Raw genomic sequence first — 182122 nt, forward strand, 5'->3', positions numbered from 1 at the left:
TGTTAGTTCAACATAACGGCATGTTAGTCCAACATAACGGCATGTTAGTTCAACATAACGGCAAGCCTGTTTTTAACAACGGCTCTGCCAAGCTAAAAATCCCGTTATCCTGACCCACCCCGTCATCCTGAACTTGTTTCAGGATCTCATTACTTTAAGCCACTAATACAGATACTGAAATAAATTCAGCATGACGACGTGTTAGTTCAGCATGACGGCGTGTTACTTCAACATGACGGCGTTTTACTTCAGCATTATGGCATATCAATTCAGCATGACGGCATGCTACTTCAGGATGATAGCGTGTTAGCTAAAGAGTGCTTAACCTTAAAAGTTATAATCAAACGTTACACCAATTTGTCTTGGTGCGCCAAAGCGTTGATATTTTTTGGCTACCCAATCTAAATCAGGTTCGTTGCCGAAGAAGAAGCCGCGTGTTGCGATTTTTTCATCGGTAATATTTCTAGCCCAAAGTGAAATAGACCAATCAGCGAGTTCATAAGCAACTTTCGCATTCAATAAGTTTGAACTTGACGCTTTTTCGTCATGGCTATCAGAGAATAAAAATTCATCTTTTCCTGACCAGTTCACATTGAAAACAACGCCATTATCGCTTCGATACGTAGAGCCAAGGCTAAAGGTATAGCTTGGTGCGTGTGCTAAATCGCGTCCTGAAATGTCAATGTTTGTACCGTACTTGTCAGAATAGCCATAAACATCATATGTTGCGTTTAGGTAGCCCACTGTCGAGTCGATCGTTAAATTATTATTAACTTGGTATGTTAACTCAAGTTCCAAACCGTAACTGCTTGAACTGGTGGCATTTGCCGTGTAAATGGTAAATTGCTGTGGCTTATCAGGGTTCTGTTGAGAAGCATTAACTTGTTGATCTTGTCTGTCCATATAGAATAAGGCTAGTCGACTGACTAAGGTATTATTTAGCATATTCGATTGCAGACCTAATTCATAATTGACTAAGACTTCGGTATCAAATTCTTTAAATTGGATTAATTGCTCGGGTAAGTCCATATTAAAACCACCCGCTTTGTAGCCACGCGCGACACGAACATAAGCAGAATGCTCATTGTTAATGATCTTACTTAAGGCGATGTGTCCGCCCCACATGGTTTCAGACGGGTCAAACTCATCGCCAGCACTATCGCTATAATCGCTTGAACGTTTTTCAACGCGCAAACCTACTGATAACTCATGGCCATAGCTAAGAACACTGTCTAACTGGGTAAAAATTGCATAATTATTAGCTGAGTATGTAGAGTCGAGTATTTCGTCTTCCCAACCATTATAAAAAGAGTCAAGGTCGTTATCTTCATTCATTTTGCTAATGTAAGTACCCACTAGCCAAGCAGTTGTATTGTCAAAAATTCTTGAGGCGTCATTTGATGATAATCGAAACTCTTGTGACCATACATCTCTATCGGCGCGTTTGTCCCACAGGTAACTGTATTCACATGGCGCACCATCACAACTTTTACTTGCCCAATAATCTGCGTTTGCCCAATCACCATCATAAGCGTGCTGATGCTCTGTCGTGGTATAGCTGCTTATCGCTTCGAATTTTGCGAATGACAAACCTTCAAAACTAAATTTTAGTGCCCCGCCATGCGATTTTTGATTATCAACACCTGGGTTGTCCGTGATCGTATTAAAGCCGTTGTTATCTAATGTCCAAGGATCGAAACTATTATCGTTATCCGCAAATATATAAGTAAAATCAACACTTAAATCTTCTGTTGCCGTATATTGCAATTTGAACTTTCCAGAAAACTCGTCAATGCCATTAGTATCATCTCTATTTAGATAAAGATTGTCGCGATAACCGTTTTGTTGATGTTGCTCTAATGATATGCGGTAATTTAAGTCTTCAGTGACAGCACCAGAGCTATAACCGGCAACATTAATTAAGTCGTCATTGCCTAACGTTACTTTAAAACCATGCTCGGGTAATTCTGTTGCGTCTTTTGATTTTATGTAAATTAAACCCGCGAGTGCATTGGCACCAAAACGTGTACCTTGTGGACCTCTTAAGACTTCAACTTGTTGAATATCGTACATAGAAGCTGCCATGCCCAAGCCTGACAAATCGATATCGTCGACAATGAAACCCACTGATGAGTTTGGCGCACCGCGGTATTCAGAGCGTTCACCGACGCCTCTAATTTGTAAATATTTCGGACGAGATGTTCCACCAGAGAAATTTAAGTTGGCGACACCATTAATAACTTCTTCAAAATGTTGAATGCCCTGCTCAGCTATTTTTTGTTGGTCGATGATTGCAATACTAGTAGGGGCTTGCGCTAAAGATTGCTTATTAAAACTGGAAGTGACGGTTATACGCTCAATATCAGTTGATTCATTTGCCTGCGTGACGCTAGCAAAAGTCAATAAAGTCGTAGTTACCGCAATTGAAATAGGAGATTTTATAAAATTCATACTGGGCTCTTTTTATGGCATGCAAGCAAAAAAGAGCAATAAGGAAAATACACCGTAAGTAAGCACTTACACAAAGTGTTTACGATAAGTATTCAACATATTAACCATTCCTACGCCGGCATTATCCGTTTCAGGTATTAAGGGTAAAAATTCTCAGCAATACAAAAGCCTATTAACAACAGCTTTTTATTGCACCCCTTGGTTTGTTCGGCATACTAACAATTTTATCATCAAAGTACAGAAAAATTATGGTTATTTAATGTCATGTATTTGCTTAATCTGATGATTTTCAGTAAATTAGCACTATAGTTTTTTTTATTAAATTGCCATGACAAATCATCTAAGCCAAAATCATTTATGTTCAGTAACCTTATTAGGAAATTTAGTTGCTAAGCCTGATATTCGTTATCAAGCAAACCCGGTCCTTGCTGTAGCTGAGTTGGTATTAGCAACCCATAGCCGATGGTTTGACAAAACGAGCCAACAGTTTAAAGAATGGACGAGTTATCATACGGTTAAAGTTATTGGTGATATTGTTGATCGTTCACTTATTCACTCGCAAAAGGGTGATGTTATTTTAGTGCAAGGCTATTTACTTAATAGTAAAAAAGCTAACCGTGAAATATTACACGCCACTTATGCACAAACATTTGCAAAGGGTTACGCCCAGTCAATAAACCAAGTGCATATGAGTGGTGAAATAAGCAGCGATATTAATTTAGTACTAACCGAGAATAATAAAGAATTAGTCGCGCTTAACTTAACCGTTAATAATTTAGTGTATTCGCCTATAACACAGCAAACCCAAAATATTTCTATCGAACGTTCGGTACATATCTGGGGCAAACAAGCACATTATATTAAAGATAAGGCCGAGCTAGGCGACCAATTAGTTGTCGACGGAAGATTAAGCTATCTCAATGATAGTAAAAAATCGCAATTTATTGATTCACACCAAGTCATTTTATTGAAACATTAAAACGGATTACCTATAATTTTATAAAATTAGGATTGTTGGCAAAATATGGACGTTTTTCATTATATAAAAAAAATAACTACGCGAGCACTTCCAATGTTGCTGGCTTTTTACTGCCTATTAACGCCCTTAACAGCGATTGCTGAAGAAGTTCGACTCGACGTTTTAGCGCAGCTGCCTAGCCTAAGTTCAACCAATAAAACAACCGTTATTGCATTACCTGTTAATAGTGAGAATAAGCAGCAATACTTAATTGCAGACGCTGCTGGCGAATTGTCTTTACTTAATAATGCCAAGCTCACTTTTTTAGCAAGCTTACCTTTAAATAATCATACTACCGATAAACAAGTTGAATTAACCGCGCTAACGTTTCACCCCAGTTTTTCGTTAGCAGATAAAACTGGCTTCCAAAGCTTTTTTACTGCACATATTGAGCCCGCTAAAATAAACAATAATGTTGCGCGATTAACGCTGTTAGAAGATCCCGTTGCATTGCCATTTGACGCTGTGATAACACAATGGCAATACGACAACACAGCGGCAATTAAAATTGATGTGCAGCAACGCAGAGAAGTGCTGAGAATTGCGGTGCCAACTGCCACACATCAAATACAAAAAATAGCCTTTAATCCATATAATAAAGTATGGCACGATGATTATGGCTTAATGCTTATTGCTTTGTCTGACAGTAACACTAGCTTAGCCAACGCTAGCGAAGGCGCTTTATATTCTGGCGTTGTATTACGCATTAATCCTGAGAAATTTGGCTTAAGAAATTATAGGGTGCCAAGTAGTAACCCTTTTATGAAAACAAACGACGTTAACAATGAGATCTTTATTTTAGGCGCTCAAAGCATTAGTTCTTTTTCGTGGTCAAAAAAACATTATGGCGCATTACTCGTAGAACATGACTACGATGGCGGTCACCAAGTTGTTGTTGCTGATAAAGGTGCTGACTGGCGAGACTCTTACCAAAACAACCTTGTTTTTCCGCTGAAATCTACTCAAGGAACTGATGGAAATATTTTCCCTTATTATGGGCGAAACCTAGAAGCGTCTGTGGGAAGTGTCTTATATCTTATTAACGATGCAAAAAATTGGCAACTTGCCCAATTGAATACCACGATGGTAAATAGTGAGGCTCAAAGTCGCGCCGCTGCATTACCTATTTTGTCGTTTAGTCGTGATGAGCTTTCTCCAAAAAATAAAGTGTCATTACTCTTTGATCACAACGGCGAACCCTTACTGTTAGATTTAACCAATAAACAATTATTATCGGTAAAGGCTATCCCGTTAAAAAGTGACAATAGTAAGAGTATTCAGTTAGAGAATAAAAGTGATGAACAATCGTCGCCACTCAACAATAGCGCTTATGGCAAACTACTGCTTACCCTGTTTATATTAGTGGTTGCGGTGGTGCTTTATCGAGTACGGCTAAAAACGGTCAATCAAAAAGCAAAATTAAGACGTATGTTTGCACGCTTTGAACTCGATACTAGCCAAACAACCGTATCGTTTTACAAGCGCCATCAGTCAGAAATAGACAGTCAATTGGCTACTGCCGATATAGTTAAAAGTGAAATTTGGGTAAACGATAACAACGTCAGTATTATTAATGAAGATATTGACCATGGTTACAATGAGCAATGCGAGAACAAACTGCGCTTGTCATTTAATCAAGCGCATCGCCATAAGCTTATTGATGATGAAACTCGACAAGTCCTGCTTTATTTAACCGATAAAAACGCTAAAACATACCTTGTATGCTTATATTTTAGAAAAGGTAACCAGCGTCTAACCAAAGCTAAATATTTTGATATTTTAGAGTCATTAATTGATTGGAGTTGGTTTATTGCCAGCCATCTGAATCCAGAAGCAACAACACCACGACCACTGAAAGTAGCCATCGCTAAGAGCACGATAAAAAAAGTTTTTAAGAAAAAAAAGGCCGAGCCTGAAAGCATTGATGCTTCAGTAATAGAAGAACCCCTACCTAGTAAGCAAACCGCAGCGGTATTGCACGACATCGTTGTTCATGACTCGGAATTAATAAGTGCGCTAGACAAGCTTGTTGATTTAAAACAACAGGGTTTTTTAACCGATGAAGAGTTTAGTTTAGCTAAAGCGAAAATTTTATCAGATATGATTGTTTAATATGGATATAGATGCTGAGCAAACAAACTAAAACACTTTTTTTAATGACCACATTAATTAGTATTACCATTCTTTTTAGCGTGTTATTTTCTTTAGATGTATTGAAAAACAACAACCTACAGCCACTACTTGACCAGTTTATTCCTCAAGGATATCTGGGGGTGTTAATGGTTTTAAGCCTATTGGCATTACTGACCAGTATAGGTTTACCCAGGCAAGTCGCTGCCTTTTCTTGTGGTTACATCTTTGGCATTGTTTATGGGACGCTGCTGGCCACTTTAGCGGCAACACTCGGTTGCATGCTAACGTTATTTATCGCAAAAACCTTTTTTAGACAAAGGGTGCTTGACGCTTACCCCGACAAAGTAATGGTGCTGTCTGCTTTTTTCTCAACGGACACCTTCAGCAAAGCCCTAGTCATTCGTTTGTTACCTGCGGGCTCAAACTTTTTAACCAACATATTGGCAGGCATGGCTAAGGTAAAGTTTATACCATATGTTACAGGCACTTGTGTTGGCTTTATTCCACAGATGTTGATATTTTCATTACTGGGCGCAGGTATTAAAGTTGGTGAGGAACAGCAAATATTACTGAGTTTATCTTTACTGGTTGTTGCGTTAATTTTTGGCTATTTATTGTATAAAAAAGAAAAAAAACGCAATAAAAAAGGAGCTGTTTAGCTCCTTTTTTATTGTCTTGCTAACGGTCATTTAGTTGAGTGTTAACAAGTACTTCACTAAGTTATTGTAGTCAGCTTCAAAGTTGTTTTTGTCTAAACCTGCATTTTCAATTTTGTAGCGGCCATTAACAATAACGGCTGGCACACCAGTTAAACCACCACTTTTTGCGTAGTAGGTTTGCTTTTTCTTCATTTGTTTTACTTGGCTATTTACACCAAAGCTTTTCATTAATTTGTCAAACTTTTCGCCATCAGCGCCATTCAAAACAAAAACATTACGAATATCTTTTTCAGAAGTAAAGACTGCGCGCTGCACATGAATATAATTAAAAAGTGCGCCCATTAGCTTACTTTCCATGTCCATTTGCTCGGCAACAACTACCGCTTTACTTAACGTTTCCTGCATCACTTGAGAAGCGCCGCGTAAAAAATCAACGTGATTGAATTCAAATTTAACCCCTGCTGGTAACTGCTTTTTAACGCTAGTCATGAAAGGTGAAAACTTGAAACAATGTGGACAGTAAAATGAAAAGAATTCACGTACTTCAGGCTTTTTGCTGGCCTGTTCGCTCACGATTGTGTAATGCGTACCTTCTTGATAATTTGCTGCTGATGCCATTAATGGCAATAATAACATCACAAATAAACTCAATAATTTTTTCATTTAACGTTTTTCCTCAAACAATAGCCCTGCGCTATTAATAATTATGCAGGTAATAAACTTAATGGTGGCTGTTGAAGGGCAGACACTTGCTCTTTCAACATTAAAATTTGCTGTTCCCAATACTTATCGGTATTAAACCATGGGAAGTTATGCGGGAACGCTGGGTCTTGCCAGCGCTTACATAACCAAGCCATATAATTAACAACACGCATGGTACGTAATGATTCTATCAAAATAAGTTGCTTGGGTTCAAATGAATAAAATTCTTCGTATCCCGAAAGCATAGTATCAAGTTGTAATAACCGTTGTTGGCGATCACCTGAAAGCATCATCCATAGGTCTTGAATAGCAGGCCCCATGCGACAATCATCTAAATCGACGAAATGTGGACCTTTGTCTGTCCATAAAATATTACCAGCATGGCAATCGCCGTGTAAACGTATTTCATGGCTGGGTTGATATTGTTGCGCAGCAATATCAACCACTTGTTCTAAAATAGTAAAGAAAGCTTTGCTTAGGTAGTTTGGCACAAAACCAGAGTCTTTTATAATATCAGTGGCCTGAAAAAGCATCTCTTGCTTGTTATAGGTCGGGCGATGTTTAAAAGGTTTTGTCGCCGCAACGGCATGAATACGCCCTAAAAATCGTCCCATCCATTCAAGCTGATCTAAATTGTCTACTTCGAAAATACGTCCGCCCCGACAAGGGTAGATAGCAAAATGAAAACCTTGATGAGAAAAAAGCGATTCACCTCCAATTTTTAACGGCGCAACTAAGGGTAATTCATGTTTTGCTAACTCAAAAGAAAAGCTATGCTCTTCTCTAAGTTCAGCTTCGGTCCAGCGTTGCGGTCGATAAAACTTGGTGACGTATTTTTTCTTATCTTCGTCATGAAATTGATAAACACGGTTTTCATAACTATTTAAAGCCAGTAAGCCGCTGTCAACAAAGAGGCCAGTACTTTCTAGGCCATCTAAGATCAAGTCGGGTGATAGGGTAGTAAAATCAAATACAGACATTAGCGTTTATTAAAAAACCTGCTTTCATGTTCAAGAGAAACATCATCTTCCTCTGAAACCAACTCAATAACAAATGAAATATCGGTCATGTAACCTTTTAATTCATAGGGGTCTACAGACAGACTCATCGGTAACGTATACACAGCAGCGGCTTTTACCATGACTTCTTGCTCGCCATGCCACTTAGTGTTTTCAATACCCTTAACAGACAAGCGATAAACGTTATCAGTTTGCGATTTATTTAAGATTTTTAAGGTGTACACATTTTCTATATCACCGTTAAATTTTTCTTTGGCCAGTTCATTTCTGTCGCGAATAATGTCCATAGTGACCGGAGCGCGATTGACAATCTCTAAAATTAACAAGCTACACATTACCAACAGAACGATGGCATAACCTACTAATTTTGAACGAATAAAATGAACTTTCTTACCTTGTAATTCATGCTCGGTGGTGTAACGTATTAGCCCTTTCGGGTAATTCATTTTGTCCATAACCCCGTCACATGCGTCAACACATGCACCACAGTTTATGCATTCATATTGTAAGCCGTTACGAATATCTATACCGGTTGGACAGACCTGCACACAAAGGTTGCAGTCAATACAGTCGCCTAATTCTAATGATTCATGTGCTATTTTACGCGAGCGTGCACCACGGCTTTCACCGCGATTAAAATCATATGAAACCGTTAAGGTATCTTTATCAAACATCGCTGATTGGAAACGTGCATAAGGACACATATGTAGACACATAATTTCACGCATCCAGCCAGCATTACCATAAGTACAAAAAGCAAAGAACCAAACAGTCGCCGCTAAAGCAAACGAGGCCTGAAAAGTAAAAAAGTCAATAAACACTTCATCAACAGGTGCAAAATAACCGACAAACGTTAGTGCCGTTAGTATTGAGAAAAATAACCAACAAGTATGTTTTAAGGCTTTACGCCAGAATTTGTCAAAATCAAGTTCGCGGCTGTCCAGTTTTTTACGCTGATTAGCGGTACCTTCAATTTTTTCTTCAAACCAGATAAAAATAAAGGTCCAGACAGTTTGTGGGCATAAATATCCACACCAAACACGCCCTAAAAAGGTGGTAACAAAAAACAGTAAAAAAGCACTAAGAATACAGAGCCAAGCGAGTAAGGTTAAATCTTGTGGCCACAAGGTTAGTCCAAAGAGCGTGAAGCGTTGTTCGGCAATATCAAATAAAATGGCTTGATGATCGTTGTATCGCAACCAAGGCAGTACCGCAAAAAGTGCTAAGAAAAAAAAGTTCATCCGCTGCCTAAGTAATTGGAAAATACCACTTACTTTGCGCACATAAATTTGATCACGAGGCTGGTAGGTTTCTACCTGATTGGGTTGATGTATTTTAATATTTTTAACGGGAATTTGTATCTGCGCTTTTTTGATCTTGTCTTCTGATTTCACGATAAATCCTTGATATACGAGAGCCTCAAGATTATAACGATATTTATCTAAGAATACGTTATAAAACAATTAATATTAGTGAATAAGCCCAAAATTGATTATTCTTATATAATCATTCAATTATATAAAGAATTATGAAAAATTTATTGATCTTAATCGTCGCTGCGGCATTATTTTTACACTTTTATCCTCAACCAGAAGTAGACGAGTGGTTTTCAGAACAGAAAAACGTCATTTCTAATGCCTTTTCAGAAGCTACAGATACCAAAGTAAGGTTGAAGGCCGATAAAATTTATACTGACTTAAAGAGTCAGCTTGTTAATTTTAGTCTTGAAGAACAACAATTTTTAAAAGAAATAACCCGTGATAGAAAGTCGGTAAAAGCTTTTTTTACTGATTTTTGTAATGCCAAACAACAATCCCCACATTTGCACCGAGACAACCAAGCGAAAGTTTGTAAAACAATTGCTCAGTATAGTTCTTTGTTATAGATAAATTAAAAAATTAATAACCTATAAAAGATATAAAGCTGTTATCGAGCAGTTCTAAAACTTAGATGCGCGATAACAGTTTAATGCTAAGCAGAAAGACTGGCCAATAGCTTAGAGAATGCTTGTTCAGACTCTTGCTCTAGGTGATGAACACCGCCGTTAATCACCCAGTGGCCATTGACCATAACGTCGTTAATCATATTATGCTGACTTGCAAAAATCATACTGTCTAATAAGTGTTGGTCGTGGTGGGCAAACAAAGCCACTTTTTTGGCATTAAGTACCAGTAAATCGGCTTGTTTACCTATCGCTAACTCACCGGTATTGCTATTTGTACTTTGAGCGCCGCCTAAGGCTGCTTGTTGCCACAAATTACGACCCACTGAAGGTTGATTTTCTGTTGCTAAAATAGCACGTTGTTGCTTAATTAAGCGTTGTGCGTATTCTAACCAGCGTAACTCTTCGATAGGATTCACTGAAATATGACTGTCAGAGCCAATCGCTAAGGTGCCATTCTCTGCTAAAAATTCACTGGTGGGGAAAATACCGTCACCTAGATTTGCTTCAGTGGTTGGGCAAATTCCTGCGATCGCTTTACTGGCAATAATTCCTTGGCGTTCTTGTTCATTGATATGTGTTGCATGAATTAAACACCATTGCGGGTCTAATGCGACATTGTTTAATAACCATTCCACCGGACGTTGACCATAATGCGCTAAACAATCATTGACTTCTTTTTGCTGCTCAGCGATATGAATATGCACTGGCGCTTTATTATCTAAACTACGAACATGTTTTACCGCTTGCTCTAACGACGTTTTGTCAACAGCTCTTAATGAGTGAGGCGCAATGCCAACATTAGTATTTTGATAATGAGCACTTAGGGTAAAGCAGTCACTGACCAGTTGATTGAATTGTTCTATTGAATTAATAAAACGCTTTTGGCCGTCATTTGCCGGTAAAGGACCAAAGCCGCTGAAACGATAAAGTACCGGTAATAATGTTAAACCAATTCCCGATTGCTGACTGGCCTTAAAAATGGCTTTTGCCATGGCAGCAAGTTCATCATGGTTTTCACCATTAATTTCATGATGTAAATAATGAAATTCTGCAACACGGGTATAACCCATTTTAAGCATTTCAATATAAAGCTGTCGGGCAATTATTTCGGCATCGTTTACCGTCAGTTGATCGATAAATTTGTACATGATGCTTCGCCATGTCCAAAAACTGTCTTGCCCTTCACTACCTTGTTCACTGAAACCCGCAAAGGCACGTTGAAAAGCATGGGAGTGGCAATTAACCATACCAGGAATAACAACCCCTACTTGCTCAGCGCCGTCAATATGCCCTGATGCTATTGCGGTGATCACACCATTTTCTATGGTTAATGTTTGCTGCGTGTGCCAACCGCTGCTTAATAAAATACGTTCTGCAAATAACTTCATCGAAAATACCTTTGCTAATTTTTGTTGTAAAACCCAATCTACATTTACTGCGTTTACCTATTCACCACTGACTAATGACTACGGCTTAATAAAAGCGTTATCGCGACTCATTCATACGAGCACACCTACACTAGGTTTTTTGTTGTGAAAACTTAATCAAGGTTTCTACTAACTGTTTAAGCTTAGGAATAACCTCACTTGCCAACGCTTCATTGTATTCTGGACTGGGCTCACTCATGTAAGTACGTTGTGAAAGCTCTAACTGTACCGCATGAATATTTTTTTGCGGTTGACCATACTCTCGGGTAATAAAGCCGCCTTTAAACCGCCCGTTAGTGATCATGCTATAAGGTGAGTAATCAAGTTTTTGTAGTGCGGTGATTAATTCAGGCGCGCAGCTTTTACCATCAGCTGTACCAAAATTAAAATCGGGTAATTGGCCTTCAAAAAATCTCGGCACGGTCGACAAAATAGAATGAGCCTCAAGTAAAACGGCTTTACCAAATTCATTCTGCATGTCAGCTAGAGTGCTTTTTAATGCTTGATGATAAGGCTGCCAATACGTGGTTACTCGATGTAATATTTCATCTTTTTCTGGTGCTTGTCCTTCAAGATAAAGTGGCGCAAGGTCAAATGAAGTCGTCGGACACAATTCAGTACTGTTGGCACCAGGGTATAAATCAACACCTGCTGGATCTCGATTTAGGTCAATGACATAGCGGCTATATTTGGGCATGATAATATACGCACCAAGCGCTTGAGCAAACGCGTAAAGCTTGTCTTTATGCCAATCAGTATCAGCCACTTTCCTGCCTTGTTCAGTCATTTTATTGGCAATGTATTCAGGTAAAGCCTCACCGTTATGCGGCATGCTGATAAGCAATGGAATTCGACCTTTTATTAACGTGTAAGTGTTAGACATCTTCAACCTTTTAATTGTATATACAACTTTAGGGGTAATTTATCATGCTGTTACTGTAGCAAGCAAATTTATTGCGTTGTGATGCTGATCTTTTTAGTTGCTTTACTTGTTGGCCGCTAAGGTTTATTTAATAAGCACCCGGGTAGCAGTAAGTCGTATTACCTAAAAAACATCTGATTTTCATTATATTAAATCAATCACTTATTTATTAAAATTTGCTGGTTTGCTACTTATAGCATAAAGTGTATTTATTAATACTTCACTTCTGCCTTCATAGATAAACTTAAATAAAAACTTAAGTTTTAAACCATGGATGATGACATTATAAGCGATATAAAGAATATGTTATGGTCCATGTCTACTTGGCTTAAGCGCACATTATTGTGCAGTATTTTGTTAGTCACTTTTAGTGTCTATGCAGAGCAACTATCCCACAATAAAGCGCCCCTTCGAATAGCTTTACCTGATAGACCATCAATCAATGCAGCTTCTGGAGAGAAGTTTCAACTGCTGGTTAACTTTCTTAAAGAGTATTGGCAAATTTGGGCAATAGATAATCAACGTGAAGTATCGTTTAGCTACATGCCAACAGAAAAGGCTTATCAATCGCTTGCTAATAAGAGTATTGATGTAGTCGCCGTTACTCGTTACCAGCAAGATCAAACAGACTTAGTTTTTAGTATTCCCTATGCTAAATTCAAACAGAAAGTGTTTCGTCGCATTCAAAGTAATAAAAGTAATGGTCTGCAAATAGGTATCTACTCTGACGATCAGTCAACTTTAAATTTTCTTAGTCGCCATATTGAACGTTATTATTATCAAGATATTGATAAGCTGCTTGGCGATTATCAAAAGTATGATGCCTTATATGCAACAAAACCCTGGTTACTTAATGAAAAGTTAAAAGAATATAAGCTCAGTGGTGATTTTCATATTACTGAAGATGAAGCACCAGAAGTTTACTTTCGCTTTGCCGTGAATAAAAACAATAGAAGCTTGATGCATAAAATTAACGATGGCATTCGCTCAGTGAGTCGACAACAAGCCGAGTTATGGAATAACAAATACATTGCCTTAAATGAAGGAAATATCTCGTTAACTTTTGGCGCCTATTTTACAAATTTATCTGTTGCTGAAAAAGATTTTATTATTGACCATAATCAACTTTCCTTTCCGGTGGTGTCTGGAGGTTTTCCGCCCTACATTATTACTAAAAACTTTAATCACATTACCGAGCGCGGCTTCACCATTGATTTATTTACGCTTTCAACTGAGCGAACCGGTATTATCTATAAACCTGTTTATGTAAAAAATATTGAGCAAATTTTTTCGTCTTTAGCACAGCAAAAAATTAATGTACTGCCGTTGGTTGAGCGCAATAAAGACCGAGAGAAAAAGCTTATTTTTTCTGAGCCTTATTTGCAAGCCAGTTATAGTATGGTTTATCGCCATAATGACACGATAATAGATGGTTTAAGTGGCATAGGTGACAAAAAAGTTGCTGTGGTTAATAATTTTAATGCCACCCAATTATTAATAGAAAAACTTCCTTTTGCACACCTTAATTACTTTGACTCGATGAATGCGGCCATTACTTCAGTATCTTTGGGTGAATCTGATGTCTTTATTGGTGGCTCTCTGATTTCTTCTTATTTGGTTAAAGAAAATCAACTCTCAAATCTCACTAGCCAACCATTAATAAACTTTAATGATAATGCTCAGTTTTTTTTCGCGAGTAACCCCGGTAACGATATTATTATTAGCTTACTTAATCGCACCATTAAAAGTCTTTCTGCCACAGATTACGAAAGACTTTATGCAAAATGGAGTCAAACGGCTTTCCATGAAAATAATGCTGATAAACAAATTGCTAATGCTTATCGAAATGTCAGTTATTTGTTTGTCGCTATTATGCTTTTTGGGCTGATTATTTTTTGGATTTATTATCGACAGCTTAGGGTCAGAAAACTTGCCCAACTAAAAATTGAACATGCATTATCAATTGCTGAGTCTGCAAAAATAGAAGCTGAAAAATCAGCTCAAGCGAAAATAACTTTTCTTGCGCGGATGAGTCATGAAATTAGAACACCGATGAACGGTGTATTAGGTATGGCAGAAGCCCTTGCTTTCACACCTTTAAATAAAGAGCAGAATGATTTACTTGAAACATTACAAGGCTCGGCAACCAACTTACTCGCTTTGCTCAATGATGTGCTCGACTTTTCAAAGATGGACGCCGGCAAACTGACTTTAGAGTCGGTGCCAGTAAATTTTAATTTACTTTGTAAAAATATTATTAGTGGCTTCAATCACATTGAACACCACAAACCATTAGAAATTAACTTACACATAGACAATAAAATAAGCCACTGCTATTTAACCGACCCGACACGCTTCACTCAAGTGCTTAATAATTTGCTTAGTAACGCGATTAAGTTCACCGATAAAGGGCAAATCGATTTAATTGTTACGGTTGCTAGCAGTGAGGTTATCAATAAAAATACCTACGACACACTTTATTTTGAAGTAAAAGACACCGGCATGGGCATAGCGGCGGAAAAACAAACGTTCTTATTTACTCCCTTCATTCAAGCCGATGACGACATTACGCGAAAATATGGTGGTACGGGTTTAGGATTAAGTATTTGCCAAGAAATAATATCAGCGATGGGCAGCGAAATTAAGATTGATTCAACGCTAAACCAAGGGAGTTCTTTCCATTTTAGCTTAAAGCTAAAACAGTCAACTTTAGAAAGTTCCACCGATAACCGTCGCAGTAATACGCGTTTAATTAATGCCGCTGACGATAACCGTTTTCAAGATCTACGTATTCTTATTGCCGAAGATAACCTAGTAAACGTTAAAGTGCTCTGTGCGCAACTTGCGCGTCTAAATATTAAAGCCGATATTGCTTACGACGGCCAAGAAGCTTTAGATTTACATGAAAAACAGGCTTATGACATTATTATATCTGATTGTCATATGCCAAATGTTGATGGTTTTGAACTCGCTCAAACGTTAACAGCAAGCGAGCAAAGCCGACCGCTTTGGTTAATTGCTGTAACCGCAGATGCTTTGAGTGGCGCGGCAGAAAGGTGTATTGCTGCAGGTTTCAATGACTATATGGCTAAACCTTGCCCACAGGAAGAAATAACCAACAAGCTCAACAATGCTTATCGACAGTTATTAAAGAAACAACAGAAAAACGACTTAACTAAACAAAATTTCAGCCTTTTTGATTTAGACATGCTGCTGAAAAATAATGAGCACGACATCGAACTGAGTAAAAATGTTGGTCGACTTTTTATCGCTTCATGGCAAAAAGAAAAAAAGCAGTGGCTAAGCGCCACCGAGAATTTTGATCATAAATATATACAAGCACTTGCTCACAAGCTAAAAGGCAGTACACGGTATTTTTCCCATCCTGAAATAGCTAAAACGCTCAATGAGGTTAGCCAGCAAGCCAGGGCTGAAAATAGTAAAGATATAAAAGCATCTGCTAGCCACCTTTATTTACAACTAGATATAATGACCGAAGAAATTAAACGTTGGCTATTGTCATAAGTCATGTGATTCTTTCATCATCAATCTAGATTAATTTTTTATTATCAATCGCTTTAATCAATCATTGTGAATTGTTTTTATCACTTTATTAAATCAAGTTATTCACCCATACTAGTGCCACTTAATCGATTCAAATCAATCAAAGCGAGTGACTATGTTTACCAATAAAGAAACACAGCAAGTTCCAAACACTACTTTCCCTATTATTACTGCCGATGGTTGGGCAAGTCGAAACAGTGATGAAATTTTTGCTAATAAAACCGTCATTGTATTTTCATTACCAGGCGCATTTACACCGACTTGTTCATCTTCACATTTACCAAGATACAATGAACTAGCGAAAAAATTTAACGCTAATGGTGTTGATGAAATTGTTTGTATTTCTGTTAACGATACCTTTGTAATGAATGCTTGGGCACAAGACAAAGACGCAGCCAACATTAGTTTCATTCCTGATGGCAATGGTGACTTTACTCAAGCGATGGGTTTATTAGTTGATAAAAAAGAAATTGGTTTTGGTAAGCGTAGCTGGCGCTATTCAATGCTAGTAAAAAATGGCGTTATAGAAAAAATGTTCATTGAACCTGATTTACCTGGCGACCCATTTGAAGTATCTGACGCCGATACCATGCTCAATTACATTAATCCTGAAGCTGTACAATCTCAAGAAATTACAATTTTTAGTAAGCCGGATTGTCCATTTTGTAAAAAGGCTAAAGCATTATTAACAAGCCAAGGTTTAAAGTTTGAAGAATTGATCGTTGGTAGCGACGTAAATACTTCAATGTTCCGTGCTATTACTAACTCAGATACCGTACCACAAGTATTTATTGATGGTAAAAACATTGGTGGTAGTGAAGATTTAGCCGCTTACTTTGGTTAAACTTTATTATTAGCCAGCACTCAACACTTATTGTTGGCGATACAATAAAAAAAAGCTAGATAACTCACGTTATCTAGCTTTTTTTTACACTTGCTCGTTAAACTTTAAACTTACCCACTATATCATTTAAGCCGGTGAATTCTTGTTGTAAACTGTCACAAGCTTGCTGCGTTTGCTGTAAATTTTGTACGCCTTGCTGATTTAAATCCATCAAATTTAATATATCTTCATCAATTGATCTGATCACATTAACTTGTTGTTGAGTCGCTTCAGTTACTGCATGATTTTCATTATCAACCTGTTGTAACATATGAATAATTAATTGCATTTTTTCATCGGCTACTTTGGCTTTTTGCACACTACTGGTACTATTTTTTTGACTTTCGTCCATAGAAATAACCACCGCGTCGGTGCCTGTTTCTAAGTTATCAATCATGGTTTCGATTTCAAGTGCCGCTTCTTGAGTGCGTTGTGCTAACTGTCTAACTTCATCAGCTACCACAGCAAAACCTCGACCCTGCTCCCCTGCTCGTGCCGCTTCAATAGCGGCATTTAACGCGAGTAAATTAGTTTGTGAACTAACCCCTTTAATAACATCTAAAATGCTGACTATATTTTTAGTTTCACTGCTTAATTTTTCGATTTCGCCGCTTGACTGCGTCATTATTTTCGACAAATGTTCAATTGACTGAATATTTTCATTGAGTGCCACCAGCCCTTCATTTGACTGCGCTTGCATGCCTGATGTTAAGTTAGAAGCCGTTAGTGCGTTAGTCGAAATTTCTTGTGAAGAGTTATTTAACTCGGTTACCGCTGTCGATACACTTTCACCACGATTAAGCTGTTGATCGGCCATATCAATACCGACTTGTGAGCTTTGTCGAACTTGGCCAATCTGCTGTTGTAAATTTGCCGCTGACTCTTTAACTCGTCGCATCGAATGATGCATAGTTTCTATAAAATCATTAAAGTTTTCTGATAGTTCACCAAACTCATCGTGGCTCTCAACCGATAAACGTTGGGTTAAATCACCGTCGCCACGAGAAATACCTTTTATGGCAAGGTTTAAGGTATGAATAGGTTTCATCAAATAGCTAAACAATAAATGCATAAGAATAATCGTTGCAAGTAAGCTAGCTATAACCACAATAATGGCAATGTTTCTCGAATTCACCATGGGTTGGTAAGCTTTTTCGCTGTCAAGTACCACACCTACATACCAGTTAACCGAGTCAATGCCTTTAATGGGGATAAATGAAACTATGGTGTTATTATTAATCTCATTTAAGTCACTCGAAAATGGCGGTGTTTGACCTAATAATTCACTCACATCTTTATCGACATATTTCACATCAGGATGACTGAGAATCTTCCCTTTTGAAGTCATTAAATAGGCATAGCCTAAATCAAGAAAATCAATTTCATTTAGAATCGATGAAATCTCATCTAGAAAAATATCACCTCCTGCTGCACCAACAAATTGTCCATTTTTCAAAATAGGCGCTACAGCAGTCAATACTTTTTGATCCGTCGTGGCATCTATATAAGTTTCAGTAAAAGAAGACTTACGTCCTTCTTTTGCAAGCAAATACCAAGGGCGCTGACGAATATCAAAACCTTCTGGGAGTTGTATCGTTAAATCATCAAGAATAAATTCGCCGGTACTGGCTAGTCCAACAAAGGTATTTTTCATCTTGCCGGCTTTTACTGCTTGCTGAACCGCATGAAAAATTTCTTCATGACTATTAATGTCAGTAATATTAAGCGCCACTGCATCGATTATTTGTAGACGATTCGTTAACCAGTTAGCAATATTTCCAGAAACTGAACGGCCTATTTCATCGATGGCATTGTTAAGATTTTTTTGGGTGTGATCTTTTAAGAATATATAATTAATTGATGTAGATACCGACAAGGCTATTAGTAATAATACCGTAGTCACCATAATAATTTTATGGGAAAATTTTAATTTAATCACTGATGATCTCTCTTACTTTATTAGCTAACTTCATGGCATTACCATAGCACTGGAAATATCTAGATCCAACTTCCCCTTGCATTTAATCTTTTGAAAGCAACTTCAAAATTAATCTGATAAAATAACGCTATATTTTTATTGATAGTATCGCTAATTACTCTTATGGACAATCAACCTTTCAACCCATTACACGGCATTACCTTAAAAGCACTTGTTACCGAACTTGTTGAATATTTTGGTTACCCTGCGCTTAGTCAACAAATAAAAATTAAATGCTTCACTGAAGATCCTAGTATCAATTCAACCTTAAAGTTTTTACGTAAAACACCTTGGGCACGTGAAAAAGTTGAAGCACTTTTTATCAAGAATTATCATAAAGTGCATCAAGCAAATGATGAAAAAAATAGCGGTCAATAATCTCACAAGCTACTCATATTGATAAAAATTTTAGCTTATAGCGCAATAAACTAATTGCTTGATTAAAAACCTGTCACACTGACTCCATATTCATTATTTTTTGGAGTCAGGTATGAAACCCATTAATCACTATATTTTAACTTGGCAATGCCCTGATACTTCAGGAGTATTAGCAAAAGTTTCTCAGAGCCTTTATCAACACGGCGCTTTTATTACTGAAACCTCACAGTACAGCGACCCGTATACCTCTATTTTTTTCTCGCGTATCGCATTTGATGACAGAAACTTAACCGTTTCAATTGCACAATTCCGTCAAGCCATAGCCGAATTAGCCCAACCGCTTGCGATGAACTTTCAATTAAGAGAACGTGATGATTTTCCAAATGTCGTTATCGCGGTATCTAAAGATGACCATTGCTTGGTGTCGTTATTAACTAAAGTTAAAGCCGGTGTTTTACCTATTAATGTTGCTGCTGTGGTTTCAAACCATCTGGACTGCCAAGCTTTAGTTGATTGGCATAAAATTCCTTTTCATCACTTACCTATTTCTTCTTCGACAAAAGCGCAACAAGAAAGTGAACTACAAGCCTTATTAATAAATTACAAAACAGACTTATTAGTGCTTGCGCGTTATATGCAAATTTTGTCTGATGATTTTTGTCAACAATGGCAAGGTCGAGCGATTAATATTCATCATTCTTTTTTACCCAGCTTTAAAGGCGCAAAACCTTACCATCAAGCCCACCAACGTGGTGTGAAAGTGATTGGCGCAACCGCCCACTATATTACGAGTGACTTAGATGAAGGACCTATTATTGTGCAAGAAGTAAAAGCCATTAACCATAGCCTGACGATAGAGCAGATGGTTCATAGTGGTCACGACATTGAAGCAACAGCATTGTCTCATGCGGTTAGAATGCATGCCGAGCAACGTGTCTGTTTGAATCAGGGCAAAACAGTTATTTTACTTTAGCGGTTAATTTATAAGGTAAACATAACGAGTAAAGCCCCCAATACGCTGGGTGCTTTACTGTTTTCATTCACTATTTCTGCTACATTAAGCCATAACCTTTTGTCTTAATTAGTTGTCTTTTCCGATGATCCACTACCAAATAACGCCTAAAAATCTAAACAGCCATTTATTTTTGGTTACGCTTTCTTTTGCCACACAAGTGGATGAAACTTACCATTTATCGCTACCCGCTTGGTTACCGGGTAGCTATATGATCCGTGACTTCGCAAAAAATATTACGGAAATTAGCGCTTATAATAGTGACCCAACAGCAGCTCAAAATACTGAGACAATTGCGCTGAATAAAACCGACAAACAAACTTGGAAATTTACCGCAACAAGTGTCAATACCTCAATATGTTATCAAGTATTCGCTTTTGATTTATCGGTACGCACCGCTTACTTAGACAGTGAACGTGGCTTTTTTAATGGCAGTTCAACTTTTTTACAAGTGCAAGAATTGCCAGATGAACGCTGTCAGTTGACGATTGCATTACCACAAGAATTAACGACTAAATCATCGCCACAGTTAAATAGTTGGCGAGTTGCCACGGGCTTAACACGCGCTACAGGCACTGATAAATATCAATTAGGTGATTATATTGCTAGAGACTATCAAGAACTTATCGATTGTCCTGTTGCCATTGGTCACTTTGATGCTTTTGAATTTGTTGTCGAAGGTGTTACCCATCACTTAGTCTTTACTAGCCAACATTTTGGTGATCGGGAGCGCCTAAAACGAGATGTAGCTAAGCTTTGCCAGCATCATATTAACTTATTTGGTGAGGTTCCTTTTAAAGAATACTGGTTTATTACCCATTTGTTAGGCAGCGGTTTTGGTGGGCTTGAACATAAAAACTCGACAATTTTACAAGCCAGTCGCTTTGATTTACCCAACCCTAATAGACCTGATGAAACGTCTGAAAATTATCAAACTTTTCTCAGCTTATGTTCACATGAATACTTTCACGCTTGGAATGTATGCCGCATTAAACCGAAAGAATTTATTCCTTACAACTTACAGCACGAAGTTCACACGAGACAATTGTGGGCCTATGAAGGCATCACGTCTTATTATGATGATTTTTCATTGTTTCGCAGTGGATTGATCAGTTTTGAAGACTATTTACTGCAATTATCTAAGACAGCTACCCGAGTATACCGGGGTAAAGGGGAACTAAAACAAAGTGTCAGCGACTCCAGCTTTGATACTTGGACCAAGTTTTATCAACAAGGACCAGATGGCGTAAATAATATTGTTAGTTATTATACTAAGGGCGCTTTAATTGCACTCTGGCTAGATTTAACCATTAGAGAAAAGTCAGCAGGTGTCTACAGCTTAGACACATTAATGCGCGAATTATGGATACATTTTGGTAGAACAAATATTGGTACCTGTGAGGAAGACTTTATAAACATTGCCAATATTCTCTGTAATGACGATATTACAGTAGCTTTTCAAGCCTTACTTAACAATACTCAACGTATTGAATTAGCCCCGTTACTTAAGCAAGTAGGTATTGCTTTTACCGCTCAAAAGTTCAAAAAATTTAATAGCTTAGAGACTACTGACAATAACGCCTATTCTCCTTATATCGGTGCACAATATAGCGCGTTACCTTTAGGCGTGAAAATTACTCAGGTTATTGAAAACTCTCCTGCAGCTGAAGCCGGCTTGGCAGTTAACGATATCTTACTTGCCGTAAATAATATCAAAGTGACTGAAAAATCGTTGCAGCAACTGGCTGATCATTTCCCAGAAAATACTGAGCTAACCTGCCACTATTTTCGTGACGATCAATTAATGACCGGTCACATTGTTTTTATTGATTCACCACTGGCGGCCATCGCTATTACAGAAGTAGACAGCACGCTTAGCAAAAAATGGCGCTGTAAAAATTAACTGTAAATTTTTTGCCACAAAAAAGTAAAACGCTAGTGTAATTAAAAACCCACAAACTAGTAACAAAAGTTACTTTGTGCAAAAATAACCTTGTTGCTTTCAAAACTAGAATATTAAGGGTTTAAAATGATCAAAATGAAACGAATTCACCACGTCGCTTATCGTTGTACTGATGCAAAAGTTACTGTTGATTGGTACAAAGAACATTTGAACATGGAGCTAACGGTAGCCATTGCTGAAAATGAGGTACCGTCGACTAAGGCACCAGACCCTTATATGCACATATTTTTAGACGCGGGCATGGGTAATGTTTTAGCCTTTTTTGAAATTCCTAATTCTCCAACCATGGGCCGAGATGAAAACACACCAACATGGGTACAGCACATCGCATTAGAAGTTGAAGATGTTGATGCACTTGTCGCCGCAAAAGAAGAGTTACAAAGTAAAGGTGTTGATGTATTAGGCCCAGTTCATCATGGTGTATTTAAATCAATTTATTTCTTTGACCCGAGTGGTCACCGCTTAGAATTAGCAGCGAATACCGGTACAGTTGAACAAATGAAAGAATTAAAAAGGGTTGCTCCTTTAATGATTGAAGAGTGGGCTGTTACTAAAGTTGCACCAAAACACGCGGCCTGGTTACACGAATAAAACTATTTTGCCCCTCGTTAATGGTCAAACAATATCCAATAAATAAAACTAAGCTATTATTTCTATTTAGCTTAGTTTATTGCGCACATGGTATAACCTAAAAATCACAACAAATTTCTCTCATTAACTGAACGAAATAGGACATTAGTACATAAAACGAAGGGTTTCGTATATAAAGCGAGCGTAACAATGTACTCTATTTGTGATTATTTATGTAAGACATTAACCATAGAGAAAACATGTTTTTACCATTCATTAACTTTTAAATAAATCAATAGACTTTAAAAACAATAAGTTAACCTTTCACACTCAATGAATTGTAAATAAATGTATATTTATAACTTGCGACATTTATAAACTAAGGTAAAGTATTGTCCAGCTACTTTGTAGCCAAATAACAAAATGGATTGAATTGCACGGAAAGCCTTAACCTTCTCTTATGAGAGGTTACTTTTAAAGAATACGGATGATTAAGTTAATATCAGGATGATTGTTAATATTTAGGTCAATAGACCGATAAGGACAACCCAATAAAGTGTCAGGATGACCGATAAAAAATGAACCGAGTATTTAACGCAACATAAAAAATAATAATACGTTAAAGCTTATAAACGGAATTGCTAATAGGTTAGGATAACCACTTAAAGTTTGATGAAAACGATGACTTGTTCATCGTTTTTTTATGTCTGAAAATTAATCATGAAAAACACTATCGCTGTTTCCTACAATATAACGTAAAATAGAACCATTGAATTTAAAAACGAAATTATTTTATGTCTCGTACCAAAAAATCTAGAAAACAAGGCAATGGTCCTATCGGCGCAGTAAAAGATGATAAGAAAAAAGCCCTAGTTCCTGTTGATAGAAAACCAAAGAAGAAAACAGGAAAGCAAGCCGGCAACCGACAAAAAGAAGCTTTTGATGCAGGTAAAGAATCTCACTTACCTACAGAAAAGAAAGATCCGCGCATTGGTAGTAAAAAACCAATAGATCTTGGCGGACCGGTAACAGCGGCGGTGCAACCTTTTAAAGCCAAAAACAAAGTAAAAGCAGATAACTCTCCAATTGCTGCTATTCGTGTTGTTGAAGCTGATACCTCATTGCAACAAGAACTCTTCGCTATTGAAGAAGATAGCCGCTTGCAAAGTATCCTTGCCCAGCAAGATGAAGATATTTCGCTAAGTAACGAAGATGTTGATTATTTCAATGAAAAAATGGAACGTCATCAACAGCTACGTGAGATACTCGGCATAGAAGATGAAGATGACGACGACGAATCACCTGAAACGACAAGCAAAGCAAAATCTGGTGATGATCTTTGGGATAAATTTGACAACAGTGACCTGTCAAAATTCGAATAAGGCTTTATCATGTTTTCAACTCCTTGGATTTATATAGTAGTTGGCGGAGTAATTATTATTGCTGCGCTTGCTTTTTATGCGGTGAAATTATTAAGCCAGCTAAAAGCGCAAACAGCTAAAATAAAACAGGCAGAGCAAGATAAAAAAATTGCCTTAGCAAAGCACGATAGTAAGATCCTTAGTAGTGTCGTGATTATTGCCCACGCAATGAAAGAAGAGCAATGTGATATCGCTGAGGGTTGTTGGCGATTGAGTGTATTGCTCGATTCTTTAAAGTTGAGCAGTGGTTTGTCAGCAGAGTTTCCTGCAGTCTTTGAACTTTATGATAAAATTAAACATATGCCTATTCTTGATGCAAGAAAGAAACTTGCCAAAAATGAGCGTATGAAACTTGATTTTGAACGTATGAAAGCAGAGAGCGATTTATCCGCACAGATAAATATTGACGTTATCTCTTTGCATCAATATGCCCAAGAACGTATGAGTGCGCTAGCAAGTTAATTTTTTACCAAGTTAACTTTTTACTAAGTTAATAACGCTTTGTTGCGCTCGATCAATATTGTTAATGTTTGCATTGTTAAACTGTTGCTTAGCATATACCCGTTACCATTCAATCTATATTTTGATTGATAACGCGTATATAAGTAATGGCTAACTCGGTAACCAACCATGCAAGCAAATCAATTTTTTGACCCTAAATTACTGTCTAAATATAATACCAGTGGACCTAGATATACCTCTTATCCAACGGCATTAGAATTTCATGATGAATTTTCTGAACAAGATTTCATCCAAGCAGTGAAAGATTCACCCAACCGTGAATTGTCCTTGTATGTACATATTCCCTTTTGCCATAGCCTTTGCTACTACTGTGGCTGTAATAAAGTAATTACCCGCCACCGTGACAAGGCCGATACCTACTTAGAGTTTTTAGCGGAAGAAATTAGTTCACGAGCTGAATTTTTTACTGACTACACCGTTAAACAACTCCATTGGGGTGGCGGCACACCCAGCTTTTTAACCCATATCCAAATCACAAAATTAGTCTCTTTATTAAAAGAAAAATTCACTTTTGCTGAACATGTAGAAATGAGTATAGAAATTGATCCGCGTGAAATTGAAATGAACCTTGCCGAACACCTCTTTGATTTAGGTTTTAATCGTCTAAGTATTGGCGTACAAGACATTGATAAAAAAGTACAAGAAACAATTAATCGTGTGCAATCAACCGAATTTATTAGCGACTTTATTGCCCATGCAAAGGCAGTGGGCTTCAAATCAATTAATATCGACTTGATCTATGGTTTGCCTCACCAAACTATAGAAACCTTTACAAAAACGCTTAACAAAGCTCATGAGATGGATGTCGACCGTATTTCATTGTTTAGCTATGCACATATTCCAAACCGATTTGCTGCCCAACGTAAATTACGTGACGAATGGTTACCCAGCGTGCAAGAAAAATTTGCCTTAATGAAACTTGCCATCGAAAAGCTTTGTGGATTTGGCTACGATTTCATTGGTATGGATCACTTTGCTAAACCTAATGACGAACTTTCTATTGCACAAAAAGAGGGTTCCCTGCACCGTAATTTCCAAGGATATACTACAAAGGGTGGTTGTGACTTGTTAGGATTAGGTGTTTCTTCTATTAGTAATATCGGTACTTCTTTCAGTCAAAATATTAAAGAATTGCAAGCCTATTATAAAGCGATAGATACTAGAAAAAATGCACAAGTGAAAGGGGTTAGTTTATCAACAGATGACGTGATCCGTGGCGAAGTTATTCGTGAATTAATGTGTAATTTATATATTGATAAAAAACAGATTAGTAAAAAGTACGACATTGATTTTGAAGAATATTTTGCTGAAGATTTACCACTACTGAAAACATTTATCAGTGATGGTTTGGTTGAAAATACTGCTGATTTTATTAAAGTAGATCAGAAGGCACGCTTGTTGATTCGTAATATTTGTATGAGTTTTGATGCTTACATGAAACAGCACGTTAACCAACAGCGCTTCTCGCGGGTAATTTAAGCGGAACTCTCACCTTTATAAATAATAAATAACTATAAAGGTGAGAAATTTAATCAATTTTTCCTAAACTAAACTTGTGGTCAGCACTTGAAAAAATTAATTCAACGCCTTTTTCTGTAACCTCTTCTTGTGCTAAATCGGCCCATTGGTAATAAACATTACGGTGAACTTTTGCCAATAAATTACGACGCACTAATACATATAATTCGCCGTTAGCATTCATCGTTAACGGATGAGTTTCATCAAGCACGAACTCGTCATCTACATTGGTACTAACCGTCATTATTGATTTGTTATCATCTTGCCAAGCCCATTGCGTTAATACAAAAGGGGCGTCTTCAACGATAATCTTAACTTTTTCAGCGGGTGTCACTAAAAAGTACTCGTCGCGATCACCAGCGACTTCTCTTAATAAAACCGAAGCAAAAAGTTTAACTAACGATAACCGTTTAAATATTGTGCCGCCATAAAACCAGTCACCATTACCTTTGACCTGTAGATCAATTTCGCCACAATACGGTGGGTTCCATGATTCTATCGGCGGTAATTTTTTAGTGTTACCTGGTGTTAGTTTATTTAATTGTTCAGAAATTTTGTCTAGTGACATTTATACCGCCAAATTATCCGCTGGATAGTAATTTTAATACCTAAGGTAAAAATACAGTATGAGGAGACATTAGTAAAACAGCATCTAAAATTAAGTTAATAATCAGCAAAAAGTACAGTTAAGCAGAATGTTGCCTATAAAACGCTTAAAAGCAAAAATTTTTCTTGTCAATCTGCTTAAAAATACAATATACTCTCCGCGCCTTATCACTGGGCGCTTCAAGTAATATCAGTGGTGGCTATAGCTCAGTTGGTAGAGCCCCGGATTGTGATTCCGGTTGTCGAGGGTTCAAGTCCCTTTAGCCACCCCATTCTTCCCCTTTAGATTCAAAGCCTCTGGGCAATTACCTACTATAATCAGCACTTTCTGATGAATGCTCCTGTGCATATTCTGTGAGTATTTGAAGCTAATTAGGTCTAATTACTTACACGTATATCCAACTTCCAGCTCATATCTTCAACATCGACCGGAACTAATTAACTTTACCTGTTTAGGGAATTTACTGTCTATTTCCTGTGCTTTTTACTGAAAATTTAAATTGATGTTGAATTTAAACACAAAAAAAGGCAAGTTATTAATAATATGGATTTAAATGTTAAATGATAAAGGGGATGTATGAGTTTAACTGATATTATTTTGATAGAGATTGTGGCGTTGGCCATGTTAGTTTATTGGTATTACTCAATTCGTTCAGAAAAAGAGCAAGTCGTTTCCGATTTGAGCATTTTAAATTTAAAAATACAGCAATCTCCCCCTAAAAAAACTATCGCTAAATACAATGAACAAGAGCGAGATGTCAGAGAAAAAATAAAAAAAGGGCGAGAAGTACAAGGTAATTTAAAAGCTCTTAGCGGCAAACTTAAAAAGGATGTGGCATTTGTTGACAGAGGTATAAATCCCGTTGTCTTTGGTATGACTGATACAGAATACCTCAAGGAACAGGTTAACCTTATTCATGAGGAACAAAAGCAATTAGTACTTGGTGATGATGCGATTGCAACATATACCAATTGGTCTATAAGTGAAAGCCAGCAAGACGGGCGAAGAATGATTGAGGCTTATAAGGTTAATATTCTAAACGCTTTTAATAATGAGTTTGATGTTATCCGCCATGCCATGAGACATAACACGCTTGATAAAGCTCGAGAGAAGCTACTTAAACTGGTTGAGCAACTAACGCTTTTAGGGGAAACCCAAGGGGTTGAAATTTCATCACGATACATCAAATCAAAATTACAAGAACAACGTATTTGGCACAAAGAACTAGAACGCAAACAGAAAGAGAAAGTAGCTTTTAAAATGCGCAAAGAGCTAATGAAAAAAAATACGTCTAAAGAATCATCACAAATAGATGAATTTGACCGCAAACTTGATAAAAACGAATTGAAACTAGAAGCACTAAAAGCAAAAATAAAACATGCTATGGCGAATGATGCAGCTTTAATCAATGATCAAATTAATAATATCGAGAATGAAATATCACTATTAACGACTGAAAGAGCTCGTAAAATGTCGCAAGCTCAACTTACTAGAGTTGGCTATATTTATGTGATTTCCAATATAGGTAGCTTTGGTGAAGGAATCGTTAAAATTGGAATGACCAGAAGACTAGAACCAATGGATAGGGTTGTTGAACTTGGAGATGCCTCAGTGCCTTTTAAGTTTGATGTTCATACATTGACTTACGTAGAGGATGCACCAAGTGTTGAACGAGCTCTCCACAAAATATTTTCTGAAAATAGAGTGAATAAAGTAAATAAGAAAAAAGAATTTTTTAAAGTGGCTCCGCAAAAAGTACAGCAAGCTATGGAAAATATGAATGTCGAAAGCAACTGGTATTTTGATTGTGATGCTCGTGAGTTTTTTGAGTCTGAGTTAAAGCGAAATGCACAACAGGCGAGAAAAGATGCACAGACTAGTCAAAAAATATCATTACCTGAATCAATATAAGGATATATATTTTGGATATATTTATTATGGTTGCCGTGATAATAGGCCTTGTTAGTGGCTTTGTGTTTATTCTTATTTTGAAAGAAAGACCTGGCTTAGTTTCAGCAAAAGAAGAATTGGATATACGAAAATTAGTATTCGCTCCTGTAAATAAAGCTTTAAAAGCACTTAATATAGTTATATCTGATTATTCTAAACTACAGGGTGATTATAAAAGAGAGTTAGAGAGTGCAAAATCAATCCAAAGTAAAATCGCAGCGTTTGATATTAGCTCAGGAACACTTGATAGTTTTGCGTATCAGCCTTTGATGGAAGGGCAATCCGCAGCGGCTATAGAAATAGAGCTTAATAAAGTAAAGCTTGAACTGAAGCAATTATTAAAAGATAAAAAAGCTTGTATATCAACCCAAGATTGGTGGATTAACAATCGTAAATCAGAAGGTAAAAAGCTAACTAATCGTGAAATAAAATTGAGACTACGTTGCTTTGATAATGTATGCAAGTCGGCCTTATCATTAGTTACTTGGAGTAATATTTCACGATTACTTGAACGTTTAGATTTCCGATATCATGACATTAATGGCAGCGGTAATATTTTGGGAGTGCATTTGCAGCCTAAGTATGCGGAAATCCGAAAAAAAGAGTTAAAGCTGAGTTTTGAGTTTAAAGAAGCTAAAGCTATTGAAAAACAAGCTGAGTTGGATGACAGACGTATAGAGCGCGCAGCCGAAAAAGAATCACAGATTTGTAAAGAAGCCTTTGAAAATGCCAAGTTTGAAAGGGAGATAAAAGAAAAAATGGTTGCTGAAGAAATGGCTAAGTTAGCAAAATTACACGGACATGATTTAGAAGCATTGAAACTTAAACTTGTACAGCATCAGCAACAATTAATTGAACTTAAGCAGCAGGAACAAAGAGCACTATCAATGGCACAACAAACCCGAGCCGGTTTTGTTTATGTTATTTCTAACACACAATCATTTGGTAAAGGTGTTTGCAAAATAGGTATGACACGCCGATTAGAACCTAAAGATAGAGTAAAAGAACTCGGTGATGCCTCTGTTCCTTTTTTATTTGATACACACGCATTTATTTATTCTGAAGATGCACCTACTTTAGAGAAAAAACTGCATAAAATCTTTGCGGGAAAACGCGTTAACCTAGCAAATTATCGGAAAGAATTCTTCTTTGTTGAACCCGGCCTGGTTTTAGAGGAAATTAAAAGTATCGCTATGCCAACTACTATTGAAACCTTTGAAGTAGATAATACTGTACAGAGCACTCCGCCAGTTTTGGTATCTAACCTGAATGAAAAATCGTCGATATCAATAGAACAAGAACCAACTGACCTAAATACTGTTGAAAGTAATGTTAGTGAAACTGATTTGACTTGTACCAAGGAAAATATTACAGGCATTAAAGATAGCTCGTTAATTTCATCACAACAGGAAATATTACTTGATGAGACAAGTAGTGATAACCACCCTTCAGTTGAAAACGAAAAAAAACATATTATAGATACACAAGATAAAAACGGAGCGCTGAGTGATAAAGAAGAATCTATTGAGAGCGACATGACTTATTCACTAGGAAATTTATATTGCTTGGGATGTGAAAGAAACTTAAAAATTGATGGTGAAATAGATGATAATTCTGAAGACATTGATGAAGTAGAGTGCCCTTATTGCGGAGAGGTAAATAATATAAGTGATTGTGCATCTGAAGCTTTTACAGATAAATATTTATCTTCGATAATAGGATTAGGTGTTACTGAATATTTACTTGGTATAAGCGTCGAGAGTGACGGTCACTTAATGTTAGAGCTAAATAATGTACCTGAAGGCTTTTCATTAGTAAATATTAATAGTGTTGATAATAAAGAAAGTCAGCCTGAACTCGAGCTTGATATAGCTGGGACTTCAGATAAAATAACAGAACATAAAACTACAACGGAACCACAGTTAATTGAAGATGAAGATGTTCGTCGTATTGCTAAAACCAAATACCCAGTAGATAAAGAAATGCAGGAACATACTTACGAACAGCAATTTGAAGCTAAAGCGTTTATGCAAAAGGTAACTGATGTAGAGCTTAAAGCAATTGCTATTGCAGAATACCCTGATGATTATGACATGCAACGCCATACTTATAAGGAGCAATCGTAAAGTTGCAGAAGCCTAAATTAAATCATTTGTAACAAGAGTTAGGAATATTTGATAAATGGAATTTTACTCCAATAATGCACACCAACTATTTGAACAATACGAATCGGTATCTTTTGAAACTGTTCATCAAGAATGGTTAAGCATGATACCAGATAGTGGAGATATCTTAGATGTAGGTTCCGGGTCAGGCCGTGATGCAGCATGGTTTGCTAAAAAAAACCTCCATGTTACAGCTGTAGAGCCTGCAGGCGAATTACTTAATTTAGCTAAGCGAAATCATACTTATCAAAATATCATTTGGCTAAAAGATAGTTTACCTTCTTTAAGTAAAGTTGTTTATTCAAACACACAGTTTGATTTAATCTTAATAAGTGCTGTTTGGATGCACCTTACCAACGCAGAACGAAAGCAAACAATAGCTATATTGAAAAAATTGCTAGTTAAAGGTGGAAAATTAGTAATAACCCTCAGACATGGTGATTTTAATGATGGTAGAGTTACTTATCCCCTGTCAATAAAAGAGTTACGAGAATTAGCAAAGAATTCATCAATGAATATTTTACTAGAGACACAAATAAGTGATGATGAATTAGGCAGAGGAAATGTAAAGTGGCAAACTGTTGTTCTAGGTAACTAAATATGGAAGCACTATTTAAGCATCAAATCGATTTCATCTCATATTTACAACGATTACTACAAGAAGGTGATTTTAGTTCGACATATAAATTCGCTTTTTTACATGCTATCGCTGACATTTGCATTGAAAAAAACATTCAAAATAGTGAGAGATTAACGATTCCATTTGATGAAATTGTAGATAAATTAATTTTATTATATTGGCAACATGCAAAACCTTTCTCAACCGACACAATAGCAAAAGTTGATGGTGGCATCTTACTCCAAAACGCTGGTAAACAAGCCAGAATAATTTCTGACATTACCTCTTTACAACTTGATGGTATTAAAAATTTATCACAAGCGAAGAACTCGCCATTATGGAAATCCATATACAAAAACACTCTTAAGACTTTAAAGGAAGGGCCCTTATGGCGATTACAAGTTCTCTCTCAGCAAGAAGACTGTTTCTTTTTTCCGCATAAAAAAGGTAAAAACTTCATTGAATTAAATGAAGGTGTAGCTGGATGTTTTAGGCAGTTTCATGATTTAGTTGTGCAATTTACTCGGCAAGGTTGGATTGAAAAAATATCTAAAATTCAAGATAACCAAACTGTAGTAGGTAGAGCTGGCGAATTAAATGACTTTTTGTTCGGCACAAATAGAAGCTCAATAGTTCAAGCTGTTGCTGTATTACAAGAGATACAACAAGGGGAATGCTTTTACTGTAACAAGCCAATAAAAGGTACCCCAGAGGTAGATCATTTTATACCATTTGCTAAATACGGAAATGATCTAGGGCACAATTTTGTTTTGGCTCATAAATCATGTAATAACAGTAAAAGAGATTATTTAGCTGCATTACCTCATAGAGATAATTGGATTAACCAAAACTTAGTTAATCATGAAGCAACAATAAAGAATGAGCTATCTTCATATTTTTCATGTGATTCAGAGCGTACTAGTTACGTTGCTGATTGGGCTTATCAAATAGCTAAAAAAAGTGGAAGCAGGCTCTGGTTATCCAAAGATAGTTTTATATGAATAAAACATAGCGCCAAGCATACTCATTTTAAAAATAGCTAGCAGTATCCTTTAACTCGACAACTCGACGAAGCACTTTATCTATCGTCGGTTCGACAAGTCGCCGGGTGTTAACTTTTAATTATCAAAGGTAACAGTCGATGTTTGAATTGTTTGGCTGCGGGAGTATCAATATAAGTAAACGAGGCTTTTAGGCCTTTGCAATTGATAAACGATCCATTATCATCAAATTGATTTCTGTTTTTAAATCCTATGGTTGGGTTCAACAGTTACTATAAATGCATAAGGAATAAGCATGTCTAATAAGTTAATAATCACCGCTACACTACTAACTACACTTTCACTAACAGTGTCTGCATCATCAATTGATAACGCAAAGATGTTAAATGAACACGGACTCCAAAATGAAGCTAAAAAAGAATTGATTGATATCATCTTTACAGCAAAGTCTAAAGAAAATCAAAAAGCCCAAGCCTATTATTTGCTCGGAAATATTGCTTTTAGTGAAAACAAAATCACCACAGCCCTCGATACATGGGTAGAGCTAAAAAATAAATATCCTAAATCCAATGAAGCCAAGCTTGTCGTCGATAAAATCAGTCAATTATCAGAAATTGTGGGGGAATCAGCTAAAGAGTCAGTTAATAACGCAGTAGCGTCGTCATATCTCAAGCACGCAGACTTTTGGTCGAAAGGAAAAGACAGTCGATTTACCATAGACTCTAGTTGGATGGGCGGATTTGATGCTGCCTTAAAATGGTATGATAAAACAATCACTGAATTCCCAAATACAACGGCATCCCGTGTCGCATACCAAGATAAAATAAGAACACTCATTGGGTGGAAAGATTCCGGCCAGTACGGAAGCAGTTACGGCACAAGAGCAGACTTTGATAAATACATAACTCCTTTAACGGAATCATTTATAGCTTTTGAAAAAGAACACCCCTCAGCAGCAACACTTCAAGCTTTTCGCTATCAAATTGCACAGGTATACTGGAGTGCAAAGGATTGGCCTAATACTAAGTTATGGTTAAATAATATAGTTAAAATAGCTGGAGACAACGATACCTTTTATAAAGATGCTGCTAAAAGACGATTAGCTAAAGTGGAGTATTAATCCCAAAAGGGCTACTAAAGAGAAATTTATCAGTAGCCCTACCTTAAAATATTATTTATTAAAATTTTTATAAAACATAATGCCAAAATGTCCATTTGAAATAATTGAATAACCAATTAAGTTAGCCTGCATTTCATATTTAATTAATCATCCAAGATAAAACCAACAATGCCACCGATGGCGGCACCAATTACTATGCCCTGCGGACCAAATCGTGCGCCTATCAATGCACCAGTCGTTGCCCCTTTCATAGCGCTATCTGAAAAGTTGTTGCTCATTAATTATTTTCCTTAGTTTGTGTAGTTCATACTGACAGCCGAATATTTAATTCGTCTGTCAGTGAAGAGTGTTTTAGGTAAGTAAGTCATTACACTTTAAATTTAATGGCGTAATGACCACTCAGTTTTAATGGACTATTTGCTTTAGCTAGTCCCTGTCCATAAAAGGGAGTTTGGCTAGAAAGTCGGTTAATCAAACCCGATTCTTACCGTGAATACGCCCATTTCGACATAGTTAATAAAGTTACCAAGAAAGTGCTCAATAAACTCATCAGACTCTCGTTTGTTCATGCCAACGCCATAAAAGGTGCTAACCTCTTTTGAGTGAAAACAAATATCAATTTCTTTCACTAATTCAGGGTAAGGAAAACCCTGAAAGCTAAAGTCTGTGATGTACTCGAAATGCCATTGGTTGTTGTGTTTATTCAACCTGATTTCTACGGGGTGAAAGCCACCTTTATCCGCGCTGTAATCGGGGTCACGAAAATTAAAAGTAATACCTAAACTATCTGATTGTGGCTCAGTTAGCTTGGCGAGTTCAGTATTGAGTATGCTGAGAAGTTTTTCAGGCACACTAAAGTACTGGCTTTGGTCAAAAGTCAGTTTCATTATGATTTCCAAATTTTTGTTAGTTGAAAGGAGTTAGTTGTAGGTAACGGTATGAACGTTACTAATTCGCTAGGCTTTGCTAGAAGTTCGTAGTGGCTTAAGCTTTGATAAGCGGTCACGTTGATTGATTAATAACGGATTAACTACATGCAGAAACTGGCTTTTCTCTGACTTTAAAATCAAAGCAACTTCTTCACTGCGAAGTACGGCAGATAAGAAGCTGACGTTATTAGCTGAACCACCTTTCATTATGGATTTAAACACCGATGACTTAAACGGTTTGTCAGCTTCCATAGCTTCTAGGAGCTCATATAAATCGTCGAGCTCCACCCACTCCTTGCTAAATAAACCGCCGGAATCATTGCTAGTTAAGCGAAGATAGCGAGATTTATCATCCGTATTTAACGCCACCTCATAACCAATTAATCCCTGTGATTTACTTGATAGTTTTGGAGCATGACCAACAAGTAAGGTTTTAAAGTGACTATCAATATCTTCAACAATCTCCTTTGCTTCATCAACTGCAACAAAGGCTTCAACATTATAGGCATTTTCATCGGTGATATTTTTAGTAATGTCTGATTCGTTTTCAGTGATAACTTCACCATTTTTAACTTCTTTTTTAGCATTATTTTTTACTTTGTCATTCATGATATTACTCTCTTAAATTATTAATGGGCTAATTGGTTTAATAACAACTGCGCATCGGATCGCATTGTGTAAGGTAAATCTGCATTGCAGATAATGTTGATTAATTGAAATGTACTCATGTTATATGAGCACCATGTTAATTGGCTTAATGAGATAAAGACCATTACCACTATCACTTGTAATGGTTAGCGACAGTTGGTAGTTATCTGGCAAGTATTCGATAAACTCTGGATTGATTTCTGCTGTTTCAACAAATAGACGCGTGGCATCACTTAATTGTTTTAAGCACTGTTCAACATTGTCATTTCGGTTAAGCACAACAATGATTGATGGGTATTCCTGCCAGAACTCTTTTGCTTTCTCGCGAGTACCGAATGGCACAACCAGTAAATCCACCATTGCCTGCGCAGCTAGATTATCTAGAATCAGTTGATTTTCAGATGGTAAGTAATGAAGTATTTGCATAAGTTATTCTCCTAAACGCAAAAAGCCCATTACTGCTAAGTAATGGGCTTTAAATGTGGTTATTGTTAAGTGAATTTAAGTGAGCATGTTAGAAAGGGTTTCGCTTGTCTGCCTCATGGACTCAGTGGTTAATTTTGCATAGCGTTGAGTTGAAATGATGCTCTTATGGGCTAATTGTTCTTGAACCAACCTAAGCGACACGCCAGCACTTACTAAGTTTGAGGCTACCGAATGCCTGAGTGTATGTAAGCAAACATCATCGCCATTAACCTGTGCTCGCTTGAGCAATTTAATATAGGTCTTTCTTACGCTACCAAGTGGTTTACCTTTAACCTTACCGGCAAATAAATAAGGGTTATCAACTTTCAGTGGTACTCTCCCAATAAAAGCCAACATTGGATCTGTTAAATAAACGCTGCGTGATTTTCCGTTTTTAGTGATTGGTATATGAATAACCCGTTTAGCTATATCAACATCTTTGACTTTGATATTAGCTATTTCACTACAACGTAATCCTGTCAACGCCAGCAAAGCTATATAAGATGAAATCGTCCTATTAGAATATTCTCGACAGGCTTTAAGTAGTCGCTTTACTTCATGAATATTTAGAAAACGAGTTCGAGCATTGTTTAATCTAAACAGCTTTACTGGTAAGCAAACATCGTCATCGATAACGCCGAGATTTAGTGCGGATTTGCTCATTGATTTAATAATCATAAGCGCCTGATTGCAGGTTGCGGGAGCATATAAATTACCGTATTTATTTACCTGTTCAGTGAGTGATAGGTGTAGCTTTTGCACATCAATAGTTCGCAATTCTCTAAAGAGAATATTACCTAACTTTGGCGCGATCATAATATCGTAGCGATACTTATCATCTTGCCATGTCTTTTTACGTTTCTTGATACTGGGTAGGTAATGCTCATTAAAAAAAGCATTAACCGTTAATCGAGTCGGACAATCACGTTCAGCTTTTGGATTAACACCCTCCCCTAATGTCACCCGATGCTTTTGCGCTATCTGACGAGCACTTGTAACGTTAATATCACCAAAGCGACCTAAGCTAATGCTTTGTTTTTTTGCATTGAGCGTATAACGAAATAGAAAGCGTTTATTACCGGTTTTCCCCACTAAACATTTAAGCCCTTGCACTAATGTATCTGATACTTCTAACTCAGTAGATTTTGATTCTCTATCGTTAGCGGGTAGTGCTTTGATAGCTTTATCGGTGAATTTTAGTTTCGTCATATTAAGTCCTTAATAGAAATTATCTATCAACTTAATATCTGTTTATTTGCTTGGTTATTACGGATAGCCAATCTGACTATCCTTTATTTTTTTATTCTTTAGGTTAATGGCTATTTGTTGATCCAAAGAATAATCAGCAGCTATCGTCAGCAAAGATACGAAAGCGGACGTTAACATCAATGGGTTTCGAGCTATTTTTAATGTTAATTAGTCGTTGAGTTACCTTCATCTTGATAGCCAACAAAGCCACCAAAGCGGTTGTTCGAGTCATAAGCATCGATATAAGTATTTACGATAAAAGCGGACCTTCGCTTTCCGGTTTTTCACTCCAATTTTTTGATCACTTTGAGGAGTTTTGCTGCAACTGGTGTTTCGTATATGGAAGTTAACATTAGCCACAGTGAAGTTATTAAATAAAGTGCGATTAGTATTTGTAAAGCATCTGCATGTAACAACAAATCAGACGTAGTGGAGCAAAACCAGCAATAATAAAACTAATGCCTAACTTATGACAGTCAATTAAATACAACTTCATGTAATCGATTATCTGAATAATTCAATTATCCCAGTAACGGGATAGTAAAACTCAATTTCACCATATAGTTAATCAATTAACTCCTTGCTACTATTTTCCTGTCGCTAAGCAAACATGAAATTGGAGAAGATAATGGATGAGAACAAAATTATAGTAGTTACAGGTGCCACCGGAAATCAAGGTGGCGCAGTCGTCAAACATTTACTGAGTAAAGATTTTACCATTAAGGCTGTGTCTCGTAACCTGCAAGGTAAAGGTGCAGACAAGTTACGTGAAATGGGGGTGGAGGTGGTCTTTGGTGATCTGGATAAACCGGAAACCTTAACTCCGATACTTAAAGGAGCCTACGGGGTGTATTCGGTACAGAATAATTGGACTAGCAGTATAGATGCTGAAATAGCCCAAGGGAAATCTTTAGCTGATGCCGCGAAATCTGCGGGGGTTGAACACTTTGTTTATTCTTCAGTAGGCGGTGCAGAACGCCATACAGGCATTCCGCACTTCGACAGTAAAGGAGAGATCGAACGCCACATTGCTAAAATAGGATTACCCTACACTTTTGTCAGACCAGCCTATTTTGTTGAAAATTTCCTCGCAGAAGGTAGTTTTGCCTTTATCAATTGGAGCTTATTGTCTTGGGCGCTGAAAAATAATCGCAAGATTCAGTTTGCTGCCGTTGATGATATTGGTGCTTATGTCGCCTTGGTATTCTCTCAACCGGACAGTTTCATGGAGCAGGCGGTAGAATTAGCGGGAGATGAAAAAACGTTTGCAGAAATTAAAGAAATTTACATGCAAGTGATGGGCAAAAAACCAAGTTACCTGACTATGCCCGGTTGGTTGTTTTCCCCTATGAGCAAAGAGATGTCTACTATGTTTACTTGGTTCAAGAATGATGAATTTCAGGCTAATATTCCGGCATTGAGAGATCAATTACCTCAACTAAAGAGTCTAAAACAGGCACTAACAGAACTTAAAGGCTCCTAGTTAGAAAAAGTTAACCTTAGCTCAGATGAAAAGTTCACTGAGCAGAGGGAGCCTTTTTACGTTTTTGATAAACTTTACCTAAGATGATATCAATAGGAATGAATACAATGATCTTCAAAAAAGCACATCTACCGATTTTAATTTCATTTTTCATGTCAGCGTTTATGGCGCTGATCATGTCAGGGGTGCTGGTTGCTTGGAATTCAGGCTTAGACGCAACTTTTTTGATACGCTGGATGTCGGCATTTTCGCTCGCATTTACTGTTGCGTTTCCAACGGTGTTGATAATAGCCCCCTTGGTAACTAAGTTCGCTTTATTGCTCGTTAAACCAGACTAACAGGGTAGTCGGTAGCGGAAATAAACTTAGTCCTTAACATAAATACCGTGGATGTTATTTATCATGTAATCAACCGCACTCGCAAAATCAGTGAATTGCTTAACGGGCAAGCCTGATTCTCTGGCTGCACGTACGCAAGATAATATCCCAAGCGAATTACCACCGACCACCCCCAAAAACACACAGCCTAATGCAATATCTTCCTTGAGATGGGACTGTAAATGTTGATAGGCATCTGGTGTGGCCAGACTGTCAACATCTTTGAATTCAATAATACGACCCCAATGAGTAAAGTTTTTATCTGTGATCTGTTTATTGACCAATTGGGCAAAGTACTCAGCCCCTTCAATATTTACGGAGCCTGAAGGTTTGACAACCAAAATATTGCCTAACCACTTAATTTTTATATCGCCATGAGCTGCAAACTCCATTGTTTCCTCCTTAGTATTAGATGAGAAAACTTAAGTGTAGTAGCAGTTTCTTGAGTTCCCCCTTATTGATAACTCTGGATAGAAAACACGATAAATTCCCGCTAAAGTTTAGCATCCCACGGAGCATGTGGCTGAGTTAACGCAACCACATGATCAATAAAAACTCGCACGTTTCGGGCAAGATGCTTATGGGAAGGGTAAATGATATATATGCTTTGTATCGGTGGCGAGTAGTCGGTCAATAAACGAATGAGTTCACCTTTTTCTAAAGACTGGATAACTAAAGGGTAAGGGACTTGGGCAATGCCCATGCCGTTGTGGGCAGCTTTAACGACTAATTGCATACTATCAACCGCATATCGTCCCGTTACGGGAACCGATATTTCATCTTTTTCAGTAATAAATCGCCAAGTCTGATTTTTCAAACTCGTCCCCATGATAATACAGTCGTGTTGGGTCAAATCCGGAGGTGTCTTCGGTTTTCCCGCCCGTGCAATATAATCAGGGCTAGCGCAAAATACACTCTGTTTTGGACCAATGCGTCGTGCAATAAGGCTGGAGTCTTTCAACTCACCAGAGCGAAACGCGATATCAATGCGCTCTTCGATAATATCGACATAGCGATCGGTTACTTCCAGCTCTATTTGCACATCAGGGTATAACGCCAAAAAGTCATTCACCCAAGATTGTAAGTAATTGATGGCGAAATCTGTGGGGGAAGTAATACGCAACACGCCCGTCGGCATTGCTCTAGATTGGCTGACTAAGGCGTTAGCTTCCTCAATGGCAACTAAACTTTGCTGGCAATTTTCAAAATAGTGTCGCCCAATATCTGTAAGATGAAGCTTGCGCGTCGATCTTTGCAGTAGCCGAACCCCAAGCGTATCTTCAAGTTTTTGGATTTTTCGGCTTACCGTGGTCGAGGGCATCGCTAATTGCTTACTTGCGCCAACAAAACTGCCTGCCTCTACCACTTTTACAAACACGTAAACTTCATTTAAATCAATCATTCATCACCCTTTGTTACTGGTGGGATAGTTAAACCCAATTATACCATCTAATCAAGAGGTCAAAAATAAAATAATATAATTTCATCGTTTAACTGCACAAGGGCAAAACATGAGTCGCTCCATTATAGAAACTAGAACAGGTCATCAACATGGTCCAGTGACTAGCTTTATCAACCAAAGCAATATTAAGCAACTGAACCCATTTGTATTGTGGGATCACTTTGAGACCAAAGGGCTAAAAGGTACGGCGGGCTTTGGATTTCACGGCCATTCCGGAATTGCCACTATTACTTACCCAACAATCGGCGACATCGTTCACCAAGATACTGATGGTAATAAAGGCAAACTTAAAGCCGGAGGTGTCCAACTAATGGCATCAGGTGCGGGTGTTTTACACAAAGAGACCGTGTATCCAGAACGCGGCACAACCGACGCCTTTCAACTTTGGACGCTTTTACCCGAAGATGATGTTGAAATGGGCGCTGTGACCTACTCATTAGCCCAGAAAAATGACGCTCTGATAGTCGTTACTTCTGACAGTCAAACCAAGATATTAATCGGCCAGCATGAAGGTGTCGTCAGCCCTGCTAAACACAGTGTCGCCATAACTTATATGGAAGTAACCATAAAACCAAACGGAAAATGGCAGCATGCTGTCGAAAAAGATCAAACTACAGGTTTTGTTTATGTTCGTTCAGGTGAAATTGACCTTAATGGCTCATTACTAAGAGCGAAGCGTCAAGGTGTGCTGAACAAATCAGATGCAAATATTAAATTAACGGCCGGCGAATTCGGTGCAACCATTATGGTGGCATTAGGGCAACCATTGCAGCAAGCCATTATCAGCTCAGGACCGTCGGTACATTCGAGTATTGACCGTTTGAACGAAGGTACACGCAATATCAAGCGATTGACACAAGCGCTTATTAATCAATAAAACAAAAACTAATCTACACGTAGGCTAAGCCAATTCAGGTTTAGCCTTCAACCAACCAACGAGGTTTATGATGAAATCACCACTATTTACACCAGAAAATACCGCTATGCTACTTATTGATCATCAAGTCGGCACTATGGGCTGGGTCGGCTCTGCGAGCCTGGAAGAAATTAAAATGAATACCATTGCATTGGCACGAGCGGCTGATGCTGTTGGTATGCCGTTAATTCTTACCTCTAGCATGGAAGATCAGGCACAGGGGCCTTTGTTTGAAGAGTTACAACAGGCGGTACCAGAGGCTTACGCTAATCGAGTTATACGAGGTGGCATGGTTGATTCTATGAAAGATGAGGGCTTTGCCAATGCTGTAAAAAATACTGGACGAAAAAATCTTATCATTGCGGGTATTACGACTGACGTTTGTGTGGTTTACCCCGCTATAACCTCAGTGCAAGCAGGTTATAATGTTCAGGTTGTTGTTGACGGCTCAGGATCTCCCACCCAAACGGCTGACGATACCGCTTTACGACGCATGGAAAACAATGGCGTAACATTGACAACGACCAACCAGTTAGTTGCCGAACTTGCTCAAGACTGGAGCACCGAAAACGGTCAGAAACTCATGCAGGTATTGTATGAAGAAATATTATCAAAGTAACACTAGTCATCCAAATTAGTGTCGAAAATTAAAGCTAGCCAAACACCTTTGTAGTGAAATATTACTACAAAGGTGTCTGAGCGTTTTCGCTGAACAGTGCTTATTAACACTTGTGAACTTAAAACGAAGCTAAAAATCAACTAAAGCGATTGTCTGCTATCAGGAAATAGTTAAACTCCAGAAATGAAACACCACTGACAGGAATGAGCTTAAACCCGTCTGACAGCCGAGTAAAAAAATTGGCTTACATTCTTCTAAATATGCCCATAGTTTTGCAAAGACTTAATGTCTTCTTTTGGCTAATCAGTGACCTAAAGAACAAACCATATTTAATGTCATCAATGCGCACTTACTTGTCGTTAGGATATCTTTTGAAATAGCAATTTTTTAAAGCAAAACTAAAAATTTATACAACGGACTACTCTAAAGTCAGTAGCTGCCACACTGGAGACATTAGCATTTGAGAATTTATACTGAAATTTTTTTTATGTTTTGATCTACAGCGGGCATGGCTTAAAACCATGTTGAATTAGCCGTTTCCTGATAGTTGACGTTCAAAATGGATGAAGTTACTCGCGTCATGATGATTATTTTTTGCCAATAAACAGTTAAACCTGAATGCGATCAAACCTAAACATTGCGTTCATAGGTACTTAATTGAACGTTAATTATATCGCACTACCCCTAAAGATAATAAACTAAGAACCAAAATTTAATTGTTTGTACAAATAATTGACTTTATCTGCATTCTATTAGAATGTTACCACTTTATACCAATTGCAGTTATAGGGACGTAATGTGGCATTTCTCTCAAGGTTAATAAATACCAGTCGATTATCAAGAGTATTATTGATTCGAATATTATTATTTAGCGGGTTATTTACCGTAATAATTACCGCTGTCCAATTGTCACTGAATTATCAAAAAGAGACAGAAGAATTACAAACAATATCTCAACAATTAGCTGAAACAAATGCACCTTCTTTGGCTAGGGCTCTTTGGGAACTCAATGCTACAAAAGCTAATGATATAGGTATATATTTGATGCGGATTGGCCTTTTTAAATCTATAACTATCAAGGATGAAAATGGGGATACAATGGTCTTTTTAGGTGAAAAAGACATAGAGGCTCATCAAACGTCGATCAAACTACAATTTGAATATTCGGGTCGAACTGGAACTGTAGGAACTTTTGAATATCAAATTGTTACAGACATAGTAAAACGAAAAATCAAGGATGATTTCATCATCATTCTTATCTCTCAGTTTATTAAGACCTTTTTTGTTTCCATTTTTATCCTCTTTATCATCCATAAATTGGTAATCCGTCATTTAAATGAAATATCTAACTGGTTAAATAATTTCAAGCCAGAATCATCATTCAGTCCGCTTGCATTGGAGGCTGACAAAGGCAGCAGTAACGAGATGGTTAAGCTTAAATCGGCTATTAGTGAGATGGGACAACAGGTGCATAAGCACTCTACAGGGTTAGAAAAAGTTGTAGCTGAGCGTACTGCTGAATTAGAAAAACTTGCATATACTGACAGCCTAACGGGCGTTACTAATAGAGGCGCTTTTCTCCAAGCAGCAAACGAAGAATTAAACCGCTCACGACGGTTATCCTATGATGTTGGTGTGATGATGTTAGATTTAGACCACTTTAAAGCAATCAATGATACCTATGGTCATGATGCTGGAGATAAAGTGCTTAAACAAGTATCCCAAGCAATGGCTAACTGCTTACGAAAAGAAGACACATTAGGCCGAATAGGTGGTGAAGAGTTTGCCGTTATTACGCCCGGTGCTGATAAGAGGGGGATGCATAAACTAGCTTCACGATTACAACAAGCTATCGCGATACTTAATTTCTCATTTCTACCAGATAACAAAAATATCACCGTAAGTATTGGTTATACCAAAGTCAGTAATGATGAAGACTTTAAAGCAGCTCTAAAAAGAGCTGATGAGCATTTATATACTGCAAAAGCTTCTGGTAGGAATACTTTTATAACAGATAAGGGGTTTTTACCTCGTATTGTGAGTTAAGCTTTGAGGATAAAATGCCTTTCAAACTATCTAAAGATCGTTCCAAGCTGAAGTTTAGAATGAAGTCGACTGGCAGGTATGAGCTTGAAGCTCACAATAGACCATACTTAGTTCTCCATTAATAACGGAGAACTATCATGTTTTCTTTAACCGTTTATAAACCAACTGAGCCATGGAATAAAAACAAAATTGTTGGGCAAAAATTACCACTTAAGTTACAACAAATTTGGGCAATCCGAATCAGGCTAGAATTAGTGAATAATATAAGAGACCTTGCACTTTTTAACCTTGCTATAGATAGTAAATTAAGAGGATGCGATTTAGTTACTCTAAAAATAAGGGATATTGCTCACGGAAAAACTATTCAGTCGAGAGCTATTATTGTTCAAAAAAAGACAGGATTACCCGTTCAATTTGAACTTACCGAAAATACACGTCATTCAGTTCAAGCTTTAATTACAAATTCTCATCTAAGCTAAAACGATTATTTGTTTAAATCACGAATACACTCGTCAGAACACCTATCAACACGTCAGTATGGAAGAATTGTTGATGCTTGGGTTTCCATGATTGGTTTAGATGAAACCCAATATGGAACTCATACGATGAGAAGAACGAAGCCATCATTGATATACAAAAAAACTAAAAATCTATGAGCGTGCCAATTGTTGCTAGGTCATCGAAAGCTTGAAATAATAAAAAAAATATCTTTCTTTTTAACTATAGCTTTCACAACAACTCGCTCTGTTTTATCTAAAGTGGATAGTGAAACCGCATTTCAACAAGGATAGGGATAACAATATGAAGATATTAGGGAAGATAAAAACATTGAATGCTTACTTGATCCTAATTGATGCTTGTGTATTCTTCCTGTGAAAATAATTGTACAGACATAAACTTGACCAATGCGATGGCAATACCCGCCACATTATTGATCTAAAGAGTGTTATTAATTAACCGCTGACATTGTTAAACATTATAAAAATAAGTACTATCTCTATCGATAGGGATAATCAAATGGATAGCCTTAAGAAATAATATATGGAAATAAAAATGATAAAAAAACTAAAATTAATATGTCTAACCTCATTCATTATTCTAACTTTGGTGGGCTGTGCCTCATCTCCTTCAGAAGATGAAAAAGTTGCATTAATTACAAACCAAAAGATTATGGAAGTAGATAAGTTAGAGCAACTCCAATTAACATATCGCTTTCAAAACTCGATGACAAGATCAGAGGCTCAGGATTTTTTTAATTATATTAAGTCAGATAAAATTATCGATGAAATAGGTCCGATTATACAAAATGCCACACATCATTCAACCAATATAGCAAAAGCCAGCTTATTATATTCTAACTTTTGGGAGAAAGCTTATGCATCAGGAAACCTCAGAAGTTCACTAGGTGTAGTTGCTGTTACTGGGTTAGCCATTTCTGCACTGATCCCAGATAGCCCACCAATGCATACCAGCTCTTATTATGTTAAATCATCAGAAACTGAATATTTAACAGCTGATGAAGTTACTAAGATAGCGAGACAGAAAACATTAGATGCTACTAAAGATTTTTTTCAATCTGAAGGCTACGAAGTAATATGTGAATTGGGCTGTACTGAAGATATAAAAGTTGAAGACAATGCCAATATACGCTTATGGCTAGGCTTAAGACAACCTGAAATAAAAACAACTTATCACAAACATAAAGCGATTCAAGTTAATCTAAAGTTGAATCAATTAGTTAAAAATGAAGACGACTACTCTATATTTTCGAACGATCAAATAGGGTATAAAACAGCAGGTATATCCGATTGGAATATTGATTTGGTAGGGCCTAATAGCTACAGTTCTGAGGTAGAAAAGTATGGTTATAAATATGATGCATTAAATATGAGAATACAAGGCACGATGATATATCGAAAATTCTTTCAATATATTACCGCAAAAATGCCGGGTTACTCAGCTATGCATAGAGGAAAGTATAATATTCATTATCATGTAAAAGAGGCCTACAGTAATGGTAAAGCATACTTACTACATGATGAATTCATGGAATATTCATTAATAAAAGGTGTCCATGTTGAATAACACTTTTTTTTGTGACTCTGATGTAAGTCTATTCAGTAAAAGGTATAGAGAAAGTGTAGATAGCTCTAGGCTGTTTTAAATTATTAAAGTTAGAACAAAGATAAATAACACTTTCTTTTGATTGAGCGACCAATAATCATCTCCTATAACACCTAGGGTAACTTTAATGAGCACTATTATATCATTATGAAATTAAGACTATGGCAATCTGAATGCATCGATTTAGCGTTAAAGCTATCTCCCATTAAGCCACCCATAATAACTTGTTTTTTTTTCCAACAATAAACCACACAAGTTACAGATAATCTTGGCTAATATTGCCCTAAATATTCTCCTGAATTTGCAAAGGCTTAATGTCCGCTATTGGCTATAAGTGATCATTAAAAATACTGACTGAATATCAAGTATTATAGTAAAAAAATCAATAAACCCTCATATTATGCGAGGTTAGAAAGTGGTACCAAAAAAGCGATATTGAGGTACCTATTTTTCCTAACAAGTTATTAGTTCAAATTCGGACTGTAATTTTAAGGAGAATGACTATGAGAATTCTAGTCACGTCAATTAAAGGGGGTGTTGGTAAGTCTTCAATTGCATCTTGTCTCGCTGTTTATCTTGGTTCACTTTATGTCACCAATGATTTAATTAGCGGCAACAATGATGATGAAAATTTAATAGAGCCAAACCGTAAAAGAATCCCGTTAGCATTTTCTCGTATCCGAGACATTGTTTATGATTTTGGTGCAATGTATTCACAACTTGATAGTAAAATAGCGCATGCCGCTGACCTATGTGATGTGTTTGTTATACCAACTTTAACCGATGTTCGTAGTTTAAAAGGTGCTATTCAAACCTACGAGTTACTGAAAGTTAAAGAAACGCCAATCGTTATCATCATTAATAATTTTACTAGCGAAAAAAAGTTTAATGCGGCGCAGGAATACTTACTTAAGCAGCTAGGTCAGGTACCAATATTAGCCATTCGTAAAACGACACTGTTTGAGCGATTTGCTGAGCATGGTAAAACGTGGCTCGCTAACATCCACAATAAGCACGGGGAGTGGATGTTATCAAATTCTAAAAAGGCTCATGATAAGGTTTACGATGCGATTGTGCGTATAGGGAATTCATAAAATGCAGACACTACAAGAGCTAGAAGCAGCTATTGGCGGTAGACCAACATTACCTAATAAAAAATGTCGAATGAGTTTTTACCTTAATGCTAATGATTCAATCAAGCTAAAAGCATACGCTATCGAAAAAGAAACAACGGTGAGCACTATAGTTCGAGAACTTCTAAAGCCTTTAGTAATAATGCTATAACGAATAGTCGAGATAACCTAAAGGGTTATCTCGACTTTAGTAATGTGTGCTAACGACCTAATTCAGTCCTTTAAGATAACTATTAAGCCCTGAACAAAACCAATCACCTCTATATATTTCTTCATTACCATACGCTTCGTAAAAGTAACGCATGGTGACTCCGAAAATAAAGGGTATTTCGCTAGCGTGTAATGCATTAAATTCACAGTATTTTTCTACTGCTTTAACCAAACAATCTGCAATTCCACCATTACTTAAAGACTTCGTCGGTGTCCTATAAGTAAATTTTGTTACCTTACCTTCTAATAATGCTTCAAAAGATACCGCAACGTAATCCGATGAAGTACATTCTTCAAGCCTACGCTTACCACAAAAATCGATGCTGTAATTTGATTCAAATGTAAGCTCAAAAAAATCATTACCATAATTAACACAACAAGGATAAACAGGCTCTAATGGGAATATTATACTTGCCATATCAATATCATATAAATTACTTATATCTAGTGCAGAGAATCCTTCAGGCGCTTTATTGTGCTCATGGTAATACTGATAACATTGTAATGCCACGAGCATAGAAGGTGATGGTTTATAGTTGTTATGCAACACATCCTCAACTATTTGTTGCTCAAAACTGATTTTATCCCCTTCTAGATCCCGCTTGTCTTTTGCTAAATCTGTTGGGTACAGCATATCCATATTAAGCCAACTAAGCGCAAAAGGGGTTGGTGAAAGAAGCTTTTCATTAGGAAATTTAGCTTGTCTAGATGTGATAAATAAGACGTGTTGTAACATATCTACTTGCTCTGGAAATACTAGAGAAATATATTGATAAGCTTGATCATAAGCCTTATTAGAACTGATTAGAGAACTGAATTCTGCTGTACCGTGTATGTTGCCATATATTGTAAAAATTGAAACTTGTACAGTAAACACCCCACCTTTAATGACGCAGTTAATATTAGCAGGGATATAAACGCCTGAAGTACCAGGCTCATAAATTATACCCATTTCATTTTGAAAAAAAGACTTTACACCATTGTAATGAAAAACGTTCTTACGTATTGAACGAAGGCCCTCTCCTTGGTTCAAACTTGATAAATAAGTTTCCTTATAAGACGGCGTCGATTGGTAAACTGAAAAAATAGCTTCCGAATGGGTAACTTCACAACGGTGATCGTCTTCAGGTACGTAATGCTGTACTACATAGTCACTTAACAATGACTCTTGTAATAATTGCCTATCTTCAGGGTAAGCGGCAGCGACAAAATCGCATGCATTGATAAGTGCGGATGGTAGCTCTGCTTTTCTATATGCCATGCAAGAAGTGAACTTACTAATAACAGAATCACTAGGGTTTTCTGTAATTGACGCTACTAAGCAAAAGTAATTACCATTATTAATAAAGCTGGTTACATTAAATGGGGCTAGTATTTCTTTTGGCTGAAAACCATCGTAAAAACCTTTTTTGGATTGCTCAAAAAATCCTTTTGATGGTAAAACATAGCCAGTGCCAACTATTTCTTTTTTGGGATGAACACACTCATTGTGCTCATGAAATAAATTATACGACATTTTCTTTTCCTTATTAGGAGTTGATTAAAGTGTCGCTAATGTACTTGGGATTTGAGTCGAAATATTGAAAGTTAAGCTTTTCCAGAAAGCTACTCTAGGCTGGTTTAATTGTAGAAAGGAAACCATGCTATCAATGCATTAATTGCATCAAATGCTTTGGTATTAGTGACCTATAACTATAAGCGAGATAACCTATTGCGCTATCTCATTTTGTTACGCTAACTATTTTAAATCAATTATGTCTAAATACCCCCTCAATTACATATGGAAGATCAGTCAGTATTAAATGATCTCAATAGGCTATTTTACGGAGGCTAATTGAAGGTTTCGTCAAGCATTAGCGGTTCATGGAAATCAACATAATTCGATATACATGAATGAAACCATTTGTAGCATTTATCTAATGCCTGTTTATCAGAAGTATTTCCTAATGATTCGAATACAGACGAGAAGCTATAATCAGTCTGTAAAACACCTGCAACACTGTTCATGTAACAAAAGGGAATATCATTAAATTCACAATACTTTTCAAATGCTTTGATATAGCAGTCAGGCAAGAAACCTTTTTTAACAAGAGGTTTAGGCGTTTTATAGCAGAACTGAGTAACCTCACCATCGATTAAAGCTTCAAAATAAACGTAATGAAAGCAGGCCTCATCATCAGAAGAGTCATTATCAAAGAAAGTGAATACATTAGGGCAATTATCAAGGGCTGTTGAATATTCCTCGCCTATATTTACATACCTTTCATCAATGGACTGAGGTGACTTGAGGCTAAAATAATAGTATTGAAAGCAATCCAAACTATTATATGTACTGATTGAGGGGCTATAATTTTGAAAAGTGACTTCTTCAACAATATTTCTTTTTCTTTTAAAACCACCCAATTCAATCATGTGTTCATCAGCAATCTTACTTATTGGTTTTAGGAAGGCTGATAGCTCAATACCAGAATAGTTAATCTGCTTGATTATGATGGACAGAACTTCAATCAAAATAGGTGCATATTTTTGATACCGCTCAGATAAGAACTTTTTAGCTTGCTCCTCAGCCGTTACGCCATTTAATGAACAAGACTCAAGCACCATTGCCCATTTACATTTTTCTTCTATTGTAATGAGCAGCGAACCGTCTTGAAGCTGTGCGTTAATAGCAACTGGAATATAAAAGCCGTCATCTCCGGGATCAACGAATATCCCGAATTCTGTTTGAACAAAGCCCAACTCATTATTGTGGCTGTAAGTAGAGCCAGTGAGTGATAATTCATTATGCATAAGTACCTCTTTTTATTTGCATTGCTTTTCCTTAATAGGAAGTGATTAAATTGTCGCTAATGTACTTGGGATTTGAGCTAAAAGAATAAGAGTTAGGGATTTCCAGAATAAGTAACTAAGGTTGATTTGTTGTTGACAGCAAAACCACGAAAGAAATGCATGGAGCAGATTGTTTTATAAGGTTTTTCTAGAGAAAACCACGATAACCACGATAACCACGGTATTTTCAAGGAGTGAGTTTGTCATTTCACAAAACCTCATTAATTTTTATTATTTACTGATGAGATCAAATAAAGAATATCTTTTTTAGGGAAGGATTAAATAAGTGTACTATCTCAATCAATCTTCCGTGGTAAGCGGGGTTTTAGGTAAAAGTCATATTCTACAAAGGCTGGAGAGTAACAGTTAGACACAAAAAACGGGGCTTAGCTTCCGCATGCCCCGTTTCTTCGTATTATTAATGTCATTATGAACTGCTTTTCAAGGTTATTGGTGCGTTGCAATAATGGTATCTTTGATAGCAAAGAAATTTAATCGCCCAACCCCCTCTACTTTTATTCTGCACGTATAGCGCTTGTCTTTTTCAGTACTGTGCGTATGCAGCAAACCAGCATCCATTAGTGCCTTTTTAGTAATGTTGATACTGATACCATCAGAGGCTTTAGCTAAGTGCTCTTTTGATAAAAGGAATAATCCATCTTTCTTAAAGCCAATGTTATCTTGATTAGCTTCAATATCGTCATCGTCAGTTGAACGAAAACGGAGTAAATGTTTTGTAATGTAAGCACCAATATTTTCAATCGCGCGAGTTCCCTCATCAACCGTTTCTTCACTTCCATACCAAGCATTGATTGCATCAAACACAGCATTTTCAACTTGACCTTGGGTGATATTCAATACGCCATATTCCACCGCTAACGTACCCGCAAGCTCCACCAATGCAAATCGGTCAATGATGCGGTAGTGCTCGCTCGACATACTATCGTCATAGTAACTTTGTGCTAAGGCTTGGTGCCTCGCCGCCAAGTTTTCATACATCTGCTCAAATGTGGAAAATTGCTCTGTTAGTTTTTTAATGAACGCTGGGCCAGCATGACCATAATATTGACTCGCCGAACGTTTGATTTTCTCAACAGTCCCCTTTCTCTCAGAATTTACTAGTAGCGCATCGTCATCACCATTAAAGCCATCTAAAGGTATATCAATTAAGCGTACCGCCATTCCTGGCTTAAACTTCTTGCCACCCATTTTGATTTTTTCCCGCATACTCATCTCAGCAGAAGAAATAAACATAATTGTCCATTGAGTTGGCTGAACTGCATTACGGTTTTGGTCCATGACTAATGACCCCATACCTTCAGCAATGGTATAGACAGAGCTGGTAAAGGTTTTATCATCAGCAAGACCTAATTCATCTAATGCCATTCCAGTACCCGAGCGACTAGGTGGTAATGTTTCAATACCGCGAGACGTTGCATTCCAGTTCTTAATAAACACACCTGTTGAACCACTGCCCGTAGTACCACCATTCCCCCACACTGAAGCATAACCTTGTAAAGAAGCTGTCTTACCCTTTGATGATGCACCCCATAAATTAAAGCCGCCTGATTCAAGTTTCAATGGCTTTAATAAACAACTACTAAATGCGGCAAGCAAAGTAAATAAACCAAAATTAATGGTTGATACAGGCGCAAGCACATTATCTTGCCACTGGGTTAAAGTGCCACTTGTTGCAAAGACATCACTCGAATTTTTATCCTTAGGTTGATAAGCATATTCATTCTTCAATGGTGATGCGCTAATGGCTCCGCTTGGCATCATAAATGCCATTTCATCATCTAACCAACCTAAACGGTCTACCGTTGTAATTCTTGGTAGTCCTTCGAAATGGTCAGTTAAGTACTTACAAAGAAGTTTGATTTTTCCCATTACTAAAGGAAAACCTTGCTCTGTTAATACCGATGAAATTGAACCTCTCTCGTTATGCATATCTGAAAATTCAATATCTAAAGTACAAGGTTGACCATCAAAATTCGTATAAGCAACACGTATCGCCCAGCCACTATTACCTTGTTCGCTACGCATCAACCCTACAGGAATAGCAGGTTTATATGTGATCCGCTCTAAATGACGTCTGTTATTGTTTTTATTAAATTGATTAACAAAAATGCCATCATCTCTAACCGCATAATCATCACTAGGCGAGAAGTTAGAACAAGTCCCAAGCTTGTTGATACTTATCGGCTTAAGTTGTTCAACATCCTGCATCTAAGACCTCCTGATTTAATAAAGTAGCAGGGGTTTTTGCTTCACTGATAATAAAATCATGAGCTTCTACTTGAGTACAAAGCTCATAGCCAGTGAAAATTAAATCATTGGCATAAGCACTTAGGGGCGGAAATTCACCATTGGGTAATTCATGAGAAAATCGATCTTGATTGTTCATCATTTATTCCTTATTTTACGTTGACTAATTGCGCTTGCTCAAACTTGATAACTTCCTCTAAAGGAAAGCGAACAAGCCTGCCGCAGTACATATAAGCAGGGATTTTTTCTGGGTAGTTAGCCATTGCTTTATCTACCCAAGAGGTCGAAGTTCGAAATCGCTCAGCAAGCTCTTTCTTCGTTAAGTACGTCATATTGACGACTCCTTAGTGTTAATAAATGTAGTGAGAAATGATAAAACTTCTCATGTTAACCGTATGGATAATCAAATATTTCCAGACAGTGGTCTTGGCTTTATACTTTATTGGTGAAGCGCAAAACTGAGCAGGATATTAGAGACTAAGGCTTACTTCGTCAGAGGAGTTGATGTTTTCCAGAATGAAGGTATAGGCAGGATTAAAAAGCCAATTCAAGACTATGCTTGAATTGGCTATTGGTTAACTGTGATATAGATCTACAACTGCTTCTGAGGCTTCCATTAGCGTATTGTGATCGTGATAGATGTAGAGGTTAGTAGTTTTAATATCACTATGATTTAATAATTTTTGAGCCATGTGAGCATTATTTTTGGCGACAGCCGTACAAAATATTGCTCTACAGTAATGAAAACCAAACTCACTCAGCCCCAATGGCTCTATTACCTTATGCAACATTCGGTGCGGTGGAATAATAGGCTTATTGGTTAATACTGCTGACGGGAATAAATGTTCATTATGTGTATTACTCAGTAGTCGATTTACTACAACTTTAGCTTGGCTATTAATAGGCAGCCCAAAAGGACGATCAGATTTATTTTCTTCAATCCAAATCACTGTACCGTCTTGTTCAATGTCACATTTTCGCAATGACAATGCTTCTGATACACGCATTCCTGTATAAATAAGTAAAAGCAGCAAATCATATATAGCATGCTTGCCAATATTTTTATTACACAGACTAATTAATAACTTTACTTGCTCTTTAGTTGGCAACTTTTTCTGATGAGTGTTATTTTCTTTACGCTTTTTGATCCCCTTTAGCGGTGATTTATTTTCATCAATATACCCTTTCTCAATAGCAACAGAGAAAACACTACCTATTAGGGAGTGATAGCGGTTCACTGTACTGGGCTTGAGCACCAAAGCACGCTCATCGAGTAATGCGGTAATATCAAAACTGGTAATACTACCTAACGCCATATCTCCTAGTGCAGGAATGAAATAATTCTCAAGTCGCTGCATACACTCCAGTGCTGTTTTAATGGTATTGAGCACTTTGGGTTGATAATGAAGGTAAATAAAGTCTTTAAACTTCATTTGACTATATACGTTAAATTCACCAGATTGCACATCAGCTTTAAACTGAGCAGCCATCTGCCTTGCTGTGGGAATAGATAGATAAGGAAAATTACCTAACCGAATATAATAGCGCTTCGTTTTCCAAAACACTCGTCCTATAAACGTAGCGCTGTTTGCATACTTAATAATACGTAACACAGGCTCGGTTAAATCAGTAACTTCAACTTGATTTCTACCCGCTAATTCAATAGATTGGATCACTTTCTTGGTTAATTGTACTTTCTTTGCCATAGGCACCTCTTTTCAATTCAAAGTGCGTAGATTAAGTGTGGTTAGCTCTATTTACAGACAAGTTAAGGTTTTCCAGAATGGATTCAGAGTCGTTGTTAGATCCGGTATTAAATCATCTGAAAGTGTTGCTAAATACAAATGTGCCAGAGAAACAGTTAGTTACGATTTCGAATATTTTTAACCTTAAAGGCGGTTTACATGAAGGCTCTATTCAAGATGCGCAAGTAAATAATGTTGATATTAAAGAGTTCACTCAACATACCGCTAAAAAATACATAGATAAATGCTACTACATACGCCCTTTTTTATTAGCACAATTAAAAAGAAATCATTGCTCTGAACATGCCCCCCAATTAATTACCAATAAATGGGTTGATACAAAGCATCCTGTAGATAATTCAAATTTAGAAGATACGTCTCTCAATGTTTCCGTTTATGACGGTGATCATGAAAGCTTTATAGATGCAATAAAAAATATAATGCCAGATTATGACAGTGAGGCTGCTAGTAACCCCATCACTATAATGCTTCCTTATAGTAATGAATTTAATCAAGATAAGTTTATCAGTGAAGGTAAAGGGTGGGACATTTATAATTTGGATAAAGATACAACTGCTCAACTATTTTCATCAACTGCAGATTCTCTTTATTTTATTGCAAGCTTGCAACTACTAGGGCTGAACGATGCGCCAATTAACCAGTTATTAACCCAAGCAGGTTTACTCGAAGATATTTCTGCTTATACAGATATGAAGAAAACATTATTAGGTAAACTCTCGGCCATTTCACGAAGTACAGAAAAGTCTGATATAGAATTCATTGAATCAATTCAAAGCCAAGTAAGTAAGCTAAGTGATTTTCATACATATAAGGATTTTGAGTTTTTAAGCCGCTTAAAAGATGAAATTTCAAATGAAGCTAAAGGGCATTCTATTACTAAATTGAATGATTTTGTTATTGAAGTTAATAAATTATTTGAGAAAAAAGAATGGGGTGACCATTTGAAATATCTACAATGTTCAGATAATGGAAAAAATTTTATTCCCCTTAGTCAACTATATGGAAACTTAAATCTTGATGGCGTTGGCCTAGCTCCTAAGTCAGAAAAAGAGGTCCAAAATTTAGTGACAGAAGTTATTAAAAAAGCAATAACCCCTAGCTTTAAAAGTAATATTTCAAAAAATTATGAAGGGGAACAGTTTAAAACGTTTTCACACCTTAACCGTTTAAAGTATCAAAAATCTGAAGGAAAATGTGTCGTAGCTCGTGACCTTAAAAGCATACGTAAAGGTTTAAGTTATATTTTATCGCATACATCAGGCGTTGCTATTACCTTAAACGTTCCCTTTATTGATTCAAAGGTATCAAATAAAAGAATGGGAACACCTACTTTGCTAATGCCTCACTTTTGGACTGAAACAATTAATTTTTTGAGAGACTCAACACAAAAGAAAAGGAAAGGCTTTACACCATTAACTGCCAAAGATTTAAATGTGGAGGCAGGCAAAGAAGAGGTTGAAGAGATGGTGACCAAATTTTCCAAAATGTTTGGCCTTATTACTGGTAATGAAAACGCTGAAGTACCTTTAACCAAAAAAACATCGACTAAAAAAAATATGGATATGTTGCGTTGTAATGAAGAAATCACAAAAAAGATTTTTACGTCAGGATATGTAAAACAAGACTTTCCAATACGTCTATTTCCAGACCCAAAATAAATTAACCACTTAAGTTAAGGTGATTAATTTATTTAGTAATTAGCTTAATGCACAATAGCCTCTAAGACTTGGCAACATAAATCATCTAGATCTGCATCAGGAAATATTTGTAAAATAGGAACTAACTGATAGAAGCGGGTTACATCCTCGCTATAATGCGGTTCATACGGGCAAATAAATGCTTGAACATGGTTTCTAATTATTTTTCTTGCTTGTTTTTTTGTTAAGGATTTAGTCATGGTAATTACTCTTAGTAAGTTGTGTATCTTTAAGCTTACGAGAGATAATATTAACTAGCAGGATGGTTAGGTTTTTCCAGATTTTTGCTTAGGCATTAAAATCTTCTGAATGGCACTTGCTGTATAAGTAATAGCTTTTAAATTTTGGACAAGGAAGTTAATTAATGCGAAAGAAAGGTAAGTTAATCAAATGGAATGCAGATAAAGCATTTGGTTTTATCCAACCTAATGGTGGCGGTGATCAAATTTTCATCCACAAAACAGCACTAGAAAATCGCACTCGAATACCTCAAGTTAATGAAGTCATCACCTTTTCACTAGCAAAAGATAATCAAGGTAGATATTGCGCTGGCGAAGCTACTTTTTCAGGTGAAAAGCTAAAGAAAAAGCAGGCTAACAAAGTGAGTAAGTTCTCAATTTATTTAGCTGTACTATTCCTCGGGTCACTCTCTATCGCTTTCTTCCTGAATCATATACCTAAGAATTTACTTCTCGCCTACTTGGGGTTAAGTGTTGTTACCTTTCTGGCATATTGGTTTGATAAATCAAAAGCTCAACGAGGCGCTTGGCGTACTCAAGAAAGTACATTGCACATGTTCTCATTACTAGGCGGTTGGCCGGGAGCAGCTATCGCTCAGCAAATACTTAGACACAAATCCCAAAAGCGAGAGTTTAGAACAAGCTTTTGGTTTACTGTATTTGTTAATATTGGAGCTTTAAGTTTGCTATTATCCCCAAATGGCAATGCCTTATTAATACTTTTTAAATAACGAATTCAATACACAGGGAGTCCTAATGCCATTACCATCACAGTTAACACCAGGAATGACTTTAACCAATAATGATCTTCATGATTATTTTAAAGTCGGTAATAGTGGAGGAATGAGAAAAAGTAATACGCTCGAATGTTTAGTGCTTATTTGTGATCATTCTAAAAGTTTATATGACGATAAATGGGATAATAACGGTGTTCTCCATTACACAGGCATGGGGTCAAAAGGTAAACAATCTCTCCAATTTGCTCAGAATAAAACTGTAGCAAATTCTGCAGCTAATAATATTCCTTTGTATTTGTTTGAACGATTTGACGGTAAACAGCCGTATAAATTTCATGGCATATGTGAGCTGGCATCAGCTCCTTACACTGCTCAACAATTTGATATTGATAATCAAATGCGCGATGTTTGTATTTTTCCATTGAGATTAAAGAGTGGAGCCCCTCAGGCTTTTAGTGAAAATGAAATTGAATCCAGCATTTTAACCAAGAAAAAATTAGCTAAGAAGTTTACTAATGAAGAATTAGCAGAACTAGAAAATGAAATAAATACGACCCCAAAGCTAAAAAACAAAAATAAAAATAGAATTCGCAAAGTTAAAGCACATGAACGAAGTCAGCTACTTGTTGAGTATGCGTTAAGACGAGCAGATGGTGTATGTCAGCTTTGTGACGGTGACGCTCCATTTTCAAAGAATAATGGCGACCCATATTTAGAGGTTCATCATGTAATATGGCTTGCCCTGGGAGGGAAAGACCGTTGGTATAATGTTGTAGCACTATGCCCTAATTGCCATAGAAAAATGCATATAGTCAAAGACAAAGTAGATATAAAAACATTAGCTAATATTGCTACAATCAAATTACTAAGAAAGTAAGTTAGACTGCTTAAATGGAATTATTAGAAACAAGATGAATCACACAATTGAACGGAATTTAATTGGACGGTATTGGGGCAAAGTAAAGACCATTGCGATATCGGACAATAACATTGAAATTAACTACAAAAATAGTAACGTCGAAGAAATCCCTCTGAGTCAGGTTGTAAATTTTCCATATATAAAAAGCTCTATCTTTGGTAATACACTCATATTCGAAACAAGTAATAAACGCCATAACATTAGCTTTATTAGCGCTAAAAGTAAGATGTTTTTTGAAAAAAAACTTAAAGACATTATCTATAGCCAAATTTGTTTAAATATCGAAAAAAACATTGAGTTGTTTTATAGCGAGGCCGTAAATCAATATTTAAGAGACTCATCTGTCGAAAGATTAAATACTCTAGTAACTCCTTTGATTAATAATTATAAAAAGTCAAAAAAACGCTGGGAAGCAGAACTTTCTAGAGAACAAACTTTAAGAATAGAGTCTATCTCTGAACAATTACCGATTAGTAATATCGATGAGTTTAGGGCTGAATATGAAAAAAAGATGCTTAATATTCAAAAGGATTTTTTTGATGGAATTGAATCAAATCCTTTAACAGTAGAGCAAAGGTTAGGGGTTATTAGGAATAATGATAGAAATCTAGTCCTAGCCGCAGCCGGTACGGGTAAAACCTCGGTTATGGTAGCTAAAGCTCTTAGTTTAATTGTCCATGATAAAATACCCGCTGAAAGGATTTTAGTTCTTGCTTATAATAATGCTGCAGCGAAAGAATTAAAGGACAGATTAGAAGAGCGAAAAGAATCCTTTGGTCTATTGTGTGCATCACCAACCATTATGACATTTCATGCCCTGGGCTTGAAAATATTAAAGGATTCAAAAATAAGCACTCGTTTATCTATTTTTTCTGAAGATCCCATTCAGCTTGAAATCTGGTTTTCTAAGTGGTTAGTCAAATATATTTGCCAAAGTCCAAGAGCTATGAGGAACTTCATTGACCTGTCATATCAGCCAAGTAACCCGTATGAATTTAGTTCTCAGGAAGAATATGAAAACCACGTTAGAGACAATGAATATAGAACACTCAAAGGTGAATTAGTTAAAGGTTATCAAGAGTTATTAATAGCAAACTGGTTCTTCTTAAATTCAATTGAATATGAATATGAACCTAAATATGTTTCTAAACGCCGTATTGAAATAGGCTTTGATTACAAGCCAGACTTTAAAATTTCAAATAGCGATATTTATTTAGAACACTTTGGTATTTCAAGAGATGGTAGTACAAGAGCTGACATTGATGCAAAGCAATACAACGAGCATATGATATCTAAAAGAGCTCTGCACGAAGAATGCGAAACCACTCTCATAGAAACATATCACTACGATTGGGTAGAAGATAATTTATTACAAAGACTTGAAGAGTTAATGGTCGAACTTAAGATAGAGATAACACCTAAAAAACCCGAAGAAATTCTTGAAGCACTCAAAGATTCTGATTTTTTAGCTACTAATATTAAACGTTATATAAAGTGCTTACAGGCAATTAGAGTAGAACAGTTAGACCGTATAGGAATAGAACAAAGACTAGGAGATGCTAATATTTCTCAGGCTGAAAAATATGCTGAGCTTCTTCAAGATATCAACAGTGCTTATGTATCAGAATTACTGCATCAAGGTGAAATTGATTTCGATGATATGATTATCAGAGCTTTTGATACAGTAAGTACTGGGTCTTTCAAACCAATATGGACTGATTTACTTGTTGATGAGTTTCAAGATATATCTGCAGCGAGGATGCATTTATTAGAAGAGTTAATTGTTAAAGGGCCTAACCCAAGGCTTACTGTTGTTGGGGATGATTGGCAGTCTATTTATCGTTTTTCTGGTGGTAAGTTAGAATTAATAACACAGTTCGAAAAATTTGTTGGTAAGCACTCTTTAACAACACTACAAAAGACATTCAGATACAACAATAGTATTGCCAAAACTGCTGGGCAATTTGTAATGCAAAATCCTGAGCAATATACCAAACATATTGAAACTCACCACCATGTTGAAAAGTCACAAGTATACTTGTTAGATAGCGATAAAAATAATATAGATAAGCGAATTAAGCAGATAGTCCAAACAATCACAACAAATGATCCTGATGGCACTATTGCGGTATTAGCGAGATATAGGTATTTACTTAGCAATGCTAAAGATGAATTAAGCAGTTTACCTAAGTACACAAATATTAAATATTGGACCTTCCATGGCTCAAAAGGTTTAGAGGCTGATTATTGCATTATTGTTGGTTTATCTAGAGGAAAATTGGGCTTTCCAAATGAGAATAAAGAAGAAGCTGTGGTTGAAGCATTATTGCCTCTAGTTGATGGTTTTAAACATTCAGAAGAACGAAGGCTACTCTATGTAGCTATCACTAGAGCAAAGCAAAAGTCATATTTAATTGCAGACCCTATGGCTCCTTCTGAGTTTATCGAAGAGCTGTTATCCCCTAGTTATGACTTACACATAGCATCAAAGAAGTTTGAAGCTTACTATCGAAAAATATTCAAATGCCCCTCTTGTACTGCTGGGTATTTCAGATTGAATTCTGGAAAGTTCGGCGATTTTTATCAATGTACATCAGGGACTGCTTGTAATAAAAAACCCCGGATATGTGTTAAATGCTCTTCACCTTCTACAGATAAAGAAAAAAAGAGCATATGCCAAAATCCCCATTGCCAAGAAACTTTAAAAATATGCTTTAAATGTGGAAGGCCGATGAAGCTAAGAAAAGGCCGTTATGGTGACTTTTGGGGTTGCAGTGGATATGGAATAAAGAGTGATCAGTGTAATCACACAGAAAAACACTAATTGACGACACAATTATTTCTTATTCAAAAAGTAGTGAATTATGGTCACCACTGCGGCAAAAAATATTACTTTAGGCATAGCTGCCCCTATGCAATAACTTTTGAAACAGCCCCCATAGCCTATTTGATTAAGAACAAGGATAACAACAAAGGAAATAATAAATACAATAAATGAAGGCATGATAGTCACTAGTTAAATACTTTAGATAAGTCTATATTACAAAGTGTTACAGAGTCAACATCAAGTTATAAGCTCTTACAACGTAATTTAATAACTGAATTTTCACTTTCCTGAATTTCTGTTATTTTCTTAGCTCTGGCACATTCCCATTCACTAATTGGATATGTTTTGTCCCAAGCGTTCATCAATCTTTTTTGCTGTTTACTCATAGAGTATCGCTGATAAGCTTCATCCATATATAAGTAAGTCCGAGCGATCCTACCTCTAGCATTTTGAGGTGGTTCAGCTTTTCTATTATTAATTTTCATAGCACAACTACCAAAACTACTTTCTTCACCTGGTAACATGGTGAAGTTGTAGTTGCTACGTAAAGCATTAACGGCTCCTATGACAGGATATAGATTGAACATATCAGCTTGCATGTAACGATATTCAACATTTACCTTTTCAGCACATCTTCGCCCTTTAAAAGACTTACTTTTACTACTTACACACTTATTATGGCCATCACGCCACTCAGAAAACGCACGTCCGAAATTTTCAGCCGGAACAACATGTTCCCATTCAATTTTTTTAGACCTTTTTATGTATTTAGTTGTATGAAAACCATCAGGGAAAATGACTTGTTTATCGGTTTTGAACTTGGCTGCACAGTAGAGAGTTACTTGGTGATTTTGATAAACTTGCTTTTCTAATAGTTTTTTTGCTTTACTGAATGATTCTATTTTTTGATTGTTCGCTAATGACGTTTGTTGTATTAATATCAAGGTAAAGAAAACAATTGAAAAACGTATATTCTTAAAATATTGCATCTAATATTCTTTTATAAATAATTAAACAAAAATAAAATACCACAGCCTAAACTGTGGCGTTTCGAATAAGCGAAAAGACAATAACACGCTATAAATTTGAATCAAAAAAAGTTTTCAAAAATATCATCTATATCACATAGAGCATTTAGGTCAGCATGTGGTGATTCTTGTACAATAGGTATGAGTGGAAAGTAAAACCTAACCTCCTCACTATCAGCCGATTCAATCACTCAATTGAGTTCAACGCTGCCACACCTAGTTTACTTAGTTATGATTAAAGGTAGGTATCCCTTAGCCCAGAATTTAAATATACATTGATTTCATATGGCACATGTTTCATGAAAAAATCCTGATTCTGCGAATCATATACGCATATAAAATGGGCGCAAATATTAATTAAAACTTTACCTGGAATTCGTTCCCCTTTACTTTCAGAAGCTTGCTGAAATGAACTCATGACTGTTTGAACTATTTCAAGAATTTTATCATCCGAAGTGTTTTTTTTATGTTTCAACAATGGTCGATACATATTTACAGTTACGGAATCAAGCTCATCCAATATACTTCTTGGCTTCTTTTTTTTAAACAATCCAAACATTGTCATAGTCCTTATGTGTTAGTTTTTTATTTTTAATGAGTTTTGAGATTGACTGAAGGTTATTACTTGATTTTCCCCATCCAGCTTTTAAATCTATGTATGAACAAATTAATTTTTTTATTTTTAATCCTAAAAAATAACGTATTAGCAGGGGCGAAGTAACTGCAGAGGTAACAAAAGAATATATTGCGCAAATACTAGATGTAAGTTACCAACTAATAACATTAGTACACATTTATTTTCAATTAATCTTCGCGCCATTTTTCTGAAAAAAGGAAAGGATAAGTGTTTAAATCTCAATCAAATTTAAAATCAATTTTCTTTAGGCTTTTTTCATCAGGCATTTTAATATCTAACTTAACTTTTTTGGAACCAGAATCTCTGATGCGCCCAGCGTATGGGTTAACATGTAAAATATCTACTTCTCCAAATCTTTCGAGTATTTCTTCATCATGTACCTTTAAATGTGCTCGCAAATGCTGGATAAACCTTTTTTCATTTTCATCATGTTTACCATCCGCATTGATAAGCCTTAATGCAACCTCTAATAGAATTAATTCCTGAATAGGGTTCAATTCAGTACTATCTAACTCCTCAAACATTTCAGAAACTAGCTGAATCCCCTTACCTTTAAATTCTATTATTAACTGCTCTAGTTCAAGTGATAAATCAACATCATTAAAGAAGGAAGTGTTTTTATCTATACTTTTCATTTCCTCTATTTCAAGAGGATCAATATCCCCATCACACCCCATGGTGCAAAAAGCAATTTTAAATAACAATTTTTTAAATTCTATTTTTTCCATTATTTTAAATCCTAAACGTTTACTGAATAAAGCCCATAGGTTTTTCGGCTGGATCAGCCTTATCACCCTCAATTTTGTTCTTCAATTCTTCATATTTTTTTAGTTCAGAGTGAGAAACTGATGGCCTGTTTGTTTTAATGGCACTTAAAACATGCTCTGTAGATATTCTGACTTTTTCACTCAAAGCTGCTCTTGAAGATTCATCAATCAAAAACTTTAGATCACTTGAGACATAGTTTTCAGTTTTAGTAGCTATCAATTCATAATCAAAATCTAATTCCACTGGTCTATCTTTTAAATAAAGCTTGAACATTTCGAATCTGGCATAAAAGTCAGGGGGAGGGAGGTAGATTATTTTATCTAAACGCCCCGTTCTTAGAATGGCAGAGTCTATTCTCTCAGGCCTATTAGTAGCTGCTATTACAAATATGCCTCTTTCTGAACAGTTTGACATTTGTGCCAAAAATTCATTTACTGGCGCGGCATGCATTTGATGCAGATTACTATCTTCTCTGCTAGGAACAACAGCATCAATTTCATCTATAAAAACAATTGAAGGAGCATTATCTGATGCATCTTTAAAAATTCTCCCTATATTCTCTTCAGTAGCATTAATAAATTGACTCTTGATATCTGAAGGCTTCAACTCTACAAAATTAAAACCCACTTCTTCTGCAAATCGTTGTGATATGAACGTTTTGCCACACCCAGGTGGACCGTACAATAGCATGCCATTAGGTATGGTTAATCCGTAGTTCTTGTATAACTCCGGTTCATTTAACGCCCTAATTACATCATTATTAAATGTTTCCTTTAAATCAGACATACCTGCAATTGCAGAAAATCCGGCTCCTTTTCTAGGTGTTTTTCTTACACCAGCAGAGTTACTTATTGGGCTTTCAGTATTCCCTTCTTCTATACGAATAGGGTTATTTAACGCAGCTAAAAATTCATTTAGATTACTGAAACGTTGGTCTACATCCTGATGTAAGGCTTTACGTAAAGTGTTTTTTAAACTTTCATCCTCGAGTACTCCCCCGCAAGGAGGTAAAAACTTTAACCTTTCTTCTCTTTTTTCAAACAGAGCTTCAACAAATTCAGGTTGAAAATGTTCGGCCGCAGGTTTTCTTTCCAAATGCCAAGGAGGAATACCAAAGATCATATGATAAAGCATTGCCCCTAGAGCAAATATGTCGCTCTGCACTGTATAAACGCCGTTATATAATTCTGGAGCTACATAAAAAGGATTTAACAACTTAATATTTATAGATTGGTTAACATCCTGTAGGTATCTCGAACACTGAAAGCCTGTGATTATTGGATGAATAGTCTCTTTAGCGTAATCAAGTACAATATTTTGCATATTGAGGTTATTGTGCACAATTGCAGGTTTATGGTTATGCAATACTTCAATAGCTTTAATTACTTTTAGTATTAGAGATACTGCGGAAAATTGTGAAAAAGGACCATCCCTTGTCATCTTTTCCTTTAAGCTTTCTCCACTAACAAACTCTGTTACTAAATAATGATACTTAGAGTTATTTTTATAAACTTCACCACTATCAACATACGAAACAATATTCTCATGTTCTATTTTTCTTAGTATTTCTGACTCAAGTAAGATTTCAGCTGCAAAACTATGCCTATGAATTTTTGAGCTATTATACAAAGCAACAAGACAAGTTTTGTCATCCTTGTCTTTTGCTCTGAACAGTTCACAGTTAGCATTATTTTCCAAGCAGAATAATATTTGGTACTTAGAGTCAATATATTCTTGCTTATCAAATATACTTTTCAAGTCAATCTCTCCCTTAACCAATTAGTTCTGTACCATCGCCTTCACTGAGTATCGCTTTGTCAGCTTGAGGTAACATTTTATATAGCTCTGACACAATAGGACGAAGTCTATCTTTCGAAGGAGAATCTACGGCAATTTGTAGTCCTCTATCTAATAAAGCTCTTGCACTATAACGATCTGACCACTGCAACATATCGAATTCTTCATTAAAGTTATAAAGCAGTGCTATTTCCATTTGAGCACCAAGCCCTTCATCTGTGATAGCAAAATTCAATTGGCGCATATTATCTATCAACTCTTGCGCTACAGTTACATCTTTATGTTTAATCACTTCAGGTATTTGGGCCTTAAATTGACTTATGAGGGTTTTAGCTTTTTCGTTTTCGAATTCCTCATTTGTTTCTTCTAGTTGATAAAAAACTGATTTCAACTCTTTTTCAACTTTTGGCCACTCACTATCATCTTGAATTGTTTCTATCTTTTTAATAGCTGCACGTAACCGATTAAGAATACCCATTTTCCTATCATAATCAGTCTTCCCTAACTCAAACTCTTCTTTAATACTACTTAGCTCTGACTCTAATGAGTCAAGTTCAGCTTTATCTTGATAAACGCCTTCTTCACAGATCAATTGGTGAGATTGAATGCTTTTGTTTATTTCTTTTCCTAAATACTCTGCTGGAATTTCCTTTTGAGTTGTATCTTTAGGAACTTCAATTTCATGAGTGAAGTCTAGGGTAGGGAAATATGCAGATAGTGTCATCCTTTCCGATTTATCTATTTTTACAGTCAGTTCAACATCACTGCCTTCAGGGAGAAGTTTTGGTAAATGCTCTCCTGTTATAAGCACATCATAAACATGTTCATTATTTATTGCTCTTGTTCCCGTAGCATTGTGATCTCCTTGATACAGTGCAACTTTTAAAGAGTCTTCTTTAAGCCCTGGTCTAATAGCTTTTTGCGTTCTTAAACCATTTTTGGTTCCCACTGCCGGCGTTGGTTGATTTTTTTCCAATCCTTTTATTGGATCAAATATTATTTTACCCGATTGTCGGCTCTTAATTTCTACACCATAATGGTACGGAAGGGTTGCACTGCCAATTTTAGAACCTTGAAAAATTGTAAATGACTCAGGTTCGCAATCGATAATATTTCCCTTTTCATCACTTACCGTGATACTGAATAAGTTTGATGTATCTTGTTTTAAAATAACGTCAATTACTTCACCACTTTCTTCTACTAGGGTCTTACCTGTAGACCAAGTTTTGTCACTATTAGTAAACTCAACAAAAACCTTTTCAGGGATATCACCATCTGTTTTTTCTTCAAGTATTTTTACAGCAACAAACTCTTCCTCTTCAACCGTAGTAGATTCATAGCTTAACTGTAATTGTATTTTAGCTCTATCTCGTTGTTCTTCTTGTACTTCTTCTGAGATATCGACCGTTGCGGCAAATAAGGCAGCCCCTTTTGACACAACGGTCATCGGATCTACACCTAAGTCAGGTTTTATTAATTGATCTTCGAGCATGGATCTAAGAATAGGAGAATAGGTTGGCCCGCCAACAAGCAATAGTGACTTAAGAGAAGTCGCAGATACTTTATTTCTGTTTAACAGCTCTTTACAAGTATCAATAGACTTTTGAAATACTGGCCCGACTGCTACTCTCATCATCTCTTGGGTAACAGTGATATCTAACTCTAACTCTTCCCCATCATCATCTTCGATAGGGATATCACCTAAATCGGATAAAATGTTATGCGTATCGTTAAAAGACATTTGAATTTTGGTCTCTTCTGCATAAAACTTCATTGACGCTTGTAATGCTTTATTGTTTTGCTCATCGGACAGCAAATCATCTAATTCATACTCTTCTTTTAGATAAGGGATAATAATTTTATCGACTATAGCAAGGTCTAAGTTTTTGCCACCTAAATAGTTATCCCCTTCAGTATCAATAACTTTCATGATTCCTTCGTGCACTTCAACAAGTGCTACATCAAAAGTTCCTCCTCCAAAATCAAACACTAAAATGTGTCCATCTTTTATTGATGAAGTGGTTCCATAAGCCATTGCCGCCGCTATAGGCTCTTGAAGTAATTCACATTGAGAAAATCCAGCAAGTTCTGCAGCCCTAAGTGTGGCATCTTTCTGATTACTGGTGAATTTTGCTGGTACTGTTACAACAACAGAGTTAACACTTTCATCAGAAACAAATGACTTTAATGCTTTTAATACTTCAGAAGATAACTCTTCAGAGTTATATTCATGATCCATGACTTGAGAATAATATTTTTTATCCGTCCCCATGGTACGTTTAAATTCAATAAAAGCATTGCTAATAGCTTTTCCTGGATTCTTTAATGCTTTTAGTTTGTCTCTTTTTAAAGCACTATGCGCAGAGTCGCCTACTTGAATAGCTTTCTTCTTATTAAAGAAAATACAAGAAGGCAGAGTGTCTTTTAAGGTATCCGTTTTAATAATAGTTGGTTCACCTTTCTCTATTCTCGAAATTGCAGAGTTTGTGGTTCCAAGGTCAATACCATAATCAATTTTATTTCTAGCCATTATTATTCCCCTACACTGACTTCAATTTCTGCAACTTGTATTGCAGAACCTTTGTAATTTACCTGCGGTTTGATTACTTTCGTAATTAACTGTTCATCTGTTTCTAGTTCATCAGTTGTTACAAAAGAAACAGATGCTTTCATTCTGTCATCATAAGGTTGATTTAACATTTTCACTATTTCATACCCATTGGCAGCAAAGTTATCTTGTATCCGTTTAACCGATGCTACGAGTTGCTTTAACCCTTTCGTTTTGGCATCCATTCTTATGATGTTTTTTTCAATTCTGACAATTTCGTCAGCTACTTTTATTGCTAAAGAGTGATCTTCATCTGAAGACTTTTGGGTGTTAAGATTGTTTGAGAGTAACTCTAATAGTTCGGCGAGCTTTTTATCGGCATTTAAGATATTTGACTCAACATCTTGTTTGAACATATTAAGGGTATCTAAAATGGATTTCTCTTTATTAACCGTAAATAATCTAGAAACAAAAAACGAAACGATAAGAAGGGAAGCCGTTATGCCAATGGCGATAACTAAATACCAAATATAATCATCGAGCCTTAAGACATTACCTGATGTATCAGTTGAAAGCTTTTCAAGGCTATAATCTGTTTCATTAGTAAATGCTTTTAGTTGTTTAATAACTTTGTTTAATTTAGATGATTCATCACCTACCAACTGTTTTAGGCTCTTAACCTCTGCAATTAGCTCTTCATCCGATTTTTTGTATTCTTCTTTAAGTGATACTAAATCACGCTCAATAATTGATTGGTTATCAGTAATCAACAGGTTTAATTGCTTAGTTTGTTGATTTATTTTATTGAGCTTTTGGTTTAGGTCTTTATCAATATCACTGATTGTTGAATTTAGTGTGACAATTTTACTTTCATTGATATGGATATTTGAGCTATTTTGTTCAGTAATAACTTTTAGCTTATTTAAGTTTTCAATTAGGCTTTTGAGTTTTTTTTCTACACAAGCCACTTGGTTGCGGCTGATGGTGCCGGCTTGGAGCAATTGTTCAACAGATGCATCAGTACCAAATAATGAATTCCCATCAACTTTTTGTGTAACTTTTTGATAAAACTTATCTTCAATAGCACACTCTTCTGCTACTGCTTGGCCACTTGTTATAAAGGCTAGCAGGATTAAAAATGATATTTTTTTCACTTCTATAACTTCCTAATAAGTTTATCTAATTGATTTTTGATAAATGAGTTTGATTTTTCATGTCCCTTTAGCAAAGAAACTAAATGAGGGGATGTTTTGTAATAGACTTTTATAAATAATTTCCCGTACCAACTCTGGCTAAGAACATTATCTCTAAACTGTCTAAGAACTAATACTTGAGGGTGGTCGTAACTGCCGTATGCCATTGTTGCTATATAACAACCGCTATTATTTTGGCTTTTAACTTGACTACTAACTTTTCTATTAATTTGCTCGATAGTTGATTTTAAATCAGATATTGTTTGCAAGTTCTCCCTTACTCTCGCTTTAACTTCATATGATCCACTTATGTTAAGTAGTTTTTGAGTCAACTCCTTGGCTTGAGTAAACGAGCTAAGCATATTATTGAGACCATATTGCTTAGGGTTTTCCTGCATTTCATTTACAACAGCAATTAGCATACTGAGCGCATTATTTGCTATCGCATCGCAAAACATTATATAAGTTTCATCATCTCTACCTAATTCATTGCCTATAGACTCCAAATCATCTACACATCTATTTACCAAATTAGTTGCAGTTTTTATGGAATCATTAGAATTTTGAAAGCTTTCAATTGCGCGAGTAATATTGGCGATGTTCGTTTTTACTCCTGCTATCAATTGCTCTGCTTTTTTTTCTTCTTCCCTTTCTTCTAATAAACCCTCTAAAGTCTCTCTGCTCTCCTCTATTCGATCAACGGTTTGACCTGAACTATCTATTTTTTCAGAAAAACTTAGTACTAATAATGCATCTCTATGTGCATCATCATTTCCATCTTTTGATTGCGAGTTGTAGTAGTCTATGCTGCATTGAAGAATTTCATTGGCAAGATTATTTGCTAATAATTGATATTTTACATTATCACCACCTAGGGTTTCCCTAAGGGAATCTAGCCAGCCTTTAGAACTACTGTATAATTCTTTCCCAAATCGATTCGCCTCTAAAGAGGACTCTTTTCTACGTTGAGTGCACTTATCAATTCTGCTTTTAATTTCTAGGACAGGCTCTTCTGTAAATTTATCTGCTAAATACTTCTGAATACTCGAAGGAAACGCACTAAACAACTCAATAACACCACTTGTTTTAATTCCATGTGACCTACCAATATAAGGGCTAAGCCATTGCAATGTTTCATCTACAAATTGCACCGTAAGTTCTTCTGAGTTTATACAGTCTGACTTAATATGTAATAGTTGCGTTAATTTAGACAAAGACTGACTTCTTAAAAGTTTCCCTTTTAAATAGAGGCCTTTACTTAGCATTTTATGGTTAATTCTTTTTCCATCAAATGATAGCGCTAAATACAATGATGATAAATTTAAGTAAGCAGAAAAACTTTTATCATTTACTTCTTCTTTTATTTTTTTACTCCATATTTCAATGGCCGATGATACTTCATTATCTTCAAGTTTTTTATGAGCTATTTCATCAAAAGATGTTTCACTTACAAACCAAAATAATGCGTAGTAAAATTTTTTATAACTTTGCTCTATTTGTCCAGATGCTTGATGGATTAAATCTATAGGACGTTCAATTGCTCTTAAGAACGGGTAGTCTGTAGGGAAGTGTACGGTTTTTCCGACATCGAGATAACGCTTAACTTTCGCTATCTGTTTCTGTAACTCTCTTTCCGTTGAGTTGGCATTTAATCCCAATATACGAAAAGGGTTTTCATGAATCAAGTCCATTTATTACCTCTTAACCACTTATAACGATAGAGATAGAAAAATAAATAAAACTTGATATCCAAGTATATGGCAGAGGTGTAGATTTCAATTAATGACTTCCCTGTAATAACTGTAAGTATAAAGTTTAATTATCATTCCCTAAATAATTAATTAATTAATAACAAAAAAAATATCTAAGTTCAACAAACATTTACAACGTTCGGTTAAATTAACAAAAGAAAATAACACAGAGTTAACTCAATAAGCTTATCAAAAACTGTTAGAACCCAATATTACTAAGCATAATTCTGCTGAACGTTTTTTTCCTTACGCTAAAATTTTGAAATTAACAAAGGAAACAGAAAAATCTTAGAAGATCACCTCAAAAAAGAATAATTTGGGCATTAATGGGTGTTTGGACGTTAGTTTTAAAAAAGTTTATATAAATAATCAAAAATTTACTCTGGTACTATTCTGTGAGTTTGCAAAGCTAATGAATTACACCTAAATCCAAACTATGACATGATCAACACGAGTAATATCAACCTTGATACACGTTAATCTAAGTAAATCCTATACTGTCAAAGGGATTGTGATTCCGGTTGTCGAGGGTTCAAGTCCCTTTAGCCACCCCATTCTTTATAAGCACACCTATAACATATTAAATAAAACCATCAGTGATTCCATTTTCGCTTACCGTGGATTCAAGTCCCTTTAGCCACCCCATTCTTTATAAGTTTATCTCAAATAGAACATCCATCCATTAGTGATTCCATTTTCGCTTACCGTGGGTTCAAGTCCCTTTAGCCTACCCCATTCTTTATAAGTTTATCTCAAAGAAAACACACATCCATCAGTGATGCCATTTTCGCTTACTGTGGGTTCAAGTCCCTTTAGTTATAGGGTTTTTCTAAATTTCTCTTTAAAACCATCTAATAACGCCTATTTAGGTAATTTGTCTAGGTGTTGCTGTTTTTTTTGATTAAACTAATAGTAATTAAAGTAAGAAGCACACTGTAATGGAAAAACATCAACAATTATTAATTGCCTTAAGGAAAGTCATCAGGGCAATCGATTTACATTCAAAACACCTTAATAAAACTTCGGGTTTAACCAGTCCACAATTATTAATTATGCTAGAAATAGATAAAGTTTCTGGTATAAATTCAAGCCAAGTAGCCAAAAATGTTAATTTAAGTGCTGCTACCGTGACCAATATTTTGGACAGGCTAGAGAATAAAGGCTTAGTTTCAAGAATACGTAGTACCCAAGATAAACGTAGAGTGAGCTTATATTTAACCGAGGATGGTAAAGCACTTTTACTCAATGCCCCCCAAGCATTGCAAGAGCATTTTATTGATAAATTTTCGAATTTAGCGCAATGGGAGCAATCACAGTTGCTTTCATCTATGGAACGATTGGCTGGAATGATGGATGCAAATGAAATAGATGCGGCTCCGTTATTAGAGCTTGATGCGATGAGCGCCAGCAGCAGTAGTAAAGCTGACGCATCTAATAAGTAAATACAGCTCGGTTTAACCCGAGCTGTTGTCTATTAGCGTAACAAATGTAAGAAATGCAAATGCTTGTGGTATTGATCAATAATATTATTGATCACTGCCGTTTTCGACCAGCCCATAATGTCATAGTCTTGACCACCTTCGCCCAAGTGAACTTCAGCACGATAATAACTTTGCTCATCTTCCGCTTCATTGGCTTCAATAACATAGTCAGGTTGAGAGTACTTACGAGCTAACACCCGATAAACAAACTCTTGTGCTTCACCATGGTCGACAATTAACGTCAGCCCATCGTCATGTGAGATTTCAACATTGATTTGATTGGCTTGTAGCTCTTTAGCGACAGAATCAAATGCTGGAACGACTGTCTGCGTAACAAACTTACTGACATTAGCTTTGTTGGGGAAATCGACAACATTCTTTAAGCGCATTTGCCAACTATCACTATTCTCATTACCTGAGTGAGGTATTGCTGTGATTAGCTGACTATCCTGCTTAAAAGCTTCAACTCTTAACGATTTAATCAAGCCTGCAATGGCCAGTAATAATACGATAGTAAAAGGTAGAGCACTGGCAATGGTCATGGTTTGGAGGGCATTAAGACCACCAGCCAATAATAATATTGCCGCAACGATACCAATACCTACCGCCCAATAAACACGTTGCCATAGCGGCGTATCATTTTTGCCATGCGAGCAAAGCATATCAACGACCATAGCGCCTGAATCACAGGAGGTGACAAAAAATATCACAATCATTAAGACACTAAAGAATGACAACACCGAAGATAATGGGAAGTTTTCAAGAAAGACAAACAAGGCAACGGATGAGTCTTTACTGACCATCTCTCCTAATTCGACAATGCCTTGATTATAAACCAAATCAATCGCACTATTACCAAAAATAGTCATCCAAAATAAAGTGAAGACCGTGGGTATTAGCATAACGCCGATAATGAATTCTCTGATAGTACGGCCACGTGAAATTCTGGCAATAAACAAACCAACAAAAGGTGCCCACGCCAACCACCAGCCCCAATAGAAGATTGTCCAGCCACCTATCCAGTCAGTCTTTTTGTAAGCGAATAAATTAAAGGTGTTATGAACAATATCCGCTAAATAATCACCAATATTTTGTAAATAGGCTTGTAATAAAAAGACTGTCGGGCCGAGCACAAAAATCAAAAATAACAAGATCACCGCTAAAACCATGTTGGTTTCAGAAAGTATTTTAATGCCCTTATCTAGCCCTGTGGCAACTGATATAACCGCAAGTGACGTGATACCAAACATAATAATTATTTGATTAGTGACTGAGACTTCAATACCGAATAAATAACCAAAACCCGCATTAACTTGTGAGGCACCTAAGCCCAGCGAAGTAGCAACACCAAAGACCGTACTCACCACAGCAAAAATGTCGACCAAATGTCCTGGCCATTTATATATTCTGTCTCCAATCAAAGGATATAGTGCAGAGCGTAACGTTAATGGTAAATTATGACGATAACTAAAATAGGCTAATACTAAGGCAACAATGGCATAGATAGCCCAGGCATGAAGTCCCCAATGAAAAAATGTCATTTTCATTGCTTCTTGCACGGCTTCAACCGTACCTGTTTCTGCTGTTGGTGGTGACAAATAGTGCATTAAGGGTTCTGCGACACCAAAAAACATTAAGCCAATGCCCATTCCAGCAGCAAAGAGCATCGACAGCCAAGAGACTAAGGTGTAGTCAGGTGTTGAATGATCTGGACCTAAGCGAATATCGCCATAACGAGAAACGCCTAAAAAGATAACAAAAAAGAAGATGAATGCGACAGTCAGTACATAGAACCAACTACCATTTTCAATAATACTCGTTTGAATAAGTGTGAATAAACTTTGCGCCTGTTGAGGTAGTGCAGCGGTATAAACTAACAAGGCAATAATAATAGCGGAGGCACTGCCAAATACCTTCTTGTTTAATTGACTCTTAACGGTTGTAGGCAAATTCTTCCCCTGATTTTAATTAGTATTGATATTATATCGACTTAAGCCATGCTGTAAACAATTCTGTATACAACACAAGAAAATTTAAAGAGGAACAAATGCTCTATTAGAAACACAAATACACCAACTAATATATAAAGATTTGTAAAAATTATCTATAAGTCCTATTTTTTGTTAAGCTATACGCGAATAAATATAGTTAGAACTCTAATAATATCAACTCAAAACATAATTAAACACCAAGGGATACTTAATATGAAATTCACTAAGTTGCATTATGCTGTGCTTACAGCACTAGCTGCATCGAGCGCTCTCTCTGCTGAAGAAGTCACAAAGCAACAAAAAGCAACGATAGAAGTTATTGAAGTTACTGCAACTAAACGCACAGAGTCTATTCAAGATGTTCCTGTTACCGTTACCGCCTTAACGGGTGCTAGTTTAGAAAAACTTGGGGTGTCAAATTTTGACGAATATGTAGAATTTTTACCTAATGTTGTTTTTCAGGGCACTGGCCCTGGACAAAATGAAATATATATCCGTGGTGCAGCTACCGCACAAACAAACATATCTGTCTCGTCAGTACAGGCATTGCAACCGTCAGTTGCTTTTTACTTAGACGAACAACCCGTTTCCATGCAAGGACGTAACTTAGATGTTTACGCGACTGATGTTGAACGTATAGAAGTTTTACCTGGGCCACAAGGCACACTCTTTGGTGCTAGCTCGCAATCGGGCACAGTTCGCTTGATTACCAAAAAACCAAACCATGATGGTTTTTCTGCCGGTTTTGATACCAGCACAAGTACCACAAAAGGCGGGGACTTAAGTAATTCTGTTGAAGCTTATTTCAATATGTCTTTAACGGATTCACTTGCTGTTCGTGTTGCTACTTACAATGATCACCAAGGCGGTTGGATAGATAATATTCGCAATGTCCCTGGTCAAGGTGGTTACAACGGTAGTGCAGTAGTTATTGATAGAATTTCAGCTAATTTTGCTAAACTAGCTGATCCAGAAAATACTCCAACTACCGCACCACAAAACGATGCTTTAGTAGAAGACGACTTTAACACTGCTAATTATGCTGGTGCACGTTTTGGTGCCTCATACTTGATCAATGACGAATGGAACCTTTTAGTTCAACACACTCAACAGTCTCTCGATACTGAAGGTGTGTTTTCTTATGATCCAAATCTTGAAGGTCAAACATCAACAAACCGTTTTGTACCAGAAAATAATAATGATGATTTTGGTTTAACCACCTGGACACTAGAAGGTCGCCTTGAGCAACTTGATATCGTTTATACTGGTGGTTACTTAGACAGAGATATTAATTCAACGATTGATTACACCGGTTATACCAATGGTGGTCAATTTTCAGCTTATTATGTTTGTAACTATGCAAGTGCACCTGAAGCACAAGAGTGTCTTGACCCAACTAAGTATTACAAAGAAGAAACTAGTACCTCTCGTATGACTCATGAGCTACGTTTCAATACGCCTGCTGATAAAGACTGGCGTGTTACGGCTGGTGTTTTTTATGACACGCAAGAAGTATCATCAGTGGGTCAATTTAAAATAGCCAATACTGAACTTTTTCCTGATTTACAAAGAACACTTGTTGGTAGTGAAGGTATTAACAGTAATGGTGGGCCTTTCCCTGCTGAAGTCAGTTTTGTTAATGATGTTACCCACACGATAGATCAAGTCGCGGTATTTGGTCAATTTGCTTATGACATAACCGACACAGTTACCGCAAGTTTTGGTGCCCGTTGGTATCAAATTGATGACATTTATAAAGGGTCGACAACAACCGCTGATGTTAGTGGTCGATTACGTGCCTTTGGTGACGGAAGTGACGCTGCCTTAAACGAATTTTTTGGTGAAGAAGAAGCAACGGCCATTAAAGAGGCTATTGCTAGCGGTCAGTTAGACACAAGTTTACTTGATAATAGTGGTAAATTAACCGTAGATGATACGATTATCAAAGCCTCTGTTGATTGGAAAGTAACGGACGATGTGATGGTCTTTGCCTCATATTCAGAAGGTTTTAGACCGCCGGTTACTAACCGTGTAGGTGGTGGTTCTGCTGCAAACCAAGAAGGCGCTTTTGAAGGCTTCCGTATACCGGTATACTCAACTACCGATAGCTTAGATAACATTGAAGTTGGTTTTAAATCAACCTTATTTGACCAATCACTACGCTTTAATGCCACAGCTTATTATTCAAAAATATCTGATCTACAGACCTCACGCTATGACCCAACCAATATCAGTTTCTTAGTATTTACTGATAACGTAGGTGATGCAGAGATCAAAGGTATTGATGGTGATTTTAGCTGGGTAGTGACTGACAACTTAGTTATCTCGGGCGCGTTCAGCTTAATTGATACTGAATTAACATCAGTTAATGACGTACTTGATGGCATTGCACCAAGTGTTGGTAGTAGATTACCTTATTCAGCTAAATTTTCAGGCAACCTACAAGCAGAATATTACTATAATATCTCTGGCGATTTAACCGGTTATATTAACGGTTCAATCAGTTATACCGGCGAAAGACTTGCGGGTATGGCGATGGATGCTTACATGGTCGAAGATGCGACTAATTTAGTTTATGGCACAGGTTCAGGTTTAAGTATTCAAAAAGAAGCTGATGTCTATAAAGGTGTTAACTATCAAAGTAGTAACGGAGAAACCTTTGCCGGTGGCCGTTACATTCAAGATAGTTACGTTTTGGCCAACTTAAGCTTTGGTGTGACTAACGACGAATGGAAAGCAGAATTTTTTATCGATAACTTAACTGATAAAAGTGCCATTCTATACGTAGATACACAACAATATACGCCAAAAGTTGTTTCTAACAGACCTCGTACTGTAGGTTTTAGATTCTCGTATGATTTTTATTAAGCGTTAATGTTAATTAACTTTTAACTAAAAACTAAATAAAGCCGCTTGAACTTTGTATCAAGCGGCTTTTTATTGATAGAGTATCTCATCAGAGCAAGACCACTTGTTAAACTGCCTTGGAGCAAAATCGTTGAACAACACAACTGTCCCCCCGATTGAAACACACTTAAAATCGATTCAAACCTTAATCCAAACGGCAAAATTTAGCGAAGCGATTGCACAAAGTAAAGCACTGCAACAACAAGTCACCGAACAGCAAGACCACATTGAATTATGGTATTTAATGGCTATTGCCCAGCGATATAGCAAAGAATTTACCCAAGCACTCACCAGTATTAACGCGTTACTTAAACTTGATGCCCTGCACAGCCGAGCAAATCAAGAACAAGGTTATACGTATTTAGCCTTAAACAAAGTTAAGCAAGCTAAATTATCCTTTGAAAAGGCCGTACAACTTAATCCAAGTTTAGTGGGTAGTTGGCATGAGCTAATTCAAATTTATCGACAAGACAGCCAACAAGAACAAGTGCAAAAGGCAGCTAACCATCTCGAAAAATTGAAAAAATTACCGCCGGCATTACTGGCGGTTACCGAATTAATGTATGAAGGGAAATTATTAAAGGCTGAGCAAATTTGTCGACATTTTTTACAGAACAACAAGCGTCATGTCGATGGCATGTGCCTACTTGCTGAAATAGGTATGGAGCTAAAAGTTTATGACGATGCTGAATTTTTACTGGCTAGCGCCCTTGAATTAGCTCCTGATCATATTCATGCACGCTCTCAATATCTAAACCTTCTTATCCGTTTAGGTAAATATAAAGCCGCAGAGCAGCAGGTTGAAATATTACTACTGACACAACCAGACAATCTTAGCTATAAAATCGCCAAAGCCAATACGTTGACAGGCTTAGGTAAAATAGAACAAGCTATAACTTTGTTTGAGCAAGCCATCAAACAAGATAACAAGATCCCCGGTTTCTATTTACAACTTGGTCATGCGCTAAAAGCTCAAGGCGATATCAAAAAAGCGGTTGCTGCTTACCAAAAAGCTTATCAATTAAACCCCAGCTACGGTGATGCATTTTGGAGTTTAGCCAATACGAAAACCTACCGCTTTAGTGATGAAGAAATTACCAAAATGCAACACCAGCGTACGGATGAGAATTTGGCGATAACCGACAAAGTGCAATTACATTTTGCTACCGGTAAAGCCTTTGAAGACAGAGAAGACTATCAGCAAGCCTTTGAAGCTTATCAGCAAGGTAATGAATTACAGCATGCTAGCAATGGCTTTGACATTAATAAAATAGAACAACAAGTCGCTGAACAAATAAAATACTGTACCCACGAGTTATTTGAAGTTCGTCGCAATTTAGGCCTTAACTCACCGGATCCTATTTTTATTGTTGGTTTACCCCGTGCAGGTTCAACCCTGCTTGAACAAATACTGGCTTCACACAGTCAAGTTGATGGCACGATGGAACTGCACAACATTTTAGGCTTAGCGTCGAGGTTACGCGGGCGCGAGAATAATAAAAATGAGCAGGAAAGCCATAAAGAAAGCCAATACCCCAAAAATTTAGCTGAAATTAATCCGACATATTTTAAACGCTTCGGTCAACAGTTTATTGATGAAACACGAGTCTATCGTGAACAGGCCCCTCTTTTTATTGATAAAATGCCTAACAATTTTTTACACATAGGTTTGATTAAATTAATACTGCCAAACGCTAAAATTATTGACGCAAGACGCCAACCAATGGCTTGTTGCTTTAGTGGTTTTAAGCAATTATTTGCCGAAGGACAAGATTTTAGTTACCGCCTTGAAGACATTGGCCGTTACTACCAGGCTTATCTGAAATTAATGTCTCATTGGCAGCAAGTACTGCCGGGATTTGTTTTAACGGTTAATCACGAAGATGTTGTTGATGACTTAGAAAAGCAGGTCAGAAGAATACTTGATTTTTGTGGCTTAAGCTTTGAACAATCTTGTGTTGATTTTCATAAAACCAAACGCACCATTAAAACGCCAAGCTCTGAGCAAGTCCGTCAGCCGATTTATAAAAGTGCTACCGAGCAATGGCGTCACTTTGAACCTTACTTAGCACCATTAAAAAAAGTATTAAACATCGAATAAACGGTTGTTATTAAGAGATTAGTAAATATTTAAAACCATTATACAAACTGTTATAGTGAACAAATAAACAGCGAAATAACACCTTCGCTAAAAAGGATTTTGTGAGAATAAGCTAAAATGAACCACTTTGATAACGAAAAATTTCATCAACCTCATGTCATTTCATTATTTGCATTAGTAGGTATGTCGATAACGGCTGTTATGGGAATTGTTGGTCTTTTTAACAAAAACTTTGTTTTAGCGATATCATTATTCATCGCCAGCTTGATTTATTTCATCGGTTATTATGCCCACAAAAAATTTAACAACATTAAATTAAGTTCTGCAATTATTCTGTATTCTTTATATATATTAATGTTTTACCTTATATATACTGGTGGCGTTGAGAATACAGGTCCACTATGGATATTTATTGTTGCTCCTGTCTCAGTATTTGTTCATGGCCTAAAACGTGGTCTGATAGAGATTATGTTCTTTGTAATAATATCTATTGCAATCATGAGTATACCTACGGAAATCATTCCTCATACTGCCTACAGTACTGAATTTAAATTACGCTTATTATACTCTTTTTTAACCGTGACTTTTCTTTCTGCTCTATATGAATATTCAAGAGATCAATCTTATCAGCACACCTTAAAACTAAGTGAAAAATATCAACGCTTGGCGCATTTAGATCCCCTAACCCAATTATCTAATCGCCGTGCTGCGCTTACTCTGTTAAAACGAGAACAAGCACGTGTCATTCGAAGTAAAGAATCTTTATCTATTATTTTATGTGACATTGACCACTTTAAAAAAATTAATGATAAGTACGGTCATAATGCGGGTGATGCAGTATTAATTGAGTTGGCAAAAATATTTACCAATGGTATGAGGGAGCAAGACTGTATTGCTCGTTGGGGTGGAGAAGAGTTTTTATTTATTTTACCGCAAACCCAAGCCAAAAGTGCCCATGTTTTAGCAGAAAAAATCCAAGAAAAACTCCAACACCATATTGTTCATTATGAAGGCCATGATATTAATGTCAGGATGAGTATGGGCATTGAGCAATTCAAAGACAACCAAACCATTGATGAAATGATCAACTGTGCAGATAAGCAGCTTTACCAAGCGAAAAATGCTGGCAGAAATCAAATTTTTCCAAAGTTTTAAATTTGCTGTTTTATCACAAGATAATCAAAGGATTATCGCGCCTGCTCAACATAACTTAAAATCGAAATATGCCCATCATACAATGTATTTAGTACAAGCCTCGTAAAGCTCTTGTAGCTGTACAGGTTTACTTAGCACGCGATCAAAGCCTATCTCTTTGTATAACTCAACATCTTCACTCATAACATTTGCCGTTATCGCAACGATCGGAATATTAGAGCTTGCTCTAATAATTTTACAGGCTTCAACACCATCCATTACCGGCATTTGAATATCCATAAAGATAACCTTAGGATGATGAGTTTTAAACAGCTCGATACATTCAGCGCCGTTTTTCGCCATTAATATATTGGCACTGGTTGGCGCCATTAACTTATTAAATATGGTGCGATTAATAGCAGTATCCTCAGCAAGTAAAATAGTGATGTTTTTTAATTGCGGTGTCGCCAAAAGTGCTTTTTCTTTCAATATTTTCTGTTTATTTGTTCGAGTCAAAGGTAAAGAAATAACGAAACAACTCCCTTCACCTAGCTTGCTTTGTACCTCTATATTACCCCCCATCATTTTAGCTAAATTCAAAGCGATATTAACACCTAAACCGGTGCCACCGTATTTTCTGGTCGTCGACTTATCCGCTTGTTCAAAACGGTCAAAAATACTGTTCAATGCATATTCAGACATGCCTATGCCCGTGTCGATCACCTTAATAACGACTTCTTGTGAGCCACTAATATTAATATTTACGCTACCTTGATGAGTAAACTTAAGTGCATTAGAGATAATATTAATCAAGACCTGCTTTACTCTCGTTACATCACCTAGCCAATATTGATGAAAATGATCATCAAAATTCAATGCTAATGTGATTGAGTTTTCGACCGCTATCGGTTTAAATTCATTATAAAGATTGTTGAGCAGTTCCTTTAAGTCAAAAGAATTGGCCTCAAACTCTACTTTGCCTGCCTCAATTTTAGAAAAATCCAAAATATCATTCAAAATGGTTAACAAGCTTTTACAAGATGACAATCCGGTTAAAATAATCTCATGTGATTCTTCATTGTCGACAGAGTTTTGTAAAATCTGCAGCGAGCCAAAGATACCATTCATTGGAGTACGTATTTCGTGACTCATGTTTGCTAGAAACTGTGATTTATAATTACTTACCCTTTCTAATTCTGACGCTTTTTGTTCAATTTCTTGATATGAACGTTCAAGTTCCAAGGTACGTTTTTTTACTTGAAATTCCAAATATTGTTGATTATCAAGCTGAGTAAAAATTAGCACCAAAAGTTGAGTCAAGGTTTCTATATATGAGTGATCAGCCAAAGATAGTGGGGTTTCTTTTAATAAGCCTAGTGTGACGACACCCAATAGCTGGTTTTTTGACATTAAGGGAACAACAAGCTCAGACGACATCTCATTTCTCACCATAAAGGCCTTTGCTGCTAACGCTTGATATTTTACAGGCAGTTGATCAGTGGTCTCTTCACTACATTTAATAAAATGAAGTAATGAATGGCCTTTTATCACTTCAGCGCTTAATTGATAATTTACATGAGTAAATTCATTGGCACTTTTAGTGATCCGATTCAAATAAGTAATCGTTAACTGACTAGATTGCAAGGTGTCGACACCTTTGTGTAAAAACTGTACATACTGCTTAAATAACGCTTCTTTGTCATTTACCTGCATCATTTCTTGGGCACTTAACAGTAATTGTTCTAGGTAATTATTTGCATGATTAAGTGCAAAGGCACTTGCTTTTATCTCTTGAAGTGAACCGTTAAGGCGAAAAGCCATTTGATTAAAACTATCGGCAAGTACATGTAATTCATTTCGTTTAGGAGAGTCTATTTTCAACTTAAAGTCGTCTAAATCATCAACATTTAATTTTTCTACAGCATGGCTAAATTCTTCAAGGGGTTTAATTAACATGGGTCTTACTAACCAAAGAAATATCCCCCAAAGCGCCAGCGTTTTGATAATTGAGTTAATAATGATTAGCGTAAAGCCAGTACTTAACTTGCTCAGTATGACATCTCTATCTGAATAGAATACGCCAACACCCACCAATGAATTTTCGTCTTCACGACGATATTCAATATCAAAATAATGATCGATTAAAAAATCAACCGCAATGATTTCGTTAGAAGCAAGATGAACGTCACTTGTTCGTTGAGCAATAATATTATTGTTTGTATCAAATATCTGCACCGATGTTATCGAAGGCAGTTTAATAACGCCATCGATGATGGTGTTTATGCGGTCTTCGTCAAGATCCCACAGAGCATCAGATAAAGGCTGCTCGTAAGTGGATTGATAAAGCACGAGATCATTTTTAATCATTTGTTTTACATTGAAATATTCTATTGTCATATGTGTCAAAGTGACAACAATCGCGACAATAATATAAATAGAAAAAACACCACGTAGTAGAGTAAAACCAATGGAATGATTAATTGAAATTTTATTTTTTTTCACTCGAATTAACCTGTTATTTTATTTGTTATTTGGCACGATGGTGAAATCCAAGACTGCCAAAGCTGTTGATTGTCTGCCAGCCATTGTGTTGCGGCTTCTTGATAGGTCAATTTGTTTACATCTACTTCGTACGCCAACTTAGCTAACATTGCGTTACTAAAGTTAATTTTAGTGAGTGTTTCGAATGCGCACGGCCATTTTATTGGCATTTCATGCCAAGCGACTTTTTTTAACCAACCATCGGTAGGATTTCCGCAATCGTGCAAAAAATTCTTATTTTCGCCCCATTCAGGTTTTGTTTCACAGTCAGAGTGGTAGCGTGGAAACTCAACAAATTGACCTTTATATTTTGCTTCAATCCAATTAGGTGTCCAATTAAATAACACTATGGGTTGCTTATTACGTATCGCTTTATCGAGTATTTCCCAAAGCTCATCACTATTGTTAGCAGTAACTACTTTAAATTTAAGGTCTAGTGCTCTTATTTTCGCCCCATCGGGTTTCTCCCAAGGTCCTCCAAGATAGCGTCCCCTCGGTGAGGTTTCTTTAGTTTCAAATAAGTGCGCACAACTATTTAACGCTCGCCAAGAGGGTAAGCCCGGACAGAGGTCTAGCACATAGTCAGGGAACCACCATTCTTCACGCGTTTTCGCATCATGAGAACCTGCATCGATAATGCCACCTTCATCTATCATGCGGGTATACATTTTCTCCATGGTGCCTTGCCACACTTCCATTTGTACATGTGCTAAGCCACGTTGCAGTGCCCCCCATTGAGCACCTGTGGTTTTTTTTGAAAAAATAACAGAGTAGCCCATGCCCTCGAATAATTCGGCTGTAATATGAGATAAAACCAACTGACTTGTCCAATCGTTTAAGACAATTTTTATCGGTTCGTCATTACGAAGGGTCTGCGCTTGTGAGGAAGTAAACGTCAGTAGGTTAAAAATAATGAATAACAACAGTATTAGTTTTTTCTTGCTACACATGTGAGCCTTAGAGTTTTGTTTTAATATTGCACTAACTATAGACAGGTTTTCAATAAATTATAGACAATAATTATGTGAAAACCTGACTTTTAGCGCTGATAACAGCACAATCTGTCTTTGGTCGTAGATATTTGATTGTTTGCCGATTTTACTTTTGTGTAATGGGCCATATCAAGCTAATCTAGGATCACACAAAAATAGGATAGTACTTATGAAACAGTCGATGATAATCAACGGAAAAGCCCATGAAATTACGGTAGATGGTGATATGCCACTTTTATGGTTTCTTCGAGACAACTTGGAGTTCACTGGCACCAAATTCGGCTGTGGTAGTGGTTTGTGTGGTGCTTGTACCGTTCACGTTGATGGCCAAGCCATACGTTCATGTATTACTCCAGTAAGTACCTTGGTTGATAAAAAAATCACCACCATTGAAGGACTATCCGAAAAGGGTGACCACCCGTTACAAAAAGCTTGGTTAAATAATAATGTTCCCCAATGTGGATATTGTCAGGCCGGACAAATTATGAATGCGGCGAGCTTGTTAGCGGTTAATGCTTCCCCCACTGAAGCTGAAATTGATACGGCAATGCAAGGTAATATTTGTCGTTGCGGTACCTACCAACGCATTAAAAAAGCCATCGTTGAAGCTGCTGACACGTTAAGTAAGGAGGTTTAGTATGACCATTTCAAACGTAAGCCGTCGTAATTTTTTAAAAACAGCAGGTCTAGCCACCGGTGGTTTAATGATAAGTGTTGCTTTACCGATGAATGCCTTAGCAGAAAAGGGCATTATCAAAGACAGTGGTGATGGACTTAACGCTTTTATTCACCTGGCTGAAAATGGCGATACTATTATCTATTGTGGCCGCTGCGAAATGGGCCAAGGTATTAGTACTGCCCTGCCTTCTGCTGTCGCTGATGAAATGGAAGCTGATTGGCAGCGTGTTACGGTAAAGCAAGGTGACGCCGACGAAAAATATGGTCCGCAAGCAACAGGTGGCTCAGCGAGTATCCGCGTAATGTACCAGCCTATGCGTGAAGCTGGAGCGACAGCAAAAGCGATGTTAATTGCCGCAGCAGCAAAAGTGTGGAAAACCTCTCCTGAAAACTGCTTTGCTCAAGCACATTTTGTTATTAATAAAACTAATCAACAAAAACTCGCTTATGGTGAATTAGCAAGTATTGCTGCCAATATGCCGATACCTGAAAAACCTGTGCTTAAAAAGAAAAGTGATTTTAATTACATAGGTAAAGAATTACCTCGTCATGATCAGGCAGCAGTGGTGGTCGGTAAACGTATTTATGGTGTCGATACTAAACTACCCGGCTTAAAATATGCGGCCATGATCCATTGTCCTGTTTTAGGCGGCGCCTTAAAAAGCCTTGATAAAACCGAGGCTTTGAAAATGAAAGGTGTTATTGACGTTATCGAAATTCCACGTTTTAACATCCCGTTTGGTTCTATTGGCGGTGTTGCCGTAGTGGCTGACAATAGCTGGACGGCACAACAAGCGGTGAAAAAGTTAAAAATAACTTGGGATTTAGGCGAAAATGCTATTTACGACACCAAAGAATATAAACAGCAACTGGTTAAAAATGTTGAAAAACCAGCAACGTTAGCCGCTGAACGTGGTGATATTGAAAAAGCGTTTGGCGCAGCAAAACATAAAATGTCAGCCACTTATACCGGAGGACATCTTTCACATGCACCGATGGAGCCTAATGCGAGTGTCGTATGGGTGCAAAAAGACTCCTGTGAAGTATGGGCGTCAACACAAAGCCCTGCCGATATTCAAAAAGTATTAGGGCAATACTTAACACGCGAGCCAAAAGATATCGTGGTGCATGTAGCAATGGCCGGTGGTGCTTTTGGTCGTAAATTTAAGTGTGACTACGTTCATGAAGCCGCTGTTATTTCAGAAAAGACTGGTGTGCCAATTCAGCTAACGTGGACCCGCGAAGAAGATATGCGTACGGGCTATTATCACTCGATAAATGCCCAACACATTGAAGCATCTATGGACGACCAAGGAAACGTGACCGGTTGGTTACATCGCGCCGCCTTTCCTTCAATATCAACCTTATTTGACCCTTCGTTAGTTAGAACACCGGCGAATAGTTTAGAAGATATTACTAATCATTTATTTGGTATTGAGAATTGTCGTGTCGAATCAGGCGATGCCAAAGCTCATACGCGTATTGGTTGGTACCGGGCAGTTTATGCTATTTTCTATGGTTTTGCTTTTAGTACCTTTGCCGACGAATTAGCGTACAAAGCAAATAAAGATCCTTTGTCTTTTGTTAATCAACTTTTTGATAACAATAAAAATAAAGAACAGCAAGCAAACGTCAAACGAGCTAAAGATATTCTCGCCATTGCTGCTGAGAAATCAGGCTGGGAGAACCGTAAATCACTACCAAAAGGCCAAGCTATTGGTTTAGCGGTGCACTATAGTTTTCAAAGCTTTGTTGCCATGGCAGTACATGTTGAAGTCAACGGTGATGATATTAAAGTATTAAATGTAGACTGTGCGATAGATTGTGGCCAAGTACTTAACCTTGATGGCGCAACAGCGCAAATGGAAGGCGCCGTTGTTATGGGCATGTCATTAGCATTAAGCACCGAGATAACCTTTAGAGAAGGTGCCGTGGTTAATTCAAATTTTCATGATTACCCCGTTATGCGTATTACCGATATGCCAAATGTTAGGGTTCATATTCCTGATTCAGATGAAAGCCCAACAGGATTAGGCGAACCCGGTGTTGCTCCTTTTGCACCCGCATTAAGCAATGCTGTCTTTGCCGCTTCAGGTAAGCGCTATAGAGATTTACCTTTTAAACCGATGTCAGTGTAAGGATTAAATGAACGTTTTATTGTTAATTTTTTTATATTGTTGTAGCAATTTCGAGCAACAACACGTATTGCTCAGCAAGGACTTTTTCCTATGAGCAATCATTTATCGCACTTATTAGCGCAATGGTACCCGCATCGAGATAACGCTGATTGGGTACTTGCTACTATTTACCAGACCGAAGGCCCGTGTTACAGAAAACCCGGAGCTATGATGTTATTTAGTAGCCAAGGTGATCAATTAGGTATGCTAAGTGGTGGCTGTTTAGAGTCAGATATCGGTGTTAATGCCAGAAAAGTTATGCAAACAAACAAGTCAATGTTGGTTTGCTATGATGGAACTGACGAAGATGATTTATCTTTTCATCTGGGTATTGGTTGTGGCGGCACGATTTATATAATGTTGCAGCAAGTCCATGCCGCTAATGACTATTTATCATTGGCGCAAGTTTACGACGCACTTAAGCATCGTATTTCTGGCTACCTTTATCAAAGTATTGTCGAGCAAGGCAATGATGCGCAAGCTTATTTCGAAGCGAAAAAAGTCACGAATATAGCGGCAACAGCGACATTAATTCCCTCCCCCTTAAATAACGATGACAAAACAAACTGGTTAGCAACCCCGATTGTACCCGAACCTCATCTGCTTGTTGTTGGCGGAGGTATTGACGCACGTCCGCTGGTCAATATGGCTGAACAGTTAGGTTGGAAAGTATCGTTGTGGGATCCACGTCCCGCCAATGCTCGAAAAGAATATTTTTCAAATGTTAGCCATATTATAAAAGGCGAAGCCGAAGTACTGACCACCTTTGCTGCAGAAAAAGATGTTAACGCCGCCATATTGATGAGCCATAATGTCTCGATTGATGCACAGGCTCTAAAAGCTTTAGCTAACACCAATATTCAATATTTAGCTTTGCTTGGTCCAAACAATAGAAAACAGCAAGTTATTACTCAGGCTGAAGTTGTCGAGCAATCTTTATCGTTTACATTCGCCGGCCCTGCGGGTCTTGAAATCGGTGGAACCTTGCCTGAGAGCATAGCCTTATCGATACTTGCCGAGTGCCATGCCAGCTTATTTAACAAAAGTGCTCAGTCGATTAGCCATGTACTTTAGTCGTCGCCATCGAACAATAACACCATGAAACGCCCCGATTATAACTTGAAAATAGTGCTACTGGCGGCAGGTAAAAGTGAACGCTTTAACGGTATTAAGGTACTCGCAAAAGTACAGCGACAAGAAACGTCAATAACTTTACTCGAACATGCTTTACAACAACTGTTTTTAGCACTTAAGACACTGAATATCAGTAACAAAAATATTGGTGTCGCGACAGGGCGTTATCATCAACAAATAAGCGAATTATTAGACGACCCCGACCTCTTATATTATTGCGAAGCGGCACATTTAGGCTTAGGTCATACCATTGCACAGTCTGTTGAACACATGCTAAATGATGCACAGGATGATGAAAGTAGCATCAGCCATATTTTGATAGCATTGGCTGATCAAGTTGCTTTAACTGCAGATGACTATATCGCATTAATAAAACAGTCTTTAGCGTTACCAAACACGTTAGTTTGTGCAAAAGCAGGGCAAGAATTCATGCCACCAGCTATTTTCCCCTCAGTTTATTTTACCGACTTAATGCTCTTAAAGGGTGATAAAGGCGCTAAGTCTGTTTTATATACTAATAAAGAAAACCTTCAAACAGTAAACCTTCCTCATACCGAAAAAGATATCGATACCCAGCAAGATTTGGCTGATTGGTATAGCAATACATAAACGTTCTAATATTTAAAACACAACCTATTACATTATATAAGCCTAATTTTTCGACAATTTAACGCTTTGCTGTTTTAATAAACTCATCTATTGGTTAGTTTAGAGTAAACCGATTAATTAACGGGCCAGCCAAAACAACAGGAAAATTTATGAACACTTTTATAAAAATAATGTCTGCCGCGTTATTTGCAGTTACCGCATCAAGTCAGGCAACTGACCTTACGTTAACCACCGACCAAGGCTTTGAATTAAAAGCGAGTTATTACCCGAGTAATAAAACCAGTGATCGCGCGGTATTGTTATTGCACCAATGTAATTACAATAGAACCATGTATAACGACATCGGCCAGCAATTATCAGACAAGGGCATTCATGCCTTGAGTTTAGATTTCAGAGGCTTTGGTGACAGTGCTAACGATGAATTTAGTGTTCAAAAGGTTCAAGCATTACCAAGAGAATCACGAAGTGCCGCTTGGCAAAAGGTGTCTAAACATTGGCCTAGTGATGTTCAACTCGCTTATGACCATTTGAAAAGTAAAATGTCAGACAAAGGTATAGTCGGTGTAGTTGGCGCAAGTTGTGGTGGCTCTCAAGCCATTATTTTAGCAGAAAATAATCCTGTAAATCTCATTGGTTTTTTCTCATCAGGTCAGCCTGATGAAAACATTACGCGCTATAAAAAGATGCTAGCGGACAAACCTACTCTGATCATCGCTTCAGAAATGGATACCGGCACTTACCTTAGTGCGCAAAAATTATTTACGGCGTCTGAAAGCATGAATAGTAAATTTATTGCTTATAAAGGGTCTGCACATGGTTACCCTTTACTTGACAGTGATACGCAACTAGCCAGTTATATGGTGAGTTGGTTAGATAGTAATTTAGTGAAATAGCTTAAGAATAATTATGACAACAACTTTAAAAAAAATAACGATATTTATCGTTGGAATAACACTGATAGTTGGATGCAGTAACAACACCACAGCTAAAGATTTAACGAGTCAAAGCGTTAAAGAATACACCAAGTGCGTTGTTCATAAAAACAGTATTTGTAAAACTGATTTACACCCAAATAACGAACTTATTGCCACAGGAAGTTCAGGACCTAACGTTGAAATTTGGCATAGATATACCGGCAAAGTATTACAATCGCTTAAACACCCAGAAGGAGTGCCTAGCGTTAAATTTAGTCATGACGGCAAAATCCTCGCTACTGGCAGCTATGATAATAACGTAAGAATTTGGCAAGTTTCCAGCGGAGCGTTACTTAATACATTTTCTGGTCATCAGGGCATGGTCGTTAAATTAGCCTTCAGCCCCGATGGAAAAAGCTTAGCCAGTGTAAGCGCTGACGATACCGCCCGTCTTTGGAACTTAACGTCTGGTGAATCAAAAACCTTATCTGCACACGAAGGCGATGTATGGGGCGTGGCCTTCACTCCTGATAGTAAATCTCTGTTAACCGGTGGCGAAGATAACATTATTAATGTGTGGAATGCGTTCACTGGTGAGCATGTAAGAGCATTAAAAGAACATAACCAAGCGGTTTTAGATTTAGCCTTTAGTCACAACGGTAAGCTTCTAGCTTCCGGCGGCGATGACTATACGATAAAAATATGGGATACCACTAATTGGCAAGTACTCAATACATTAGAAGACGATTCATATTCTATCTACGACTTAACATTTAGTCATGATGACTCCTTTTTAGTAAGCGGTGGTCGCGACAAAGGCATGTTCAGTGAATTTCTTCAATATCAATGGGCATACGAGACTGATGAAAATGACATTACCGTTCGAATTTGGGATGTTAAAACAGGGAATGTAATACAAAGACTTAATGGCCATAAAAACGATGTTAGTAATGTAAATCTATCGTCTGACAGTAAAGTGTTGATCAGTTCAGGCGCGGATGGAAAAGTTGTGATTTGGGATACAACATCATTGCTAAAACGTTATTATTGAGAAGGCAGTGTGATATGAAAATTTTATCACACTGCACAATTATGATTTAGCGATGGACTTAACCTTCAAAATAGAGATTATTTTCGGCTAGGTTCAAAAGCATCGTATCTTGGAAGGTTTTCATCAAGATCTTCCCAGTTTGCTTTTGAGGTAGCAAAGTTATGCGAAATAGGTCTTTCTGAAATATCAGAATCAACTATACCTAAACGAAGTCTCAGCCTTGTTGGGTCTTGCTCATTTGAACTAAAAACAGGCGAACCACATTTTGAGCAAAAGTGACGGTTTCTACCAGACTTGAAGGCAAAGGTTGTTAAAAACGCTTCACCTGAAGTGATCTCAAAATCAGCGGTATTAATAAAACCGTTGGTAGCAAAAGCCGTCCCGCTATTCTTTCGACATAATGAACAATGACAGTGAATGATATCACTTATTGCCCCACTAATTTTAAGGTTTATCGTGCCACACAAGCACTGACCTAAATACATATAATCCACCCTTTGGTTTGTTTTTATAAGACACTACATTCGCCTTGAGTCTTGGCAATCGTTATAGATTCTATCAATAAGTTGTGATTATTATCATCTAAAAAACAAGCAATATAGATAAATGGGCCGCTTTATCCCAAACCCAGTAATTATCTGATTATTATTACCGATATAAACCACAGATAGGGTTCACCTCCTCATAAATAACACGGCTACAAATAGCGCATTATTCATCGTGCTTTGTTAATGCATAAAAATGCCCTAATAAAAAAGCACTTAACCTTATCGGCTATTTATATTAAAATTGTTAGCTTAAGCAGCGATTGACTGCACGTTTTATGCTTTAGGATTTTAATGCGTTTTTTTAAATTATTACTACTTTTCATCTTTATTTCAGGTTGTGCAACGATCACTTATGTTGAGCTTGATGACCGTTACGGCTTTTCAAACCCAATTCATCGCAGCAATGTTACGGCTATAACGCCACAACAAAGCGAGCTGTTTCATAATCAAGTGCGACCAATTTTAGAAAATCGCTGTATTGTTTGTCATGGCTGTTACGATGCACCTTGCCAATTAAAAATGGAATCTATTGCCGGTATTGAACGAGGCGCCAATAAAACTGTTGTTTATGATGGTGCCCGTTTACAAGCGATCCCGGTAACTAATATCCAAGGTAATCCTAAAACAATTGACCAATGGCGTAATGAAGAGTTTTATCCTGTTTTAAATGAACGCCAGCAATCACCACAAGCCAACTTAGCCAGCAGCTTGATGTATCAAATGCTACAGCTAAAGCGTAATAATCCCTTACCTGACGAGGTGATTTTATCGAAAGCATTTGATGTTAGTCTAAACCGCCAGCAAGAATGCCCCACCATAGATGAATTCAAACATTATCAAGAAAATAACCCTTTAGGTGGCATGCCTTACGCTTTACCTAATTTACCTGATGATGAATACCAACAGTTAACGCTATGGTTAGCTGAAGGTGCAAAAATGCCTGCGCCTACTGCACCAAGTGCGACTGAGCTTGTTATGGTTGAAAAATGGGAGACTTTTTTAAATGGCGACTCTAAAAAAGAACAGCTCGTTGGCCGATATCTTTACGAACACTTATATTTAGCCAATTTATATTTTGACGCTAGCCAGCAAAGCTTTTTTAATATCGTTCGTTCAAAAACACCACCCACACAAGCGGTGCAAATTATTACCACTCGTCGCCCATTTGAAGACCCTAACGTTGAGCGCGTTTATTACCGTTTACAGAAAAAACAAGCCACCGTTTTAGCAAAACGTCATATGCCTTACCGTTTTGATTTAGCGAAACTTACTCGCTATAAAGCGCTGTTTTTTAGCCCCGATTACACGGTAGAGAAACTCCCTGGCTATAAACTAAAATATGCATCAAACCCTTTTATTACCTTTCAGGCATTGCCTCTTGAATCTCGTTATCGTTTTTTGCTTGATGAAGCGCAATTTTCAATTATGAATTTCATTAAAGGACCGGTTTGCCGAGGTCAAATTGCCCTGAATGTTATTGAAGATCAATTCTGGGTGGCTTTTGAGAACCCAGAGAATATTGATATGTTTGGTATTAACAAGTTTTTAGTTGAACACAGCAAACTCTTACAATTTCCAGCAGCAACCAGCAGCAGCGTATTATCGATTCTAGATTGGCGCGAATATGCCAGTCGACAAAAAGAATATGTCGCAGCGAAAAAAGCCTTTATTGAAAGCCTTGATCTGCGAGCTGGCAATATTGACCTTGATTTAATTTGGAGTGGTGAAAATAATCCTAACGCTGCACTGACTATTTTCCGGCATTTTGACAGTGCTTCAGTGGTTAAAGGTTTTGTTGGCAAGCCACCCAAGTCTGCCTGGGTGATTGGTTACCCACTACTTGAGCGCATTCATTACTTATTAGTTGCTGGATTTGATGTTTATGGCGATGTTGCTCATCAATTAAAAACCCGTTTATATATGGACTTTTTACGTATGGAGGGTGAATCAGCTTTTTTAATGTTATTGCCCCAGAAAGTTCGAAAAGAGACCCACGACCTATGGTATCGCGAGACAAGTTCGGATGTTAATGACTATAATTTTTTAGCTAACTTCGCTGATTTGCCCGATTCGGGGATTGAATACCAAACTGACCAACCCCAAGCAGAGTTATACCAACTACTCAAAGAGCATACCGCAACAACACACAATAATAGTCATCAATTAACGTCGTCAATTAATGACTATAAATTCAAACGCCTGGAAAATTTAACTGGTGAAAGTGTTTCTTTACTACCAGAAGTCAGCTTTGTTGTCGTAAATGATAGCAACACAAGTCAGGTATTTACCCTGTTAAGAAATTCTGCCCATAGTAATGTAGCGCATTTGTTTGCAGAGAAAAAGCGTCGGCTACAAGCAGAAGATACGCTCACCGTAGCCAGAGGCGCCATAGGGACTTACCCGAAAGCGTTTTTTAATATTAGTCAGCAAGAAGTGGCTGAATTTATTGTTGCAATAGAAAATATGAAAACAAAAGATGATTACTTTAATTTGAAAAGTCGTTATGCGGTCAGACGTACCAATACAGACTTTTGGACGTTTTCCGACAAACTACATCAGCAACTAAACAATGATCAAGGTATTGAGTTTGGTTTATTAGATTACAATCGTTTGGAAAATAAGTAATAGCACTGAAAAAAAGGCAAAAAAAAGGCGTTTCTTGAAACCAAGAAACGCTTTATAAAAACATAAACACTAAGGGAAATAAACTCTCGTATAATAAGAGCCCCTATTGCCTGATAAGTTCAAATTAATTTAAATAAATTATTTATTTATTTATTTCAGCGTGAAATCAAAAATAATTTCATAGCCCTCTTCACTGTATATTCCTCGACGATAACGCCATTTTGATAACGCTTTTCTAGCAGAGATATTAAGCTCGCGATTAACACTCGACTCGACAGTGCTAATATTTAAAACTTCACCTTGTGGCGAAATACTATAAGCCAGCTTTACGGTACCTGATTGTTGGGCTCTAATTGCGTCAACCGAATATTTTGGTTGCTCTTGATAGAGTGGCACCAAAGATAACGTGGGTGGTTTAATATCGGCGGTCACTGAAACAGTGACAACATCAATAGGCAGTGAAACAATTAACGTCTCCGGTCGATTATTCGCTCCAAGAGCAACTTCATTCTCAGACTGAGCAGGAACAACATAGGGTTGTTTGGGTGCTAATGGCGGTATAACAACCGCAATAAATTTATCTTCTGGGGTTATTTCCTGATATTCAACAACACTTAGCTTTGTTGGCGATTTTGGCGCTGTTTGGAGGTTCGCTTGCTTAGAAAAATGACTTATCACGGCTAAAATACTAAATGAAGCCACAGCTCCTAAAAATAATAGGCTCAATAACTGCATCAGCGTATATCGCGATTTTTTACTTTTTTGCAAAGCTGACAAATGAATTTCTGGTGCGATGACTTGTTGCTTTCTTTGTTGATAAAGTGAGGAGATCTCTTCATCACAGGATGGGTGTTTCATGATTTATCTTCCAATAAATTTTTAATATAAGTTCTGGCATAACGCAAACGGCTTTTAATCGTTTCAAAGCTTTCACCGGTTAATTCGGCAATTTGTTCAAGTGAAAAACCTTCTTGTTGAAAAATAAAAGCTTCTCGCTGGTAAAAAGGCAATAAGGTAATCGCTCGATTAAAAAGGGCTAATCTATCGATATACTCGAATTGTTGCTCTAGTGAGTGATTATTGGTCTGCGACAATAGTTGTATATCTGTGGCCGCCCCCTGCTCATCAAGGGATTGTGTTTGCCAACGATTTTGCCTTCTTAATTCATCAATTAAGGTATTTCTAGCAATGGTAAACAACCAACTTTTAACATTACTGTGTGCTGGATGGCTCGCTTTAATGTTCATCACCTTTAACCACATCGACTGAATAATATCTTCAGCGGTTTCTTTATCAGACTGGCTCAATAGATAATGATAAATTGGCTGATTAAATTGCTTCACCAGCAAAGTAAAATATTTATCTTTGCTGGTGGCAATATAACGCGTTATTAATATTTCAGGGCTGATAGTTGGATTAAACCAACCCTTAACCATAGAAGGTAACTTCAAAGGCGCATCCTAACTTTGTTGGTCCATAGAAAAATCTAATTGTACGGTACGACCCTTTTGATAGACCGCAGCTCCATCAACCGATTTTGCCTGATATTTCCATTTTCTTAAAGCATGTCTAGCCGCTTTATCAAAAATACGTTTTGGCTGAGCGTCAATCACTGAGATATTAACAACTTTACCGACTTCATTAATATCAAAAGCTAATTGCACCCAGCCTTCAGTTCCTTTTCTCATGGCTTCTATTGGGTATTTAGGATTAACACGCACGATGGGGCGAGCCTCATTATTATTCATCCCTTGGTATTGCTTAAAGCCAGTACTCCCTCCCGTCATTGAGATTGGAGCTGATTGGTAGGATAAATTGTGCGTGTCACTTGCAACATCAATCGTCACAACATTTCTTGGCATAGGCTCTGGTGGTGCTGGTGGTTCAAGCTTTACCTTATCGATTTCAATAACTTTTGAATCTTCAGGTAATTGTGCCACTTCAACAATAACATCGGTTAATGGCTTGGTAATATTTACACTGTCGCTACTGATTAAATACGCCATAAAAGCAAATAAACTAAAAGTAATAATAACTGCCAAGCTGATATAAGATAATAATTTAGCCATAGTAATTCCTTTATTTAACAAACAAAAAACAGTTATAAGCGCTAAAATTGCGACTTATACAGGTAAAACGTTTGGAAAAAGTATAAGGGGTTAAATTATTTTTAACTAAAGGGATATTTATAAATAACCTGGTGATTGCTCATCATTAACTATATTGTAAAATGAGGTTGGTTGGTTCCATAAATATGACATTAGCTACTGTTAAAAATAGAAATAAAGAGTATAGTTAATGAGCGCTTATTGTTCTTTTATCTACCAAAGCGCTTTATTTAAGACAAGGAGCAGTTATGATGAATTCAAATATTTTCCTAGTAAACCTACCCGATCAGGTCTCTAAAAGTTTGCTCCCCGTATTACAGGGCGAAAATTTAGGACATGTCGAATCATTCATAGCTGATGACCTAACCCAACCTCTAAAAGTTGCTATAACACACACTGATTATCTCATTCTTTATATTGAAAAAATTGATGAAGAAAGTATTAGCAGACTTAAATTAAAACAAAATGTACCCACTTTATTGATAACCCGTTTTCTTAATTTTGAAATGGAAAGAACCGCTAAAGCACATTACATTGATATGGTGGTCAATGAAAATGATAGCGAATTAAGCTCTCTTATTTACGGTTTCATTAGACAACACGATATTTATCGTTTTCAACACGCACTGGTTGTGGATGACTCAAGAGTTGATAGCCGTATTGTTGCCAATATTTTGAGTAGTGAGTTTATTCATAACGACACTGAGCTTAATAGCGAGCAAGTAATAGAGCGTTTAAGATTAACACCCACAATTAATATTCTGATTCTTGATTATGAAATGCCCTCTAAAAATGGCTGTGAATTAATGCAAGAAATAAAGGAAACTTTTGTGGATCGATCTTTTATTTTTATTGGTTTAACCGGTAATAGAAATGGTGCGATTAAATTTTTAGCCAATGGTGCTGATAATGTTTTTATTAAGCCTATCGATAATGAACTCTTTATCTTAACGCTTAGAAGACTGATCTTTAATGCGCATAAAATGAATAAAGATCAATGTACTCTCAACGACTATAAAAAAATCATTAATAATATGACTAAGGAAATTTCTGACCCTATTTACGTGTTAACAACGGTGAACGATTGTTTATTAGAGGGAAAAGTCAGTAAGGCACAATACCAAAATTTTAAAGAACTTAGCCAGTTATCCAAAGAAAAATTAACCCGTACTTTTGACAGTTTTTTAAATTATTTTGCCATTTCTAACTATATGCAAAGCTCTGCTTTAAAGTCATCTTCGTTGCAATCAATGATAGCAACACAACTATACCTTGAATCAAGCAGGGATAAATTACGTAATATTATCGTCAAAAAATCGATTGATGACGATATTAAAAACTTATGTGTTCCAGAGAAGATTGGTCAAGTTATCAATCAATTGACTCATGATGCCGTGATGCGGTCACAAAACGGTGGTGAACTTAAAATTCGACTTTATACAAAAAATGAGGATATTGTTTTTGAAGTAGAAGACGCCTCACCTTTAGATAAAACCACTCCGCTGACATCTGTAGGAATAGAAAAGTCCCCTGAAGGTCTAATACAAACACCTATTTTAAATCAATTACTTTGCCAAAAAATTATCAATGAATACGATGGTTCTATAGGGGTTCATCATGAAAATAGTGGCGACGTACATTTTTTTAAAATTCCCAAAAAGACATTTTATTTAGGTGAAATATATCATTAGCTTTATTGGTTAATCTTCTTGCTAGTAAAGTAATAAATTGATTATTTTACTATTTATTATCAACGAACAACGACAACCCACTCTGATTTTACTATAACGGTATCACCATATTTTGATGACAACATTTTTAACAACATAGCAACATAAAATAGTTTATTTTATGTTGCTATGTTGTTAAAATAAAAACTCTTTAATACCACTTAACGTTTATGCAAGTAACGTTAAACAACAAAATATAATTTATGTGTGTGCAGTCGATGAGTCGTAGTCGTAATAAAGGTTTTACTTTAATTGAACTGGTCGTTGTCATCGTGATATTGGGCATATTATCTGCCGCCGCATTACCTAAATTTATCAGCATATCAAAAGACGCAAAAATAGCCGTTTTAACCCAGTTTAGTGTCAGCGTAAAAGCCGCTAATAATTTAATCTTTTTAAAATCGAAGATGCCAAGCTATTCTACATTTCCAGTTCCTAGCCGCGCGGATTTAATTGATATAGATATAGACCGTAATGGCGTTATTGATCTTAATGGCGTTGATTTAAGGCTGTTGCACTCTTACATTGATAATCATGAAATTTACAAGCAGATTGATGTTTCTGAGGAGTTTAAGCTCTCGGGGGGCAAGGTTTTCGAAGAGCAAGGCGCAAACTTCGTCTTTATTGGTTACGATGTCAATGGCAACAATAAAGTCAGTGACGATAATTGCTATTTTAGATATACCCAAGCGCAATCTGCAGCAATAGGTCCGGCGTACGATATTATTGCTGACGGTTGCTAATTTAGGCAATCAGTAGACTCAATAATTCACTTATGCATTTGATTAATTAATTTCTTCAAATGCGACCACATAATAACCGTCCATTAGCGCGCTTTTCAATTCGGTATAAACTTTAAATCGCTTAACGCCATGGCTCTTGGTCTGAATATTCACTGTCACCGCAACAAAGCTATCTTTTTCAGCATCTATTGATTCCATACTCAGTTCCCATAAGCTTTCAACGACCTTCTGATAATGGGGATCTGGATAGGCTTTTTGCCACCAGTGATTTTTATCCGGTATATCGGTTAAGTCCCAACCAACAATATTAATAAACTCTTGATTTAAATAAACAATAGTATGATTTAGCGCTTCTTTATTAAGCTCAACAACCATAATAGGCAGTGGTAACAGATCAAAAGATGTTGTTGGAATTTGCTTATACAAAGTAGTACCTCTAACCTAAAAGGTTATAAAATTAATAAACAGGAAAATGCCACAGCTCTAAAACGCCATCACTATTACTGGCATTAATAAACTTGATCGTTTTAGCATCTTTGATAGTTTCGCTATCCCCGTCATTCATTGCGACACTTAATACCGATGCTCGGCCATTTTCCATGACTGATTGCCACTGGGCAAGTAATGCGCCATCAGCCACTCGCCATAACTGTAATACTTGCCTGGGTGAGCCAGTTAAAAATAGTTGTTTGTCGGCAGAAAAAACAGAGTCATTCACTTCCATAAATTTTAAATAAGTATCTAATTCAGCAATGATTTGGCCTGTTTTTAGGTTCCAAAACTTACGATCTTTAACCGCGTCAATGCTAAAGCCAACCAAACCGTCGCTACTGATATCAACATGATTAACGCGACTGGCATGACTAAATTCAAACAGGGTTTTACCCGTTGAAGTATTCCATAACTGGGCCACTTTATCGCTTGAGCCGGTAAAAGCAATTTGACCGTTTTCAGACAGACTCACCGCGTTTATATCTAAACGATGTTTTTGAAAAGTAGTGACCTTATTCGCTTTGGTATCAATAATACTGGCTTTACCACTACGATATCCTAATAACAGTAACTGACCATTTTTAGATACTGACATATCATTAATTATATTATCTGCGACTTGCCACTCACCGACTATTTCAAGATTATCAAGAGTATATTGCTTTACAGACACACGATTAGAAAGATATAAGAACTGATTGTTATTACTGATATAAGCGATTTCAATATGTTGTGCATGATCCGCTGGAAGGCATTTAGGTAATATTGATTGCTGACTGTTTTGCCAAAGACAGACGCCATTACCATTAATAACCACCGTTAACTTACCATCATCTGAAAGTGCTGTGGTTGCTATCGCTGATTTACTGTAACTGCTTTTGCTAACCGCTGCAGAATTATAGACGTCTTGTTGACCACAGGCTGATGCAAGTAAAGAAAGCATCAGTAATATCAAAATTTTCATTGCCTAATCATTTTATTTCATCTGTATGATACAGCTACTATCGCACATATTTAATAAAAAGCGGATGATTTTTGTTCACTGGCGATCAAGGGTATATGGCAACATTAGCAATCATTAAGATATGGCCATTAATCATTGGCGACCAGAGGCTGACTGTTATTTCGACAAGCAAAGTTACATTAGTAACCAGTCATCAATCGGAAAATAATCATCCGCCGCGTTAATTAATGAGTTAGCGGTTAAAGCTGATACACCATAAACATGTGTAGTTACTCCATAACGCTCTTTAACTTTGCGAAGTAGTAAATCAAAGTCGCCATCGCCAGATAATAATATAACGATATCAACATCGCCGGCACTTTCCATGACATCAATGGTAATACCGACGTCCCAGTCACCTTTGGCAGAGCCATCTCGACGTTGAATAAACGGTTTAAGCTTTACATCAAATCCAATATGTTTTAACGCTTTTTGAAATTTATGTTGAGCATCGTCACTGCGTTGAATTGCATAGGCATTGGCGATAACAATATCGCCCTGCTCACTAATTTGTTGCCAAAACTTTCGGTAGTTAAACTGCCTTTGAAAGCTATCACGGGTGGTATAGTAAATATTTTGTACATCTACAAATATAGCTATTTTGTTCAGTTGGCTTGTCATTTATTACTCGATGATAAAGGAAGGATGTTGGTGATGGCCACCATTACCAAAAACCATAGGCAACATGCTACAATAAAGCTACTATTAAAAACATGTCTAAAAGTATAATAATTCAGAGAAAATTCGATGTCAGCCATACGTTCATTATTCTATTTCTTATTACGTTTCCCGATAAAATTGCTTGTTCGCAGTAAAATTGTTCCTGACAACTATTTAGAGTCAGAAGAAGTAAAACTTGAACAGCCACAGTTTTATGTTATTCGTCATCAATCTGCCAGTGATCTACTTGCCCTACGAAAGGCCTGTAAAACTTTAAAATTACCCGATCCACTAAGCCTGGTAACTGTTAATGGGCAAAGTTTTTCACGTTTATTGTGCTTAGAAAAACCTACACCGCTTTTTCGTTGGCGAAAAGCAGGTCATACCGAAGCGATTACCCAAGGCTTCGAATTATTAAAGCAGCACAGCATCGACGAAAAATTAGATGCTCAGCTCATACCTGCTCATGTTATTTGGGGCAGAACACCAACCAAAGAACATAATAATGCCAATATAGGGACTGTTTTAGCGGATCAAGAATCACCTTCGTGGTTACGTAAGTTTTTCATTGTATTATTTTTAGGGCGTAATTCTATTGTCCGATTTAGTGAAGCGATTTCTTTTCGTCTTATGGCAGACAGGCATGGTACTACGCAAGCAAGTGCACAAAAATTAATGCGTATTGCTCGTTTTCACTTTTACCGCCAAACGATTGCAGTAACGGGCCCAAGGTTAATGCACCGTCAACAAATGTTTGCGACACTGCTTGCTAATCCATCGATAAAACGCTTAATCAGCGACGAAGCCAAAAGCAAAGCGATTAGTGAAGAGCAAGTGAAAAAACAAGCCCTCGCCATCATGGATGAAATTGCCGGTGATTACCGTGACTCTATGGTTCGCTTGGGCGCACGTATTTTAACTTGGCTGTGGAGTCGCTTATACAGCGGTATAAACATCAATAATGCAAAAGTGCTGCGAGATCTAGCTCAAGAAGGCCATGAAATTATTTATGTGCCTTGTCACCGAAGCCACATGGACTATTTACTACTTACCTATGTCATTTTCCAAGAAGGCTTAGTGACTCCTAGAATAGCCGCTGGTATTAATTTAAATTTTTGGCCAGCAGGCCCTATCTTCCGCAAAGCCGGTGCGTTTTTTATTCGTCGTAGCTTTAAAGGCAATCGCTTATATTCCACCATTTTTCGCGAGTATTTAGGCTTATTATTTGAACGTGGCTACTCAGTAAAATATTATTCTGAAGGCGGGCGCAGTAGAACTGGCCGTTTACTACCCCCTAAAACAGGTATGCTTGCCATGACGATACAAAGCTTGCTTCGTGGCATTGATCGTCCATTAACCTTAGTGCCAGTTTATTTAGGTTACGAGCATGTTATGGAAGTCGGCACCTATCATAAAGAATTAAGTGGTAGCCAGAAGAAAAATGAATCTATCTTTGGTGTTATTAAAGCGATTAAAAATTTACGAAATTATGGAAAAGGTTACGTGAATTTTGGTGAACCTATCAATATTAACCAGTTCTTAAATAAACAGGTCCCTAGCTGGAAAGACGATATCGACCCTATTGATCCACAAAAGCCAACATGGTTGACACCAAGTGTTAATATTCTGGCTGATCAAGTAATGACGCATATCAATAAAAGCGCCGCCATTAATGGTACGGCTTTAGTCGCACTTATTCTGCATGCTTGTAATAATAAAGCACTCGCTAAAACAGAATTAATAAGCCAGCTTGATTTATTTTTAAACTTACAGCGCAATGCGCCTTATAGTCAGCAGTTGACCATCCCCTGTGAAGATGGCCAGCAACTGCTTGAAGAGGTTATCTCTCTTAATAAAGTCACCGTAAATCAAGACAGTTACGGCGACATTATTTCATTATCTGAAACAGCCATTTTAGAAATGCGTTATTACCGTAATAATATTTTACATAGCTATATATTACCTGCGCTCATTTGCCGGATATTGGAACGCCATAGCAAAATAGATATCGACACTTTATTAGAACAGGTGCAACGGATCATCAGTTTAGTGAAAATTGATTTATTTTTATGGCAAAGCGAAAGTGATGTTGTGGAACAAACAGAGCAAATAATAAAATTTTTAATGGCCGAAGGTCTTATTCGAAAAAGTAAAAGTGGCTTTTTAAGCGTGGTAAATGACGTTGAACAGACCAGTAATATTCGCTTAATCGGCGAATGTATTAATGAAACCGTACAACGTTTTACCATTATCTGTTCATTAACACATCGTTTATCACCCATTAGTAAAAATGACCTTGAAGACAAAGTTGTTGCTATTGCTAAGCGCTTATCGGTATTAAATGATATTAATGCTCCTGAGTTTATTGATAAAAAAGCCCAGGGAATTTTAATTAAAGCCATGATTGAGCAAGGCTATATTAATAAAGATGAAAACGACCAGCTCGTTGACAGCAGTACTTTAGGTTTGTTGAAGTCGTCGGTCACTCAACTGATAGATATTGAAGTTTTACAGAGTATTATTCGTTAACTCTTGCACGAATAAAACGGGCTACATCGTCATCCTGAACGATTATCAGGATGACGCACCACAAGCATAATGTTGGATCTCATGATTATCGGACCCGTAGTAACTAGAGGTACTCTATTGATATGCCAATAAAAATCACTAAACCTACAAAATGATTATTCAAAAAAGCTTGAAAGCATTTATCACGCTCTCTATCGACAATTAAAATTTGTTGATAACAAAAAAATCCGGCCGCAATAACAAGACTCAGTTGATAAGGCCAACCAAATGCGAGCATTTCACCCACGCTCATTAACAAAGCTAGTGTAGCCAGTTGAAGAAATAGAATAATACGTTTGTCATGGCGACCAAATAGAATGGCCGTTGATTTTATGCCAATTTTTAAATCGTCGTCGCGGTCAACCATCGCATACATAGTATCGTAAGCTACCGTCCATAATAAGTTAGCGCTAAAAAGTAGCCAAGCAACTGTGGGGATTTCACCCATACCTTCGGCAAACGCCATAATCATCCCCCAGCTAAACGCTGCACCTAATACCACTTGGGGTAACTGGGTATAACGTTTCATAAAAGGGTAACTTGCTGCCAGTAACACCGCAACCACTGACAATTGAATGGTGAACCAACTTAAGGTTAAAACTAAGCCGAGCGCGATGCCAATCAACAAACCAAATAACGATAACGCATCGTTTGGCGTTAATATGCCAGTAACTAATGGCCTATGCTGGGTACGTTTTACTTGTCCGTCTACTTTACGATCTGCCCAGTCATTAATAACACAACCTGCGCTGCGCATAACAAAAACACCTAAGGTAAATACAGCTAGCCAATGTAAGGGTGGAAAACCATCGCCGGCTATCCATAATGCCCAATATGTTGGCCATAATAGTAAGTAGGTACCGATCGGCTTGTCGGCGCGAGTAATTTTTACAATGCCTTGCCACTTATCTGCAAAAGAATTTGTCATGTATTTTCCTGAAGATTTTTTATTTCTTTTTTATTTATCATAATTGATCAGTTTGATTAGTTTGATAAGCGAAGGCATTCGGTAAAAATATTTCAGCAACTAATAAAGGTTTATCATGCAGCATAAACGTTGAACGGCGTCCCCAGAGCTCGGTTTTAACTGGTAATTTAAGATGTTGTGCTAATGCTGATACGGTAGAGATTGGAGAAAAAGACGAGATTTCAATGCATTTACGGGTTAACTCTTTTTTGCTAAACAGCACCTGTCCTAACGATTGGTTACCTAAGTGTGCTAACTGCTGCTCTTCACCGGTTAAGCTTTTTAAAGGCAGTAAGCTGCGGGCAAAGACTTGTGGCACATTGTCGCAATATAATATCACCTCACGCACTAACACTTGTTCACCTACATTAATGTCTGCCGTTGCTTCTTCTCTTGTGCAAGGCTGAATTTTTTGCCCTAATACTTCAACACGAAAATGTTGGCAACATTGACTTAATCGAGCAGTCAACGAGCTTGGGTCGAGTAACCAACTTAATAGCGTTTCATTAAGCGATACTCCTAAAGGAGACTGCCATGCTGTATCGATAGTAATGGGAAATAATGGATGCGACTGGGTCATAACAACTAATTAATAACTATTTTATTAGACAATAACCTGCATATCATATCAGTATTGTTTAATTTATGCCGCTGGTAATTTGGTACACCTTGCCGACCAAATTCAAGTGGTGATTTCAAAGGTAGACGAGCTCGCATCAATAGGCCACACGAAATAAGTTAGCCTATCAAACGGGTTATCCTTGAGGGGGTTTTAGCGCTTAGCGTTATAAAAATAAATAAAGCGAACAAATTTGCTAATAAAAGCTAATGATTCATTGTAATATAGTCGATAGTCTTTTCAATTCTCCAGTTAAATAGAGCGGCAAAATGAAAAATACCTTATTAATATTAGCGACATTATTGTCGTTCTCTTTTCCTTTATCTTCAGTAAAAGCGGCGGACTATGCTTACTTTGGTTTTGAACCCGCTATTATCACTAACTATGTAGCGGTAAAAAAGAAACTAGGCTATGTTCGTCTCACCGTTGAATTGATGATTGAAGATTCGGCAAATTATGAAACGGTTGAGCATCATGCACCGTTATTGCGCGATGCTATTATTGCTATTATTGGTCAGCAACCTGAAGCAAAAGTAAAATCGATTAATGGTCGCCACGAAATCCAGCGTTTATGTGAAGAAAAAGTGAAGAGTCTTTTGACACAAGAAACAGGTCAGCCGCTAATTAAAAAATTATTATTTACCCAGTGGCTAGACAACTAACAGTATATTAAAAGATCCCCGTAGGTCGGTAAAACTCAACCTACGGTTTTTTAATAAAGACCTAATGCCTTTTCATCAATAACACGTTGACTGCTGCTAACAAACAGCCACTTACTAATCCTAATAAGTGCGCTGTATTTGCCATATTAACCGGTAAAACATCGGCATAGCCCAGTAAAAGCCAAAACAGTAAAAAGCCAATAATGGGCTTAGAGATCATTAAACCTTTTTCAGGTGCTAGCCAGCCATACCACCAAACATAACCCACTAAGCCATAAACCACACCAGACAGGCCGCCAAAGTTAGGACCTGAAACCATAAACTGCCCGAGATTAGAGAGCAGTGCGGTGATCAAAAATAAATTAATTAACGCCCCCTTCCCTAAAGTACGTTCAACACTGCCACCTAATTGCCACCACCACATAGTATTAAAGACAATATGTAACCATGAAAAATGAAACAGGGCGGGCCCTAAAAGACGTAATGGAGAATCAAAAAAGGCCTCCATCGTTAACTTAGGATAGAAATGTAATAATTCAAAAGTAGGTCGAGCGAAACCCAACAAGCTCGCGATAAAAACTAACCAGCACAAAGCAAAAACAGTTAAGGTTACCACACCGGCATGAGCCAAAAACTGCTGTTTAAAGCTTGTTATTAATGACGGAGAGTTGTCTTGAACTTGTGAAACTTGTCCACTTTGCCATGCAGCTTGTTGATATTTTTCTTGGTAAGGGTCGGCAATAAATTCAGCAAAAATTTCTTTTGCTTGAGCTATTTTATGGCTTGCACAATAAATAACATAGTCGCTGTCATCCTTTTGCACTTTAGCATCGATATCTAAACTGGTTAAATAATTCGCAAACAACAAGGCAATGTTATGTTGTTTAACTTGTACTAAGGGACTTAGCTCATTTGCTGAATTATATTCCGACATTATGCTCAACTATTTAGTGTTCTATATCTTGTGGAAAACGTAATTGCCAATCAGTAAAGCCGCCATCGAGTGAATAAACATCACTGAAGTCTTGGCTAATAAGAAACTGTGCAGCTTGTTGGCTAGAAATACCGTGATAACAGCAAACAACAACGGGGGCATCTAAGTCGGCTTCACGAATGAAGTCGGCAAAGTTTTCATTACTCAAATGAATAGCACCAGGAATATGATTTGCTTGAAAAGAAGCCGCGTCACGAATATCAACAATGACATGAGTTTTATCAGTTAAACTCTCGTGTAAGGTGGCCAGTTGCATATGTTTGAAATTGGTTTGTTCAGTCATTTTTTATTTCCCTAAAAATTTACGCCGTTAATGTAGCATAATTTTACATCTAGACGTTACCATTCAAAACTCAGCAAAATACATATTGATTGGTAATAGCGATAAGACAACAAATATATTCTTTGTTGTTTACCATTTAAAGCATGTGCACTTATCGGTAACATAGACAATTAATAGCTTTATCGCTAACAACAATTTAATACAGGAAAACCCATGGGCTTTAAAATAGCAAATAATTCAATTCTCCGTTCAGATAATTACGCAGAGTTAGTACGTGGAAAAACCTATCCCTTTGAGAGAAAGGGCCATCAGCATCTTGCTGACAATGTTCCTCTATGGTTAACAGGTACTGACTGGACTGCTCGAGCAGAAATAAGCGTTGTAAGTCAGGCTATTGAAAATAACAATATTAAAGGGATATTTCGTGTTGACTACCTTTACCAGAAAGATGAGCAACAAATACTAACGAATACTTTTATTCGCATGTATGCAGGGCTAAATGATCCGTCTATCTATTTACTCTCATCAAATGCTGAATATCAACAAGCACTAAGTGCAGGTAAGCTAACGCGTGATTCGCTAACCAGCGAAGGTTTTATTCATGCGACGCCAAAAAGTCAGTTAAACCGTCTTGCCAATAAATATTATAAAGACAAAGAGCAGCCACTTATTTTGATTGTTGATAAAGAGTTAGTTATACCAGAAATAAAATGGGAACCTGCAAGCGGTGGCTTATATCCTCATATATATGGTCCATTAAACATCAATGCGGTCACTCGGGTTGAAAAAATATCACTTAATGAGGATGGAAATTTTTACCTCTAAAGATAGCCGCTTACTCACATTATCAATTGGCTAGTTAACCAAAAACAATAAAGCCAAAACACCGAGATGTTTTGGCTTTAACTCTTTCTTAAGCTCTAAAGCTGTTAACGAATCTTAGCGCCTATAGAACTTTCGCGATAGATTTTGCTAAGTAATCAACATTACTATTCGCAATACCCGCAATACTCATACGGCTTGAACCGACCATATAAATACTATATTCATCTTGTAACTGTTGCACTTGCTCAGGGGTTATACCTAAGAATGAAAACATCCCCATTTGACGGGTAATAAAGCTGAAGTCACGAGTCACACCGTTTTCGACTAACTTATCAACCAATAGTTGACGGTTACCATTAATACGGTCTCGCATTTCTTTTAATTCTACATGCCACTGGGTACGTAGTTCATCAGAACTTAAGATTGTTTCAACCAATGCGGCACCATGTGCTGGAGGCATAGAATAAATAACACGGATCACATAAAGTAATACGGACTGTGCAACATCAACTGCGGCAGATGTTTCGCCAATAATAGTACAAGCGCCAATACGTTCGCGGTATAAACCAAAGTTTTTCGAACATGAACTACAAACAATCATTTCTTTCGCGTGTTCGGCCATTAAACGCAAACCATAGGCATCTTCGTCTAAACCAACACCAAAACCTTGGTATGCCATATCGATAAGGGGTAAAAAACCAATGTCTTTAGCCACTTCAACAACTTGTTGCCACTGCTCATTGTTTAAATCCATACCACTGGGATTATGACAACACGCATGTAACAACACAGCATCATCGCTGCTGACTTCTTTTAATGCCGCTAACATGCCATCAAAATCAAGCGTTTTGTTTTCGTGGTCGTAATACGGATAGGTTTTAACGGTTAAACCAGCGGCTTCAAACAAACCGGTATGATTTGCCCATGTTGGGTTACTCACCCAAATAGTGGCACCAGCTTTACAAGACTTAATAAATTCAGCCGCAACACGTAATGCCCCAGTTCCACCGGGAGTAGAAACCGTGCGAGCTCTATTTTCAAGCAGCACTTTATGGTGACCGAAAATTAATTTACTCATCTCTTCATTGAATACAGGTGAGCCGGTAGGACCAATATAAACTTTGGTATCTTCGTGATCGTTACGATATTTTTCCGCCGCTTTCACACAGTCTAAAATCGCTGTATGACCTGCTTCATTTTTATAAACGCCCACACCCAAATCAATTTTATGTGGGTTTGAATCTTCACGATATTTAGCCAACAAGCCTAAAATAGGATCGGCTGGCAAAGCCTTTAAGCTACCAAACATGTCTCCGGTTACCTTATTCAATGACGGGATGTTCTTAATTGGGCGATTTCGCTCAACAAGAGAAATAAATCCCTGTGTTTAAAGCGCAAGCATAGCCCCAATAAGGTGAAATTTAAAGCGTTTAAACTAAAAAATTGCAGGAACTAATAGCACAAAAGGGACTAAGGAATAACAAGGATAACCTTGTTGTCTGTAATGACAAGTTTCGCAACAAATTATATCCAGCGTTTGTTGCGAAATAATCGCTGATAAAATCTTAGAAATTATTAGTAACTGCGGCGATAAAGCCAATAATACCACCAAATACACCTCCCCAAACAACCAACCAACCTAAGTGTTTGCGGATCATCGCTTGGATAATTTCCTTGACCAGTTGTGGTGTTAGTTCATTTAACCTTTGATCAATAATTTCACTGACTTTATCACGCATATCCGCCATAACACTCGGTTGCTCTAACTCATCCTTGAGGATATTGTTAAATTCTTCACTTTGTGAAATTTTACCGACGGTGATTTTCATTTTTTCAATAAACGGCTCTCGTAACGGCTGTAATGCTTCGCTGCCACCAACCATCGCTAACATGCCACCAAACGATGACTTTTCAATAACATCAACTAAGTCATCAAAAGCAGGATTCAAGTCTATTTTTTCAATGACGGGTGTTAAGTCTAAAGACACTAAACCACCTGAACCACCCGACAAAAATCGGTCAATATTTTCTTCAGTGAAAAACTGTTCCATCATCAGCTCTTTTATGGCTTTTTTAAAATCTTCAAAGCGCGCAGGAATAACACCAGAGCCATATAAAAAGGGTACTTTTTCAAAAAGCATATGTATAGCAATCCAATTAGTAAATGCCCCCGACAAGGCAAATAAGCCTATGGTAAAGAGTAAAGACTGCTCGAAAAAATAACCCGCTAAAGTAGCAAGCAAGGCGATAATATTAGTCATAAAGCTTTTATTCACTGAGTACCTCAAAATTAGTGTTGGTTTCTATCGCGCTATATTAACAATTGCATGGTTTTGCGCCAACTCTTTTACTGTATAGTAGCGGGTAAACAATAAAGATTAAGGAAACGTCATGAAAATCAGACTTATTTTAGCCATGAGTACATTACTGACTATTTTTAGCGCTGCTGCACAAACATCAAAAGTAGCTGATGAATGGCGAGCTTTAGATGTTGCAAGAACCGTATTACTGACACTACCACACGGAAAAGTTGTCATAGAACTGGCACCACAGTTTTCGCCTAAGCATGTCGAACAGTTTATAAAACTGACCCAATCAGGTCATTATGATGGTAATAAGTTCTATCGAGTGATCGACGGTTTTGTGGCGCAAGGAGGTCCTGAAGACGGCAGTCGTCAAGATAAGTTAGTACCAACATTAATCATGGAAGGTGACTTTACTACCGATGAAAACTGGCAGTTCACTAAAATTCAAAACAATGATTTATTCGCTGAACAAACAGGTTTTAAAGACGGATTTTCATTAGCTCATAACCCGAGTGAAAAAAAAGCTTGGTTAACGCACTGCCCTGGTGTCATTGCAATGGCTAGGGGGAATGACGCCGACTCCGGCACCAGTCATTTTTATATTGTTAATGGTCAAGCCACTCGCTATTTAGATCGAATTATGACTATCTTTGGTCGTGTGGTTTATGGCATGAACCACGTACAAGCCATAACTAGAACATCGGTTATTGAGGGTGATAAGCCTGTTGCTGAAAAAGATTATACCACCATGACAAGTATGAAAATGATGAGTGATGTGCCCAAAGAACAACAAATTTTATTAGCCGTAAAAAATACCGAGCACCCCGCTTTTAGTCAAATGATAGAAAAACAGAAAAAACGAGAAAATGCATTTTTCTACAAAAAACCACCACCCGTTTTAGATATTTGCCAAACGCCAGTGAAAAGCCGGATAATTAATTAAACCTTATCTAAAAGGTGGGGATGGCTTTGACCTTGAAAATGTTTTGCTATAAATTAACATGCAATGTAATAAATAATCTTGGTGAAATATGGACATAGCTAGATTAAAAAAACTATTATCTCATCAACAAGATATCTTATCTAAAATTGCCTTAGGTCGGCCTTTAAATGATGTGCTAAATGATATTTGTTTATCTATAGAAGAGCTTCTCGATGACAAGTCAGCGAGGTGCTCAATATTATCGATAAAGGACGAACAACTTTTTCACTGCGCTGCGCCAAATATTGATGATAAGTATTGTCAGGCTATTAATGGCGTACGCATTGGTCCAAAGGTAGGCTCTTGTGGGACGGCAGCATTTAGAAAGTCTCGAGTCATTGTTGAAGACATCGCAATATCCCCGTTATGGCAAGACTTTAAAGCACTCGCATTGAGCTATGGTCTTAAATCGTGTTGGTCAACCGCCATTATTTCCACACAGTCCAAAACTCTTGGTTCACTTGCCATTTATCATAGCTCTTCTAAATCCCCAACGGATAAAGATTTAGAGTTAATCGACTACTTCGTGCATTTTTCAAGCATCGCCTTAGAAAAAAATGTTGAATCACTTAACGCCAAACGACTGATTGCGGATCTACAAAAAAGTAATCAAAAATTCCAAGCTTTTACTCAGGTTATGCCTGATTTAACCTTAATATTGAGTGAAGATGGCGTATATACTGATATTTATGGCTCAGCTGATGAATTGTTATATGGTTCAGTTAACAAACTCATTAATAAAAATGTAAATGACGCCTTACCTAAAAAAGATGCACAGCCAATCATGTCGGTCATTGAAAAGACCTTAGCCACCAATGAAGTGCAAATTTTTGAATATCAGCTTGACGTTCTAAAAGGTAATATGACTTTCGAGGGGAGAACAGCCCCCCTTGACCATTATCAGCCAAACTTTCCTAATAAAAGGCATATCGTCTGGATAGCTAGAGATATAACGGTGCGTAAAGAGGCAGAAAAGGCGATTGAAAAACTGGCCTTTTTTGACCCATTAACCAACCTTCCTAATAGACGAATGCTCAACGAAAGATTGACAATGTGTATTGAAAGAATAAAACGTTCAAGCAAGACCGGCGCTTTATTATTTTTGGATATAGATAACTTTAAAAGGATTAATGACTCACTAGGACATAGCGCCGGAGATCAAATTTTAGTCGAATTATCGACAAGGCTTAGCGCCACTATAAGGGCATCGGATACTTTAGCTAGAGTGGGTGGCGATGAATTTATTATTTTATTGGAATATGTCGGTGAAAATAATGAGCAGGCCATTATAGAATCTGAAAAGGTCGCTCAAAAATTACACAGCGTATTCGATGAAAAATTTGAGTTAGGTGAATTAGCATTTCAGGTCAGTTGCAGCATAGGTATTAGCCTAGTTAACAATGGTAACTCATTAGTAGATAACATTTTGAAGTTTGCAGATACCGCTATGTATCGCGCAAAAATGAAAAAAGGTAATAGTTATAATTTCTATGATCCCGAATTACAAACCTTACTAGAAAAGCAGGCTGAACTCGAAACTGACCTTGTTAGAGCAATAGCTAATGATGAATTTTGTGCCTATTTTCAGCCGCAAGTAAACACCTCGGGTAAAGTCATTGGAGCAGAGGCACTTATTCGATGGAATCATCCCAGTAAAGGGCTGATCGCACCCAATGAATTTATACCTATTGCCGAACAATATGGGCTTATTCAAAAATTACAAAACATTGTTTTACTTGATATTTGTACATTAATTGCGCAACTGCGTACCGATAATATGATTGACGAGTTGTTCAGTGTTTCAATCAATATAAGTCATTGCCAATTTAACTCATCTACTTTAAAAACTGAGTTACTTAGTGCCATGGCTGGCTTCGATATACAACCATCACAGATTAAGTTAGAGATTACTGAGTCGATGTTGGCTGGAGATATTGATAATACCATTCAACAAATGCAAGAAATTAAAGCAAAAGGCTTTACCTTTTCCATAGATGATTTTGGTACTGGCTACTCTTGTTTAACACACTTAAGTGCTTTCCCGGTCAATGAACTTAAAATTGATAAAAGCTTTATCGATAAAATCTTAGATAATGGCACCGGCTTTAGTATCGTTAATACGATAATAACCTTAGCTAAAAGCCTTAACATAACCGTGGTTGCTGAGGGTGTAGAAGCGTTAGAGCAGCACGAGTTACTCAAAACGCTACATATTGATTCAATTCAAGGTTATCTAATTGCTAAGCCTATGACTAAAGGTGACTATCTAGCGTGGCATAAAATTAATATTAACCATCTCCAGCCGTTTATTAACACCACCCACTGATTTATAGCTGTTGATTCTACTTAAATTAATGCCGCTAAAAATTTATTTTTTTAGCGGCATTTTTACAATAGAAGCGATAATTCTGGTATCTAGGTCGCTAATGTAAACTACAAAAATTACCAGCCTTTAATAATAGACTACGTTTTAAAAGCTCGTTACCAGACGTTTTAACAATAAAAGTGGCGCTATTTTATTTGTATTTAATAACGATTAAACATTACCTTAGCCGTTAAACGCTTGCCCTAAAGCGCTAAGCGCATTGGCTCTTTTTTTAATGTTAACCGTCTCACGTTCAACCGTATTTGTTTGTTGAAGATTATTTTGAGAAGCATCACTGATGTTAATAATATTGCGGCTAATTTCCTGAGAAACCATACTTTGCTCTTCTGATGCTGTCGATATTTGTATGGCTAAATCAGAAATATCAGTGATCAATGAATATACCTTATCAACAACATCATGAGCTTCTGTTGCTTTTTCCACACAACTGTCCGCAGACTCTTTGCCTTTTGTCATAGTTTGCACCCATGATAAAAGTGTATTTTGCATTTCTGATATTGAGCTTTGTATTTGCTCTGTTGCCGCATGGGTTCTGCTTGATAACGCCCTAACTTCATCGGCCACCACCGAAAATCCTCGACCATGTTCTCCTGCGCGTGCGGCTTCGATTGCCGCATTAAGTGCTAATAAATTAGTTTGATCAGCAATGCCTTGTATTTCATGCATTATGCTGCCAACTTTTTCAACCTCACTGGCGAGCTCTGTTGCCGAAGACGCTGAATTTGCGACTTCTTCAGCCAATATATTGACTGTTTCCATGGTGGTGTGCATGGCTTTTGTGGCAATTTCACAATCTGAATGTGCTTGATTAACTTTTTGTGAAGTAAAGGTGGTGTTCTGGGCAACCTCGTCGATTGTTGCAACCATTTCTTCAACAGCTGTCGCGACTTGGTGTAATTCAGCCGTTTCTTGTTCAACACCTTCTTTAGCTATTCTCGCCGCTTGCTCAAGCGTACTCGCGCCTGCACTGAGTAAATCACTACTGTCGGTAATACGGCCTAAAATTGTTTTAATTTTACCTTCAGCCATTTTCAAATGAAAATCGGCAATACCTTGAGGTTTGCTTCCACAATAAATTAACCGTGAAAGACTGTCATAGTCTCTGCTGAGTTTTTTGAAATATTTAGGCGTATCGATAATTTCATTTTTATAAATTATAAAGGGTAGTAAAGGTAATAAAAACATCATGTATGGATAATAAAGAGCACTGAACAATGTTGTTATACTTGCGCCAAAGTAGGCTGCATTTTTAATACTGGCATTTTCGTACCACTTATTTAAAGACTTGCCCGCTTGTAGTGCTTGATAAGATAATATGGCATTACTTTTAGTTTTCTCGTCTAAGCGTGTTCTTACTGATTGAAAACCAACTAGCTGACCTGACTCAAAAATAGGGGTAATAAAAGCATCAACCCAGTAATAACGGCCATCTTTGCAGCGATTCTTAACAACACCTCGCCAAGGTAAGCCCGATTCTAAATTAGTCCATAAATCTTTAAAGGCAGCCTTAGGCATGTCTGGATGCCTTACAATGCTATGATTTTGTCCAACGAGTTCATCAAGGGAATAGCCGGCAATTTTACAAAAGTCTGGGTTCGCGTAAGTAATGACACCCTTTTTATTTGTTGTTGAAATTAACTCTACACCGTTTTCAAAATTAACTTCTTCATTAATAATCGATTGCTTTTGTCTTGTCATAGATAAATCCTTTTGTATGAATTTGTTGTTTTTATATTTTAGTTAATAAAATGATAAGATCAACAATATCAACAAAATATACTGATTTTGAAGGGATATTACATAAAAAAATAGGAAATTGAGCCACCTTGGCGTTTTAATAAAGGGAAATAGAGCAATCGATAGTTAGAGCACGATAAACCTTAGTACTTTTGTCTGCTGGTTATTTATACCAAATTTTTAAAATATCAAAAACACGCTCACCTTCGGGTGTCTGTACTACGACCTCGTCATCAACACACTTACCTATTAATGCCCTTGCCATTGGTGAATCAAGACTTATTTCACCTTTTTTAACGTCCCATTCATCAGGCCCCACCACTCGATAGGTGAGTTCTTTGTCGTCTTCATTAATTAGCGAGACCCAAGCACCAAAATAGACTTTACCTTCTTGCTTAGCATCATAATAGACAATCGTTAAGTCCTCGGTTCGCTTAACTAAAAATCTTACGCGTCGGTCAATTTCACGTAAACGCCTTTTACCATAAATGTATTCTGCATTTTCACTTCGATCGCCCAGAGCAGCGGCTTCTGAGACAGATTTAGTGATAAGAGGACGCTCTTCCTTCCATAAATATTTCAGTTCTTTATCTAAGCGATCCCAGCCTGCGCGGGTAATATAGTTACTTCGTTTCATATTTTTTAAACACGGATAAGCAGAATATTTATTGTGACAGGATTAAGCTGATCTGGCCATACTCAGCAATAAAAAGATAGCAGGTTTAAAATAAGCATCATCGCTCTTTGTAATCCGTAGCAACCCGACATTGTCTACATGGATCTAGGACTATGATTTGTCTAGAATAAAATGACGTGCAATAAGCACTAATGCAGCGAAGGCGTGGATGCCTAAGAGCTGTTATGAACGTTCATCCTGAACATAAAAAAGCCTTAACGTTTATCGTTAAGGCTTTATATCAATCACTCAAAGAGCAATAAGTCAGATTAGATTTCGTAATCAATCACTTCATAACCTAATGCTTTTAGTTGGGGTTTCAATGTTTTAGCATCACCAACAACAACCATTAACATTTCCGCTAAGTTTAAGTGTTTCTTTGCTAGCGTATTTATTTCTTCTGCACTGATTGTTTCAACAATCTCTGCTCGCTCTTGCACAAAACTTGGCTTTAAATCGTATTCTAAGATTTGCGCTAAGAAACCTAATTTTGCCCGTGGTGTTTCATATTTCAACGCATCTCTTTGATTAATTGAATTACGCATAAAGCTTAATTCTTCCGCGGTGATACCTTGTTCGTTGTAGCCTTTTATTTCGTTAACAAACTCAATAATTGATTTATCGGTAACATCAGCACGAACTTCAGCAGAGGCGGTAAATGTACCAGAGAATTTGTCAGCACTAAAACCAGAACGTGCGCCGTAGGTATAACCTTTATCTTCACGAAGGTTTAGGTTTATACGACTATTAAATGCACCACCTAAGGTGAAGTTCATTAAATAAGACTTGTAATACTCGCCGGTAATATCTTGAGTCATTGAGCGTTTACCAATGCGAATCGCGGATTGCGCGGCACCCTCTTTATTCACTAAATAAATAACACCCGCTTTTGTCTCAGGTTTAGCCAGTGTTAGCACTAAGCTTGATCCTTTACCTTGCCAGCTAGAAAAGACGTTAAGTGATTTAATTAGCGCTTTTTCTTTCAAGTCTGATACGACGATTAACTGACTATCACTTGGTTTTACTTGCTGTTCGTAGAAGGCTTTAACATCTGCTAAGGTAATATTATTGAGACTTTGCTCGGTACCTTGGCTTGAAGTTGCTGCAATGTTGTCAGCTTGCAATAATTGACGATAAGCTGTTGAGGCTAAATAACCTGCATCTTTCTTACTATTAATTGCGCCCTGAATAGCATTACTTTTGTTGCGTGAAAATTCCACTTCAATGAATGCTGGGTGCATTAATTTTTCATTAACCAGTGCCATTGTCGCATCAAGATTTTTAGTTAGTGTACTGACATTAACATTCAAGTATTGATTACCTGCATAGATAGCGATTGAACTACCTAATTTTTGTAATTCATTGCTCATTTCTTCGGCGCTACGTTTGGTGGTCGATTCATTTAATGCACTAGCAAGTAACGAAACAACGCCTGCTTTGTCTTTGTCAGAATAATAATGACCTGCAGGAATCTTTAACAATAATGATGTCGTTGGAGTTTCAATGCTTTGCGTACCCAGCACTTTAATACCATTGGCTAACGTTTTGTTCCACATCTGTGGTACAGCGACTGATTTATTGGCAGCTGAGATTGGCATTTTACTGCGATCAAAATTATCTTTCGCTTTGCGTACCACTAAACTCTCTGCTGAGGTTTCAGATGTCTGACCTTTACTACGCGGTGCAGGAATAAAATTATCTTGTGCTGCAATTAGATCAAGTTTGCCTTTAGGCACTATGCTCATGATCACCGCATGTTGGTCTTTAATATACTTTTTAAAGACCCGCATAACATCAGCCTTAGTAACATTGGCATAACGTGCGATATCTTTTTCGATGTAATTTGGATCGCCCTTAAATGTTTGATTAGCCGCAAGTGTACTCACTTTGCCTGAAACACTTTGTAAACCGAAGATGAAGCTTGCTTCCATACTCGCTTTAACTTTCGCTAGATCGTCGTCTTGTACGCCACGCTCTTCAAATTCAACTAAGCTCTCGCGAATCACTTTTTCTATATCTGCTAATGTTTTTCCTGAAGCCGGGTGTGGTAACGCTAACAAAGTAAAGGTACAAGCTAGTTCGGCACAGGGATGCCCCACTGAAGCTTGAACCGCTAATTGATTTTTCACTAAGTTTTTATAAAGCAAAGATGTTTTGCCGCCACCTAAAATACTTGATAAAACGTCAAGTGGGGCTTCATCTGCATGGCGAACAGAAACGGTTGGATAAGACATATACACTAAAGGTAAATGAACATTATCTTCCATGGAAATATAACGATCTTCGTTTATGGTGAATGTAGGTTTTTCAGGCATAGCGATTTCAGGTCCGCGTGGGATAGACCCGAAATACTGTTCCACTAAGGCTAACGTTTCTTTTGCGTCAATATCGCCACCTATGGTTAAGGTTGCGTTATTTGGACCATACCATTTTAAGAAAAATGCTTTTAGGTCGTTAACATTTACACGATCTAGATCCTCTAAGTAACCAATGGTTTGCCATGAGTAAGGATGCCCTGCCGGATATAACGCTTCAGCAACTCTCTCTCCTAATAAACCGTAAGGACGATTATCATAACTTTGTCCTCTTTCATTTTTTACCGTTTCACGTTGTACTTCAAATTTTTCTTGCGTTACCGCATCAACCAAAAAGCCCATACGGTCTGATTCTAACCACAACATTTTTTCTAGTTGGTTAGCTGGAACCGTTTGAAAATAATTAGTTCGATCACCGTTAGTTGTCCCATTTAAGGTACCACCAGCTTCAGTTATTAATTTAAAATGCTGTTCGTCGGCTACGTTTTCAGAACCTTGAAACATCATATGTTCGAAAAAATGAGCAAAACCTGACTTACCTAACTCTTCGCGAGCAGAGCCAACGTGATAGGTCATGTCAACATGAACTAAGGGATCAGAAGCATCTTTATGAAGAATAACCGTCAAACCATTACTTAAGGTATATTTTTGATAAGGAATAACAGTTTTACCCGCTTCTGCCGTTACTTGCTCAACAAAACTCACACCTGCTGGTAATGTTACTTCAGCCATGGTGGTGGTTGGCGCGGTTTGTTCACATGCTGCTAAACAAGTTAATAGCAATGGGATGCTCCATTTTTTCAATTTATGCTCCTTGGTGGCTTTATTATTTATATAAATATATTTTCTCGCGCTCAACTTCTGCGCCAGTATCTAGCTCTAATATATGATTTGCTCACTTGCTTTGCCAATGATATTTCTGTTTTGCAATACTTTGTTACTTATTTGTTAACTTTTAAATTTAGAACAAAAAAAAGACAACGGCTGTTGTCTCAATGATTGTCAGGAAGAATATTAACTACTCTTCTGGTTTATTATCTTGTTTTTTATCTTGTTCTTGCTGTTCTTTTGTTTCAGTTTTCACTGGTTCATGACCTTCGCCGCCACAGCCTCCGCAACATCCCATTGTATTTTCCTATTGAATAATGAAGGAAAAATTATAGCTAACCCTCAACTCGCCAAAATTGATCAAAATCATCAAACGTCTAATAACTTCATTCTTTTACTGACACGTAAACTTTTATAAATATCTTATTTAATGAATGTTGCTCTGCTTAATACTTGCATTAAACAACAAGTGATATCATAATGATATCACTTGTTAAAATCTTACTGAGAATAATATGATTACGGAAAAAGAAATCAAAGCGCCTAATGGCATTATGTTTATTTTTGTTTTATTGGCATTACAGATTGGTACTTTCACCTTGTTAATTAATAACATAATAAATAACAATGTCACACTTGCCATTATTAGTTTACTGGTCACCCTTGCTATTTTTATTTGCTGGTTTGGTTTTTTTATGGTCAATCCCAAAGAAGCTCGGGTTATGCAATTATTCGGTAAGTACGCGGGTACCGTTCATGATTCAGGCCTACGCTGGGCTAACCCTTTTTACACAAAAATGCGCGTCTCTTTGCGGGTTAGAAATTTCGAAAGTAGTAAACTAAAAGTTAATGACAAAAATGGTAACCCCATTGAGATTGCTGCGGTTATTGTCTGGGAAGTAACAGATACCGCTGAGGCCGTTTTCCAGGTTGATGATTATGAGGATTTTGTCTCAATTCAAAGTGAATCCGCATTACGTAATTTAGCCACAAGTTATGCGTACGATCATCACGAAGATGACGATATTTCTTTACGCAGCGATCCGACTCAAATCTCAGCAGCATTAAAAATTGAAGTGCAAGACCGGTTAGAAAAAGCTGGCGTCACTGTGATTGAATCTCGTATTAGTCATTTAGCTTACGCGCCAGAAATTGCCAACGCTATGCTAAGACGCCAGCAAGCCATGGCAATTATTGCTGCACGTAGAACCATAGTCGAAGGTGCTGTCGGTATGGTAGAAATGGCATTAACAAAATTAGAAGAGCGTCAAATTGTAGAACTTGATGCAGAAAGAAAAGCCGCTATGGTGAGTAACTTATTAGTTGTTCTATGTAGCGACGAAGCGGCACAACCTGTAGTAAATACCGGCAGCTTATACTAATCGTCAATTGAGTGAGAAATATTGTGGCAAAAAAAGCATATCCTCTTCGCATTAATGAAGAAATTCTTTCTGCCATGCAACGCTGGTCTGATGATGAATTACGCAGTTTAAACGCGCAAATAGAGTACGTGCTGCGTGATGCCTTAAGAAAGTCTGGCCGAACTAAGCCTAAACCGATAGAGGCTATTATTGATCCTAAAAGTTAATCTTGTTTTTAAATACCCGTAAACGGATGATCGACAGTGATACGTTATTAAGTGGTGTCGATCATTCATATACTGAAATATAATTACATAAGATATAGTTATCAAATTTTAGACAAAAAAATACCGATGACAATGCCATCGGCTTATAAGCTATGAGGAGAGCTTGAATATACAAATTATTACAACAAGCGTTCACAAAAGAACAACTACATTATAGAGTAATCATTCTACTTTTGTAAAGCGCTTTATGTAATTAAATTACATTTTAGTTTTAAAACCACCAAAAAAATAATCTTGCATAGTTAATGCGCCTGCTCCCAGTTATCACCAATACCTGCCTCAGCAATGAGGGGGACTTTTAACTTCACCGCATCATTCATAATTTCAACAAGCTTCGCCGTTGTTTCATCAACGATGTCTTGATGAATTTCAAATATCAACTCATCGTGTACTTGCATTGTCATTTGAATACGTGGGTCTTGCTGGATTTGTATCCATTCATCTACAGCTAACATCGCTTTTTTAATGATATCAGCGGCAGTGCCTTGCATAGGTGCATTAATAGCGGCACGTTCAGCGCCTTTTCTACGCATCGCATTTTTAGCTTTAATATCAGGTAAATATAAACGACGACCAAAGCATGTTTCCACAAAACCTTGCTCTGCAGCTTGCTGACGCGTTTCCTCCATGTAAGCCATAACATTAGGGTAACGTTCAAAATACTTATCCATATACTCTTGCGCGCGATGGCGAGGCACATCAAGTTGTTTTGCTAAACCAAACGCTGACATTCCGTAAATCAAACCAAAGTTTACTGCTTTAGCGCTACGGCGTTGATCAACCGTTACCTCGGCCAAATCGACACCAAATATTTCAGCCGCTGTTGCTTTATGCACATCTCGCCCTTCTGAAAAGGCAGAGACTAATCCTGGATCATCAGATAAATGCGCCATAATACGCAGTTCTATTTGAGAATAATCTATCGCGACAATTTTGTGATCTTTGGGCGCAATAAAAGCTAAACGAATTTTTCGACCCTCTTCACTACGAATTGGGATATTTTGAAGATTTGGATCGGTCGAAGATAAACGCCCTGTTGCCGCAACGGCTTGTTGATAAGAGGTATGTACTCGACCTAACTTGCACACTAACAAAGGAAGCTTGTCAGTGTAAGTCGATTTTAACTTACTCAATCCTCGGTTTTCTAAAATAACTTTCGGTAAAGGGTAATCTAACGCCAGCTCTTGTAACACTTCTTCTGCGGTTGAAGGTGCACCTTTGGGCGTTTTCTTAATAACCGGAATTTTTAACTCTTCAAACAATATTTTTTGTAGTTGCTTGGGTGATGATAAGTTAAACGTTTGTCCGGCAATATCGTGTGCTTGAATTTCTAATTCTTGTAAGCGCATACCAAGTGCATGGCTTTGTTCATTCAACAAATCAGAATCGATTAGCACACCGTGTTGCTCCATACGCGCTAAAATAGGTAACAAAGGCATTTCAATGTCGGTAAATACTGATAATTGATCTTTATTTTTTTCTAACTTAGCATAAATGGCTTGGTGCAAGCGCAAGGTAATATCGGCATCTTCGGCGGCATAATATCCCGCTTTTTCAATTTCAATTTGGTTGAAAGTTAATTTTTTAGCGCCCTTGCCAGCAACTTCTTCAAAACTGACCGTTTTGTAACCTAAATATTTAGTCGCTAATGCGTCCATATTGTGGCGAGTCGCAACACTGTTTAAACAATAAGACTCGATCATGGTATCAAAAGTAATACCTTGCATTTCAATATCGTAACGTGAAAGCACGTTAACATCATACTTTAAGTTCTGACCAACTTTTGCTTGATTTTTATCTTCGAGAAGTGGTTTTAATTGCGCCAAGACCCAGTCACGGTCAAGCTGTTTGGGTGCATCAGGATAATCGTGCATAAGCGGCACATAAGCGGCAGTTCCAGCTTCGATAGAAAACGATAAGCCCACTAACTCGGCTTTCATATAATCAACACTGGTTGTTTCGGTATCAAAGGCAAAGAGATCCGCATTTTTTAATTTAGTCAGCCATGAAGTAAACTCAGCTTCGCTAAAAATAATTTGATAGTCAGTTTCAATATCATCTGCTGCAGGTGTTTCTTCTACAATCGAGTCAACACTTGAGGTTTGCTGTCCGGGTGAACCCGCAATAGCAGATTCACCATTTTGTAAGTCTGCTAATAACCGGCGCAATTCAAATCGAGTGTATAGCTCAGTTAATTTTTCAACATCGGCAACGCCTGGCTGTAATTGATCAGCGGTTTGCTCAAGCGGTACATCAAGTTTAATGGTTGCTAATTCATAAGAGAGGGGTAAAAACTCAAGTGCTTCACGCAAATACTCACCAATCTTACCTTTTACGTTTCCGGCATTAGCCATCACATTTTCTAAATTTTCGTGCTCAAGTAACCATTTTACTGCGGTTTTGGGACCACACTTATTGACCCCTGGAATATTATCGACTTTATCACCCATTAACGCGAGGTAATCAATAATTTGGTCTGGGCGGACACCAAACTTTTCAATAACACCATCAACATCCATTTTTACATCGGTCATGGTATTAATAAGCGTGACATGCTTATCAACGAGTTGCGCCATGTCTTTATCGCCGGTTGAAATAACGGTATCGATACCCGCTTTACTCGCTTGTTCTGCCAAAGTACCAATAACGTCATCGGCTTCGACGCCATCAATCACCAATAGCGGTAACCCCATAGCGGCAACAATTTCATGGATTGGTGCAATTTGAGTACGAAGATCGTCGGGCATTGGTGGACGATTCGCTTTATATTCAGGATACATGTCATTACGAAAGGTCTTTCCTTTCGCATCAAATATCACAATAACATTGCCATTTGGATAATTTTTTTTCAGACTTTTTAGCATGTTTAACACGCCAGTAATCGCACCGGTAGGTTGACCATCTTTTGTCGATAATGCTTGTAAATATGGAACATGATAAGCACGGAATAAGTACGAAGAACCATCTACTAAAATGAGTGGCGATAAAGCAGAATTTGTCATGATGATATGTGACTAGAAGTGAAATTTGGCTAAGGATGCCATACTCAGTACATTCTCTCCACTTAATCTATAAAATTAGTCGCAAAAGATCGTAGAAATTGTGGATAAGTATGTTGAAAACAACGTAGAAAACCATAACAACCAAATGGCTATTACGGTAAATTTGTAGGTAACATCTTATTTTTATTGAGAAAAGGTAGTTTGAAATTCCTTTTTCACATATTTATTATTATTTTTATTTATGTGGATAAAAATTTATCCTGTACGTTTTCAGCATCTTATTAATTGTGTATTTTTTGTGCTGCTTAAATAAACGAGGTAAGAGAGTACCAGAATTTTCTCTCAATACCAGACAATTATTAAATTATTTTTAGTGGTATATTTCTGCTTTAAATAACTAAAAAACATAAGCGAATAACAGTAAGACTTAGCGCGATTTTAAAGATAAAAAAAGCTGAATTAATTTATCTTTAATTTGAATAAAAGCTCAAATTACCAAAAAATAAATCATCAAAAATATTGCTTTATTATTCTTGCTTTATTTTTATAATTAATATTTAATTTTCAATGTTGTTACGGGAGCTTTTTAGCTAAGCCATCTGGTCATACCTTTATTGAGTAGAGAAGATTACCGTGATACTGTAATTAAACTTAAGATATGGATGTCTTTTAGGCCAGTAGGTCACCCTTTAATTTAATTTGGTTTAATTGTTAGGTAAAACGCTTTTATCTAAGACATTTTAATAATAAATGCACACCTTTATCACATTAAGTAAATATCGGATTACAATTAAAGGATGAGCAACGTAACACAAGGCTTAATTAATGCTGAATCTCACCATAAAACAAAAAATCATCTTTGGTTTTACTACGATTGGATTATTATTATTAACGGCAAGTAGCTTTTTTTACTATTCATTAAGTAAAATTTCTGACGCCAATAATAATGTTGAAACATTAGCCGTTCCTGTGCAAAAACAAAGTGGCACGTTACAAGTTCAATTGCTGAAAATGATGAAGCAAGCGGCTGTCGCTTATACACAATCCGATGCTAATGAGTTACAGGAAAGTTTAGAGCAGTTTAATCATCTACAAAAAGATTACCAAGCAACTGTTCAGCTATTACGCCTGAAAGTGACTAAGCAAGCAAAAATGCAATCGGCTCTTGAAGAAGCACAAGTCCAATATCAACAATACTCAACCGATATTCAAGCAATGTTCTCAGCTAAAATAGGGCATCAGCAAGCAACAAGAGACTTCCAAGCTGACTATAAAACTTTTGAAAATGCTCGTTATCAAGCAAGCACCTATATGCTTGATTTAGAAATTATTGAAGCGACGGGTCAGGAGAAGTTACTTGATGAAGTTATTGGTACAGGTACGCGCATTGATGACTCACTTTTTAGCTTAAAAAACACTATGTCAGGGCTTGACCGAATAGAATCAACAGACTTAGTGACTAAACACCAAGATGATATGATTTTTTTAATCAATAATATTGAAACTAATTTTGCTTATTTAGTCCAGCAAGCTGAGCCACTTAATGCTAATGAACTGTTAAATGACTTTAAGCAGAACTTGACGCTGATGCAAGAATCAATTCAACAACCAGGTCGTTTATACCAACTACAACTACAAACAATTAATCTACAATATCAAGCAAAAGAAGCTTATCTTTCTGCAACCCAATCTTATAATTTAAGCTATGCCAAGCTAGATGAATTAGTTTTATTAGCGAATAAACGTTTTGCTCATTTTCAAAACAATGCCCAAGAAGAAATTGAAAGAGGAAAAACTTTAGCCATCGTTTTAGCGTTAATATTTATTGTTATGGCGAGCTTTATTACTTATGTCACAACTAAAGCCATGATTGGTCCATTACGGGCAGTAAACAAAGCCTTGGCATTAATCGCCAGTGGTAACTTGTCAAAGCGCATGGAAAAACGCAGCGATGATGAGTTTGGCGGGCTGATTACTAATATTAATAAGTTATCTGATGATCTAACTCAATTACTTAACGCCATTAATAAAGACGCCCATTCGCTTGATGAATCTGCGGCGTTAACCAATCAACAAAGTTTGTTTATATCAGAATCCGCCAGTCAACAAATTACCCGTATTGATAATGCCAAACAGCTTGCTGAACAAATGTTTGCTAGTTCAAGTATGGTAAAAGATGAAGCAGTGACTACCGCTTCCCATGTCACTGAAGCATCACAACGCAGCCAAGACATTAATAATATTGCTAACGATAACAGCCAGCGTATTAAGCAATTATCAACTCGACTGGGTGAATCCGTGGAAGTCATGGAATTACTTAGCCAGCATAGTCGCAGCATAGGTAGTATTTTAGATACCATTGGTGGTATTGCTGAGCAGACTAACTTACTCGCTTTAAACGCGGCTATTGAAGCAGCAAGAGCCGGAGAGCAAGGTCGTGGCTTTTCAGTGGTTGCTGATGAGGTAAGATCATTAGCTTCTCGCACTCAGGCGTCCACCGCTGAAATACAAGTGATGATTAATAATTTACAAAAAGATACTACTATTGCGGTCAAGGCGATTTCTGAAGGCCAAACACAAGCCAGTGAATGTGTGGCTCAAAGTCAGCAATTAAGCCATGCCATTAACCAAATTGAGGACACCTTAAAAGCAATTGACTCGATGAGCAAAAGTATTACTACTGCAGCACAAGAGCAGTTGGTTTATAGTGAGCAAATTGAACAAACAATGAATGAAACGGCTGATGCGGCAAATAAGAATGCTATGGAAGCGAGTAATATGCACAAAAGAAGTGAAGATGTCAGTACTTTAGCGCATTCTCTAACCAGCTCAGTAGAGCGTTTTACACTTTAAGCGGCGGATTTATTAGCGCTAGTTAAAGTAGTGTCGAGCGTCATCATTAATAGCCAGAAGATGACGCCAACACAACTTTGTATGGTGTGGTTAACGCCACTTAATTCATGGTAACAAACTCTTCTGCACTTGTTGGGTGTATCGCAATAGTGTTATCAAAGTCGGCTTTAGTTGCGCCCATTTTCATGGCAACCGCAAACCCTTGCAACAATTCATCACTACCAAAACCAATACTGTGAATGCCAACAATTTTTTCTTCTTTACCAACACAAATAAGTTTCATACGCGTAGGATCACGATAATCTTCAGTCATCGCCTGATACAAAGCAGTGAACTGTGAATTGTAAACCTTAACCTCTTCTACGCCGTATTCGTCAAGCGCTTCTTTTTCTGATAAACCAACCGTACCAATAACTGGGTGACTAAACACAACCGTGGCAATATTTGAATAGTCTAAATGCTCGTCAGGTTTATTATTAAATAAACGTTCACATAAGCGACGACCTGCGGCAACAGCGACCGGTGTTAATTGTGCACGACCGGTATTATCACCTACTGCATAGATACCTTTAACATTCGTATTTTGGTATTTGTCTGTTGAAATAAAGCCTTGTTCGTTCATTGCGACGCCAGCCAACTCAAGATTAATTTTATCTGTTGCTGGCTCTCGCCCTATTGCCCAAATTAAAGAATCAACAGGCCCAACAGACTTACCATTTTCCAAATGGATGGTCAGTTGACCATTATCGTGTTTTTCAACATGACTGGGTGTACTGTGGGTATGCAGTGTTGGACCATGTTTTGCCATTTGTTCGACTAACGTGTCACTGAGCATATCGTCAAAACCACGTAGTGGCTTTTCTTTACGCACTAATAAATGTGAGGTGGTGCCTAAAGCATGAAATACGCCAGCAAGTTCTACGGCAATATAACCCGCCCCAACAACCGCAACACTTTTCGGTTGTTCTGTTAATGCGAAAAAGCCATCAGAATCGATACCATGCTCTGCACCTTCAATACTTGGAATGCTCGGACGACCACCGGTAGCAATAACAATATGGTCAGCGGTAATTTGTTCGCCATTAACTTCGACAGTGTTTTTATTGATAAATTTGGCAAAACCATCAATGACAGTAACACCGTTGCTGGCAAAACCACGAGCATAGGCTGCATGAATGCGCTCTATATAAGCTTCCCTGTTTTTAACTAACGTGCTCCAATTAAAACCTTGTAACGGCGCATTAAAACCGTAATCAGCAGAGTAGTGTAACGCATCGGCAATTTGCCCGGCATACCACATGGCTTTTTTCGGCACACAACCCACATTGACACACGTGCCACCAATTTGCTTAGCTTCTATTACTGCTGCTTTTTTACCGAGCTTTGCTGCGCGATTTGCAGAAGCAATACCGCCACTTCCTGCGCCAATGGCAAGAAAGTCAAAATGTTGAGTCATGTTATTATTCCTAAAAAAATGTATGAGTTATATATGTGGCTAAACAAGCGTTATTCAAGCCAATTAGCTATTCTGGCTTATTCACTTTTATCGCGATAATGTCATCATGCAAAAATTGTTCAATTTTAGCAGCTCCAACTGGCTTACTATAAAGGTAGCCTTGGATAAGGTGACAGTGTTTTTCGCCTAAAAATTTCAGTTGTATTTCATTTTCTACACCTTCGGCAATACAAATCATTTTCAAGTTTTTTGCCAAGACTAACGTCGCAGCAACAATCGCTTCATCAGCAGAGTTAATGCCAATGCCAGAAATAAAGCTCCGGTCAATTTTTAATATTTTTAAAGGTAGCTTCTTTAAATAAGACAAGGATGAGTAACCGGTACCAAAATCATCTAAAGCAAGTACCACACCTAATTTATCAAGCGCGGTCATAGTTGCAATAGCTTTATCAGGATCAGAAATAAGCATGCTTTCAGTGACTTCAAACTTAAGCGCTTCAGCGGGTAAATTATGTGTTTGTAAAATACTTTTCAAATAAGGAATTAAATTGTCTTCAAGAAAGTGCTGAACAGACAGATTAATCGATAAGTACATATTAGGACGAATAGCTCGCCATTTTTTCAAATCTATCACACCACGTAAAATAGCCGCTTCAGTCATAGATATAATCAAACCCAGATCTTCAGAAAGTGGAATAAAATTATCGGGTGGAATTAACTTGTCGCCACTTTGCCAGCGTAATAATAATTCGGCGCCAACGGCCTTACCTTTATATGAGTCAACAATAGGCTGATAATAATTAATAAATTCGCTGTTTTCAAAAGCCAACTTAAGCGTTGATTCAGCAAGTAACCGCTCACTTGCTTCAACATTCATACGGGGTGTATAAAATTGAAAGGTATTACGGCCAAGTTGCTTAGAATGATACATAGCGACATCGGCGTGACGAAGCAACTCATCACTATCTTTGGCATCTTCGGGGAAAAGTGCAATACCTATACTAGCACCAACACTGATGGTATTGCCGTTTAATAGCACCGGCTCGCCAACGGCAGTAATCACCTTCTGTGCAACTCGACCCAGCTGACCATGGCCGCGAAAAGACTCTAGCAGAACAACGAATTCATCACCGCCAATGCGAGCAACGGTATCATCAACCCTCAGAACTGCTTTTAAACGCCTGGTGACTTCTTGTAAGAGCAAATCGCCACAGTCATGACCCAATGAATCATTAACTTGTTTAAACCTGTCTAGGTCAATAAAAAACAAAGCAATGGATTGTGACATGCGGGCAGAATAGTCCATTGCATGTTTTATTCTGTCGAGCAATAATGAACGATTAGGTAAATCCGTTAAATGGTCATAATTGGCTAAATAACGCAGCTCTTTTTCTGCATGCTTTTGCGCGGTTATATCGGTAAAAATACAAACAAAATAAATACTATTGGTTGACTCATTAAGGCTGGCACTGACCGTTAAAATAACATGGAATTCTTCACCAGCCTTTGTTGTTATTAGCTCTTCACCTCGCCAATCATCCCCAGCCTTTAAATGAGAAAATAAGGTCTTATAAAACTCAAAACGATCGTTTGTTAATCCAAATAATTTCGCATCGAAAGCGAACTCTTCATCTTGCCAAGCAAAAACCTCACGCAAGGACTCATTCGCGATGACCCGACTAAAGTTGTCACTAATAATTAAGACCCAATCTTTGGTTTTCTTAAAAGCTTCACCATAGAAGTGAGCACGTTCGGCGTCGGCTAACGATTGGGTAATATTTGTATACGCGCCAGTAATTCTGGTTGGCTTGCCTTTAGTGTCAGTTGCCACAATTTTTCCAAGGTCTTTAAACCATAACCACTGACCATTGGATTTTTTCATTCGGTAACTACATGAAAAACTTACCTTAACATCAGCCGCGCCCAAAAACTGTAACCATCGTGAATGAAACAATTCACGTTCATCTTTGTGAATTAACGACAAATGCTCATTAAAGCTATAAGAATATTTAAGGTCGCTATAACCTAATTCTTCAGAGGCTCGTTTAGCGAACATTAAGTTATTATCGCTTTGCCAATCCCACACTTCACTATTACTACCAGTTAAGGCTAGCTGCAATCTATTTTCTCGGTATTTTACCTCTTCATGTGCGGCAAGTAATAAACGCGTATTTTGTTGGCGCTTTGCATACCACAGCATAAATAAAGTCAACAAGAGCACAATATAAACTAAGTAAGCTAGCGGCGAAGACCAAAGAGCATATTTCACCACGAAGTTAATAACAAAAGCTTCAGAATATTTTTTAGTTTCAGCTGATTGGATACGCACTACCAGCGAATGCTCCCCTGAAGGTAAGCTCGGAAAAGTAATGTGATTTTCAGTGGTTAATGGATAACTTATGTTATCAGCACCTTGTAACTTGTATTCAAACAGGAAATTATTCGTGTTGTTGTAAGATAATGGCGAGAAGTCAATACGAATACCGACATCATCATAGTTTAACTGAACGGTATCACCATTACTCAGCACAAAAGGCAAAGCTAAATCACGAGACAACACGTTAATATTAGTGGCATGTACACTCAGTTGCTCATCATCTTGTTTTGTCTTTAAAACCAGAGGGTCAAAAATGGTTAAGCCGTTCATGGCACCATAGGCAAATGTATGATTATACATTTCGTAGAAAGCACCACTATTGAATTCTTTACCCACTAAACCATCACTGATACCAAAATTACGAAGATGGTGTGTTTCAGCGTTTAGCATATAAATACCGTTATGGCTGGAAAACCAAAGATCACCTTCAGGGTCTACCATTAAACCGTAAATATTGAGTCCCACATTGGAATTATTTTTGTCATATACATATTTTTTTTCAAACGTTTTACTGTCTAAACCAACCAGTTCTTTACCAGCAAAACTAAACCATAGCAGGCCTTTTTTATCAAAAGCCACATTTTCTATAGATATCCATTCACTTTCTTTAATCTTAAGATTTTGATAAATCATGGTACTTGTTCGTGTTTCAAGATCAAAAAACCATAATGAATTATTGGTAGAAAAAAGCATTTTATCACTATTAGGTAAATAGCCGAGTAAAGTAAAAACCTTATCTTCCGCAATGCTCGCAGTCATTTCATCAAGTGGGTCAATAGCGCCCGTTGTTAATGAAATACGATTGACACCTTTTTCCGTAATACTCCACAACGTATTATAACGATCATAAAAGAAATCATACTGACCTAACGCAAGCAGCTCTTTTACTTTAACGTCATACGGAATATCAATAATTTTTTTGAGCGCTATATCAAATAACACCACCCCTTTACCGGTAGAAAGCCATAAGCGTTGCTCCAAATCTTCATAAAGATGATCTATGTTCCCACGATGATAAATCGTTTTAGGGGTCTCGGTTGTTAAATAGTGCAACATTGTATCGTGACGCGTATCGAGTAAATTAAGACCATTTTGAGTGCCTATCCATAACTGTTCAGGGTCACTCCTTTTCGCCGTAATAGACCAAACAAGGTTGTCTGTTAAACTTTTTTCACTGTCTTTTTTATAACGATAGTTGGTTACTAAGCTCAGTTTAGGATTCCATTTATAAAGACCGGTAGCCTGAGAGCCCAACCAAAACGCCCCTTGTTTGTCTTTCATAATAGCAACTACATCACTGCTTTTAATATGGTCAAAAAACTCATTAAACGAAAAAAGAAATTCTGTGGTGTCTGTTTTTGTATCAATAGCAGACAACCCTAAATGACTGCCTTGATATACGTTATCGCCATCGTCATAAAACTGCCAACTTGAAACACCGTCAGTCACCATTTTGTAAGTGGGTAATTGAAGATCACCCACTAAATAATTGTTAATTTTACTAACCGGCAAGCTATAAACACCATTGTCTGTACCCAAATACAAATGATTATTCGCACTTACATGCAAGTTAAATACTTTATTCGCCCCTACCGCACTAAAGCTGTCTGAGCTAATTTCAGTCGCGGTAATGGCAGGTAATTTTTTCCATTTTTTAGTGTCAACATTTAAGGCAAAAGTGCCAATACGTGTCGCAATATATAAAATATTTTGATGTAACAATATTTCATAAATATTATTAACCGCAGGAAGCTCATTTGATAAATCTAATAGACGCGTACTTTTTTGAGATATTTTGTTATACACGATGATAGTTTTTGCACTGGCAATAAAAAAGTCATTATTGTTGCCCTCGATCATATCCGCTATATAATAATCTTTATTTAGCGGATCTGTTTGTAGAATTTTTTGGTAGGTATCTGTTTTTTTATTGTAAGTAATTAGCCCTTTATCAACGATGTTGATCCAAAGTAATTTGTCCTTATCTTGAATAATCCGGTACGTTTCATAATTTTCAAAATCATTATCTGGCCCAGGTAAACTGCGAAAATTATAACCGTCATACATATTCAAACCATTTTCAGTGCCAACCCAAATAAAACCTTCATCATCTTGAAAAATAGTTTTAACCGAGCCTTGAGACAAGCCATGCTCAACTGACAAGTTTTCTAAATATAAATTATTCACCTCTGCTTGTGCAGTATTTGTGAAAAGCATAGCGCACAGTAAAAAAAGTGAATATAAGGAATTCACAGAAAAAAAACGAAACATAACACCTCGAGAAACTCATGACGAAGACAAATCATATATTTTTAGTATAAGTAAAATACAATTAAAATAAATATTTATCCGAACTAAAAGGGTAAATAAAGAGCCTAATTAACAATAACAAACAACGTATTAACATAGACAGTAGCATTTATTTTTTTAAGGTGATCAATTTTAAGTAAAATAGATTGAAAACAAAAAGCGCTACACCTTGAATCTTTCCCATTAAGGTCTTACATCTACATCATCATTTAATAAAGAATACCGCATTATGAGCAATCCATTATTAACAGTTTCAGATTTACCCCAGTTTTCTCAAATAAAGCCTGAACATATCAAGCCTGCTGTTGAGCATGCGATAGCAGAATGCAAAAAAGTGATTGCAGCAGTGCTTGAAGAAAAAACATTTACCTGGGCAAACTTAGTTATGCCTACGGACGAAGCTGACGATACGTTAAGTAAGCTGTGGTCGCCGGTATCCCACATGAATTCGGTGGTTAATAGTGACAAATTACGTGACGCATACGAGTCATGTTTACCACTGTTATCTGAATACAGTACTTTTGTGGGACAGCATCAAGGGTTATATCAAGCCTACCAACAATTTGCCAACAGTGATGAATATTCACAATTAAGTATTCCTCAAAAGAAAGTCATTGAGAATGCCTTACGTGATTTTAAATTGTCGGGCATCGCATTAAACGATAATGATAAAAAACGATACGGTGAAATCGTTACTCGTTTATCGGAGTTAAGCTCAACATTTGGCAATAATGTACTCGATGCTACGCACGCTTATAGCGTTAATATTACCGATAAAAGTGAACTTACTGGCTTACCTGACAGCGCTATAGAAGCCGCAGCAGAACTAGCAAAAGAACAAGAAAAACAAGGCTGGCTATTCACCTTAGATATCCCTAGTTATTTACCCGTAATGACTTATTGTAGCAATGCGACATTACGTGAACAGCTCTATCGTGGCTTTGTTACTCGCGCTTCAGACCAAGGTCCCAATGCCGGAAAATTCGATAACAGCGACATCATGAACGAGCTATTACTACTTCGTCATGAATTAGCACAGCTATTGGGCTTTAATAACTTTGCTGAGAAATCAATTGCTACCAAAATGGCATCATCAACCTCTGAGGTTTTAGACTTTCTAGAAAACCTAGCGGTAAAATCGAAGGTTCAAGGTCAACAAGACTTAGATGAAGTTAAAGCTTTCGCTGAAAAAGAATTTAACCAAACAGACTTACAAGCTTGGGATCTGCCCTACTATAGTGAAAAATTAAAGCAAAGCCGTTATGCTATTTCAGACGAAGAATGTCGCCCTTATTTTCCAGAAGAAAAAGTTGTAGCTGGCTTATTTGAAGTTGTTCATCGTTTATTTGGCATGACAATTAACCAAGTAGCTAACATCGACACTTGGCACAAAGATGTGAAGTTTTATCAAGTATACGATCGCGATAATAATTTGCGTGGCCGCTTTTATTTAGATTTATACGCCCGCGCCCACAAACGTGGTGGCGCATGGATGGACGATTGTAAAAGTCGTCGTGAATTAGCCAATGGTGATATTCAATACCCTGTTGCCTACCTAACCTGTAATTTTAATAAGCCTATTGGTGATAAGCCTGCGCTATTTACCCATGACGAAGTGGTTACTTTATTTCACGAATTTGGCCATGGTATTCACCATATGCTGACACAAATCAACACCAGTGGCGTTTCAGGTATCGATGGTGTGCCGTGGGATGCAGTAGAGTTGCCTAGCCAATTTTTAGAAAATTGGTGTTGGCAGCCAGAGGCATTAGCCTTTATCTCAGGACACTACCAAACGGGTGAACCACTACCGCAAGCTATGCTTGATAAAATGTTAGCGGCAAAGAATTACCAATCTGCGATGCAAATGTTACGTCAATTAGAATTCAGTATTTTTGATTTTAAAATGCATAAAGATTACCAACCTGCACAAGATAACTCTGGGTATATTCAGCAAACATTAAACCAAGTGCGTGAAGAATATTCAGTATTGAAAGCCGCCGACTTTAATCGCTTTCAACATGGTTTTGGTCATATTTTTGGTGGCGGTTATTCAGCCGGTTACTATAGTTACAAATGGGCAGAAGTATTATCTGCAGATGCCTTTAGTCGTTTTGAGGAAGAAGGCATTTTTAACCCGAAAGTGGGTAATGATTTCTTAACTAATATATTAGAAAAAGGCGGGTCTCAAGAACCCAGTGTCTTATTTAAAGCCTTTCGTGGCCGTGAGCCTGAGATTGATGCTTTACTCAGACATTGTGGTATTGAAGGATAATGAGTGGCCCTAAATAATGGAAAAATTTGACTCACTTTATCAACGCGCCGCCGAACGTAAAGGTGGTGCGGCTATACTCAACCTCTTATTAGGTGATAACCAAAAAGATCATTTAGTTGCCAAGTTAGGAGACGATAGAATTTTATCGGCCTTTAGCAAAAAGATCTTTCAAAGTGGTTTTGTCTGGCGTGTAGTAGAAAATAAATGGCCAAACTTTGAAGAAATGTTTTTTAATTTTGATCTCGCTAAAGTCTTAATGATGCCCGAGGAAATGCAAGAACGTAAAGCGGCGGATGCGCGAATTATTCGCAACTTTAATAAAGTAAAAACTATTCAAGCTAATGCCCATATGATGTTTGATGAAATACATAGCGATAATAGCCAGCACGATAGTTTTGCTAAATTTATTGCGGCATGGCCAAGCAATGACATGATAGGTTTATGGGATTACTTAAAGAAAAAAGGTCAACGTTTAGGGGGCAATACTGGCCCCTACGCTTTACGTGCTATCGGTAAAGATACCTTTTTACTTACCCGTGACATTGAAGCCTATTTCCGTGCCAATAAAATTATTGACGGCGGACTGCAAAGTAAAAAAAGCTTAGTTGCCATTCAAAATGCTTTTAATCAATGGCAAAGTGAAAGTGACTTATCACTGAGTCAACTCAGCCGCTTAGTTGCCTATGCAACCGGCGATAACAATGTTCAAGTAGAGTTTGATTAATGGATATGTCTAGAATAGCGGTTGGGTACCTTGATAAAACCGATGTTGATTTAGCTAAAAAAATTGCTAAAAAATGGCAATTAGCCTATATCGGTGACAGCGCTTCAGTTACTAAGCATCCAAACTTACTGTTTTTATTACAAGTCAACTTTCAAGAATTAGAACTGATCAAGCTTGATGAGCCTAAACTCGGTGGTATTAAAGTAGACTTTGTTGATGGCGCGGTTGCCCACCGACGAAAATTTGGTGGTGGACGCGGCCAAGATATAGCTAAAGCGATAGGACTAAAACATGGTTTTACTCCACATGTACTAGACGCTACCGCAGGCTTAGGACGAGACTCTTTTGTATTGGCAACCTTAGGTTGCACAGTAACCATGAAAGAACGTATGCCTATTGTCGCAGCACTGCTAGAAAATGGCTTAGAGCGCGCTAAATTGAACAGTGAGGTCAGTGATATTGCCAGTCGTATGTCACTAGTTCATGCGGCAACGATTGAAGAGTTGTCATTCACTCAACAACCTGATGTTATTTATCTCGACCCTATGTATCCACATCGTGAAAAATCGGCCGCAGTGAAAAAAGAAATGCGCGTATTCCAATCACTCGTCGGTGAAGACTTAGATGCGGATGATTTGCTTGAACCGGCATTGAAATTAGCAAAGTACCGTGTTGTGGTTAAACGTCCAAGCTATGCGCCACCATTAAATAACAAATCGCCTTCAACCAGTATAAAAATGAAAAAAAATCGTTTTGATGTTTATGTCAACCAAGCGATCCCAAAAAATAATTAGCGATACTCGTTTACAACTTACTCCCTATCTAGTGCTGAAAATCTTTCAAAATGGTATGGGCTAAAATTGTAAACGAACTTCCTTCCAAGCCCATCCAAGTAATTACCTACACGGTTTACCCTTTCGTTCAATCTATAGATCTATAGTTTATGATTTCTCAGTGTAAAATCAGTTAGAAAAACAATCATAATTTCTGATATTCAACCAACACTCTAAATGAGCACTCTGTCCACATTGTTGAGGATAGTGGTTGGCTTTCTTTAAGTCAGCAGTCGCTAGTTGCTGACATTTTTTAATATATTTTAGAACTTCATAGTGAACACTTTTTAACTTTCTGGCCTTATGATCGGTTAATATCAGTTTATTTAAAAGTCGACCGTTTTAACATCACCTTTGATAATGCCTACTGTAGCTAAATTTCCAACAGGAGAAGGTATGGTTAAGGCGTTATATTGAATGTTGTCATCGATATTTGTACCACACATTAGTGCAACAGTGTAACTTCCTGTTGGAACAAACCCTATGCTGTAAGTTCCATCTACGGCTACTAGTGTTGAAATAAGTGGTGCCGTCGCTGTCGGTGCATCACCGACGAAAGTTTCATCATCTGCATCATAACTATCACCTAATTCGGTTGGTTCACCTTCATATAGATAAACGATACAGCTACCTAAATTAGTATTATCAGCAGAAACATTACCCTTCAATGTTCCATATTCACTAACAATGTGAACGCCATGAGGTTTAATAATAAAACCATTTTTTGTGGGTGCATTACCGCGCATCACTAATGACTCGCGTAAACTAAATTCAATAGTATAAGCTGGGGTATCGCCGACTTGGATAGAAGTTGACGCAATTTCAAAATCTCCTAAACGTAGTCTAGAGCTAGGGACTTTAATAGAGTATTCGGTCGCATCATTTTCAAGCAGTACATATGAGCCGGCATCGACTACCAGTAATTCCATCGAATAGGTGCCTGGGGCCATAGTTACACCTTGAGCTTCATCAACAATTTTAAGTTGGTCTGTACCCTGAAAATCAAGTAAGTTAACTTTAATGGTTTCTACAATTTCATTATTGTCATTAGTAAATTCAGTAATGACTGTAGACTCTGTCCCTGAAATAGTAATTTCATCTATTTCAATAAAGACTGAATCCGCCTCATCAATAGGTGCATCACTAATCCCTAAAGAAAATTTTGCTTGCTCAGAGGGTTGTGGTGATGAATTATCACTGCCCCCACAAGCGGAAATTGCCAATATAATAGGGGTGAATAAAAATGGAATTGTAAAGTTTTTGTTAAACATAATATTTACCTTTATTGCTACTTTAGTTAATTAAATTAATAAGTCTAAGGTAAAGTCATACTATGCAAAGCTGGTGCTTTGTTGTTTCATTAATATATTAACAAAACTCACTGATAGACTTTTTCTATAGAAAAAATGAAATCGATTATAGATTCAATTTCACGATTGTCTTTTGACAATTTATCAATTACCAAGTGATTATAATGTAATCACTTACAACATGATAGATATAGTGTTACCAACAAAAATTAATGGCCCTATGCCGTTTACTAGATACTCGAAAGGTAAAACTCATATTACATGGCAACAGTGTAAACGACGTGGTTATTTTATAAATTAATGATGAAACACATATACAAAGACAAGTGCTGGAAGTTGTGGGATTTTTAAATCTAACATATAGTTGTTTATACTTACCTAAAAGTATTATCTTACTTTTATTGTTCAGAGCTAATAAGTAGTGGTATTAATTTGAAATATACTCAACCTAAAAAAAGTTACTTTAATGTAATCAATTTTATAGTTGCCGTTATTTTATTATGTCCAATAATTAGTTATGCAAAATTTAACAAAATAACACTCGATCAAATTACGGTTAAGGACGGGCTATCCCAAGTATCTATTAACAGTATTAGTCAGGATGATGATGGATTTCTTTGGATATCAACAGAGTCTGGCCTTGAAATATATGACGGATATACCTTCACTAAAATAGAAGGACCTGATAACGATTTTTCACAATATAGTGCAGGAAAAACAGTCCAGTCAGCGAATGGATTAATGTGGTTACAGCTCTATGGTAAAGGTTTATATAGCTTTGATAAAAGCACTAATGAGTTTGACTTGCTCTTAAATACTAATCAATTGGAGCCTGATGATTGGGTTATAGATTACTTGCCACAAAAAGATGAAACCGTTTGGGTTGCGACAAGTAAATACATAGCGACAATTGATGTTAAAACTAAAGCTTATAAACAAATTGTTAACTTAAAAAAGTATCTAGGTGATTCTGCAATACAGCAAATTATTTTACATAACAACTATCTATATATAGCCAGTAAAGAAGGCACTATTGTTTATCAATTATCAACAGGCCAAGTAGCTAAATTACCTCAAATCACCAAGGTAACTGCGCAAAGTGCTGATCTAAAGCCTATACAAGCAAATAAAATTTATACCTTAAGTATTCTTAATCAGACTTTGTTTTTGGGAACAAATGATGGTGTTTACTCATTAAATATTCAACAAATCGACTCGCTTTTTGCAATGGGAGAAGAGAATGAATTACCGCATTATCAAACTATTTTTAAACATCTATCGGTGTGGGATTTTTTTATAGAAAAGGAACTATTAATTATTGGTGCAACGGATGGGCTTTATCGATATAACGCTGTTACGCAGCAAGGACAATTCTTATTCAGTTTTGATGAATATGCTCCCTCTTTTGCGAATAATACGGTTAAGTCATTAATTGTCGACCAAGATGGCTACTACTGGCTAGTGAGTAATAGCCAAGGTTTGTTAAAATGGAATCCTAACTTAGGCTTAGTTGAGAATTATGATTATTACAAAGGTCGTGACAACAGCTTAACCAGTAATAATGTTACTGGCATTTTGCCTGATAAAAACGATGATAACTTATTCTGGATTTCAACCGATAATGGTTTAAATTTACTGAATAGAAACACCCAACACGTTGAACAATTCTTCGCCCTGAAAAACTCAAAGACGACATTTACCGCAAGCAATATAGTTTCATTACACTATGGTAGCAATAAAACTATTTGGTTAAATACTTCTGTAGGATTAAGACTTTTTGAAATTAAAAGCAAAGCAATCATACCAATACCTTTTGAAGCAAGTTTTTTAGAAAAGCTAACTGTTGATTACCCCGTTTATTTCACTACCGATAAATACCTTTGGTTCACTCAAACGGATCAACTACTTATGATTGATCAAGAATCTGGTCAATCAACTGATTTCAGTAAAGTAATGACTGATGCTGGCATTAAAGATATTTGGTTTTTTTTCAAATCACCAAATCAGGATAAAGAAATTTGGTTTAGTACAACAAAAGCATTATGGATGTTTAATACTCAGTATCAAACGTTTAAGAAAATATATGAACATATCAACATGAGCGAAACTGAGTGGTCTTTTATTGATAGTTTTGTAGTTGATGCTGAAAAATCTCTGCTATGGGTAGCCCATACATCAAAAGGTATTTATGGTATCTCCCTAGAAACACAGGAGGTTCTTCATACTTTCAACAATCAAAACAGTATTCTAGACAACAATCTATATGGTCTACAGCAGGACTCACAAGGAGACCTTTGGATCTCAACTCATGATGGTATTTATTCGATTGATACACGCTCTTTTCATATCAGAAAATTTGGTATTCATCATGGCTTTTTAGGTATGGAATTTAATGGTGGCGCGCATGCAAAATCATCAACCGATGAATTGGTTTACGGTTCGGTGAATGGCGTTTCTTTTTTCGATCCTTTGGCCTTAAAAGAAAAAGGCCTGACCAAAAATAAAAATGTTTTTGTCACTAAAGTTGATTTACTCACACGGCATTTAGAAGATGCTTATATATTTAACTCAAATAAGGTAGTAGAACTTAAATATGACGATGTGGGCATTAGGGTTGATTTTACCACCTTTGATTTTTCAAAATCTAAAGACATAATGTTTGAGTATTCTTTAACAAGTAACAGCACTGTGAACTATCCTTCGACCTATGAAAATCATATTATTTTTCCAAGTTTAGAGTCAGGGAAGCATACTTTAGCTATTCGAGCTAAGTCGCCTATTACAGGCGATTATTCACCACTAACTTATATTAAATTTAACGTTTCTTATGCACCTTGGGCATCACCTACCGCCTATATTCTGTATTTTATTTTAGTTATCTCTGCATTCAGTTTTTGGATAAATAAAAGACGTAAACAACGTGATGCTTTGTTGGCTGCTCATGAACAAGTTGTCTTTAGAGAAAACCGTTTACAGCTAGCATTAAAAGGTAGTAACAGTGACGTATGGGATTGGCACGCTCAGACGAATAGTTTTTCTGCTAATCGTTTTAAACATAATGTAAGCCTAATAGAAAATGCCTATACCTTCCCTATAAAAGTATTTATCAATGATATTCATCCAGATGATAAAGCAACCTTTCTTGCTGCTTGGCAACAATTTATTGATAAAGCTGATGTTAATGTAACCTTTACTTTTACCTATAGATTAAAAGGTGAACACAATGAATGGCGATGGTATAAAGATTTAGGGAAAATTGTAGAAATTGATGATAATAAAAAGCCTATACGGGTTACGGGTTCCTATACCAATATCACTCAATCTAAGGCTGATGAAGAACGTGCCCAATATTACGGAGAAGCATTTAGACATACAAAAGATTGGGTCTTAATTATTAATCAAGATTTTACCAAGGTGACTTCAAATCAAGCAATGAGGAATATATTTGGTTGGGAAGAAGAGCAGCCCTTTAATGATTCATTAATTGGTATAGACAGAAAAAAGATAAAATATTATAGCGATGTAGCATTAAGTTTAGGTGTAAATGATCATTGGCGTGGAGAAGAGCTTGTTACTTCTGCAGCAGGAGATAAATATAATGTACTGGTCAAAATTAATGTTGGTATAAACAGTAATGACAGTCTTCATTATATTATGGTGATGACCGATATTACCGCTCAAAAGCTCGCTGAAAGCGAACTACGCTATATGGCTAATTACGATCACTTAACGGGGCTACCTAATCGGAGTTTACTCATTGAACGGATTGATCATGCAATAGAATTATCAGCAAGAAACAAAAATATTTTAGCTATATTTTTTATTGACTTAGACCGTTTCAAACAAGTCAATGATACGCTAGGTCATGATGTTGGTGATCGATTATTGAAAGTTATCACACAACGATTAACCAAAGTCTTTCGCCAAGAAGATACTCTGGCAAGACTTGGGGGTGATGAGTTTGTCGTATTGCTAGAAAGCTTTTCATCAGTAGATAAGCTTTCACAAATTGCACAAAAAATTATCGATACCATTGAGCAACCGATAACACTACAAGATACCATGGTCTGTATTGGTTCAAGTATTGGTATTTCTATTTACCCTGAAGATGGCATGGATTCAGCTGAACTTCTAAGAAATAGCGATATTGCAATGTACTGTGCGAAACAAAATGGTCGAAATATCTATCAATATTTTGAACCATCAATGACTGAAGCAGCAGCTAAACGACTTGCTCTTGAAGCAAATTTAAAACAAGCCGTAAAACAGAAGCAATTTATCAATCATTACCAACCCATTGTTGATGCACATTATGGCAAAGCGGTTGGCGTAGAAATGTTAATGCGCTGGCCTACCGACAAAGGCATGATTTCTCCCATGGAGTTTATTCCTTTAGCCGAAGATTTAAATCTTATTATTTCGATGACAGAAGTGGCGTTAAAGACAGCATTACAAGACTTAATAGTATGGCGTAGCTTTCGAACTGATTTTTATTTATCCATTAATATTTCTGCTAGTCATTTTAGTAAAGGAGAACTTGTCACTTTTATTACGAGAATATTAAATGAGTTTGATTTACCTACCTCAGCAATAAAACTAGAAGTTACTGAATCTGCATTTATCTCTGAACCTGAAAAAGCGATTGAGAAAATGAATCAGCTAAAAGCTATAGGTATCAAGTTATCGCTTGATGATTTTGGCACCGGTTATTCGTCTCTATCTTACTTAAGATTACTCCCGTTAGATGTTATAAAAATTGACAGAAGCTTTATCTCTAACATTGGTGAAAACAACGCAGACGAAGCGATAATAGAGGCGACGATAAGCCTTGCACAAAAATTAGGCATGAGTTGTGTTGCTGAGGGTGCTGAAACCAAAGAACAAATTGACTTCCTGGTTTCTAGAAATTGTCATTACATTCAAGGGTATTTTTACAGTAAACCCGTATCCAGTGAACAAATTATTTCATTGTTAGAAATGAATAAACCTGAATATATATCACCTAGGTGATTTTTTTAAACGTGATCTCTTGCGTTTAATAAAGCTGACACCCACTTTATTAGCAGATTTTCACGCATATGAGCACACCAGACGCTCCTCCTTTAACTACTTGATTGTAATCACATATATGGCTAACTGCTCAACTTTATGAGTAACTGCTTTTGTTTCTTTGATAAGTGTTCGAGTTGTTTTGTATAGTTTTCTTTTGATTCTTAGCTTTTTTTTGAAAAAATTTATGGCCAAAATCGTATATAACTCAGTGCGAAAGAATTCAATTTACCATAGGTTCTTCACTCACCTATCATACGAAATTCATGTGTTTAAAAAGCTTTTCAGATTGTTTTTTTTACGAGTGGTAGAAAATAAATAGTCAAACTTTGAAGTGATTTTTTATCTGACAAAAATAATTATGTTACTAGAAGAAATGCAAGAACGTAAAGCGGCTGATGTTCGAATTATTGGTAATTTCCACAAAGTACAAAAGCTTAACCGCCACTTAAATCGCCTTCAACCAGTATAAAAATGAAAAAAATCGTTTTGATGTTTATGTGAATCAGGCAATTCCTAAAAACAATTAACCTTGTATCCCTCGTTTAAACAATCGTTAAGATGAATAACGGACTACGCTGTATTTACGCAAGCCCTCGAAACACTTTTCACTGGGCTTGCGGTACATTTTAGCCTCTTGAGTTAAAATCAATCAGATCTAACCACAACACACTTCATACTTGTTCAGTAAACATTTGTCATAAAACCGCAACAAAGATCAGTAAGAATCGGCATTAATTTATCTGTGAATACCCTTCAAGGATTGACTATGCGAGTATCAAGTTTTTCACGACTGTCCGTTATTGCCATTAGTATTTTTGCCGTTATATTCGTTGCAACTATGTATCATGTTGGAACTTCTCTTACATCAAGTCGGGGCCAGTACGCTGAATATCATGCATTAAAAACGTTAACCACCGTTAAGTTTTATCGCACCATTGCAACCTATCTACAAACTGGTGATGCCAGCATGCTTAATGCCGCACAAGAGCAACTCAACGAAATAATTACACGATCAACAAGCTTAGATATTGGTAACTTAAGCCATAACATTACTGAAGAAGCGGGCAAACTTAATAAAAATATTGAAACAAAGTATCGTGCCATGGGTAAGTTAAGTGGTAACCCACTCGCTTTGCTTCGTAACAGCGAACAGAATATGGTAGCTATTACTCACTCGCTGATAAAATATGCCTCTGAAAGTGAGGCGCTAGACGAACAGCAGCGCATAAATTATTTAGTAACAGTGAGCAATATTGCTCGCGCATTAAACTATTTAATCAACACGCGTGAAAAGTTGTTCCTTAGCCAAAACATTAGCGATACCGGCTTTAAAAATGCTTTACAAGAATTAGCACAACGGCATCAACAATTAACAAATTATCCTTTATTGGCTATTTTCCTTGAAAGCGACGGTAATACTGATGAAGATGACTTTTTTTCCAATGACGATGACAAAGAAGACATCAGTGAAGAAGCGATTGATGAACTCAATTCACTCATTAATCGTTATCAAAGTGAGTTTGAAAACACCCTAAACTCACAGAATCAGCGCACCGCTGGCTTAGCACTACTCAAGAAAAATGTTACTGCATTAGAAGATATTATTCTTATCGCTGAAACAGAAATACTAAAAAAACAACAAGTGTTGAATCAGCAACTTTATCGAATAGTTATTGGTTTGCTATCCTTTTTAATCTGTTTCTTAGTCGCCAATTACTGGTTGCAACGCAGTGTTATTTTAAATCCGTTACGTAAATTACGAAATGGCTTTGTTCAACTTGTTGAACAAGGAAAGGTTGATAACATTACTGATATTTCGGCGGAAACTGAGCTTGGAGAAATATCGTCCAGTTTTAATAAAATGGTCAACAAACTTGCACAAGATGATAAAGCAAAAGCACAACAGCTTGATTTGGTCGCCAAAGCATTAACAACCATGGAAAGCCAAGTTAAAAACATTTATCAATCGTCAAATAGTACCAGCACGCATGTGCAAGGTGCTCGTGAAATTATGAATGCATTAGGCCAAGCGACTGAAACGGTAAACACGTTGTCCGAGCAGGTTGTAAACAACGCACAAGCGACTCAACAGGCAATGGAAACAAGTCAAAGCCGAGTTGCACAAGTGCTCGCCGCAAGCGACTCAACCAGCATCGCGGCACAACAAAGTAAAAGCGCAATAACCTCACTCTTTCAATCTGTTGATAGTGTTACCTCTATTGTTGACGTTATTAGTGCCATTGCCGACCAAACTAACCTACTGGCTTTAAACGCGGCAATTGAAGCCGCAAGAGCGGGTGAACACGGCAGAGGTTTTTCTGTCGTTGCCGATGAAGTCAGGCAACTAGCCGGTAAAACTCAAGATTCACTTAAACAGATATCACAACGCTTAGACCAACTGCAAAGTGCCAGTAATTCAATTGAAAAAACAATTATTGATATAGAAACAGCATCCCTCAATCAAAAAACAATTGCTGACCAATTACAAGAAACTGCGTTAGAAGTGACCGGACAGGCTAAAATATCCGCCACGGTCGCACAAGACTCTCTGACGCAAATAACGCTGCAACGCCAACATTTTATCGCTTTTGAGCAAGCGATGAGTAATGTTGATGAAGAAGTGAGCAACTCTCAAAAGCTTGCTAATATCATTTCAATTGATGTGAATAACCATGTTAGCGATATTGGCTTAACGCTCGATAAAAGCGCATAACACTTAATCATGCTGCTAATTAATTTAACCGTTTTTAACGATAAATAGATGCATGTCGGTGCGCTATATCCTAAAATGAAACAAGTAATGATATTCATTTTAGGATAGTTTATGGCAAAGGCGCTTTGTAAGTGGAAAAAAAAAGACATAGAAAAAAGTCTTCACGAACTTGCTCGTATTGTTGATAAACCATGTTTTATTTGTAAAGACTGTGCGCGTTCTGCAAACAGCAAAGATTTTTTATGTAAAGCGATAATACTGCCTTTACCCCATCAACATAGTTAACGTTAAATGAGAAGAATTTTATGATTGAAGAAAATAAACCCATGCCTTCAGGCGAATTGTCACAGTTAAAAGACGGCAACATGATTACCCATAATACCGATGAGCTTTTTGCCAACAAAAAAGTGGTGCTATTTGCCGTTCCCGGTGCTTTCACCCCAACTTGTTCAGCCGCTCATTTACCCGGCTATGTGGTATCAGCGGATGAATTAAAAGCTAAAGGTGTCGATGCCATTATCTGTTTATCGGTAAATGATGCTTTTGTAATGAATGCGTGGGGCGAAGCACAAAATGCTGAAAATATTATGATGCTTGCTGATGGCGACGGCAGTTACACTAAAGCACTTGGTTTAAGTATGGAGACCGCAGGATTTGGTGGTTTACGTTCTCAGCGTTATGCTATGGTCATTGAAAACGGTACAGTAACGAATTTACATATTGAAAAGCCTAAAGAATTTGAAGTAAGTACCGCTGAATCTATTCTAAAAACACTATAGATAAGATGTAATGATAATGATTTGTGTTATTTATCATATTGTTTTTTATGACTTTTAAATCTTACAAATCAAAAATGTTACACTTTATAGCTTGTGTCCCAGCCATAGAACAGGCAAAATTTACTGATATTTTTTAATGAGGTACCAACATGTTAAAACCTGAAATGGTCAAACAACTAAATAAACAGATCAACTTAGAGTTTTACTCTTCCAACTTGTACTTACAAATGAGTGCCTGGTGTGAAGAAAAAGGCTTTGAAGGTGCAGCAATATTTATGCGTAAACATGCGGCAGAAGAAATGGACCACATGACACGCTTATTTACTTATGTCAGTGAAACAGGGGCATTACCTATTATAGGTACCATAGATGCACCGCCACACGAATATAAGTCATTAGCTGACGTTTTCGAAAAAACTTATGAACATGAATGTTCAATTACCGAACGTATCAATTCTTTAGCGCATCAAGCCTTTACTAACCAAGACTATTCAACGTTTAATTTCTTGCAATGGTATGTAGCTGAGCAACATGAAGAGGAGACTTTGTTTAAAAGTGTCTTAGATAAAATTAACTTAGTAGGTCAAGACGGCCATGCTTTATTTTTTGTTGATAAAGATTTAGCCGAAATGGCTAAAGTAGGTACTACAAGTATCATGACGGGCGCACCCGTTTAGTCACAATCAATAATATACCGCATAAAAAAGGCTTCTATATGAAGCCTTTTTAAATAATAACCTCTCATTATTCGTTAAAAAACATATCCTTCACCACGAAAAGTTTTAATCCGTGATTTGTCAGTGTTCACCAATAACTTTTTTCTGATGGTTGAAATATGCATATTAATACTTCGATTGGACTCGACCAGGCTACGCTTAAATATATGCTCAGCGATACTTTCACGGGTAACTAGTTGTGGAAAATCACTCATCAGCAACCACAATAAATTAAATTCTAATCCGGTCAGTGTAACCAACTGGTTGCAGCAATAAACTTCTCGACTACCCGGAAAAATTTCTACATCGGCGATTATAATTTTATCAGATACCAACATTATATTGTTTGATCAAACAAACTCACTTTATAACCAGTAGGAGCAGTATCATCAACTTCAACAACCATAAATTGCTCTTTAGATTCTTCATCTAGGATAAGTTCAAAAGCATTTAAGATGATCTCACTGCTGTTGTCTTGAGCAACCACATAAACTTGGTAGGTATTATTTTTTAAATACACGAGCTCGCTGTTGGCAAAGCTAACGGCTGTTTTATAAAAAGCACTCTCAATGGTTTCATCACTTCGGACAAAATAAATAGTAAACGCACCAAATTCAGTACTGTCGACAAGATTAACCATTTTAATTTCATGATCATAAATACTTGTTCTACTACTATTACTAACAACTAACGAATGCACATCTAGCTGTATCTCATCAATATTGCCATCACCGTCTTCATCAACATCACCATCTCCATCGTCATCGACGGCCACTTCATCAATATAAAAGAAAGCGGTTTTATGGCTATTTTCTCCTAAAGAAAGTAAATGGTTTTTCAACAATACCTCATTTCCATCACCGACAACCAAATCGACACTGTAGTCTCCTTTAGCAAGTTCAATAGGCTGACTTAACACACCTAACGATAAGGCTTCAATTTCTGGAGAGTCGTCTATACCATTTAAATATAAGGAAAATTCACCTTGATAATCAGGTAGCAAGTCATGCTTACCAATCGCATTGTACGCATTAAGTTTTGCTTCTGAGTCGGTATTAATAAATGATTCTATGAGTGAATTAGACATTTTATCAAGCATATATGGTGAGCTTCCCACACCATCATTTTCACGTATTGCGATGATATATTGGCTACTGTATGAAAAGCTTATATCATTCGATTGAAACAAAATTTCAGTGCTTCCTGGTGTCGTGATATAAAAAATATAATCATCTTGGTCAAATTTTTGATTAACCGATAATTCTTGATAACTGTAGCTACCAATAAAGTTAGCTTCATTGAAGGTTTCATCGGCTTTAGATAAATAGACATCGATACCTTCGCTATCGTCATGCATGTTCAGCACTCTAAAATTGAAGCGATCGTAGGTATCATCATCTTCATCATCAATAATATCTATATCGTAAGTGGTCACTGAAGGCGCTAAAATATCTTCTCCGATAACAATCAATTGAATCGCATCATTGTTAATTTTTATACTATCGGTATAAACGACCGTTAAGTCGCTACTGTCTGTACTATCGCCATCTTGCCACGCCAGCTCATAGAAGTAAGAACCATTATCTACAATGTTTGCGTTTGATGCACTGCCATAAGGGACACCGTTATAAGTAAACTCAATGTCATCGTCACTGGTCGAAAAATCTTCATCTATCGTTAAATAGATCGCAGGAGAATTCTTCGTGGTGTTGTAGAGCTTCACATAACCTTCTGCATTAGAGTCACTATCAGACCCACCGCAGGCTGAAAGACTTAATATTACCGTCGTTACCATTAAAAACTTTATTCTTTTAATGCAAAGTATGTACTTTTTAGTATTCATTGACTCACCTAACTCTTTATTGTTGTCTGCGCTTTATTAGCTGTTTAAATATTGCCAATGAAATTTTGGCAGTTTCAATGACAATAGAGTCACGTGCTGCTGATTAGTTCTGACCTTTACACAATCTTTGCATTTCTTTATCTTGGCGGCTTTTTGTTTAAACAACATCTCGTGTAATAACACGACTATTCAAGATATAATGATTTATAAGAAATAAAGTAAACTTAAAATCATAGGAAAATGCTTTGCAAATTGACGTGTTAGTTATTGGTGCCGGTGCTGCAGGATTGATGTGTGCCGCAACAGCTGGTTATCGAGGCAAAAAAGTCGTTGTCGTCGATATGGGCAAGAAACCAGGCCGTAAAATACTGATCAGTGGTGGCGGACGCTGTAATTTCACTAATGAAAATGCCGGTGCTGAACACTATATTTGCCAAAATCCTCACTTCATAAAATCAGCATTAAGTCGTTATTCAGCACAAGACTTCATTGAACTTGTTGAACGCCATGGCGTAAATTATCATCATAAAACATTAGGGCAGTTATTTTGTGATGACAGTGCAAAAGATATTGTTGACGTTTTGATGACCGAATGTGATTGGGCAGGCGTTGAAGTTAAAATGCGTAATGAAGTACTTTCAGTCACTAAAACTGACAGTGGTTACCAAGTCCAAACAACAGAAGCGAGTTATAGCTGTAAATCATTAGTGGTCGCCTCTGGTGGTTTAACAATGCCAAAGCTTGGCGCAAGTCCTATTGGCTATAGGATAGCAGAACAGTTTGGCTTGAATGTATTACCAACAACAGCGGCATTAGTGCCTTTTACTTTACATGATCACGATAAAACCCGCTTTGATGGTTTATCTGGTATAAGTATATTTACCGAAGTCGCTAGTGACAGCGGCGAAACCTTTAAAGAAAATATTTTATTTACCCATCGAGGTTTGTCTGGCCCCGCCATTTTGCAAATATCCTCTTTTTGGCAAGCGGGTCAAGCAGTAACCATTAATTTGTTACCCGATCACAGCTTAAATGACATCATCGCTGAATGGCGCCAGCATCAAGCGCAAAAATCGCTTAAAAATTTGCTCGCGACCTTACTACCAAAAAGGTTCATTGAGTGCTTAGTTGAAAGCAAAGACATTCCTGACAAAGCGGTTAACCAACTCAACCATGCAGAAATTCAAGCCATTCATGCTTTTATTCACCAATGGCAAATCAAGCCTAATGGCACTGAAGGTTATCGAACAGCGGAAGTTACACTTGGCGGTGTTGATACCGACGAATTATCTTCAAAAACGTTTGCCGCCAAAAAGAGCAATGACTTATATTTTATTGGTGAAGTGATTGACGTTACGGGTTGGTTGGGTGGTTATAATTTTCAAGCGTGCTGGGCTCAAGGAGTAGCGACCGGCTTGGCGGTAGTGTGATAAATAATAGTATCTTAGTCTGCGCTATTCGAGTTGTTATTCTAACGTCTACTGACTCGACTAAGAACTACGCCCTATAAAGCACTACTCATCAGTAGATATGCAGATTTTTGTTAACTCCCTTCTTAACAAATCTGGTTACGACCATTACATTTCGCTTGGTATAAGTGTTTATCTGCATTATTCATTATTTGGTCAATCGATTTGATCTCATTTGAATTTTCTACCACACCCACTGATACTGTGATCTTTAATGATTGATTTTCAAAAGGAATAATAAGGGTTTCTATTGATGCTCTTATTCGTTCGGCAATGATACGGGCATTATTTTTGTCGGTATTAGGTAATAATATGGCAAATTCTTCCCCTCCCACCCTAGCAAAAGTATCATAGCTTCTGAGGTGCGTCTGAACATTGTCTGCAAAACCCTTTAAAAATGCATCACCGGCAGCATGACCAAATTTATCATTAATATGCTTGAACTTATCTAAGTCCAAAAACATTATTGAAAATATTTTGTTTTTCCTGCTACTTCGATTGAACTCGGCCTCGGCTTTTTCATAGAAATAACGGCGATTATAAATACCGGTAAGAGAGTCGGTAGTAGCAAGCTTTTGAAATTGTTCAGACATAAGCTGTAACGCTCTCGCGTTTGCCTTTTTTTCTGTAATATCTGTGATGTACATATAAAGGTAATCATTGTGAACAATCTGTTCGGTAACGAGAAACCACTTACCATCTTGGGTATCGACTTCAAATGCTCGATAAGGACAACTTCTTCTCTTCGCTGAGGCATGAGATAACCAAGCTTCTAAAGTTGTAAATTCAATATTAATCCCTTTTGAACTATTGAAGCAGTCTGCACTTAGCTCAGAAAAGCTTTTGTTAAGCGCCTCTTTAGCAGACATACCAAATAATCGACCAATAGCATCATTACAATAAATGAGACGATCATCTCTATTGAAAATTCCTACTCCATCTTTAGTTAATGCTAAAGACTCAATGATTATCTTCTCAATTGAAATGCCCATCATTTACTTATCCCATTACAAAGATACCGCTAACGTATCTTAGCTAACTCCCAGAGTGCCGTTAACTTATCGACAAATAATTTATCGCCTGCATTTGTCGAAGCAACAAACAGTTTAAAATTAGTGTCATCAAGACGAGTAACCGTCACTATGGTATTTTCATCTGTTGCTTTGCCATATGTAACACTGATGTCTTTAATCTCATGAAATTGGACTTTTTCAAGCTGGAAACCATCATTGTCATCTTGCCAATAAGAGAAAACTTCTTTATCGGTAAAGCCATTTCCGTCATCACGAATAGTTAGAAAAGCATCACTATAAAAATAATGGATCGTTTCATCGGCAGCAACAACATTCTGTCGATAAAGATATTTCATGTCGTGTTGCATAATTTCATTTTGCGAAATAACCGAATCACTTGGCAAAAAAGGCGTTTCTTGGGCGATGGTTAAACTCAGCAGTGGTAAACATAATATAATCGCAACAATGCTGTGTACATTCCATCTTGAATTGTACTGAATGGCCTCACTGTTTCGATCGTTAATACTATTAATGTATTTTACAAAAGGAATGAAGAGTAAAGGTAATAGCATTATTAACACATTCAGAACCTTTTGCTCTGTATAGTTACCCACTAATGAGAGTATTAAATACACCAATGCAAAAATTACCGCTATAAAAGGCAGCATCACTTTGTTTTTATCAAAACGTTCAATACTGTCATTTTTTAATGCTAAAAATAGTGGATAGAACCAAATGATAGAAAAGAAACCTCGTACGATTGGCATGATATCGCTTTGCTGCTTTTGTTTAATAACCTGCCAATTTCGATACATCCAATAGGTACTATAAAGTCCAAAGGTAAAAAATGACAGGGTAATAAATTTAACTAATGCTACAGGAAAAAAATGACTATTAGCAAATACCGGTCGTTTATTAGACTCGATTCGCCAGCTAACAAGAAGTGCAACCAAGCCGATAGCATAAGTCCACATTGCGATAAGCATCCAACTCGCTAAAGGGCTTTCTTCATCGTCAACGTCAACCGTACTGGCTGTCTGTTTCGCATATTTAGTAATGCCGTAGTAAGCTTTACTTCTTAACGTTTTTCTTGCAGCAAGATAACTTTCCACTTCATTTGCCGGAATATGATCAGTCTTAGAGCGGTATTCAAAGGTTAAGTTTAAGATATTATCGGTAAAGGAAACATCGCGTTTAAAAAAGAAAAAATCATTGTCTTCAACGAAGCTATCATCATCAAATTCCCAGTTTTGTTCTTCGAATTCTAAGGTGATTTTATTAATAATATTATTTGGGTAAGCGAACCACAGCGGCGCAACTCTTGCGACTTGCTTGGGCTTATAAACAGCATTTCTGATATCCGTAGGATAGAAGCTTCTTTCATAATCAACCTCTCCTTTTTTCCAAAATTCGTTAATCGTGTAGCTTTCGGCTAATTTCAAAACGCCTGTTGAATAATCTGTTGTAATATCAACGGCGGAAGTAGCTGTTAATTTAGGATAAGTACTTTGATAAAAGGTTTCATAGTCTGTGGAAAGTTTCTTTTTACCCGCTTGTTCAATTTGACTGTGCTTAGCTTGCGCGGTATCACCTAAATATTCACTAACAATATAATAGGGCACTGCTTGCTCAACATTTTCGCTAATAACATAACGGTCTTCAACATGAGTATAAGAATTTGACTGACTATTAGCCATTGATGTTAATGTTGTTTCTCCCGATTTAACTACCAAGGCAAATCCATAATCCGGTTGAAAAAGATACGCTAAACGCCCTTCTTGATAACTTAACGTCGGATCTAACCAAATACGTTTACCATTAAATTCTAAGGTAACAATAACGTGATTAAACAAATTAACCGCAGGGAGTTGTTCAACAAGAAATTTAGTTTCTTCGGTATTAACTAAGGCGGGATATGCATCAATGCCCAATGCCTTCAACAGCGTAATAAACAATAAGGCTTTGTCTTTACAGTCGCCATATTTCAACGCTAAGGTTTCATGGGCCGGTGTCGGTAAATGGGAATTAACCCCCATTTCTAAGCCAACATAGCGTATATTGTCTTGTGTATATTTTAATGCTGCTGCAATTTGCTCTGCTTGGCTTTTATTTTTTTGCTGAAGCTCATTAGCAATTTCAATAATCGTTTTATGTTGTTCACTCGGTTGATATAAGGTTTCAGCCCAGACAGCAACATCGCCCCAGTTTTTACTTTCACTAAATGATACTAAGCCATAAGGTTCATACCAACCCGGCACTTCGCTTGCTGATGACAGTGTTTCAGCGTTATGCATATGCACTTGGTATTCGGTGTACTCACCCAGTTTTTTTTCAGTAATTGGCACTGACACATTGCGCGTGCTGGAAAATAAAGGCTTACTTTTCCCCCAAAGCACTCGAACAAATTGATCTCGTATTGGTACACTCCAACTCAGTGTTCGGCTATAAGCGAAAATACCTTTATAAACCGGGTTGTCGCCATAACGCGTAAAACTATAATCAATGGTGTCACCCTCTTGAATATCGTCAATAAGGATATTGAGTGTTAAGGAGCCATTGTAAATTTGATTTTCTAATTCGGTTTCTCGGTTTAATAATGAAATCTTTGCACTCGACAATTTGTCAATACGTTGCCCATCTCGAATAACGAACAAGGTATTGAGTACCAGCTTTCGGTAAGTAGGGTCAAAATCGAGATTTATTTGCGAGATATAATCAACACCAGCTTGGTTTACAACTGTTTGAACATAGCGAGAATACCAAGCACTTTGTTTTTTTTCAGATAATTTCCTTTGTGAATCCAGTAATTGATAAAATACACCATCGGTTATTTCGTCTACGGGAATGTCTTTTGTTAGTGTGATATCACGAGACTCAACCCAAGTAGGGGCTGCTTCAATATAAATATCATCATATTTTTCGCCGTGCGTTAAGCCGCTCAGTAAGAGTAATAAGGCACTAACGATAAATATTTTTATTGGGGGTAAAGAATTGAAAATACGCAAAAAAAATCCTTTTTGTTTTTATTATCTAGCTAGTTTGCCTTTAATGAGGTCAATAAAGCAACATTTTTAACAACATTAGCCATGCGAATCAAAAAACTACACTACTTATAAAAGTAAAGTCAGCTTAGGTTTTTCTTGCTATGCTTGTCGAGCTACACTGTCGCCCTACAATTCAAGCGTAAATAATCTATGACTATAAATATAGAGACCAGCAACTGCCCTCTTTGCCAACAAAAAAATTGTTGTGATGTCGATTCACCTCAGCAATGTTGGTGCACTTTAGAAAAAGTGCCCAAAGCCTTAATTCAACAAGTTCCCGATAAAGCCAAGGGTAAAAGTTGTATCTGCCAAGCATGTATTAAAAAATTTAATTTAACTGAAAAAGATAACTTCACCGCACTGTAACGTAATTCCCAACTCGCTAATCTTTTAAATATTTAGCACTGCAAGCACTTAATCAGCAGAGAAAAAACACTTTGCCTATTTACTGTAAATGATACTACTGAATGTTTTCTCTTTATGTCCTAATACCAAGGAAAAGCAATGTTAGCTGATGCACAAAAAATAGCGGTAACATTAACTGAAACTCGTCGCTCGTGGAGCGCTACAGCAACGTTAGGGTTAACCTTACTGTTTTTCATCCTCTACTTTATTATTTCGATTACTGTTCTTGCTATAGCCGCAGGCATAGAAGTCGCCGCACCAGCAATGAGTATAGATCGCGTCCTAACCGCTGGGGTAAAAATAAGTCAAAGGTTAGCACTCGATGGTGACTTTAATGCGATTAACTATCTGATCACGGCTTTATGTTTAACCCCCTTGATCTTTTATTGCGCAGCAAGAAGAAAGCTAACAACAGCTGCGGCCTATTTAGGTTTTAACAAATGGCCAAATAAAGCCAACTTCATTAATTATAATGTTGCCCTAATAGGTTATTTTATCTTTTCTTACTTTGCCTCAGATGCCTTAGGTATAAAAACGCCACAAAGTATGATAAATATTTATAACACTACTGATTATCTATTATTGCTCTTTATTGCCGTCGTGATAGCCGCCCCATTTTTTGAAGAACTTATTTTTAGGGGCTTTATCTTTAAAGGATTAGCAAGCTCGCCTTTAGGTGTTATTGTTACGATTATTATAACCAGTGTGTTATTTACTTTAATTCATGCGGGCCAGTACGATATAAACATACTCGTGGTATTATTTCCTTTAGCCATTATTTTAGGTGTATCACGCTATAGTAGCGGTGGTATTTACCTTCCGATTTACCTGCACTTTATAAATAATTTATACTCCAGTGTAACTATGTATTTATTCATGAACTAGCTAGATAGCGATAACATTAACCCTAGTGAGATTAATTCATTTCATTATTAACGATGAGCGTAGCAATGAACGAACTTTATCCAGAAATCACACCTTTTGATCATTTTTTATTACCCGTTGGTGACCAACATAAACTCTATGTAGAACAATGTGGTAATCCAAAAGGACAAGCCGTTGTTTTTATTCACGGAGGACCAGGAGCGGGGAGTTCAGCCAATGACCGACGTTTTTTTGATCCTGAGAAATATCTCATTATATTATTTGACCAACGTGGCTGTGGTCGTTCGTTGCCTTTTGGTAGTTTAGATAATAATAATACTCAGTTATTAGTTGCCGATATTGAGAAAATTCGTCTAAAGCTAAAAATTAAAAAATGGCATGCTTTTGGTGGTTCTTGGGGATCAACACTGGCTTTAGTCTATGCACAAACTCACCCTGAATCAGTGATCAGCTTGGTATTACGCGGTATTTTTTTAGGCCGTGCCGAGGATACTCGATGGGCATTTGAAGGAGGAGGTGGTACTCGAATTTTTCCTGATTATTGGCAAGAGTATCTTGATGCTCTGCCTAATGGTGAAATTCAGACCGGTGTTAAAACAGCCTACGACATTATGACAGGTGACGATAAAATAGCCGCAGAGCGAGTTGCACAAGCATGGGCTAAATGGGAGATCCGTTGTTGCACGCTAAAGCCTAACGAAGAGTTTGTTGCTGCACTCACCGGCGATGATTCTTCTTGGACTCTCTCTCGTCATGAGGCTCATTATATGGTGCATGGCTGCTTTTTATCGGAAAATCAGATACTAAAAAATTGTCATAAGATTGAAAATATTCCTATGGTTATTGTTCATGGCCGTTACGATATTGTCTGCCCTTTTGACAATGCTTGGCTCTTACATCAACAACTGCCAAATTCAACATTGTTCAGTACAATTGCTGGCCATGCTTCAATTGAACCTGAAACAAGAGATCAGTTAATTAATGCCACCAATAAAATGCTAACGCTATAATATTGTTTATTATGAGCTTTTTTTTAATGATATGGCTTGCTTACTTTCATTATTGTTAAAAGTACTACTGTAAAAAATAGTAATAATTCTCTACACTAAGCCAATAATTATACAATATAAAACGCTTAGGATTAAAAAATGAGAATTGCCCCCACAGTTCTTTTAGCATTAATAGTGGCTTTTTCAAGTCACTCATTACCTGTTAAAGACAACGTTATACATTATAAAGTGACTTTCGAAAACGCGGTTCATCATGAAGCGCGAATTTCGGTAACCTTTCCAGACATTGAAAGCCAAGTTTTGACCGTTCAAATGAGCCGCACCTCTCCAGGGCGCTATGCTTTACATGAATTTGCTAAAAACGTTTATAACGTGACTGCTGTAAACAGTATGGGCGAGCCCTTAGAAATTACGCGACCTAACCCTTATCAGTGGGCAATCGACAATCACGATGGTGAGGTAACCGTAACGTACACCTTATTTGGTGACCGCGCTGATGGTACTTATGCTCAAATAGACAGAACACATGCTCACTTGAATATTCCTGCTACGTTTATGTGGGCATCAAACCATGAGAAGCGTCCTATAAAAGTAACATTTGAACCTTTTAGTTCAACATGGAAAGTGGCCACTCAGCTACAAAAAACCCAAGATAAATATACCTTCACTGCCCCCAACTTAGCCTATTTTATGGACAGCCCAACAGAGCTTAGTGACCACCAAGTAAAAAGCTGGACTGTTCACTCAAGTGGCAAAGATTACCAAATTAACTTAGCTGTGCATCACGATGGTCTCGAGGAAGATTTAGTTGAATTTACCCGTCAAGCTAAAGCTGTAGTTGCTGAACAAATTAAAGTTTATGGCGAATTACCTGCTTTTGATTACGGAGAATACACTTTTATTGCCTGTTATTTACCCCACGTCAATCGCGATGGCATGGAGCATAGAAACTCAACAATTCTCACTAATACTCAATCATTAGATGAAGGGAATTTTTCACAATTAGGCACCTTATCACATGAGTTCTTTCATGCTTGGAATGTTGAACGCATAAGACCTAAAGCATTAGAACCTTTTAACTTCAGTGCTCATAACATGACAACAAACTTATGGTTCGCCGAAGGTTTTACTTCTTACTATGACAAATTAATGATCCGCAGAGCGCAAGAGTCTACGGTTGATGAATACTTAAAAGCTGTTACCAAGACGGTTAATCAGGTTGAGCAAGTACCTGGTCGACAATTTTTCACCCCTGAAGGTGCGAGTATGCTGGCAACGTTTACCGATGCGGGTACTTCTATTGATAAAACTAATTTTAGTAATATCTTTTTCAGCTATTACAGCTATGGCAGTGCCATGGCATTAGCACTAGATTTATCTATTCGCCAGCAATTTCCAGGAAAATCACTTGATGATTTTATGAGAAAAATGTGGACAGATTTTGGTAAACCAGAAATTCCTTACACCCGTGAAGATTTGCGCCACACCTTAGGGACTTTATTAAATAATGATGCCTTTGCTAAGCAGTTCTTTGAGCAATATATTTATGGACAAGTAAAACCTGATTACGCATCACTATTAACTCATGCTGGCTTAAAAATAGTTAGTGCTCACCCAGGTGATGCTTTTTTAGGTCAGGTTAAATTTAATTTTAATGGTGAAGCTGCCATTATTGAGAAACCAATAAAAATTGGCTCTCCTCTTTATCAAGCAGGTCTTGAACGTACTGACCAAATAGTTAAAGTAGGTCGAAGAACTATAGGTAACTACAGTCAATGGACAAGTGCATTAGAGCAATTTAAACCGGGTGAAAGTACAACGATTGAATACATTCAACGTGGCGAAAAACTATCAACCACGATTACCTTTATTGAAAATCCAGAAGTGAAAGTAATAGCCCTAGATGATGAAGAGATAAGTGAATCACAAAAAGCATTTATATTGGCATGGCTTGGCGCAGATAAACCAAAAGAAAATAGCGATAAAAATAAATGGAGTCCTAACTCCTAACCGGTAAAAGTTATGCGAGAAGTAAAGTTAACCTAACCATTAACTTTACTTCTTTCAATTGCTTATTGTAAGTTTACATTTTAATCACTTTTATATTACATTTATTACAAATGATAATTATTACCAATAAAGGCTTTATTTTTATGGTGATTCAGTTGTAATATATCGGCTATAATTTGTTGTTATGCTAAGAGCTAGTTTCTTTTTAGCGTATTTTATAGGACTTGTTTGTGTCATATTGCCAAGAAAAAATCGAAGAGTTTACTCATCCCATAATTCATTTATTAGGCGAGCAATTAACATGGCGCTGGGAAGACAGATTTTCCGCTATGCTGTCTGAATTCTCTCGTGATAAAAAAGATAAAACGCTAGACGCACTTCGCCAACAATTTCAACATGAATGGAATAAAAAAACGGCAAAAAAAGCACCACAAGAAATTAAAGAATACTTAGGTCCCTTAATTAAACTTAACAAAGATCAACTTATTTTAGCTCGACCTGCCACAGATTCAACACCAGCGATTATAGCGTTATGGTGGCCTTGGGGACACGGAGGCACGTATTCATTGCGTTTAGCCGTATTAGATTCACCTTACGAATACGATGAGTCTGCGCAAAGTGATGGAAAGCTCCTTAGCCGCATAAAGAATATGTTTTCTTAATGAACATCGACAATAAATCCGATATTGCAGCCTCTTACTTTTAAATCTATACCCACCAAGTCTATTTAGGTTCTATTTGTCTATATGAAAATTAACACCTTGCTCTGATAATACCTTGATAAAGACACTTTTACTGCACTGTGCAACTTGCTGGCAAACAATAAGGTATTTATCTATGGCGGGTTGGTGGTCTTGTAAGGCTGCTTCTTGTAACCAAAATAGTGCTTGGTTTAAATCTTGCTCACCATGCTTACCTGTGATGTAAAGTTCAGCTAAATTAACTTGCCCAAGCTTATAGCCTCTTTCAGCTGAGAGGTTGAATTTTTCAAAGGCTAATTCGATATGGTTATCTATATAGCTCGCTTCTAAAAAAGCTAAACCTGAATTGTTCTGTCTTGCGCCAGGGAAGTAAGTACTACTTAAAAAACGCTTTTTCGCGGTTACAACGGGCTTACCCCTTAATTCATTTTTAATAGGTCTTTCAACCCGATAAATAGCACCTTGCGTGCGCATTTTATGTAATTCAGCAAAACTGTAATGATATTCTTTTCTTGAAAAAAAACTAAAGTGGGTTACATGCCCGACTCTAATGCTTTCATCTGCACCATGCTGCATACGATAAAATAATCGGCTATAGACCACGGTTGCTACATCACCGGTAATATCAGTAACCTTCCCAACACGGTATTTTTCATTGGGTCGTAACTCACTAGAAAGATACCGAAAATCAACATGGTAGAAGTCATTAACAGCAGGGTTTTCGATAAACTGATCAGACAATTGATGTTGCTTGATTTCACCTTGTACTAAGTAACCTAGGAACATTAACGTTAAAAGCGATCCTAAAAATTTACTGAACAATCGCCAAGCGGGAAATAGATTTTTTGACAATTCTTTGACACGCTGTTTTGGTAAAGTCGCTGCATCGGTTTGAACCCAGCATTGCTGACATTGAATAATAGTACTTTTTTTAACCGGGTAAAATGGAATAGACTCAATAAAAAAGAAGGCATATTTAATCACGCCTTTCACCTGATGATGCTTACAACCACAATCAGGACAAGTTAACTCATTGATTATACTACCTTCAATTGTTGATTCACTGTATTCCATTGTATACTCTTTTTTTATTCCATTATTTTTTATACCATTGGTACAAAAATCATACAAGCATTAATTACGAAAAGATTAGTAGACGCATATAGAATTAAAGTCGTGATAGTGAACGTCATTATTCGCTACCCTTTAATGCATGGATCACTGGTTTGTTAATGTATTGACGCAAAGGAAAGTAGCAGGCAAATAACGACAGCATGCTGATCATCGCTAAGGTCACTATAAACACCGGCAGTAATTCTAAGGTGATGTAGTGGCTGACTTGTTCACTAAAACCAATGGTTAATAGAGACAACACGCCAACACTCAGCAGTACGCCCAATAATATTGCACTGGCATTGTCTTTAATAATCAATTTAATTAAGTCGCTTCGTTTAGCGCCAATGGCCATGCGTGTTCCAATTTCAAAACGGCGCATTTGGGTGCTGTAACTTAAAATGCCATACAGACCAATCGCTGATAAAACGAAGGTAATAACCGTGAGTGTTGCAGTAGTAATTGCCGCCGTATACTGGCTAAATAATCGTTGAGCCTTTTGCTGTGCTAAGGTTGAGAATTCAAATAAACTGATCGATTTACTGGTCGATTTAATCGCAAACACTAACTGTTCTCGCGTTAACGTTTGATTGTCTTTTAGTTTAATCAGTAAGTTAGAACGACTTAAATTAGGCATGTAAACACGCGTTGGAATAGATGTTTTTCCCGGCAATTTATGATCGTTAACGATACCTATAATGGTATACGCGCTAGGGCCACCAAAAGAAAGCTGCTTACCGAGTGCTGCACTTAAATTACCTTGTTCCTCGGTAACTAATTGCTTGGCGAGTTGCTCATTAATAATCAGTACTGGCGCTCGGTCAGTAAAGTGACTTTCAATGAAGTTATCGCCCATTAATAAATTCTGTCCCATTAATGAGAAATAATGACTATCGACGCTTTTACCCAGCGGTAATACGGTTTGATTAGAGGTTACTTCGGTTAGCGACCAAGTACCTTCACCATCGGTTAACGGTGAACTATTTCTACTCGCCACACTCACTTGCGGTAATTCTGAAATTTTTTGTTGAATCTCTGCGGTAATAGCAGAGCTCTCTGCGCGCGTTAATTCAACGGCATCAGATTGAGTCAGTACTACACTGCTTAATTGCTCAACGTTCATCACTGACGGATCGTAAATAGTTTGTAATGATATTTTTAATAAATTTATATTAATAAAAATTAATACGGTAGCCACGGTAACTTGACTGATCACTAAGAAAGTACGCATCCCTTTCGACACTTGCAGCCCTGTTCCTTTACCGCTGGTTTGAATGCTGTTATTTAAGCGACGTAAGTCTATCGCTCGGTAACTTAACAAAGCAAATAGAATGGCTAAGAGCAAAGAGGTTATTACCGCGCTGGTTAAGGTGAATAAGCCAAGGCTTAGCTCATTAACGCGAGGCAATACCTGTTGCAAGTTTGTTTGCAATACACCAAAACCTACTTGCGCAATAAGTAAGGCGAGTAACAATACACCAAACATCAGCAGAAATGATTCAGCAAAAAGCACACTAAAAAGGTCTTTACGTTTAGCACCAACCGCTGCACGTAAAGCTAATTGGTTCTTTTTTTCAACCGTGCGTGACAGTTGTAAGTTAGCGATATTAATAAATGCGATGGCTAACAAGCCAATAACGCCTAATAACAATAAATAAGCGCTACGGCCACTATCACCTAAAATTACTGATTGAAATGACAATAATTTCACTTCGATATGCCAACCTTTGTTGTAGCCATTTTGGTCGATATTCTCTTGCCAGGTTTCATTCACTAGCTGGGTAACTTTCGCTTGCGCTTGTGCAACATTTTCATCTTTAGCAAGTTTGCCAATAAAGGTTAAGTTATTCGCCCTGTCCCACCAACGTGCTCGATACGTTTCGCCGCCAGCATTAAAGTTAAAAGGTAACCAAACGTTGGTTTCTCGGCCAATGGTTGATATTTTAGGTTCAATAAACGCTGACGACAAAACACCAATAACCTGAAAACTTATACCACGAAAAGTCACTTTTTCATCGAGAATATCCGTTGCTTCAGCAAAGTCATTCACCCATGTTTGATAACTTAATACCGCAACAGGAATATTACTATTAATGTGCTCAGACTCAGAAAATGGTCGCCCTATAGCCATACTTGCCGCAGTAAGCTTAAACCATTCAGGGGTAACATAGGCGGTTGATAATGTTGGCTGTGTGGCGAGTGACGTTAGTACTTCATCGTCATAAATTGATAAAGCCACTTGGTCGAAAACCTGCTGGTTCTTATCTTGTTGATGCCTGTATAAATGCACGAGACTCGGGTAACTAAAAGCAGTAACATTTAAAGCGCCAGCAGCATCAAACTGTTGGCTGTCGACACGGTATAATCTGTCTTGATCAGGATACGGCAAGGGCTTAATTAGCATCACATAAGCTAGCGTTAACACACTCAGCAAAGCGCCTAAGGTAATGCCCATGGTGGAAACAACACTAAAAACAAAGCCTGGCTTTTTCTTAAGGCTTAAAAATGCATGTTTTAGTTGATAGGTAAATAAGTTCATTATTCACTTCCTTGTAAGTTGCTTATCGCAGGAGAATTAATAAATCGTCTTAATGGTAAATAACAAGCCAATAACGAAAGAGTAGAAATTAATAGGAGTGTCGCGACAAACATTGGCGCTAATTGCGTGTTGATATACGATGAAAGTTCAACACTAAAGAATAAATACGCTGTGAATAAAATAATTAAGCTAAACAATATCCCAAAAAAAATCGGCTTCACGTTGTCTTTTATGATCAGTAATATTAAGTCACGGCGTTTTGCACCAACAGCCATACGTGTACCTAATTCAAGGCGGCGCATTTGAGTGCTATAACTTAAAACACCATATAAACCGAGACCGGCGAGAGAAAAAGTGATTAACGATAAAGCTGCGGTTGTTACTGCGGTCGTTATTTCGGTGAACAAGCTTTTGGTAAGAAGATCATTGGCGGTATTGAAACTAAAAACAGAATATCTTGAGTCAATCCCAGCTAACAATTTCCCCAGTTCTTCGCGACTTATAGACTGACCTGCCTTTATTTTAAGCATAAATTTGTTGTCGTTTAGATTATCAGGCACATAGGCCCTTGGTATAGGCGCAGCTACATCGTCGCTGCCAAACGGAGTATCGCCAGGAATGGCAATATCTTTAACAATACCTATTATTTTAAATTCAGGCTCATTTATCGATACTAGCCGCATACCTATAACATCACCGTCAGGTGTTAACTGCTTAGCAAACGCTTGGTTAACAATCATCGAATAGTTGTTATCTCGTCTATCTAGCTTGGTAAAATTTTCACCTTGTAATAGCGGTTGTTCAATTAGTTTAAAATATCTATGATCAATTCTTTTTAAATACGGTGAATGCCCTTCATTATCATCAAGTTTGGTTAGTAATTTAATACCAAAGCCATCTAAAGGTGAACTCCCATGCGCAATAGCTTCCACCTGTGGTAAGGCTTTAAGCTTTTCTATGATCTCAGCCATAATGGCGATGACCTCTTCCTGGCTAGATAATTGTGTTGAAGAGAAGTTTAACGTTAAAATCGAGATATTATTGGTGCTAAAACCTATCGGTGCATTAATGGTTTTAACGGCATCTTTAAGTAAGCTCAAGTTGGCAAATACTAATAGCGTCGCTAATGCCACTTGGCTGGCGATTAAGACTTGGCGTGTCTTTATTGATACCTGTAAACCACTGCCCTTACCACTACTTTGTAAGCTAGCATTGAGTGCACGATAATTGATAATACGAGTACTTAATTTAGCAAAAAACAATGCAAAAATAATGGTTGCTAGCGCCGCACAGCTAAGCGTTATCGGATTAAGAGATAGCTCGTCAACTCGCGGTAATACCGAGGCCAAATATTGCTGCATAATATAAAACCCGCCCTTAGCAACTATCAAGGCGAGTATGATCGACATCAACATCAGTAAACTGGTTTCAGCCAACATCGCTTTAAATAAATGTTTCTTAGTGGCACCAATCGCTGCTTGAATCGCCATTTGACGTTGCTTTTCGGCAGTACGTGCGATAAACAAATTAGAGATATTTGCGCAGGCAATCAATACTAAACCAATCACACCCGCTAACAGCATTACCGCAATAGACTCACTATCCCCGAGCATAACGTCCTTCACTGAGCGGACTCGCATTTCGATTGACCAATCCTTGAAGAATTCCATATCAGCAACACCTTCTTGCCAGCGTTTACTCACTAAAGGGGTTAAAAGTTGTTGTGCTTGGCTTTTGCTAAGCCCTTTTTTCAATTGACCAATAAATTTAAAGTTACCTTTTATGCTCAAAAAACTTTTTCTGCTTACTTGGTCAGTCTGATTATAATCCCATGGCAGCCAAACTTGCGTTTCACGCCCAATTTCAGCTAATTCAGGTTCAACAAAACCTTCTGCCAATACACCAACAATGCGATAACTAACACCCCTGATATTGATTTTTTGTTCAAGAATATCCGCACTGCCATCATATTTTTGCTGCCAAGTATTATAACTGAGCATAGCTACTGGATTATTGGCATCCAGAGCTTCGCTAGCCGTAAACATTCGACCTGTTGCCATAGTCGACGCTAACAGTTGATGTAACTCCGGCGTGGTATAAGTGGTATTGACGAGTGGTTGGTTAAGGTGAGAAAGGATCACATCTTGGTCATAATACATGATGGCCGCTTGTTCAAATGCGGCTTTACTCTGGTATAAATGCACCAAGCCAGCATAACTATAAGCAACTGTTTTGGTCTCTTTTTTATCGCCAAGAACCTTATGCTCAGCAACAAAAAGTCGATCTTGCTCAGGGTATGGCAATGGCTCAATCAACAATAAATAGGCTAGTGTTAACACACATAACAACGCGCCTAACGTAACGCCCATGGTTGAAACAACACTAAAAACAAAGCCTAGTTTTTTCTTAAGGCTTAAGAAGGCTTGTTTTAACTGATAGATAAATAAATTCATTATTCACTCCCCTTTAAGGCATGAATAACGGGGTTTTTAATAAACGGGCGTAACGGCACATAACAGGCAAGTGATGAAAGCAGTGATATTGCTCCCACTGTGAGAATAAATAACGGCAAAAGTTCTAAACTAATATAAGTATTTAAACTGTCACTAAAACCAAGATACAGAACAAGTAATACAACAAAACTTACCACTAAACCAATGCCTAATGCGCCAGCATTATCTTTAAAGACTAAGCTAACAATATCTTTACCCTTTGCACCAATAGCCATGCGAGTACCAATTTCAAAACGACGCATTTGGCTAGAATAGTTAAGAATACCGTACAAACCTAAACCTGATAGTAATAACGTTAAAATAGCCAATACTAGTGTCGTAACGGCTGTAGTTACTGAAGAAAATAATCGACGGTCTTTATATTCATTGAGTGATGTGAAGGTGAATAAACTTAATTTTTTATCAACGCTTTTCATCGCACTAATCATTTCATCACGATTAAATATTTGCCCTTGATGCTGTTCTATTAGCAACATATTTCTTGCCAAACTTGCGGGGTAATAAAAACGAGACTCTACTCTCTGTATGCCAGGCATATTAATACTTTTTACAACACCAATAACTTCAACACCATTTTTAAATTTAAAGCCAATCGCACTGCCATTTGGCGCTAATCTTTGTGCAAAAACATCATTAATAATCATCACTTTTCTGTCGTCTTTAATATCTGCAGCACTAAAGTTGTCACCTTCAATAATCGCTTGTTTGAGCATGCTAAAGTATTGATCGTCAATATCTTTCCCTAGCACAGTATAACGATTGTCTGTTTCCATAGCTGTTAATGCCAAAGTACCAAAGCCTGTGGGTCGCATCGCTTGGCTTACCTTTTTTATTTTCGGATGGGCTAATAACTCAGCTTTAAGGGCAGTAAGTTTTTGTGCTTTTATCTCGCTTTCAACATTGGGTAATGCCAATACGACCGAAGTAATGTTATTTGTTTGATAACCCAAAGGTTGGTTTACTAATTCATTGGCGTCTTTATACAAAACGACATTAATAAAGACTAAGGCGGTTGCTGTCGCTATTTGACTGCTAATTAAGATGTTTCGCACACGCTTTGATACTTGAATACCACTGCCTTTGCCACCTGATTGCAACGTAGCGTTAAGTGCATGATAGTTGATCATTTTCAAACATAAATGTGAGAAGGTAAGTGTTAACAAGACTAAGAGTAAAATAGAAGCTGAAAATGAAAATGCATTGAGTTCAAGTTCATCAATGCGTGGTAGAAAATCACCAAGGTAATATTGTAAAACACTAAAACCAACAAAAATAACAACCTGCGCGAGTATAATAGCGGCAAACATTAACAGCCCTGTTTCAGCTAAAATATTGCGAAACAATTGTATTTTTGAAGCCCCAACAGCTGCAGAAATAGCAAGTTGTTGTTGACGTTCTACTGTTCGTGAAACAAATAAATTGGCGATGTTAGCGCAAGCAATAAACAGTAAACCTAATGATCCAATCAATAATAAGTAAACACTACGTTCACCATCGCTAACAATAAAAGATTTTAATGTTTGTGTTTTAAGTACGATCGACCAATTTTTAAAAAAGTCATGACCCGATACCTTACTTTGCCAATTCTCATTGACGACGTTTGTAAGGATTTGATCAATTTGTGGCTTAGAATATTCCGCATATTGCTTATTCAGCTTACCAACATATATCAAACCGCTATCATCATTTCCCCAACGTTTTCGTTCTCTTTCACTTACCGAATTATAATCCCATGGAAGATATAACTCGGTTTTAAAACCAGCGCCGGCGAGTGGCGCTTCAATGTTATTTTCTGCGAGTACACCAATAATTCGGTAGTTATTTCCGCTTAACGTCAGGTTTTTTTCAAGCACATTAATGTCGCCATTAAACTTATTTTGCCATGTTTCATAAGTTAAAACGGCAACGGGGTTATAACTGTTAACTTTTTCACTTTCTGCAAATCCCTTCCCTAACTCCATTTTTGCAGAGAACAATGAAAACCATTGCGGCGTTATAAATGATATTGCCACCATGGGTTCGCTTGGCAAAGAAGTAATGACCCCGCCATCAACATACATTAAAACACTTTGCTCAAATAACGATTGCTGGTTATATAAATGCATTAGATTAGGGTAGGTAAATGCGCGGCCATCAATAGCATTTTCATTACTGATTAATTGATGTTCAACATTATATAAACGCTCTTGGTCAGGATACGGTAAGGGTTTTATTAACATGACATACGCTAAGGTCAGCACACATAATAATGCACCTAAGGTTACGCCCATGGTAGAAACCACACTAAGCACAAAAATCGGTTTTTGCTTTAAGCTTAAATATGCTTGTTTGATTAAATAACTGTTCATTTTTCATGACCCTATCTTCTGACCATCACCCTGAATAAGGTTCAGGGTGAGTTATCTCGCTAGTTTTACACCCAGCGGGTCTAAAATAGCGTCATCCTGAACTTGTTTCAGGATCTGGTTTTTAAACTTTTAACAACTTTAGATACTGAAATAAATTCAGTATGACGGTAAAAAGTACTTATTGAGTTAGCCGACTTAACCGACTAGTTTTACACCCGGCGAGTCTAAAATAGCGTCATCCTGAACTTGTTTCAGGATCTGGTTTTTAAACTTTTCAACAACTTTAGATACTGAAATAAATTCAGTATGACGGTACAAAGTACTTATTGAGTTAGCCGATTTACCCGACTAGTTTTACACCCGGCGAGTGTAAAATAGCGCCATCAAGAAGCTGTACTTTAGTACGTGCCATATCTGCATAGCGCGGATCATGCGTTACCATACAAATGGTTGTACCCGCTTTATTTAATTGGTCCAGTACATCCATAACTTGGTCAGCACTTTTTGAATCAAGGTTACCCGTTGGTTCATCCACTAATAGCACTGCAGGGTCAGCAACTAACGCACGAGCAATAGCAACACGTTGTTGTTGTCCGCCAGAAAGTTGGTTTGGTTTGTGACTAATACGGTGTGACAGGCCTACTTTTTCTAAACATTCTATGACACGTTTTTTGATTGTCGCGTTATTGGGTTTATCAGCATGGTAGCGCAGTGGCAAAGCCACGTTGTCGAAAACTGAAAGCTCGTCTATTAAATTAAACGATTGAAATATAAAACCAATCTTTGCATTTCTAACTTCTGCAGCTTGATCCAGTGATAGGTCAGTAACATTGACACCTTCAATGAAATACTCACCACTGCTACTTACATCAAGTAAGCCCATAATTGATAAAAGTGTTGATTTACCACAGCCAGAAGGACCAGATATTGAAACATAGTCTCCTTTATTAACGGTTAAGTTAATTGATTTCAAAGCATGTGTTTCAAGTTCTTCGGTTTCAAAAATTTTACCGATATTTTTTAATAATAAAATGGCTGTGCTCATGTACCTATCCTTTTGTAATTTTATGACTCAATTATAAAATCGAAATTTTGGCTGTTTTATAGTTACTTAAATCTGAAATAATAAATTGGTCGCCCAAGTTGGCTCCCGCACTTATTTCAATAAATCGTCCAGTTTTTTCCCCAAAACTTATATCGACTCTTATAGCTTCAGACATTTCTTTATTAAGCCGATACAGCGAAGTTTCACTCTGCGCTTGCACATTGGCAGGTCGGTCGATGTAGTAAATGTTTTTGAGTACTTTAGCCGTGATCACCGCATCAATGTTTTGTTCGGGCCTTGCACTTTTAGGTAGTTTCCCAGGGAATGATATTTCAACCTCGACGGTGTTTTGGTCAACAATAGGGTCAATACGCTTAACTTTCCCCTCAATGAGTTCTTGTCGGGTATCAACGATAACGTTCTGACCAATTTTAACTAATTGCACTTGGTTTTGTGGCACGCGGATCAACGCAATTAATTCGGTAACACTACCAATTAAGGCAACTTCTTGCCCTGGAGACAAGCTTTGCCCTAAATTTACAGATAAACGTTGTAGCACACCGTCAAAACCGGCCTTTACCACTAATTTATTTTTCCGGTCTTTAGCGATTGTTAGTCTTTGTTCAACTTGCTTAATTCGTTCTAGTTGTATATTTATCGCCTCTTTATGTACTTCTTTAAGCTGTTCATTACGTTCTTTAAAAATTTCAATTCGTTCTTTTAACTGATCTTCACGCAATATGCTTTCTTGATAGTCTATTTGTTTGACAATACCGCTTTTTACCAATTTATTTTGTGCCGTTAACGTCAAACGAGCCCCTTTATGCTGTGATACAAGTTCTAAATAATTTGACTTTTCGGTGAGTGTTTCACGTCTTTGGTTTAATTTTAGTTGGCGTAAATTGGCTCTTGACTCAGCTACTGAATATTCAGCACTTTGCACTTGTTGCTGCAGTTCTGGGTTCGCTAATTTTACGATTACGCTTTCTTTGGTAACAGTAGCGCCAGGTTTCAATACGATTTCTTCAACCGTTGCTTTGGTGAGGGTAGTAATTAATTGCAATTTATCTGAGGTTAACTTGCCGTATCCTTCTACGGTAACGTCTATATTTCCTTGCTTTACCGTTGCAAGCAATAAATCTTTTCTCGCTAGGCTGACACTATTAAGTGACGCTTTTGCATAACTTACCAATACAATAACAATAACAACGGCGATCGTTACTATTAGTCCTTTGTTATTGAGCAATGTTTTTTTAGGTTTCTGTTTTAAAATATCCACATTATTCTCTTGGTTGTTGCTTAACCGTCTTTCTATATATATTGATATAGCTAATTTCGTGCCAATAATATTTCCTATATAAATCAATGTAAAACATTAAATCGACAACCTTATTCTCGTACTAGTTCGATAATGAACTCAAAATATTTCGTTATTGATGTGAAGTAATTCGGTGATTCCTTTTTACTTCATAATTTGTAGCCATTACAATTAATACTTTATTTCTATTTGGGATAGACTCTTGCTGAAACATGTTCTTATTTGGGATTTACCTTTACGACTTTTTCATTGGCTATTTGCCTTTACTGTTATTGCCTCTTGGTACACTTCTGATCAAGACAATGACCTGATTGATATTCATATGAAACTTGGCTATTTCGCTTTAGGCTTACTTGTTTTCAGAACTTTGTGGGGATTCTTCGGTACTAAACACTCGCAGTTTAGATCTTTTTTTCCAACACCTAAGCGCCTTATTAACTACATTGGTGATCTAAAAAACAATCAAGTTAAAAATAGTAGTGGTCATAATCCATTAGGCAGTTTGATGGTTTTTTTGATGATTTTTCTCATCAGTTTACAGGCAATAAGTGGTTTGTTTATCAATGACGATGTATTTTCTTCTGGACCTTACTACGATAGTGTTAGCAAAGAAGTCGAACAAGTGATGATGTTTTTACATCACAATGTCTTTGATTTAATGATTGCAGCCATTGCTATGCACCTATTGGCAATCGCCTATTATGAGCGAGTGAAAAAGCAATCGATAATACTCCCAATGATCACAGGAAAAAAGCTTGCCGCTAAAGTAGATAAAACAAATGTGATCAAACACTCTAAGTTATGGATTGCGCTTTTAATGGTAATAGTGGCTGTGGTTTTTGTTTATTGGCTGGTGGTGCTGAATGCACCTGTTATAGAAGAATATTACTACTAATACATTTGTTATTTTAACGATAGGTGATTACAGGATGTTTTACACCGCTGAAATCACCTATTAATTTATGTTAATAAACCCCTAAACCATCAGACTTAAAAGTACTAAAGTCGTTTAAATGGTCACGGGTTAAGCACTATTCTGCTTTAAAATCATCATGGCAGCCGCCGCAGGTTTTACCTACACCACCAATCGCTTTTTTAATAAGACTTTCATCTCCGTTTAAAGCTGCTTTTTGCAAATTAGCCGATGCTTGTGTTAAGTCATCAATACGTTTTGAAAATGCATCAGGTTGTTCCCAAATTTTGTCGAGTGCTTCAGTCTTCACTTTATGTGCCGAAGTGTTCGTACGGGTATAGTCGGCAATCATCAGTGATAATTGATTAATGCGTAAAGCATGCGTTGATACTTTTTCCGCGTCAAATTCAATTTTTCCTTTAGCCATACCGCCTAAAGGACCCATGTTGCTGCCCAACAAACTAAATATTGATTGGCGTAAATCAGTCGCTTTTTCTGCATGTTTTAAAGAGCTTGCTGAGTTAGCGATTGCACCTGTTGCTAATACAGTAAAAATACTCGCGGCTACTATTTTTGTAAATAATTTCATTTTATTTATTGTCCTTATGGTAATTTTATCACTATAGCAAAACTTCACTATTAAATGACAATAAATATTATTTACAAATCAACATATTGTTAAACCAGTTTCATTGGTTCAGCTTACTCAGATAAACAAAAGTTCATTTTCGAACTTTTACCTAGTTCATAATTGAACTCACTGCTAACCCTTGTTAATGTTGGGCTTAGGGAGAATCATCATTACGGTAACGCCTGATTGCAGTTGACCACTCTCGTTATTATTATGCAGTTCCATTACCCCATGATGCTGTTCAATGATATTACGACAAAAGCTTAACCCTATTCCTTGCCCTTGTGGTTTAGTTGAATAGAGCGGAACAAATAAGTTGTTCATGTTAGAGAAACCATGGCCATCGTCGGTAATTTCAATAATGTAATATTGATCTTCTAAAGCAAGGCTAACCGCTATTTCAGTGGCGCCTGCCTCTTTAGCATTTTTAAATAAGTTAATAAAAATTTGTTCTATAAATTCGCCATCTGCCCAAAATTCATTAACACGCGCGTTGAGGGTAATATTTATATCGGAGAACAAACCCGAAACAGACTTAATAACGTGCTCTACAGACAACCACTGGCAATTTATTTGTAATTTTTGTGATAACGACGAGTAACGGTTCACAAAAGATTGTAAATGCAAACAACGCTCGGTAATAACACCAAGCACCATTTTGTCTCTTTCGTTGCTTGCTTTGTCTGCTAGTGTCTCTGCCATCGAAGATACTGGTGTTAATGAATTACGGATCTCATGGCCGAGTACGCGAATGATTTGCTGCCAGGCATTTAATTGGCTTTCTCGCAATGCGGGTTCAATATCAATAAAAAGCAGCAGTTGATGATTTTCACCATCATCTATAAATTCACTGTGACGTATTTGCCAGCGGTTTTGTTTCGCTTGTTCTATGAACTTCCAGTGTCCATCATTGTAATGTAAACCCAATAAATCGGCAGTGGCGTGACGAAACATTTGCCATGGTTGCTTAAACAGATAATAAAACGCTTCGTTACCAAGTGTAAGCTGTTGTTTTTCATTAAATATCAAAACTGGTGTATCTAACTGTGAGATCAATTGATAAACCAGAAAAGCCTGCTGATCATAATGAGACTTTTGTGTTTGTAACTTTTCACTCAGTTGTTTCAATTGCTGATGAAATTCGCTAACTTTACCCTTTGGGAAAGTTGATTTTCCAAATTGGTTATAATCTTCTTGAGTAATGGCATCTATATGTAAAGAAGCACGAGTAAAAGATCGCATCACACGCTGCTTTATTGACAAAGTAAAGCCAAAACAAATCGTAAAAAGCACTAATTCAACAATAACGATCCACTGCCACTTTATCGTTAAAAGCCAAAAAATATAACCACTTAACAACAAAATAACAGTACAGAGTATAGCAAGTTTTTTTTGTATAAAGCTTTCTAGAGAATTAGTTTTTAGCAAGGCCATATTTCTCCACGCGTCGATACATCGACGCTTTTGTCAAACCCAGTAATAACGCGGCTTGAGGTACATTTCCTGCGCTTTGTTTGAGCGCTAATTTAACCATAGCAACTTCCGCTTCAGCCAATGTCATTAATGGTAATTGATTACTCGGCTCATTATTTTGAAGTGCATTATTGGCTAAGTTTTTGACTGCACCCATAGGACTGACATTTCTAATGTGCAAATCTTCTGCCAATAACTGTTCATGTTCAGCTAACAATACCGCTCGTTCAACTAAATGGCTCATTTCCCTCACATTTCCTGGCCAATGGTAATCAAGCATAGCTTGCTGTGCACCGTGCGATATACAGCGAACAGACCGTTGATATTTTTTAGTGAATTTATCAACAAAGAATTGCGCTAACAATAAAATATCTTCCGTGCGTTCTTTTAACGACGGCACTCTAAATTCAATAGTATTAAGACGGTAATATAAATCTTCTCTAAATAGCTCAGTACTTAGTAACTGAGTAAAGTCACCATTAGTCGCTGATATTATACGAGTATTTGTTTTTTGTGTCAGGCTTGACCCAAGGGTTTCGTATTCTCCATTTTCTAATACACGTAGTAGTTTAGCTTGTTGGGAAAGTGGAATATTGGCGATTTCATCCAAAAATAAAGTACCATTTTCAGCGAGTTCAAAACGCCCAATACGGTTTTGTTTGGCATCAGTAAAAGCGCCTTTTTTATGGCCAAACATCTCGCTTTCAAACAGTGACTCGCTGATAGCGCCCATATTTACGGCAATAAAAGCTTCGTTATTACGCGGTGATTCTTGATGAATAAAACGAGCAAGTTCGCTTTTACCTGTGCCATTATCACCGGTTAATAAAATACTGACATCGGTATGTGCCACCGCTTTTACTTTTTTCAATAATTGCGTCATAACGGGTGATTGCCAGACATAGTCGTCACAATTTTCATTGATAAGTTGTTGTTTTAATTTTTTATTTTGACTTGAAAGGTTTAAAAGATTGAGCTGCTGCGCCACGGTGTGTAATAAGTGTTTATTACGCCAAGGCTTTTCAATAAAGTCGTTGGCACCTAAGTTCATTGCTTTTACGACTAGGTCGGTGTTCGACCAAGCGGTCATTGCTATTGTTGGTGTATGTCCAAATGAAGAGTTTTGTAACCAAGTAAGAAAAGCTAAACCTTCTTCACCAGACGTTGTGTCTAATTGATAGTTCATATCAAGCAATATCAAGGATATAGCATGGTTTTTTAATTTCACTTGTGCAACTTGAGGGTTGTCGGCTTCAATAACGGTGTAGTGATGATCTTCTAACAATACCGCTAAACTTAGACGGATATCTGGACGGTCATCAATAACTAAAATACAGGGCATCTACTGATATTCCTTAGATAAATGTAACGAAAGCAAAATTATCTTAATAATACTTTCGGTGCTGAGCTTGCCATTTCGGCGCGCACCCAGTCAATAAAAACCTGAATACGTTTGCGCTTGGCTGAATTGGGGTCGTAAGCCAAATAGCGTTTCCAAATCACTGGATGCTTAATTTTAAAAGGCACAACTAATTGCTTAGTCTGAATGTATTGTGAAAACATTGCACTGGCAGCAAGTGTAACGCCATGACCACTTAATACCGCATTTAAGGCCATGTCGCTCGAGGTAACTTCTGTTTTCTTAGTCATGTTTTCAAAGCCTTTGACGCCTGCATGCTCAAACCATTTATCCCAAGTAACTACCTGCTCATTAGCTAAGCTAACTAAGGTGCAGTCTAGGAGGTCTTTGGGGCTTTGAAGCCACATGTGCTGTAATAACTTGGGGGAGCAAACGGGATAAACAACGTCTTCACCAAAATCTTCCATGACGAGATTGTCAGCGTTGGACACTTGTTTTTTAACACCAAAGCGTATCGCCAAATCTATATGTTTTTGTTGTAAATCTTCTTTCTGATTTGAGCCTAATATGCGTACATTAACATCCGGATGTACTTGAGAAAATTTATATAAACGAGGCATTAACCATAAAGAACAAAATGCTTGTGTTGACGTAATCGTTAAATCGCCAGCAATATCTTCTTGTTGAAGACTGTTAAGCCCTTTTATTAAGGTGTTAAGCGCTTGATGTGTCGACTCATACAAAGTCTCACCGCTTGGCGTTAACAACATTTTACGGCCGGTACGAACGAATAATTTTACGGATAAAACGTTTTCCAATTGCCGCATTTGTTGACTAACCGCCGCTTGAGAAACAAACAACTCCTCTGCCGCTTGACTATAACTTTTATGTCGAGCAGCACTTTCAAAGGTACGCATTGCATTTAAATACTTGAGTCGTTGATCCATCTTTACTTATTGTCCATAAGTTTTACTTATATTAAGTGTAAGTTTATATCGTTGGTTTGTCATTTTTTGTTCTGACAGAATAGTCTTACACAGATAAATAAGGATAGATAATGGAAAAGCCAACAAAAACATTAACCACTGATAATAAAGAAATTAACAAACCATTTATTGATAACAACAGTAATATACTAAAAAATATAACAGCTACAATTCAACGACGTTTAGCTATTATTTCAAATAATTTAAACTTATGTCTTTTAATTCATTTTAAATAATGACTTTCGATAAAAAATTTTCGTAATAAACTTTTACATTTTACGATGAACCGACGCTTTTTACTTTGGTCTATACTCGCAACAATAAAAATTAATAAATGATTCTCTGAGGATAACCATGAAAGCTCTTAAAACACTATTTGGCGGATTCATCGCCTTGACCTTATTCGCTGCGACAGCGATTGCAGCACAAGACAGTAAATTTGAAGAAGGTAAGCACTATACGGTTATATCTGAACAAACAACCAACAAACCTGAGCTGCGTGAATACTTCTCTTATTACTGTCCTGCGTGTCGCGCTTATGAGCCCTATTTAAATGAATTCGAAAAGATATTGCCCAAAGGGGCTAAGCTAGAAAAAACGCACGTGGACTTTATGCAACAAACTGCGCCAGAAATTCAGTTTATGCTAAGCAAAGCCCTTATTATTGCCGAGAAAACGGCTGTTGCTAAAAAATTCTCTCCTGCCATTTTTAACTATTTACAGACCGAGCGTGCAACGATAAATAGCGAAGAAGATATTCGTAACATTTTTGTATTGAGTGGCGGAGATGGTGCTAAATTTGATAAAGGCATGAAAAATTTTAGCATTATTAGTGAAGCTAAGCGTAATAAGCAGACTCAGGATAAGTTATCAGCGGCTCGTCAATTAACCGGTGTTCCGACTATGGTGGTTAATGGTAAATATTTGATAAATTCTAAAGCCCTTGATGATAAAAACTTTTTCGCTGACTACACCGCATTAGTCGCGCACCTCTTTACCTTGTAATATGTAAAAGAAGACCTATAAAGTATTCACTGCAAATTAAGAATCTATTGTTTAGAAACTCAATTGCAGTGATATGGCGTTTAATACGCTAACTATCTTCTGGTGTATTTATTTTTCGGTCCTGAGCGTTTTTTAGCGTCACTATGCTCACCTAACGCTTTTTTTCTATCGCGCTGTTTTTGGCCACCTTTACGGGCGGGCTTTTCTGTTTTTGTTAAGTCAGGTTCATAACCAGGATACCATTGCTGCAATAAGCGCGTATCGAGTACCTTTTCAACCGCTTCTAATAACCACTCTTCGCTAGGGCTCATCAACGAAACAGCTACCCCTTCATTACCTGCTCGACCCGTTCTTCCTATTCTATGAATATAATCTTCAGCAATATAAGGGAGTTCGTAGTTAATGACATAATTTAAGTTTGCAATATCTAAACCACGAGAGGCAACATCGGTAGCCACTAAGGCACGGGTTTTTCCTTCTTTAAACTCTGCTAAGGCTTTTTCTCTTGCGCCTTGAGATTTATCGCCATGAATCGATTGCGTTTTAATACCGTCTTTACACATTTCTTTCGCTAATGCGTCGGCAGTTACCTTAGTACGGGTGAAGATAAGTACTTGTTTCCAATTCTTTGAACCGATTAAAAATGAGGTTAATTCACGCTTTCGATCACTATCAACGGTATAAAGAATTTGCTCTACTTTTGCTGCCGCTGCATTTCGCTCACTGACTTCAATTAACTCAGGATCGGTTAATAAGTTTTTACTCAGTTTAAAAATTGCATCGTCGAAAGTTGCTGAAAACAAGAGGGTTTGGCGCTTAAGTGGTACCCGATTTAAGATACGGTCTATCTCATCTTTAAAGCCCATATCTAACATACGGTCAGCTTCATCAAAGACTAAAAATTCCAGTTCCGTTAACGCTAAAGAGCCATTAATAATATGGTCAAGTAATCGTCCGGGGGTTGCCACTAAAACATCCACACCTTTGTTTAATGCAGTGATTTGTGGGTTAATACTGACACCACCGTAAGCAACAGCAATATTGAGTTCTGTGTTTTCAGCATAACTAACAAAACTTTTATAGACTTGTTGAGCAAGTTCACGTGTAGGCGTTAACACTAAAGCTCGAACAGGACGATTTTCAGGAAGTGTTGCCATTAACTTTTGTAAAATAGGTAAAGCAAAGGCCGCTGTTTTTCCTGTTCCTGTTTGCGCTCCAGCCATAATATCTTTTCCAGCTAAGATCGCAGGAATAGCTTTTAACTGAATAGGGGTGGCCTCATCATAACCAAGTGCTTTTACAGCGTTGGTTAGGCTCTTATCTAATGCTAAAGAAGTAAAACTCATGTAATTAACGCTGACCTTTGGCTGATTGATTTTTTTGTTTGTTTTTTAGTTCTTGTTCAAGCTCATCTGGGTAAAAAACTAACCCTTGCTCATTTTGACTAGGAAACACCACTAAGGCTAATTCATCGTCTGCCAAACCATGCGACCAGTGACTAAACCATTTACTTAATGAAATAGCTTCTGGCTGACATTCTTGCCATTCATCTGTGGCCCAAGCCTGGGCAAATTCTTTATTTGGCCAGACAGGTACGCAATCTTCATCTTCGGTATTAAGCATCACACAGCCGTGCTCGTCTTTTAATATCCAAATTTCATTATTTACGACAACTTCTTTCAGAAAGTAATTGGCTCGTTGAGCATCATCGTAATTTAAAACAAGTTTGATTTGTTGTTCGTCTAGAGCTTGCACTATAAAATATTCCTATCAGATTTGTATTAGGTTACATACTATTCTACAAAGATTTGCATTTCTTCGCCGATGAGTTTACGCATTTCCATTAATTTTATCGCTGACTCATTTTGTTTAATATCTTCTGGCGACTCAGGGATCCATTTAGGGATTTTTTCTGACTTACCGTTTTCGTCAACAGCCACCATAATAACAATACAATGGGTTGTTAATGTGCGATTAAGTAACTTTGGATCACAGGCATTTACTTCTAACGCGATATGCATTGATGAATTGCCGGTATAAATGACTTTAGCCTCTACTTCAACTAAGCTGCCAACATGAATTGGGGCAATAAAACGTATCCCCCCTGCATAAGCAGTTACACAATAACGACCACTCCAACCGGCTGAACATGCATAAGCGGCTAAATCGATCCATTTCATTACGGCACCACCGTGAACTTTACCACCAAAATTTACATCTTGTGGTTCAGCTAGAAATCTTAGGGTAATATCTCTTTGTGGTTTGTTCATTGGTTAACTCTCTTGTTAAATATTTTTATCGTACTAAGCAGGTATCGTTCCAGCTTGGTATATATATTATTATCTGAAATCTATTAGGTATAACAGCAATCATCAGATTAAAATAGCAATAGTTTGCACCTAACGAGTGCAAAAAATAAATGTAATAGGGAATATAATGAAAATTTGGGTCGATGCCGACGCTTGTCCAACTGTTATTAAAGAAATATTATTTCGTGCTGCTGAACGTGCAAAGATTGAAACAATCTTAGTCGCTAATCATTTCATTAAAACGCCACCCTCAAAATTTATTTCTTTTATACAGGTTAATGCTGGTTTTGATGTTGCCGATGATGAAATAGTTAAGCGTTCAGCAAAGCATGATTTAGTGATCACGGCAGATATTCCCTTAGCAGCAGAAGCTGTAGAGAAAGGCTGTTTAGCCCTAAACCCTCGTGGCGAACTTTATACCGAGAGTAACATCAGGCAAAGACTCAACATGCGTGACTTTATGGATACTTTACGTTCTAGCGGTATTCAAACTGGCGGTGCACCCCCGATCAGTCAAGCTGACAGACAGGCATTTGCAAATAACCTAGATCAACTATTAGCAAAATTAAATAAGGCTCATTAAGAGCCCTAATTTAATTTTCTAAACTAGCGTGACGCAGAGTATGGGTCGCTATTACTTTTTGGTGCTGTACTTGCTGGGTTTTTACGACGACCACCTGCATTTGAATCTTTATTCGCGTTACTGTCATTTCTATGACGAGGATTTTTACTTTGCGGCTTATGACCTCGTGCATTATCGGCAGAACGTTGTCCGTCATGATGTTCAGTTTTTGCTTTTTTAGGCTTATTTGCTTTTAAAGGTTTTAAAGGACGTGATTCTAATAAAAAATTAAAAGGTTCAAATCCTGGCACTATTTCACGAGGTATATGGGTTTGAATTAAATGCTCTACATCGTTTAATAAATCAATTTCTTCTGAACAGACTAATGAAACCGCTTTACCACTTGCACCCGCTCGACCAGTTCTACCGATTCTATGAACATAATCTTCTGCAACGTTAGGTAATTCAAAGTTAACAACTTGTGGTAACTGGTCAATATCAATACCGCGCGCTGCAATATCGGTAGCAACTAAAACATTCACTGTACCATCTTTAAAGTTAGCTAATGCTTTAGTTCTAGCTCCTTGGCTTTTATTACCATGAATAGCCGCTGCTCTTATACCTTCAGCCTCTAATTGTTTGGTTAACTTATTTGCTCCATGTTTAGTTTTCATAAACACTAAGACCTGTGGCCATTCATTATCTTTAATGAGTGCTGTTAACAAGGCTGGCTTTTTCTTTTTATCAACAGGATAAATTACCTGTTCAACTTTTTCAGCGGTGGTATTTCGTGGGCTAACAGAGATCTCAACAGGATTATTTACTAACCCTCGCGCAAGATCACGGATATCTTCTGAAAAGGTTGCAGAGAATAAAAGATTCTGACGTTGCTTAGGTAAGACCGATAATACCTTTTTAATATCGCGAAGAAAGCCCATATCTAACATACGGTCCGCTTCATCTAACACTAGTATTTCAAGTTGCTTAAAGCTGACTGCTTTTTGATTATATAAATCAAGCAATCTTCCTGGTGTTGCCACCAATATATCGACACCTTGGCGAAGGCGCATCATTTGTGGATTAATTTTCACACCACCAAAGACCACTGTCGCAGTTAAAGGTAAGTACTTACCGTACATTTCGACATTTTCATATATCTGTGCCGCTAACTCTCGTGTTGGCGTTAAGATTAGTGTGCGTACTTGATTAGCCTGTGGCTTGTTGCCACCTGATAAACGTTCTAATATTGGTAGTGTAAACCCTGCTGTTTTACCGGTTCCCGTCTGTGCTGCTGCCATGACATCTTTCCCACTTAGTACGGCGGGAATTGCTTGTGCTTGAATTGGTGATGGTTCGGTATAACCTTTTTCAGCAATCGCTTTTTGAATCGGGGCAGATAAGCCCAACGAGGTAAAACCCATAGATAAATCTCTTTATAAAAAGTGGAAGTTAGCCAATGTACAGCGGCGTTGCAGAATACAGTATAGCTATTATAAGTGCAATTACGAGAAGGGTTATCTGCAAGCAAATAAGCTATATATCCTAATATTTAATTATTGTCAGTTGCAAAGCTAGACAAGTGGTTTTAATTCCGCTAAAAGTCTCTACAGATAAAAGAATATTCAAGGGAGTTTATGAACAAGATTGCATACAGCAAGATGCGTTTTTTAATCGTTGAAAGTATCAGCCAATCACGTGATGCATTGAAATTATTCGCTTACACGCTTGGTGCTCTTAGTGTTGATACGAGTAACCGCGCCTCAGATGTATTAATACTTTGTGAAAAAATTCAGTTTGACGTTATATTATTAGGTTATGACCTGGGCGAAGATAAAAAAAATGGTCAACATATTCTTGAAGAATTAAGGTCTAAAAAGTTTATCTCACGTCATTGCGCTATCGTTATGATAACCGCTGAGGTTTCACAAGCTATGGTGTTAGCTGCCCTCGAACATAAACCCGATGAATACCTTGCTAAGCCATATACACTTAACGATCTTAACATTCGATTAGCGCGATGTTTCGCTAAAAAAACAGCTATGCTTGATATATATAACGCGATGGATAACAACGACTCCCAACAAGTTATTTCATTATGCCAAGATATTATCTCCATAAATTCAATTTATAAAAATGAATGTTTAGGAATTCAATCTAGACAATACTTTGAGTTAAAACAATTTGATAGGGCCCGAGATATTTACGAGACTTACGCTTGTTCTCCTAATTGTCAGTGGGCGGCAATTGGCCTAGGAAAGATAGCATTACTCGATCATGATTATAACTTGGCCGCTGATTGTTTTAATACGGTAATAGAAAATAATCCACTTTATTTGTCAGCTTACGATTGGCTAGCCAATACCTACCAATTAAATAAAGAGCCTCTGTTAGCAGAAGCAATTTTAGAAAATGCTTTGGTTGTTTCACCTCTTTCTGTACCGCGTCTAGAAAAATATGCAGACTTATGTTTAACAAATCAGAACTTCGATAAAGCAACACAAGCTTTTGCTAAAACTGCAGCGCTTGCCTTTCACTCTGTTCATAGAAAACCTGATAACACCTTACATTTTGTCGAAGCGCTACTTGAGTCCATGACAGATCTAGAACCTCAAAAATCACGCAGACTAAGTAACAAAGCTTTTAAATTACTTACTGATATGGTCAGGGACTTTAATACCATAGAGATTAAGATTCATAGTAAATTATTAGCAGCAAGGTTGTATGATAAAATTAAAGATCCAAGGCTTGCTAAAGAAGCACTAAAAGAAGCTGAGTTGTTACTAATAAACTGTAAACATCAAATATCATCAGTAGGTACAATTGCAATAGCCAAATCACTCATGGCTATGGGAAAGAAGTCTTATGCTGATAACCTACTAACTGAGCTAGCTCATGTAAATCAAGATAATTCCCCAATACTGACACAATTAAACACTATTGCAGATAAGCCTTATTCTGACCATGAAAGGATTGCGGCACAAAGCGCATTAGAGTTAGGTGTTAGTCTATATAAGAAGCATAAATACAGTCTGGCGATTGATAAACTCAATGATGCACTGGTTCATTTTCCTAATCACACTGGGATTAAGTTGAATTTATTGCAAGTGTTACTTGTTTCGTTTGAAAAAGATAATGAGAGGGTTGGCGATCTAGCACAGGCTGAGATATTAATTAAAGCATTAACCTTGATCGATTCTACTAGTGAGTTTTATATTAGGTTTAAAAAGTTAAGTGATAAGTATTCAGATATGATAAAAATTAGCTAAGCGCTAATATTATTAAATAGTAAGGATTTATGTTTGAATAAAGTGGTGGAGGGAGGTGGATTCGAACCACCGAAGGCTGAGCCATCAGATTTACAATCTGGTCCCTTTGGCCACTCGGGAACCCCTCCACGGGGCCGATAATTCAACTTGTTAGTTGTATTATCTTAAACAGCCGCTTAACAATACCATTCAAGTGGTTATTATTAAACTTAATTAGGAGCCTAGCAATGTCCTACTCTCACATGGGAACTCCCACACTACCATCGGCGCTACTGCGTTTCACTTCTGAGTTCGGAATGGGATCAGGTGGTGCCACAGTGCTATTGTCGCTAGAC

The 182122-nt window shown here is 37.2% G+C and carries 141 protein-coding genes, 2 tRNA genes, 1 rRNA gene and 1 riboswitch; of the genes, 72 read left to right on the forward strand and 72 right to left on the reverse strand.

Annotated features, from left to right (window positions below; genetic code table 11):
• Positions 1-327 precede the first annotated feature (327 nt).
• Entirely contained in the window at positions 328-2451 is a 2124-nt protein-coding gene (locus H4J70_RS09240; protein ID WP_182250977.1) for a TonB-dependent receptor, read from the reverse strand.
• Between the two features lie 90 nt (positions 2452-2541).
• Positions 2542-2660, reverse strand: a riboswitch (TPP riboswitch).
• A 119-nt stretch (positions 2661-2779) separates the two neighbouring features.
• On the opposite strand from H4J70_RS09240, the gene H4J70_RS09245 reads away from it, so the two are divergent.
• Genes H4J70_RS09245 through H4J70_RS09255 form a run of 3 tightly spaced genes read left to right on the forward strand, consistent with a single transcriptional unit; the run spans position 2780 to position 6261 of the window.
• The gene (locus tag H4J70_RS09245; RefSeq protein WP_182218189.1) at positions 2780-3430 is read left to right on the forward strand and encodes a single-stranded DNA-binding protein; all 651 of its coding nucleotides are present in this window, start codon (positions 2780-2782) and stop codon (positions 3428-3430) included.
• A 45-nt stretch (positions 3431-3475) separates the two neighbouring features.
• Complete coding sequence (locus H4J70_RS09250; protein ID WP_182250978.1) at positions 3476-5581, forward strand: SHOCT domain-containing protein; 2106 nt, start codon at positions 3476-3478, stop codon at positions 5579-5581.
• Between the two features lie 11 nt (positions 5582-5592).
• Positions 5593-6261 carry a TVP38/TMEM64 family protein gene (locus tag H4J70_RS09255; RefSeq protein WP_182250979.1) on the forward strand — a complete coding sequence of 223 codons (669 nt, stop codon included), beginning with the start codon at positions 5593-5595 and terminating at the stop codon, positions 6259-6261.
• A 30-nt stretch (positions 6262-6291) separates the two neighbouring features.
• Here H4J70_RS09255 and H4J70_RS09260 read toward each other — a convergent pair whose 3' ends face one another.
• Genes H4J70_RS09260 through ccoG form a run of 3 tightly spaced genes read right to left on the reverse strand, consistent with a single transcriptional unit; the run spans position 6292 to position 9376 of the window.
• Positions 6292-6924 carry a thiol:disulfide interchange protein DsbA/DsbL gene (locus tag H4J70_RS09260; protein ID WP_182250980.1) on the reverse strand — a complete coding sequence of 211 codons (633 nt, stop codon included), beginning with the start codon at positions 6922-6924 and terminating at the stop codon, positions 6292-6294.
• Positions 6925-6965: 41 nt separating this feature from the next.
• The gene (locus tag H4J70_RS09265; RefSeq protein ID WP_182242048.1) at positions 6966-7943 is read right to left on the reverse strand and encodes a serine/threonine protein kinase; all 978 of its coding nucleotides are present in this window, start codon (positions 7941-7943) and stop codon (positions 6966-6968) included.
• Complete coding sequence (ccoG, locus tag H4J70_RS09270) at positions 7943-9376, reverse strand: cytochrome c oxidase accessory protein CcoG (RefSeq protein ID WP_182250981.1); 1434 nt, start codon at positions 9374-9376, stop codon at positions 7943-7945. Before ccoG ends, H4J70_RS09265 begins: the two co-directional genes overlap by 1 nt.
• A gap of 134 nt (positions 9377-9510) precedes the next feature.
• Here ccoG and H4J70_RS09275 point away from each other — a divergent pair, with 134 nt between their 5' ends.
• Positions 9511-9867 (forward strand): hypothetical protein, encoded by a 357-nt coding sequence (locus H4J70_RS09275; RefSeq protein WP_182250982.1) that lies wholly within the window; start codon positions 9511-9513, stop codon positions 9865-9867.
• 86 nt (positions 9868-9953) lie between these two features.
• On the opposite strand, the gene H4J70_RS09280 is transcribed toward H4J70_RS09275, so the two are convergent.
• Both H4J70_RS09280 and hutG read right to left on the reverse strand, forming a co-directional pair.
• The gene (locus tag H4J70_RS09280; protein ID WP_182250983.1) at positions 9954-11315 is read right to left on the reverse strand and encodes a formimidoylglutamate deiminase; all 1362 of its coding nucleotides are present in this window, start codon (positions 11313-11315) and stop codon (positions 9954-9956) included.
• A 130-nt stretch (positions 11316-11445) separates the two neighbouring features.
• Complete coding sequence (gene hutG, locus H4J70_RS09285) at positions 11446-12237, reverse strand: N-formylglutamate deformylase (protein WP_182250984.1); 792 nt, start codon at positions 12235-12237, stop codon at positions 11446-11448.
• 354 nt (positions 12238-12591) lie between these two features.
• Between hutG and H4J70_RS09290 the strand changes: the two genes are divergently transcribed.
• Together H4J70_RS09290 and H4J70_RS09295 are read left to right on the forward strand one after the other, a co-directional pair.
• A complete protein-coding gene (locus tag H4J70_RS09290; RefSeq protein ID WP_182250985.1) occupies positions 12592-15801 on the forward strand; it encodes an ATP-binding protein in 3210 nt (1069 codons plus the stop codon).
• 154 nt (positions 15802-15955) lie between these two features.
• On the forward strand, positions 15956-16684 hold the full coding sequence (locus tag H4J70_RS09295; RefSeq protein ID WP_070375171.1) for a glutathione peroxidase: 729 nt from the start codon (positions 15956-15958) through the stop codon (positions 16682-16684).
• A 97-nt stretch (positions 16685-16781) separates the two neighbouring features.
• Here H4J70_RS09295 and H4J70_RS09300 read toward each other — a convergent pair whose 3' ends face one another.
• Positions 16782-18662, reverse strand: coding sequence for a methyl-accepting chemotaxis protein (locus H4J70_RS09300; protein WP_182221455.1), 1881 nt, complete (start codon positions 18660-18662; stop codon positions 16782-16784).
• A 162-nt stretch (positions 18663-18824) separates the two neighbouring features.
• On the opposite strand from H4J70_RS09300, the gene H4J70_RS09305 reads away from it, so the two are divergent.
• The 7 genes from H4J70_RS09305 (at position 18825) to hemN (ending at position 26046) form a co-directional block, all read left to right on the forward strand.
• The gene (locus H4J70_RS09305) at positions 18825-19079 is read left to right on the forward strand and encodes a VF530 family DNA-binding protein (RefSeq protein ID WP_182221454.1); all 255 of its coding nucleotides are present in this window, start codon (positions 18825-18827) and stop codon (positions 19077-19079) included.
• A 112-nt stretch (positions 19080-19191) separates the two neighbouring features.
• Complete coding sequence (gene purU / locus H4J70_RS09310) at positions 19192-20052, forward strand: formyltetrahydrofolate deformylase (RefSeq protein ID WP_182230585.1); 861 nt, start codon at positions 19192-19194, stop codon at positions 20050-20052.
• A 124-nt stretch (positions 20053-20176) separates the two neighbouring features.
• Positions 20177-21994: a M61 family metallopeptidase gene (locus H4J70_RS09315; RefSeq protein ID WP_182250986.1), complete on the forward strand. Its 1818-nt coding sequence runs from the start codon at positions 20177-20179 to the stop codon at positions 21992-21994.
• 126 nt (positions 21995-22120) lie between these two features.
• Positions 22121-22645, forward strand: a complete 525-nt coding sequence (locus tag H4J70_RS09320) for a VOC family protein (RefSeq protein ID WP_070375174.1) — start codon at positions 22121-22123, stop codon at positions 22643-22645.
• Between the two features lie 773 nt (positions 22646-23418).
• On the forward strand, positions 23419-24006 hold the full coding sequence (gene yihI, locus H4J70_RS09325; RefSeq protein ID WP_182244370.1) for a Der GTPase-activating protein YihI: 588 nt from the start codon (positions 23419-23421) through the stop codon (positions 24004-24006).
• Between the two features lie 9 nt (positions 24007-24015).
• Entirely contained in the window at positions 24016-24507 is a 492-nt protein-coding gene (locus tag H4J70_RS09330; protein ID WP_182250987.1) for a DUF2489 domain-containing protein, read from the forward strand.
• 168 nt (positions 24508-24675) lie between these two features.
• Positions 24676-26046 (forward strand): oxygen-independent coproporphyrinogen III oxidase, encoded by a 1371-nt coding sequence (gene hemN / locus H4J70_RS09335; protein ID WP_182250988.1) that lies wholly within the window; start codon positions 24676-24678, stop codon positions 26044-26046.
• Positions 26047-26095: 49 nt separating this feature from the next.
• On the opposite strand, the gene H4J70_RS09340 is transcribed toward hemN, so the two are convergent.
• The gene (locus tag H4J70_RS09340; protein WP_182180442.1) at positions 26096-26653 is read right to left on the reverse strand and encodes a DUF1285 domain-containing protein; all 558 of its coding nucleotides are present in this window, start codon (positions 26651-26653) and stop codon (positions 26096-26098) included.
• A gap of 234 nt (positions 26654-26887) precedes the next feature.
• On the opposite strand from H4J70_RS09340, the gene H4J70_RS09345 reads away from it, so the two are divergent.
• The 6 genes from H4J70_RS09345 (at position 26888) to H4J70_RS09370 (ending at position 33547) form a co-directional block, all read left to right on the forward strand.
• Positions 26888-26963, forward strand: a tRNA-His gene (locus tag H4J70_RS09345).
• A 305-nt stretch (positions 26964-27268) separates the two neighbouring features.
• On the forward strand, positions 27269-28603 hold the full coding sequence (locus tag H4J70_RS20685) for a GIY-YIG nuclease family protein (protein ID WP_182250989.1): 1335 nt from the start codon (positions 27269-27271) through the stop codon (positions 28601-28603).
• A gap of 11 nt (positions 28604-28614) precedes the next feature.
• Positions 28615-30768, forward strand: coding sequence for a DUF4041 domain-containing protein (locus tag H4J70_RS09355; RefSeq protein WP_182250990.1), 2154 nt, complete (start codon positions 28615-28617; stop codon positions 30766-30768).
• A 55-nt stretch (positions 30769-30823) separates the two neighbouring features.
• Positions 30824-31405: a bifunctional 2-polyprenyl-6-hydroxyphenol methylase/3-demethylubiquinol 3-O-methyltransferase UbiG gene (locus tag H4J70_RS09360; RefSeq protein WP_182250991.1), complete on the forward strand. Its 582-nt coding sequence runs from the start codon at positions 30824-30826 to the stop codon at positions 31403-31405.
• Between the two features lie 2 nt (positions 31406-31407).
• A complete protein-coding gene (locus tag H4J70_RS09365; RefSeq protein WP_182250992.1) occupies positions 31408-32427 on the forward strand; it encodes an HNH endonuclease in 1020 nt (339 codons plus the stop codon).
• A gap of 295 nt (positions 32428-32722) precedes the next feature.
• On the forward strand, positions 32723-33547 hold the full coding sequence (locus tag H4J70_RS09370) for a tol-pal system YbgF family protein (protein WP_182250993.1): 825 nt from the start codon (positions 32723-32725) through the stop codon (positions 33545-33547).
• Positions 33548-33690: 143 nt separating this feature from the next.
• On the opposite strand, the gene H4J70_RS09375 is transcribed toward H4J70_RS09370, so the two are convergent.
• The 5 genes from H4J70_RS09375 to H4J70_RS09395 all read right to left on the reverse strand — a co-directional run bounded on the left by H4J70_RS09375 (position 33691) and on the right by H4J70_RS09395 (position 36798).
• Positions 33691-33825: a YMGG-like glycine zipper-containing protein gene (locus tag H4J70_RS09375; protein WP_182184145.1), complete on the reverse strand. Its 135-nt coding sequence runs from the start codon at positions 33823-33825 to the stop codon at positions 33691-33693.
• Between the two features lie 189 nt (positions 33826-34014).
• On the reverse strand, positions 34015-34434 hold the full coding sequence (locus H4J70_RS09380; protein WP_182250994.1) for a DUF2787 family protein: 420 nt from the start codon (positions 34432-34434) through the stop codon (positions 34015-34017).
• 69 nt (positions 34435-34503) lie between these two features.
• A complete protein-coding gene (locus tag H4J70_RS09385; protein WP_182250995.1) occupies positions 34504-35085 on the reverse strand; it encodes a hypothetical protein in 582 nt (193 codons plus the stop codon).
• 120 nt (positions 35086-35205) lie between these two features.
• Complete coding sequence (locus H4J70_RS09390) at positions 35206-35550, reverse strand: hypothetical protein (RefSeq protein WP_182250996.1); 345 nt, start codon at positions 35548-35550, stop codon at positions 35206-35208.
• Positions 35551-35625: 75 nt separating this feature from the next.
• The gene (locus H4J70_RS09395) at positions 35626-36798 is read right to left on the reverse strand and encodes a site-specific integrase (RefSeq protein WP_182250997.1); all 1173 of its coding nucleotides are present in this window, start codon (positions 36796-36798) and stop codon (positions 35626-35628) included.
• 667 nt (positions 36799-37465) lie between these two features.
• On the opposite strand from H4J70_RS09395, the gene H4J70_RS09400 reads away from it, so the two are divergent.
• Both H4J70_RS09400 and H4J70_RS09405 read left to right on the forward strand, forming a co-directional pair.
• Positions 37466-38320 (forward strand): NmrA/HSCARG family protein, encoded by an 855-nt coding sequence (locus tag H4J70_RS09400; RefSeq protein ID WP_182250998.1) that lies wholly within the window; start codon positions 37466-37468, stop codon positions 38318-38320.
• Between the two features lie 98 nt (positions 38321-38418).
• Positions 38419-38658 carry a DUF2798 domain-containing protein gene (locus H4J70_RS09405; RefSeq protein WP_220470376.1) on the forward strand — a complete coding sequence of 80 codons (240 nt, stop codon included), beginning with the start codon at positions 38419-38421 and terminating at the stop codon, positions 38656-38658.
• Positions 38659-38684: 26 nt separating this feature from the next.
• On the opposite strand, the gene H4J70_RS09410 is transcribed toward H4J70_RS09405, so the two are convergent.
• On the reverse strand, positions 38685-39089 hold the full coding sequence (locus H4J70_RS09410) for a hypothetical protein (RefSeq protein WP_182250999.1): 405 nt from the start codon (positions 39087-39089) through the stop codon (positions 38685-38687).
• 101 nt (positions 39090-39190) lie between these two features.
• On the reverse strand, positions 39191-40099 hold the full coding sequence (locus H4J70_RS09415; protein ID WP_182251000.1) for a LysR family transcriptional regulator: 909 nt from the start codon (positions 40097-40099) through the stop codon (positions 39191-39193).
• 109 nt (positions 40100-40208) lie between these two features.
• On the opposite strand from H4J70_RS09415, the gene H4J70_RS09420 reads away from it, so the two are divergent.
• From H4J70_RS09420 to H4J70_RS09450, 7 genes are all read left to right on the forward strand, one after another.
• Complete coding sequence (locus H4J70_RS09420; RefSeq protein WP_182251001.1) at positions 40209-41036, forward strand: pirin family protein; 828 nt, start codon at positions 40209-40211, stop codon at positions 41034-41036.
• Positions 41037-41106: 70 nt separating this feature from the next.
• Positions 41107-41694, forward strand: a complete 588-nt coding sequence (locus H4J70_RS09425) for an isochorismatase family protein (protein ID WP_182251048.1) — start codon at positions 41107-41109, stop codon at positions 41692-41694.
• A 798-nt stretch (positions 41695-42492) separates the two neighbouring features.
• Complete coding sequence (locus tag H4J70_RS09430) at positions 42493-43740, forward strand: diguanylate cyclase (protein WP_310740327.1); 1248 nt, start codon at positions 42493-42495, stop codon at positions 43738-43740.
• A gap of 137 nt (positions 43741-43877) precedes the next feature.
• Complete coding sequence (locus H4J70_RS09435; RefSeq protein ID WP_259368034.1) at positions 43878-44219, forward strand: hypothetical protein; 342 nt, start codon at positions 43878-43880, stop codon at positions 44217-44219.
• Between the two features lie 562 nt (positions 44220-44781).
• Positions 44782-45825 carry a hypothetical protein gene (locus H4J70_RS09440; RefSeq protein ID WP_182251002.1) on the forward strand — a complete coding sequence of 348 codons (1044 nt, stop codon included), beginning with the start codon at positions 44782-44784 and terminating at the stop codon, positions 45823-45825.
• A gap of 542 nt (positions 45826-46367) precedes the next feature.
• On the forward strand, positions 46368-46958 hold the full coding sequence (locus H4J70_RS09445) for a hypothetical protein (RefSeq protein ID WP_182251003.1): 591 nt from the start codon (positions 46368-46370) through the stop codon (positions 46956-46958).
• A gap of 1 nt (position 46959) precedes the next feature.
• Positions 46960-47148 (forward strand): hypothetical protein, encoded by a 189-nt coding sequence (locus tag H4J70_RS09450; RefSeq protein ID WP_182251004.1) that lies wholly within the window; start codon positions 46960-46962, stop codon positions 47146-47148.
• A gap of 57 nt (positions 47149-47205) precedes the next feature.
• Here the strand turns inward: H4J70_RS09450 and H4J70_RS09455 are convergent, their stop codons facing one another.
• The 6 genes from H4J70_RS09455 to H4J70_RS09480 all read right to left on the reverse strand — a co-directional run bounded on the left by H4J70_RS09455 (position 47206) and on the right by H4J70_RS09480 (position 54010).
• Positions 47206-48723: a hypothetical protein gene (locus tag H4J70_RS09455; protein ID WP_182251005.1), complete on the reverse strand. Its 1518-nt coding sequence runs from the start codon at positions 48721-48723 to the stop codon at positions 47206-47208.
• Between the two features lie 314 nt (positions 48724-49037).
• On the reverse strand, positions 49038-49997 hold the full coding sequence (locus tag H4J70_RS09460) for a hypothetical protein (protein ID WP_182251006.1): 960 nt from the start codon (positions 49995-49997) through the stop codon (positions 49038-49040).
• A 486-nt stretch (positions 49998-50483) separates the two neighbouring features.
• Entirely contained in the window at positions 50484-52265 is a 1782-nt protein-coding gene (locus tag H4J70_RS09465) for a DUF927 domain-containing protein (protein ID WP_182251007.1), read from the reverse strand.
• Positions 52252-52443 (reverse strand): hypothetical protein, encoded by a 192-nt coding sequence (locus H4J70_RS09470; protein ID WP_182251008.1) that lies wholly within the window; start codon positions 52441-52443, stop codon positions 52252-52254. Before H4J70_RS09470 ends, H4J70_RS09465 begins: the two co-directional genes overlap by 14 nt.
• A 10-nt stretch (positions 52444-52453) precedes the next feature.
• On the reverse strand, positions 52454-52636 hold the full coding sequence (locus H4J70_RS09475) for a hypothetical protein (RefSeq protein ID WP_182251009.1): 183 nt from the start codon (positions 52634-52636) through the stop codon (positions 52454-52456).
• A gap of 243 nt (positions 52637-52879) precedes the next feature.
• Entirely contained in the window at positions 52880-54010 is a 1131-nt protein-coding gene (locus H4J70_RS09480) for a tyrosine-type recombinase/integrase (protein WP_182251010.1), read from the reverse strand.
• 77 nt (positions 54011-54087) lie between these two features.
• Here H4J70_RS09480 and H4J70_RS09485 point away from each other — a divergent pair, with 77 nt between their 5' ends.
• The gene (locus tag H4J70_RS09485) at positions 54088-55728 is read left to right on the forward strand and encodes a hypothetical protein (RefSeq protein WP_182251011.1); all 1641 of its coding nucleotides are present in this window, start codon (positions 54088-54090) and stop codon (positions 55726-55728) included.
• 44 nt (positions 55729-55772) lie between these two features.
• On the opposite strand, the gene H4J70_RS09490 is transcribed toward H4J70_RS09485, so the two are convergent.
• On the reverse strand, positions 55773-55967 hold the full coding sequence (locus tag H4J70_RS09490; RefSeq protein WP_182251012.1) for a hypothetical protein: 195 nt from the start codon (positions 55965-55967) through the stop codon (positions 55773-55775).
• A 164-nt stretch (positions 55968-56131) separates the two neighbouring features.
• Here H4J70_RS09490 and H4J70_RS09495 point away from each other — a divergent pair, with 164 nt between their 5' ends.
• Genes H4J70_RS09495 through H4J70_RS09505 form a run of 3 tightly spaced genes read left to right on the forward strand, consistent with a single transcriptional unit; the run spans position 56132 to position 60486 of the window.
• The gene (locus H4J70_RS09495) at positions 56132-56737 is read left to right on the forward strand and encodes a DUF1294 domain-containing protein (protein ID WP_182251013.1); all 606 of its coding nucleotides are present in this window, start codon (positions 56132-56134) and stop codon (positions 56735-56737) included.
• 25 nt (positions 56738-56762) lie between these two features.
• Positions 56763-57620 carry an HNH endonuclease signature motif containing protein gene (locus tag H4J70_RS09500; RefSeq protein ID WP_182251014.1) on the forward strand — a complete coding sequence of 286 codons (858 nt, stop codon included), beginning with the start codon at positions 56763-56765 and terminating at the stop codon, positions 57618-57620.
• Between the two features lie 34 nt (positions 57621-57654).
• The gene (locus H4J70_RS09505) at positions 57655-60486 is read left to right on the forward strand and encodes a UvrD-helicase domain-containing protein (protein ID WP_182251015.1); all 2832 of its coding nucleotides are present in this window, start codon (positions 57655-57657) and stop codon (positions 60484-60486) included.
• Between the two features lie 245 nt (positions 60487-60731).
• Here the strand turns inward: H4J70_RS09505 and H4J70_RS09510 are convergent, their stop codons facing one another.
• From H4J70_RS09510 to H4J70_RS09540, 7 genes are all read right to left on the reverse strand, one after another.
• Positions 60732-61478 (reverse strand): endonuclease, encoded by a 747-nt coding sequence (locus H4J70_RS09510; protein ID WP_182251016.1) that lies wholly within the window; start codon positions 61476-61478, stop codon positions 60732-60734.
• A gap of 274 nt (positions 61479-61752) precedes the next feature.
• Positions 61753-62076 (reverse strand): hypothetical protein, encoded by a 324-nt coding sequence (locus H4J70_RS09515; protein ID WP_182251017.1) that lies wholly within the window; start codon positions 62074-62076, stop codon positions 61753-61755.
• Positions 62077-62372: 296 nt separating this feature from the next.
• Positions 62373-62882: a hypothetical protein gene (locus H4J70_RS09520; RefSeq protein WP_182251018.1), complete on the reverse strand. Its 510-nt coding sequence runs from the start codon at positions 62880-62882 to the stop codon at positions 62373-62375.
• Positions 62883-62901: 19 nt separating this feature from the next.
• Positions 62902-64680, reverse strand: a complete 1779-nt coding sequence (locus tag H4J70_RS09525; RefSeq protein ID WP_182251019.1) for an AAA family ATPase — start codon at positions 64678-64680, stop codon at positions 62902-62904.
• A 13-nt stretch (positions 64681-64693) separates the two neighbouring features.
• The gene (locus H4J70_RS09530; RefSeq protein ID WP_182251020.1) at positions 64694-67249 is read right to left on the reverse strand and encodes an Hsp70 family protein; all 2556 of its coding nucleotides are present in this window, start codon (positions 67247-67249) and stop codon (positions 64694-64696) included.
• A 2-nt stretch (positions 67250-67251) separates the two neighbouring features.
• Positions 67252-68421: a hypothetical protein gene (locus H4J70_RS09535; RefSeq protein ID WP_182251021.1), complete on the reverse strand. Its 1170-nt coding sequence runs from the start codon at positions 68419-68421 to the stop codon at positions 67252-67254.
• Positions 68422-68423: 2 nt separating this feature from the next.
• Positions 68424-70151 (reverse strand): CFI-box-CTERM domain-containing protein, encoded by a 1728-nt coding sequence (locus H4J70_RS09540; protein ID WP_182251022.1) that lies wholly within the window; start codon positions 70149-70151, stop codon positions 68424-68426.
• Between the two features lie 998 nt (positions 70152-71149).
• On the opposite strand from H4J70_RS09540, the gene H4J70_RS09545 reads away from it, so the two are divergent.
• Entirely contained in the window at positions 71150-71653 is a 504-nt protein-coding gene (locus H4J70_RS09545) for a MarR family winged helix-turn-helix transcriptional regulator (protein WP_070375187.1), read from the forward strand.
• Positions 71654-71685: 32 nt separating this feature from the next.
• On the opposite strand, the gene H4J70_RS09550 is transcribed toward H4J70_RS09545, so the two are convergent.
• Positions 71686-73641: a choline BCCT transporter BetT gene (locus tag H4J70_RS09550; protein WP_182215383.1), complete on the reverse strand. Its 1956-nt coding sequence runs from the start codon at positions 73639-73641 to the stop codon at positions 71686-71688.
• Positions 73642-73896: 255 nt separating this feature from the next.
• On the opposite strand from H4J70_RS09550, the gene H4J70_RS09555 reads away from it, so the two are divergent.
• From H4J70_RS09555 to H4J70_RS09565, 3 genes are all read left to right on the forward strand, one after another.
• Positions 73897-76551, forward strand: coding sequence for a TonB-dependent receptor (locus H4J70_RS09555; RefSeq protein WP_182215382.1), 2655 nt, complete (start codon positions 73897-73899; stop codon positions 76549-76551).
• A 130-nt stretch (positions 76552-76681) separates the two neighbouring features.
• A complete protein-coding gene (locus tag H4J70_RS09560; RefSeq protein ID WP_182221448.1) occupies positions 76682-78691 on the forward strand; it encodes a tetratricopeptide repeat-containing sulfotransferase family protein in 2010 nt (669 codons plus the stop codon).
• Positions 78692-78808: 117 nt separating this feature from the next.
• Positions 78809-79846: a GGDEF domain-containing protein gene (locus tag H4J70_RS09565; protein WP_259366358.1), complete on the forward strand. Its 1038-nt coding sequence runs from the start codon at positions 78809-78811 to the stop codon at positions 79844-79846.
• A gap of 75 nt (positions 79847-79921) precedes the next feature.
• On the opposite strand, the gene H4J70_RS09570 is transcribed toward H4J70_RS09565, so the two are convergent.
• Positions 79922-82327 (reverse strand): ATP-binding protein, encoded by a 2406-nt coding sequence (locus H4J70_RS09570; protein WP_182221447.1) that lies wholly within the window; start codon positions 82325-82327, stop codon positions 79922-79924.
• 5 nt (positions 82328-82332) lie between these two features.
• On the reverse strand, positions 82333-83316 hold the full coding sequence (locus H4J70_RS09575) for an ABC transporter substrate-binding protein (protein WP_182215377.1): 984 nt from the start codon (positions 83314-83316) through the stop codon (positions 82333-82335).
• A 211-nt stretch (positions 83317-83527) separates the two neighbouring features.
• Between H4J70_RS09575 and H4J70_RS09580 the strand changes: the two genes are divergently transcribed.
• From H4J70_RS09580 to H4J70_RS09605, 6 genes are all read left to right on the forward strand, one after another.
• Complete coding sequence (locus H4J70_RS09580) at positions 83528-83995, forward strand: (2Fe-2S)-binding protein (RefSeq protein WP_259364808.1); 468 nt, start codon at positions 83528-83530, stop codon at positions 83993-83995.
• A gap of 1 nt (position 83996) precedes the next feature.
• The gene (locus tag H4J70_RS09585) at positions 83997-86174 is read left to right on the forward strand and encodes a xanthine dehydrogenase family protein molybdopterin-binding subunit (protein ID WP_182215375.1); all 2178 of its coding nucleotides are present in this window, start codon (positions 83997-83999) and stop codon (positions 86172-86174) included.
• Between the two features lie 90 nt (positions 86175-86264).
• Positions 86265-87287: an XdhC family protein gene (locus H4J70_RS09590; protein ID WP_182215373.1), complete on the forward strand. Its 1023-nt coding sequence runs from the start codon at positions 86265-86267 to the stop codon at positions 87285-87287.
• Between the two features lie 24 nt (positions 87288-87311).
• The gene (locus H4J70_RS09595) at positions 87312-87956 is read left to right on the forward strand and encodes an NTP transferase domain-containing protein (protein ID WP_182215372.1); all 645 of its coding nucleotides are present in this window, start codon (positions 87312-87314) and stop codon (positions 87954-87956) included.
• A gap of 149 nt (positions 87957-88105) precedes the next feature.
• Complete coding sequence (locus H4J70_RS09600; RefSeq protein WP_182215370.1) at positions 88106-88849, forward strand: S9 family peptidase; 744 nt, start codon at positions 88106-88108, stop codon at positions 88847-88849.
• A gap of 13 nt (positions 88850-88862) precedes the next feature.
• Complete coding sequence (locus H4J70_RS09605) at positions 88863-89921, forward strand: WD40 repeat domain-containing protein (RefSeq protein ID WP_182221446.1); 1059 nt, start codon at positions 88863-88865, stop codon at positions 89919-89921.
• Positions 89922-89998: 77 nt separating this feature from the next.
• Here H4J70_RS09605 and H4J70_RS09610 read toward each other — a convergent pair whose 3' ends face one another.
• A complete protein-coding gene (locus tag H4J70_RS09610; protein ID WP_182251023.1) occupies positions 89999-90406 on the reverse strand; it encodes a GFA family protein in 408 nt (135 codons plus the stop codon).
• Positions 90407-90760: 354 nt separating this feature from the next.
• Here H4J70_RS09610 and H4J70_RS09615 point away from each other — a divergent pair, with 354 nt between their 5' ends.
• Positions 90761-93094 carry a fatty acid cis/trans isomerase gene (locus tag H4J70_RS09615; RefSeq protein WP_182221445.1) on the forward strand — a complete coding sequence of 778 codons (2334 nt, stop codon included), beginning with the start codon at positions 90761-90763 and terminating at the stop codon, positions 93092-93094.
• Positions 93095-93244: 150 nt separating this feature from the next.
• Here the strand turns inward: H4J70_RS09615 and H4J70_RS09620 are convergent, their stop codons facing one another.
• Genes H4J70_RS09620 through H4J70_RS09630 form a run of 3 tightly spaced genes read right to left on the reverse strand, consistent with a single transcriptional unit; the run spans position 93245 to position 95163 of the window.
• Complete coding sequence (locus H4J70_RS09620; RefSeq protein ID WP_182251024.1) at positions 93245-93952, reverse strand: energy transducer TonB; 708 nt, start codon at positions 93950-93952, stop codon at positions 93245-93247.
• On the reverse strand, positions 93949-94545 hold the full coding sequence (locus tag H4J70_RS09625; RefSeq protein ID WP_182215361.1) for a sigma-70 family RNA polymerase sigma factor: 597 nt from the start codon (positions 94543-94545) through the stop codon (positions 93949-93951). The genes H4J70_RS09620 and H4J70_RS09625 overlap by 4 nt, the downstream gene beginning before the upstream one ends.
• 9 nt (positions 94546-94554) lie before the next feature.
• Complete coding sequence (locus H4J70_RS09630) at positions 94555-95163, reverse strand: energy transducer TonB (protein WP_182215360.1); 609 nt, start codon at positions 95161-95163, stop codon at positions 94555-94557.
• Between the two features lie 287 nt (positions 95164-95450).
• On the opposite strand from H4J70_RS09630, the gene H4J70_RS09635 reads away from it, so the two are divergent.
• Together H4J70_RS09635 and H4J70_RS20895 are read left to right on the forward strand one after the other, a co-directional pair.
• Positions 95451-96893, forward strand: a complete 1443-nt coding sequence (locus H4J70_RS09635; RefSeq protein ID WP_182215358.1) for a response regulator — start codon at positions 95451-95453, stop codon at positions 96891-96893.
• A gap of 257 nt (positions 96894-97150) precedes the next feature.
• Positions 97151-97675, forward strand: a complete 525-nt coding sequence (locus tag H4J70_RS20895) for a type II secretion system protein (RefSeq protein WP_182215357.1) — start codon at positions 97151-97153, stop codon at positions 97673-97675.
• 42 nt (positions 97676-97717) lie between these two features.
• Here H4J70_RS20895 and H4J70_RS09645 read toward each other — a convergent pair whose 3' ends face one another.
• The 3 genes from H4J70_RS09645 to H4J70_RS09655 form a co-directional block, all read right to left on the reverse strand.
• Positions 97718-98101, reverse strand: coding sequence for a hypothetical protein (locus tag H4J70_RS09645; protein ID WP_182215355.1), 384 nt, complete (start codon positions 98099-98101; stop codon positions 97718-97720).
• A gap of 31 nt (positions 98102-98132) precedes the next feature.
• On the reverse strand, positions 98133-99131 hold the full coding sequence (locus H4J70_RS09650; protein ID WP_182215353.1) for a WD40 repeat domain-containing protein: 999 nt from the start codon (positions 99129-99131) through the stop codon (positions 98133-98135).
• A gap of 174 nt (positions 99132-99305) precedes the next feature.
• Positions 99306-99779, reverse strand: a complete 474-nt coding sequence (locus tag H4J70_RS09655) for an NYN domain-containing protein (protein WP_182215396.1) — start codon at positions 99777-99779, stop codon at positions 99306-99308.
• Between the two features lie 138 nt (positions 99780-99917).
• Between H4J70_RS09655 and plsB the strand changes: the two genes are divergently transcribed.
• Entirely contained in the window at positions 99918-102359 is a 2442-nt protein-coding gene (gene plsB, locus H4J70_RS09660) for a glycerol-3-phosphate 1-O-acyltransferase PlsB (RefSeq protein WP_182215352.1), read from the forward strand.
• A gap of 103 nt (positions 102360-102462) precedes the next feature.
• Here plsB and ubiA read toward each other — a convergent pair whose 3' ends face one another.
• Both ubiA and H4J70_RS09670 read right to left on the reverse strand, forming a co-directional pair.
• Positions 102463-103326: a 4-hydroxybenzoate octaprenyltransferase gene (ubiA, locus tag H4J70_RS09665; RefSeq protein ID WP_182215350.1), complete on the reverse strand. Its 864-nt coding sequence runs from the start codon at positions 103324-103326 to the stop codon at positions 102463-102465.
• 37 nt (positions 103327-103363) lie between these two features.
• Positions 103364-103945 carry a chorismate lyase gene (locus tag H4J70_RS09670; protein WP_182215348.1) on the reverse strand — a complete coding sequence of 194 codons (582 nt, stop codon included), beginning with the start codon at positions 103943-103945 and terminating at the stop codon, positions 103364-103366.
• 308 nt (positions 103946-104253) lie between these two features.
• On the opposite strand from H4J70_RS09670, the gene H4J70_RS09675 reads away from it, so the two are divergent.
• Positions 104254-104646 (forward strand): flagellar basal body-associated protein FliL, encoded by a 393-nt coding sequence (locus H4J70_RS09675; protein ID WP_182215347.1) that lies wholly within the window; start codon positions 104254-104256, stop codon positions 104644-104646.
• A 61-nt stretch (positions 104647-104707) separates the two neighbouring features.
• Here the strand turns inward: H4J70_RS09675 and glpG are convergent, their stop codons facing one another.
• Complete coding sequence (gene glpG, locus H4J70_RS09680; protein ID WP_182215345.1) at positions 104708-105580, reverse strand: rhomboid family intramembrane serine protease GlpG; 873 nt, start codon at positions 105578-105580, stop codon at positions 104708-104710.
• 13 nt (positions 105581-105593) lie between these two features.
• Positions 105594-105923 (reverse strand): thiosulfate sulfurtransferase GlpE, encoded by a 330-nt coding sequence (gene glpE / locus H4J70_RS09685; RefSeq protein WP_083277969.1) that lies wholly within the window; start codon positions 105921-105923, stop codon positions 105594-105596.
• Positions 105924-106136: 213 nt separating this feature from the next.
• On the opposite strand from glpE, the gene H4J70_RS09690 reads away from it, so the two are divergent.
• Positions 106137-106748, forward strand: a complete 612-nt coding sequence (locus H4J70_RS09690; RefSeq protein ID WP_182215344.1) for a DUF952 domain-containing protein — start codon at positions 106137-106139, stop codon at positions 106746-106748.
• A 121-nt stretch (positions 106749-106869) separates the two neighbouring features.
• On the opposite strand, the gene H4J70_RS09695 is transcribed toward H4J70_RS09690, so the two are convergent.
• Together H4J70_RS09695 and H4J70_RS09700 are read right to left on the reverse strand one after the other, a co-directional pair.
• Positions 106870-108057, reverse strand: a complete 1188-nt coding sequence (locus H4J70_RS09695) for an amino acid aminotransferase (RefSeq protein WP_182172491.1) — start codon at positions 108055-108057, stop codon at positions 106870-106872.
• 256 nt (positions 108058-108313) lie between these two features.
• Positions 108314-109024 (reverse strand): DUF445 family protein, encoded by a 711-nt coding sequence (locus H4J70_RS09700; protein WP_182215342.1) that lies wholly within the window; start codon positions 109022-109024, stop codon positions 108314-108316.
• A 115-nt stretch (positions 109025-109139) separates the two neighbouring features.
• On the opposite strand from H4J70_RS09700, the gene H4J70_RS09705 reads away from it, so the two are divergent.
• Positions 109140-109997, forward strand: a complete 858-nt coding sequence (locus H4J70_RS09705) for a peptidylprolyl isomerase (RefSeq protein WP_182215340.1) — start codon at positions 109140-109142, stop codon at positions 109995-109997.
• 88 nt (positions 109998-110085) lie between these two features.
• Positions 110086-112362 (forward strand): EAL domain-containing protein, encoded by a 2277-nt coding sequence (locus tag H4J70_RS09710; protein ID WP_182215339.1) that lies wholly within the window; start codon positions 110086-110088, stop codon positions 112360-112362.
• A 222-nt stretch (positions 112363-112584) separates the two neighbouring features.
• On the opposite strand, the gene H4J70_RS09715 is transcribed toward H4J70_RS09710, so the two are convergent.
• The 3 genes from H4J70_RS09715 to H4J70_RS09725 all read right to left on the reverse strand — a co-directional run bounded on the left by H4J70_RS09715 (position 112585) and on the right by H4J70_RS09725 (position 117954).
• Positions 112585-114120 (reverse strand): PAS domain-containing methyl-accepting chemotaxis protein, encoded by a 1536-nt coding sequence (locus H4J70_RS09715; protein WP_182215337.1) that lies wholly within the window; start codon positions 114118-114120, stop codon positions 112585-112587.
• A 202-nt stretch (positions 114121-114322) separates the two neighbouring features.
• Complete coding sequence (gene greB / locus H4J70_RS09720; protein ID WP_182215336.1) at positions 114323-114796, reverse strand: transcription elongation factor GreB; 474 nt, start codon at positions 114794-114796, stop codon at positions 114323-114325.
• A gap of 308 nt (positions 114797-115104) precedes the next feature.
• Positions 115105-117954 (reverse strand): pitrilysin family protein, encoded by a 2850-nt coding sequence (locus tag H4J70_RS09725; protein ID WP_259366357.1) that lies wholly within the window; start codon positions 117952-117954, stop codon positions 115105-115107.
• Positions 117955-118493: 539 nt separating this feature from the next.
• Between H4J70_RS09725 and H4J70_RS09730 the strand changes: the two genes are divergently transcribed.
• Both H4J70_RS09730 and H4J70_RS09735 read left to right on the forward strand, forming a co-directional pair.
• A complete protein-coding gene (locus H4J70_RS09730; RefSeq protein ID WP_070375218.1) occupies positions 118494-119360 on the forward strand; it encodes an SPFH domain-containing protein in 867 nt (288 codons plus the stop codon).
• A 23-nt stretch (positions 119361-119383) separates the two neighbouring features.
• Positions 119384-119566: a hypothetical protein gene (locus H4J70_RS09735; protein ID WP_220465239.1), complete on the forward strand. Its 183-nt coding sequence runs from the start codon at positions 119384-119386 to the stop codon at positions 119564-119566.
• 302 nt (positions 119567-119868) lie between these two features.
• On the opposite strand, the gene polA is transcribed toward H4J70_RS09735, so the two are convergent.
• Positions 119869-122628, reverse strand: a complete 2760-nt coding sequence (polA, locus tag H4J70_RS09740) for a DNA polymerase I (RefSeq protein WP_182251025.1) — start codon at positions 122626-122628, stop codon at positions 119869-119871.
• An 825-nt stretch (positions 122629-123453) separates the two neighbouring features.
• Here polA and H4J70_RS09745 point away from each other — a divergent pair.
• Positions 123454-125481, forward strand: a complete 2028-nt coding sequence (locus tag H4J70_RS09745) for a methyl-accepting chemotaxis protein (RefSeq protein WP_182215332.1) — start codon at positions 123454-123456, stop codon at positions 125479-125481.
• 100 nt (positions 125482-125581) lie between these two features.
• Here the strand turns inward: H4J70_RS09745 and gorA are convergent, their stop codons facing one another.
• Together gorA and H4J70_RS09755 are read right to left on the reverse strand one after the other, a co-directional pair.
• Complete coding sequence (gene gorA / locus H4J70_RS09750) at positions 125582-126937, reverse strand: glutathione-disulfide reductase (RefSeq protein ID WP_182215330.1); 1356 nt, start codon at positions 126935-126937, stop codon at positions 125582-125584.
• A gap of 67 nt (positions 126938-127004) precedes the next feature.
• Positions 127005-131531 carry an EAL domain-containing protein gene (locus H4J70_RS09755; RefSeq protein WP_182244552.1) on the reverse strand — a complete coding sequence of 1509 codons (4527 nt, stop codon included), beginning with the start codon at positions 131529-131531 and terminating at the stop codon, positions 127005-127007.
• Positions 131532-131853: 322 nt separating this feature from the next.
• Between H4J70_RS09755 and prlC the strand changes: the two genes are divergently transcribed.
• From prlC to H4J70_RS09770, 3 genes are read left to right on the forward strand one after another with little or no spacing between them, the layout of a single operon-like run.
• Positions 131854-133899: an oligopeptidase A gene (prlC, locus tag H4J70_RS09760; protein WP_182215327.1), complete on the forward strand. Its 2046-nt coding sequence runs from the start codon at positions 131854-131856 to the stop codon at positions 133897-133899.
• A 16-nt stretch (positions 133900-133915) separates the two neighbouring features.
• Entirely contained in the window at positions 133916-134623 is a 708-nt protein-coding gene (locus H4J70_RS09765; RefSeq protein ID WP_182244551.1) for a DNA-3-methyladenine glycosylase I, read from the forward strand.
• Between the two features lie 5 nt (positions 134624-134628).
• Positions 134629-135417: a class I SAM-dependent methyltransferase gene (locus tag H4J70_RS09770; RefSeq protein WP_182215390.1), complete on the forward strand. Its 789-nt coding sequence runs from the start codon at positions 134629-134631 to the stop codon at positions 135415-135417.
• A 365-nt stretch (positions 135418-135782) separates the two neighbouring features.
• On the opposite strand, the gene H4J70_RS09775 is transcribed toward H4J70_RS09770, so the two are convergent.
• Positions 135783-136727 carry a DUF4382 domain-containing protein gene (locus H4J70_RS09775; RefSeq protein ID WP_182244550.1) on the reverse strand — a complete coding sequence of 315 codons (945 nt, stop codon included), beginning with the start codon at positions 136725-136727 and terminating at the stop codon, positions 135783-135785.
• A gap of 471 nt (positions 136728-137198) precedes the next feature.
• Between H4J70_RS09775 and H4J70_RS09780 the strand changes: the two genes are divergently transcribed.
• The 5 genes from H4J70_RS09780 (at position 137199) to ftnA (ending at position 145987) form a co-directional block, all read left to right on the forward strand.
• Positions 137199-141776: an EAL domain-containing protein gene (locus tag H4J70_RS09780; protein ID WP_182251026.1), complete on the forward strand. Its 4578-nt coding sequence runs from the start codon at positions 137199-137201 to the stop codon at positions 141774-141776.
• 808 nt (positions 141777-142584) lie between these two features.
• On the forward strand, positions 142585-144531 hold the full coding sequence (locus H4J70_RS09785; RefSeq protein ID WP_182251027.1) for a methyl-accepting chemotaxis protein: 1947 nt from the start codon (positions 142585-142587) through the stop codon (positions 144529-144531).
• A 111-nt stretch (positions 144532-144642) separates the two neighbouring features.
• Positions 144643-144816 (forward strand): hypothetical protein, encoded by a 174-nt coding sequence (locus H4J70_RS09790; protein ID WP_182215318.1) that lies wholly within the window; start codon positions 144643-144645, stop codon positions 144814-144816.
• 20 nt (positions 144817-144836) lie between these two features.
• Entirely contained in the window at positions 144837-145310 is a 474-nt protein-coding gene (locus tag H4J70_RS09795) for a peroxiredoxin (RefSeq protein ID WP_182215316.1), read from the forward strand.
• Between the two features lie 149 nt (positions 145311-145459).
• Positions 145460-145987, forward strand: coding sequence for a non-heme ferritin (gene ftnA / locus H4J70_RS09800; RefSeq protein WP_182215314.1), 528 nt, complete (start codon positions 145460-145462; stop codon positions 145985-145987).
• A 74-nt stretch (positions 145988-146061) separates the two neighbouring features.
• Here the strand turns inward: ftnA and H4J70_RS09805 are convergent, their stop codons facing one another.
• Together H4J70_RS09805 and H4J70_RS09810 are read right to left on the reverse strand one after the other, a co-directional pair.
• On the reverse strand, positions 146062-146364 hold the full coding sequence (locus H4J70_RS09805) for a winged helix-turn-helix domain-containing protein (protein WP_182215312.1): 303 nt from the start codon (positions 146362-146364) through the stop codon (positions 146062-146064).
• Positions 146364-147869: a hypothetical protein gene (locus H4J70_RS09810; protein ID WP_182251028.1), complete on the reverse strand. Its 1506-nt coding sequence runs from the start codon at positions 147867-147869 to the stop codon at positions 146364-146366. The genes H4J70_RS09805 and H4J70_RS09810 overlap by 1 nt, the downstream gene beginning before the upstream one ends.
• Positions 147870-148114: 245 nt before the next feature.
• On the opposite strand from H4J70_RS09810, the gene H4J70_RS09815 reads away from it, so the two are divergent.
• Positions 148115-149299, forward strand: a complete 1185-nt coding sequence (locus tag H4J70_RS09815) for an NAD(P)/FAD-dependent oxidoreductase (RefSeq protein ID WP_259368037.1) — start codon at positions 148115-148117, stop codon at positions 149297-149299.
• Positions 149300-149424: 125 nt separating this feature from the next.
• On the opposite strand, the gene H4J70_RS09820 is transcribed toward H4J70_RS09815, so the two are convergent.
• Together H4J70_RS09820 and H4J70_RS09825 are read right to left on the reverse strand one after the other, a co-directional pair.
• A complete protein-coding gene (locus H4J70_RS09820) occupies positions 149425-150333 on the reverse strand; it encodes a sensor domain-containing diguanylate cyclase (RefSeq protein ID WP_182251029.1) in 909 nt (302 codons plus the stop codon).
• Positions 150334-150359: 26 nt separating this feature from the next.
• Positions 150360-153356, reverse strand: coding sequence for a DUF3857 domain-containing protein (locus H4J70_RS09825; RefSeq protein ID WP_182251030.1), 2997 nt, complete (start codon positions 153354-153356; stop codon positions 150360-150362).
• 189 nt (positions 153357-153545) lie between these two features.
• Between H4J70_RS09825 and H4J70_RS09830 the strand changes: the two genes are divergently transcribed.
• The 5 genes from H4J70_RS09830 to H4J70_RS09850 all read left to right on the forward strand — a co-directional run bounded on the left by H4J70_RS09830 (position 153546) and on the right by H4J70_RS09850 (position 158367).
• Positions 153546-153761 carry a cysteine-rich CWC family protein gene (locus tag H4J70_RS09830; protein WP_182251031.1) on the forward strand — a complete coding sequence of 72 codons (216 nt, stop codon included), beginning with the start codon at positions 153546-153548 and terminating at the stop codon, positions 153759-153761.
• Between the two features lie 138 nt (positions 153762-153899).
• A complete protein-coding gene (locus tag H4J70_RS09835) occupies positions 153900-154685 on the forward strand; it encodes a CPBP family intramembrane glutamic endopeptidase (protein ID WP_182251032.1) in 786 nt (261 codons plus the stop codon).
• A 65-nt stretch (positions 154686-154750) separates the two neighbouring features.
• On the forward strand, positions 154751-155695 hold the full coding sequence (pip, locus tag H4J70_RS09840; RefSeq protein ID WP_182244542.1) for a prolyl aminopeptidase: 945 nt from the start codon (positions 154751-154753) through the stop codon (positions 155693-155695).
• Positions 155696-155833: 138 nt separating this feature from the next.
• Positions 155834-157705 (forward strand): M61 family metallopeptidase, encoded by a 1872-nt coding sequence (locus H4J70_RS09845; RefSeq protein ID WP_182251033.1) that lies wholly within the window; start codon positions 155834-155836, stop codon positions 157703-157705.
• A 230-nt stretch (positions 157706-157935) separates the two neighbouring features.
• Complete coding sequence (locus tag H4J70_RS09850) at positions 157936-158367, forward strand: hypothetical protein (protein WP_182215298.1); 432 nt, start codon at positions 157936-157938, stop codon at positions 158365-158367.
• A gap of 72 nt (positions 158368-158439) precedes the next feature.
• On the opposite strand, the gene H4J70_RS09855 is transcribed toward H4J70_RS09850, so the two are convergent.
• The 6 genes from H4J70_RS09855 to H4J70_RS09880 all read right to left on the reverse strand — a co-directional run bounded on the left by H4J70_RS09855 (position 158440) and on the right by H4J70_RS09880 (position 169243).
• Positions 158440-159480 (reverse strand): tetratricopeptide repeat protein, encoded by a 1041-nt coding sequence (locus H4J70_RS09855; protein ID WP_182251034.1) that lies wholly within the window; start codon positions 159478-159480, stop codon positions 158440-158442.
• Positions 159481-159598: 118 nt separating this feature from the next.
• Positions 159599-162058, reverse strand: a complete 2460-nt coding sequence (locus H4J70_RS09860) for an ABC transporter permease (protein WP_182251035.1) — start codon at positions 162056-162058, stop codon at positions 159599-159601.
• Complete coding sequence (locus H4J70_RS09865) at positions 162058-164511, reverse strand: ABC transporter permease (RefSeq protein ID WP_182251036.1); 2454 nt, start codon at positions 164509-164511, stop codon at positions 162058-162060. The genes H4J70_RS09860 and H4J70_RS09865 overlap by 1 nt, the downstream gene beginning before the upstream one ends.
• The gene (locus tag H4J70_RS09870; RefSeq protein WP_182251037.1) at positions 164511-166919 is read right to left on the reverse strand and encodes an ABC transporter permease; all 2409 of its coding nucleotides are present in this window, start codon (positions 166917-166919) and stop codon (positions 164511-164513) included. Before H4J70_RS09870 ends, H4J70_RS09865 begins: the two co-directional genes overlap by 1 nt.
• A gap of 340 nt (positions 166920-167259) precedes the next feature.
• Positions 167260-167964, reverse strand: coding sequence for an ABC transporter ATP-binding protein (locus H4J70_RS09875; protein ID WP_182242000.1), 705 nt, complete (start codon positions 167962-167964; stop codon positions 167260-167262).
• Between the two features lie 31 nt (positions 167965-167995).
• Positions 167996-169243: an HlyD family efflux transporter periplasmic adaptor subunit gene (locus H4J70_RS09880; RefSeq protein ID WP_182251038.1), complete on the reverse strand. Its 1248-nt coding sequence runs from the start codon at positions 169241-169243 to the stop codon at positions 167996-167998.
• Between the two features lie 241 nt (positions 169244-169484).
• Here H4J70_RS09880 and H4J70_RS09885 point away from each other — a divergent pair, with 241 nt between their 5' ends.
• Entirely contained in the window at positions 169485-170177 is a 693-nt protein-coding gene (locus tag H4J70_RS09885) for a cytochrome b/b6 domain-containing protein (RefSeq protein WP_220467876.1), read from the forward strand.
• A 136-nt stretch (positions 170178-170313) separates the two neighbouring features.
• Here H4J70_RS09885 and H4J70_RS09890 read toward each other — a convergent pair whose 3' ends face one another.
• The 4 genes from H4J70_RS09890 to H4J70_RS09905 form a co-directional block, all read right to left on the reverse strand.
• Complete coding sequence (locus H4J70_RS09890) at positions 170314-170784, reverse strand: cytochrome c (RefSeq protein ID WP_182251039.1); 471 nt, start codon at positions 170782-170784, stop codon at positions 170314-170316.
• A gap of 174 nt (positions 170785-170958) precedes the next feature.
• Positions 170959-172260 carry a PAS domain-containing sensor histidine kinase gene (locus H4J70_RS09895; protein ID WP_182251040.1) on the reverse strand — a complete coding sequence of 434 codons (1302 nt, stop codon included), beginning with the start codon at positions 172258-172260 and terminating at the stop codon, positions 170959-170961.
• On the reverse strand, positions 172241-173641 hold the full coding sequence (locus tag H4J70_RS09900; protein ID WP_182251041.1) for a sigma-54 dependent transcriptional regulator: 1401 nt from the start codon (positions 173639-173641) through the stop codon (positions 172241-172243). The genes H4J70_RS09895 and H4J70_RS09900 overlap by 20 nt, the downstream gene beginning before the upstream one ends.
• Positions 173642-173679: 38 nt before the next feature.
• Positions 173680-174606: a LysR substrate-binding domain-containing protein gene (locus H4J70_RS09905; RefSeq protein ID WP_182251042.1), complete on the reverse strand. Its 927-nt coding sequence runs from the start codon at positions 174604-174606 to the stop codon at positions 173680-173682.
• A 110-nt stretch (positions 174607-174716) separates the two neighbouring features.
• Between H4J70_RS09905 and H4J70_RS09910 the strand changes: the two genes are divergently transcribed.
• The gene (locus tag H4J70_RS09910) at positions 174717-174881 is read left to right on the forward strand and encodes a hypothetical protein (RefSeq protein WP_182251043.1); all 165 of its coding nucleotides are present in this window, start codon (positions 174717-174719) and stop codon (positions 174879-174881) included.
• A 118-nt stretch (positions 174882-174999) separates the two neighbouring features.
• On the forward strand, positions 175000-175650 hold the full coding sequence (locus H4J70_RS09915) for a thiol:disulfide interchange protein DsbA/DsbL (protein ID WP_182251044.1): 651 nt from the start codon (positions 175000-175002) through the stop codon (positions 175648-175650).
• 92 nt (positions 175651-175742) lie between these two features.
• On the opposite strand, the gene H4J70_RS09920 is transcribed toward H4J70_RS09915, so the two are convergent.
• From H4J70_RS09920 to H4J70_RS09930, 3 genes are read right to left on the reverse strand one after another with little or no spacing between them, the layout of a single operon-like run.
• A complete protein-coding gene (locus H4J70_RS09920) occupies positions 175743-176996 on the reverse strand; it encodes a DEAD/DEAH box helicase (protein WP_070375249.1) in 1254 nt (417 codons plus the stop codon).
• Positions 176997-177000: 4 nt separating this feature from the next.
• Positions 177001-177408 (reverse strand): DUF2750 domain-containing protein, encoded by a 408-nt coding sequence (locus H4J70_RS09925; RefSeq protein WP_070375250.1) that lies wholly within the window; start codon positions 177406-177408, stop codon positions 177001-177003.
• A gap of 35 nt (positions 177409-177443) precedes the next feature.
• The gene (locus tag H4J70_RS09930) at positions 177444-177920 is read right to left on the reverse strand and encodes an acyl-CoA thioesterase (protein ID WP_070375251.1); all 477 of its coding nucleotides are present in this window, start codon (positions 177918-177920) and stop codon (positions 177444-177446) included.
• Between the two features lie 166 nt (positions 177921-178086).
• On the opposite strand from H4J70_RS09930, the gene H4J70_RS09935 reads away from it, so the two are divergent.
• Positions 178087-178542: a YaiI/YqxD family protein gene (locus H4J70_RS09935; protein ID WP_070375252.1), complete on the forward strand. Its 456-nt coding sequence runs from the start codon at positions 178087-178089 to the stop codon at positions 178540-178542.
• Between the two features lie 23 nt (positions 178543-178565).
• Here the strand turns inward: H4J70_RS09935 and H4J70_RS09940 are convergent, their stop codons facing one another.
• Positions 178566-179942, reverse strand: coding sequence for a DEAD/DEAH box helicase (locus H4J70_RS09940; protein WP_182251045.1), 1377 nt, complete (start codon positions 179940-179942; stop codon positions 178566-178568).
• A 213-nt stretch (positions 179943-180155) separates the two neighbouring features.
• On the opposite strand from H4J70_RS09940, the gene H4J70_RS09945 reads away from it, so the two are divergent.
• Positions 180156-181787: a tetratricopeptide repeat-containing response regulator gene (locus tag H4J70_RS09945; protein ID WP_182251046.1), complete on the forward strand. Its 1632-nt coding sequence runs from the start codon at positions 180156-180158 to the stop codon at positions 181785-181787.
• 43 nt (positions 181788-181830) lie between these two features.
• On the opposite strand, the gene H4J70_RS09950 is transcribed toward H4J70_RS09945, so the two are convergent.
• Positions 181831-181915: transfer RNA gene (locus H4J70_RS09950), tRNA-Tyr, on the reverse strand.
• 91 nt (positions 181916-182006) lie between these two features.
• Positions 182007-182121: ribosomal RNA gene (rrf, locus tag H4J70_RS09955) — 5S ribosomal RNA — on the reverse strand.
• Position 182122 lies beyond the last annotated feature (1 nt).

The organism is Colwellia sp. BRX8-9 (assembly GCF_014077245.1).
Taxonomy (GTDB): domain Bacteria; phylum Pseudomonadota; class Gammaproteobacteria; order Enterobacterales; family Alteromonadaceae; genus Colwellia_A.

What these genes read in the sequence shown, in the direction of transcription:
- H4J70_RS09875 (WP_182242000.1), bottom strand. Translation starts at nt 167,964, where the DNA reads ATGAGCACAGCCATTTTATTATTAAAAAATATCGGTAAAATTTTTGAA.
- H4J70_RS09515 (WP_182251017.1), bottom strand. Translation starts at nt 62,076, where the DNA reads ATGTTTGGATTGTTTAAAAAAAAGAAGCCAAGAAGTATATTGGATGAG.
- H4J70_RS09695 (WP_182172491.1), bottom strand. Translation starts at nt 108,057, where the DNA reads ATGTTTGGTAGCTTAAAGGCTTTGCCAGCCGATCCTATTTTAGGCTTG.
- H4J70_RS09315 (WP_182250986.1), top strand. Translation starts at nt 20,177, where the DNA reads ATGATCCACTACCAAATAACGCCTAAAAATCTAAACAGCCATTTATTT.
- H4J70_RS09370 (WP_182250993.1), top strand. Translation starts at nt 32,723, where the DNA reads ATGTCTAATAAGTTAATAATCACCGCTACACTACTAACTACACTTTCA.
- H4J70_RS09330 (WP_182250987.1), top strand. Translation starts at nt 24,016, where the DNA reads ATGTTTTCAACTCCTTGGATTTATATAGTAGTTGGCGGAGTAATTATT.
- H4J70_RS09710 (WP_182215339.1), top strand. Translation starts at nt 110,086, where the DNA reads ATGGACATAGCTAGATTAAAAAAACTATTATCTCATCAACAAGATATC.
- yihI (WP_182244370.1), top strand. Translation starts at nt 23,419, where the DNA reads ATGTCTCGTACCAAAAAATCTAGAAAACAAGGCAATGGTCCTATCGGC.
- H4J70_RS09375 (WP_182184145.1), bottom strand. Translation starts at nt 33,825, where the DNA reads ATGAGCAACAACTTTTCAGATAGCGCTATGAAAGGGGCAACGACTGGT.
- H4J70_RS09580 (WP_259364808.1), top strand. Translation starts at nt 83,528, where the DNA reads ATGAAACAGTCGATGATAATCAACGGAAAAGCCCATGAAATTACGGTA.
- H4J70_RS09510 (WP_182251016.1), bottom strand. Translation starts at nt 61,478, where the DNA reads ATGCAATATTTTAAGAATATACGTTTTTCAATTGTTTTCTTTACCTTG.
- H4J70_RS09555 (WP_182215382.1), top strand. Translation starts at nt 73,897, where the DNA reads ATGAAATTCACTAAGTTGCATTATGCTGTGCTTACAGCACTAGCTGCA.
- H4J70_RS09360 (WP_182250991.1), top strand. Translation starts at nt 30,824, where the DNA reads ATGGAATTTTACTCCAATAATGCACACCAACTATTTGAACAATACGAA.
- H4J70_RS09280 (WP_182250983.1), bottom strand. Translation starts at nt 11,315, where the DNA reads ATGAAGTTATTTGCAGAACGTATTTTATTAAGCAGCGGTTGGCACACG.
- H4J70_RS09395 (WP_182250997.1), bottom strand. Translation starts at nt 36,798, where the DNA reads ATGACGAAACTAAAATTCACCGATAAAGCTATCAAAGCACTACCCGCT.
- H4J70_RS09275 (WP_182250982.1), top strand. Translation starts at nt 9,511, where the DNA reads ATGAAAAATTTATTGATCTTAATCGTCGCTGCGGCATTATTTTTACAC.
- H4J70_RS09495 (WP_182251013.1), top strand. Translation starts at nt 56,132, where the DNA reads ATGCGAAAGAAAGGTAAGTTAATCAAATGGAATGCAGATAAAGCATTT.
- H4J70_RS09505 (WP_182251015.1), top strand. Translation starts at nt 57,655, where the DNA reads ATGAATCACACAATTGAACGGAATTTAATTGGACGGTATTGGGGCAAA.
- H4J70_RS09890 (WP_182251039.1), bottom strand. Translation starts at nt 170,784, where the DNA reads ATGAAATTATTTACAAAAATAGTAGCCGCGAGTATTTTTACTGTATTA.
- H4J70_RS09595 (WP_182215372.1), top strand. Translation starts at nt 87,312, where the DNA reads ATGAAACGCCCCGATTATAACTTGAAAATAGTGCTACTGGCGGCAGGT.
- glpE (WP_083277969.1), bottom strand. Translation starts at nt 105,923, where the DNA reads ATGACTGAACAAACCAATTTCAAACATATGCAACTGGCCACCTTACAC.
- H4J70_RS09320 (WP_070375174.1), top strand. Translation starts at nt 22,121, where the DNA reads ATGATCAAAATGAAACGAATTCACCACGTCGCTTATCGTTGTACTGAT.
- H4J70_RS09835 (WP_182251032.1), top strand. Translation starts at nt 153,900, where the DNA reads ATGTTAGCTGATGCACAAAAAATAGCGGTAACATTAACTGAAACTCGT.
- H4J70_RS09930 (WP_070375251.1), bottom strand. Translation starts at nt 177,920, where the DNA reads ATGAACAAACCACAAAGAGATATTACCCTAAGATTTCTAGCTGAACCA.
- H4J70_RS09290 (WP_182250985.1), top strand. Translation starts at nt 12,592, where the DNA reads ATGTCTACTTGGCTTAAGCGCACATTATTGTGCAGTATTTTGTTAGTC.
- purU (WP_182230585.1), top strand. Translation starts at nt 19,192, where the DNA reads ATGAAACCCATTAATCACTATATTTTAACTTGGCAATGCCCTGATACT.
- H4J70_RS09585 (WP_182215375.1), top strand. Translation starts at nt 83,997, where the DNA reads ATGACCATTTCAAACGTAAGCCGTCGTAATTTTTTAAAAACAGCAGGT.
- prlC (WP_182215327.1), top strand. Translation starts at nt 131,854, where the DNA reads ATGAGCAATCCATTATTAACAGTTTCAGATTTACCCCAGTTTTCTCAA.
- H4J70_RS09260 (WP_182250980.1), bottom strand. Translation starts at nt 6,924, where the DNA reads ATGAAAAAATTATTGAGTTTATTTGTGATGTTATTATTGCCATTAATG.
- H4J70_RS09730 (WP_070375218.1), top strand. Translation starts at nt 118,494, where the DNA reads ATGATTACGGAAAAAGAAATCAAAGCGCCTAATGGCATTATGTTTATT.
- H4J70_RS20685 (WP_182250989.1), top strand. Translation starts at nt 27,269, where the DNA reads ATGAGTTTAACTGATATTATTTTGATAGAGATTGTGGCGTTGGCCATG.
- H4J70_RS09605 (WP_182221446.1), top strand. Translation starts at nt 88,863, where the DNA reads ATGACAACAACTTTAAAAAAAATAACGATATTTATCGTTGGAATAACA.
- H4J70_RS09305 (WP_182221454.1), top strand. Translation starts at nt 18,825, where the DNA reads ATGGACAATCAACCTTTCAACCCATTACACGGCATTACCTTAAAAGCA.
- H4J70_RS09450 (WP_182251004.1), top strand. Translation starts at nt 46,960, where the DNA reads ATGCAGACACTACAAGAGCTAGAAGCAGCTATTGGCGGTAGACCAACA.
- H4J70_RS09590 (WP_182215373.1), top strand. Translation starts at nt 86,265, where the DNA reads ATGAGCAATCATTTATCGCACTTATTAGCGCAATGGTACCCGCATCGA.
- H4J70_RS09425 (WP_182251048.1), top strand. Translation starts at nt 41,107, where the DNA reads ATGAAATCACCACTATTTACACCAGAAAATACCGCTATGCTACTTATT.
- H4J70_RS09795 (WP_182215316.1), top strand. Translation starts at nt 144,837, where the DNA reads ATGATTGAAGAAAATAAACCCATGCCTTCAGGCGAATTGTCACAGTTA.
- ubiA (WP_182215350.1), bottom strand. Translation starts at nt 103,326, where the DNA reads ATGACAAATTCTTTTGCAGATAAGTGGCAAGGCATTGTAAAAATTACT.
- plsB (WP_182215352.1), top strand. Translation starts at nt 99,918, where the DNA reads ATGTCAGCCATACGTTCATTATTCTATTTCTTATTACGTTTCCCGATA.
- H4J70_RS09470 (WP_182251008.1), bottom strand. Translation starts at nt 52,443, where the DNA reads ATGAACAATCAAGATCGATTTTCTCATGAATTACCCAATGGTGAATTT.
- H4J70_RS09390 (WP_182250996.1), bottom strand. Translation starts at nt 35,550, where the DNA reads ATGCAAATACTTCATTACTTACCATCTGAAAATCAACTGATTCTAGAT.
- H4J70_RS09365 (WP_182250992.1), top strand. Translation starts at nt 31,408, where the DNA reads ATGGAAGCACTATTTAAGCATCAAATCGATTTCATCTCATATTTACAA.
- H4J70_RS09895 (WP_182251040.1), bottom strand. Translation starts at nt 172,260, where the DNA reads ATGGCCTTGCTAAAAACTAATTCTCTAGAAAGCTTTATACAAAAAAAA.
- H4J70_RS09480 (WP_182251010.1), bottom strand. Translation starts at nt 54,010, where the DNA reads ATGGCAAAGAAAGTACAATTAACCAAGAAAGTGATCCAATCTATTGAA.
- H4J70_RS09860 (WP_182251035.1), bottom strand. Translation starts at nt 162,058, where the DNA reads ATGAACTTATTTACCTATCAACTAAAACATGCATTTTTAAGCCTTAAG.
- H4J70_RS09265 (WP_182242048.1), bottom strand. Translation starts at nt 7,943, where the DNA reads ATGTCTGTATTTGATTTTACTACCCTATCACCCGACTTGATCTTAGAT.
- H4J70_RS09295 (WP_070375171.1), top strand. Translation starts at nt 15,956, where the DNA reads ATGTTTACCAATAAAGAAACACAGCAAGTTCCAAACACTACTTTCCCT.
- H4J70_RS09455 (WP_182251005.1), bottom strand. Translation starts at nt 48,723, where the DNA reads ATGTCGTATAATTTATTTCATGAGCACAATGAGTGTGTTCATCCCAAA.
- H4J70_RS09240 (WP_182250977.1), bottom strand. Translation starts at nt 2,451, where the DNA reads ATGAATTTTATAAAATCTCCTATTTCAATTGCGGTAACTACGACTTTA.
- H4J70_RS09845 (WP_182251033.1), top strand. Translation starts at nt 155,834, where the DNA reads ATGAGAATTGCCCCCACAGTTCTTTTAGCATTAATAGTGGCTTTTTCA.
- H4J70_RS09910 (WP_182251043.1), top strand. Translation starts at nt 174,717, where the DNA reads ATGGAAAAGCCAACAAAAACATTAACCACTGATAATAAAGAAATTAAC.
- H4J70_RS09820 (WP_182251029.1), bottom strand. Translation starts at nt 150,333, where the DNA reads ATGATGGGCATTTCAATTGAGAAGATAATCATTGAGTCTTTAGCATTA.
- H4J70_RS09745 (WP_182215332.1), top strand. Translation starts at nt 123,454, where the DNA reads ATGCTGAATCTCACCATAAAACAAAAAATCATCTTTGGTTTTACTACG.
- H4J70_RS09415 (WP_182251000.1), bottom strand. Translation starts at nt 40,099, where the DNA reads ATGATTGATTTAAATGAAGTTTACGTGTTTGTAAAAGTGGTAGAGGCA.
- hutG (WP_182250984.1), bottom strand. Translation starts at nt 12,237, where the DNA reads ATGTCTAACACTTACACGTTAATAAAAGGTCGAATTCCATTGCTTATC.
- H4J70_RS09255 (WP_182250979.1), top strand. Translation starts at nt 5,593, where the DNA reads ATGCTGAGCAAACAAACTAAAACACTTTTTTTAATGACCACATTAATT.
- H4J70_RS09385 (WP_182250995.1), bottom strand. Translation starts at nt 35,085, where the DNA reads ATGAATGACAAAGTAAAAAATAATGCTAAAAAAGAAGTTAAAAATGGT.
- ftnA (WP_182215314.1), top strand. Translation starts at nt 145,460, where the DNA reads ATGTTAAAACCTGAAATGGTCAAACAACTAAATAAACAGATCAACTTA.
- H4J70_RS09650 (WP_182215353.1), bottom strand. Translation starts at nt 99,131, where the DNA reads ATGAAAATTTTGATATTACTGATGCTTTCTTTACTTGCATCAGCCTGT.
- H4J70_RS09530 (WP_182251020.1), bottom strand. Translation starts at nt 67,249, where the DNA reads ATGGCTAGAAATAAAATTGATTATGGTATTGACCTTGGAACCACAAAC.
- H4J70_RS09460 (WP_182251006.1), bottom strand. Translation starts at nt 49,997, where the DNA reads ATGCATAATGAATTATCACTCACTGGCTCTACTTACAGCCACAATAAT.
- H4J70_RS09790 (WP_182215318.1), top strand. Translation starts at nt 144,643, where the DNA reads ATGGCAAAGGCGCTTTGTAAGTGGAAAAAAAAAGACATAGAAAAAAGT.
- H4J70_RS09520 (WP_182251018.1), bottom strand. Translation starts at nt 62,882, where the DNA reads ATGGAAAAAATAGAATTTAAAAAATTGTTATTTAAAATTGCTTTTTGC.
- H4J70_RS09935 (WP_070375252.1), top strand. Translation starts at nt 178,087, where the DNA reads ATGAAAATTTGGGTCGATGCCGACGCTTGTCCAACTGTTATTAAAGAA.
- H4J70_RS09770 (WP_182215390.1), top strand. Translation starts at nt 134,629, where the DNA reads ATGTCTAGAATAGCGGTTGGGTACCTTGATAAAACCGATGTTGATTTA.
- H4J70_RS09905 (WP_182251042.1), bottom strand. Translation starts at nt 174,606, where the DNA reads ATGGATCAACGACTCAAGTATTTAAATGCAATGCGTACCTTTGAAAGT.
- H4J70_RS09945 (WP_182251046.1), top strand. Translation starts at nt 180,156, where the DNA reads ATGAACAAGATTGCATACAGCAAGATGCGTTTTTTAATCGTTGAAAGT.
- H4J70_RS09865 (WP_182251036.1), bottom strand. Translation starts at nt 164,511, where the DNA reads ATGAATTTATTTATCTATCAGTTAAAACAAGCCTTCTTAAGCCTTAAG.
- H4J70_RS09575 (WP_182215377.1), bottom strand. Translation starts at nt 83,316, where the DNA reads ATGTGTAGCAAGAAAAAACTAATACTGTTGTTATTCATTATTTTTAAC.
- H4J70_RS09785 (WP_182251027.1), top strand. Translation starts at nt 142,585, where the DNA reads ATGCGAGTATCAAGTTTTTCACGACTGTCCGTTATTGCCATTAGTATT.
- H4J70_RS09755 (WP_182244552.1), bottom strand. Translation starts at nt 131,531, where the DNA reads ATGCTTTTCACAAATACTGCACAAGCAGAGGTGAATAATTTATATTTA.
- H4J70_RS09615 (WP_182221445.1), top strand. Translation starts at nt 90,761, where the DNA reads ATGCGTTTTTTTAAATTATTACTACTTTTCATCTTTATTTCAGGTTGT.
- H4J70_RS09620 (WP_182251024.1), bottom strand. Translation starts at nt 93,952, where the DNA reads ATGAAACACCCATCCTGTGATGAAGAGATCTCCTCACTTTATCAACAA.
- H4J70_RS09490 (WP_182251012.1), bottom strand. Translation starts at nt 55,967, where the DNA reads ATGACTAAATCCTTAACAAAAAAACAAGCAAGAAAAATAATTAGAAAC.
- H4J70_RS09630 (WP_182215360.1), bottom strand. Translation starts at nt 95,163, where the DNA reads ATGGCTAAATTATTATCTTATATCAGCTTGGCAGTTATTATTACTTTT.
- H4J70_RS09610 (WP_182251023.1), bottom strand. Translation starts at nt 90,406, where the DNA reads ATGTATTTAGGTCAGTGCTTGTGTGGCACGATAAACCTTAAAATTAGT.
- H4J70_RS09465 (WP_182251007.1), bottom strand. Translation starts at nt 52,265, where the DNA reads ATGCAGGATGTTGAACAACTTAAGCCGATAAGTATCAACAAGCTTGGG.
- H4J70_RS09775 (WP_182244550.1), bottom strand. Translation starts at nt 136,727, where the DNA reads ATGTTTAACAAAAACTTTACAATTCCATTTTTATTCACCCCTATTATA.
- H4J70_RS09635 (WP_182215358.1), top strand. Translation starts at nt 95,451, where the DNA reads ATGATGAATTCAAATATTTTCCTAGTAAACCTACCCGATCAGGTCTCT.
- H4J70_RS09380 (WP_182250994.1), bottom strand. Translation starts at nt 34,434, where the DNA reads ATGAAACTGACTTTTGACCAAAGCCAGTACTTTAGTGTGCCTGAAAAA.
- H4J70_RS09830 (WP_182251031.1), top strand. Translation starts at nt 153,546, where the DNA reads ATGACTATAAATATAGAGACCAGCAACTGCCCTCTTTGCCAACAAAAA.
- H4J70_RS20895 (WP_182215357.1), top strand. Translation starts at nt 97,151, where the DNA reads ATGAGTCGTAGTCGTAATAAAGGTTTTACTTTAATTGAACTGGTCGTT.
- H4J70_RS09250 (WP_182250978.1), top strand. Translation starts at nt 3,476, where the DNA reads ATGGACGTTTTTCATTATATAAAAAAAATAACTACGCGAGCACTTCCA.
- H4J70_RS09445 (WP_182251003.1), top strand. Translation starts at nt 46,368, where the DNA reads ATGAGAATTCTAGTCACGTCAATTAAAGGGGGTGTTGGTAAGTCTTCA.
- H4J70_RS09805 (WP_182215312.1), bottom strand. Translation starts at nt 146,364, where the DNA reads ATGTTGGTATCTGATAAAATTATAATCGCCGATGTAGAAATTTTTCCG.
- H4J70_RS09705 (WP_182215340.1), top strand. Translation starts at nt 109,140, where the DNA reads ATGAAAATCAGACTTATTTTAGCCATGAGTACATTACTGACTATTTTT.
- glpG (WP_182215345.1), bottom strand. Translation starts at nt 105,580, where the DNA reads ATGTCGGAATATAATTCAGCAAATGAGCTAAGTCCCTTAGTACAAGTT.
- H4J70_RS09855 (WP_182251034.1), bottom strand. Translation starts at nt 159,480, where the DNA reads ATGGAATACAGTGAATCAACAATTGAAGGTAGTATAATCAATGAGTTA.
- H4J70_RS09715 (WP_182215337.1), bottom strand. Translation starts at nt 114,120, where the DNA reads ATGACAAGACAAAAGCAATCGATTATTAATGAAGAAGTTAATTTTGAA.
- H4J70_RS09475 (WP_182251009.1), bottom strand. Translation starts at nt 52,636, where the DNA reads ATGACGTACTTAACGAAGAAAGAGCTTGCTGAGCGATTTCGAACTTCG.
- H4J70_RS09400 (WP_182250998.1), top strand. Translation starts at nt 37,466, where the DNA reads ATGGATGAGAACAAAATTATAGTAGTTACAGGTGCCACCGGAAATCAA.
- gorA (WP_182215330.1), bottom strand. Translation starts at nt 126,937, where the DNA reads ATGACTCAACATTTTGACTTTCTTGCCATTGGCGCAGGAAGTGGCGGT.
- H4J70_RS09690 (WP_182215344.1), top strand. Translation starts at nt 106,137, where the DNA reads ATGGGCTTTAAAATAGCAAATAATTCAATTCTCCGTTCAGATAATTAC.
- H4J70_RS09900 (WP_182251041.1), bottom strand. Translation starts at nt 173,641, where the DNA reads ATGCCCTGTATTTTAGTTATTGATGACCGTCCAGATATCCGTCTAAGT.
- H4J70_RS09405 (WP_220470376.1), top strand. Translation starts at nt 38,419, where the DNA reads ATGAATACAATGATCTTCAAAAAAGCACATCTACCGATTTTAATTTCA.
- H4J70_RS09435 (WP_259368034.1), top strand. Translation starts at nt 43,878, where the DNA reads ATGTTTTCTTTAACCGTTTATAAACCAACTGAGCCATGGAATAAAAAC.
- H4J70_RS09485 (WP_182251011.1), top strand. Translation starts at nt 54,088, where the DNA reads ATGGATTCAGAGTCGTTGTTAGATCCGGTATTAAATCATCTGAAAGTG.
- H4J70_RS09545 (WP_070375187.1), top strand. Translation starts at nt 71,150, where the DNA reads ATGGAAAAACATCAACAATTATTAATTGCCTTAAGGAAAGTCATCAGG.
- H4J70_RS09870 (WP_182251037.1), bottom strand. Translation starts at nt 166,919, where the DNA reads ATGAACAGTTATTTAATCAAACAAGCATATTTAAGCTTAAAGCAAAAA.
- H4J70_RS09440 (WP_182251002.1), top strand. Translation starts at nt 44,782, where the DNA reads ATGGAAATAAAAATGATAAAAAAACTAAAATTAATATGTCTAACCTCA.
- H4J70_RS09765 (WP_182244551.1), top strand. Translation starts at nt 133,916, where the DNA reads ATGGAAAAATTTGACTCACTTTATCAACGCGCCGCCGAACGTAAAGGT.
- H4J70_RS09500 (WP_182251014.1), top strand. Translation starts at nt 56,763, where the DNA reads ATGCCATTACCATCACAGTTAACACCAGGAATGACTTTAACCAATAAT.
- polA (WP_182251025.1), bottom strand. Translation starts at nt 122,628, where the DNA reads ATGACAAATTCTGCTTTATCGCCACTCATTTTAGTAGATGGTTCTTCG.
- H4J70_RS09670 (WP_182215348.1), bottom strand. Translation starts at nt 103,945, where the DNA reads ATGACCCAGTCGCATCCATTATTTCCCATTACTATCGATACAGCATGG.
- H4J70_RS09810 (WP_182251028.1), bottom strand. Translation starts at nt 147,869, where the DNA reads ATGAATACTAAAAAGTACATACTTTGCATTAAAAGAATAAAGTTTTTA.
- pip (WP_182244542.1), top strand. Translation starts at nt 154,751, where the DNA reads ATGAACGAACTTTATCCAGAAATCACACCTTTTGATCATTTTTTATTA.
- H4J70_RS09940 (WP_182251045.1), bottom strand. Translation starts at nt 179,942, where the DNA reads ATGGGTTTTACCTCGTTGGGCTTATCTGCCCCGATTCAAAAAGCGATT.
- H4J70_RS09920 (WP_070375249.1), bottom strand. Translation starts at nt 176,996, where the DNA reads ATGAGTTTTACTTCTTTAGCATTAGATAAGAGCCTAACCAACGCTGTA.
- H4J70_RS09915 (WP_182251044.1), top strand. Translation starts at nt 175,000, where the DNA reads ATGAAAGCTCTTAAAACACTATTTGGCGGATTCATCGCCTTGACCTTA.
- greB (WP_182215336.1), bottom strand. Translation starts at nt 114,796, where the DNA reads ATGAAACGAAGTAACTATATTACCCGCGCAGGCTGGGATCGCTTAGAT.
- H4J70_RS09410 (WP_182250999.1), bottom strand. Translation starts at nt 39,089, where the DNA reads ATGGAGTTTGCAGCTCATGGCGATATAAAAATTAAGTGGTTAGGCAAT.
- H4J70_RS09540 (WP_182251022.1), bottom strand. Translation starts at nt 70,151, where the DNA reads ATGGACTTGATTCATGAAAACCCTTTTCGTATATTGGGATTAAATGCC.
- H4J70_RS09420 (WP_182251001.1), top strand. Translation starts at nt 40,209, where the DNA reads ATGAGTCGCTCCATTATAGAAACTAGAACAGGTCATCAACATGGTCCA.
- H4J70_RS09245 (WP_182218189.1), top strand. Translation starts at nt 2,780, where the DNA reads ATGACAAATCATCTAAGCCAAAATCATTTATGTTCAGTAACCTTATTA.
- H4J70_RS09565 (WP_259366358.1), top strand. Translation starts at nt 78,809, where the DNA reads ATGAACCACTTTGATAACGAAAAATTTCATCAACCTCATGTCATTTCA.
- hemN (WP_182250988.1), top strand. Translation starts at nt 24,676, where the DNA reads ATGCAAGCAAATCAATTTTTTGACCCTAAATTACTGTCTAAATATAAT.
- H4J70_RS09340 (WP_182180442.1), bottom strand. Translation starts at nt 26,653, where the DNA reads ATGTCACTAGACAAAATTTCTGAACAATTAAATAAACTAACACCAGGT.
- H4J70_RS09600 (WP_182215370.1), top strand. Translation starts at nt 88,106, where the DNA reads ATGAACACTTTTATAAAAATAATGTCTGCCGCGTTATTTGCAGTTACC.
- H4J70_RS09675 (WP_182215347.1), top strand. Translation starts at nt 104,254, where the DNA reads ATGAAAAATACCTTATTAATATTAGCGACATTATTGTCGTTCTCTTTT.